172 protein-coding genes, 5 tRNA genes and 2 pseudogenes (1 of these 179 cut by a window edge) are annotated in these 230686 nt (G+C 38.0%); 93 read left to right on the forward strand and 86 right to left on the reverse strand.

What is annotated here, in order from left to right; genetic code table 11:
• The 5 genes and pseudogenes from ABID23_RS00005 to rplU all read right to left on the reverse strand — a co-directional run.
• A pseudogene (locus ABID23_RS00005) lies at nucleotides 1-474 on the reverse strand (hemagglutinin repeat-containing protein); the annotation flags it as partial.
• A 300-nt stretch (nucleotides 475-774) separates the two neighbouring features.
• A tRNA-Ser gene (locus ABID23_RS00010) sits at nucleotides 775-864 on the reverse strand.
• 429 nt (nucleotides 865-1293) lie between these two features.
• Nucleotides 1294-3807: a phosphoenolpyruvate--protein phosphotransferase gene (gene ptsP / locus ABID23_RS00015; protein ID WP_354188073.1), complete on the reverse strand. Its 2514-nt coding sequence runs from the start codon at nucleotides 3805-3807 to the stop codon at nucleotides 1294-1296.
• Between the two features lie 960 nt (nucleotides 3808-4767).
• A complete protein-coding gene (rpmA, locus tag ABID23_RS00020; protein WP_354188075.1) occupies nucleotides 4768-5037 on the reverse strand; it encodes a 50S ribosomal protein L27 in 270 nt (89 codons plus the stop codon).
• Nucleotides 5038-5049: 12 nt separating this feature from the next.
• A complete protein-coding gene (gene rplU, locus ABID23_RS00025; RefSeq protein ID WP_354188077.1) occupies nucleotides 5050-5544 on the reverse strand; it encodes a 50S ribosomal protein L21 in 495 nt (164 codons plus the stop codon).
• A gap of 300 nt (nucleotides 5545-5844) precedes the next feature.
• Between rplU and ABID23_RS00030 the strand changes: the two genes are divergently transcribed.
• Nucleotides 5845-5934, forward strand: a tRNA-Ser gene (locus tag ABID23_RS00030).
• A gap of 493 nt (nucleotides 5935-6427) precedes the next feature.
• Here ABID23_RS00030 and pgi read toward each other — a convergent pair.
• The 3 genes from pgi to ABID23_RS00045 all read right to left on the reverse strand — a co-directional run bounded on the left by pgi (nucleotide 6428) and on the right by ABID23_RS00045 (nucleotide 12558).
• A complete protein-coding gene (gene pgi, locus ABID23_RS00035) occupies nucleotides 6428-8110 on the reverse strand; it encodes a glucose-6-phosphate isomerase (RefSeq protein ID WP_354188665.1) in 1683 nt (560 codons plus the stop codon).
• A gap of 180 nt (nucleotides 8111-8290) precedes the next feature.
• Nucleotides 8291-11419, reverse strand: a complete 3129-nt coding sequence (locus tag ABID23_RS00040; RefSeq protein WP_354188079.1) for an efflux RND transporter permease subunit — start codon at nucleotides 11417-11419, stop codon at nucleotides 8291-8293.
• Nucleotides 11420-11427: 8 nt separating this feature from the next.
• Nucleotides 11428-12558, reverse strand: a complete 1131-nt coding sequence (locus ABID23_RS00045; RefSeq protein ID WP_354188081.1) for an efflux RND transporter periplasmic adaptor subunit — start codon at nucleotides 12556-12558, stop codon at nucleotides 11428-11430.
• Nucleotides 12559-12936: 378 nt separating this feature from the next.
• On the opposite strand from ABID23_RS00045, the gene ABID23_RS00050 reads away from it, so the two are divergent.
• From ABID23_RS00050 to ABID23_RS00065, 4 genes are all read left to right on the forward strand, one after another.
• Nucleotides 12937-13013 (forward strand) — tRNA-Arg (locus tag ABID23_RS00050).
• 592 nt (nucleotides 13014-13605) lie between these two features.
• Nucleotides 13606-15279 carry a formate--tetrahydrofolate ligase gene (locus tag ABID23_RS00055; RefSeq protein WP_354188083.1) on the forward strand — a complete coding sequence of 558 codons (1674 nt, stop codon included), beginning with the start codon at nucleotides 13606-13608 and terminating at the stop codon, nucleotides 15277-15279.
• A gap of 201 nt (nucleotides 15280-15480) precedes the next feature.
• Nucleotides 15481-15714 carry a 30S ribosomal protein S21 gene (gene rpsU / locus ABID23_RS00060; RefSeq protein ID WP_354188085.1) on the forward strand — a complete coding sequence of 78 codons (234 nt, stop codon included), beginning with the start codon at nucleotides 15481-15483 and terminating at the stop codon, nucleotides 15712-15714.
• 1441 nt (nucleotides 15715-17155) lie between these two features.
• Nucleotides 17156-17713 carry an SH3 domain-containing protein gene (locus tag ABID23_RS00065; RefSeq protein ID WP_354188087.1) on the forward strand — a complete coding sequence of 186 codons (558 nt, stop codon included), beginning with the start codon at nucleotides 17156-17158 and terminating at the stop codon, nucleotides 17711-17713.
• A gap of 67 nt (nucleotides 17714-17780) precedes the next feature.
• Here ABID23_RS00065 and irrA read toward each other — a convergent pair whose 3' ends face one another.
• Nucleotides 17781-18287: an iron response transcriptional regulator IrrA gene (irrA, locus tag ABID23_RS00070; protein ID WP_354188089.1), complete on the reverse strand. Its 507-nt coding sequence runs from the start codon at nucleotides 18285-18287 to the stop codon at nucleotides 17781-17783.
• 225 nt (nucleotides 18288-18512) lie between these two features.
• Between irrA and fabA the strand changes: the two genes are divergently transcribed.
• Genes fabA through fabI form a run of 3 tightly spaced genes read left to right on the forward strand, consistent with a single transcriptional unit; the run spans nucleotide 18513 to nucleotide 21164 of the window.
• Nucleotides 18513-19022, forward strand: coding sequence for a 3-hydroxyacyl-[acyl-carrier-protein] dehydratase FabA (gene fabA, locus ABID23_RS00075; RefSeq protein ID WP_354188091.1), 510 nt, complete (start codon nucleotides 18513-18515; stop codon nucleotides 19020-19022).
• A 55-nt stretch (nucleotides 19023-19077) separates the two neighbouring features.
• Nucleotides 19078-20298, forward strand: a complete 1221-nt coding sequence (fabB, locus tag ABID23_RS00080; RefSeq protein WP_354188093.1) for a beta-ketoacyl-ACP synthase I — start codon at nucleotides 19078-19080, stop codon at nucleotides 20296-20298.
• 47 nt (nucleotides 20299-20345) lie between these two features.
• Nucleotides 20346-21164 (forward strand): enoyl-ACP reductase FabI, encoded by an 819-nt coding sequence (gene fabI, locus ABID23_RS00085; RefSeq protein ID WP_354188095.1) that lies wholly within the window; start codon nucleotides 20346-20348, stop codon nucleotides 21162-21164.
• A 226-nt stretch (nucleotides 21165-21390) separates the two neighbouring features.
• On the opposite strand, the gene gpsA is transcribed toward fabI, so the two are convergent.
• The 11 genes from gpsA to acnA all read right to left on the reverse strand — a co-directional run bounded on the left by gpsA (nucleotide 21391) and on the right by acnA (nucleotide 35749).
• A complete protein-coding gene (gpsA, locus tag ABID23_RS00090) occupies nucleotides 21391-22413 on the reverse strand; it encodes an NAD(P)H-dependent glycerol-3-phosphate dehydrogenase (protein ID WP_354188097.1) in 1023 nt (340 codons plus the stop codon).
• A 479-nt stretch (nucleotides 22414-22892) separates the two neighbouring features.
• A complete protein-coding gene (gene cyoD, locus ABID23_RS00095) occupies nucleotides 22893-23432 on the reverse strand; it encodes a cytochrome o ubiquinol oxidase subunit IV (RefSeq protein WP_354188099.1) in 540 nt (179 codons plus the stop codon).
• Entirely contained in the window at nucleotides 23432-24097 is a 666-nt protein-coding gene (locus ABID23_RS00100; protein ID WP_354188101.1) for a cytochrome (ubi)quinol oxidase subunit III, read from the reverse strand. Before ABID23_RS00100 ends, cyoD begins: the two co-directional genes overlap by 1 nt.
• The gene (cyoB, locus tag ABID23_RS00105; protein WP_354188103.1) at nucleotides 24094-26112 is read right to left on the reverse strand and encodes a cytochrome o ubiquinol oxidase subunit I; all 2019 of its coding nucleotides are present in this window, start codon (nucleotides 26110-26112) and stop codon (nucleotides 24094-24096) included. The genes ABID23_RS00100 and cyoB overlap by 4 nt, the downstream gene beginning before the upstream one ends.
• 95 nt (nucleotides 26113-26207) lie before the next feature.
• Nucleotides 26208-27179, reverse strand: coding sequence for a ubiquinol oxidase subunit II (cyoA, locus tag ABID23_RS00110; RefSeq protein WP_354188667.1), 972 nt, complete (start codon nucleotides 27177-27179; stop codon nucleotides 26208-26210).
• 137 nt (nucleotides 27180-27316) lie between these two features.
• The gene (gene aroQ / locus ABID23_RS00115) at nucleotides 27317-27769 is read right to left on the reverse strand and encodes a type II 3-dehydroquinate dehydratase (protein WP_354188105.1); all 453 of its coding nucleotides are present in this window, start codon (nucleotides 27767-27769) and stop codon (nucleotides 27317-27319) included.
• A 56-nt stretch (nucleotides 27770-27825) separates the two neighbouring features.
• Nucleotides 27826-28956, reverse strand: coding sequence for a DNA replication/repair protein RecF (gene recF / locus ABID23_RS00120; RefSeq protein WP_354188669.1), 1131 nt, complete (start codon nucleotides 28954-28956; stop codon nucleotides 27826-27828).
• 20 nt (nucleotides 28957-28976) lie between these two features.
• Complete coding sequence (dnaN, locus tag ABID23_RS00125) at nucleotides 28977-30098, reverse strand: DNA polymerase III subunit beta (RefSeq protein ID WP_354188107.1); 1122 nt, start codon at nucleotides 30096-30098, stop codon at nucleotides 28977-28979.
• Nucleotides 30099-30291: 193 nt separating this feature from the next.
• A complete protein-coding gene (dnaA, locus tag ABID23_RS00130; RefSeq protein WP_354188109.1) occupies nucleotides 30292-31857 on the reverse strand; it encodes a chromosomal replication initiator protein DnaA in 1566 nt (521 codons plus the stop codon).
• Nucleotides 31858-32568: 711 nt separating this feature from the next.
• Nucleotides 32569-32835: a 30S ribosomal protein S20 gene (gene rpsT, locus ABID23_RS00135; RefSeq protein ID WP_354188111.1), complete on the reverse strand. Its 267-nt coding sequence runs from the start codon at nucleotides 32833-32835 to the stop codon at nucleotides 32569-32571.
• Nucleotides 32836-33058: 223 nt separating this feature from the next.
• Complete coding sequence (gene acnA / locus ABID23_RS00140; RefSeq protein ID WP_354188113.1) at nucleotides 33059-35749, reverse strand: aconitate hydratase AcnA; 2691 nt, start codon at nucleotides 35747-35749, stop codon at nucleotides 33059-33061.
• Between the two features lie 297 nt (nucleotides 35750-36046).
• On the opposite strand from acnA, the gene ccmA reads away from it, so the two are divergent.
• The 5 genes from ccmA to ABID23_RS00165 are packed head-to-tail and all read left to right on the forward strand — an operon-like array spanning nucleotide 36047 to nucleotide 39015.
• Nucleotides 36047-36661: a heme ABC exporter ATP-binding protein CcmA gene (gene ccmA, locus ABID23_RS00145; protein ID WP_354188115.1), complete on the forward strand. Its 615-nt coding sequence runs from the start codon at nucleotides 36047-36049 to the stop codon at nucleotides 36659-36661.
• Between the two features lies 1 nt (nucleotide 36662).
• Nucleotides 36663-37328: a heme exporter protein CcmB gene (ccmB, locus tag ABID23_RS00150; RefSeq protein ID WP_354188117.1), complete on the forward strand. Its 666-nt coding sequence runs from the start codon at nucleotides 36663-36665 to the stop codon at nucleotides 37326-37328.
• Nucleotides 37329-37374: 46 nt separating this feature from the next.
• On the forward strand, nucleotides 37375-38142 hold the full coding sequence (locus ABID23_RS00155; RefSeq protein WP_354188119.1) for a heme ABC transporter permease: 768 nt from the start codon (nucleotides 37375-37377) through the stop codon (nucleotides 38140-38142).
• Nucleotides 38142-38393 carry a hypothetical protein gene (locus ABID23_RS00160; protein ID WP_354188121.1) on the forward strand — a complete coding sequence of 84 codons (252 nt, stop codon included), beginning with the start codon at nucleotides 38142-38144 and terminating at the stop codon, nucleotides 38391-38393. Before ABID23_RS00155 ends, ABID23_RS00160 begins: the two co-directional genes overlap by 1 nt.
• Nucleotides 38368-39015, forward strand: coding sequence for a DsbE family thiol:disulfide interchange protein (locus ABID23_RS00165; protein WP_354188123.1), 648 nt, complete (start codon nucleotides 38368-38370; stop codon nucleotides 39013-39015). Before ABID23_RS00160 ends, ABID23_RS00165 begins: the two co-directional genes overlap by 26 nt.
• Before the next feature lie 540 nt (nucleotides 39016-39555).
• Here the strand turns inward: ABID23_RS00165 and ABID23_RS00170 are convergent.
• Nucleotides 39556-40083, reverse strand: a complete 528-nt coding sequence (locus ABID23_RS00170) for a GcrA family cell cycle regulator (protein ID WP_354188671.1) — start codon at nucleotides 40081-40083, stop codon at nucleotides 39556-39558.
• 460 nt (nucleotides 40084-40543) lie between these two features.
• On the opposite strand from ABID23_RS00170, the gene ABID23_RS00175 reads away from it, so the two are divergent.
• Genes ABID23_RS00175 through ABID23_RS00185 form a run of 3 tightly spaced genes read left to right on the forward strand, consistent with a single transcriptional unit; the run spans nucleotide 40544 to nucleotide 43715 of the window.
• Nucleotides 40544-41773: an aspartate aminotransferase family protein gene (locus tag ABID23_RS00175; RefSeq protein WP_354188125.1), complete on the forward strand. Its 1230-nt coding sequence runs from the start codon at nucleotides 40544-40546 to the stop codon at nucleotides 41771-41773.
• On the forward strand, nucleotides 41745-42680 hold the full coding sequence (gene argF, locus ABID23_RS00180; RefSeq protein WP_354188127.1) for an ornithine carbamoyltransferase: 936 nt from the start codon (nucleotides 41745-41747) through the stop codon (nucleotides 42678-42680). Before ABID23_RS00175 ends, argF begins: the two co-directional genes overlap by 29 nt.
• A 33-nt stretch (nucleotides 42681-42713) precedes the next feature.
• Complete coding sequence (locus tag ABID23_RS00185; RefSeq protein WP_354188129.1) at nucleotides 42714-43715, forward strand: Hsp33 family molecular chaperone; 1002 nt, start codon at nucleotides 42714-42716, stop codon at nucleotides 43713-43715.
• Between the two features lie 1135 nt (nucleotides 43716-44850).
• On the opposite strand, the gene ABID23_RS00190 is transcribed toward ABID23_RS00185, so the two are convergent.
• Together ABID23_RS00190 and ABID23_RS00195 are read right to left on the reverse strand one after the other, a co-directional pair.
• Nucleotides 44851-45432: a Smr/MutS family protein gene (locus ABID23_RS00190; RefSeq protein ID WP_354188131.1), complete on the reverse strand. Its 582-nt coding sequence runs from the start codon at nucleotides 45430-45432 to the stop codon at nucleotides 44851-44853.
• Nucleotides 45433-45490: 58 nt separating this feature from the next.
• On the reverse strand, nucleotides 45491-46183 hold the full coding sequence (locus ABID23_RS00195; RefSeq protein WP_354188133.1) for a Tim44/TimA family putative adaptor protein: 693 nt from the start codon (nucleotides 46181-46183) through the stop codon (nucleotides 45491-45493).
• Nucleotides 46184-46362: 179 nt separating this feature from the next.
• Between ABID23_RS00195 and ABID23_RS00200 the strand changes: the two genes are divergently transcribed.
• Together ABID23_RS00200 and secB are read left to right on the forward strand one after the other, a co-directional pair.
• On the forward strand, nucleotides 46363-46869 hold the full coding sequence (locus ABID23_RS00200) for an FxsA family protein (protein ID WP_354188135.1): 507 nt from the start codon (nucleotides 46363-46365) through the stop codon (nucleotides 46867-46869).
• Nucleotides 46870-47264: 395 nt separating this feature from the next.
• Entirely contained in the window at nucleotides 47265-47747 is a 483-nt protein-coding gene (gene secB / locus ABID23_RS00205; protein WP_354188137.1) for a protein-export chaperone SecB, read from the forward strand.
• 53 nt (nucleotides 47748-47800) lie between these two features.
• Here secB and ABID23_RS00210 read toward each other — a convergent pair whose 3' ends face one another.
• On the reverse strand, nucleotides 47801-50098 hold the full coding sequence (locus ABID23_RS00210) for an NADP-dependent malic enzyme (protein ID WP_354188139.1): 2298 nt from the start codon (nucleotides 50096-50098) through the stop codon (nucleotides 47801-47803).
• Between the two features lie 208 nt (nucleotides 50099-50306).
• Between ABID23_RS00210 and mutS the strand changes: the two genes are divergently transcribed.
• On the forward strand, nucleotides 50307-53042 hold the full coding sequence (gene mutS / locus ABID23_RS00215) for a DNA mismatch repair protein MutS (protein WP_354188141.1): 2736 nt from the start codon (nucleotides 50307-50309) through the stop codon (nucleotides 53040-53042).
• Between the two features lie 630 nt (nucleotides 53043-53672).
• Here mutS and ilvD read toward each other — a convergent pair.
• The 3 genes from ilvD to ABID23_RS00230 all read right to left on the reverse strand — a co-directional run bounded on the left by ilvD (nucleotide 53673) and on the right by ABID23_RS00230 (nucleotide 56996).
• On the reverse strand, nucleotides 53673-55511 hold the full coding sequence (gene ilvD, locus ABID23_RS00220; RefSeq protein WP_354188143.1) for a dihydroxy-acid dehydratase: 1839 nt from the start codon (nucleotides 55509-55511) through the stop codon (nucleotides 53673-53675).
• Nucleotides 55512-56415: 904 nt separating this feature from the next.
• A tRNA-Ala gene (locus ABID23_RS00225) sits at nucleotides 56416-56491 on the reverse strand.
• 124 nt (nucleotides 56492-56615) lie between these two features.
• The gene (locus ABID23_RS00230) at nucleotides 56616-56996 is read right to left on the reverse strand and encodes a TIGR02300 family protein (protein WP_354188145.1); all 381 of its coding nucleotides are present in this window, start codon (nucleotides 56994-56996) and stop codon (nucleotides 56616-56618) included.
• A gap of 184 nt (nucleotides 56997-57180) precedes the next feature.
• Here ABID23_RS00230 and aroA point away from each other — a divergent pair, with 184 nt between their 5' ends.
• The 5 genes from aroA (at nucleotide 57181) to pncB (ending at nucleotide 71216) form a co-directional block, all read left to right on the forward strand.
• On the forward strand, nucleotides 57181-58509 hold the full coding sequence (gene aroA, locus ABID23_RS00235) for a 3-phosphoshikimate 1-carboxyvinyltransferase (protein WP_354188147.1): 1329 nt from the start codon (nucleotides 57181-57183) through the stop codon (nucleotides 58507-58509).
• Nucleotides 58506-59150: a (d)CMP kinase gene (cmk, locus tag ABID23_RS00240; protein ID WP_354188149.1), complete on the forward strand. Its 645-nt coding sequence runs from the start codon at nucleotides 58506-58508 to the stop codon at nucleotides 59148-59150. Before aroA ends, cmk begins: the two co-directional genes overlap by 4 nt.
• 135 nt (nucleotides 59151-59285) lie before the next feature.
• Entirely contained in the window at nucleotides 59286-60986 is a 1701-nt protein-coding gene (rpsA, locus tag ABID23_RS00245; RefSeq protein ID WP_354188151.1) for a 30S ribosomal protein S1, read from the forward strand.
• A gap of 250 nt (nucleotides 60987-61236) precedes the next feature.
• Nucleotides 61237-69795, forward strand: a complete 8559-nt coding sequence (locus ABID23_RS00250) for a glycoside hydrolase family 94 protein (RefSeq protein ID WP_435521228.1) — start codon at nucleotides 61237-61239, stop codon at nucleotides 69793-69795.
• A 116-nt stretch (nucleotides 69796-69911) separates the two neighbouring features.
• Nucleotides 69912-71216, forward strand: coding sequence for a nicotinate phosphoribosyltransferase (gene pncB, locus ABID23_RS00255; protein WP_354188155.1), 1305 nt, complete (start codon nucleotides 69912-69914; stop codon nucleotides 71214-71216).
• Between the two features lie 354 nt (nucleotides 71217-71570).
• Here pncB and ABID23_RS00260 read toward each other — a convergent pair whose 3' ends face one another.
• The 10 genes from ABID23_RS00260 to nth form a co-directional block, all read right to left on the reverse strand.
• The gene (locus ABID23_RS00260; protein ID WP_354188157.1) at nucleotides 71571-71957 is read right to left on the reverse strand and encodes a YbaN family protein; all 387 of its coding nucleotides are present in this window, start codon (nucleotides 71955-71957) and stop codon (nucleotides 71571-71573) included.
• 400 nt (nucleotides 71958-72357) lie between these two features.
• Complete coding sequence (locus ABID23_RS00265) at nucleotides 72358-73263, reverse strand: metal ABC transporter permease (protein ID WP_354188159.1); 906 nt, start codon at nucleotides 73261-73263, stop codon at nucleotides 72358-72360.
• Entirely contained in the window at nucleotides 73260-74126 is an 867-nt protein-coding gene (locus tag ABID23_RS00270; protein ID WP_354188161.1) for a metal ABC transporter permease, read from the reverse strand. The genes ABID23_RS00265 and ABID23_RS00270 overlap by 4 nt, the downstream gene beginning before the upstream one ends.
• Nucleotides 74123-74953 (reverse strand): manganese/iron ABC transporter ATP-binding protein, encoded by an 831-nt coding sequence (locus ABID23_RS00275; RefSeq protein ID WP_354188165.1) that lies wholly within the window; start codon nucleotides 74951-74953, stop codon nucleotides 74123-74125. Before ABID23_RS00275 ends, ABID23_RS00270 begins: the two co-directional genes overlap by 4 nt.
• Entirely contained in the window at nucleotides 74950-75858 is a 909-nt protein-coding gene (locus ABID23_RS00280; RefSeq protein ID WP_354188167.1) for a metal ABC transporter substrate-binding protein, read from the reverse strand. Before ABID23_RS00280 ends, ABID23_RS00275 begins: the two co-directional genes overlap by 4 nt.
• A 266-nt stretch (nucleotides 75859-76124) precedes the next feature.
• A complete protein-coding gene (gene pheT, locus ABID23_RS00285) occupies nucleotides 76125-78539 on the reverse strand; it encodes a phenylalanine--tRNA ligase subunit beta (protein WP_354188169.1) in 2415 nt (804 codons plus the stop codon).
• 42 nt (nucleotides 78540-78581) lie between these two features.
• On the reverse strand, nucleotides 78582-79655 hold the full coding sequence (pheS, locus tag ABID23_RS00290) for a phenylalanine--tRNA ligase subunit alpha (RefSeq protein WP_354188171.1): 1074 nt from the start codon (nucleotides 79653-79655) through the stop codon (nucleotides 78582-78584).
• A 96-nt stretch (nucleotides 79656-79751) separates the two neighbouring features.
• Nucleotides 79752-80153, reverse strand: coding sequence for a 50S ribosomal protein L20 (gene rplT / locus ABID23_RS00295; protein ID WP_354188173.1), 402 nt, complete (start codon nucleotides 80151-80153; stop codon nucleotides 79752-79754).
• A gap of 33 nt (nucleotides 80154-80186) precedes the next feature.
• A complete protein-coding gene (rpmI, locus tag ABID23_RS00300; RefSeq protein ID WP_345096520.1) occupies nucleotides 80187-80390 on the reverse strand; it encodes a 50S ribosomal protein L35 in 204 nt (67 codons plus the stop codon).
• A gap of 156 nt (nucleotides 80391-80546) precedes the next feature.
• Nucleotides 80547-81287 carry an endonuclease III gene (nth, locus tag ABID23_RS00305; protein WP_354188176.1) on the reverse strand — a complete coding sequence of 247 codons (741 nt, stop codon included), beginning with the start codon at nucleotides 81285-81287 and terminating at the stop codon, nucleotides 80547-80549.
• A gap of 119 nt (nucleotides 81288-81406) precedes the next feature.
• Here nth and ABID23_RS00310 point away from each other — a divergent pair, with 119 nt between their 5' ends.
• Both ABID23_RS00310 and ABID23_RS00315 read left to right on the forward strand, forming a co-directional pair.
• Nucleotides 81407-81838, forward strand: a complete 432-nt coding sequence (locus ABID23_RS00310) for an Hsp20 family protein (protein WP_354188178.1) — start codon at nucleotides 81407-81409, stop codon at nucleotides 81836-81838.
• A gap of 26 nt (nucleotides 81839-81864) precedes the next feature.
• Entirely contained in the window at nucleotides 81865-82116 is a 252-nt protein-coding gene (locus ABID23_RS00315; protein WP_354188180.1) for a BQ00720 family protein, read from the forward strand.
• Between the two features lie 492 nt (nucleotides 82117-82608).
• Here the strand turns inward: ABID23_RS00315 and ABID23_RS00320 are convergent, their stop codons facing one another.
• Nucleotides 82609-83196 (reverse strand): transglycosylase SLT domain-containing protein, encoded by a 588-nt coding sequence (locus ABID23_RS00320; RefSeq protein ID WP_354188182.1) that lies wholly within the window; start codon nucleotides 83194-83196, stop codon nucleotides 82609-82611.
• Nucleotides 83197-83295: 99 nt separating this feature from the next.
• A complete protein-coding gene (locus ABID23_RS00325; RefSeq protein ID WP_354188184.1) occupies nucleotides 83296-84489 on the reverse strand; it encodes a DNA recombination protein RmuC in 1194 nt (397 codons plus the stop codon).
• A 90-nt stretch (nucleotides 84490-84579) separates the two neighbouring features.
• Here ABID23_RS00325 and def point away from each other — a divergent pair, with 90 nt between their 5' ends.
• The 3 genes from def to truA are packed head-to-tail and all read left to right on the forward strand — an operon-like array spanning nucleotide 84580 to nucleotide 86784.
• A complete protein-coding gene (gene def, locus ABID23_RS00330) occupies nucleotides 84580-85110 on the forward strand; it encodes a peptide deformylase (protein WP_354188673.1) in 531 nt (176 codons plus the stop codon).
• A complete protein-coding gene (gene fmt, locus ABID23_RS00335; protein WP_354188186.1) occupies nucleotides 85110-86039 on the forward strand; it encodes a methionyl-tRNA formyltransferase in 930 nt (309 codons plus the stop codon). Before def ends, fmt begins: the two co-directional genes overlap by 1 nt.
• A 1-nt stretch (nucleotide 86040) precedes the next feature.
• Entirely contained in the window at nucleotides 86041-86784 is a 744-nt protein-coding gene (gene truA, locus ABID23_RS00340) for a tRNA pseudouridine(38-40) synthase TruA (RefSeq protein ID WP_354188188.1), read from the forward strand.
• Nucleotides 86785-86815: 31 nt separating this feature from the next.
• On the opposite strand, the gene ABID23_RS00345 is transcribed toward truA, so the two are convergent.
• Entirely contained in the window at nucleotides 86816-87682 is an 867-nt protein-coding gene (locus ABID23_RS00345) for an LOG family protein (RefSeq protein WP_354188190.1), read from the reverse strand.
• A 106-nt stretch (nucleotides 87683-87788) separates the two neighbouring features.
• Between ABID23_RS00345 and dapD the strand changes: the two genes are divergently transcribed.
• A complete protein-coding gene (gene dapD, locus ABID23_RS00350; protein ID WP_354188192.1) occupies nucleotides 87789-88637 on the forward strand; it encodes a 2,3,4,5-tetrahydropyridine-2,6-dicarboxylate N-succinyltransferase in 849 nt (282 codons plus the stop codon).
• 60 nt (nucleotides 88638-88697) lie between these two features.
• On the opposite strand, the gene lepA is transcribed toward dapD, so the two are convergent.
• The 5 genes from lepA to dnaK form a co-directional block, all read right to left on the reverse strand.
• Nucleotides 88698-90503 (reverse strand): translation elongation factor 4, encoded by a 1806-nt coding sequence (lepA, locus tag ABID23_RS00355; protein ID WP_354188194.1) that lies wholly within the window; start codon nucleotides 90501-90503, stop codon nucleotides 88698-88700.
• Between the two features lie 546 nt (nucleotides 90504-91049).
• Nucleotides 91050-91964 carry a DMT family transporter gene (locus ABID23_RS00360; RefSeq protein ID WP_354188196.1) on the reverse strand — a complete coding sequence of 305 codons (915 nt, stop codon included), beginning with the start codon at nucleotides 91962-91964 and terminating at the stop codon, nucleotides 91050-91052.
• A 32-nt stretch (nucleotides 91965-91996) separates the two neighbouring features.
• Nucleotides 91997-92902 carry an acetylglutamate kinase gene (argB, locus tag ABID23_RS00365; protein WP_354188198.1) on the reverse strand — a complete coding sequence of 302 codons (906 nt, stop codon included), beginning with the start codon at nucleotides 92900-92902 and terminating at the stop codon, nucleotides 91997-91999.
• Between the two features lie 2018 nt (nucleotides 92903-94920).
• The gene (dnaJ, locus tag ABID23_RS00370) at nucleotides 94921-96066 is read right to left on the reverse strand and encodes a molecular chaperone DnaJ (RefSeq protein ID WP_354188200.1); all 1146 of its coding nucleotides are present in this window, start codon (nucleotides 96064-96066) and stop codon (nucleotides 94921-94923) included.
• Nucleotides 96067-96227: 161 nt separating this feature from the next.
• Nucleotides 96228-98120 (reverse strand): molecular chaperone DnaK, encoded by a 1893-nt coding sequence (gene dnaK, locus ABID23_RS00375; protein ID WP_354188202.1) that lies wholly within the window; start codon nucleotides 98118-98120, stop codon nucleotides 96228-96230.
• Nucleotides 98121-98985: 865 nt separating this feature from the next.
• On the opposite strand from dnaK, the gene ABID23_RS00380 reads away from it, so the two are divergent.
• The gene (locus ABID23_RS00380) at nucleotides 98986-99528 is read left to right on the forward strand and encodes a copper chaperone PCu(A)C (RefSeq protein WP_354188204.1); all 543 of its coding nucleotides are present in this window, start codon (nucleotides 98986-98988) and stop codon (nucleotides 99526-99528) included.
• 111 nt (nucleotides 99529-99639) lie between these two features.
• Here ABID23_RS00380 and lysM read toward each other — a convergent pair whose 3' ends face one another.
• Nucleotides 99640-100095: a peptidoglycan-binding protein LysM gene (gene lysM / locus ABID23_RS00385; RefSeq protein ID WP_354188206.1), complete on the reverse strand. Its 456-nt coding sequence runs from the start codon at nucleotides 100093-100095 to the stop codon at nucleotides 99640-99642.
• Between the two features lie 377 nt (nucleotides 100096-100472).
• On the opposite strand from lysM, the gene ABID23_RS00390 reads away from it, so the two are divergent.
• From ABID23_RS00390 to thpR, 6 genes are all read left to right on the forward strand, one after another.
• Complete coding sequence (locus tag ABID23_RS00390; protein ID WP_354188208.1) at nucleotides 100473-101195, forward strand: response regulator transcription factor; 723 nt, start codon at nucleotides 100473-100475, stop codon at nucleotides 101193-101195.
• A 39-nt stretch (nucleotides 101196-101234) separates the two neighbouring features.
• Nucleotides 101235-103022: a sensor histidine kinase gene (locus ABID23_RS00395; protein WP_354188210.1), complete on the forward strand. Its 1788-nt coding sequence runs from the start codon at nucleotides 101235-101237 to the stop codon at nucleotides 103020-103022.
• 20 nt (nucleotides 103023-103042) lie between these two features.
• Entirely contained in the window at nucleotides 103043-103507 is a 465-nt protein-coding gene (locus ABID23_RS00400) for an HPr kinase/phosphatase C-terminal domain-containing protein (protein WP_354188212.1), read from the forward strand.
• A 131-nt stretch (nucleotides 103508-103638) separates the two neighbouring features.
• The gene (locus ABID23_RS00405) at nucleotides 103639-104028 is read left to right on the forward strand and encodes a PTS sugar transporter subunit IIA (RefSeq protein WP_354188214.1); all 390 of its coding nucleotides are present in this window, start codon (nucleotides 103639-103641) and stop codon (nucleotides 104026-104028) included.
• Between the two features lie 28 nt (nucleotides 104029-104056).
• On the forward strand, nucleotides 104057-104353 hold the full coding sequence (locus ABID23_RS00410; RefSeq protein ID WP_354188216.1) for an HPr family phosphocarrier protein: 297 nt from the start codon (nucleotides 104057-104059) through the stop codon (nucleotides 104351-104353).
• Nucleotides 104354-105780: 1427 nt separating this feature from the next.
• Nucleotides 105781-106320, forward strand: a complete 540-nt coding sequence (gene thpR / locus ABID23_RS00415) for an RNA 2',3'-cyclic phosphodiesterase (RefSeq protein ID WP_354188218.1) — start codon at nucleotides 105781-105783, stop codon at nucleotides 106318-106320.
• A gap of 91 nt (nucleotides 106321-106411) precedes the next feature.
• Here thpR and grpE read toward each other — a convergent pair whose 3' ends face one another.
• Both grpE and hrcA read right to left on the reverse strand, forming a co-directional pair.
• Nucleotides 106412-107074 (reverse strand): nucleotide exchange factor GrpE, encoded by a 663-nt coding sequence (grpE, locus tag ABID23_RS00420; RefSeq protein WP_354188220.1) that lies wholly within the window; start codon nucleotides 107072-107074, stop codon nucleotides 106412-106414.
• A gap of 124 nt (nucleotides 107075-107198) precedes the next feature.
• Complete coding sequence (gene hrcA / locus ABID23_RS00425; RefSeq protein ID WP_354188222.1) at nucleotides 107199-108269, reverse strand: heat-inducible transcriptional repressor HrcA; 1071 nt, start codon at nucleotides 108267-108269, stop codon at nucleotides 107199-107201.
• A gap of 311 nt (nucleotides 108270-108580) precedes the next feature.
• Between hrcA and rdgB the strand changes: the two genes are divergently transcribed.
• Nucleotides 108581-109228 (forward strand): RdgB/HAM1 family non-canonical purine NTP pyrophosphatase, encoded by a 648-nt coding sequence (gene rdgB, locus ABID23_RS00430; RefSeq protein WP_354188224.1) that lies wholly within the window; start codon nucleotides 108581-108583, stop codon nucleotides 109226-109228.
• Nucleotides 109225-110424, forward strand: a complete 1200-nt coding sequence (gene hemW / locus ABID23_RS00435; RefSeq protein WP_354188226.1) for a radical SAM family heme chaperone HemW — start codon at nucleotides 109225-109227, stop codon at nucleotides 110422-110424. The genes rdgB and hemW overlap by 4 nt, the downstream gene beginning before the upstream one ends.
• Nucleotides 110425-110519: 95 nt before the next feature.
• Here hemW and dapE read toward each other — a convergent pair whose 3' ends face one another.
• The 3 genes from dapE to ABID23_RS00450 form a co-directional block, all read right to left on the reverse strand.
• Nucleotides 110520-111692, reverse strand: coding sequence for a succinyl-diaminopimelate desuccinylase (dapE, locus tag ABID23_RS00440; protein WP_354188228.1), 1173 nt, complete (start codon nucleotides 111690-111692; stop codon nucleotides 110520-110522).
• A 200-nt stretch (nucleotides 111693-111892) separates the two neighbouring features.
• On the reverse strand, nucleotides 111893-112639 hold the full coding sequence (locus tag ABID23_RS00445; protein WP_354188230.1) for a M48 family metallopeptidase: 747 nt from the start codon (nucleotides 112637-112639) through the stop codon (nucleotides 111893-111895).
• 26 nt (nucleotides 112640-112665) lie between these two features.
• Nucleotides 112666-113451, reverse strand: a complete 786-nt coding sequence (locus ABID23_RS00450; protein ID WP_354188232.1) for an alpha/beta hydrolase — start codon at nucleotides 113449-113451, stop codon at nucleotides 112666-112668.
• Nucleotides 113452-113656: 205 nt separating this feature from the next.
• Between ABID23_RS00450 and infC the strand changes: the two genes are divergently transcribed.
• A complete protein-coding gene (infC, locus tag ABID23_RS00455) occupies nucleotides 113657-114175 on the forward strand; it encodes a translation initiation factor IF-3 (RefSeq protein WP_354188675.1) in 519 nt (172 codons plus the stop codon).
• A gap of 212 nt (nucleotides 114176-114387) precedes the next feature.
• Nucleotides 114388-116169, forward strand: coding sequence for an ABC transporter ATP-binding protein (locus ABID23_RS00460; protein WP_354188234.1), 1782 nt, complete (start codon nucleotides 114388-114390; stop codon nucleotides 116167-116169).
• A 708-nt stretch (nucleotides 116170-116877) separates the two neighbouring features.
• Here ABID23_RS00460 and ABID23_RS00465 read toward each other — a convergent pair.
• Together ABID23_RS00465 and ABID23_RS00470 are read right to left on the reverse strand one after the other, a co-directional pair.
• Nucleotides 116878-121509, reverse strand: coding sequence for a translocation/assembly module TamB domain-containing protein (locus tag ABID23_RS00465; RefSeq protein WP_354188236.1), 4632 nt, complete (start codon nucleotides 121507-121509; stop codon nucleotides 116878-116880).
• Between the two features lie 10 nt (nucleotides 121510-121519).
• Nucleotides 121520-123481, reverse strand: coding sequence for an autotransporter assembly complex protein TamA (locus tag ABID23_RS00470; RefSeq protein WP_354188238.1), 1962 nt, complete (start codon nucleotides 123479-123481; stop codon nucleotides 121520-121522).
• 411 nt (nucleotides 123482-123892) lie between these two features.
• On the opposite strand from ABID23_RS00470, the gene ABID23_RS00475 reads away from it, so the two are divergent.
• Nucleotides 123893-125425: a YifB family Mg chelatase-like AAA ATPase gene (locus tag ABID23_RS00475; RefSeq protein ID WP_354188240.1), complete on the forward strand. Its 1533-nt coding sequence runs from the start codon at nucleotides 123893-123895 to the stop codon at nucleotides 125423-125425.
• Between the two features lie 11 nt (nucleotides 125426-125436).
• Here ABID23_RS00475 and ABID23_RS00480 read toward each other — a convergent pair whose 3' ends face one another.
• Nucleotides 125437-126321, reverse strand: a complete 885-nt coding sequence (locus ABID23_RS00480) for an ABC transporter substrate-binding protein (protein ID WP_354188242.1) — start codon at nucleotides 126319-126321, stop codon at nucleotides 125437-125439.
• A 1076-nt stretch (nucleotides 126322-127397) separates the two neighbouring features.
• Here ABID23_RS00480 and gyrB point away from each other — a divergent pair.
• The 14 genes from gyrB (at nucleotide 127398) to trxA (ending at nucleotide 153708) form a co-directional block, all read left to right on the forward strand.
• Nucleotides 127398-129830, forward strand: a complete 2433-nt coding sequence (gene gyrB, locus ABID23_RS00485) for a DNA topoisomerase (ATP-hydrolyzing) subunit B (RefSeq protein WP_354188244.1) — start codon at nucleotides 127398-127400, stop codon at nucleotides 129828-129830.
• A 113-nt stretch (nucleotides 129831-129943) separates the two neighbouring features.
• Nucleotides 129944-130726 (forward strand): bifunctional demethylmenaquinone methyltransferase/2-methoxy-6-polyprenyl-1,4-benzoquinol methylase UbiE, encoded by a 783-nt coding sequence (gene ubiE, locus ABID23_RS00490; RefSeq protein ID WP_354188246.1) that lies wholly within the window; start codon nucleotides 129944-129946, stop codon nucleotides 130724-130726.
• Between the two features lie 2 nt (nucleotides 130727-130728).
• Nucleotides 130729-132315, forward strand: coding sequence for a 2-polyprenylphenol 6-hydroxylase (gene ubiB, locus ABID23_RS00495; protein WP_354188248.1), 1587 nt, complete (start codon nucleotides 130729-130731; stop codon nucleotides 132313-132315).
• Between the two features lie 64 nt (nucleotides 132316-132379).
• Complete coding sequence (coaBC, locus tag ABID23_RS00500; protein ID WP_354188250.1) at nucleotides 132380-133810, forward strand: bifunctional phosphopantothenoylcysteine decarboxylase/phosphopantothenate--cysteine ligase CoaBC; 1431 nt, start codon at nucleotides 132380-132382, stop codon at nucleotides 133808-133810.
• 665 nt (nucleotides 133811-134475) lie between these two features.
• A complete protein-coding gene (locus tag ABID23_RS00505) occupies nucleotides 134476-135195 on the forward strand; it encodes a sulfate transporter family protein (RefSeq protein ID WP_354188252.1) in 720 nt (239 codons plus the stop codon).
• Nucleotides 135196-135737: 542 nt separating this feature from the next.
• The gene (gene accD / locus ABID23_RS00510) at nucleotides 135738-136658 is read left to right on the forward strand and encodes an acetyl-CoA carboxylase, carboxyltransferase subunit beta (RefSeq protein WP_354188254.1); all 921 of its coding nucleotides are present in this window, start codon (nucleotides 135738-135740) and stop codon (nucleotides 136656-136658) included.
• 4 nt (nucleotides 136659-136662) lie between these two features.
• Entirely contained in the window at nucleotides 136663-137982 is a 1320-nt protein-coding gene (locus ABID23_RS00515) for a bifunctional folylpolyglutamate synthase/dihydrofolate synthase (RefSeq protein ID WP_354188256.1), read from the forward strand.
• Between the two features lie 44 nt (nucleotides 137983-138026).
• Nucleotides 138027-139025 (forward strand): complex I NDUFA9 subunit family protein, encoded by a 999-nt coding sequence (locus ABID23_RS00520; RefSeq protein WP_354188258.1) that lies wholly within the window; start codon nucleotides 138027-138029, stop codon nucleotides 139023-139025.
• 1124 nt (nucleotides 139026-140149) lie between these two features.
• Nucleotides 140150-141547, forward strand: coding sequence for an adenosylhomocysteinase (gene ahcY, locus ABID23_RS00525; protein ID WP_354188260.1), 1398 nt, complete (start codon nucleotides 140150-140152; stop codon nucleotides 141545-141547).
• Nucleotides 141548-141628: 81 nt separating this feature from the next.
• Nucleotides 141629-144049, forward strand: coding sequence for a PAS domain-containing sensor histidine kinase (locus tag ABID23_RS00530; RefSeq protein ID WP_354188262.1), 2421 nt, complete (start codon nucleotides 141629-141631; stop codon nucleotides 144047-144049).
• A gap of 50 nt (nucleotides 144050-144099) precedes the next feature.
• Nucleotides 144100-145617 carry a tRNA (adenosine(37)-N6)-threonylcarbamoyltransferase complex ATPase subunit type 1 TsaE gene (gene tsaE / locus ABID23_RS00535; RefSeq protein WP_354188264.1) on the forward strand — a complete coding sequence of 506 codons (1518 nt, stop codon included), beginning with the start codon at nucleotides 144100-144102 and terminating at the stop codon, nucleotides 145615-145617.
• Nucleotides 145618-146684: 1067 nt separating this feature from the next.
• Nucleotides 146685-149804, forward strand: coding sequence for a double-strand break repair protein AddB (gene addB / locus ABID23_RS00540; protein ID WP_354188266.1), 3120 nt, complete (start codon nucleotides 146685-146687; stop codon nucleotides 149802-149804).
• A complete protein-coding gene (addA, locus tag ABID23_RS00545; RefSeq protein WP_354188268.1) occupies nucleotides 149801-153277 on the forward strand; it encodes a double-strand break repair helicase AddA in 3477 nt (1158 codons plus the stop codon). Before addB ends, addA begins: the two co-directional genes overlap by 4 nt.
• Before the next feature lie 107 nt (nucleotides 153278-153384).
• Entirely contained in the window at nucleotides 153385-153708 is a 324-nt protein-coding gene (gene trxA, locus ABID23_RS00550) for a thioredoxin (protein ID WP_354188270.1), read from the forward strand.
• A gap of 330 nt (nucleotides 153709-154038) precedes the next feature.
• On the opposite strand, the gene ABID23_RS00555 is transcribed toward trxA, so the two are convergent.
• The 3 genes from ABID23_RS00555 to ABID23_RS00565 form a co-directional block, all read right to left on the reverse strand.
• Complete coding sequence (locus ABID23_RS00555) at nucleotides 154039-155616, reverse strand: peptide chain release factor 3 (protein WP_354188272.1); 1578 nt, start codon at nucleotides 155614-155616, stop codon at nucleotides 154039-154041.
• Entirely contained in the window at nucleotides 155616-157277 is a 1662-nt protein-coding gene (locus tag ABID23_RS00560; protein WP_354188677.1) for a lysine--tRNA ligase, read from the reverse strand. Before ABID23_RS00560 ends, ABID23_RS00555 begins: the two co-directional genes overlap by 1 nt.
• Nucleotides 157278-157687: 410 nt before the next feature.
• Nucleotides 157688-158902, reverse strand: coding sequence for an argininosuccinate synthase (locus ABID23_RS00565; RefSeq protein WP_354188274.1), 1215 nt, complete (start codon nucleotides 158900-158902; stop codon nucleotides 157688-157690).
• Nucleotides 158903-159084: 182 nt separating this feature from the next.
• Between ABID23_RS00565 and ABID23_RS00570 the strand changes: the two genes are divergently transcribed.
• The gene (locus ABID23_RS00570) at nucleotides 159085-159723 is read left to right on the forward strand and encodes a LysE family translocator (RefSeq protein ID WP_354188276.1); all 639 of its coding nucleotides are present in this window, start codon (nucleotides 159085-159087) and stop codon (nucleotides 159721-159723) included.
• Between the two features lie 5 nt (nucleotides 159724-159728).
• On the opposite strand, the gene rlmN is transcribed toward ABID23_RS00570, so the two are convergent.
• The 6 genes from rlmN to lptC all read right to left on the reverse strand — a co-directional run bounded on the left by rlmN (nucleotide 159729) and on the right by lptC (nucleotide 166702).
• Nucleotides 159729-160955 carry a dual-specificity RNA methyltransferase RlmN gene (rlmN, locus tag ABID23_RS00575; RefSeq protein ID WP_354188278.1) on the reverse strand — a complete coding sequence of 409 codons (1227 nt, stop codon included), beginning with the start codon at nucleotides 160953-160955 and terminating at the stop codon, nucleotides 159729-159731.
• Between the two features lie 51 nt (nucleotides 160956-161006).
• Nucleotides 161007-161510, reverse strand: a complete 504-nt coding sequence (locus tag ABID23_RS00580; RefSeq protein ID WP_354188679.1) for an invasion associated locus B family protein — start codon at nucleotides 161508-161510, stop codon at nucleotides 161007-161009.
• A 1246-nt stretch (nucleotides 161511-162756) separates the two neighbouring features.
• Nucleotides 162757-163221: a PTS IIA-like nitrogen regulatory protein PtsN gene (ptsN, locus tag ABID23_RS00585; protein WP_354188280.1), complete on the reverse strand. Its 465-nt coding sequence runs from the start codon at nucleotides 163219-163221 to the stop codon at nucleotides 162757-162759.
• A gap of 1352 nt (nucleotides 163222-164573) precedes the next feature.
• A complete protein-coding gene (lptB, locus tag ABID23_RS00590) occupies nucleotides 164574-165368 on the reverse strand; it encodes an LPS export ABC transporter ATP-binding protein (protein WP_354188282.1) in 795 nt (264 codons plus the stop codon).
• Nucleotides 165369-165374: 6 nt separating this feature from the next.
• On the reverse strand, nucleotides 165375-165983 hold the full coding sequence (locus tag ABID23_RS00595; RefSeq protein ID WP_354188284.1) for an LptA/OstA family protein: 609 nt from the start codon (nucleotides 165981-165983) through the stop codon (nucleotides 165375-165377).
• A gap of 83 nt (nucleotides 165984-166066) precedes the next feature.
• Entirely contained in the window at nucleotides 166067-166702 is a 636-nt protein-coding gene (lptC, locus tag ABID23_RS00600) for an LPS export ABC transporter periplasmic protein LptC (RefSeq protein WP_354188286.1), read from the reverse strand.
• Nucleotides 166703-166883: 181 nt separating this feature from the next.
• Between lptC and ihfB the strand changes: the two genes are divergently transcribed.
• From ihfB to ABID23_RS00635, 7 genes are all read left to right on the forward strand, one after another.
• Nucleotides 166884-167168, forward strand: coding sequence for an integration host factor subunit beta (ihfB, locus tag ABID23_RS00605; protein WP_354188681.1), 285 nt, complete (start codon nucleotides 166884-166886; stop codon nucleotides 167166-167168).
• Between the two features lie 4 nt (nucleotides 167169-167172).
• Nucleotides 167173-167469, forward strand: coding sequence for a LapA family protein (locus ABID23_RS00610; protein ID WP_354188683.1), 297 nt, complete (start codon nucleotides 167173-167175; stop codon nucleotides 167467-167469).
• Nucleotides 167470-167633: 164 nt separating this feature from the next.
• Nucleotides 167634-168566, forward strand: a complete 933-nt coding sequence (locus tag ABID23_RS00615; protein WP_354188685.1) for a class I SAM-dependent methyltransferase — start codon at nucleotides 167634-167636, stop codon at nucleotides 168564-168566.
• 2 nt (nucleotides 168567-168568) lie between these two features.
• Nucleotides 168569-169402, forward strand: a complete 834-nt coding sequence (locus ABID23_RS00620) for a TrmH family RNA methyltransferase (protein WP_354188288.1) — start codon at nucleotides 168569-168571, stop codon at nucleotides 169400-169402.
• 10 nt (nucleotides 169403-169412) lie between these two features.
• Nucleotides 169413-169916, forward strand: a complete 504-nt coding sequence (gene lspA, locus ABID23_RS00625) for a signal peptidase II (RefSeq protein WP_354188290.1) — start codon at nucleotides 169413-169415, stop codon at nucleotides 169914-169916.
• Between the two features lie 902 nt (nucleotides 169917-170818).
• On the forward strand, nucleotides 170819-171592 hold the full coding sequence (locus ABID23_RS00630) for a Bax inhibitor-1/YccA family protein (protein ID WP_354188292.1): 774 nt from the start codon (nucleotides 170819-170821) through the stop codon (nucleotides 171590-171592).
• Between the two features lie 105 nt (nucleotides 171593-171697).
• On the forward strand, nucleotides 171698-172573 hold the full coding sequence (locus tag ABID23_RS00635; RefSeq protein WP_354188294.1) for an endonuclease/exonuclease/phosphatase family protein: 876 nt from the start codon (nucleotides 171698-171700) through the stop codon (nucleotides 172571-172573).
• Here the strand turns inward: ABID23_RS00635 and polA are convergent.
• The 6 genes from polA to ABID23_RS00665 all read right to left on the reverse strand — a co-directional run bounded on the left by polA (nucleotide 172570) and on the right by ABID23_RS00665 (nucleotide 179402).
• Entirely contained in the window at nucleotides 172570-175467 is a 2898-nt protein-coding gene (gene polA, locus ABID23_RS00640; protein ID WP_354188296.1) for a DNA polymerase I, read from the reverse strand. The two genes, ABID23_RS00635 and polA, sit on opposite strands and share 4 nt — an antisense overlap.
• A gap of 335 nt (nucleotides 175468-175802) precedes the next feature.
• Nucleotides 175803-176510, reverse strand: coding sequence for a DNA polymerase III subunit epsilon (dnaQ, locus tag ABID23_RS00645; protein WP_354188298.1), 708 nt, complete (start codon nucleotides 176508-176510; stop codon nucleotides 175803-175805).
• On the reverse strand, nucleotides 176503-177102 hold the full coding sequence (coaE, locus tag ABID23_RS00650) for a dephospho-CoA kinase (protein ID WP_354188300.1): 600 nt from the start codon (nucleotides 177100-177102) through the stop codon (nucleotides 176503-176505). Before coaE ends, dnaQ begins: the two co-directional genes overlap by 8 nt.
• Nucleotides 177099-177980: a shikimate dehydrogenase gene (locus ABID23_RS00655; RefSeq protein ID WP_354188302.1), complete on the reverse strand. Its 882-nt coding sequence runs from the start codon at nucleotides 177978-177980 to the stop codon at nucleotides 177099-177101. Before ABID23_RS00655 ends, coaE begins: the two co-directional genes overlap by 4 nt.
• Nucleotides 177973-178569 carry a Maf family nucleotide pyrophosphatase gene (locus ABID23_RS00660; RefSeq protein WP_354188687.1) on the reverse strand — a complete coding sequence of 199 codons (597 nt, stop codon included), beginning with the start codon at nucleotides 178567-178569 and terminating at the stop codon, nucleotides 177973-177975. The genes ABID23_RS00655 and ABID23_RS00660 overlap by 8 nt, the downstream gene beginning before the upstream one ends.
• An 8-nt stretch (nucleotides 178570-178577) precedes the next feature.
• Nucleotides 178578-179402: a pyruvate, water dikinase regulatory protein gene (locus ABID23_RS00665; RefSeq protein ID WP_354188304.1), complete on the reverse strand. Its 825-nt coding sequence runs from the start codon at nucleotides 179400-179402 to the stop codon at nucleotides 178578-178580.
• Nucleotides 179403-180046: 644 nt separating this feature from the next.
• On the opposite strand from ABID23_RS00665, the gene rho reads away from it, so the two are divergent.
• The 6 genes from rho (at nucleotide 180047) to ABID23_RS00695 (ending at nucleotide 187031) form a co-directional block, all read left to right on the forward strand.
• Nucleotides 180047-181312, forward strand: coding sequence for a transcription termination factor Rho (gene rho, locus ABID23_RS00670; RefSeq protein WP_354188306.1), 1266 nt, complete (start codon nucleotides 180047-180049; stop codon nucleotides 181310-181312).
• A gap of 29 nt (nucleotides 181313-181341) precedes the next feature.
• Complete coding sequence (mnmE, locus tag ABID23_RS00675) at nucleotides 181342-182649, forward strand: tRNA uridine-5-carboxymethylaminomethyl(34) synthesis GTPase MnmE (protein WP_354188308.1); 1308 nt, start codon at nucleotides 181342-181344, stop codon at nucleotides 182647-182649.
• Nucleotides 182650-182761: 112 nt separating this feature from the next.
• Nucleotides 182762-184630 (forward strand): tRNA uridine-5-carboxymethylaminomethyl(34) synthesis enzyme MnmG, encoded by a 1869-nt coding sequence (gene mnmG, locus ABID23_RS00680; protein WP_354188310.1) that lies wholly within the window; start codon nucleotides 182762-182764, stop codon nucleotides 184628-184630.
• Nucleotides 184630-185277, forward strand: a complete 648-nt coding sequence (rsmG, locus tag ABID23_RS00685) for a 16S rRNA (guanine(527)-N(7))-methyltransferase RsmG (RefSeq protein ID WP_354188312.1) — start codon at nucleotides 184630-184632, stop codon at nucleotides 185275-185277. Before mnmG ends, rsmG begins: the two co-directional genes overlap by 1 nt.
• A gap of 6 nt (nucleotides 185278-185283) precedes the next feature.
• Nucleotides 185284-186081, forward strand: a complete 798-nt coding sequence (locus ABID23_RS00690; protein WP_354188314.1) for a ParA family protein — start codon at nucleotides 185284-185286, stop codon at nucleotides 186079-186081.
• Nucleotides 186082-186125: 44 nt separating this feature from the next.
• Nucleotides 186126-187031, forward strand: coding sequence for a ParB/RepB/Spo0J family partition protein (locus ABID23_RS00695; RefSeq protein ID WP_354188316.1), 906 nt, complete (start codon nucleotides 186126-186128; stop codon nucleotides 187029-187031).
• Between the two features lie 24 nt (nucleotides 187032-187055).
• Here ABID23_RS00695 and ABID23_RS00700 read toward each other — a convergent pair whose 3' ends face one another.
• The 7 genes from ABID23_RS00700 to dapF all read right to left on the reverse strand — a co-directional run bounded on the left by ABID23_RS00700 (nucleotide 187056) and on the right by dapF (nucleotide 193465).
• Nucleotides 187056-187532 (reverse strand): hypothetical protein, encoded by a 477-nt coding sequence (locus ABID23_RS00700; RefSeq protein ID WP_354188318.1) that lies wholly within the window; start codon nucleotides 187530-187532, stop codon nucleotides 187056-187058.
• A 569-nt stretch (nucleotides 187533-188101) separates the two neighbouring features.
• The gene (locus ABID23_RS00705; RefSeq protein ID WP_354188320.1) at nucleotides 188102-188593 is read right to left on the reverse strand and encodes a hypothetical protein; all 492 of its coding nucleotides are present in this window, start codon (nucleotides 188591-188593) and stop codon (nucleotides 188102-188104) included.
• A gap of 2 nt (nucleotides 188594-188595) precedes the next feature.
• A complete protein-coding gene (gloB, locus tag ABID23_RS00710) occupies nucleotides 188596-189357 on the reverse strand; it encodes a hydroxyacylglutathione hydrolase (protein ID WP_354188322.1) in 762 nt (253 codons plus the stop codon).
• 76 nt (nucleotides 189358-189433) lie between these two features.
• Entirely contained in the window at nucleotides 189434-190123 is a 690-nt protein-coding gene (locus ABID23_RS00715) for a septation protein A (protein ID WP_354188324.1), read from the reverse strand.
• Nucleotides 190120-191316: a signal recognition particle-docking protein FtsY gene (gene ftsY, locus ABID23_RS00720; RefSeq protein ID WP_354188326.1), complete on the reverse strand. Its 1197-nt coding sequence runs from the start codon at nucleotides 191314-191316 to the stop codon at nucleotides 190120-190122. The genes ABID23_RS00715 and ftsY overlap by 4 nt, the downstream gene beginning before the upstream one ends.
• Before the next feature lie 14 nt (nucleotides 191317-191330).
• Nucleotides 191331-192614 carry a tRNA (N(6)-L-threonylcarbamoyladenosine(37)-C(2))-methylthiotransferase MtaB gene (mtaB, locus tag ABID23_RS00725; protein WP_354188328.1) on the reverse strand — a complete coding sequence of 428 codons (1284 nt, stop codon included), beginning with the start codon at nucleotides 192612-192614 and terminating at the stop codon, nucleotides 191331-191333.
• On the reverse strand, nucleotides 192614-193465 hold the full coding sequence (gene dapF, locus ABID23_RS00730) for a diaminopimelate epimerase (RefSeq protein ID WP_354188330.1): 852 nt from the start codon (nucleotides 193463-193465) through the stop codon (nucleotides 192614-192616). Before dapF ends, mtaB begins: the two co-directional genes overlap by 1 nt.
• Nucleotides 193466-193699: 234 nt before the next feature.
• Between dapF and ABID23_RS00735 the strand changes: the two genes are divergently transcribed.
• From ABID23_RS00735 to lpdA, 8 genes are all read left to right on the forward strand, one after another.
• Nucleotides 193700-194248, forward strand: a complete 549-nt coding sequence (locus ABID23_RS00735) for an AprI/Inh family metalloprotease inhibitor (RefSeq protein ID WP_354188332.1) — start codon at nucleotides 193700-193702, stop codon at nucleotides 194246-194248.
• A gap of 88 nt (nucleotides 194249-194336) precedes the next feature.
• On the forward strand, nucleotides 194337-195515 hold the full coding sequence (zapE, locus tag ABID23_RS00740) for a cell division protein ZapE (protein WP_354188333.1): 1179 nt from the start codon (nucleotides 194337-194339) through the stop codon (nucleotides 195513-195515).
• A 283-nt stretch (nucleotides 195516-195798) separates the two neighbouring features.
• The gene (gene mdh / locus ABID23_RS00745) at nucleotides 195799-196761 is read left to right on the forward strand and encodes a malate dehydrogenase (protein ID WP_354188334.1); all 963 of its coding nucleotides are present in this window, start codon (nucleotides 195799-195801) and stop codon (nucleotides 196759-196761) included.
• Between the two features lie 92 nt (nucleotides 196762-196853).
• Complete coding sequence (gene sucC / locus ABID23_RS00750; RefSeq protein WP_354188335.1) at nucleotides 196854-198050, forward strand: ADP-forming succinate--CoA ligase subunit beta; 1197 nt, start codon at nucleotides 196854-196856, stop codon at nucleotides 198048-198050.
• Nucleotides 198051-198053: 3 nt separating this feature from the next.
• Nucleotides 198054-198956 (forward strand): succinate--CoA ligase subunit alpha, encoded by a 903-nt coding sequence (gene sucD, locus ABID23_RS00755; RefSeq protein WP_354188337.1) that lies wholly within the window; start codon nucleotides 198054-198056, stop codon nucleotides 198954-198956.
• 169 nt (nucleotides 198957-199125) lie between these two features.
• Nucleotides 199126-202113, forward strand: coding sequence for a 2-oxoglutarate dehydrogenase E1 component (locus ABID23_RS00760; RefSeq protein WP_354188339.1), 2988 nt, complete (start codon nucleotides 199126-199128; stop codon nucleotides 202111-202113).
• Between the two features lie 32 nt (nucleotides 202114-202145).
• Entirely contained in the window at nucleotides 202146-203375 is a 1230-nt protein-coding gene (gene odhB / locus ABID23_RS00765; RefSeq protein WP_354188341.1) for a 2-oxoglutarate dehydrogenase complex dihydrolipoyllysine-residue succinyltransferase, read from the forward strand.
• 32 nt (nucleotides 203376-203407) lie between these two features.
• Nucleotides 203408-204814, forward strand: a complete 1407-nt coding sequence (gene lpdA / locus ABID23_RS00770; RefSeq protein ID WP_354188343.1) for a dihydrolipoyl dehydrogenase — start codon at nucleotides 203408-203410, stop codon at nucleotides 204812-204814.
• A 122-nt stretch (nucleotides 204815-204936) separates the two neighbouring features.
• On the opposite strand, the gene ABID23_RS00775 is transcribed toward lpdA, so the two are convergent.
• Both ABID23_RS00775 and ABID23_RS00780 read right to left on the reverse strand, forming a co-directional pair.
• A complete protein-coding gene (locus ABID23_RS00775; RefSeq protein ID WP_354188345.1) occupies nucleotides 204937-206175 on the reverse strand; it encodes a saccharopine dehydrogenase family protein in 1239 nt (412 codons plus the stop codon).
• A 55-nt stretch (nucleotides 206176-206230) separates the two neighbouring features.
• Nucleotides 206231-207328 carry a carboxynorspermidine decarboxylase gene (locus ABID23_RS00780; protein ID WP_354188347.1) on the reverse strand — a complete coding sequence of 366 codons (1098 nt, stop codon included), beginning with the start codon at nucleotides 207326-207328 and terminating at the stop codon, nucleotides 206231-206233.
• A 170-nt stretch (nucleotides 207329-207498) separates the two neighbouring features.
• Here ABID23_RS00780 and ABID23_RS00785 point away from each other — a divergent pair, with 170 nt between their 5' ends.
• From ABID23_RS00785 to mnhG, 7 genes are all read left to right on the forward strand, one after another.
• Nucleotides 207499-207990, forward strand: a complete 492-nt coding sequence (locus ABID23_RS00785) for a BA14K family protein (RefSeq protein ID WP_354188349.1) — start codon at nucleotides 207499-207501, stop codon at nucleotides 207988-207990.
• Nucleotides 207991-208219: 229 nt separating this feature from the next.
• Nucleotides 208220-211141: a monovalent cation/H+ antiporter subunit A gene (locus ABID23_RS00790; RefSeq protein WP_354188351.1), complete on the forward strand. Its 2922-nt coding sequence runs from the start codon at nucleotides 208220-208222 to the stop codon at nucleotides 211139-211141.
• Nucleotides 211141-211482, forward strand: coding sequence for a Na+/H+ antiporter subunit C (locus ABID23_RS00795; RefSeq protein WP_354188353.1), 342 nt, complete (start codon nucleotides 211141-211143; stop codon nucleotides 211480-211482). Before ABID23_RS00790 ends, ABID23_RS00795 begins: the two co-directional genes overlap by 1 nt.
• Nucleotides 211482-213101 (forward strand): monovalent cation/H+ antiporter subunit D, encoded by a 1620-nt coding sequence (locus tag ABID23_RS00800; RefSeq protein ID WP_354188355.1) that lies wholly within the window; start codon nucleotides 211482-211484, stop codon nucleotides 213099-213101. Before ABID23_RS00795 ends, ABID23_RS00800 begins: the two co-directional genes overlap by 1 nt.
• Nucleotides 213101-213586, forward strand: a complete 486-nt coding sequence (locus ABID23_RS00805) for a Na+/H+ antiporter subunit E (protein ID WP_354188357.1) — start codon at nucleotides 213101-213103, stop codon at nucleotides 213584-213586. Before ABID23_RS00800 ends, ABID23_RS00805 begins: the two co-directional genes overlap by 1 nt.
• On the forward strand, nucleotides 213583-213864 hold the full coding sequence (locus tag ABID23_RS00810) for a K+/H+ antiporter subunit F (protein WP_354188359.1): 282 nt from the start codon (nucleotides 213583-213585) through the stop codon (nucleotides 213862-213864). Before ABID23_RS00805 ends, ABID23_RS00810 begins: the two co-directional genes overlap by 4 nt.
• On the forward strand, nucleotides 213861-214220 hold the full coding sequence (gene mnhG / locus ABID23_RS00815) for a monovalent cation/H(+) antiporter subunit G (RefSeq protein ID WP_354188361.1): 360 nt from the start codon (nucleotides 213861-213863) through the stop codon (nucleotides 214218-214220). The genes ABID23_RS00810 and mnhG overlap by 4 nt, the downstream gene beginning before the upstream one ends.
• 67 nt (nucleotides 214221-214287) lie before the next feature.
• On the opposite strand, the gene ABID23_RS00820 is transcribed toward mnhG, so the two are convergent.
• The 4 genes from ABID23_RS00820 to ABID23_RS00835 all read right to left on the reverse strand — a co-directional run bounded on the left by ABID23_RS00820 (nucleotide 214288) and on the right by ABID23_RS00835 (nucleotide 217241).
• Nucleotides 214288-214680, reverse strand: a complete 393-nt coding sequence (locus ABID23_RS00820) for an MliC family protein (protein ID WP_354188363.1) — start codon at nucleotides 214678-214680, stop codon at nucleotides 214288-214290.
• A 17-nt stretch (nucleotides 214681-214697) separates the two neighbouring features.
• Nucleotides 214698-215093, reverse strand: a complete 396-nt coding sequence (locus ABID23_RS00825) for an MliC family protein (protein WP_354188365.1) — start codon at nucleotides 215091-215093, stop codon at nucleotides 214698-214700.
• Between the two features lie 407 nt (nucleotides 215094-215500).
• Nucleotides 215501-216634, reverse strand: coding sequence for a 3-dehydroquinate synthase (gene aroB / locus ABID23_RS00830; protein WP_354188367.1), 1134 nt, complete (start codon nucleotides 216632-216634; stop codon nucleotides 215501-215503).
• Nucleotides 216609-217241, reverse strand: coding sequence for a shikimate kinase (locus ABID23_RS00835; RefSeq protein ID WP_354188689.1), 633 nt, complete (start codon nucleotides 217239-217241; stop codon nucleotides 216609-216611). Before ABID23_RS00835 ends, aroB begins: the two co-directional genes overlap by 26 nt.
• A 270-nt stretch (nucleotides 217242-217511) precedes the next feature.
• Between ABID23_RS00835 and ABID23_RS00840 the strand changes: the two genes are divergently transcribed.
• The 3 genes from ABID23_RS00840 (at nucleotide 217512) to ABID23_RS00850 (ending at nucleotide 220271) form a co-directional block, all read left to right on the forward strand.
• Nucleotides 217512-218450, forward strand: coding sequence for a site-specific tyrosine recombinase XerD (locus ABID23_RS00840; RefSeq protein WP_354188369.1), 939 nt, complete (start codon nucleotides 217512-217514; stop codon nucleotides 218448-218450).
• A 78-nt stretch (nucleotides 218451-218528) separates the two neighbouring features.
• Nucleotides 218529-219485 (forward strand): acetyl-CoA carboxylase carboxyltransferase subunit alpha, encoded by a 957-nt coding sequence (locus ABID23_RS00845; RefSeq protein WP_354188371.1) that lies wholly within the window; start codon nucleotides 218529-218531, stop codon nucleotides 219483-219485.
• 36 nt (nucleotides 219486-219521) lie between these two features.
• A complete protein-coding gene (locus ABID23_RS00850) occupies nucleotides 219522-220271 on the forward strand; it encodes a L,D-transpeptidase family protein (RefSeq protein ID WP_354188373.1) in 750 nt (249 codons plus the stop codon).
• A 160-nt stretch (nucleotides 220272-220431) separates the two neighbouring features.
• Here ABID23_RS00850 and ABID23_RS00855 read toward each other — a convergent pair whose 3' ends face one another.
• The 3 genes from ABID23_RS00855 to ABID23_RS00865 all read right to left on the reverse strand — a co-directional run bounded on the left by ABID23_RS00855 (nucleotide 220432) and on the right by ABID23_RS00865 (nucleotide 224340).
• The gene (locus tag ABID23_RS00855; protein ID WP_354188375.1) at nucleotides 220432-221490 is read right to left on the reverse strand and encodes a CobW family GTP-binding protein; all 1059 of its coding nucleotides are present in this window, start codon (nucleotides 221488-221490) and stop codon (nucleotides 220432-220434) included.
• Nucleotides 221491-221495: 5 nt separating this feature from the next.
• Nucleotides 221496-222575 (reverse strand): D-alanyl-D-alanine carboxypeptidase family protein, encoded by a 1080-nt coding sequence (locus ABID23_RS00860; RefSeq protein WP_354188377.1) that lies wholly within the window; start codon nucleotides 222573-222575, stop codon nucleotides 221496-221498.
• Between the two features lie 964 nt (nucleotides 222576-223539).
• On the reverse strand, nucleotides 223540-224340 hold the full coding sequence (locus ABID23_RS00865) for a lysophospholipid acyltransferase family protein (protein WP_354188379.1): 801 nt from the start codon (nucleotides 224338-224340) through the stop codon (nucleotides 223540-223542).
• Nucleotides 224341-224455: 115 nt separating this feature from the next.
• On the opposite strand from ABID23_RS00865, the gene thiD reads away from it, so the two are divergent.
• The 4 genes and pseudogenes from thiD to ABID23_RS00890 all read left to right on the forward strand — a co-directional run bounded on the left by thiD (nucleotide 224456) and on the right by ABID23_RS00890 (nucleotide 228554).
• A complete protein-coding gene (gene thiD, locus ABID23_RS00870; RefSeq protein WP_354188381.1) occupies nucleotides 224456-225319 on the forward strand; it encodes a bifunctional hydroxymethylpyrimidine kinase/phosphomethylpyrimidine kinase in 864 nt (287 codons plus the stop codon).
• A gap of 1220 nt (nucleotides 225320-226539) precedes the next feature.
• The gene (locus ABID23_RS00880; RefSeq protein ID WP_354188383.1) at nucleotides 226540-226740 is read left to right on the forward strand and encodes a tail protein X; all 201 of its coding nucleotides are present in this window, start codon (nucleotides 226540-226542) and stop codon (nucleotides 226738-226740) included.
• Nucleotides 226741-226784: 44 nt separating this feature from the next.
• Nucleotides 226785-227781: pseudogene (locus ABID23_RS00885) on the forward strand (phage late control D family protein).
• Nucleotides 227782-228167: 386 nt separating this feature from the next.
• Nucleotides 228168-228554 carry a VOC family protein gene (locus tag ABID23_RS00890; RefSeq protein ID WP_354188385.1) on the forward strand — a complete coding sequence of 129 codons (387 nt, stop codon included), beginning with the start codon at nucleotides 228168-228170 and terminating at the stop codon, nucleotides 228552-228554.
• A gap of 1397 nt (nucleotides 228555-229951) precedes the next feature.
• Here the strand turns inward: ABID23_RS00890 and ABID23_RS00895 are convergent.
• Nucleotides 229952-230026, reverse strand: a tRNA-Gly gene (locus tag ABID23_RS00895).
• 182 nt (nucleotides 230027-230208) lie between these two features.
• On the opposite strand from ABID23_RS00895, the gene ABID23_RS00900 reads away from it, so the two are divergent.
• On the forward strand, nucleotides 230209-230686 hold the beginning of the coding sequence (locus ABID23_RS00900; RefSeq protein ID WP_354188387.1) for an ABC transporter substrate-binding protein. 491 nt of this gene lie beyond the right edge of the window; only the first 478 of its 969 coding nucleotides appear in the window; the start codon lies at nucleotides 230209-230211; its stop codon lies off the right edge, out of view.

Genomic DNA, 230686 nt, shown 5'->3' on the forward strand with positions numbered 1-230686 from the left:
GCCCTTGGCATCTATTGCAGAAGCAGAGACATGGATATCTTTTCCAGAGAGAACAGTAGTATCTTTTCCAGAACTTAAATGAGAGCCATTGTGCAAGGCGACATGAAAGGTTTGATCCCCGCGATGGCTATTGGCACTGTTGCGTGTGGCATCAATCGAAACATTGCCTTCTGCTTTTAAGTGAAGATCATCATGCGCTTGAACATCAGAGCCTAGAATATTCAAATCTTTTCCAGAGGAAAGCGTTGTTGAGCCCCCAGAATTAACTTCTGATTTATGATGCATGATGGCATCACCCTGCTCATCATGGTAATGGGTTTCTGCTGAACCGATCGTCAAGTTGCCTTGTTCTGTAGCCATGGCAAGATCACCTCCGATGGTGATCCCCACCCCTGAGGCGGTGATATCTTGCTTAGCAAGAACTGTCGCATTACCACCAGCAGAAAGCGCCTCGGTATTTAAAACGAAACGCACTCTTGACTATTGCAGGCCTAAAAGGTGCAGCAGATATTAAAAGTTAACCTATGAATTGGGAAAATTAGCAGCAACACATACTACTAATGTTGATGCTAAAATTAAATATGAAAGCACTTTTTAGCTGAACTGAAGATAATATAGTACTGCTTTACATAAAAAGCAGATACTGTAAATTTCTAAAAATAGAAGCAATTAAAAAGCTACAAAAAAGTTCAGGTAAGACAGAAAAACAAGTGATAAGAATCAAAGAGCTTACAACCCCCGCACTTTTATAGAATATATTCATTTTATGACAAATGGCGGAGAGAGAGGGATTCGAACCCTCGATATGGTTTCCCATATACACGCGTTCCAGGCGTGCGCCTTCAACCACTCGGCCACCTCTCCAGATTCTGGCACTATACCCAGAAAGAAATAACGTGCAAGCTTAAACTATGCAAAATATAAAAAACAACTTCATTTATCAAAATAATATATAATACTTGCTGAATAGCAAACATACTCCCTTTTTAGAAACAGACTTTTTTCGCGGATATATACCTAAAGTGCAAGCACTTCATGACCATAAATCAGTCTTTTATTTCACATATCCCCTATGAACAACGCACCCTTCAAAAAATTATGCTAACTATGTTTTTGAGTATAAAATAATTAACCAACTATCACTCATTATATTCGAGAAAAAGTAGCTGCTTAGCTTATTTATCCCTAAAGCAAGAATGTACTTTAATCAGATAATAAAACTTATTCTCCTCAAAATAACGTATCGTGACCTTTCTCAAAAAATTGCAAAATTGTGACAAAACGCTCACCACTTTATATTATCGCCTTTATATCATTGCTAAGAGCGCGAACAGCTTGAGTACTTTCACACTGCAATGCTTTTCTTGCCAAAATTTGCATATCTTTAAAACTATGCGCCTGCAAATAGGTTTTTACAGCAGAAATATCACAGGATATCATAGAAAGTTCATTAATCCCCAATCCAGCCAAAATCATTGCTGCGAAAGGATCTCCTGCCATACCACCACACACACTCACCCAACACTTATGTTTTTCTGCCCCCCGAACAGTTTGATGAATCAGACGTAAAACCGCCGGATCAAGACTATCAGCTTCAGATACAAGATGCGGATTTTGCCGATCAACAGCCATAGTATACTGCGTTAAATCATTGGTTCCAATTGAGAAAAAATCAACATAGGCACTCAAAACATCTGCCATAATAGCAGCTGCCGGAACTTCAATCATCACACCAAGCTTTAATTTCGGTGCTCCAATATCATTGCGAATTTCTTCTGTTATCTTTTTTATAGAAAAAATCTCTGCAACAGACATAACCATTGGAAACAAAATCCATATGTCTCCTCCCTCTTTTACAGCTCGATACAGAGCACGCAGCTGAGGAACTAAAAGATCACGCCTACGTAACAAAAGTCGTGTTCCTCGAACACCTAAAAAGGGATTATCCTCTTTAGATAAATGTAAATGTGTCACCTGTTTATCGCCACCAATATCAAGCATGCGAATAATTAATGGTTTTTCTCCTATTGCTGTGATCATCATACGGTACACATCGAACTGCGCTTTTTCATCTGGAATCTGTGAACCATCTAAAAACAAAGATTCTGTCCGCATGAGTCCGATACCTTCAGCCCCCAAGTCCAGCGCAAAAGGAACTTGATTTGCATAGTTGACATTGGCCATGATGCGAATCCTGTGACCATCTGTCGTTTGTAGTGGTAATCTACATACATAGGTCTCACTATCGCGCTTTTTGGCAACAACACGCATCTGTTTTTGAACATCTTCAACATCTTCAGAGGTAGGATTAAGATAAATAAACCCATCATTGCCATCAACAATAGCCTGAGCACCGCGCTCAACTGATAAAACATCAGCACCCATAGCGACAACCATTGGAATACCAAGGGTGCGCGCCAAAATAGCTGTGTGAGACAATGGTCCTCCCCATGCTGTTGCTAACCCTCGTACTTTTTTGCAATCAAGCTGAGCAACATCAGAAGGAGATAAATCATCTGTAACAAGAATAATATCATGTGGGATATCATCTAAAAAAAATGATTTATAGGATGGATTAATTTCACCTAAAACACGGCGACCAACATCAATTAAATTAATAGCACGTGCCGCTAATAAAGGATTATCTACCTGCGAAAACACATCTGTAAATTGCCGAACCGCCCGATCCCAAGACCAAGCAACACCGTGACCTTCTGCCATAAAGCGACAAGCTTGAGTGATCAGATTTTCATCTTCAAGCAAAGCCATTTGTGCAGAAAAAATTGCAGCAGAATCTGCTCCCATACGAGTCGTTATATCAACAATAACGGATTCCATTTTGTATTTTGTTTTTGTAAGCGCATTTTCAAGATGCGCCATACCAACCGCAATATCTATTGGCTCATCTATTATGGAAATATCATTTTGTCTTAAAATAAAAATCTTGCCAAGAGCAAGACCTGAGCTTGCTCCAACACCAGAGATCCCTTTTTTCCTGAAACGTGGATACCAACTATGAGAAGTCTTTGTTTGAGATTCCATTTCTCTCACCAGACGCTTCTCACTTACGCTTACTTTCTTTACAACAGAAATCACTTCCTTCAAAAGTTTCATACCTTCCACAGCATCCGTCGAAAAAATGAGAACATCACCGTTTTTGGCTCCTAATTGCAATAAACCAACCAAATTTTTCATTTCAACGACATACTGACCATGGCGCACCCTAATAGAGCTTGGAGCTTTTTTTGCAAAGTCAACCCAAAGAGATGCTGGGCGCGCATGAAGACCACTTGGATAATCTAAAGTCCACTCCTGACGTATTGAAAGGTCACTTATAGAAGCCTCTTCCATTTTCATTCCCTGCCCCAAAAGAGTCGTAACAACCTGCTGTTTATCAGCTGTTGTCAAAAGCACCTCAAGCCGCTCCTTATCAAATAAAAGATATGTCAATTGTTTAAAAATCTGGATATAGCGATCTGGACAAGCTGCAACGGCGATAACCAAACGCGCTTTATGACCATCTTGCCACTCAACACCATCAGGAATCTGTAAAACAGCAATAGTATCCCTGATAATTAAATCATAACTATCAAGAACTCCATGAGGAACTGCTATACCATTTCCAAGCCAACTATTTGTTATTGCTTCACATTTGAGCATACTTGCCAAATAACATTTGTCAACTGCTCCAGCCTGCACAAGCAATTCAGCTGCGGCATGAATTGCATCATTTTTATGATCAAAGGCAGCGGCAAGTTGTACAGAGCTTATAGATAAGATTTTACTCTCATTAAAATCTGTACTCATTGCTTCTACTTCCTCGCATCGTATAGTAAATTTTAAACTGCCTTATATTTGATATAACTTCATCTCAAATCCGTATTTCCAAAAATACAAAGCCTAAATAACATCATGACTTCTCTTTTCATACGAAATATCACTTCAATAAAATGCTATAAAATCCCAAAACAACCCATAAAATAATTAAGAAGCGTTGATTATAAAATTGCCCCTCTCTCTTAAGTTACCCGATACAACTTATCGCTATTTCTCACATAAGAAAACAGCTCCCTATCACCCAAAACTTCAACGCATGCTCCCAATTGGGCACAACCCCATCCATCTATGCTTATTTCCAATCCCCTAAAAGATCAAAAAAACGCACATATCACTTCTCCTCATAGAATGCTGTGCAGTTTCTGAAGATATAATTCTAAAGATTTGTGTAGTTTCTTTTTTCAAATAGATACTGCAACAAAAAATATTCTTTTCCTCTACAGCAACCCACAACTACCCTCAACGGCTAAAATCGATAAAGATATAAAACGAAAAATGCTCTTATGTGTTTTCATATACTCTCCCTTTTAAACACAATAATTTAACCGGCTTCCATAACCATTTCGATAATATTATGGGGATTACCAACGCCAAAAAAATAACTTATTCTTACCCAAAGATCGTGCAAATATCCTCACAACCCTTCTCTAAAAGTGCAATTATTAGCGCTTTTCATATAGAAAGAAAAAATTCCTCACCGTATTTATACATCAATTTATCAAAAAATGCCATCATCACATCGACGTCTTTTGATTATCCAGAATAGATAACCGCCCAGATTTTTCCTATTTCGTTTTCTCTATAACTCTGTATCTTACTATATCATAAATACAAAAGAGGAAAGACAGCACCCCATCTTTCCTCTCCTAATCTCATTACCTCATAACCGAAGCCCAAACAAACACCGGTTGATGCAGAAAATACTACAATCTACTTCGCAACCTCGGTTATAGGAACAACTGAAACATACGAACGGTTATTGGCTTTCTTTTGAAATGAAACCGTACCATTTGACAACGCAAAAAGAGTATGATCTTTTCCAATACCGACATTGTCACCTGGATGCCAGCGCGTACCACGTTGGCGAACAATAATATTCCCAGCGATAACGGCTTCACCGCCAAATTTTTTAACGCCAAGACGCTTCGACTCTGAATCGCGACCATTACGCGAGGAACCACCAGCTTTTTTATGTGCCATAGATGTTCTCCTTTAATCTTCTTTATTCTTTGATGCTGCGGCTACTTTTTTCTGTGATGCAGCCTTTTTTTCAGTGGTTTTTTGCACCTTTTCCTTAACAGAAGGAGTTGCTTTGGTTTTCTTTGATGTTTCTTTTAATACAGCAGCTTCCTCTTTTTTAATTGGTTTTGCAGCTTCTTTTTTAGGCTTTGAACCACCCATTAAAATTTCTAAAATACGAAGCACTGTTACTTCTTGACGATGTCCCCGTGTGCGTTTTGAATTTTGACGACGACGCTTCTTAAATGCAATAACCTTACGCCCACGCGTTTGCTCTAAAATCTCAGCTGTAACCAAAGCATCAGCAACAAAAGGGGCACCAATCATTGCATTTCCCTCTTGGCCAACCATTAATATGTCATTTAATTCAACAATATCGCCAACATTACCAATAATTTTCTCAACTTTTATTGTCTGGTTAGTCGTAACGCGGTATTGCTTACCGCCAGTTTTAATGACTGCGAACATTTTTTACCCTTTCGTTCAATCCAGCTCTTATTCGCTTCTTTACTTCTAACCTCATCAATTGAGGGCAAATAGGCTGCTTTTTATCAGTCTTAATAGATTCAAAAGAAGGATGAAAATACCTTCCCAAACACAAACAAGCGCAGATCTCCCCACGCTTACATTTTCACATATGACCGAATTTCTATTCTCTGTCAATAAACTCCTACAAAAAAGCAAAAAAAGGTTGTACTAAAAACAATTGAAGGTTATCTACCCGATATATACTAAAATACTGTAAGGTTTCGTGTTACCTTATATCAAGGAGAGATGGCTGAGTGGTTGAAAGCACCGCACTCGAAATGCGGCATAGGGGCAACTCTATCGGGGGTTCAAATCCCTCTCTCTCCGCCAAAATAGTCATTGGCCCAATATTTCCTAAATGTAACTTGCCAGAAAGTTTGCTGTAGTTTGTCAGCGGAATTTTGTATGATTGACAACAGACTTTGTACCAACTCATTTTTTCAAAGGATCCTTACAGGCGCTTTTCTGCGCTTTTAAAGCCTTTTTTACTTACTGTAGCGTTTTAATTTCTACAGTTTTTCACTCTTTTGAGCAATTTTAGGTGCCAAAACTCATTTTAGCAAAACACGTCTTTAATGCTAAATTTTGCACATAAAAACAATATCACGTATTCCTACCTACCGCTTTCTACCTAGTACAAAACTCTGCAATGATTCTCAAAGGTTTTGCGAAATTTTCTCCTGTTTTCGCCTATCAAATTTCAATTTTGACACACTTCATTCTTTTCATGCTATTTTCTATTAAAGCCTAGTTTAATAAATCGTACTCTAATAATAAAAATATACATTTCTATTGCACAATTCCTTTCTTCTCTAGTCAAAAACTAATTGTCAAATGAAGCTTTTTCTGCACGTCTTGCTTGAATATGTGCTAATAACCCTAACGTTGAACTATCGCGTTTATCAGCTTTACTTTCCCCACGGAGTATTGGTAACAATTCGTTTGCTAGTTCTTTACCCAACTCAACCCCCCATTGATCAAACGAATTGATATTCATTAAAATACCTTCAACAAAAATACGATGCTCGTAAAGTGCAATAAGGCGACCAAGCGCAAAGGGTGTCAACAAATCCTGAACCAACATAATACTTGGACGGTTTCCTTCAAAACTCCTATGGAGTGCTAAATTATCTGCTTCGCGCTCACTAACTCCATTTTTGATAAGAATACGCCGCGTATCTTCAACGCTCCGCCCTTTCATGAGAGCCTTTGACTGCGCCAAACAGTTTGCTACTAACATATCATGCATAGAGTGCAAATTTTTCTCATGTCCTTTTGTAAATAAAATAAACTCTACAGGAATAACATCTGTTCCTTGATGCAAAAGCTGAAAAAAAGCATGTTGACTGTTTGTCCCTGAATCCCCCCACACGACTGGACCAGTTACAAAAGTTAATGGTTTTCCATCTAAAGAAATATGCTTACCATTGGATTCCATATCAAGCTGTTGTAAATAAGCTGGAAAATGCGCTAAGCGTTGCGCATAAGGAATAATAGCACGTGATGAATAACCACAAATAACACGATGCCAAAACCCTAAAAGACCAAACCGAATAGGAATATTTCTATGCAAAGGCGCCGTTTTAAAATGTTGATCCATATGCAGAGCACCTTTAAGAAACTGACGAAAATTCCGCCCTCCTATTGCTAACATAACAACAAGACCAATAGCTGACCAAATAGAATAACGCCCCCCAACCCAATCCCAAAACCCAAAAACCCTTGAAAACTCTATGCCGAATTTTGTTACTTTATCAAGTGCACTCGAAACAGCTAAAAAATGCCTACCAACAGCTTTTTCTCCTAGATGAGAATGTATCCATTGACGCGCAACTTGAGCATTTGCAATCGTTTCAACTGTCGTAAAAGTTTTGGAAGCAACGATAAACAAGGTTGTGGCTGGATTTAAACCACAAAGGATATCAAAAATATGTGCACTATCAACATTAGAAACGAAATGACAACACGGACCATCGTGATAAGGCTTTAAAGCACTTGTAACCATTGCTGGTCCAAGGTCTGAACCACCAATACCAATATTGACAATATCCGTTATTTTCTCGCCGCTGGCTCCTTTATAACTGCCATCACGAACCATCTCAGAAAATTTTTCCATATGTATGAGAACATCTTGAACATCCTGAACAAGGTTATGACCATTGAACATAAAAACTTCATCAATAGGCAAACGCAATACGGTATGAAGAACTGAGCGCTTTTCAGTTATATTAATAGCCTTACCGGAAAACATCGCTTGACGCCCACCTAAAACATCCGCGGCAACAGCTAAACTATCCAAAAGCTGCAATGTTTTAAATGTCACGCCACATTTCGAAAAATCAAAAAGGAGATCATCAAACTTTAAAGAAAAATGAAAAAAACGTTGCCTATCTTCTAAAAAATGCCTGCGAATATCGCTTACCCCATCCTTTACAGCATGCTCTCTCAAAGCTTTCAAAGTTTTCTCAAAGGCTTTTTCGTTTCGGATCAATAAGCTGCCTCCCATGGCTATTGATAACACAATTTATACACAAATGATAAAAAAACAGAGATTGCCCCCTTAATGCAACCAGTTTTTACTGCTTTCATATCAAATAAAGTGGTACAAAAGCAGAAAAATAAAGCCTGAAAGTGACATTTTTACAATGAAAGTAAAAAAAACTTTAAAGCCCCGCGATAAGATAATTCACTCAGCTTGGCTAAGCTCTTTTGTTAAACGCCGATCTTCTTCTGCTTTTGGTTTTATAAAACGTCCGAGAAAGAGATAAACAACCGGTGTCACATAAAGAGTAAAAATCGTTGCTATACCCAAACCACCAACAATCACCCAACCTAATGCAACACGTGCTTCTGCACCTGCACCTGTGGCTAAAACCAAAGGAATTCCCCCTAAAATAGCACAAATCATCGTCATAAAAACTGGACGAAGACGAATATTTGCTGCTTCTTCTATAGCTTCATACACGCTTTTGCCTTGATCACGCAACTGATCTGCAAACTCTACAATCAGAATCCCATTTTTAGCCATAATCCCTACCAACAAAATTAAACCAATTTGACTATAAATGTTAAGGCTGACTCCACTTAAAAACATAGCAATTACAGCAGAACCAATCCCTAACGGGACAGTGGCTATGATAATAAACCCTGAAATAAAACTCTCAAACTGTGCAGCTAAAACCAATAACGTAATTACAAAAGCGACTCCAAAAACAATCATAAAACCGGAAGATGTCTCATCAAGCGTAGCGGCTTCCCCTAAAGGAACAATATAATTTCCACCTGATAACAAAGGAGCAGCAATTTTCTGTACAGTTTGATAAGCACTCCCTAAAGCAACACCCGGAGCAAGATTTGAACTTAAAACAACGGCATTCATGCGTTCCTCTCGCTGTAATTGAGGTGCAATGGCTTTTTCATGCAAGCTCGCAACAACCGATAAAGGAACATATTTATGGTCTTTAGTTTTCAAAAAAACATTTTCTAAATCATTCGGGCTATTCATTGGATTCTTACGCGATGTCAGTTTAACATCGTAAGAATGATCATCCACATAAATGGAACCTATTTTTTTTCCATCCAACATTGCTTGCAATGTATCGCCCAAATTGGTGATATCAACGCCTAAATCGGAAGCTTTATCTCGATTAATTTTAACAAAAAACTGCGGTTGCGTTGCATCAACGGTAAGCCGTGGACGAATAAAGTTCGGATCAGCCTGCAATGCAGTAACGAGCTTATCAGCAATTTGCTGTAATTTTGTATAATCATTTCCAAGAATTGCAAACTGTAACCCCTGACCAGTTCCTCTAACACCTAAAGAGTTTCCTTGTGCAGCAAACACAAGAACTGAAGGAAACTGTCTCACCCTTGCATTCACATCTTCTACGATCTCTTGTTGACTACGCACACGCTTGTCCCAAGATGAAAGTAATAAAATCAAAAAAGCAGTATTAGATGAACCGTTCATACCAGCGATAGAATAACTATTAACAATCTCTCCAGCATCGCGTAATGGTTGTAGACTATCTTCAATTTTTTCTACCTGCTCATTCATATATTGTGTTGAAATGCCCTGCGGTCCATTAACGACCAAAAAGATAAGGGCTCTGTCTTCTGCTGGCGTCAATTCCTGTTGTAACTTTGTATAACCTAACATACAAAGACACGCAAAAATAAGCGAAGCACAGATAACCATCCAAGGTTTTCTTAAACATTGATGCAAACTATAAGCGTATGCTTTGCTAAAAAAAGAACCCCATTTATCCAAAAAAGTTAAATGATGTGTTCTTTCTGTCTCATCCTCTGTATGGTCCTTGAGAAGACGCGAGGCTAACATAGGGCAAAGTGTTAAAGCAACAATAGCAGAAAGCAATATAGAGATTGCTAAAACAAAACCGAATTCTCTAAAAAGTCCTCCCACTTGCCCAGGAAGAAAAGAAATAGGAACAAAAACAGCGACTAAAGTCAATGTTGTGGCTAGAACAGCAAAAAACACCTCCCGTGTTCCAAGCACTGCAGCTGCCCGAGGACCTATCCCCATATTGCGCCTTCGAACAATATTCTCAAGCACAACAATCGCGTCATCCACCACAAGCCCTGTTGCTAAAACTAGCCCTAAAAATGTGAGAATATTTAACGAAAACCCTACAAGGTAAATTCCAGCAATGGTACCAATTAAAGCAACAGGAATAGATAAAGCAGGTATAAGCGTTACACGCGCATCTCTAAGAAAAAGGAAGATGACTAAGATAACACTGAGAATAGCAATAACCAACGCAACCTCAACCTCATGAAGTGCACTTTTAATAAAAAGAGAATCATCACTAATAACATCTACATGCACAGAAGGAGGAATAACAGCTTTGAGACGATCAAGAGCGGCTCGAACCCCCTGAGAAATATTAAGAGTATTAGATTGTGCTTTACGCACAATCCCCAATCCAATTCCCGATTTTCCATTAACACGTAAAATAACCGTTTCTAAATCAGGTGCCAAAGTGACATGGGCAACATCACCAAGGTGGACATGAGGTTTTAAAACAACTTGTTCAAAAGCTTCTGTTGTTGTTAAACGCGCGGTCGCACGAACAATTAAAGTTTGCGTATCATTGCGTAATGACCCCACCGGTGCATCGGTTGTCATATCAGAAAGAACACGCGCAATATCCGCCACGGTTAATCCATGACTTGCAAGCTTTGCTTGGTCAACATCGATCTGAAAAATCTTCGTACGCGCACTCGCAACCTGTACATCACCAACACCGTCAACACCGGAGAGTACGTCAACAATTTGATCGTCTACAATTGTTGTTAAATCATCAATAGCCATCGTTGGTGAGGTCACAACCAAATACATCATTGCAGCAGCATTCGAATCTGCTTTAATGATGAGAGGGGTATCGGCATCTTTTGGTAAAGTATAGGTAACGGGAGAAAGCGCATCACGAATATCAGATGCCGCAACATTCAAATCAACGCCAACATTAAAATTAATCTCCACACGTGAAAGACCAAAAGAAGACGTCGAAGAAATTCTTTTAACACCAGAAACACGAGCAACCGCATCTTCTATAACTTTCGTAACTTCACGATCAATTGTTTCTGCTGATGCCCCAGAAAAAATTGTTACAATCGTTGTTACTGGAGTATCAACATCTGGCAGTTCACGAATATCTACATTCAGCCAAGCAGAAAACCCAGCAATAATGATCATAGCATTCAAGACAAAAGTAAAAACTGGCCTGCGAATAAATAACGCAATCATGCCACCTTGCTCTGCCTGTGGTGTAGGCTGTTTCGATTCTTGACTCATTGTACATCCTATCCACGAAGTTCTGATAATTGCTGTTGATCGACTTTTGATTTATCAATAATCACCCTACTTCCTGGATGGAGTGTCTGTACTCCCTGTATGACAACTTGATCACCATTTTCCAGAGGCGCTTTCACAAGTACTTGATCTGCTTTATGCTGAATAATCGATACTGGAATAGACTCTACTTTCCCCTCTCTCACACGCCAAACAAATGACCCCTTATTATTCCATTGAACCGCCAGAGGATGAACAACAGGAAAAGAACCACCATAAAATTGCAATGAAACAGAGAAAGACATACCAGACATAAGGGCATCTTTTTCATTCTTGACTTCAACCTGAATATGAAGTGTACGGCTTTCTGGATCAACAACATTATCGATTGCATAGATATGTCCAATAAACGTCTTATCCGGCTGTGTCGTTAATGCTGTGATCACTTTATCTCCTTTATGAATATGCGATGCATAACGTTCAGGAACCCATATATCGATTAAAATACGTTTTCTATTCTCAATACGACCTATTATAGTACTAGGCGCTACAAAATTGCCTTCATCAATGGGCAAAATCCCAACAACCCCGCTGATTGGTGCACGAATTGTCCGCCGGTCAAGATCTAACTCAGCATTACGCAAAACCAAGTTTGCATTGTCTAACTCTAAGCGCGCAGTAATTTCCTGAACTTCTGTTGCTGTCCTGCTGACGCGAAGCTTAAGAATACGTGAAAGCGTTAATGCACTATTATCACGTTGTACTTTTGCTTTTGCAACAGCTAGCTTTTCTTTTTCGGAATCAAGCCTTGCAATCACATCGCCAGTTTCTACTTTTGCACCAGCTGACACAAAAAGCTTATCAATAATACCTGACGACCAAGGCGTTAAATCTACTGTAGCAAATGCTTGTCCACTTCCAATCGCATTCAACTGGTTGTAAAAATCTTGATTTTTTACAACATCAACGACAACATTCGTTGGCGGCATTTTCATGTGCGCCTTTGAGGCTTTATGCGAATCATTTATTGTATTATCCACTGTAGAAATACGTCGCCCTGAATTGTGTTTCCCTGCCCAATAAGCAATCATCAAAATGACAATGAGAAATACCAATAAAAAGATCTTTTTTAAACGCTCCATACGTCTACCCTTGCTGTGTCATGGATATGTAAATTTGTCTGAAACAGTCCCCAACAGTAGCATACGCGTTTCATACAAAAACCAAATGCAGGCAGCGTATCTTATTTCCCACCGCAAAAAACATATCTAATTTATTCTGCTTGACTATCTTTCGTTTATTAAAACGTCAAGTTAACTATCGTTCATCTTAAATTGTATAATTCATAACGATAAAAAAACCACTCCGTCAAAGATAATCTGAAACCAATAATACAAGCCAATTTCTTTGAAAGATACCATAAAAGAATATGATAATTTTTTCTTTCCACCAAGTTTTACTTGCAATTCTTCAATGAAACGATTAGGAACCTCTTGTCTTGATAAAATAGAAAATTAAAAGCACCCGTAGCTCAGCTGGATAGAGCACCAGACTACGAATCTGGGGGTCAGGAGTTCGAATCTCTTCGGGTGCGCCACTCTATGGCTTTTTATTTCTCTTCGATCCTTATCGATTCTAAGTAATTGCTCCTTATTGGCTTATCTCTTTATTGTCTGCATGTCACACTGTCCAACAAGAGGTAACTTATTACTGCTCATTTTCCTAATAATCAAAGCTTTTCTCCGGATCTTTTTAGATACATCTACATGTATGATGTATTTTTAAACTTCAAAGTACAACATTCTCTCTTCTGGTTTAAAAATCTTCGCTGCTTTAATAAAAAGTCTCTTTCAAAAAGTTTTCAGAAAAATAATTCGTAAAAAACAACAATTAAATAAAATACACCATTGGAAGAATCAAAAACTGCAATAAAGCACTCTAATGAAAAGTGGAATATTTTAATGTTTTTCTCACTCTTGTATTCTTTAATTTAAGTCTCATGAAAACAAAAACATAATGATTCCTTCTTTCACAAGCCTATAAAATCCTTCTTTTGCAACTTTTTCCTCCAGATGACACGATACACCATCAATCTTTAGGATGTTTTATTTTCTCTTTACATGCTATATATTTTCCCATCTGACCATAAGCCATCAATATTAACAAAGTTAAGTTTAAAGAATTTTTACATGCCTCAAACAGATATTGAAATTGCTCGCGCTGCTCATAAGCAACCCATCATCGATATTGCACAAAAAATTGGTATCTCAAATGAGAATCTCATTCCTTATGGACATGATAAAGCTAAAATTTCTTCTGCGTACATACAATCGCTCAATAACAAACCGGATGGTAAACTTATCCTTGTCACCGCTATTAATCCCACACCTGCGGGAGAAGGAAAAACCACAACAACAGTTGGACTCAATGACGCGCTTAATCTCATTGGAAAAAAAACGATAGCAGCCTTAAGAGAACCGTCTCTCGGTCCCTGTTTTGGTATAAAAGGCGGCGCGGCCGGAGGTGGTTACGCCCAAGTTGTGCCAATGGATGATCTTAACTTGCATTTTACTGGTGACTTTCATGCTATTACAGCTGCTCATAATCTTCTTGCAGCAATGATCGATAATCACATTTACTGGGGAAATACTCTGAATATTGATCCACGCCGTATTGTTTGGAAACGTGTTCTTGATATGAATGATCGGGCATTGCGTGATATTGTTATTTCATTAGGTGGCGTAACCAATGGGTTTCCTCGCCAAACAGGCTTTGATATTACTGTTGCCTCAGAGATTATGGCTATTTTTTGTCTTGCCGAGAATCTAGAAAACCTTACGCAAAGACTTAAAAAAATTGTTGTTGCTTATCGTTATGATAAAACACCCGTAACAGTTGCTGATCTCAATGCAGAAGGTGCAATGACAGTTTTACTTAAAGATGCCATACAACCCAATCTCGTACAAACAATTGAAAATAATCCTGTTCTTGTTCACGGAGGGCCTTTTGCCAATATTGCGCATGGCTGTAATTCTGTTATAGCCACAAAAACCGCCCTAAAACTTGCCGATTATGTCGTTACAGAAGCTGGATTTGGAGCTGATCTTGGAGCCGAAAAATTTTTTAATATTAAATGTCGACAAGCAGGTCTTGTACCAAATGCTACAGTCATTGTTGCTACGATTCGTGCATTAAAAATGAATGGTGGTGTAGACAAAAATAATCTGACAGAAGAAAATATTGCTGCTTTACAAAAAGGAGCAGCCAATCTTTTAAGACACATAAAAAATATGGAACACTACGGTGTTCCTTGTGTTGTTGCCATCAATCATTTTGATTCTGATAGTGACGCTGAAATAACGATGTTACAAAAAATAGTTGCAACTACGGGGTGTAAAGCTATCCTTTGCAAACATTGGAAACAAGGTGGAAGAGGCGCTATAGGACTTGCACAAGAACTTGTTACCTTAATTGAAAAACAAGATTTCCATTTTAAAGTTTTGTATCAAAATGATCTCCCACTCGTTCAGAAAATTAATTCTATTATAAAAAATCTCTATGGTGGTCGTGGCGCTATCATTGCTACTCCTATTCTAAAACAGCTCGAATCTTGGGAAAAGGAAGGTTTTGGCACATACCCTATTTGTATGGCAAAAACACCTTATTCCTTTTCTTCTGACCCCACGCAATATGGTGCCCCTACTGATTTTGAAATTCCTGTACGAGATGTCCGCCTTTCAGCAGGTGCGGGTTTTATTGTCGTCATTTGCGGAGATATCATGACCATGCCTGGCTTACCCCATTACCCTGCCGCCGAAAAAATTTATCTTGATAAAAACAATCAAATACAAGGGCTTTCATAAACTGATACCCGTAAAATCAATTATTTACCAAGAAAAGCACCAATAGCAAAAAGTTATAGAATTTTTAAAAGCGATGTAGACAAACATCTTCTTTATGTGATATACCTACACGGGTATATATTCTTTTAAATTATTACTTATTAAAAGAACAATTGGATTTTCTTTTATTTTTGATGACACTGAAACAAAGCAGGATAGATAGTGCAAGTACTCGTTCGTGATAATAATGTTGATCAAGCGCTACGTGCGTTGAAGAAAAAGATGCAGCGTGAAGGTATCTTCCGCGAAATGAAAATGCGTGGTTATTATGAAAAGCCATCGGAAAAGCGTGCTCGTGAAAAAGCTGAGGCTGTTCGCCGTACGCGTAAGCTAGCCCGTAAGCGCGCGCAAAGAGAGGGCATCGTTAGTAACGGTCGATCTTCTGCGGTAAGATAGCGTATTTTTGCTGATATCTTATAAAGTTGAGTTAGTGATAAAGTGAGCGTGGCTTTAACCTAGTTTTTGTGATACGATGAAGAGAGAAGTATTCTCTCTTTTTTTATTTGTTGTTGTTTTCTGTATGATACTTAAACGTGTTTGCGATTATTGATTTCTGTTTGTGGAAGTAAAAGTCAGCACCATTATTATATTTGCCAACTCATAAAGTTTTCTATAACTCTCACATTGAGATGATTCATAAACAATTGTATTTGGAATATAAAAAAATCTGATAAAATTAAAGAGATTTGGAAGCAAGGCTAACCAATTAGGAATCGCATAGAAGAGATCTACTTATGCAAGAAAGGTATCTCTTATGACTTATTTCCAATTTACGTTTTCATAGCACATACTCTTATCCCTTATGAATTCACTGCCTGCGTTAGTAGCTCTTGTAAGAACGTCTGCTTTTTTGCAATTCATAGAACCTTTTTACAAAATAATGGATACAAACAGAGCAGAGACCAGCCAAAACCATGTTGGATTCTATAGCTAATAGTGCTGAGCATTTAAATAAAGAAAATCAACAACACCTTGTTGTTTGTGAAGGCATAGACCGGTTTGTTATTGCGCCCTATCTCTTTATAATACCTCTTTCGACCATTGGAATGATGTGTCTTAACTTTCCCCACTCCCCATCTCACAATTGCAATGGATGGTGATGAAGCAAATCATAAATCAGATTTTAATCTATAAAAGCATATATATAGCAAAAACTTTGAGACCTTTATGAGGTAGCTTCGCATATTTAGATTCCAATGATTTTTACCTTTTTAAAAAGGAAAAATATGCAAGATAATCATTAAAGTACAATAAAAATATCCCTTTAAATGATAATGATAACAGTTCTTCAAACAAGAGTACTTGTTAGCTATTCCTCTATAAATAAACATTGCAACAAAATGGTTGAATTGAAATAAAATCCATCAGTATTCCTTTGTTACTAATCAAATCTATATTCTGCTTAAATTCCTTATAACTTAGGAAACTATATTTATAAGGTTGTTGTGTCCCAACAATCTCCTGTTGCTTTTATTTCGATCTCTGCTCTCTGTGGGTTAGATGATACGTATAGTCATGTTTCAAAAAATACGCCCTGCTCTTTATAGATCATAAAAAATTTGATATACTTAAAAAATACTTAATCGTTTTTCTCAATATTTATTCCAAACATACAGTACCATGATAACTAAAAAGTGATTTACCTCTCATTGGCAAAACAAGAGTCAAAAATTTCCATTTTTATTTCACTTATTCCATTACTCTTATAACAATTTTTTTATTGTTTAGATCTCTTTAACTAGCATTGTGCCATAGCTTTTATTTATTCTCGATTCTGTCTTTAACTTTAAGATATTACAGTGCCAATATATAAAAACAAAGAGATAAAAGGTTTAAGGTGCAACATTCTAGTTGGTTTCGATTCTTCGTTCTTACATTGTATACCCTAACAACAGGGGTATTGGTATTCGGTTTGCCTCGTTTTTTGCACGCACAAACGCTCGATCAAAACTCAGGGCCGAGTGGTTTGCCACTGCCGCGATTTGCTTCTATTAAACCTACCCGCGTTAATGTACGCGTCGGACCAGGAAGCAATTACTCTATCATCTTTATTTATAAAAAGCGGGGTATCCCTATTGAAATCATCCAAGAATACGATCAATGGCGCAAAATTCGTGATGCCGAAGGAGATGAAGGGTGGGTATATCAATCGCTTCTATCCGGAAAACGAACTGCTGTCACGATTCCGTGGCAAAAAGATAAAACAAAAAGGCTCATGTTACGTAAAAATCCCACAGATGACGCAAACGTTGTAGCAGAAGTAGAGCCCCGTGTTATCGGCAATATCCACCAATGCGATGGACACTGGTGTGAACTAAGCATTCATAACATTCGAGGATGGCTTCCTCAATCCCAATTATGGGGAATTTATCCTGATGAAAAAATTAAAGATTGATGAAACTTATAAATCAATAAAATGTGCGTTTTGTTTCTTATTAAACTTCCTATACGCTATACTCAAATTAGCTTTTCGGTTTTAATCGAATGATTAAATCAACATGAGAAATTTCCATACCTTCTGGTGGTTGAGGCAAGTTTCCAATAATAGGGAATTCTTCTGAATTACAAGGAATATCAAGAATACGATTTTCCCCTTCTATATAGAAGTGATAATGATCGGATGTATTGGTATCAAACCAAGTCTTTGAGCCTTCTACAGCAATAATCCGCAATAACCCCGATTCCGTAAATTGATGAAGAGTATTGTAAACTGTTGCTAAAGATACTGGAACACCTGACTTAACTGCCTCTTCATAGAGCTCTTCAGCCGCAATATGACGATTACCCTGAGAGAAAATCATACTCGCAAGCTCCAATCGCTGCCGTGTTGGACGCAGACCATTTTGACGTAAACGTTCTTCTAACAGAGGGGTAGAATAATAATGCACAACCTTTTTACAATCCTTCACGGGCTGTTGCTCCTCATTAGAACCAGAGTTTTTGCGCTCAATGACATACCAAAACCACACATATTTCTATTTAAATTAAGAATAATATGATACAAAAATTAAGAATAATATGATACAGTTTTTATTCCATTATTAAAAAAATGATCCACCAGACAGGATACACTAAAAAGGGCTTTTGTCATTAGAAATGGTATAAAATCATTTCCCTCTCCTTAAAATTTGCTCTAAAAGGTAGGTTGGAGAAAAGCGCAGAAATCAAAATATACGTCAATAAATGGAGTAACAATGACTGAACAAAAGTCTCGATATACTTATGAAGAGCTTCTAAGCTGCGCTCGTGGTGAAATGTTTGGAAAGGGTAATGCACAGTTACCTGCACCACCAATGTTGATGATTCATAGAATCACTCAAATTAATGAATTTGGCGGTGAATATAATAAAGGAATGGTTCGTGCCGAATTTGATATTACTCCGGATCTATGGTTCTTCAATTGTCACTTTCTGGGTGATCCTGTTATGCCAGGATGTCTTGGTCTAGATGGTATGTGGCAATTAACAGGTTTTTTTCTCGGTTGGTTAGGTGAACCAGGAAAAGGAAGAGCTATATCAACAGGTGAAGTAAAATTATCTGGTATGGTCACTCCGAAAACCAAACTTCTTGAATATGGCATTGATTTTAAACGTATCCGACGTGGAAATTTGGTCTTAGGAATAGCTGATGGGTGGGTCAAAGCAGACGGGGAAGCCATTTATAAAGCGAGTGATTTACGTGTTGCTTTATTTAAAGAAGATTAAAATTATTTCTAAAGAAGAGGCACTTTGTTATTCTTTATAAAACAAGGAGGTATGAATGCGTCGAGTTGTTGTGACTGGAATGGGAATTGTCTCGGCGATTGGGAATAGTCCGGAAACTGTTTTAGCCAGTTTGTATGAAGCAAAATCTGGGATTTCTTATGCTCCCCAATATGCTGAATTAGGCTTTCGCAGTAGAGTTTACGGTAAACCTGATATTGATATAGAAAAGTTTGTTGATCGGCGTGCTTTGCGTTTTCATGGACGTGGAACTGCTTGGAATCATATTGCCATGGATCAAGCAATTGCTGATGCGGATTTAGAGCTCCACGAGGTATCAAATGAACGCACTGGTATCATTATGGGCTCTGGAGGCCCCTCAACTCAATCGATCGTTGAAGCTGCCGATACGACACGTCAAAAAGGTCCAAAGCGTGTTGGTCCTTTTGTTGTTCCTAAAGCAATGAGTTCTACAGCATCTGCAACACTGGCGACGTTTTTTAAAATTAAAGGTGTGAACTATTCAATCTCTTCGGCCTGTGCAACTTCTAATCACTGTATTGGAAATGCTTATGAATTAATACAATATGGCAAACAAGATCGTATCTTTGCTGGTGGGTGTGAAGATCTTGACTGGACATTATCTGTTTTATTCGATGCGATGGGTGCCATGTCTAGTAAGTATAATGATATACCATCAAAAGCCTCACGTGCTTATGATATCAATCGTGACGGGTTTGTTATTGCTGGAGGCGCCGGTGTGCTCGTTCTTGAAGAATTAGAACTTGCTAAAGCACGTGGTGCAAAAATTTACGGAGAAATTGTTGGATATGGTGCGACATCCGATGGTCATGATATGGTTTCTCCATCAGGAGAAGGAGCAGAACGGTGCATGCGCATGGCGCTTGCAACGGTAAAGGATAAAATTGACTATATAAATCCCCATGCAACAGCTACGCCTGTTGGGGATCCCCCTGAAATAGAAGCAATCCGTCGTATCTTTGGAACAGGTGAGCAATGCCCACCAATTTCTGCCACAAAATCTTTGACTGGTCATTCCTTAGGTGCGGCAGGTGTTCAAGAGGCAATTTATACATTGTTAATGATGAATCATAATTTTATTTGTGAAAGCGCTCATATTGAAGAGCTTGATCCAGCTTTTACTGATATGCCTATTGTTCGCGAACGTCGTGATCATCAACAACTTAATACTGTATTGTCAAATACATTTGGTTTTGGCGGTACCAATGCAACGCTCATTTTCCAACGCTATACATAAACAGGAGTTCTTAGCTGGTTGAAGAGTACGATCTTACGGAGAATAATATGAAAAGTTTGATGGAGGGCAAACGTGGCCTTATTATGGGAGTTGCAAATGACCATTCAATTGCATGGGGCATTGCATGCCAATTAGAAAAAGCAGGTGCGGAGTTAGCATTCACCTATCAAGGAGAAGCCTTTGGAAAACGGGTTCAACCTTTAGCAGAACAACTCGGATGTAAATTATTGCTTGAATGTGATGTTGAAAAAATTGAAGATGTTGATCGTGTCTTTGAACATCTTGAAAAAGAATGGAAGACCATTGACTTCGTTGTTCATGCCATTGGTTTTTCAGATAAAAATCAACTAAAAGGACGCTACGTTGATGTAACGACACGTGAAAATTTTAAGCGTACAATGGTTATTTCAGCTTATTCTTTTACTGAAATTGCTCAACGCGCTGGTAAACTCATGCCCAATGGAGGAACTCTTTTAACACTTACTTATGGCGCTTCACAGCAGGTTGTGCCGAATTATAATGTTATGGGAGTAGCTAAAGCCGCTTTAGAAGCCATGGTGCGTTATTTGGCAGCAGATTTTGGTCCTCAAAACATTCGCGTTAATGCAATTTCAGCGGGTCCTATTAGAACTTTAGCAGGTAATGGTATTGCAGCTGCACGTGCAATTTTTTCGTATCAACGCCGTAACGCACCATTGCGCCGTACCGTAAACATTAATGAAATCGGAAAATCTGCTCTTTATCTCCTCTCTGATTTGTCATCAGGCGTGACTGGTGAAATTCATTATGTTGATTCAGGTTATAATGTTATGTCTATGCCAACACTAGAAGAATTAAAACAAAGTGAAGAAACCCGGGGGGAATAACTATTTGCAATACTTTGTTAAATGTAAAAATGATTGCTTGCGCGTTATTTTACACTATGCCAAATGATGTCTCTGATTTATTGTATTTAGGTTCATTTCATAAAAAATGAACCTGCGCATCTCATAACTTTCTAAAGTGTTCATTGTGTAACGGATTAAAAAATCAGAAGAATGATTTCAAAACTTCTCTTATATTATGGTTATATTTCCCCTATATTTGAATAGCTTAAAAGCGTAGCGTATTATGTACTTCATCTTTAAGCGTCCGATTCAATAACGCATTAGCTGCTTCAACTACATGTTTATCACAAAATAGGACTTGATAAATTTGCTCTATAATTGGCATTTCTATCCCCATACGCTGAGCTAATGTACGTACTTCTTTAGTATTTAAATAGCCCTCAACAACTTGACCAACTTGTTTTTCTGCTTCTTTTATATCCATCCCTTGACCAAGAAGTACTCCAAAACGACGATTGCGTGACTGGTTATCAGTACACGTTAAAACTAAATCACCTAAACCTGCCATACCCATAAATGTGGAAAGCTCAGCGCCCATAGCAATACCTAAACGACTCATTTCCGCTAACCCCCGTGTGATAAGAGCTATTCGAGCATTCGCGCCAAATCCCATGCCATCAGATATTCCTGCCCCAATAGCAATAACATTTTTGACGGCCCCACCTAATTGAACACCGATCATATCTGAACTTGTATAAACTCTAAAACTTTTATCGCAATGGAAAAGCTTCTGTAATTCTTCACTAAATTCCACATCAGAAGCCGCTAGAGTAACTGCTGTAGGCAAACCGAGAGCAAGTTCTTTAGCAAAAGTTGGCCCAGATAAGACAGCCAAGGGGATTTTATTACCCAAAACCTCACAAGCAACTTCTTGTAAGAGACGTCCTGAGCCACGTTCCAAGCCTTTCGTAACCCAAATAATACGTGAATGTTGATCTAAATAAGGCTGGATATTACACAATACCTGATGAAATGCATGACTGGGAACAGCAACTAATATATTGCGGCTTGCTGTTATTGCAGTCTCTAGAGAAGTTTCCAGCAATAGATTATCAGGAAACTGAACATCAGGTAAAAACTTCTGATTGCAGCGATATTTTTGCAACTCTCTAACATGTTGAGGATTATATCCCCACAGCGAAACACGGTAATCATTACGGGCAAGAACAATGGCTAATGCTGTGCCAAAAGAACCGGCACCAAGAACTGTCATTAAAACGGCATTCATTAATTTTTTCGATTATTTCCCAACTTCTTTGCTTTAATTTTATATCACTGCCATAAATGTTTTAAAATAAGGCATTTTTACACATATTTACTAAACCTGCAAATACTACTTCCTCTTATAGCCTTGTGCCAATACAAAATAAAATTGTCTCAAGATTATTACACTTTGTATTGAATGAGCACAAATACCCTTTCTTATCGATCCTATAAATAGCTTCTTATCTCAAGCCATCATTAAAATTTTATAAAACTTCCTCACTTAAAATAAAATACATTGAAAATTATAATGATGACTCTAGCATCCCCTTTATCTAATACCTACAATACATCCTATAAATCTTTTTGTGACTAATAATCCATATCAAAAAAGCCAATGCAACCAGCATTGGCTTTTTGGGTAGTATCGTCATTCTAAATCACCACTTTACATATATTTAAACAGTTAGCGCTTGGTTCCATAGATATTTTAATAGTTTGTATCTACTCGGTCGAATTTTCTGTATCTGGCACGGTCTCAATAGGCATTTCTGCAGCTGGTGCTTCCTCTGCAGGAGCTTGCGTATTAAAAATTCGCTCAGAAGGAATCTGAGGATCATCGGACAAACGCTCTTCTTCCTTTTGTGTATCTGATAATGTCTTTGCTGATGCAGAACTATCTCTTTCTAACATTTCCGGCTCAACAACACGTCCTGAACCACCCATCATATTATAGTTCAAATGGGAAATAGCCCACCAAGTCCCTCCAACAATAATAAAAACACAAACAACTGCAAACCATAGAGCACTCAAGTTCCATTTAGCATCGGGACCAGTATTCAAGTGCAAAAAGAAAACAATTTGCACTGCCATCTGGATAAGCGCCATCCCGATAAGATATATAACTTTCGTGCTAATTGCCCAACTGGCCATCATCCCATACATCACAGGAATAAAAGAAGCCAAAGTAAAAAATACAGCCAAAATAAAGCCAACTAAATAAGAACCAGTACTGGGACCATGTGTTTCGTGTTGCATGCTCATTACAGCGCTCCTAATAGATAAACCATGGTGAAAACACCAACCCATACAATATCAAGCAAATGCCAAAAAATGGAAAGACATGATAAACGTGTTTTATTATCCTCATCCAAGCCACTCCGATGCAGATGAAAAAACATCACAATCATCCAGAGAAGACCAACACTCACGTGAAGACCATGGGTTCCAACCAAAGAAAAAAATGCTGACCAATAAGCAGACAGAACTTCTCTTCCAAAAATCTGTAAACCCGTTTCGGGATCAATACCGGCATAAGCACTAGGATCGTAATAAAATACCTTATTCAAAAGCTCATGAAATTCATAAAGCTCCATACCAATAAAGCAACATCCAAGTATAAAAGTAACAGCCATCCACAAACGTACGCCACTGAGATTACCTTTATGTGCCTGCACCATTACAAATCCATAAGTAATGGATGAAAACAACAAAATGGCAGTTTCGACCAAGACAAAATTTAAGTCAATAAACTCATTACCCGCTTTTCCTCCACCATAGGAAGCAGAAAAAACAGCAAAAGTTGAGAACAACGTTGAGAATAGAATCAAATCTGAAAGAATATAGACCCAAAAACCAAATATCATGGTCGAACTACTGTCATGATGATGCTCATCAAGATGTGCATTATTCGCTGTGACCGTACTCATACTGTGACTCCTTGCTCTTTAAGAACAGCTGTAAATGCATCTTCCGTTTTTTGCACCTCTTCCGCTGGAATATAATAACCATGGTGATCACCTATTAACGAATGATATATAATTGTTGCAATAAAACCCACGCCCCCAATCAAAGCAAGCCACCAAATATGCCAAACAAGTGCAAAACCAACAACTAATGAAAAGAAACCTGCAATAACTCCAGCTGATGTGTTTGACGGCATATGAATTTTGGTAAACCCGCTCGTTGGACGTTGATAACCACTCTTCTTCATATTCCAATAAGCATCATCAGACTTCACCTCTGGAAGTATCGCAAAATTATAAGAAGGAGGTGGTGAAGAGGTAGACCATTCAAGCGTACGGGCATCACCCCACGAATCATTTAATGTGACTGGTAAATGCCCCTTATGTTTAACGCCGTACCAAATTGCTAAAACAATTTGCAGAACAAAACAAAGGATACCAAGCAATATAATAAAAGCACCTATTGCAGCAATGACAAACATTGGTTGCCAGCTAGGTTCTGTATAATGTTGAAGACGACGCGTTGCTCCCATCAAACCAAGCGCATAAACTGGGAAAAAAGCAAGATAAAAACCAATGAACCAACACCAGAAAGACACAATGCCCAGCATCCGGTTCGGTTTATAACCAAAAACTTTTGGAAACCAGAAAGCAAGCCCAGCTAAATAACCAAAAATAACACCTCCAATAATTGTATGATGGAAATGTGCTACCAAAAAGAGCGAATTGTGAAACTGCCAATCAGCAGGCACAATAGACAACAAAACACCTGTTAATCCACCACCAACAAAAGTAAAGATCATCCCCATGCACCAAAGCATCGGAGGCTCAAAGCGTATCCGACCTTTATACATTGTCAACAACCAATTAAAGACCTTAACACCCGTAGGAATCGCAATAATCATTGTGGCAATACTAAAGAAAGTATTTACGGCTTCACCTCCACCCATTGTAAAGAAATGATGCCCCCAAACAAGCATAGAAAGAATCAAAATGACCAACATTGCCCATACCATTGAAGTATAACCAAAGAGGCGTTTTGAAGAAAAAGTGGCAACAACCTCAGAAACAATTCCAAAAGCAGGAACCACCAAAACATAAACTTCAGGATGTCCAAAAACCCAAACATAATTAATCCATACCATTGGATTGCCGCCACCAATATTGGTAAAGAAATTCATGTTTAAGTAACGATCAAATGCTAAGAGCGCAAGCGTAACACCCAAGACTGGATAAATAACTAAAATAAGAATATTGCTAACAAAAGCACTCCAACAGAAAACAGGCATTTTCATCATGGTCATTCCAGGAGCACGCATTTTGATAATAGTCGCAATAAAATTGATTGATCCCATCGTTGTCGCGATACCAGAAAGCTGAAGTGACCATAAATAATAATCTACCCCTGTATCCGGACTCCCCTGTAACTCTGTGAAAGGCGGATACATTAACCAACCACCACGACCAAAATTCCCAATACCTAATGATATGTTAAGAAGTATTGCCGCAGCAGCTGTAATCCAAAACCCTAAATTGTTTGCAAAAGGAAAGGCAACATCACGAGCACCAATCTGAAGTGGTATAAGATAATTAAAAAGACCAAATAAAATCGGGGTCGCCATAAAGAAAATCATAATGGTGCCATGAGCCGAAAAAATCTGATCAAAATGCTCTGGGGGCAAATAACCTGCTGTTTCACTCCCAAGAGCTAAAGCTTGATGCGAACGCATCATAATTGCATCTGCAAAACCACGAACAAGCATAATAATACCAAGCACGATATACATAATGCCAATACGTTTATGATCAACTGTTGTAATCCAATTCCGCCATAAGACTCCCCACCATCCCAAAACTGTCAAAGCAACGATAGTAACTAAACCACCCATAACAATCGCAATGCACGTATACAAAACGATCGGTTCATGTGCAAGTGCGTGAAAAGTACCAGCGGCAGGATCTGTAAGTCTTCCAAACATTTCTTCACCCATATCAAATGAATTCTAAGTTTAAAAGAAACCTTCTTTAAAAGGGCTCTTTATTTAATCAATATTCTAAACAACACTAGCGATATTTAAAGAACGCTAGGATCAAAAACCGAACAAAGTGCACCCCAAAGCGTCTGAGCAGCAGCACGCTTCATTAAATCTTCATTGCACACTGTATTTTGATCAACACACCGATTAACAATCCGGTAGTATAGCCTCTTTTCAACAGACGAAAAATAACGCACTTCAGCATCTTTTTCTTTCGCAGCAATATCACCCATACGAGGCGCAACAGAAAGCTGGCGATAAGATACACGATCAAGCGCTTGACCACTCTCTCGAGCTTTAGCAATCCAATCATCAAAATTTTGTGGCGATACAGAGTGCCAGTTAAATCGCATCCCTGCAAAACCATCCCCACTGTAATTTGCCGAAGCTCCTTTGAACACTCCTTCTTCATCAGCAATCAAATGCAATTTAGAATTCATTTGCGGCATAGCATAAAGAACCGTACCCAATTTTGGTACCCAAAAAGCGTTCACAGAACTCTCTGATGTCAACTGCAATGAAACCTGACGACCTTTAGGTGCATAAATCTCATTGATCGATGCGACACCATATTCAGGGTAAATAAAGAGCCATTTCCAATCAAGAGCCACAACATCAACACGTAATGGCTCTTCTGTACCAACAACTTCTATAGGAAGTGGATTCTCTGGTTCAAGCTGATAGGTGTAATAGGCTGTAAACACACCTAAAACCATTACAATCATAATGGGGATACCCCACATAAAGGCTTCAATTTTATTTGAATGTCCCCACTCAGGCAAATATTCTGCAGTTGTATTTGACGCACGATATTTAATAGCCAAAAGCACTACACTTACCATAACTGGAATCACAACACAGAGCATAACCGCAACACAAGCGACGATCAAAATAAGCTGTTGTCGCGCAACATAACCCGCTGGGTAAAGAACATCAAATTTACAACCCGATAAAAGTAACGCTATCCCTAAACTCACGAGCATCTTTATTTGTTTAACAAAGTTTCTCATTTTACCTGCACCATTATACACATCAGAGGTTGTTAAAAAAATTGTCATAAAAAACAATAAAGCCCTAAAAGTATACTTACCTAACTCAAAAGAATTATCAAGTAAATTAACATATCGTCATCAATGTATATAGTTTTTTACGTCTCTACATTCAATTTAAGTCTCTTAGTAATATATTCAAGCGCAAATAAATACCCATCACTTCCACATCCAGAGATAATCGCATCTACACCTGTAGACGTATAAGAACCGTGACGAAAAGATTCACGCTGATAAATATGGGACAGATGAACCTCTATTTTGGGTCCTGAAAACATTTTTAAAGCATCAAGAAGCGCGATAGAAGTATGACTGTAAGCTGCTGGATTAATGACCAGTCCATCACTCACACCAATTGCCGCTTGAATCCATTCTATCAATTGCCCCTCATAGTTACTTTGATAAAAATCAACAACCACGCCAGCGTTTGTTGCCCATTCCCTACACTGTCTTTCAATGTCTTTTAGAGTTTCAGTTCCATAAATTTCTGGTTCACGATTCCCAAGAAAATTTAAATTAGGACCATTTAAAACCATTATAACTTTAGACATTGTTGTCCTCTTCTGCTCAACAATAACGCTATAAAAAAATCTTAACTATTTTTTGACTATAATAAGGCTCCATCCTTAATCTCAAAAAATTCTGCTCGTCCTTTTAAGGCATCGAACAAAGCACGATCAGTTCCTGTCATAAATGCCTGCCCACCCAAATCATCAAGAATATCAAATAAAGCAGCACGCCGATGAGAATCAAGATGTGCGACCATTTCATCAAGAAGAAGAATCGGAGCCTTATCCGACATCATTCCTGTTAGGCGTGCATGACACAAAACGAGACCTATCAGCAAAGCTTTTTGTTCACCTGTTGAACAAGATGTAGCAGCCACGTTTTTATCAGCATAAAAAACTTGCAAATCTGTACGATGCGGTCCTTCTAATGTCCGCCCAGCAGCACGGTCTATCGCGCGATTATCATGCAACAGATTATAAAATTTCTCCTCAACTTCAACAGCCGATATCTGACTAAGAGCCGCCTCTAAAAAACCATCAATTTGTAAAAATGCCCGTGGAAAAGGTATTTGAGACGGAGTTTTTAAAAACATGTCGTTTAAAAGCCGAATAACATCAATACGTGCCGCAGCAATCGCTGTTGCCAACTCTGCCATTTGCTTTTCTAAAGCATCAAACCAAGCAGAATCTTCACTCCCATCTAAAAACAAACGGTTACGCGCACGCATAGCCCTATCATAGTCTGCTATACGACGACTATGCAAAGGATCAATACCCAAAACCATACGATCTAAAAAACGACGACGCTCAAGCGAAGAACCTGTAAAAATTCCATCCATCGAAGGCGTTAAAACACTTATATGACAGTAATCTGTTAGGCAGTCACTGGTTTCATTGATACCATTAATATGGACTTTCCTATTATTATAATCAACATTCAGAGCCGTACCAATTTTCACTTCACCATAAAGAGCACATTGAAGACGTGCAAATACGACAAACCCCTCACCTCTACCATCAGCAGAACAAATATCAGAATAAACTGCTCGCCTTAAACCGCGACCAGGAGAGAGAAAAGATAATGCTTCTAAAAGATTCGTTTTACCAGCACCATTGTGGCCAGTAAAAACGACATTTTGGCCTGATAAATGAAGATTCAAAGCAGAATAATTGCGATAATGCACGAGCTTCAGCTGCCTCACCGCTACTTTATGCACGTGACCAGCTATATAGTGCAAACCAATCGCCTCTAAACGCGAATGGGCATGAGCACATAAAGCGCATCTGCATCATCACTATCACGAATCAAAGCCGGAGCGCCCGCCTCAGCTAACATAAAAATCATTTCATGACTCGAAAGCTGCCCAGCAATATCCAAAAGATAACGCGAATTAAACCCTATCTCAAGCGGATCAGAAGTATATGCCACCATCAATTGATCTTCCGCACTCCCCGAGTCAGGATTATTCACGACAAGCCTTAATTGTCCATGCTCAATCATTAACTTCACTGCACGCCCACGATCATTCGAAATGGTCGAAACACGATCAACTGCAGAAGAAAAGTCCTGTCTATTAACAACCAACCTCTTATCATTTCCAAGAGGGATAACACGTTGATAATCCGGAAATGTTCCATCAATTAACTTTGATGTAAAAACGACAGAGCTTGCAGAAAAACGAATCTTTGTCTCTGAGAGTTCTACACTTACATCACCATCAATTTCTTCCGAAAGAAGTTTTTGTAACTCCCCCACAGCCTTACGTGGAATAATGACACCCGGCATACCATCAACACCTGAAGGAGCCTCCATCTCGACTTGTGCTAAACGATGGCCATCGGTGGAAACTAAACGTAGCTTTAAAGCGCCATCATCAACAACATGGAAATAAATACCATTAAGATAATAACGTGTTTCTTCAGTAGAAATAGCGAATTGTGTACAATCAAGTAAATGTTTTAATCCCGACGCAGACAAAGAAAAACGGTGACCAAATTGCCCCGGAAGCGACTCTGGAAAATCTGTCTTCGGAAGGCATTGAAGCTGAAAATGCGCACACCCCGAAACCACAGACATCGTACTAGCTTGATTCTCATCAGCAGATAAGACAACCTCACTGCCATCAGGAAGCTTTCGAACTATGTCATACAACAAATGCGCTGGAACGGTTATAGCACCAGCTTGCTCAATATTGCCTACAAAAGATTCTGTAACCTCTAAATCAAGATCTGTTGCCTTTAGTTGTATGTAATCATTATCCGCATCAATCAAAACATTTGATAAAATAGGAACAGCATTACGGCGCTCCACCACACGATGAACACGACCAAGAGACTTTAAAAACTGACTGCGATCAACCTTAATGCGCATAAAATATCCATTACAATTGACTTAATACCACAGAAACTCTCTAGATTAAAATACAACCTATCCCCATAAGAATCACTTACTGGATTTTATTCAACCTCTTTCAAAATGGCAAGCAATTCCTCCACAAAAAACCGTGCCCCCTTATTAAACCTTCAGTAATGCTCCTTTCAAAGATAAAAGAATACTGTAAGCGCTACGCAGCTTGGTCTCCAATCAATCGCTTCAGTAACTCGAGCTCTTTGGCCAAAGTCTGGTCACCACAAACTAAATCTTCAATTTTACGGACAGCATGTAAAACTGTTGTATGATCACGTCCACCAAAACGACGCCCGATTTCTGGCAGTGAGCGAGGTGTTAACATTTTCGCCAAGTACATTGCCACTTGTCGTGGCTTCACAACTGTACGTGTACGACGATTAGACAACAGATCCTGTTTGGAAACATTATAATGGCGCGCAACCGTGCGCTGAATCTCCTCAATCCGAATACGCTTAGGTTCACCAGAACGCGTCAAATGGCCTAATAATTCATCAATCCGCTCTAAAGATAAATCAGATTCAAACGACTGACGGAATAATAATTGATTAAATGCTCCTTCAAGATCACGTCCAGACCCTAAAACTGTTCTCGCAACATACTCTAGAATATCATCAGAAATCGCAATCATACTATCATCTTGTTGTGCGACTTCCAAACGTTGGCGCAACATCTTCAAACGCATTTCATAATCGGGTACTTCAATTTCAAGAGCAACCCCCCCCTGCAAACGAGATCGAACCCGAAGATCAAGCGATTCTAATTCTGCCGGCGGACGATCTGCAGCTACGACAACTTGTTTTGCACTATCAAGCAACATATTAAGCAAATGACAAAACTCATGCTGAATCGACTTTCCTTGTAAAAACTGCATATCATCAATAATGAGAAGATCAATATCACGAAGCTGCTCTTTAAAAGAGAGGGCATCATTATCACGAATAGCCGTCGCAAAACGCCACATAAAGTATTCAGCAGTCAAATAAATAACTCGAGCAGGATTTAAACGCTTCAGTGCAGCAGCAGCAATCGCCTGAAGCAAATGTGTTTTTCCTAATCCCACCGATGCATGAACAAAAAGAGGATTAAACCTTAAGGCACTTTTATGCCCTTCTGCAATCGAACGCGCAGCAGCTAAAGCAACACGATTAGAAGCCCCCTCCACAAAATTTTCAAAACTATAGCGAGAATCAAGTGGTGAGCCAAAAACACCCGTTTGGATACTCTTTACCGCACTCTCCGCACCACTCTCAACAAAAGACGGAGAAGACCTCTCCTCCAAAACACTAGGCACAGCACTTGTTTTACAGACAACATCCTTGGAAACACGTTTCATACCACGAACAATGATTTCAACGCGAAGAATTGCTGAACTCTCTTGTTTCCATAAAGTCGTTAAAAGGGAACCATAGTGATTATTAATCCATGAACGCAAAAACGCTGTCGGAACCGAAAGCTTTACAAAATTACGGCTATATTCAACAAGTTTTACACGTCCAAACCAGCTCGTATAAGCCTCGATACCAACTTGCGCTTTTAATTGCGCCATCACACGCGCAAAAGCTGATGCCCCCTCTTCCTCCGAAATAATAGAATGCTCTGCAGAAGTACTCCCACCGACTGCCTCGTCATTATCCGTCATCTTAATTATTTTTTCTGCCGATAGGATATTCAACGAAACCTTTTTAAAGGAACTAGCTTTAGAGTTCAATTTATCCACCATCTTTCATCCTAATAAAAATAAAAACTTCGCCTTGCCAACCAGCTAAAAATCAATTCAGCAAAAGCAAAACACCCTACCCCAAATAAGATTACTCATCCCCCCCTAGGATAACTCCATTACAATTCCACAAACAAAGATGACTAATAAGATTTACTTGCACTCATGATATGACCCACTCTATCTCATAAATAAGACAAACATACCAAAACAGAAAACTAAAAAATGCCTTAGAAAATCTACCTAATATGAAAATCCATAACAACCCACGCCGAAGCATCTTATACTCAGTAACAAACAACATTACGCTGATGTAGATCCTACATATTTTTAATCTCTGGAAGAACAATACAAAACAGAAAAGGTAAAATGCAAGAGGTTAAAATAGAACACCCCCGCCTTATAAACCCGCATATAAAAACAAAAGATTGAGAAAAATAATTGATTCAATTAATTTTTTTTCTCTACATTTACCAATAATTAAGGAATCCATTTTTATTAAAAATAAAAAAATAAAATGCTTGACAAAAAAGACTCTGAAAAAATCCACAAAGGCTGTGGATAACCGTGCAAATTTTATAAATCCCTCTCGCTATCTCTCCGTAGAAAGAATCGCCGTACGCTCTTCCCCTTTAGAAGGAGAAGTATGTTTAAAAACAAAAAAACCAGCACCTATTCGTAGATGCTGGTCTGATTCTTCGTAAAACAAAAAAACTAAATACTGAGAGCCTTTAAACGCTTCGCTAAACGCGACACTTTTCGCGCAGCAGCATTTTTATGAAAAACGCCCTTAGAAACCGCACGCATAATTTCAGGCTCAAAGTTTCTAAACGCTATCTCTGCAGATGCCTTATCACCACTAGCCAAAGCATCATCAAACTTACGCATGAAAGTACGAACGCGTGAACGGCGGGCTCTATTAACCTGCGTGCGTGCTGCAACTTTGCGCACCGCTTTCCGAGCGGAAGGTGTATTCGCCATAAATATATCTCTCTTTCAACGCAACTGGGTAGAGTGCACTTAAAATCATCCCTACCAATTTAGATAAACTTCATCCAAGCAACACTATAAAGCTGCCTACAATTGGGCAGCTTATAGCGCAATCCTTAAGTCGACGTCAATCGAATTTTCAAAGATTAAATATAAAAGTTAGCTCTTTACTATCATCTTAATCATAAAACGCTCTTAAGTGCACAAATACGGCTTAAGTTGCCAGATTACGCAAAACATATTGCAAAATACCACCATGATGCAGATAAACCAGTTCGTCTTCAGTATCAACACGGCATAATAATGGGACAGTTTTTGTCATTCCATTAGAAAAAGTAATTGTAGCGGCAGTTTTCTGACGAGGTTTCAAGTTATGAATCCCTTCAATCGTCACTTCTTCATCTCCCTTTAAACCTAAAGACCGCCAACTTTCCCCTTCTTCAAAGATAAAAGGAACAATCCCCATACCAACAAGATTAGAACGATGTATCCGCTCAAAAGACTGAGCTATCACCGCTTTGACCCCGAGAAGATTGGTGCCTTTTGCTGCCCAATCACGAGACGACCCATTACCATATTCAATACCAGCAAAAACAACAAGCGGAACCCCCTCTTGTTTATATGCCATTGCTGCGTCATAAATTGCCTGCTCTTCTCCTGAAGGATAATGAACTGTATAACCACCTTCACGACCATTCTCTCCTAGCATGAAATTACGAATGCGAATGTTAGCAAAGGTCCCACGCATCATCACTTCATGATTCCCACGGCGTGTTCCATATTGATTAAAATCAGCGACTTTAACGCCATGATTCATCAAATATTTACCGGCAGGAGAATCAGCTTTAATGGAACCAGCAGGAGAAATATGATCCGTCGTAATTTTATCGCCAAACAGGCCCAGGATTCTTGCATTTCTAATATCTGGTAAAATATCAGGAGTCTTCCCCATTCCATCAAAATATGGTGGATTGCGTACATATGTTGATTTCTCATCCCAAGCGTAGGTAGACTCTGCTGGAACATGAACCTTTCGCCAATTTTCATCTCCTTTAAACACGTCTGCATATTTTTCGACAAAAAGCCCACGTGTAACATTCTTTTCAATAAACTCCTGAATTTCTTGAGACGTTGGCCAAATATCTTTCAAATATACTGGTTGACCACCTGAACCTTTTCCCAGAGGTTCTCTGGTTAAATCTTTATGCACCGTTCCTACCAAAGCGTACGCAACAACTAATGGCGGTGACGCTAAATAGTTCGCCTGTACATCAGGCGATACACGTCCTTCAAAATTACGATTACCTGAAAGAACTGCAGCTGCAATTAAATTATTGTTATTAATGACTTGTGAAATAGCAGGATGCAAGGGACCAGAATTCCCAATACATGTCGTACATCCAAACCCTACCAAGTTAAATCCTAAGGCATCCAAATCTTTTTGCAAACCCGAATTTTTAAGATAAGCTTCAACGACTTGTGAACCGGGCGCAAGAGAAGTCTTAACCCACGGTTTGCTCTTAAGACCTGCAGCCACAGCATTACGCGCTAAAAGACCTGCAGCAATCAGAACGTTTGGATTTGATGTATTGGTACAGGAGGTGATTGCAGCAATTACGACATCTCCATTGCCAAGCGTATATTCTTCACCTTCAACCTGGTAACGTTCATCTTTCTCCTCAGATGTTTTTTTATAGTCATCGACCAATGCCTGCCTAAAACCTTGCCCAACATTTTCTAACGCCATACGCCCTTCAGGACGTTTAGGGCCCGCCATAGAAGGCACAACACTTTCCATATCTAATTCAATTATATCACTAAAAACTGGATCAGATACAGATTCGTCATGCCACATTCCCTGTGCTTTAGAATAGGCTTCCACTAAAGCAATCCGATCTTCATCACGTCCTGTCATATTAAGGTAACGCACTGTTTCTTTATCAATTGGAAAAAAGCCACAGGTTGCCCCATATTCAGGGGACATATTGCCAATCGTTGCTCGATCAGCAAGTGTCATATGCTCCAAACCAGGACCAAAAAACTCAACAAATTTACCGACGACACCCTTTTTGCGCAACATTTGTGTCACCATTAACACTAAATCGGTAGCCGTTACGCCTTCTTTCAGCTTACCTGTTAAACGAAAACCAATAACTTCCGGTAACAACATAGAAACGGGTTGGCCTAACATTGCAGCTTCTGCCTCAATACCACCAACGCCCCAGCCTAAGACACCCAAGCCATTTACCATCGTCGTATGCGAATCAGTTCCAACACAAGTATCAGGATAAACGACCTGCCCACTCTCTTCATTCTTCATCCACACACATTGTGCTAAATACTCTAGATTAACCTGATGGCAAATCCCTGTTCCTGGAGGAACAACACGAAAATTTTTAAAAGCTTGCTGCCCCCACTTCAAGAAACGATAACGCTCACCATTGCGTTCATATTCATGCTTAACATTTTCCTTAAAAGCCATAGGATTACCAAAATCATCAACGATAATGGAGTGATCAACGATGAGGTCAACAGGAATAAGAGGGTTGATTTTTTCGGCTTTACCTCCAAGTTTAACCATAGCGTCGCGCATAGCAGAAAGATCAACAACAGCGGGAACACCAGTAAAGTCCTGCATGAGAACGCGTGTGGGGCGATAAGCGATTTCCGCACCGGCCCTACCTTTGTCATTCAACCATTTAGAAACATTTAAGATGTCTTCTTTCTTAACCGTACGACCATCTTCAAACCGTAATAAATTTTCGAGAATAACTTTCATCGAAAACGGTAAGCGGGAAATACCTTTAAGACCGTTCTTTTCTGCTTCAACTAAACTATAATAAGTATATTCTTTGCCACCAATATTTAAAGTTCTGCGACAATTAAAGCTATCTATTTGAGTCATGACTGTCCACCCTCATACTAAAAACTACCCAATTTCCTGGAATGAACAACACAAACTACGAGTCAAGGTCGCAGCTTGAATGCAGATGCAATCACCTCCGCCATCCATTTCCCCCTTTACCTTTTCGTTGGTAAATTCGGAAATCGGCGCAAAAAACCATTATACACCAGATTTTGATATAATACGTGCTTTATAGAACTATTTCTAGAACTATTCTAGGTACAATTGCATAAAAACGTGTTTTTTTATCCTATAATGTAATAAAGTTATAAAAATAAAAGCAAAACAGGTCAGCATATGGTTTTATTGGGCAAAAATCTAGCAGCTCACAGAAATGAAAAAATTTTATTTCAAGGTCTTTCTTTTTGTTTATTTTCTCAGCAACTTATGACAGTCACAGGACCAAATGGAGTTGGTAAATCAACATTACTACGAATCATCGTCGGTCTTCTTGAAGCAAGTGAAGGTGATGTAATACTTAAAGACCAAGAACAAATTTATCCGGTTGCAACAGCATGCCACTACCTTGGCCCTGAAAATGCTATGAAACCTTTTCTATCCGTCATCGATAATCTGCAATTTTGGTCAGCATTTCATGGAGAACATTTATACTGTCCTCACGAAGCTCTTACCGAAGTTGGTCTCTCCAATCTTGAATATTTGCCCTTTCATGTTCTATCAACAGGGCAAAAAAGACGTGTTGCCATTGCCCGCCTTTTGCTATCCTATCGTCCTATTTGGATTTTAGATGAACCAATGTCGGGAGTTGATAACCATACTCAAGCTCTTCTTACAAATATTTTTCAGCGTCATCTAAACCAAAATGGCATGATTATTGCTGCAACCCATCACCCCCTCGGCATTCCAGAAAACCATAAAATTCATTTAAAAAAAATTCAGAAAGCAGAATGACATGAAAGCATTGTTCTGGCGTGATCTTAAATTAATCTTAGCACCACCAACCTCATCCCTAACAGGGCTGTTGTTTTTCATCGCTATTATTGTCATACTTCCTTTTACCATTGGCCCAGATCCCAAAACTTTGGCACAAATAGGTCCGGGCATATTATGGCTTGGTGCTCTTTTGGCAGGACTTCTCAATCTGCATAAACTTTTTCAAACTGATCACGATGATGGAAGCCTTGACCAGTTCATCCTCTCTGAACCAAGACAAATCTTTGCACTTATTATATTGATTAAATGCCTTTCCCATTGGGTGGGAACAATGCTTCCCCTTATTCTTGCTACCCCTATCTTGGCATTCATGCTCCATTTAAATGCCACAATAACTTTTACAACAACACTTACCCTTTTATGCGGAACACCTGCCATTATTTTCATTGGTGCTATAGGAGCCGCTCTTGCAACATCACTGTTACATAGCACTCTTCTCATTTTTATTATCATCTTACCGTGGACCATTCCAATTATGATTTTTGGCGTTTCAGCGGCTACAGCTCCAACAAATCCAAATATTTCTTTTCTTACCGCCTTAACTCTTCTTATCGCTTTTTCACTTCTTTTAAGTCTTTTTAGCTCTTTTGTTGCAGCTATAACGCTTAAGCTTTTATCAAAATAACAAAAGATGATTGCTGCACAACCAAACTCTGCTTATTATAAGTCTTATGAATAAAATATCTCATACGTATAAAATGAGGTCACTGCCAGCGAGTCTCGTCCATTTTATGAAAATAAGCAGAATCGTTTTGCCGTGGTTAGCTTGTATAGTTCTATGCCTTCTTATCTTAGGACTTATTTTAGTTGTGTATTCTCCTGATGACTATCAGCAAGGTATCACTGTCAAAATCATGTATATTCATGTACCATTCGCGTGGTTGTCAACGTTTTGTTACATAATAATAAGCGCCGCTGCTTTAGGAAGTTTGATTTGGAAATATCATCTTGCTGATATAGTGCTCAAATGTGGTCCACCTATTGGAACAATTTTTACAGCCCTTGCTCTCGTCACGGGTTCTCTCTGGGGACGTCCAACATGGGGAACATGCTGGGTATGGGATGCACGTCTTACATCAGTTTTTATCTTATTTTTTATCTACCTTGCTATTTCCATACTTGCTCGCGCTTTTGATGATCAGGAAAAAGCCACACATGCAACAGCAATTCTTACCCTTGTTGGATTTGTGAATATTCCTATTATCAAATTTTCCGTTAATTGGTGGAATACACTCCATCAACCAGCATCACTTTTACGCTCAGGAGGTCCAACAATTGAGTATATTATGTTATGGCCTCTCATCACAATGATCTTTTGTTTTGGCTTTATGTTTATTTTGCTCTATTTGATGGCTATGCGAAACGAAATCAATCGTCTCCATATCCAAATACTTCAAATAAAAAAATCTCGCCGTGTACAACATCAGGAATCTTCATAATGCTTGACCCAAATAGTGCACATGGCAAACTCTTAGGAAATCTTTCCCAGCGCATTGACTTGTTTCTTGGAACCTTAAACCATGAGCAAATTGTTATTTTGAGTTATGCACTTTCCATAATCTCCCTCCTATGTTTTTTGGGGCATATCCTTTGCAAAGCCATATATCAGGAAAAGACCCTACAACAGCTCAACAAAGAAGAACTGTCCGAAAAAGAAGAACATAATGAACGCCCGCCCTCAAAAGCTTAAAAAAAACATACCTTTAACCACCCTACTGGTTCTTTTTGGACCATTTATATTTTTTCTTCTTCTCTTTCTACTTTTTTTCCATTTTATAGAGAGCCAAAACCCTCATAATGTTTCCTTTCTTCCCAATACACTTGCTGGAAAGCCTGCTCCCAAAGTGAGTCTTCCTCTCCTTGAGAGTGAAAATCATTTTCTCCATTCAGAGCAATTTAAAGGGCGTATAACATTGGTCAATTTTTGGGGATCTTGGTGCTTATCTTGCCGTAAAGAACACCGCCTTCTTATGAAAATTGCACAAGATAAACGTTTTGACCTTATTGGTATTAATTATAAAGATAGTAAAGAAAATGCTCAACGCTTTCTGAATAACTTCGGTAACCCTTTTAAAATGATTGGCTTTGATATATCAGGTCATACAGCTATTAACTGGGGAGTATATGGACCACCAGAAACCTTTCTTTTGAATCAAGAGAACATTATTATTGCTAAACATGTTGGCCCCTTAACATGGCAAGTTTATCAGAAAAAAATCCTGCCAAAAATTGAGAAAGCTATCATGTCAGAAAAAATATCAAATAACAGCATATTACTTCCCAAAGATAATGTATCTTTTTTCTTCTACTGAATAGAGTAATACAGTTATATTTTTTTATCCTTAAACTTATATTGAATCCTCAAAAGAAACTGACGAAGCTATGAAAAACTTGATACTCAGTAAAACTGTTTAAGAAAGGATTTATGCACTTTTCCGAAGCAGTTAGTTTAAAAACAAACCCAGAATTGAAAGATGACAAACATAAAAACATCTTGTTTTCACCTTTATAAAGGCAAACATGAAAGAAAAAATAACCTTCTATTATTGGTAAGAAATATAACCATTAAAGAATATAAAAACATCAAGCCTCCATTATCTTCATTATAAAGAAGATATCATTGTAAGAATTTGCAAACCAACGAAATTAAATTATAATAAACACCATCAAAATAGATAAAAGTTTGCGCTCTAATGGGCAACAATCACGCAATGATAGAATAAATATTTCAGTCGCCTTCTGATAAAAAGAATTTCTCTACTGAGTGAAAAACTACATATTTGCAAAATTTGCTCTTATAGATAATCATACATTTATGATAAAAAAGCTCGTATAAGATTAGGTTGCGAATTTTACACTCTTATCCGACGTCTTTCAGATATTGGCTGAAACGCTATTTTAGCGTGAAAGGCGCAATAAGGGCTGTTTTCATCAGAATCGGCACCACAAAAATGAAAATCTGATGACAAAGGATCTCCAACAGGCCACCTACATGTATTTTCACTCAACTGTAAAAGATTAAGTTGGCGTGATATAGGAACAACAACATTAGACTTTTCAGATATATTCTTTTCTGTCATAGACTCCGCAGCAATATCCGCCTTTAAAGCTGTTTCTTCAATACTGCAAGAATCAGAGTTCGTTGGTAATACAGTCGATGTTGTGCGACGCGTACGCGAAGACGATGGGCTTGTAGGATTTTTTTGTACACGCGATACCCCTTGCGCTGTCTTGCCACGCCCAGGTAACTTTAGCCGATGCACTTTACCAATAACCGCATTTCTGCTGACTCCACCTAGCTGAGCTGCAATCTGACTTGCGCTCAATCCCTCACTCCAGAACTTCTTAAGAAGCTCAACACGTTCACATGTCCAACCCATATCAGCACTCCGTTCTAACCATATCATTGAGAGTCCCCACCTTATACTCTCAAATGTTTGAATAAAATTTTCAATCCCTTGAATGAAAATATTTTATTACTTTACTCAAGTTAAAAAATTCACTCAATCTATGGAACTTACAACCTAAAATACAACCTTATTTGCTCACTTAAATTACAATACACACTGACTCCGTGACAAGAGTCTTTCCCTCTTGAAGAGTCTATTTAGAATGTTTTCCCCAACTTGCAAATCAAGTATAAACCAGACTGTCCCGTTTGTTTAATTTTTTTCTATGAATGCTTCATTGTAGAACCTTTATTGACTTTTTACAAATCGGTGTAATGATCTATCACCTATACGATACTTGATCCACATAAAATATCATTATGCTATACTTAACGTTACGACACTGTTTTGTTTATTGTATACAAAAATTTAAAATATAAAGGAAATAAAGATGAGCACCACTGCTACACAATCACTTTACCAGTGCTTTTCTCGACGTGATTTGCACTTTAAAAAAGGCAATGGTGTATGGCTTATTTCCGATAAAGGAGAACGCTATCTTGATTTGACAGCTGGTGTTGCTGTTAATACATTGGGGTATGCACATTCAAAATTGGTCGACAGCCTCCAAAAACAAGCTGAAAAGCTTTGGCATATTTCCAATCTTTTTCAATCACCTGAACAAGAAGCTCTCGCTACACGGCTTTGTGAAAATAGCTTTGCTGATAAAGTTTTTTTCTGTAACTCTGGTGCTGAAGCACTAGAATGTGCATTTAAAACTGCTCGTCATTATCATTATGCATCTGGTCATCCAAAACGCGTTGAAATTATTACTTTTGAAGGTGCGTTTCATGGACGCACGCTTGCAACACTTGCCGCTACCGGACACGAAAAATATCTCGAAGGTTTTGGACCGAAAGCTAGCGGATTTATTCAAATTCCTTTTTGTGGCGAAAATGCTTTACGGAGTGCTATTTGTGAAAATACCGCCGCTATTCTTATTGAACCCATTCAAGGTGAAGGAGGAATCCGAACAGTCCCTCACGAATATTTAAAGTTTTTACGCAAAATATGCGATGATAATGACTTATTACTTATTCTGGATGAAGTTCAAACGGGCATTGGACGAACAGGAAAGCTTTTTGCCTATGAATGGAGTGATATCACGCCTGATATTCTTACCCTTGCAAAAGGACTTGGTGGAGGCTTTCCACTAGGTGCTTGTCTTGCCACAAACCAAGCTGCAAAAAGTATGACAGTCGGAACCCACGGATCAACTTTTGGAGGAAATTTGCTTGGGATGACCGTCAGCAACACTATCCTTGATATTGTATTAGAGCCAGGTTTTTTGCATCATGTTCAGCACATGGGTCATAAACTCAAAAATGGACTTTCGAACATTCTCAACACCTATCCTGACATTATCTGCGAAATTCGAGGCGTGGGACTTATGCTGGGTATCCAGTGCGTCATTCCCTCCAACGTTGTCGTCAATGCCTTGGAAAAGGAATATATTCTAAGTGTTGGTACCAATAACAACGTAGTGCGCTTATTGCCTCCGCTTATTATCAATGAAGAAGAAGTAGATGAAAGCTTGTATCGCATTGAAAATGCAATTGCATCTCTTTCACAAAAAAACAAGTATTATAAACATGACACATGTTCTTCACCATTTCACTGATCTATCCGTTTTAACCCCACAAATAGCGCGCGCTATTATTGATTATGCAAAAATTCTCAAAGCATCTTTCAAGACAGGAATAGTTTTTAAGCCTTTTGTTGGTAAAACACTGGCCATGATTTTTGAAAAACCATCCACACGAACCCGTATTTCATTCGACATAAGCATGCGTCAACTTGGTGGCGATACGATCATGCTAACGAGCTCAGAGATGCAGCTTGGTCACCATGAAACTATCGCTGATACAGCGCGCGTTTTATCGCGTTTTGTGGATATTGTTACATTACGTACAACAACACATCATCGTATGCTTGAGTTAGCACAATATGCACAAATTCCTGTCATTAATGCTCTCACAGATGATACACACCCTTGCCAAATTCTAGCAGATATCCTGACTTATGAAGAACACCGTGGAGCAGTCGCAAACAAAATATTTTCTTGGATGGGAGATGGCAATAATGTGCTTCATTCCTTGATTGAAGCAGCGGCCCTTTTTGGTTTTCATCTACGTATTGCCACTCCAAAAGGCAGTGAACCACAAAAAAAATTTGTACACTGGGCGCGTGAACATGGAGCTCACATTACACTGACCCATAATCCCCAACAAGCGGCTAAAGATGCTGACTGTATTATGACAGACACGTGGGTTTCTATGGGACAAGAATTTCGTGCTCGTAGCCGTTCTATTTTTCAGCCTTATCAAGTCAATGATGCGTTAATGAAATTAGCCAAACCCGATGCTCTTTTCATGCATTGTCTTCCTGCTCATCGCGGTGAAGAAGTTGTTGACAGTGTTATAGATGGGGTACGTTCCGTTGTTTTTGACCAAGCCGAAAATCGTCTTCATGCTCAAAAAGCAATTCTTTCTTGGTGTTTACAAGATACGTTTTTCTCTCCACAATAACTTGTCAAAAGAAATGATATAAAAGGCAAAGATATGAACCAAAAAGCCACAAATGAAGCCTCTTTCAATGAAACCTACTCGAGTGAAGATGATACTGTCATTCCTTTTCAAGTTGAAGAACTTGATATCCGTGGACGCGCTACACAACTTGGAGAAACGTTAGATTCTATTCTCACAAGACACCAATATCCTGAACCGATTTCTTATCTTTTAGCAGAAGCTTTAGTTTTGACTGTTCTACTTGGAACTTCCTTAAAACTTAAGGGAAAATTTATTTTACAAACCCATTCCAATGGACCGGTTAATATGTTGGTATGTGATTTTTCCCCTCCTTCCAGCCTGCGTGGTTATGTTCGTTTTGATAAAGAACAATTAGAAAAAGCAATAACCAATGATCAAATATCTTCGGGTGCACTCTTGGGAAAAGGTACTTTAGCTTTTACCATCTCTCAAGGCCCCCATACACAACCCTATCAAGGAATAGTTGAATTAGATGGGGCAAATTTACGAGAAGCTGCTCGTATCTATTTTGATCAATCAGAGCAAATTCCTACCGATATCCGTTTGGCAGTCGCTATATTGATCAACCGAGACAAACAAGGAAAAGCACAAAAAAAATGGCGAGCAGGCGGTATCTTGACTCAACTCTTACCTAACATATCATCCCATCACACCATAGATAAGATAAACCAAAAACAAGAAACAGTAAAAACCCGTACACAACTTGAAAATCAATGGCAAGAAACAAAAGCACTCATGGCGACCATTGAAAGTGCCGAATTAACCGATCCTCAAGTTGGTAATAAGCGGTTATTATACCGTCTTTTTCATGAACATGGCGTTAGGGTTTTTAATCCTTTTTCTCTTATGGATCAATGTTCTTGTTCGCGTGAAAAAATTAAAGGAATATTGGAAGGCTTCCCTGCTGAGGAACGGAATCAAATGGTAAAAAATGAATATATCTCAGTTACGTGTGAATTTTGCTCCACAACTTATCATTTTCAACCACAAGAGTTTTCTGAAAATAAAACATAGAAAACACTTCTCAAAACCAAGTGTGTTTTTATGGCTCCATTAAAAATTGAGCATCAATTTTTAAACTATTTTATGTATCTTATTCTTTTAGATTTAGCTGCTTTTTCTTGTCTTAGCACTACATTGATTTGTAATGATAATTCATGGTTTTCATATTGAGTTAGAACCTCAGCTATCATACAATTCTCTCATTCTAAACCCGTTTATATGAACTTGAATAGAGCACTTCATTTTCACGTCAAAAGTGGGATTAGCGTGTAAATAAAATCATTTTAAAAAAGAACAGCGGTACCTCTTATGAATCACCTCAATACACGCTCTCTTGAAACTTTCTATGTGCTAACAAACATAATGATGATGACTTGCTTGTGCCTTCATAAATGTAAAAAGAGCGTATTCAATGACTTTTATGTTATAGGATTCACAGGCAATACTATGAAATAAGCTCAGGAAGATGCCTCTTTAAAACAAGCGCATGAATATGCAATCATTCGTGTACTATTTATAAAACAACTTAAATTTTAAAAACGTATTTTGCCTTTTCTGAAGATTTTTCTCTTTTACTTTCATATATCTCGAAGGTTATTTTTACAGTTAACGCATTATTAGAAAACCTTTTTTATCTTGTTGATATATTGGCTTTTAATGGTAATTGTATTTTTTATATTGAATCCAAACGAAGGGTTTAATCTATCGTTTTATAGACTTAAGAATAATAAATTTTCATTATCGTATATACTCTTGAGAAAGAATGAAGGTAAAAATTTAAACTTTTATCAACGATGCAATTGTTTATAGTATATACTAATCAAGACATGTGGCTATATTCCCACCAATTATCGAAGATAAAACTAAGAAAAAACATTTATTGTTGAGAAAAATTAAAACTTGTCAAACTCTCAAGATGCCTTGGATACTCTTTCTCAAGGTTATTTATTCCATAAATATTTTTTAGCGATAATACTGATCCTTTTATAAAACACCAGAAGTAAAATCATTCCCTTTAAACATTAGAAATAACCGTGCTAACATCATAATAAAATTTTGTATCCTTACATCACTTCCAAGAAAAAACAGCTCACAAAATATGATAAATGACCAAATGAACCTTAATCTAAAAGTATCTTAAAAAAAGTTAAAGCTCTTCCTCTGGGATAAAACGACGTAACCCAATATAAAGTGCACCGCTACCACCATGCTGGCGAGCCGCTTGTTCAAAGGTGTGAACATAATATCGAAAATCGGGTGTTGATAACCAAAGAGGAACAAATTTACACAAAGCACCATCACTCCCCGGTGAGCGCCCCTTTCCTGTAATGACAAGTACATAACGAAACCCACTTTTCTGAGATGATTGTAAAAATTTTTTTAAGAAAAAATAAGCTTCTTCCTGAATAAAACCGTGAAGATCAAGACGAGCTTCAATAGGATAATGTCCTTTAGCAATTTTACGATGGGCAACACGATCAAAGAAATAGATCTTTTGGGTTTGTGCAACCGTCTTCTTTTCTTTTTTTACCACGGTCTGCCGCTGTTGCTTTCCTTGAGATGATGAAAAAATGGGGGTTACGCACTGTTTTCTATTATAAGCATCTTCTGCAACAGAAGAATGGGGTTTATTATGAAGCGGTATTGCTGTGCGGCATACCATCTCCCATAAAAGACGATCTTCTGAAGTTAATACTCCCCTTTTTTGTCTCCATTCACCCCTAGACATTTCAATTTTCAATCTCTTGTACAGTTTATTTATATGACCTTATCAGTGATAAAAGATCTTAATTCTCATCTTCTGTTGCGAAAAGCTTCCAATTGGGATCCGATGACAGGCTATTGCGAACAAAAGTCCAAACATCTCTAATTTCTACAATAGCATCAGGATCACCATCTATACGCTCTCCTTGCTCATTATAAGTTGCAGAAATCATTTCGCTGATAACCCGTATAGTTACAAATTCATCTTTATCTTGGATTTTCGCAGATACAAACTCAATCTTATTGATACCAACAAAGGTAAAATGCACCTTTTCATTGTTTCTTTCGCGTTCCTCAATGGCAGAACAAAAGCTTTTAAAAACATCCTGAGAAAGTAAGTTTTTAAGTTGATCTCGATCACCTTTAGCAAAAGCAGTTACAATCATTTCATAAGCAACTTGAGCACCTTTTATAAAAAGTTGAGGAGAAAAATGAGAATCAATTTTGTAAATCGCCCGCAAACCTTCATTTAATGCAGTTCCTTCTGGTGAAATTGCATTGATTTCACTAAAATCGCTCTTTTGCGAATTCCCTTGATGAGAGCGCGAAACAACATTATCAGTCGTTTCTGATTCAGCCTGTTTTTTAGAACAACGCGAATAAGGGTCAAAAGGAGGCTTTTCAAAACCAATCCGTTTTCCTAATATATTACGGAGTTGCACAAAAACGATAACCATAATAACAAGAGCTATGATCAATATAACGTCAAATTCCATGGGTGGTGTCAATCTCCACATTTAAGATGATTTATAATAAACATTGCGGTCAATATCATTTATCAATAAATATGTAAAATGGGGAGTCCCGCATTTAAGTTTTTGTAACCTTCATTCATTTATTAAAAAAGAGAGCTTATATCATTTTCTATTCTAAATTTTAAGAAGGGAGTTTCCATGTGATAAAGTCTTATTTTATAAAACCCCGTTTGTTTATCGTGCTTTTCCTTAGCGCTCTCTTGATCGAAATTGCTGGTTTTATTTTTGTTGGAGAAGAAATTGGCATTCTAGCAACCTTAAGTTTAACTGTTCTTACAACAATAGCTGGGAGCATTTTGTTACGAATTCAAGGGGTAAGTCTTTTAAAAAATATACAACAGGAATTTATCCAAGGACGCGTATTAGAAAATGATATTACCAATAATGCCTTTATCATTTTTAGTGCAGTTTTACTTATTCTTCCTGGATTTGTAAGCGATACTTTAGGAATATTGCTCCTTATAAAACCAATCCGCTCTATTGTATGGTCCTTATTCTCATCATTGAGAAATAAAATAAATATCCGTAATAAAAATCAAACCAATACTCAAAATAATTCTGAAAAAATTATTGACCTTAAAGCAGAAGATTACGAAGTTCATAATAGTGCAGAATCTCCATGGCGTAAAAATGATGATAGTCATTAAAATGCCAATGTAGCTTATCATTAGGCTTTGTATCAGTTTATTTTTTTCAAAGGGTCTTAGACCTCTCAAAATCTTCCCTCATCTTTACCATGAAATTTTCATTTTTTACTCTCTTTTACAATTTTAAGTATCAAAATCAAATAGAACAAAATGCGCATTAATGATAGAAATTTATAAAAAAACAATGGGTTACCACATATTCATCACGAGTCCTACCTCTTCCCACTTCGTATAAAAACTATTGGAAAACGACAGCCAAAAATCTGTCACGGACTTAAAAAACAATTAAGACGAAGGGAGCATTTCTTGCAACCTTTTGCAAGGCGTGATAACCAGCTTGATTTTTAGATCTAAAATAAAAATATACATATTGTTATAATGAAAAGGTTTGTATTATGGCCGAAGGTGAAATAAACAACAGTGGGGGAGAACCCGTTTTTGCTGTATTGACTCAATATTTAAAAGATTTCTCATTTGAGAATCCCAATGCCCCTCATTCGCTACGTCCACGTGAAAAGGCACCGCAGATTGATATCAACATTAATGTTAATGCTAATCCCGCTGGTGATGATAATTATGATGTTGTTTTATCTCTTTCTGTAAAAGCGAATGATGACACTGAAACGTTGTTTCATGTAGAACTAATTTACGGTGGTGTTTTTCATATTCAAAATATTCCACAAGAGCATGTTATGCCTCTTGTTTTTATCGAATGTCCTCGTCTTTTGTTTCCATTTGCTCGGCAAATCATATCTGACGCCACCCAAAATGGTGGTTTTCCACCTTTGTGGATTGATCCAATTGACTTCGCAGCATTGTTTCAAAAGCGCCTTGCTGAAGAACAGAAAGACAATCAAAGTCAGACGCAACCATCTTAAAAATTGGTTCCTTATAATCAAAAAGGCCTTGAAACATCCAAGGCCTTTATTTTTCATAATTTTGTCACATGGTAAGCAGCCAGCATCGCGATATTGACAACATCTGTATCACTTCCACTAAACGGCACAATTTGGACAGATTGTTCCAATCCAATCAGAATAGGCCCAATAATGGTTGCTTCACCAAGTTCTTGTAACATTTTGCTAGCAATGGAAGAAGCATGATATCCAGGCATTACCAAAATATTTGCTGGTTCTGTTAACCCCATAAAGGGATATTGTTGCATCAACTTCCAATTGAGCGCTACATCAGCACTCATTTCTCCATCAAACTCAAAGTTAACCCCACGTTCATGCAAAATATTCACAGCATCCTGAATATTCTGTGTTACCTGTCCTTTCATGTAGCCAAAGGTAGAAAATGCTACAAACGCTACTCTTGGTTGATATCCTAGCCCACGAACAAAAGAAGCTGTTTGTTCTGCTATGTCAGCCAGTTCTTTAGCATTTGGCTTCTCGTAAATTGCTGTATCTGCAATAAATACAGTTCGCCCGCGGCAAATAGCCATTGAGATACCAATCAAACGTTCTTTTGGTTTTTCATCAATGACTCGACGTATATCAACCAAGGCTGTTTCATAATTGCGTGTTACCCCTGTAACCATTGCATCAGCATCCCCTAATGCGACCATACAAGCAGCAAAATAATTGCGATCATTATTGATACGACGATGACAATCGCGTAATAGCCAACCTTGACGCTGCATCTTTTTGTAAAGATAATTGGCATAAGCATCTGTGCGACAGGAAAGCTTAGCATTCGCAATAGAAATACCTTCACGCTCAAGATCAATGCCAGAAGCAGCAGCAGTCTCTCTCACTTGCTCTTCACGACCAATCAAAATCGCTTGTCCTAACTTTTGATGAACATAGGACACAGCTGCCCGCATAACCGGCTCTTCTTCACCTTCTGCAAAGACAATCTGTTTTGGCAATTGACGAACATGATTATAAATACCACGCATCATAGAAGCAATAGGATCACGTCGTGCATTCAAATCACACTCGTAAGCATCTAAATCCTCAATGTTTTTCTGGGCAACACCGCTATCCATTGCTGCTTTTGCCACCGCTCTGGAAACAACAGTAAACAAACGCGGGTCAAAAGGAACGGGAATGATATAATTCGGCCCGAATTTCAATCGCTTTCCACGATAGGCCTCCGCAACACTGTCAGGTACGTCCTCATGCGCTAATTTAGCAAGAGCCCTCGCAGCAGCAATTTTCATATCTTCATTAATAACTGTCGCACGAACATCAAGCGCACCACGAAAAATATAAGGAAAGCAAAGAACATTATTAATCTGATTTGGATAGTCTGAACGACCTGTTGCCACAATGGCATCATCACGCACTTGCATAATCTCTTCCGGCGTAATTTCTGGATCAGGATTGGCCATAGCAAAAATAATGGGTTTGGATGCCATTGACTTGACCATTTTAGGAGTAATAGCACCTTTAGCAGAAACCCCGAAAAACATGTCAGCACCTTCCATTGCTTCAGCAAGAGTGCGTTTATCGGTTTGAACAGCATGAGCAGATTTCCACTGATTCATCCCTTCTTCACGGCCTTCATAGACAACACCCTTCGTATCACATAATATGATATTCTCAGGTCGAAAGCCCATCGCCTTAATCAATTCAATACAAGCAATTCCGGCAGAGCCAGCACCATTACAAACTAGCCGCGTATTTTGCATATCGCGCCCCGTTAAATATAAGGCATTAAGCACACCAGCAGCAACAATGATTGCTGTACCATGTTGGTCATCATGAAAAATGGGAATGTTCATAATCTCGCGTAAGCGACTCTCAATAATAAAACATTCTGGTGCTTTAATATCTTCAAGATTAATCCCGCCAAAAGAAGGCTCCAAATGACGCACAACATTGATAAAATTTTCTGTATCATTTGTATCAATTTCAATATCAATTGAATCAATATCCGCAAAGCGTTTAAAAAGCACAGCTTTGCCTTCCATCACTGGTTTAGATGCAAGTGCACCTAAATTACCTAAACCTAATATTGCTGTTCCATTTGATATAACAGCAACAAGATTACCCTTTGCTGTATAGTCATAGGCAAACGCGGGATTTTGAGCAATTGCTTTAACAGGAACAGCGACACCTGGTGAATAAGCAAGTGCTAAATCATGCTGCGTTGCCATCGACTTTGTTGCAATAATCTCAAGCTTTCCTGGCCGACCACGACTATGAAAATCAAGGGCTTCTCGCTCGTTAGCGCTATAAATGCTTTGGAGCGTTTTCTGATCCTGCTCACTTTTTTTCATTTCTCTTAATCTTTCCAAAAAGAGTATAAATTTTGCTCAATCATAGGTGTAATATCTGATTGTAAAATTTGATTCACATGCTAGAAATCGCTATGATTGCTTTAACAGACATGATCATGCGTTTCAATTCAGACGATAGTGAAAATAGCATACTGAAGTAAATAAATAAGGGTGTAAAAAACTCACTTGGAGGAAAGTGGCGCGTAATATGGATAAAAAAAGAAACGATAAAAATAATTTAATCTCACAGCCTACTCCCTCATCTGCTCCCCATCAACAACGCCTCACACCTATGATGGAGCAATATATAGAAATCAAAGCCGTGAATAGCGATTCCCTTCTCTTTTACCGAATGGGTGATTTTTATGAGTTATTTTTTAATGATGCAGTTGAAGCCGCTCAAGCTTTAGGAATTACACTCACCACACGCGGCAAACATTTGGGTGAAGATATTCCCATGTGTGGGGTCCCCATCCATGCTGCTGATGATTATTTACAAAAACTCATTGCCTGCGGTTATCGCGTTGCCGTTTGTGAACAAATGGAAGATCCCGCAGAAGCGAAAAAACGCGGATCAAAATCGGTCGTTCAGCGCGATGTCGTCCGCCTTGTAACACCTGGGACAATAACAGAGGAAAAACTTCTTGATCCAACACGTGCCAATTATCTGATGACACTTGCTCGTATCAAAACCAATGATGGAGAAGATTTTGCTCTTTCTTGGATTGATATCTCAACAGGCATATTTCGTGTTACAGAAAGCCGCCATGAAAAACTTTTAGCAGACATTATGCGTGTAGACCCACAAGAAATTATTGTTGCTGACTCTTTTTTTCATGATAAAGCACACAAATCGCTTTTTAATGTTCTCGATCGCATTGTTTCTCCTCAACTTGCAAGCCTTTTTGATGTAATTACCGCCGAACGCGATATTTGTAATTATTTTAAACTCTCAACCCTTGAAGGTGTTGCTGATTATTCACGCTCTGAACTCTCCGCAATCGCCGCTGCCATTCGTTATATCGAAAAAACACAAATCACGCATCGTCCACCTCTCATGCACCCTGAACGCCAAAATGAAAGCGCTACTCTTTTTATTGATGCTGCCACTAGACTGAGTCTTGAACTTGTTCGGACCACATCAGGACAACGTGATGGAAGCTTACTAAAAGCTATTGATCGGACTGTAACGGGAGGAGGATCACGTCTTCTCGTTGATCGTCTCATTGCTCCTCTCACGACACCTTCTGCTATTGAGCAGCGTCTGGATTCAGTTGCCTTTTTTCTACAAAATACGTCCCTTGCAGAAGCGATAAAACTCTCTTTAAAAGGTGGCCCCGATATGCCCCGTGCAGCTTCACGCTTAGCTCTTGGACGGGGCGGTCCCCGTGATATGGCCGCAATCCAGCGTGGCTTTGAAATTATTCGTGAAGTTAACCAACTTCTAAGCAATGAATTGCTCCCTCAAGAAATAAGTGATGTACAACAGATTTTTTCACATTTGCCTACTGCTTTACATTGTCATTTAGAGCAAGCATTGGCAGATGATCTCCCTCTTCTTAAGCGTGATGGTGGTTTTATTCGCCCTCAATATCATAAAGAACTCGATGAAATGCGTGCTTTACGTGATGAATCTCGCCGTGTCATTGCTGAGCTTCAAGCACAATATGCTCAAGAAACCGATATTAAGACTCTTAAAATCAAGCATAACAATATTCTAGGTTACTTCATTGAAGTCACCAACGTACAAGCATCTGCACTCACGGATAGCCCGCAAGCCAAAGCACGTTTTATTCACCGCCAAACAATGGCAAATGCCATGCGTTTTACCACAACAGAACTTGCTGATCTTGAAAGCCGTATTGCCCATGCTGCCAACCATGCATTAACACTTGAATTGGAAATTTTTGATACTCTTGTTCATGAAATTACCAAACAAGCTGACTTCATCCGTCAAGCTGCTGAAGCACTTGCTATTTTAGATGTATCCGTTGCATTAGCACATCTTGCTGAAGAACAAGGATATTGTCGTCCTAAAATTGATCAATCACTCACCTTTCATATCACCGCAGGACGCCATCCCGTTGTAGAACAAGCGCTACGCAAACAAACAGCAGAACCCTTTGTTGCCAATAACTGCAATCTCTCCGCACAAGACAATGATCAATATGCAGCAATTTGGCTTTTGACGGGTCCCAATATGGGAGGGAAATCAACTTTTTTACGGCAAAATGCTCTTATTGCAATTATGGCACAAATGGGTTCCTTCGTTCCAGCAACTGCAGCCCATATTGGTGTTGTTGACCGCTTATTTAGCCGTGTGGGGGCTTCTGATGATCTTGCGCGCGGGCGCTCAACCTTTATGATGGAAATGGTCGAAACAGCAACGATTCTAAATCACGCCAGTAGCCACTCCCTTGTTATTCTTGACGAAATTGGACGAGGAACATCAACTTTTGATGGACTTTCAATTGCTTGGGCAGCCGTTGAGTATCTTCATGAAGTTAACCACTGTCGTGCTATTCTTGCCACCCATTTTCATGAAATGACAGCACTGACAGAAAAACTTGACCGCCTTCATAATGTAACCATGAAGGTTAAAAACTGGAATGGTGATGTTGTTTTTCTGCACGAGGTTACCCCAGGAACTGCTGACCAATCCTACGGAGTACAAGTTGCAAAACTTGCTGGACTTCCCGAGGCGGTTATCACACGCGCTACAAATGTTTTAAAGCAATTAGAACAGAGTGAAATGGCTGGAAAAGGACATAAGCTGATCGATGATTTACCGCTTTTTTCCCTTAAAGAAAAGTCTCCTATAGAAGAAGAAACACAAAAACATTACGCCCTTTATGAAGCATTAGAAAATATCAATCCTGATGAACTCTCCCCTAAGCAAGCATTGGAAGCACTTTATCATCTTAAACAACTGGAAAAAAAATAAAGCCCTTATCAAGAAGCAAATTAAAATAAAAATGATATTCTTGGTATGAAGATCAGTTCTTAATACATTTGATGTTCATACCAATTAAAAGTGTGTAGTCGCACAAATCACGAAACCTTGATACAAGTCAGAAGACCGATATATCGACCATTTACGTCATTGATAAAATCACTAAAAATTACATAATAATATTTTCTTCTAAGCTTCAAACAATCTTCAATTTATCTCACACAAGACATTAGACTCTTGTCTTCACTTAACAAACATATCGCTCCCATCAAACTAATCGTTATCAAAGCATTATTCTTATTTTGTACGATGGAGGAATAACAGACAAAAGCTCAAGATGACCGATAAAGTATTTTATAGTGGTTTAAAAAAATTCATAAACTAGGAATTATGTAACCAAAATTGTTCTATCAATATCAAGAAAAGCCTATCTTATTCTTCAAAAGAAAAAATTGGCAATATCCAACAATCATTCTATACCGCTCTTGCATTTTTCCAAAATTTACTCACTTCAGTTTAAAACATTCCTTAGCCGTAAAATATTCCACTTGGAGTATGATAAAAAATGCTCACAAAATTTCTAGATATTTCATCTTCTGCAAACTGGGCTTTTTACTGAAATTAAATACTACGGATCGCACCTTTTGCAGCAGACGTTGTCATCGCTGCATACGCTCTAAGAGCCTTAGAAACTTTTCTCTTACGCTCCTCAACGGGTTGCCAAGCTGTTTTTCCTTTTGCTTCCATTTTGGTGCGACGTTGTATCATCTCAGCATCATTAACTAATATCTGAATGGTACGGTTAGGAATATCTATTTCTATGGTATCCCCCTCTTCCACTAGAGCAATTTCTCCTCCTTCAGCCGCTTCTGGAGAAATATGTCCTATCGAGAGTCCTGAAGTTCCCCCTGAAAAACGACCATCCGTTATAAGTGCACAAGCCTTCCCCAATCCTTTAGATTTAAGATAGCTTGTTGGATAGAGCATTTCTTGCATTCCAGGTCCACCACGAGGCCCTTCATAACGGATCAAAACAATATCACCTGACTTAATTTTATCGGTTAAAATCGCTGAAACCGCTGAATCTTGGCTTTCAAAAATTCTTGCTGGACCTTTAAAAGTTAAAATTGATTGATCAACACCTGCTGTTTTTACAATACAGCCATCTTTTGCAAGATTTCCATAAAGAACAGCGAGCCCTCCATCTTGCGAATAAGCATGTCCGCTATCACGGATCACACCTTTTTGACGGTCAAGATCAAGGGTTTCATAGCGACAAGATTGACTAAAAGCTGTCTGTGTTGGAACTCCTCCTGGAGCAGCACGATAAAATTCATGAACTGTTGTCTCATGTGTTCGTTTTACATCCCAGTGGCCAAGAGCTTCTTTCATCGTTTTTGCATGAACGGTATAAGTCGATGTATCGATGAGTCCGGCTGCATCCAATTCTCCTAAAAGCCCCATAATCCCACCAGCACGATGGACATCTTCCATGTGGACATTAGCCACAGAAGGTGCCACCTTACACAAAACAGGAATACGGCGTGAAAGATGGTCAATATCCGTCATGGTAAAATCCACCTCACCTTCTTGTGCTGCCGCTAAAAGGTGCAAAACAGTATTGGTTGATCCTCCCATAGCAATATCCACAGTCATTGCATTTTCAAAAGCCTTGCGCGAAGCAATAGAACGCGGCAAAACTGTCTCATCATCTTTTTCATAATAACGCTTGACCAAGGTCACAATCTGTCGTCCTGCTTCTTCAAAAAGCATTCGGCGATCTGCATGCGTTGCTAATACTGACCCATTTCCAGGCAGAGAAAGCCCCAATGCCTCGGTTAAACAATTCATAGAATTAGCAGTAAACATGCCTGAACAAGAACCACATGTCGGACAAGCAGCGCGCTCCATTTTAGCAACTTCTTCTTCCGAATTATCTTCTGAAGCTGCCGCAACCATTGCATCAACTAAATCAACTGTAAGACTTTGATTTTTCCATTTAATTTTACCAGCTTCCATAGGACCGCCTGAAACAAAAATTGTTGGAATATTCAAGCGTAAAGCAGCCATTAACATACCAGGCGTGATTTTGTCACAATTGGAAATGCAGACAAGGGCATCAGCACAATGGGCATTGACCATATATTCAACAGAATCAGCAATAATTTCACGTGAGGGTAAAGAATAAAGCATTCCATCATGCCCCATCGCGATTCCATCATCTACAGCAATTGTGTTAAATTCTTTCGCAACACCACCAGCAGCAGCTATTTCTTGAGCCACGAGTTGGCCAAGATCTTTTAAATGGACATGCCCTGGCACAAATTGTGTAAAAGAATTTGCAATAGCAATAATGGGTTTGCCAAAATCAGTATCTTTCATCCCTGTTGCACGCCAAAGACCACGGGCTCCTGCCATATTGCGCCCATGAGTCGATGTTCTCGAACGGTAAGAAGGCATTATTGTTTCCCCTCAAATAATTCCACTTTTCTCGTTGTGCTGCAATCCAGACCTAAAAACAAGAGCTGATGCGTTAAAACAAAAAAAATACCTCTCTTAAGATATTTAAATCACGTAAATTCAAAACCACTTTATAAGCCTCGCTATCTACTCTTTATAGACTTATAAAGTTTTTCTCATGAAATATTCTTTGAATCACACGCACAACCCCAATAACAGCACTCTTTTAACTTTGATATTTAGAAAATATGAGAACAAATGTTCACCTGATAATAGAAATAATGCACTTATAAAGGAAGCTTTTATCCATGATATCTCTCTACGCAGATATTCTTCCTATTCCTTTGCTATATCGTAAGTTGTCTTTACTGGTAAAAAGCAAATAACACCACGACTAAAATAAAAAAAATTAGGTTTACCAGCTTACTTAAAAAACGATATCACTTCATTCATAATCCACTCTTTTTCTTGAAATGTATATTTTTCAAGATCGCACAATCAAATCGATAGCATCGGCAATGTAAACAATATCACCTACTTTGAATGGCTTTATTAAAAAATATTTGTTTTTCTTTTAATAATCTCAAAATATTCTTCTGGTTTTAACAGAGTCACTCTCATTAACAGTCTCCCCTACAAATGACATCATAAATGATAAACTCTTCATAGCTGTTACGAGTATTATAAGAACGCAACAAAATACTTTTTTACTTAAATTACAGTAAAATAAAGGGTTATAAACCAATAAAAATTCACAGCAAATAATCGCAAACAAATGCACTATGAAACGAAAAAGACAAAGAAGCACTCCCTTTTATGGTAATAGCCCCCAAAATCATCCCTCCAAAGAACATAAACTTTTATGAAGCAAATATCTTAATTTAAAAAAATGCTTTCACCTTTTTGGTGGAGCTAAGCGGGATCGAACCGCTGACCTCTTGCATGCCATGCAAGCGCTCTCCCAGCTGAGCTATAGCCCCATATAAAGAAAAAACGCCTCGCCAAAAATGGTAAACGATTTCAGAGATCTTTCCTAGAACGATAAAAATCGAAGATCAAGAAGAATTTGTATTCTGCAAAGAAGAATATCCTTTCAATTCTTTTTTAAGAATCATCATCGTTAGAAACACCACCTCCGAGAATATCGGAAACATCACCGTCATCGTCATCATCATCGTGAGACAAAAACGCATCATCGTCATCACCAAGATCAACATCGCTATCTTCTAAATCAGGAATATCATCATCTTTAGAATCGTCACCATCCTCTTCAAGAATCATGAAGGTAGACTTTTCAAGCGCTGTATCAAGCTCTTCAGCATCAACGTCTTCTTCATTATTTGCTTCAGCGGCAGCAACCTCAAAATAAGAACGCGGATAAGAAATTCCTGTATAAGGCGATACAATAGGATCGCGATTCAAATCATAAAATTTCTTTCCTGTTTCCGGATCAATACGTTTGGTTCCAAGTTCCTGTTTTGCCATGAACTGTGCCTCTTTTAGTTAACTACACTTCCATTAAAAACTAAATTTCATGGTGCTTAATCAAAAAATAAGGTCTTTGTCAAAGATAAATGCATCATTCCACATGGATTTCCTCATGACGCCTTTCAAAGCATGTGCTAAAGAGATCTTAATTTAAATACAAGTGAAACTAAATAGAAACTCTATGCAAAAAGCAATACCAATAACCGCCTATAAATCGACTCGCCTTTCTGGAACAATTAAAATCCCCGGAGATAAATCAATTTCTCATCGCTCTCTTATATTGGGAGGATTGGCAAGTGGTGAAACATATATTCACGGACTACTTGAAAGTGACGACGTTCTAAAGACAGCTGCCGCTATGCAAGCTATGGGCGCCTGTATTCAAAAGAAAAATGACCTTTGGATCATACGAGGTACTGGGAATGGTTGTCTTTTAGCGGCACAGAATCCTTTAGATTTTGGTAATTCTGGAACAGGTGCTCGCTTGGTTATGGGACTGGTTGGTGCTTATCATATGAAAACAACTTTTATCGGTGATACCTCTCTCTCCAAACGCCCCATGGGGCGCATTCTCGACCCTCTACGGTCAATGGGTGTTGAAATTGAAGCAACCAACGGTAATTTTCTTCCTTTAACGCTTTGTGGTCCCAAAATGGCTATCCCAATTTGCTACCGCACTCCAATAGCTTCTGCCCAAGTAAAATCAGCACTTCTGCTTGCTGGGCTAAATACTGCTGGCACCACAACTGTTATTGAACAAATCCCCACAAGAGATCATACCGAAAAAATGTTAAAAGCGTTTGGAGCTGAACTTGAGATAGAAACAGACGAAGAAGGCGCGCGTTTTATTCATCTGAGTGGGCAGCCACACCTGACCGGACAGTCTATTGATATCCCTGGAGATCCATCTTCTGCAGCCTTTCCGCTCGTTGCGGCCCTTCTCGTAGAAGACTCTGATGTCACAATAGAAAATGTTCTTTTTAACCGTTCTCGAATGGGACTTATCGAAACATTATGGGAAATGGGCGCTCAAATTGAACTTGTAAACCAACGTAAAACAGGTGGAGAAGAAATTGCTGATCTGCGCGTTCGATCATCAACACTCAAAGCTGTCACCGTACCCAAAGAAAGGACCCCATCAATGATTGATGAATATCCTGCTTTAGCAGTAGCGGCAGCCTTTGCTGAAGGAAAAACAATTATGCTAGGTCTTGAAGAATTGCGCGTTAAAGAATCAGATCGCTTATCTGCAATTTCTGAAGGTCTAAAAATAAATCACGTAGAGTGTGAAGAAGGCAAAGATTTCCTTATTGTTCATGGAAATGGCTCTGGGAAAGGATTAGGGGGTGGAAACGTCACCACACATCTTGATCATCGAATTGCTATGTGCTTTCTTATTTTTGGGCTAGCGTCAGAAAAACCTGTTACAATTGATGATAAACAAATGATTGCTACCAGTTTTCCAGAATTTATCCCTTTCATAAAACAACTTGGAGGCACAATCAATTGAAACCCTTTGTTATTGCTATTGATGGACCAGCAGCCTCTGGGAAAGGGACATTAGCACGTAAAATTGCTGCTCATTATCATTTTCATCATCTCGATACTGGTCTTACTTATCGTGGTGTTGCATATGCACTTTTACAACAAAAATTCGCTCTCGATGATGAGAAAAGTGCACTCGCCTGTGCTGAAGAGATTGATTTTAATGCTTTAAACCCTGCTTTACTTTCTTCTCATGAACTTGGCGAAGCCGCTTCAAAAATAGCACTCAGCCCCAATGTGCGTGAAATTCTTGTGACCAAACAACGTGACTTTGCTAAAACCCCACCTGGAAGTGTTCTTGATGGACGTGATATTGGTACTGTTGTTTGTCCCGATGCAGATATTAAGTTTTATATTATTGCTGATGTTAAAATCCGCGCAAAACGCCGCTATCAAGAAATTTTAAAAAGAGGCTTACAAGCCGATTATCATGAAATCCTTTCTGAACTTGAACAACGTGACAGTCGCGATATGACACGCAAACAAAGCCCACTAAAACCAGCAACAAACGCCCTCTTGCTTGATACGTCAGAATTGAGTATAGAAGCAACATTCGCAATTGCATGCACTTTTATTGATCCAGTTATAAATAGAGTGTATAATTGAATGAAGTCGTCAAGGTGATTTCCGGCCTAGCGCTAATTTTTCTTCCTGTATTAAGGAAAAAGGCAGGAAGTTACTCGGTGTTAACACTAACCTAGCGCTTATACCTTTGGATTAAGGTATGTATCAGGAGTTCTTATGTCACAATACAATCCCACAACAGCGGATTTCGAAGCCCTTCTCATGGAATCCTTTCAAACAAATGATCTTAATGAAGGATCCGTTGTTAAAGGTCGTGTCATCGCAATCGAAAAAGATATGGCCATTATTGATGCTGGACTAAAAGTCGAAGGACGTATTCCACTCAAAGAATTTGGAGCTAAAGGAAAAGATGGTTCCTTGCAAGTTGGCGATGAAGTTGAAGTTTACATTGAACGCATTGAAAATGCGATGGGTGAAGCTATTCTATCGCGTGAAAAAGCACGGCGTGAAGAAAGCTGGATTCACTTAGAAGAAAAATTCAATGCTGGCGTGCACGTCGATGGGGTTATCTTTAGTCAAGTCAAGGGAGGTTTTACGGTCGATTTAGACGGTGCTGTTGCTTTCTTACCTCGTAGCCAAGTTGATATTCGCCCTATTCGTGATGTGTCACCTCTTATGCACAACCCACAGTCTTTTGAAATTTTAAAAATGGATCGCCGTCGTGGAAATATTGTTGTTTCACGTCGTACTGTCTTAGAAGAAAGTCGTACAGAGCAACGTTCGAAAATTGTACAAAATCTTGAAGAAAATCAAATCGTTGAAGGTGTGGTTAAGAATATTACTGATTACGGTGCCTTTGTCGACCTTGGTGGAATTGATGGCCTCTTACACGTCACAGATATGGCTTGGCGAAGTGTTAATCACCCTTCTGAGGTTCTTACAATTGGGCAAACAATTAAAGTCCAAATTATTCGCATCAATCAAGATACACACCGTATTTCTCTTGGCATGAAACAGCTTGAAAGTGACCCTTGGGAAAGCATCAGTGCCAGATATCCAGTTGGTAAAAAAATTACCGGATCTGTGACCAATATTACTGATTATGGTGGTTTTGTTGAAATTGAGCCAGGAATCGAAGGGCTCATTCACATTTCTGAAATGAGTTGGACAAAGAAAAATGTTCACCCAGGGAAAATTTTGTCTACATCACAAGAAGTAGAAGTCGTTGTTCTTGAGATTGATCCTTCTAAACGCCGTATTTCTCTTGGCTTAAAGCAAACATTTGAAAACCCATGGGTCGCTTTTGCCAATAAATTTCCTGTTAATTCGCAAATCGAAGGAGAGGTTAAAAACAAAACAGAATTTGGCCTCTTTATTGGTCTTGAAGGTGACGTTGATGGCATGGTTCACCTCTCTGACCTTGATTGGAATCGTCCTGGTGAACAGGTCATTGACACCTATAATAAAGGTGATATCGTTAAAGCTATTGTTCTTGATGTTGACGTTGAAAAAGAACGTATCTCTCTTGGCATTAAGCAGCTTTCTAGCGATAAAGTTGGAGAAGCCGCTGCTGCTGGCGAACTTCGCAAAGGTGCTGTCGTAACATGTGAAGTGATCGCCGTTAATGACAATGACATTGAGGTAAAACTGATTGACCACAACCTTGAAACAACCATTCGCCGTGCTGAATTGGCACGTGATCGTGATGAACAACGCCCTGAGCGTTTTGCTATTGGTCAAAGAGTTGATGTTCGTATCACTGCGTTTGATAAGAAAACACGTAAAATTTCCGTGTCTATTAAAGCTTTAGAAATTGCAGAAGAAAAAGAAGCTGTTGCGCAATATGGATCTACAGATTCAGGTGCTTCTCTTGGCGATATTCTTGGTGCGGCTTTGAAAAAGCAAGAACAAGATTAATTCTTAAAAATTAAAATAATTCGAAATGAAAGTCGCTGATTTACTTGGCGACTTTTTTATTTTTAAAAACAACTTTCTCTTTGTTTTTTCAATTATATACCCCAAAAAGTTGCGAATAAACTTAAAAAAGGTTTATTTTTTCTCATGAAACGCTCATTATATACATACAGTACTTACAAATTATGAGACATAAATTAATCACTCATCTGAGTGATCAGAAAATGTTATGAGAAATTTTATTACTACTTTTATGAAGCATTTTTTTTATAAAAAAATCAAAAAACACTCTTTCAATGAGATCAATTTTCCTCTTCGATCAACTTATAAATCACAGGATGAATTTTATAAATTAGGCCGTGATATAGCCTCTCAAAAAGAAATCTTACTTCCTGAATATAAAGGAGAAAATGATTTTCACAAAAGACTGAAACAAAATGCAAAAATTATTCTCTATGCATTCCACAGCAGCGATACTGCCGCGCGCAATGACGAAACCATTACACCGTCTGCTCAATGGCTTATTGATAATCATTATACTATCGACAAGACTATACAACAGCTACGCCGTAGCTTATCAAAATCTTCTATAAAAAAACTTCCTCTTTATAATCAAACAACAAATATACCACGTATTTTTGTTTTAGCTTGGCTTTATATTGCTCATACAGATAGTCGGTTTTCACAAAAAACACTCACAGCTATGATCAATGGATTTCAAGAGGTTTGCCCTCTCAAAATTGGTGAACTATGGGCACTCCCTTCTGTTATAAAAATGCTGCTTATTGAAAATGTCTCCCGTCTTTCACTGCGTATTGAAAAAACACGTTATATGCGCCGTCTTGCACATAAAGTTGCTTATCAAGTTTCTCTTACAGATAATGAAACAAAATTACACACTCTTCTCACACAATATAAACCATTCACTGTTTATCCAACCTTTTCCGCCCATTTATTCTATCGTCTACGTAGCGCATCTGTTGATTCAACAACCGCGTTAACTTGGCTTGAACAGCAATTACACAATCAAAGCAGTAACTTAGAAATTACAACAACTGATGAACATACTCGCCAAGCAGAAGATAGCGTGACGATGGGCAATATTATCCGTTCTCTTAAAACTATTGATGATATTGATTGGACGATATGGTTTGAGACCGTTAGTTCTGTAGATTCTATTTTGCGTGAAAATAGTGACTTTTCCAAAATTGATTTTCACTCACGTAGCATCTATAGGCAGGTCATTGAAGAAATTGCACGTTTTTCACCTCTTAATGAGTTGGAAGTTGCGCGCAAAGCTATAGAAATGGCACACTCTTCCTCTGAATCTTCTCCTCACCATTATCATTCTTCTGTGGGATGGCATCTTGTTGATGCTGGTCGCAAAAATTTTGAAAAAGTTTGCGGGTATATCACACCTCTTTCTATAAAATGGGCACGGCTTTTCTTTTGTTCAAAGGTTAGAATCATTGCAATCCCCGTTTCTCTTTTAACGCTTGCTTTGTTATTTGTAATTCATATTCTTTTACAAAAATCCGGTATAGCACCATGGATGTCCACTCTCTTTACTGCATTAGCTCTTTTTCCTGCTATGGAGGCTGCTTTTGCCTTTTTCAATACTTTTGTTTCATGGTGTACTCCACCAAGACAGCTCATTGGTTATGAATATAAAGAAGGTATTCCTAAGAATGCACGTACAATGGTTGTCATTCCGACTTTAATCAAATCACGTGATAATATTGATGAGCAGGTGCGCAATCTTGAAGTCCATTATCTTTCCAACCCAAAAGGCGCCATTCATTTCGCTCTTATTACGGATTGGGTGGATTCTCCCTTGAAAGAAACGCAAGATGATCTCGATTTATTGTACTATGCACAAAAAACTATTGATAAGCTCAATCAGCGTTATCACCGCGATGATACTCCTTTATTTTTTCTTTTACACCGTCGGCGTCTTTATAATGCAAGCGAAAAATGCTGGATGGGGTGGGAAAGAAAACGTGGTAAACTTCATGAACTGAATCTCTTATTAAGAGGAAATAAAAATACAAGCTTTTATCCACCAAGCCCACATCTCCCTATGGATTGCCGTTTTGTGATGACTTTGGATTCGGATACCAATCTTACCCCAGAAAGTGTTACAAAACTCGTTGGGAAGCTTAACCATCCACTCAACCATGCTATTTTTGACCCTCATAATGGAAAAATTGTGAGAGGCTATAGTATTTTACAACCGCGTATTACACCTTCTCTCACAACAGGAAAAGAAACTTCAATTCTGCAACGTATTTTTTCTGCTAACCGTGGTATTGATCCTTACGTCTTTGCTGTTTCTGATACCTACCAAGATCTTTTGGGAGAGGGAACTTTTGTCGGAAAAGGTCTTTATAATATTGATGCATTTCACCAAGCCCTTGATGGTAAAGTTGAAGAAAATACCGTTCTTAGCCACGATCTTCTAGAAGGTGGTTATGCACGTACCGCATTGATAAGCGATGTAGAAGTTATTGAGGATTATCCAACAGCCTATAACATGGATGTTGCACGTTATCATCGTTGGGTACGTGGTGACTGGCAGCTTTTGCCTTATCTTTTGTCTTCCCATAAAATTAATTCTACAACACGTTGGAAAATGCAAGATAACTTGCGTCGTTCTCTTACGCCACTTATGTGGTTGGTTGCAGCCATCACAGGATGGTCTCTTTTACCTTTAAAAACGGTAATTATTTGGCAAATATTCCTATTATTTAGCCTCTTTGTCGCGCCAATTTTAAGCATATTACAAACACTGATTCCAGTTAATATTGACTATTCTTTACGTGGTCATCTTCAATTAACTTTGAACAAAATTACCCTCATGGGTGCAAATATATTTCTCAAAATTACATTTCTTGCTCATTCAGCTTATTTTATGACGGATGCGATTATTCGTGTCCTTTATCGCATGACAATTTCAAAAAAATACCTGCTTGAATGGAGAGCCTCTGCCGACACAAAATCGTTTCCCAATAGTCTTCGCTTTTATATCCTTACAATGTGGACAGCATCCCTTATAGGTATTCTTGCCGTGATACTTCCTCTTTTTTCTAATCCTTTTGTAGGTTTTATTGCGTTGCCCTTTGGGCTTGCATGGTTTTTTTCACCCTTGATTGCATGGTTTGTCAGCCGAGTTTCAACATTTCAAGATACCCTTGATATATCGTCTGAAGACAAAAAAGTATTACGATCTATTGCGCGACGGACGTGGTTTTATTATGCGACCTTTGTCAATGCACAAAGCAATTATTTGCCACCTGATAATTTTCAAGAAGATCCCAAACCTCAAATTGCTTACCGAACATCCCCTACGAATATTGGAGTTTACCTTCTTTCTATTGTTGCGGCCCGTGATTTCGGTTGGATTAGTTTTGAGGAGTCTATCACACGCATTGAATGTACATTAAATTCTCTTGCAAAAATGGAAAAATTTCGTGGTCATCTCTATAATTGGTATGCAACAGATACGCTCGAACCTCTTTTGCCTCCTTATGTATCAACCGTTGACTCAGGAAATCTCGCCGGACATTTAGTGACTCTCTCTTCAACATTGAGCGAATGGGCTGAAAATCCTTATGCTTTTTTTCAAAGTGATCGTGCCGGCTTATATGATGTTCATGCTATTCTCGCAGAAGCTATCAACGAAATTCCAGATAATGAATACAGTTTACGTTCTTTATGCCAACAAATTGACCATTTTTACTCCTCCCTCAATCCATTCATAGAAATATCAGATGCCACAACTACCCATATTGCTCATCTTTCACTTGTAGCTCGTGATATTGTACATTTAGCTGATGAGTTTAATCAAAAAACTCAAACAGCACAATCCGCTCATTTACTCTCTTGGGCTCAATGTCTTTTAGAAACCTGCCGTGCCCATCATCATGATATTACGAGCGGTTATAATAGTGAAAAGTTACGCAAATCATTAGATAGGTTGGCGATAAAAGCACGAAAACTAGCCTTTGATATGAAATTTGATTTTTTAGAACAGCCTGAACGAAATCTCTTATCTATTGGGTATCGTGTTCAAGAAAATAAACTCGATGAAAATTGTTACGACCTACTCGCTTCAGAAGCACGGCTTGCAAGCTTTTTTGCAATGGCAAAAAGAGATGTGCAAATTAAACATTGGTTTCGTCTTGGTCGCCTCCTCGTTCCTATTGGTTGGAAAGGTGCACTTTTATCATGGTCTGGATCTATGTTTGAATACCTCATGCCTTCTCTCGTTATGTGCGAACCCTTAGGATCTCTTCTAGACCAAACTCATCGACTGATTGTTCGTCATCAAATAGAATATGCTCACAAACGAGGATTACCATGGGGCATCTCAGAAGCGGCCTTTAACGCGCGCGATCACCTTATGAATTATCAATATGCTAATTTTGGTGCTCCAAGACTTGGACTACAACGAGGTCTCTCACGCAATACTGTTATCGCTCCCTATGCGAGTCTTTTAGCTGCTCAATATGCACCTTCTAAAGCTGTCGCAAATTTAAAGAAATTACGTGATCTTGGAGCTTTAGGGCCATATGGTTATTATGATTCTATCGACTTTACCCCTTCACGCGTGAAGAAAGGAGAAAAATACGCTGTTGTACGCAATTATTATGCCCACCATCATGGCATGTCTATCCTTGCTGTTAATAATGTTATTTTTCAAGGGCGAATGCGTGATCGTTTTCATCGTGATCCGACTATTGAAGCAATTCAATTCGTATTACAAGAAAGAGCACCGCAGACCATTCCAATTATTCACACCAAAGTTCTTAATCACTTACGCAACAGCTCTCGAGAATATGATGATGCTCCTTTGCGTATAATAACGAATCCGTTGCTTAAACCACACGAAACTTTACTCTTATCCAACGGTCCTTATTCTATCATGTTGACAGCCAATGGTTCTGGTTACAGCCGTTGGCATGATTATATGATTACACGCTTTATTCCTGACGCAACAGAAGATCAGCAAGGCACGTTATTCTTTTTACGGAATATGCATAGCGGACGTTGGTGGTCTGTTACAGGTGAGCCAACACGCGTTGTTGAAGAAGAAGCCGTCAGCATTTTTATGGATGAAAAAGCTGAATATACAAAAATGGTTGATGGTATTCAATCGACCCTTGAGTGTCTTATTGCATCAGAAGGATGCGGTGAAGGAAGACGTATTCAACTTATGAATACAACACATAAGGACCGTATTATTGAAATTACATCCTATGGTGAACTTGCTCTTGCAACTATGGATACCGACTGTGCTCACCCTGTTTTTTCACGTATGTTTATAGAAACAGAAATTACTGATACAGGAAAAACAATTTTTGCTAAAAGACGCAAACGCTCTCCTAGTGATTCTGATATCCATATTGCTCATTTTGTAACGGATATAGCTGGTATACTTCAAGAAACAGAAGCTGAAACTGATCGCTCCTTATTCATTGGTCGAGGACGGTCTATACATCGGCCTGCTGCCTTCGACCAAAATGCTCGTTTTAGCAACAGTCAAGGTTGTGTTCTTGATCCAATCATATCAATAAGATGCCGCATAAAAATTCCTGCCCATGAAAAAGCTGAACTGGTTTTCTGGACTTTCGCCGCCCATGAAAAAGAAACTCTGCACAATCATATTCAATATTATCGACAACCTCATATATTCCAGCAAGAATTTTCAATGGCATGGACACGCTCACAGGTCTCGCTGTATCAAAGTGGCATCGACCTTAAAGAAGCAATGACATATCAAAAATATGCGACACCACTTATTTACCCTGATCAAGCATGGCGTCTAGCTCCCAAAATATTAGCAAAAAATCTTGGTAAACAATCTGACCTCTGGCCCATGTCAATTTCAGGAGACTATCCAATCTGTCTTTTCAGGCTCGATAACGAGGGAGATATAACAGTCCTACGTGAACTTCTTAAAGCACATGAATATTGGCGTATGCGTGGACTCATTGTTGATCTCGTCATTCTCAATGAACAAGCATTTTCCTATATACAAAATACTCAACGCATTATCGAATGGGTATGTGAATCTTATCGCCACCACGCCAACAAAACCGATGAACGTCAACATATTTTCACGCTTCGGCGTGATCAGATGAATGAGCAGAGTTTTAATACGCTTCTTGCTTCAGCACGGATTGTCCTTCATGCGCAAAATGGATCTTTATCCGAACAGCTCAAACAACATGAAGGAAGTAATTTTGATTTCGTAACGCATAAAAATTACAAAGAATCTCATTATAACTTAGACGACTTAAAATATAATGAAGAAAAACAGGAAACCATATCAACTGGACAAAACCTCTTTGCCTCCATTGGTCTTATTAGTCAACAAAAGTCTCCTCCTCTCTCCGTTGATGGGCAAGATCTACAATATTGGAATGGTTATGGTGGATTTAACCATCATAACTATTATGTGGTCCGTCTTCATGGACATACCACAACACCACATCCGTGGATTAACGTTGTTGCAAACAAAAGCTTTGGCTTTCACGTTTCTGCTGAAGGTGCTTCCTTTACTTGGGCTGACAATAGCCGCGATTATCAATTAACACCTTGGAGTAATGATCCCATTTCCAATCGTCCAGGCGAAGCACTTTATCTCGTGGATCGTCTATCTTTGAAGCGCTTTTCACCCGTTTCTGCCGTTGAATGCGATGAAAATGTTGTTTATGAAACTTGCCATGGTTTTGGATTCTCAACATTTAAGTCCAAACATTCAGAGATTTCTTTAGAGCTTACTCATACGCTCGATCAAGAGAACCCCGTACGTCTCTCGCGTCTTACCCTCAAAAATGAAGGAAAAAAATCACGCAGTTTACGCCTTTATAATTATGTTGAATGGGTTTTAGGAAGTGTCCGCACAAAATATGCACCTTTTATCATTCCTTCTTATGATCCCGAATATGGTGTGCATTTTATTGAAAATCCCTACCACATCGAAAAGTCTCAACAAGTTACATTTTTAGCAGCATCACAAATGCCAACAAGCATGACAACTGATCGTACTGAATTTATTGGTGCAACGGGAACTGTTCAACATCCTTATGCAATTCGTAAAGCAGGTGCCCTTTCAAATAAAGTTGAAGCAGGATGTGATCCTTGTTCAGCATTCGCCTATGATATTGATCTTTTGCCAGGACAAACAAAAGAAATCACCTTCTATCTTGGTAGTACTAAAAATATCCATGAAGCGAAACAATTACTCAATCAAGTGCGCAGACGTGACTTTACAACTCTGCTTACACAACAAAAACAACAATGGACTGATTTTGTTTCACCACTCCAAGTAAAAACACCAGATCCTTCCTTTGATATTATGGTCAATCATTGGCTCCCTTATCAAATCTATACTTGCCGCATTATGGCACGTGCGGCTTTTTATCAAGCTAGTGGTGCCTTTGGCTTCCGCGACCAGTTACAGGATAGTTTGTCCCTCTTATTATTGGAGCCACAACTGGCACGTAAACAATTGTTAAATGCAGCAGCACATCAATTTCTTGAAGGAGATGTGCAGCATTGGTGGTTGTCTGATACCAATGCAGGTGTGCGCACACACATCTCTGATGACATTGTTTGGCTTGCCTATGGAACAGCTCTTTATGTCAAAACGACTGGTGATGATACATTTCTTGATACTCCTATTGCTTTTATTGAAGGCGCTCCTCTTACTGAGCAGCAACAGGATGCTTATTTTCAACCTATGCAGTCCTCAAAAATGGGCACGGTTTATGAACATTGTGCTTTAGCTTTAAATCTTGCCATAAAACGCTGTGGACCACATGGACTTCCACTTATCCTCGGAGGTGATTGGAATGATGGTATGAACTTGGTTGGTGTGCAAGGAAAAGGTGAAAGCACTTGGTTAGGCTGGTTTCTTGGCGCTACACTACAGGAATTTATTCCCCTTGCAAAAAAACGTAATGACAATACCCAAGCGCAAGCATGGAGTGCATATTTTGAACGTTTGAAAAAATCCCTAGAAAAAAATAGTTGGGATGGTAATTGGTATCGACGTGGTTATTTTGATGATGGAACACCTCTTGGTTCTAAAGTCAATGATGAATGCCAAATTGATACCATTGCTCAATCTTGGTCTGTTATTTCCAAAATGGCATCACCTGAACGCCAAAAACAAGCAATGGTATCAATGCTGGAACGCCTGTGTGATGAAAAAAGTGGTCTTATACGCCTTTTCTGGCCACCTTTTAATAAAAGTACTCTCGAACCCGGTTACATAAAAGGTTATCCCCCAGGAATTCGAGAAAATGGTGGTCAATACACCCATGGTGCCATTTGGAGTATTCTAGCACTTGCCGAAATGGGCGAAAATGATAAAGCTTATGATTTATTTTCTATGATAAATCCGATTACCCATGGAGAAAATCCTGAAATTTATCGTGTTGAACCTTATGTTATGGCTGCAGATATTTATGCCACTGAACCACGTCGTGGACAAGGTGGCTGGACATGGTATACAGGTGCAGCAGGTTGGTTTTATCGCGCTGCAACCCAAGCTATCCTTGGCATTCACAAAAAAGCTGATCAGTTATTTCTACGTCCAAGCTTGCCTTCCTCATGGCCAAAATATGAAGTGAAAATGAAGTTTCATGATGCTGCATATACCATTAAAGTGAAATGGGGGACTGAAAATAGCCTCCATGTGAATGGGAAAAAATGTGCCAAGATTCATGCAGGAATAAAATTACAAAAGACAGGAAAACATGAAATCACACGAACCGTTAAATCTTCACAAGAGAAAAATTAAAAGAGTTTTTTATTCTTGCTCAAAACCTTAGAGTTGTTATAGTTCTCGCGGTCTCTATATTGATCATGTTGGTACACAGTAATTTTATATTTTAGAAAACTGAAAGAAAAAGGGTTATGAATCACCCAGATATTGCGAGACGTGTTTATAATCATACTTGGAAACTTGATCCTATTATTCGTTCGCTTCTTGATACGGACTTTTATAAACTTCTTATGGTGCAGATGATTTGGGGGCTTTATCCCGATGTAAATGTTACTTTTTCTCTCATAAACCGCACTAAAACAATACGTATAGCCGATAATATTGATGAGAGAGAATTACGTGACCAACTTGATCATGCCCTTAGCTTACGTTTCACGAAAAAAGAAATGATCTGGCTCGCTGGTAATACATTTTATGGACGTAAACAAATTTTTGAACCAGATTTTCTTCACTGGCTTGAGACTTTTCAATTACCAGAATATGAACTCACCCGTAAAGACGGACAATATATTCTTCATTTTCATGGCCCGTGGACCCATAGCTCTATGTGGGAAATCCCTGCTCTTGCGATTATTAGTGAATTGCGTTCACGTACTGCTATGAAAAAATTAGGGCGTTTCACTCTTGATGTGCTTTACGCAAAGGCTAAGGCAAAGATGTGGAGCAAAGTTGAACGTCTCAAAAAATTACCTGATATTAAAATATCTGACTTTGGTACAAGACGCCGTCATTCTTTTTTATGGCAACGCTGGTGTGTTGAAGCATTAAAAGAAGGTATTGGAGATTCCTTTGCCGGAACTTCCAATGTTCTTCTTGCCATGGATACGGATTTAGAAGCTCTTGGCACCAATGCACATGAATTGCCTATGGTCATAGCTGCTCTTGCCAATAATGACAAAGAATTGCACAATGCCCCTTATAAAGTTCTACAAGACTGGAGCCGTTATTACGGTGGAAACCTTCTTATTGTTTTGCCTGATACCTTTGGTACAGAAACATTTTTACGCAATGCTCCAGATTGGGTAGCTGATTGGACAGGTTTTAGACCTGACAGTGCTCCACCTATTGAGGGTGGTGAACGCATTATCCAATGGTGGAAAGACAAAGGAAAAGATCCACGTGAAAAGCTTTTGGTTTTTTCTGATGCCCTTGATGTCGATACAATTGAAAAAACCTATCATCATTTCCATGGTAGAGTGCGTATGAGTTTTGGATGGGGAACAGATCTTACAAACGACTTTAAAGGCTGTTCTCCACAAGAAGTTGCAACCTTTGATGCTCTTTCCCTCGTTTGTAAAGCGACTCATGCCAATGGTAAACCAGCCGTAAAACTTTCAGATAATCCTGAAAAAATAGTTGGTACTCCACAAGAAGTACAACGCTATCTCAATTTTTTTGGAAATGGAAAACCTATTGCTAACCCCATAAAAACCTAAACGGTAAACGCATTTTTATAAAATTAAAGACAAACTGGCTGTAAAATTGATTATAAGCAAGATGGATTTTTTCGATCTCAATAAAAATAGTGGTACTTTTATAAACATTATTTCATATCACAATAACAATACAAATATCTGCTGACAGTATTAAGCTCAATCCTCTCTATTCAAAAAATTATTTTGTGAATATATCACCCTGTCCTATCTATTATTTTAAAATAACTTATTATTTTACATACTCTTAAGAGATAGACATTATCCCTCAATTTGGAAACAAAAAAACTCTATCAATCGCTATCACAAATAGGCCAAGATAAAAAAGCCCAGCCCATAAATTTTGTAGTTCTGTTGTTATAAAGATGGACGTGTCACAACATAAATGACAATAAAGAGCAAAATAGCTGCGACGAATAAAACAAGCCATAAAGCAGGGTGTACTATCACTAAAAAGGATAAAAAACCACCCATCATACTCACCACTGCCAGAACTTTAACAAATTTGGAAATAGCCCCTTTTTCTTCCCATTGTTTAATAGGTGGACCGAAAACACGGTGATTATTTAGCCAGTAATGAAAACGTGGTGATGAACGAGCAAAACACCATGAAGCAATTAACAAAAACGGTATGGTTGGCATAATAGGCAGCATAAGACCAACGATACCTAATATAACCATTATCCACCCTACTATAGAAGTAAAAATACGCAAAGGGTGAGATATTTTAAATTGTTTTTCCATCCTTTAGCACTATTTTCCTTTAGATAAAATCATTGTTTACTCTACTGCTTTTTAAACGCTTTAGTGTATAATGACTTTCCAATACCATATGTTCATACGTATATTTCTGTTATCATTTTCTCTAAAATACAAAGCAGCGTAAGAAATATGATAATCATTTCACCATTTTCAAGAAATCAGCATAAAATTTTAAAAAAGAAAATGAAAAGGCTGCAGAATAAATCAATGCAGCCTCTTAATTAAAATGCAGCGCTCGGGGGGGGGGGGGGGGGAGAATGTGCGCTGCATCCATCTGTTAGGTATTGGAGGAAAATAACCTAACTGGCTATATTGTAGTTAAAACAAATGGGAGAGGCAATACATAAAAATGCATGGCTGATATGCATGATCTTTAATATACTCAAATTTTTTGCCCCCTCACTTGACGAAAAAAAATTGATATAAAAATAGTGATAAAAATCATCGTTAAAATCAATACAATTGTGGAAGCTGAATCAGAGCCAATAAAGAGGCTTAGATAAATTCCAAAAAAACCAGAAAAAGCTGCAACAAGAACAGCAATCATTAGCATCACAGAAAATCGCTTCGTAATAAGGTAAGCAATTGCTCCTGGTGCTATCAATAAAGAAATAACGAGAACAATACCAATAGCCTTTAAAGCAGCAACAATGGTGAGAGAGATCATTGTTAAAAGGATATAGTGAAGCACAGATATCCGTAATCCCATTGCACGACCTTGAACAGAATCAAAAATATACAGCATAAAATCACGCCATTTTGCCGCTAAGATAAAAGTGACAAAAGCTGAAATAATCGCTGTCTGCGTGATATCAAGCCAATTAACCCCTAAGAGATTACCAAAAAGAATATGATTCAAATCTAAGCTACTATAAATAGATGTCGCCAAAACAAGCCCTAAACCAAACATCGATGAAAACACAACCCCCATCACCGTGTCCTGTTTAATACGGCTATTGCTCCCTAAAAAACCCGTCAGGATAGAACAAACCATCCCTGCAACAAAAGCACCACAAGCAATTAAAGTCATCGTAATATTCGCTGGGCGCATATTCTGAAATACAGCAAATGGTAAAGAGGTTAAAAACGCGACCACCACCGGTGTTGCCATATACCCAAGAACAACACCAGGAAAAACTGCGTGAGAAATCGCATCCCCTAAAAGCGCCCATCCTTTCAAAATAAGGAAACAAGAAAGCATTGCCATGGGAATCGATAAGATAAGAACAATCAACATGCCCTTAAGCATAAAAGAAAACTGAAAAGGAAGTAGTAATTGATCAATCATGATAAGATTGCACCCCTTTTTGCCGCATTTATACGTAAGCGCGCTGCAATAAAACCATGTTTAGGCGCAAAGACAAAAGCTAAGATAAACAGAAATGCTTGAAAAAGCACAACAACACCACCTGTTTGTGCATTTAAAAAATAACTCACATAAACACCTAATACACTTGTGAATGTTCCAATTATTACTGCAATAATCAAAATATTTACAAAACGATCACTTAAAAGGTAAGCTGTTGCACCAGGCGTTACAACAAGACAAATAACCAAAAATGCTCCAACTGTTTGCATTGCTGCAACCGTACAAGCGGCGAGCAATGCGAAAAAGATAATCTTTAAAAACTTTACATTTAATCCAATAGCACGTGCATGTGTTTCATCGAATAAAGTGACAAGAAGATCTTTCCACTGCACAAGCAATATAAGTAAAGAGAAAAAACCAATACAAGCCAATTGTACGATATCTGATGAACTAACGGCCAAAATATTTCCCAAAACAATCGTATCGATATTAACAGCCATCGGTTTTAATGATTTGAGAAACAACCCAAAAGCAAAAAAAGAAGAAAAAATGAGACCTATGATGGTATCTTCTTTCAACTTTGTCCGATGGTTAAAAAACAACATTGCAGCTGCTGCAAGCCCACCAGAAAAAAAAGCTCCGAGCGAAAAAGGTAACCCTACAAGATAAGCCCCTGCAACACCAGGAACAATCGAATGAGAAAGCGCGTCGCCAATCAATGACCAACCTTTTAACATCAGAAAAGCGGAAAGAAAGGCACAGACACACCCTACTAATCCCGAAACCCACATCGCATTAACCATATATTGATAGCTCAACGGTTCAAGCAACCAAGAAATCATGCAACATGCTCCATTTTTTTAATATTTTCATGAACTGCAGATTGTTTTCCGCCCGTTTCAAAATCACCTTTTTTTATCCCTTGAAAATCAAACATGTGATGGTGCAGAGAACCACCAAAAGTTTTTTCAAGGTTTTCCTTTGTAAAGACAGTTTCAGTTAATCCAGAATCTAAAACTGTCCCCTTTATTAAAACCGTGTGATCACAAAATTCACGTACAGAACCTAAATTATGCGTAGAAACCAATATCACGGCTCCTTCTTTACGAAGATCTTTTAACAAAGCAATAATTTTATCTTCTGTTGTGACATCAACCCCTGTAAATGGCTCATCTAATAAAATCGCTTTTGCTTGCTGTGCAAGAGCACGCGCCAGAAAAACACGCTTCTTCTGACCACCAGAAAGTTCACCAATCTGACGTTTAGCAAATTTCAACATATCAACACGTTCTAACGCAACACGGACAGCTTCATAATCGCGTGCCCGTGCATAACGAAAGAAATTCATGTGACCATACCGCCCCATTAAAACAACATCTTCAACGAGAACAGGAAAATTCCAATCAACCTCTTCACTCTGAGGAACGTAAGCAATAAGATTTTTTTTCAAAGCTGTATCAACAGGCAAATCAAAAATGCGAACTTTTCCTTTTGAGGGGCGCACGAATCCCATAATGGTCTTAAATAAAGTTGACTTCCCCGACCCATTCACACCAACCAGCGCTGTAATGGAACTTGTTGGACTCTCAAAATTCACTTCACGCAAAGCTGTATATCCATTACGATAGGTGACCGTTACCCCTTGAGCAAATATTCCAGATCCTGTCATTGACCTCTTACTCCCTCTAATAAAGCGTTGCTAATACGCCCACTTGTAACACGCAATAAATCAATATAGGTTGGTACTTCGCCGTTTTTCTCACTCAGAGAATCAACATAAAGGACACCGCCGTATTTAGCTCCTGTTTCTCGTGCAACCTGTTTAGCAGGCGCAGGAGAAATCGTGCTTTCAGAAAAAACAACATGGATATTGTGTTTACGAACCATATCAATAACATGCTTAACCTGCTGTGGTGTGCCTTGTTGATCGGCATTAATAGGCCATAAATAAAGCTCTTTTAGACCAAAATCATGTGCCAAGTAGCTGAAGGCTCCCTCACTGGTTACAAGCCAACGCTTGTCTTGAGGAACTGCCTCCAATTCAGCTCTAATTGGATCAATCGTTGCACGAATCTTCTGCTTATAAATTTCAGCATTTTCTTTATAAATATCTGCATGTTCGGGATCGTACTTTACAAAAGCATCGCGAATATTATCAACGTAAATTAAAGCAGCAGTTGGGGACATCCACGCATGAGGATTTGGCTTTCCATTGAAGGGTCCTTCACCAATTTTAATGGGAACAACACCTTTTGAAACAACAACACTTGGAACATCCTTAATATTTTGAAAGAACTTTTCAAACCAAAGCTCCAACTCCAACCCATTCCACAATACAAGATTTGCTCCCTGCGCACGCATAAGATCACGAGGAGTTGGTTGATATTCATGAATTTCAGCACCCGGTTTCGTGATTGACTCAACATCAGCAGCTTCACCTGCTACATTCCGCGCCATATCAGCAATGATCGTGAATGTCGTCACAGCTTTAAATTTGCTAGCACATAGAGCAAAATTGGGTATTAAAAAAAGGACACCCCCTAACACTATAGTAAAAAACGTTTTTACACTCATTGACCTTCTCTTTCCTTCCGAGTCCCTCTATTTATTGCTAATGATTTGCATTAACATTTAGAAATAACAGTTATCCTTTACATTTGCAATTAAGAATGACGAGAAAAATAACTTTTTAAGAAATTCTTTTTTCTCTCGCAAAAAATACAGCTTAAAAGACTCTCTTCTTTCATATAAAAAGCTCTGCAAATCTTGCATACAAAAAATACGGGAGTATTTAAAAGTGCTCCCGTTTTATAAAATAAGCCAATAAAAAAGAAATATACTCAATGACGTAGATATGCACCCGTCGCCTTTGTGACACTTTCCACCACTTTCAGAGCCAACTTTTCTAAGTCTTCATCGGTTAAGGTTCGTTCCATGGGCTGAATAGTTATTTCAATTGCAACAGATTTTTTATCTTTACCAAGACTTGAATCTTCAAAAATATCAAAAACTTGTACAGAATTAATAAGTTTTTTATCAGCTCCACGTGCAGCACGCACAATCAGAGAAGATGCAACCGTTTTATCAACTAAAAATGCAAAATCACGCTTCACCATTTGAAAAGCTGATAATTTCAATGGAAAATGATTTTTTGTTGTTTTTCTCTTTGAGGCAGGAATATGATCAAGAAAAATTTCAAAACCACATATAGGCCCACTGACATCTAATTTTTCTAATGTAGCAGGATGAAAAACGCCAAAAAAACCAAGAATAATCTTTGATCCAAGCTTTATCACACCTGAACGACCAGGATGATACCAATCAGGTGCCCCTGCTTCAATTTGAACCTTACCAATATCCACACCACATGCTTCTAAAACAGCCAATGCATCTGCTTTTGCATCAAAAACATCAACTGCTACCGCATTGCCGTTCCAAAAACGCCCTGCTCCTTCAAATCGTTCTGTTCCACGACGAATACCACCAGCAACATATTGTTGTTTGTCAGGGGTATCATCCTCATAAATGTTAGAAACCTCAAAGAATGCAAGGTCCGAAAAACCACGATCAGCATTTCGCTGCGCTGCCACCAGCAAACTCGGTAAAAGAGAAGGACGCATGACCGACATATCAGCAGAAATTGGGTTCATTAATTTAAGCTGTTCTTGACCGCCTCCAAAAGCCTGAGCTTGTTTTTCCGAAATGAAAGACCACGTCACCGCCTCCTTCATACCACGATGTACCAAAGCCAAACGTGTAACACGTGAACGAAGCTGTGAATCCGTAAAAAACTGATCTTTTGCCTCCGCTAAATTTTCTAATGGAATAGGTTCAATTTTATCCAATCCATAAATTCTCATCACCTCTTCCACTAAGTCAGCTTTTCCACCAACATCAGGGCGCCATGTTGGCACTTTTACCGTGACGACATCTCCTTTTCCTTCAACGCAAAACCCAAGTTTTGTTAAAATCGTCATAACCTGTTCACGCTCTATTTCCAAATGTGTTAAACGTTTAATTTCAGAAAAAGGAAAAACAATTTTTTTAATTTCTGGCTTCTGGTAACCAACGATCTTTGCCTTTGACGCTTCACCACCGCAAAGACGCAAAGTTAATTCTGTTGCAATATCAAGCCCCGTTTCCATAAAAGCCGGATCCACACCCCGTTCAAATCGATAACGCGCATCACTAATAAGACCTAATGCACGCCCCGTGCGCGCAATGCTCTGCATATCCCAAAGCGCAAACTCAATAATAACCCGACGTGTTGTTTCATCGCAGCCTGTTCTTTCACCTCCCATAATACCGGCAATTGAAACAACACTCTCTTCATCTGCAATGACACAGTCTTTAATACCCAAATGATAGACTTTTCCATTAATTGCCTGCAGCTGTTCACCTTCACGTGCACAACGTACTTGTAAATTGCCTTTGATCTTATCAGCATCAAAAACATGAAGCGGACGACCAAGGTCAAAACTTATGTAATTGGTCATATCAACGAGTGTATTAATCGGTCTCAAGCCTATTGCACTCAAACGCTGTTGCATCCATTGCGGTGATGCACCATTTTGAACATTGCGAACCTCACGCCAAGCAAACCCCAAACATAACGATGCACTTTGCGAAAAATCTAAAGAAACATTAAGTGGTGTTTCAAAAGAAGTATCCAATTGTGGCAAAGATAATTCTTTTAATTGCCCCATCCCAGCAGCAGCAAGATCACGTGCAATACCGCGAACACCTGTGCAATCAGAACGATTAGGGGTCAAACCAATATCAATAATCGGATCATCTAAACCTGCATAAGCTGCAAATGAATCTCCAATAGGTGCGTCTTCTGGAAGTTCAATAATCCCATCATGTTCACTTGATAATTCAAGCTCGTCCCATGAACACATCATCCCAAAACTTTCAACACCGCGAATTTTTCCTACAGAGAGGGTCACATCAAGCCCCGGCACATAAGTTCCAGGTAAAGCAAGGACACCAACAAGCCCAGCGCATGCATTGGGAGCACCACAAACAATTTGCTTAGGTTCAGCACCCCCTGTATCTACCGACAAAATCTGTAACCTATATGCATCAGGATGCTTTATGGCTGTTAAAACTTTTGCAATCACAAAACCCTTCAAAGCAGAACGGTCATCAACATGATCAACTTCAAGACCTATAGCCGTTAATTTATCACAAATTTCATCCAAAGATGCATCGGTCTCTAAATGATCTTTCAACCAAGACAATGTAAATTTCATTTTAAAACCTCATATGAAAACTGTGACAAGATCACTCTTTGCTTAAGCTGAAAAAAACGCAGACATATCAAAATAGCGAAAACCATAATGATCCAACCAACGTACATCTGCATCAAAAAAGGCGCGTAAATCAGGCATCCCATACTTCAACATAGCAATACGGTCGATACCCATGCCCCAAGCAAAACCTTGATATTCATCGGGATCAAAACCAACATTCTTGAGGACATGAGGATGCACCATCCCGCATCCTAAAATTTCCAACCAATCCTGTCCTTCGCCAAACTTTACTTCTGAACCAGAGCGATCACATTGAATATCCACTTCCATAGATGGCTCGGTAAAAGGAAAAAACGAAGGGCGAAAACGCATTTTCACTGAAGGAACTTCAAAAAAAGCTTTACAAAAAGTTTCATGAAGCCACATCATATGTGCAATGGTAGAAGTTTTATCAATGACAAGACCTTCTATTTGATGAAACATCGGTGAATGCGTTGCATCGGAATCCATACGATACGTTTTTCCAGGAATAATGATACGTATCGGTGGCTTTTGTTTTTCCATTGTACGAATTTGTACAGGAGATGTATGGGTGCGCAATAATTTCCGCTCCCCTTTGTCATCACAACTAAAAAAGAAGGTGTCATGCATTTCACGTGCTGGATGACCTTCAGGAAAGTTTAACGCTGTAAAATTATAATAATCTGTTTCAATATCCGGTCCCTCAGCAAGAGAAAAACCCATTTTTTTATAAATAGCTACAATTTCCTCGGTCACCTGTGAGATCGGATGAATACGCCCCCGTTCCACGGGCGAGGAACGTACAGGCAGTGTTACATCAACCGTTTCACTTGAAAGGCGTGCATCCATTGCTTGACGTCTAAGAAGATCACGCTTTTGCGCCCATAACTCTAAAATGCGATTTTTTAACCCATTAAGAACTGGTCCAACTTTATGGCGCTCTTCAGCATCCATCTTCCCTAAAGCTTTTAACTTTTCAGAGATGCTGCCTTTTTTGCCTAATGCTGAAATACGCACTGCTTCAAGTGCTGACTCATCACTCGCTGCTTCTAAAGCCAAACAAATTTCTTGTTCCAGACGCTTAATATCGCTCATACTTTTTGCCTATTTTTTGAATAGAAAAAAACCCGTACTAGCAATAACCAGTACGGGATCCCGAATAAATGAATGCTTTAAGAGAACACGACTGGCTTATTTGACAGCGCCTTCAAAAGCATTAGGCGTTGTATCCTTTAAATACTCCAAAGCCTTCTTTGCAGAAGCAACTAAAGCAGAAAATGCCGCTTCCTCATGAATTGCTATATCTGAAAGAACTTTACGATCAACTTCAATACCGGCTTTCGATAAACCATCAATAAAGCGCCCATAGGTCAACCCTTCTGCACGCACAGCCGCATTAATTCTCTGTATCCATAAAGCACGGAAAGTACGCTTTCTATTTTTACGATCACGATAAGCATATTGTTTTGAACGATCAACGGCCGCCTTCGCTGCACGAATGGTATTCTTACGCCGCCCGTAAAAACCCTCAGCCTGTTTCAGAACCTTTTTGTGTTTAGCGTGCGCCGTCACACCTCTTTTTACACGTGCCATGTAATATTCTCCTCAAAATCAAAAGCGTAAGGTTTAAAGACCATTTGGCAAATAATGCTGAACAACTTTTTTGGCATCTTGTTCACACAAAACCATTGTTCCACGTGCATCACGAATAAATTTATTCGAACGCTTAATCATACCATGGCGCTTACCTGCAGCTGCTACTTTAACTTTACCTGACGCAGTGATTTTAAACCGCTTTTTAGCGGATGATTTGGTCTTCATTTTGGGCATTTTGCTACTCCATACAACTTTATTCATTCAAGTGGATTGATCATTCATCCAAGCGGACCAACGCTTGAATTGGCATTTAAACAGCCACGGCATGCCCTGCCGGGCGGTTCCAGCAATGTTCTCATAAGCCAGTATACAAAAAATAGCAAGAGCATATTAAAAAAAAATGGGAGCTCCATTTCCTTGAACCTCAACCAAAGGTGCTGGAATTGCATTTGTTTTAATTGCCGCTTTACATAAATCAGCAATAATGCATTGCGTACATTGTGCTTTACGTGCTTGGCAAACATAACGCCCGTGTAAAATAAGCCAATGATGCGCATGATGAAGATAACGAGCAGGTATAATCTTTAGCAATTTTTCTTCAACGCTATCTGGTGTTTTACCAGACGCTAAACCGAGACGATTTGCAAGACGAAAAATATGCGTATCTACAGCTAGTGTAGGCTGCCCGAAAGCAACATTTAAAACGACATTAGCCGTTTTACGCCCCACTCCTGGAAGCGCCATAAGTGCTTCACGATTATCAGGTACTTGACCACCATATTGGTCAATTAAAGAATTACAAAGGGCAAAAATATTGCGTGCTTTCGCGCGCCAAAGACCAATTGTACGAATATGACGCGCAATCTCTTCTTCTCCTAATGCAACCATTTTTTCTGGCCGATCAGCGAGACGAAATAATTCTTTTGTCGCTTTATTCACACTCACATCTGTCGCTTGAGCAGAAAGAACCACAGCAATTAAAAGAGTAAAAACATTTGTATAGATAAGATCACTCTTAGGGGTCGGGCGTTGAACAGAAAAACGGTGAAATATTTCTTCAATTTCATCTTTGCTATACAATGTTCCAGAAGATTTTTGTGTCTTTGACAATTTTATTATTCTTTGAACCATAAAACTCTCTCAATCTTCTCTCTTGAAGTTATCATTCATACTCGCCATATGAGAAAAATGCAGAAAACACTTTTTATAATGCTTGGTCAAGAAAAGCTATTTTGAAGAGGATATTCACAATGACACATGTGACGCCTTTCTCCAACCCCTTTCTTTTAGGATTTGAAACAGTAGAAAAAACGTTGCGACGTATTGGCAAAACCGATGAATCTTACCCAGCATACAATATTGAGCGTTTACATAAAAATGATGATGAAAATCATATACGCATAACGTTGGCTGTTGCTGGATTTAAAGTGGATGATCTTAATATTTTGCTCGATGACAATCAATTGATCGTTCATGGAAAACAAACAGACAACCAAAATCATCAATATTTGTATCACGGTATAGCCGCACGCCAGTTCCAAAGAACTTTTATTCTCGCCGAAGGCGTGCATGTTACAAATGCAGAGTTGAAAAATGGTCTTTTATCAATTAGTCTATATCAACCAAAAGCAAAAAAACAAGTAAAGCAGATTCCAATTAAAGTTAGCGATACTGAATCATAAAGGTCAAGGCGTAAAGGAACAATGAAATGGGAGAACAAAAACAAAATTTTTCATTGCAGAACATGTCTTACTCTGAAGTAGGGCAAGTCGCTTATTTAAAAAAAGTTTGTACAGATGATCTCGCTAAAAACTTTCCAGATCTTCCACCGATGACTCCAGGGATTACAGTATGGGCACTCTTTGCTGAAACAGGTTATCCGATTATTTTATCTGATGAGCGCTCCACTGCTCTTGCAGGAGCCAATGAACATGAACTACAAATTGTAACATTGCATTAAGTGAATTCATAAAAAGCGGTTGTAACGTCTTTGATAACCTCTTCAGTCCTGTCTGAAGAGGTATGGTTATAAGGTTTATTATAGATATATTGGACAAAAATATTTTTTAATTAAAGAGATATGATAACTGCTTTAAACGAAAGGTATAGTTGCACTTCATTGGATATTGTTTGGTGCTTCATCTATTACTGTCAAATGCTTGAAACGTTATCTCTTTCACAGATGTTTGAGCTTTTTGTCTTTTTCTGTTGATCCTGCTGTATGATTTTTTTAAACTTTTGCTTTTTTATACATTATCGCCTTAAATAAAATTTTTATGTAAAAAATCTTTAAGTTATTAAAAACATTTGCAGAAGCTTTTTGTTATCTTGGCTTATTCAATCCTTCTCATTCTTAAAAAAACATATACAAGCCATTTCAGTTATAGAAAATTCCGAATTTAAACCAATTTAAAAGTCAACTCGATCTGTGATCAGATTATTATCGTTCTTTTTAACGACGTCCACATGCTTTTAATTGCTGTTCATAAACTCTGGACATTTTTTCCATACGCCGTGCCGCTTGGGCAAGTGCATGATTTGCATACCCCCCACTGCGGGCATAACCACCATGCCCCATATGATAATTTAAATAAAGGTTATACGCATCATTAGACCGAACACCATTGCGTTGAACACTTTGGCGGTGATACCAAGCAACAAAGTCAGCAGCATCTGCAAAATTTGTACGCCATGCAGAATGCCTTCCCGTAGAGCGGAGATACCTTGCCCAAGTACTGTCAAGCGCTTGAGAATAACCATACGCTGTTGACCGGCGTTTCCATGGAATAAAACCAAGCAATTTCGTACGTGGAGGGCGCGCATTATAACGAAAGTTCGATTCCATATTAATGGTTGCAAGAATAATAGGCATAGGGATTCCGTGGCGTATTTCTGCTCTTTTGGCAGCTTTTTGCCAATTATCAAAAAGACCATCTTTTTGAGCAAAAACAGCACAAGCATTGTTGGTATAATGAGGCGTAGTTGTTGCGCATCCCCCCAATAGAAACACCAGTGCCCCTAAAAACAAAAGGTGTTGCATATTCTTTTTTCCTCTCATTAGGAAATAATGAAATATGAATGCTAAAAAATTATTACCAATCAAGAAAAGAGTATGATTATATTTATGGAAATAAAAACCTTACTTTCCTTCCTCCTCTTCGACTAAACGTAATGTTTTTGACTGAACCGGTTTTGTTCCTTGTATTGGTTTTGAGTCATTGTCCTTTAATTCAAAATTTTCAATACGATTAGCCCGCTTCATAACCTTGGAAGATGATATTAAAATTCCATCTATATATTCACCGGCTTTATGAAAATGCTTCTGTAACGCGCGAACACGCTCGTCCATTCGTCCAAAATCTTCCATTAATTTTGCGACTTCTGACTGAATCAAATGTGCTTGTTCACGCATCCGCGCATCTTTCATAATGGTTTGGACAACCTGAACGGATAACATCAATAAAGACGGCGATACAATAATGACGTGCAATCGATTGGCTTTTTGTACCAACGACTCAAAATCCTCATAGATTGTTGCAAAAATTGATTCTGAAGGTACAAAGAGAAAAGCGGTATCATGTGTTTCTCGAGGAATTAAATATTTTTGTGAAATATCACGAATATGAACCTCCATGTTATTGCGGAATTGACGTTCTGCATCTTGACGCTCTTGCGCTGATGTTGCACTGCGCATAGCATTCCAAGCTTCCAGAGGAAATTTAGCGTCAATAACAAGAGAAGGCGCCTTATTCGGCATATGAATGAGACAATCTGGTCGTTTTCCGTTTGAGAGTACCGCCTGAAAAACATAAGCATTCGCCGGAAGGGCATCGGCAATAATTGCTTCCATCCGTCCTTGACCAAAAGTTCCACGCGTCTGTTTATCGCTTAAAATGGCTTGTAGCTGCACAACTTGCCCCGTAAGCGACTGGATATTATTTTGCGCCGCATCAATCACTGCCAAACGCTCTTGCAAGCGATTCAAATTTTCATAAGTGGATTTTGTCTGTGCCTGAAGCGTTTGACCCAAATTCGCTGTCATCCCATTGAGTTTTTCACTGAGTGATTTGTTCAACTCTGCCTGTCTTTGACCAAAGATTTCTGTCATCATCTGCATCCGCCCTTGCATTTCAGCTTGTGTTTTTAGCAATGCATCCATTTGCATTTGCGCTGCACGAGTGCGCTCAGAAGTTTCACTTTCCCAAAGAGCCTTTTTTCGATGAGAACGTATAAACATAAAAAATACGAAAAAAACGAGTATCAGTAAAAGCAAAGTCTCCATTTTAATAAAAGACTTATCCGAAAACAAAAAAGAAAAAAACGAATCAGACATAAGAAATAATATAACGCTCTTACGCTAAAAAAGTGTAAGAATTCGTTATTCAATATTGACCCATAACAAACCATTGATTAATCTATGCTTATGCCAATTAAACCTTTAGTGACTTTACCTGATCCGATTTTACGGGAAGTATCTAAACCCGTCGAGCAAATTGATTTAGCTATCAAAGAGCTTGCTGATAATATGTTAGAAACCATGTATGATGCGCGAGGCGTTGGTCTTGCAGCTATTCAGATTGGCATACCACTACGTATGCTGGTTATGGATGTTTCCCAAAATGATGAGCAAAAAAATCCGCTTGTTATTATCAACCCAGAAATCTTATGGCTTTCAGAAGAGCGCAATATTTACAAAGAAGGCTGCCTCTCTATTCCTGAATATTATGCAGAGGTTGAACGCCCAAAACGCCTCCATGTTCGTTATATGGATCGTGAAGGAAAACAAACAGAAATTGAAGCAGATCAGCTCCTAGCCACTTGCTTGCAACATGAAATTGATCATTTAGACGGACGCCTTTTTATTGATCACATCTCGAAAATGAAACGCGACATAGTAATACGAAAATTTAAAAAACGCGCCAAAGACAAAAACACACAGGAAGCAGTTTTATAATGGCATTAAAGTTAAGCTTTATGGGAACACCTCATTTTGCTGTTCCTATTTTACATGCTTTATTAGATGCCGGTCATGACGTTGTTGCTGTGTACAGCCAACCTCCTCGACCTGCGGGACGTCGCGGTCTTGAACTTACCCCTTCACCCGTTCAAAATGCAGCGCAAGCAAAGTCTATTCCTGTTTTTACCCCTCAAACACTCAAAACAGCTGAACAACAAGCCCAATTTAAAGCACTTTCTGTTGATGCTGCTGTTATTGTCGCCTATGGATTGCTCTTACCAAAAGTTATCCTTGAAACACCGCGTTTTGGTTGCTTCAATGCCCACGCTTCACTCTTACCACGCTGGCGGGGCGCAGCGCCTATCCAGCGTGCCATTATGGCTGGTGACAAAGAGACAGGCATTATGATCATGAAAATGGATGAAGGGCTTGATACGGGACCTATCGTTCTTTCTCATTCTATTCCTATCACCGATAACGTGACAACCGCTGAACTTTCAGATCAACTTTCACATATAGGTGCAAAACTTATGGTGGAAGCTTTATCAACTCTTGAAAAAGGACAGCTTAAACTGATACCACAATCAGGAGAAGACATAACCTATGCTTCTAAAATCAAAAAAGAAGAGACACGCATTGATTGGACAAAGCCTGCAGAAGTTATTCATAGGCATATCCGTGCATTTTTTCCTTCACCTGGTTGCTGGTGTAACATGATAATCGGTCATAAACAAGAACGTGTAAAAATTCTTGGAAGTCGTTTAGCGACAGGTCCTTCTCTTGAAATTGGTCGAATCGAACCAGATTCTTTGATTATCCATTGCGGACAAGGGCGTCTTGAAATAACCCATCTCCAAAGATCTGGTGGCAAAACTCTTGAGAGCGCAACCTTTTTGCGAGGTGCTCATATCTCTGCTGTTTTTTGATATGCCACGTTTTAAACTCACTCTTGAATATGATGGCTCAAATTATGCTGGCTGGCAACGTCAAGAAAAACTTCACACCATACAGGGAGCTGTTGAACAAGCACTTTTTCTCTTTAGTGGTCAACAATTAACCGTCACGACAGCTGGAAGAACCGATGCTGGTGTACATGCTACAGGACAAGTTGCACATGTCGATTTGGAAAAAGATTGGAAGACTCATACGGTACGAGATGCTCTTAATGCTCATTTACGAAAAAAGGGAGAAGCTATTTCAATTTTGAATGTACAAAATGTTCCTGACAGTTTTGATGCACGATTTTCTGCAATTAAACGTCACTATCTTTTCAAAATTCTCAATCGTCGCTCACCACCAGCCTTAAATGCAAAACGCGTGTGGTGGTTACCAAAATCGCTTGATGCTGAAGCCATGCATGAAGCTGCACAAAAACTTGTAGGACGACATGACTTTACAACATTCCGCTCAGTACACTGCCAAGCAAAAAGTCCTGTTCGGACCCTTGAGCGTCTTGATATTCAAAGAGAAGGGGAGGAAATATTTCTTTATGCACAAGCCCGCTCTTTTCTGCATCATCAAATCCGTTCATTTACAGGAAGCCTTATGGAAGTTGGTATCGGACGTTGGACAGCAAAAGACCTTGAGGATGCTCTTCACGCTAAAGATCGCAAACGTTGTGGTGTCGTTGCACCACCTTCAGGGCTTTATTTGACCAAAGTGGAATATTGATGACTCTCATAAATTATCTCCTCAAGCGCCATTAAGAAAGCTTATAAAAAGAACAAATTTCTTCAAAAGCTTCTGCTGCGGTATCAACAAATTTTATGAGATTAACATCAGAAGGAGAAATTGTACCTTGCGTTGACAAATAATCAAAATTGATGACATTTTCCCAAAACTCTTTGCCAAATAATAAAATCGGAACCTGTTGCATACGGCTCGTTTGCATGAGGGTGAGTGTTTCAAACAACTCATCTAAAGTCCCAAATCCTCCAGGAAAAACGGCTACTGCCTTCGCCCGCATGAGAAAATGCATTTTGCGTACTGCCAAATAATGAAAATTAAAGCATAAATGTGGTGTTATATATGGATTAGGCTTTTGCTCATGCGGTAGAATAACATTTAAACCAATCGTTGGTGCACCAACATCAACGGCACCACGATTTCCCGCCTCCATTATTCCAGGTCCTCCTCCTGTAACAACAACAAATTCACGATACTCAGTTGTCGCTGAATAACGTGAACACAAACGTGCAAGCTCCCTTGCTTCATCATAATAATGGGACATAGCGTGTAAGTTTTTCTTTTGCGTTTCATTTTTTGCTGCCCACGCTTTTTTCCCGGATTCAGGGATACGTGCACCACCAAATAAAACAACTGTTGATTGAATATCATATTCTTGAAAGGTGATATCTGGCTTTAAAAACTCAAGACCAATACGTTGTGAGCGTAATTCAGGGCGCATCATAAAATCTTGGTCAGTATAAGCCAAACGATAAGCTGGAGAATGCATTTGTGCTGTATCAGAAAACTCATGTCCCTCTCGTTTAGGATCATCCTTGGCATGAACAAATAATGTTAAATTCTCTTTCTCTTGGTTTACTTTTTCTTTATAGCCTTTTTTCATCCAAATATCCTAGTTTGTTATCATTTTATTGACTGCTTACATTTCTTAGCATAGATCATAAAGAGTAAATTTTGAAGCTTTCAACTTGCTTAATGGAGTTTTGATCATGACTCACCGCACACAGCTTGAAATGATTGTTGAAAAAGCATTTGACGACCGTAATTCTATCAATACAACGACAAAAGGGGAAATTCGTGAAAGTGTCGAATATGTATTAAACCTTCTTGATAAAGGGGAAATCCGTGTTGCAGAGCGTCAGAGAAATGGACAATGGCATGTTCATCAATGGTTAAAAAAAGCTGTCCTTCTCTCTTTTCGCCTCAATCCCATGCGCACTATCTCTGGTGGAGCGCATGAATCATATTGGTGGGATAAGGTTTCTTCAAAATTTTTGGGTTGGCAAGAGGATGATTTTAAAAAAGCGAATTTTCGCTCAGTTCCTGGAGCGATTGTACGTCATTCTGCCTATATTGCACCTAACGTTATTTTAATGCCATCCTTTATAAACCTTGGTGCTTTTGTTGATGAAGGAACAATGGTTGATACATGGGCCACCGTTGGCTCTTGCGCACAAATTGGTAAACATGTCCACCTTTCTGGTGGTGTTGGCATTGGAGGCGTTTTAGAGCCCCTGCAAGCCAACCCAACTATTATTGAAGATCATTGTTTTATCGGTGCACGGTCCGAAGTCGTTGAAGGTTGCATTATTCGTGAGGGTGCTGTGTTAGGAATGGGAGTCTTTATTGGAAAATCCACAAAGATTATCGATCGCACAACAGGCGAAATCTTTATGGGTGAAGTACCAGCTTATTCTGTTGTTGTTCCAGGTTCTCTCCCTAGCAAACCACTCTCAAATGGTGAAGTAGGCCCAAACCTTTATTGCGCTGTTATAGTGAAACGCGTTGATAAAAAAACACGAGAAAAAACATCTATTAATGATCTTTTACGCAGTTAAAAAGAAGTTTAAAAAAGCTCATCAATAAAGAACGTATTTAAAGAAGGATTTCCCTTTTTATTATTTACTCATTTTAAGAGCTTGAATAAAAGCTGATTGTGGGATTTCTACTTTTCCAAATTGGCGCATACGCTTTTTCCCTTCTTTTTGCTTTTCCAACAGTTTGCGCTTACGTGTGACATCGCCGCCATAACACTTAGCCGTTACATCTTTACGTAAAGCACGTATCGTTTCGCGTGCAATGATTTTGCCACCAATTGCTGCTTGAACTGGGATCTGAAACATATGCTGGGGAATAAGATCTTTCAGTTTTTCGCAAAGTGAACGACCACGTTTTTCTGCAATCGTGCGGTGCACAAGCATCGACAATGCATCAATAGCTTCTCCATTGACCAAAATAGACATCTTAACCAAATCGCCTACAACATAATCCATCATCTGATAATCAAAAGAGGCATATCCTTTTGAAATTGACTTTAAACGATCATAAAAATCAAAAACGACCTCATTCAGTGGCAAATCATATGTCACCATAGCGCGCGTTCCAACATAGGACAAGCTAATCTGCACTCCCCGCCGTTCTTGGCAAAGTTCTAAAATTGACCCAAGATAATTATCAGGGGTCATTATCGTTGCCCTAATCCATGGTTCTTCAATGGAAGAAATTTTAACAACATCGGGCATATCCGCTGGATTGTGTAATTCCTTCACAGATCCATCATTCATATTCATACGATAAACAACCGAGGGTGCTGTTGCGATTAAATCCAAATTAAATTCGCGTTCTAACCGCTCTTGAATAATTTCAAGATGAAGAAGTCCTAAAAAACCACAACGAAAACCAAAACCCAAAGCAGCTGATGTTTCCATTTCAAAAGAAAAACTCGCATCATTTAAACGCAATTTACCCATGGCTGCCCGTAAGTCATCAAAATCAGCTGCATCAATGGGAAAAAGTCCACAAAAGACAACTGGTTGAGCCGGTTTAAAACCAGGAAGCACTTCTTCACAAGGGCGACGCTCTTCTGTAATGGTATCACCAACCCGTGTGTCTGCAACTTCTTTTATAGAAGCCGTTATAAAGCCAATTTCTCCTGGACCTAACTCATCAACCTGAATCATTTTTGGAGTAAATACTCCAACCCGTTCAACTGGATATTTTGCTCCGGTCCCCATCATGCGAATGGTTTGACCTTTTTTCAATACACCATCGATCACCCGCACCAAAACAATCACACCAAGATATACATCATACCAACTATCAACCAACATTGCTTTTAAAGGTTGGTTAATATCCCCAGTGCGAGGAGGAGGTAGTTGTGTAACAATCGCTTCTAAAACATCAGGAACACCTAAACCTGTCTTGGCTGATATTTCCACTGCCTCAGATGTATCGATTCCGATTACATCTTCAATCTGTTCTTTAACACGCTCAGGCTCTGCTGCTGGAAGGTCAACCTTATTAAGGACAACCACCAATTCATGAGAATTATCAATCGCTTGATAAACATTTGCCAACGTTTGTGCTTCCACCCCTTGGCTCGCATCTACCACCAACAATGAACCTTCACAAGCTGCTAATGACCGTGAAACCTCATAAGCAAAATCCACATGACCAGGAGTATCCATAAGATTTAAAATATAGCTTTCACCATTCTTTGCCTTATAATGCAAACGTACCGTTTGTGCCTTAATTGTAATTCCACGTTCGCGCTCAATATCCATAGAATCGAGCACTTGCTCTTTCATCTCACGTGTCTCAAGCCCTCCGGTCATTTGTATCAAACGATCAGCCAGAGTCGACTTCCCGTGGTCGATATGCGCCACAATTGAAAAATTACGGATACGATTACGATCTATTGTCATATGGGCGATTTAGCAAAGAATAGCACAAAACGCAAAGACCAATTATGCCCTTTTGAAAACCTTTTAAAAGAATATACATGAAAAGAGCTTCACAAAACACAGCTCTTTGTAGCTTAAAAATGAGGCTTTTATTTGGCTTGGGTCTATATAAATGGTTGAAATTACAAAGATGCTCTTCATTTTTTACATTTGTTGATCTTATTATTCATATACCCTTTCACGGTTAGAAATATTTACGCTTAGATTTGTGATAAATTCGAACAAAAATACTCTTTCTACACAATAATTCGCTTTCCTGATCAATTTTACAAAAAATAAAAAAGCTTCATGTTCAGAATAGTCTATATTCCTAACTGTCAAAACTCTATAAATATGCTCTCTTATGCAATATCTTTTAAAAAACGTCGTTTTTAAAGGATTCCTTCTTTTTCCCTTACAGAGAAAAAATACCAAGAACCTACTTTATTTCATTGAAGAAAAAGAAAACATGAAATACTTTTTGTTAGAAATATTATAAAATAAAATTATGATAGAAAAGACACAAACTTAATCAATCCTTTTCGTTATTTTAGCTTTTTTTCTCCATTGTGAGGGTTGTAATTCAGCCACTACAATTCCAATCAGAATAAGCAAACCACCCAATAAAGCTAAAGGGGACAAACGTTCACCAGCTAAACGCCCAACGATACCAGCCCATACAGGTTCACCCGCGTAAATAAGTGTTGCACGCGTAGGTGAAATAGATTTTTGTGCCCAATTCATTGCCAGTTGGATGATAGCACTCATCAATGCCAATCCTATACCAATACTGAACCATACCCATGAGAATTCAGGAATGCTCTCACCCATCAAAGGCATGCAACAAAATGAAAAAAAACCACTAAAAAATAACTGTATGATTGTGACGCGCCGGCTATCAACCTTGCTGGCAAAAATTCCGATGAGTATCACTTCTCCAGCAATTGCCAAAGCACCTAACAAAGTTAGAATTTCACCTTTTGAAAAATCAAATTGGCCAGGCTTTTGCCCAGAAATAAGGACAAGACCAATAAAAGCAAAAATAATACCAATCCAGCAAGCTAAACGAGGAGGCTTTTTAAAAACGATCCACTGTAATATAGGAACAATCGGAACATAAAGCGCTGTAATAAAAGCTGCCTGACTACTAATAACGGTTTGCAGCCCCATTGCTTGCAGAGAGTAACCAAAAAACATTCCTAAGCCTATAGCCATCCCAGCAAAAACTTCATAAACAGTTATACTTTTCATAGAGCGCCAAAAAATCGCTCCACATATAAGCGATGCACCAATAAAACGAAATCCAACGAAGAAAAGAGGACCGCTATAACCTACCGCAATGTGAATGACTAAAAATGTAACTCCCCACAATATTGTAGCAAAAAATAAAGCTAACTCCTGCTTACTCAATAAAGGATATTTAAATTGTTTTATATTCATCATGACAGGTTTTTCCTCCAGTTTTTCCGTACACCTTATGCAACAATAAGTGTTCCAGCTCCCTGTTCGGTAAACAATTCTAGTAAAACAGAATGGGGGGTTTTACCGTTTAAAATGACAACACCCTCCACACCATTTTGAAGAGCTTTCATACAGGTTTCTACTTTTGGAATCATCCCTCCAGAAACTGTTCCATTTTTTATGAGGTTTTTAGCTTCAGCAATTGTCAACTCTTTTAAAAGCTCACCCTGTCTATTCAAAACACCGGGAACATCTGTAAGAAATAAAAGACGCTTGGCTTTTAATGCACCGGCGATAGCTCCAGCAAAAATATCAGCATTAATATTATAGGTTTTGCCATCGCGTCCTGGAGCGACAGGCGCAAGAACTGGAATCATTTCAGAGCATGCTAAAAGATCCAACAATGTGCGATCAACTTCAACCGGCTCACCAACAAACCCCAAATCTAAAACACGTTCAATATGCGAATCAGGATCAATAACCGTTTTATAAGCTTTTTCAGCAAAAACCATATTGCCATCTTTGCCACACAAGCCTATAGCCCATTCCCCCTCAGCATTGATAAGAGCAACAATTTCCTTGTTTATGGAACCTGCCAAGACCATCTCAACCACTTCAACGATTCTCTCGTCGGTTACACGTAGACCGTTTTCAAATCGTGTTTCAATCCCCATTTTCATTAAAATATTAGCAATTTGAGGCCCCCCTCCATGGACAACAACGGGATTAATTCCTGATTGCTTCAATAGAGCAATATCACGGGCAAATGCCCGCCCCAAGGCTGGGTCACCCATAGCATGACCACCATATTTTACAACGACCGTCTCATTTTCATATTTTTGCATATAAGGTAAAGAAGACGATAAAAATGCTGCTTGTTTTTCAAAAACATTTGCAACATCGTTTTCAACATCATCCATAAAAAGAGCCTCCTCATTCCTTTTACTCACTATTGGTAGAATTTAGGAAAATTGAAAACAAACTTGACTTTATCCCCCCTGAAAAAATGCTAAGTTCTCTTCATATTACGGTCAAAATATAAAGGCAACGGCAGCCCCCTTAGCAAAATTGGTACCCTCAAATTAAACAAATCAATTGTACGAAATACCATTGTTTTAGAACCTTATGTCTAAAATGGAAGCAACATTTAGAAAAAATCTTAAGCCATGTACCGCATACTTAATTCACTGATTTCACCCCAAGACCATTTAACAATGAATATACACAATCGCCGATTCTATAAGGATAATTTATCCTTTGCAACTCAAATGAGGATTCATAACATGAGATATTCTCTATATTTCTCAGTCTCTTCATGATAAATCAATAAAAATTGTTCATGCACATATTACAAATTATATTGACTTGTCATAAAAATGATTCAGAAAGAACGAACAATATCCCTTATGAAAATCGTAGAATCCCCTTATGTTTTACTGTTTTTGGTCCTCGTAATGATGGAATCATCCAAAAATAAGTTTAGAAAAGAAACTAAAACACCCTTTCATAAAATTTATCTCTAAGCTGCTGATTACTATCTCTTCCGTAAAACCTTGAAGATCGTTTTGTTAGATTAATCAGGAATGACATCGAACTTCCCTCTCCTTTTTATAGGGAGGTTATTGCTTTTGATAACTGGTTTTATATAAAAAATACCTAGAGTTTTTTACCGAATAGCATACAAACAAATAAAACAATAAAGATTTGTGATTTTTTAGCTTTTCATACAAAAGAGACATCATTTTCTAATCATCTACACAATAAGTAAAACCAGTGTATCCCGCTAAAATATGATCTATATGGCCCATTTCAATGTCTTGCTTTTTTCATAAACTATCTGCTTATTATAAAAATTGTAATATGGTTTCATAAGGGACAACTTAAAACTCTGTACATAATAGATTCACCACTTATTTTCATTCAATGAAAAACTAAAAGTGGAATATAAAAACAGCTTTTGCAGATAAGAATATAGAAGAGTTACTGTTTTTATTAACTGACAGATGCACACATAATTTCATTGACTGATAAAAACTCACAATCTCAAAAGCTCTTCATCTAATAGAAATGTTTGCAACAAATCGCTCCCACCATTGGTGTCTATCTCCTAACGTTAAGATAATCCTTTGAGATGGTTCATAAGAAGCATTTTAGCCCCCTTCTCAAAGTGTTTTTATCCGCATGCCACTCCTATTTATTACGTGAAAATAAACGATTTTACTTGGTTTAATAGAGACCGATTTGGAATAAGAAAAGCTTACGATACTTGAAACTCTCATTCAGTTGTAAAGTGATTAATGATCGTTATAAATCTATATATTGATAAGTCTGCATAAGCATCCAAATATAAAATATTGAGATGCGTTTATACGCTTTCATAGAACAGAATGAAAAGCAATGAAAAAAACAAGAAAAACCTTCAATCACTTTCTCTTTATGATTCAAATACCTTTGAATATAAACTATACGACCAAATTGAAATCTGCTTTTCGTAACTCACTTCTATAGATAATCCTTAAAGCATCTTTTTAAGATTCTACGGTATATGCTGACTTTGTATTTCTCATTCTATAACATTTTGTTTTAACAAAATAGTTCATGAGTCTTTTAATGATGGAGTGATTGCAAATTTAGAAAGAACTTTTCTGTATTAAAATGGCACGACACCGAAACTGGAAACATTATCCATGTATTTAATGGATTTTTACATCAATAAGTGGTTATTCAGACTTCATAGAGATATAAACAAAAATCACCCATGAAGTTATAAAATGAAACATTAAAATAAGCTCTGCAATAAAACGCATCCTAAAACAATCAACCCCATCTTTTAGCCAGAGAAAGACCCATCTTTCCAAAAATATGATGCTATAGACAATTTAATGAAAAGAATCTTTTAAGCATATTCTTCCCATAATTCATTTTGATATAGACTTAATCACTTTTGCCTTGAGATATTTTCAAAAAATTCTTTCATACGCGAAAAAAAACCGTGTGACTGTGGTGAATTTTCATGATTTGAAAGTTTCTCAAATTTTTGCAACAATTCGCGCTGTTCTTGCGTTAGTTTCTGGGGCGTTTCAATCGTGATATGAATATAGAGATCACCTTTTAACTGCTGACGGCGCAATACAGGCATTCCTTTTCCTTTAAGACGAAATTGACACCCATTTTGTGTGCCTTCTGCAACCTTAACACGTGCCTTAACACCATCAAGGCCAGAGACTTCAAATTCACCTCCTAAAGCAGCTGTTACCATTGAAATAGGCACGCGACAGTGAAGGTCAGCTCCTTCTCTCTGAAAAAACTCATGTGGTTTAACAGAAAGAAAAATATAAAGATCACCATTAGGCCCGCCACGAATACCCGCATCTCCCTCACCAGAAAGACGAATACGCGTACCATCTTCAATGCCAGCCGGAATATTGACACTCAACGAACGTTTTTTTTCCATCCGTCTTGTTCCCTGACATTTTGGGCATGGATCTTTAATCATTTCACCACGTCCATGACATGTAGGACATGTTCGTTCAATAGAAAAGAAACCTTGCGCTGCACGCACACGACCAGCTCCATGACAAGTTCCACAAACTTGTGGCTTAGAACCCTTTTTCGCGCCCGATCCTTCACAAACATCACAAGTAACAGAACTCGGAATATTAATTTGTGCCGTTTTTCCCGAAAATGCCTCTTCTAAAGTCACTTCCATATTATAACTTAGATCGGAACCACGTTCGCGCCCATCATTGCGCTTACGGTTCATTCCTCCCATAATATCGCCAAAGAAATCTTCAAAAATGTCGGAAAATCCACCACCTGTCGCAAAACCACCAAAAGGGTTTGCCCCATCACGTCCATTATTTTCAAATGCGGCATGACCAAAGCGATCATAAGCGGCGCGTTTTTGGGGATCTTTGAGAACTTCATAAGCTTCGCCAATTTCCTTAAATTTCCGCTCAGCTTCTTTGTCTCCAGCGTTGCGATCAGGATGATACTGCATTGCCAACTTACGAAAAGCAGATTTCAACTTTTTATCATCACACTCACGAGTCACGCCAAGAACTTCATAGTAATCTACTTTCATTATGTATTCCTGATAATTTTATTGCTCTCCATTTTCATGGAAAATATTTGCTTACAATTTATATTTTTAGCACAAAAGTTTCAACTCATCCAAAATAACAAAGCCCAGCCTTATATTTCAAAGGCCGGGTTTATTAAAAATGGTCAACTCATTCGCTTACACTACTTCTTCTTATCATTAATTTCTTCAAAGTCAGCATCAACAACATCGTCATCTTTTTTATCTGTTTCAGTGTTGGCTGCATCTGCTTGTGAAGCTTCATACATAGCCTGTCCAAGCTTCATACTCACTTCCGCTAATTTCTGCATTTTTTTCGTCACTTCTTCCATATCAGAACCATCAAGTGTCGATTTTAAATCAGATATTGCGGTTTCAATCTGTTCCTTCTCTTCAGCAGATACTTTATCGCCATATTCTTTCAGCGATTTTTCAGTTGAATGAATAAGGGCTTCTGCTTGATTTCTTGCTTCAACACCTTCACGGCGCTTTTTATCCTCAGCCGCATGCTCTTCCGCATCTTTTACCATTTTTTCAATGTCATCATCACTTAATCCACCTGATGCCTGAATACGAATTTGATGTTCCTTACCAGTTCCTTTATCCTTTGCCGAAACATTAACAATACCATTCGCATCAATATCAAAGGTAACCTCAATCTGAGGCATGCCACGTGGTGCTGGTGGAATACCAACAAGATCAAACTGAGCCAGTAACTTATTATCGCTCGCCATTTCCCGCTCACCTTGGAAAACACGAATAGTTACAGCGCTTTGATTGTCATCAGCTGTTGAAAACACCTGTGATTTTTTAGTTGGAATCGTAGTATTGCGTTCAATAAGACGTGTGAAAACCCCTCCCAATGTTTCAATACCCAAAGATAAAGGTGTTACATCTAAGAGCAATACATCTTTTACATCACCTTGCAACACACCGCCTTGAATAGCTGCCCCCATGGCGACAACTTCATCAGGATTAACACCTTTGTGTGGATCTTTCCCAAAGAAGCTTTGCACAACTTCTTGAATCTTGGGCATGCGTGTCATACCGCCCACTAACACAACTTCGTCGATTTCACCAGCTTTCAATCCTGCATCTTTCAATGCAGCCTTACAAGGCTCAATAGTACGTTGAACCAAATCATCCACGAGAGACTCAAACTTTGCCCGCGTCAGTTTCATTGTTAAATGTTTGGGACCAGATTGATCTGCTGTAATAAACGGTAAGTTAATCTCTGTTTGTTGTGAAGAAGAAAGTTCAATCTTTGCTTTTTCTGCTGCTTCTTTTAAACGCTGCAATGCTAACTTATCACTTTTTAAGTCAATTCCTTGTTCTTTCTTGAACTCATCAGCAAAATACCCAACTAAGCGCATATCAAAATCTTCACCGCCTAGAAAAGTATCTCCATTAGTCGATTTAACTTCAAAAACACCATCTCCGATTTCAAGCACAGAGATATCAAATGTACCACCACCAAGGTCGTAAACAGCTATGGTTTTTCCATCTTTTTTATCCAAACCATAGGCTAAAGCAGCTGCTGTCGGCTCATTAATAATCCGCAAAACCTCAAGCCCAGCGATCTTACCTGCATCTTTGGTAGCCTGACGCTGTGCATCATTGAAATATGCAGGAACAGTAATAACCGCTTGCTCAACTTTTTCACCAAGATAAGACTCAGCCGTTTCTTTCATCTTTTGTAAAATCATCGCTGAAATTTGTGATGGAGAATATTTCTTACCAGCTTCTTCAACCCATGCATCACCGTTATCGCCTTTAACAATTTTATAAGGTACAAGCGCTTTATCTTTTTCAACCATAGGGTCATCAAAACGCCGCCCAATCAAGCGCTTAACTGCAAAAACCGTTCCTTCAGGATTCGTAACAGCTTGCCGTTTAGCAGGTTGTCCAACAAGACGCTCTCCACCGTCAGTAAAAGCAACAACGGAAGGTGTTGTCCGCGCTCCTTCTGAGTTTTCAATAACTTTTGCATTTTTGCCATCCATAACAGCAATACAAGAGTTCGTTGTCCCCAAATCAATACCTATTACTTTTGCCATATTATAATCTCCATTCCAGCAAGCTACCTCAACCTTCATCAAGCGTTTGTCTAAGACAGCTCCTCACAATATCTAAAGTTTTTGTCTCACTTCAATTTACACAAATAATAAACTGCAAATGACTACAAGCATTTCTGAACCGTATATAAGAATAGGCTCTTATCGCTACAAGAGAGTCATTAAGAGAAACATTCTCAAAATAAAATTTTTCTGTAAAAGTAGGCAATCTGCTCACGCATAAACGCCTTCTTTGATCATAGTGCGAACATCATAACACTCTTCCCTTATGATGCTCACGAATACATCAACCTATAAAAATTAAAAAATAAAATAAAGATAGTAAGGACAGATTTTTCCAAGATTTCTCATCAAACCATAAAATTTTTATAGATTTTTTTAAATATCGCTCATAAATTCTGCGATTTATACAAAAATATTACATAATCCTTACGCATCGAGCCTTTAGGATAACTATCTTGCCTTTCTTTATGCGATTAATAGAAGCAACACTATCTACCGACAGCGCTAAAATTCACCTTTTCAATAAACTATTCTTAAGGACATGACCTGAAAAGCTATGAAACTTTACTGATGATGCGTGCTTTACTTTCTTTCAGCTATTTGATTTGAGTACGTCCAGCATAATCTTCCCCATATTTACATATTCAATTTGCAAATATCATAAAATACCCTTCGCTTCTAAGCGCATCTTCACTTTAAGTCTTATTGCCTCCTTTGAAAAAAAGAGCCACTTCTCTATTCTTTTCACATTACTCTCATAATTCTTTCTTTTATTTTAAACAAAAACTCTGCTAAAAACAGACACTAGAGTTCAAAAATGAATCTAATGAAGGAGGGTAAATCAATGGTGATGTTTATCGTTGAAAAGACAAGGGAACTCATATTTACACATACAGCCCATAAATCATATTCCGTAAAAAAGATTATCACAAATGTTGTGTGCACTCTTCTCTTTGCTTGTATGGCTTTACCAGCAATCGCTCAGCAATATAAAGTTGGAAACATAGAAATCCTGCATCCTTGGACGCGTGCAACGCCTAAAGGTACAAAAGTGGGAAGCGGTTATCTTTATATCATTAATCATGGTAACACGCCGGACCGTTTAGTTTCTATTTCAACAAAGGGGGTACAGACAACAGAAATCCACTCTATGGCTGTCGTTAATGATATTATGAAAATGGAAACAATGCATCACGGCATCGAAGTTCCAGGAAATGGTGAAGTCACTCTTAAACCTGGAGGTGATCATATTATGTTTATGGGGATTACACAACCATTTAAACCAGGTGAGAAAATTACTGCAACGTTAACATTTGAAAAAGCAGGAACCGTTGATGTTGACTTCTCTGTCAATGCTATAATTGGAAAATCAGCGCCAGCTCACTGAGTTCTCTCATGAGAGTAAGTTAAATTTTTAATATAAAAATTTAAAAGCGTGGAAAAACTTCCACGCTTTTAATAATTTGAAAAGAACACAAGGCTCATCCTCTGCCCCATATTAAACATGGTTCATTTCAGGAATACGTAAAACTTGCCCAGGATAAATCTTATCAGGAGATTTTAGCATTGGCTTATTGGCTTCAAAAATAAATGTGTTCTTATCTCCTTGCCCTTTTCCATAGACCTCCTCGGCAATCTTCCAAAGATTATCACCAGACTTAACCTCATAAAAGCGAGAGGCTTTTACAGGTGCAGTCTCCGCAATCTTTAATTGATCAATATCAACAGAAGAGATCCCTTGTGAATTGCCAACCACCAAAAGTGCTTTTTCAAGTGTTTCCCTATCTGGAACCTCTCCACTCAAAATAGCCTTACCATTTTCAACCTGAATATTTACTTTTTCTGCGTCAAGTTTGAAATTATCAAATGCAGCCTTAAAATCCTTTTCTTTTGGCTCATGATTTCCGGGACTAAGCTTTTCACCAACCGTTTTAATAAAATTAAAAAATCCCATTATGACCTCCTTTTACGTCGTAGATGTATTTTTTTTTGCGCATAAGTCACTACACTCTTTTCTTTGCTCTTAAAAAGAGATAGGCGGATTTTCTAAACGTCAACAATGAAAAACGGACATGTTCAATTCTGAAACAAAAATAGCAATAAACTTTGATAAAAAAACGTTTCTATAAAATTTTATTTCAAGAAAAGGGATCTTAATGCGCTTAAAAACATTATAAAATTGCAAAGATAAAACAAGATTTTATCGTAAAAATGAAAATGATTTTACTATGCTAAAATTTGTATCATGTTTGTTTTGCAAAAAAAATGCAAACTCCCATATAAATAACGTGGATAGTTTGCTACTACGGCAATAGAAAGGTCTAAGAAGCCATGAAAGATACACCAACAATCACGCAAACCATTGTACTTGTTGATGATGATCGTAATATTTTGACGTCTTTATCTTTTGCGCTTGAAACAGAAGGCTATCGGGTTGAAAGCTACACAGATGGGGCATCTGCACTCAAAGGTCTAACACTTCATCCCCCGCATTTAGCTATTTTTGATATTAAAATGCCTCGAATGGATGGGATGGAGCTTTTGCGTCGATTACGTCAAAAATCTGATATTCCCGTTATTTTTCTCACCTCTAAAGATGATGAAATTGATGAACTGTTTGGTCTTAAAATGGGAGCCGACGATTTTATTACCAAGCCCTTTTCTCAACGCCTCCTTATTGAGCGTGTGAAGGCCATTCTGCGCCGTTCCAATGCGCGCAACCAACCACTTACAACAGGAGCTTCTCCCATCTCTTCTATCAAACGTGGGGATCTCGTGATGGATCAAGAACGTCACACCTGTACATGGAAAGACAAACCTGTTATTCTCACCGTTACAGAATTTTTAATTCTACAGACTTTAGCACAAAGACCAGGAGTTGTAAAAAGCCGTGACGCCTTGATGGATGCTGCTTATAGTGATCAAGTTTATGTAGATGACCGCACCATCGACAGTCACATTAAACGACTGCGTAAAAAGTTTAAACAAGTGGATGATGATTTTGCAATGATTGAAACGCTTTATGGTGTAGGGTATCGTTTCCACGAGGTGTAAGACTGTTTTATCGCAGGAATTCGAACGGCGATCAAATCAATGACAAAAGATGTCCAACCGGAAACATTAAAAAAGACGACACAGAATAATAGCATTTCATCAATATTATTCCCTATGTTGGATCATTTGTATCTCCGAATACAACGCCTTTTAAGGCAATTGCTTTTTTCTAGTCTTACGCGCCGCATTGTCATACTCAATATTGCTGCTCTTGCCGTTCTTGTTACAGGTATTTTATACCTTAATCAATTTCGCGATGGTTTAATTGAAGCAAAAATCAAAAGCTTATGCATCCAAGGAACAATTATCGCAGGTGCCATCGCTGCTTCTGCAACAGTTGATACAAATTCTATTCTCATCGACCCCCAAAAACTTTTAGAATTACAAACTGGAGAAAGTGTTACACCGGCACCTCAATCAACTGACTCCTGGGACTTTCCCATTAACCCTGAACAGGTTGCTCCTCTTTTACGACGTCTTATTACGCCAAAAACCACGAGAGCACGTATTTATGACCGTGATGCGACTTTACTTCTTGATTCGCGCGTTCTTTATTCTAGTGGTGAAGTTTTTAGCTACGATTTACCTCCCCTTAAAACTGAACAAAGTATGTGGGAACGTTTTACTTTGTGGTTTTCAAAAAAACTATATGGTCGTGGTCTTATCCTCGATAGAGAACAAGATAAAAACAGAGGTATCGCTTTTCCAGAAGTATATCGAGCGTTAAATGGATCTATGGCCACAGCCAAACGACGCAATAGACAAGGTCAATTAATCGTTTCTGTTGCCGTACCTGTTCAACGCTATCGTGCTGTAGTAGGGGCGCTTCTCCTTTCCACGACGGGTTCAGATATTGATAATATTGTAAAGGGTGAAAGACTGATCATTTTTAAAGTCTTTGCCGTCGTAGGAAGTGTGCTTTTAGTTCTTTCTTTATTTTTAGCCCATACAATTGCCAATCCATTAAGCAAACTATCTGCCTCTGCTAATCGTGTACGCAATGGCAATAATAAGCGCGTAGAAATTCCTGACTTTTCAATGCGTGAAGATGAAATTGGTCATCTTTCAACCTCTATTCGTGATATGACCAATGCTCTTTATACGCGCATTGAAGCCATTGAACGATTTGCTGCTGATGTAAGTCATGAGTTAAAAAATCCTCTAACGTCACTACGTAGCGCTGTTGAAACACTTCCACTGACTAAAAATGAGGAAGCACAAGAGCAATTGTTTGAAATCATTCAACATGATGTCCGTCGTCTTGATCGTTTGATTACTGATATTTCCGATGCCTCAAGGCTCGATGCAGAACTGGCCCGTGAAACCGCACAGATTGTGGATATGACAATGCTTTTAGAAAGTTTGGTTCATGCTGTTCGGGAAGTATACCGTAATACGCAAACCATTGATATAAGCCTTCATATTGTTCCACGCCCTCATAGAAAAGCCTATCTTGTATTGGGACATGAAATCCGTTTGGGACAAGTGATCTCCAATCTTATTGAAAATGCACGCTCCTTTATTCCCCATGATAGCGGTAAAATTTGTATTACGATGGACAATCATGCTTCAACCCTCATTTTAACCATTGAAGACAATGGTCCAGGCATTCGTTCTGAGAATATTGAACGCATTTTTGAACGTTTCTATACAGATCGACCAAACGAAGATGCTTTTGGTCAAAACTCAGGACTTGGTCTTTCTATTAGTCGACAAATTATCGAGGCTCATAATGGGACAATTAAAGCCGAAAATATTGTTGACCCTAAGCGCAGAAACAGTAAAATTGGTGCACGTTTTATTATTACACTTCCCTTCGCTAAATAAATCTTTTTACCCATAAAGGCATGACAACAAAAAGTGAAATATTGCACGCAAATTGCCTTCAACTGGGAGGAAAAGGATTATTGATTATAGGACCATCGGGCTCAGGAAAATCAACCCTTACCCTTTCTTTGCTTGACCGTGCTGAATGGTCAAAACGTGAAGCAAAACTTATCAGCGATGATTATACAATGCTTCGTGTGGAAAATGGAAAACTTCATGGATATACTCCAGAGAATTTGCAAGGAGGCATTGAGATTCGCGGTGCTGGTCTTTACACGGTAGACTTTGAAAAACAAACCCCTATCGATTGTATTATTACTCTGGGTCCCGAATATGAGCGTTTTTACACAAATCAAACTTTTCAGTTTGCGGGTCTACGCATTCCTCTTTTAAAACTTCCTAGCCTCCATGAAGCCGACTGTACAGCCATTTGTCAGGCTATTGAAGCATTCTTTTTTAGAAAAATATGGTGCAAATCAGTCTAATTTTTTTTAAAAATAAAAAAAACATTATTTTTGCCTTTTTTTTGTAAATTTTTCTTGGCAGCAAGATAAAGCTTTGTAAAATACATTTCCCACTCGTGTGGTCAGATATTAGTTAACAGGAGTTTGTGTAAATGATTGGACTCGTGCTTGTAACGCACGGTGAGCTGGCTATCGAATTTTTACATGCTGTGGAACATGTTGTTGGAACACAAGAAAAATTCGCAACAATATGTGTCTACCCCGATGATGATATGGATCAGCGCCGAAGTGACATCATAGCCGCAGTTTCCTCTATAGATACAGATCATGGAGTCATCATATTGACAGATATATTCGGTGGGACACCATCGAATATGGCTATTTCTGCTGTCAAAAAGGGGCGAGTTGAAATGATTTCAGGCGTTAATTTACCTATGCTCATTAAACTGATTTCTGTTCGCCAATCTCCTGATATTTCGTTATCAGAAGCGCTAAGTATAGCACAAGAAGCAGGACGCAAATATATTAATGTACCAATATAACTTTATAATAGCGGATAACTAACCACTGATGATTTCCAAAGACCCTCTCCCCTCTAAACTAAGTCGTCATTTTAATATTTGTAATAAACGTGGACTACATGCACGTGCTTCTGCAAAGTTTGTCCAAACCGTTGATAACTTTAACGCCAGTGTTGAAGTTGAAAAAGATGGAACAGTCGTTGGTGGTTCATCAATTATGGGACTTATGATGTTAGCAGCCTCCTCCGGTTGTAATCTCACTATTCGTGTTTGGGGACCAGAAGCAACAGATGCTCTCTATGCTCTTGAACAACTGATCAATAATAAATTTGGAGAAGAAATATAAAATTTTTTTCACCCAAGGATAAATAAACGCAAATCAGTGTTGTTTCACTTAATATTTCATAAAAAGCTGGTATATCTCTCAAAATTTATAGCCAATCCGCTCATAATTTTATGAAGCTGTTTACTTAAAAGAGCGTGTACTTTAACTGTTGCTTGCAAATCAATATCTAAACCCAGGGCAATAGCGTGCTTTAAGCAAGGATTAAAATCAATGAGAACTTTCTTTGGTATTCTAACTTTTATATGCCAAATAAGGGAAAGTGTATTACGTATCTCTAAAACAAAAAAATAGCATCATGTAAGAAAAATATAAAGATGCACAGGTAGAACATTAATTCTCATCTTGATCATCATTTTTTAATTCAACTTTGCGAATTTTAAAAATATCTAAAACAATGTTCTTTAAATAAATAATGAAAATTATGCGTTGCTTCACGCTTTTGTTCGCGTTTTTTAATAGAGTCATGCCTTTTATGAAAATAGAACACTATTTTATTTCATATTCACGTACTTTTTTAAAGACGCCCTGTCATTCTCCCAAGCTCATTTCACGATGCAGTCCATGAATGGTATAGTGATAAAGCCATTGCGCCCCATACTGTTTTTACACTCATGAAAAAGTAAGCAAGCATCATCACTCTATTTGCCAATTCATGAGGTTACTATAACCATTGCATTGAGACAGTTTATAAGTAACATTTTCCCTCTTTTCTTCTAGTGTTTTGATCATACAGCAATCCCATTTGAAACATGCAAGCAAGTGGTTTTGATTGATCCAATATAAACAGGTTTAAAATGAGAGAATCATACAGCGTTAATGTCTTTCACTCAATATGCAAAATAATAAAATATCTATATAAATCAGTTTATTAAATAATAAAAAAGACGTATAACTATCCTTAAAGTCAAAAAAAGCTTCCTACTATTATTATTTTGAATGACTGTTTCTTTTTAATCAGCAACCATATCGGTTATAACTTACTGTTATTATAAGCGAAAATGCTTGTAATAATTACGTGTTGTTCCCTGCTATATTCAACCAATTTAAATCTTTGTGGCATATTATAGTTATTATTACAGTTTAACATATAGATTCGATATCACCTTTAATGAATAGACTCGCCTTTGAGAAACTTAAGGACGCAAAAATAATATTATCATGAAAAATCCTGTCCTTATCTTAAAACTGTATTGGTGGTATGTATCGATGACAGTGACCTTTCACAGTACATCTTTAGCATGAAATGCATACACAACTTCTGTTATCATCATAACAATTCTCTTAAGCTTCATAATCAATTTATCATTCCCATGAACATTTTTGGACATTATTTATCTACATTGTAGACTTATTCTTAGTGCTTAACTTTATTTTAACTCATTCACCATCGCGTTTGCGGCGGCATCTTTTTACTGTAAGGAGATATCATGTCCCGTCTATTTAGTGCCCTTCAAATTCCTCAAAAAACGACAGTGTCCCTCATATCATTGCAAAATGGCTTACCAAACGCGCAATGGATTAACCCAAAAAACTTTCACGTTACTTTGTCTTTTTTTGGTGAAATTGAAGACGCTACAGAAGATGAACTTATGCGTGCCTTTGACACAATAAAGCTTCCCACTTTTACTATACAACCAAGGGGTTTTGAAGTTTTCGGTTCAGAAAATGCTCCACATTCTCTTGTTGTCCGTATTGAACCTTGTGAAACTCTCAGTTTTTTACACGAAAAAATGCAATCTATTCGAAACAGTTTCAAATTAATGCCTGATGAGAAGCAATTTATTCCACACATTACTCTTGCACGACTACTCGATGTTAAAGCCGAAGATCTCTCTGCTTATATATCTTCTCGAAGCGATTTTTCGTTCCCTTCCTTTGAGGTTGATCATTTTGTTTTATTATTATCACCCTCTCCCTCAAGCGATACCCCGTATATTGTAAAAGGAAATTGGTCACTGAAAAAATGAAAGGGTGTACAAACACCCTTCTCTCTTTGAAAAAATGTTTCGCAAATATGAAATAGTATATATTGGCGCTGAAGTATCTTACTGAGATATTTCAAGCAGAATCTGATTCAACAGAAGGTTCTTTTGTTCCTGCTTTGGCAACACCAACTATGGCTGGGCGTAAAACACGTTCACCGATGATGTAACCTGCTTGGACAACTTGCTGAACAGTATTATCTGGCATATCAGAATTGGGGATTTCAAACATCGCTTGATGAAAATGAGGATCAAATTTTTGTCCTTCTGGATAAATCCTTTGTACTCCGTGTCTCTCCAAGGCTGCCATCATTGCACGCTCAGTCATTTCCACGCCTTCAGCCAACATCTTTAAACCAGAATCATTTTCCTTTTCCCCTTCTGGAATAGCCTCCAAAGCACGATTGAGATTATCAGAAACAGATAACATGTCACGTGCAAAATTAGCAATTGAATACGCTTTTGCGTCTGCCACATCACGTGCTGTACGACGCCGAAGATTTTCCATATCTGCAGCAAGACGTAAAAGCTGATCTTTTAACTCTTTATTTTCTTCCTGCAAACTCGCTAAAGGATCTGTAAATTCATGTTTTTCCTCTCCAGTCCCTGCATGACTCTCTGTTTCAGGCGTTTTTAACAGCTCATCCGCAGCTTTTTTAAGTGCTTCGCGATCAGCTGGATTTTTCAAATCGCGATTTTCAAACGAAGCACCAGCCAATTTGTTTTTTTCATCAGACATAAAAATTCCATTCCTTCATAAGATTTGTTATCCTCGATATCGAAATTTTGCAGACAAAAATCAAGGGGTATTTACGTATCTTCCTCTAAACAATGTTTATAGCATGAATATTCAATTGGTCACTTTAACGCAATAATTGTGATATAAGCTGGGCGGTATAATCAACCATAGGGACGATCCTTGCATAATTAAGTCGTGTCGGCCCAATAACACCTAAAGCACCAATAACCCTTTGTTCTGAATCACGATAAGGTGCAACCACTAAAGAAGAACCAGAAAGTGAAAATAACTTATTTTCTGAACCAATAAAAATACGAACTCCTGAACCCTCATCTGTTAAATCAAGAAGCTGTGCCATACTTTCTCGCGTTTCAAGATCATCAAACAAATGTCTCAACCGCTCTAAATCTTCTTCTGCTTTCACATCTTCAAGCAAATTGCCCCTCCCGCGAACAATAAGATGTATTTTACGATCAGCGTCTTCTCCCCCCCAAAGCGCTAACCCCGTTTCCACAAGATGATGTGACAAATGATCAAGTGCGGCTCGTGTTTCTAAACATAAACGTGCAATTTCCTCTTTAGCTTCACTCAATGTACGCCCCTGAATATGAGCATTGAGAAAATTCGTTGCCTCCGTTAACTGCGCATGAGTGACCCCTTCTGGCAAATGAACAATACGATTTTCAACCCGACCTTGTTGTGTTACCAAAACAGCAAGAGCATGGCCCCCGTCAAGACGCACAAACTCAATATGCTTTAACGTTCCTTCATGTTTTGTTGCGACAACAAGCCCTGCCCCACGTGAAAGATCTGAAAGAACTCGGCTTGCTTGAACAAGAAACTGTTCAACTGATTGTGCATGACCAGCTTCTTTGACCTGCATTTCAATATTTTCGCGCTCTTCGTTTGGTAAATCACCCGCTTCCATAAATGCATCGACAAAAAATCGTAAACCCGACTGTGTCGGCATGCGCCCCGCAGATATATGAGGAGCATAAATCAAACCAAGATGTTCAAGATCACTCATCACATTGCGAATCGTCGCGGGCGATAGCGTCTGTCGTAAAAGTCGCGAAAGATTCCGCGATCCTACAGGCTCACCATCATTAAGGTAAGCCTCCACAATATGACGAAAAATATCACGCGAACGCTCATCAAGATATTTTAATTCCTCATCAATAGGTGTACGCTTCATAAAAACTCATTCACTACTGTAAAAATACGCTCTTATTATATAAGTTTTGCAAAGAATTGGTCAAATAGTCTAAAGTAGTGCAAAAGCATGTTATATATTACCATAAAAATTTTTATCATTCAAAAAGGATTTTAATATATGCCTTTTCAATCATTATCTCTACAAAATATAAAAAGTGTTATGTAAATGGAATATCAGTAAATATGCAAAAAAGATTTGTATTGCATAAAATCTGATAGAACTTGTATATGTAAGCAATTAAGCTGGTTTTAGTATAAACAGTCCTCCCCTTTTCATTTCTGGAGAAATATATGAGAAGCATAGCAACCAAGAAGCTCGTCATTGCAACCCATAATACCGGGAAATTACATGAAATTACCACTTTAGTTGCTCCCTTTGATTTAAAAATACAATCAGCAAAAGAGCTTGGATTGCCAGAACCCGAAGAAACTGGCACAACATTTGAAGAAAATGCCTATATTAAAGCTTTCGCAGCAGCAAAAAATACCGGACTTCCTGCCCTTTCTGATGATTCAGGCTTGGAAGTAGATGCATTGGATGGTGCACCAGGCGTTTATACAGCTGATCTTGCTCTCCAACCCGATGGCACACGTGACTTTTTAAGCGCTATGAAAAAAATAGAAGACAAACTCCAAAAAATCGGAGCGCATGACAAAAAACAACGAAAATGTAGGTTTATATCAGTCATCTGTATTGCATGGCCTGATGCTCATGCTGATTATTTCCGTGGCAGCGTGGAAGGGACGTTTGTTTGGCCTCCACGTGGAGATAAAGGCTTTGGTTTTGATCCCATTTTTTTACCAGATGGATACGAAAATACTTTTGGCGAAATGTCAACCAAACAAAAACATGGCTGGAAGCTCAATGATAAGATACCTCTTTCACATAGAGCGCGTGCTTTTAAGCTTTTAGCAGAAAATCTCTTAGCACTCTCATGAATACATCTTTTGGCATTTATATTCATTGGCCCTTTTGCGCTGCCAAATGTCCTTATTGTGATTTTAATTCACATGTTCGTATCCACGGCGTTGATCAGCCACGTTTTGTCACTGCTTTTAAACGCGAAATAGAAACACAATATCATAAAATAGGTCCACGCCACGTTACCAGCATTTTTATTGGAGGAGGAACTCCTTCTCTTATGGAGCCTCAGACTGTTGATGCCTTATTACAAGCGCTTGCAAAAAAATGGACGCTTGATGATAAAGTTGAAATCACAATGGAAGCCAACCCATCTAGTGTAGAAGCAGAGCGTTTTCGCGGATATCGTGCAGCAGGCGTTAACCGTTTATCCCTCGGTGTACAAGCCCTCAACGATAAAGATTTGCGACAACTTGGTCGTCTTCATGATGTGAACCAAGCTATTCATGCGATTGCTTTAGCACGGGAAATCTTTCCACGTTTATCTTTTGATCTCATTTATGCTCGCCCTGCACAAACACTCGAACAATGGAAAGGGGAGCTCTTACAAGCTATTGATTTAGCAGCAGATCATCTTTCTCTTTACCAACTCACCATTGAAGAAGGAACTGCTTTTAAACGGCTTCATGCCGCAGGAAGACTTATCCTTCCCGCCTCAGAACTCGCAGCAGACTTGTATCATCTTACCCAAGAAATCACCACACTGCGTGGATTGCCAGCCTATGAAATCTCAAATCATGCAATCCCTGGTGCCGAATCAGCACACAATCTTCTCTATTGGCGTTATCATGAATATGCAGGATTTGGTCCAGGAGCTCATGGTCGTTTTATTGAGCACTCATCAAACCAAGCCTCTCTCTCTTCAAAAGAATTTTACTCTCAAACCGAACATAGTGAACGTTATGTCACAATAAATGAAAAATATCCTGAACATTGGCTTGAGTTGGTAGAAACAACAGGACACGGTTGTATCGAAACTGAACAATTAACAGAGGAACAACAAGCAAATGAAATGCTCCTCATGAGCTTACGTCTTTGCGAAGGTTTAGATCTTGTACGTTATGAAGCTTTAAACCACAAGAGTTTACCAATGGAAAAGCTTATTGATTTACAACAACAGGGTTTGGTAGAAACGGTAGGAAACCAGCGCTTAAAAGCAACAAACAAAGGACGAATCCTTCTGGATCACATTATCAACCAATTGGCAAACTAAAATCCCTATAACTCTCGTTTGCTATTACATTAACTGACATAGAATATTTGTTATTTTTAGTGTAAAAATGCTTTCAAAGAAATAATGGCTTCTTTTTACGCAAAAAAATCAATAATAAAGCGCTCATAAATAGCAGTAAGAGTTTCTAGAGCTTCAAGGGTCACACACTCATCAATCATATGCATTGTTTGCCCTGGTAAACCAAACTCAACCACTGGACAATAGTCCTTAATAAAACGTGCATCTGAAGTTCCCCCCGAAGTTGAACATTCTGGTCTATTTCCTGTCACACTTTCAATAGCACTGGATAAAGTTTTAACGAGTTTACCACTTTTCGTCAAAAAAACATCGCCCAAACTTGGAATCCATTCAAGCTGATAGTAGGGTAATTGATCGCGCGTATTTTCGGGTTGTATAAAAGCAAGGCGTTTTTCAATTTCTGTTATAAGCGTTTCTTTTACCCAAAGATCATTGTAGCGTATATTAAAGCGAATCATTGTTTGTGCCGGAATAACATTCACTGCAGAATTCCCTGTATCAATGGTTGTTAATTCCAAATTACTTGGTTGAAAATTTTCTGTCCCTTGATCTAAAGCCGTTTGCGTCAATGCTTGAATAAGTTTACTTGCTAAAGGCAATGGATTGGCGGCCCGCTCAGGAAAAGCAACGTGCCCTTGGCAACCTGTAACCGTTATAATACCAGAAAGTGATCCTCGACGACCAACTTTGATCACATCACCAACAGTTTTTACGCTCGTTGGCTCTCCCACAAGAGCCGCAGTCCATTTTTCGCCTTTTTGCTCGGCCCATTGAAGAAGCTTGACTGTGCCATTCAGTGCAGGACCTTCCTCATCACCAGTAATCAGCAGACTTATTATTCCTTTAATAGATTGTTTTTCAAGAACCCGCGCAAGTGCCGCAACAAAACAAGCGATGCCGCCCTTCATATCAACAGCGCCCCGCCCATATAGTTTTTCCTGATCTACGACTCCTTCAAAAGGGGGGTGTGTCCAATTTTCCAATGCCCCTGGTGGCACAACATCCGTATGCCCCGCAAACATCAGATGCGGCCCTTCCTCTCCCACCTTGGCATAAAGATTTTCAACATCTTCTGTGTTTTTATCTGAAAAAATAGGACGCTCGATACAAAACCCCATCCGTGTTAGAAATTGCTCTAAAGTTGATAAGGCTCCCGCCTCATGTGGCGTCACAGAAGGGCAACGGATAAGTGCCTGTGATAATTGAAGTGGATCTGTAAGGACAGGCATAAGTGCTCTTTCGATCTAAACGTTAAGAATAAGATTATTTAAACTGAATCACAAAAAAGATAAAGAAAAAACATTGAAGACACTCAGCAAACGATGCAGGGGAAGATAATCGTGCTGAGGCTTCAATGACTTCCTCATCATAGAAGAAGCAAATACATAATGAAAAGTTCAACAGAAAGTTCCATCAAATATTGCTTTTTTCATATTTCCAACGGGTATGAATGAAAATGGATCTTTTGCAACATATGACCATTTTCTTTCAACCAAGCACGGTGTGTTTTACTGCCTGGATAAAGCCTTTCACAAAGATCCCAAAACTTGGGTCCATGATTCATTTCAATAAGATGAGCAACTTCATGTGCAACAACATATTCAACAATTTCTTTTGGCGCCATAATAAGACGCCATGAGAAAGAGAGATTTCCTCTTATTGAACAAGACCCCCAACGACTTCTGGTATCTTTATAGCAAATTGATTTTACTTTACGTTCTACTTTATGTGCATAATACCCCACCAATGGTGTTATAATGAGCTCAGCTTGTTTTTTTAAAATATCCGCAACACGCCTTGGCAAATGTTCTAAGTGGCCATAAACAATAATTTGCGCCCCTTGCTCCATATCCCCTGTAACAATTTCTGTTATTCCACGTCCTGCTTTATGCCTTATCGTATGCGCAATACCTAATATAGGAATCGTTGATCCCTCTTTGAGATAAAAATCTTGATGAGAATTTTGTGCGTGCGTAAAACGCGATTCAATCCAAGATCGGTGCTTTTCAACAAAAGCTTGAACCACGCAGAGACTTACCGCAGGTGGTGTTGTCACACAAATTCTCTGCCCTCTCATATCAACACGTAATGTGAGACGACGCGCACATTTATGTTCACGCACCTGAAGAGGTATAACACAATCAGACAAAATAAAAGAATCTTCGTAAATAGTCATATTCTATGTCTTTATCGTCAATAAATTTAATCCTTCTTCTCGTTAATTTGATCAATCAATGACTTCAGTGTCGTTTCAAGACACTTTAAATCTTGTGGACGCGAAAACCGATGATCTGCATCACGAACAAGTGTCAATGTTACATCATGGAACGGCAAATGATTCAGTAAAGTCAATGTGTGCTGATAAGGTATCTCCATATCTTCCATCCCTTGTAGAATATGGATCGGGCATCCAACATCAATACACCCCTTCATAACGCAGTTGTCTCTGCCATCTTCAATCAACACTTTTGTAAAGGGCATTGGCTCCGTATCACCAACTGCTGGTCGTTCAACATAGCCTTTTTCTTCCAAAATTTTCCATTCCTCCGGACCTAATTCTGGCTCTATCAAGGTTTGTGTAAAATCAGGAGCTGGCGCAATCAAGACCATACCAGCAAGCCTCTTATTTTTCTGCGCTAACAACATGGCAAGTCTTAAAGCAATCCACCCCCCCATTGAAGAACCAATCAAAATTTGTGGTCCTTCACAATAGGTTTTAAAAACCGCTAAACTTTCCTTAACCCAACGTGAAATCGTTCCTTGAAAAAAATCACCCCCTGATTCCCCATGACCAGAGTAATCAAAACGTAAACAAGACAAATCATTCTTCTGTGCAAAATTATCAATCAACATTGCCTTGTTTCCTAACATATCAGATTGATAACCAGGAAGCCAAACCAAACCAAGCGGCGAACTGCCTTTGCGATAACGTACTGCAAGAGCAGTATCTTCAAATGAAAAAAACTGACAAGGAATATCTTGATCCATTATTCTCTTCCTTTCCTCCATAAAATCTTTCAAAAAATATTTCTACAAAAGAAAAATTTATATCCTAAAAATCAAGCTCCAAAATCGTAAATCAAATATGAAAAAAGCACGAATCCTAGTTGTTTTTATGTGTATAATTGTATATTAAATGACGTTACAGATAAATCAAAATTAAGGAGCATAAACCATTCGCAGACCGTTTAAAATAACACCGACCCAGAAAGATGGGCCACGTTCCAATCAGGATATTCGCGTTCCTCGTGTACAACTTATCGATGGTGAAGGACAGCATCAGGGAGTTGTTTCAATACAAGAAGCGCTTGCTATGGCTGCAGATGCAGGGCTTGACTTGGTTGAGATTGTACCAAATGCAGAACCACCGGTATGTAAAATTATCGATTTGGGAAAATTGAAATACCAGACCCAAAAAAAAGCTGCTGAGACACGTAAAAAACAAAAGGTCATCGAGATCAAAGAAATTAAGATGCGCCCAAATGTTGATGTTCATGATTATGGTGTAAAGCTTAAAGCTATTCATCGCTTTATTAATCATGGTGATAAAGTAAAGATTACGTTGCGTTTTCGTGGTCGTGAAATGGCACACCAAGATCTTGGATTAAAGCTTCTTCAACGTGTTAAAGAAGATACGAGTGAAATTGCAAAAGTCGAATCTGAGCCAAAGCTTGAAGGGCGTCAAATGATGATGGTAATAGCAGCTAAGTAGATTTGCGTAATCTCATATATTAGATGCAAATCATCTGAAACTGCCTGTATTGAGTGTAATTTAAAGGCATCACATCATATAGCTGTGGTGCTTTTCTATATATGATATAGATACTAACTTCTCTATGAGAAAATACTTTTTATAAAAAATAAAATATAAGTTAAGAGTACTGCAATTTTGCATAAAACAACGATAGAATATAGAAGCGCTACATGAAAAAAGATCAAATTTCTGCTTCTGATAAACATCTTATCATTCGTCTTCTGCGAGAAAATTTTCACAAGCATGCATATTGGTACAGTGCAGCTATTTTTTCAATGATCATTATTTCCTGCACAACTGCTACCAGCGCATGGATTATGCGTGATGTTGTTAACTCTATCATTGATGCACAAAACTTTGATATGATTGTTTTGATTTCCAGTATCATTGCTTTCATTTTTATTCTCAAAGGAATTGCCACTTTTGCCCAAACTTACTTTTTAAGCAAAGCTGGAAACAGTATCGTTGCTGAACAACAGCGAAAAATTTACGAACGTCTTATGGAACAGGGGATTTCTTTTTATCATAATAACACTTCCTCAGATCTGCTTGTCCGCGTAACTCACAATGCTACGGCAGTGCGTAATATCATTGACACAATTATCACAACCTTTGTGCGCGATCTGCTTTCTGTGAGTGGCTTATTACTTGTTATGTTTATTCAAAACTTTACGTTAATCGCTATTACTTTAATAGTAGGACCACTGGCTTTTTTAGGGGTTCGAATGGCTTTAAAACGTGTTCGCAAACTTGCGGAAAAAGAACTGCTTTCTTTGGGTGAAATCATCAAAATTATACAAGAAAGTTCTGTTGGTATTCGCATTATCAAAGCTTTTTCATTAGAAGAGCTTATGAAAAAACGTATGGATAAAGCTATTCGCAATGTTGAAAAACAAGCAAATACTATTGCAACACTTCAAGCTATCACAAATCCTATTATGGAAACACTTGCTGGTGTTTCCATTGCTGGGATAATTTGTTTTTCTGGTTATCTTGCAACACAACGTTCCGGTGTTCAAGGTGAATTCATGTCTTTCATTGTTGCTTTGCTTCTCGCTTATGAACCTGCAAAAAGATTAGCCAATGTGCGTGTTAAAATTGAAGCTGGCTTGGTTAATATTCGTACAATGTTTGAAATTCTCGACCGTCCTCTTACGATTATAGAACATGAAGAAGCTAAAGATTTAGAGGAAAAACAAGGATCTATCCGTTTTGAGAATGTCTCTTTTGCATATAAAGATGATAACATGGTATTGCAAAGTATCAATCTCGAAATAGAGCCTAAAAGAATGACAGCATTAGTGGGGCCGTCTGGTTCAGGAAAATCTACCCTTATTAATCTTATTATGCGCCTTTATGACCCCACAAAGGGACGTATATTCATTAATGATCAAGATATCCGCTATGCTACATTTCGCTCTCTTAGAAAGCTCATATCTTATGTGGGACAGGATACTTTTCTTTTTCAAGGAACTGTTAAATATAATATTGGGCTTGGAAAATCAGGAGCTAACGACGATGACATTATCAAAGCAGCAAAAACAGCGAATGCCCACGATTTTATTATGGATCTCCCCAATGGCTATGACACACAGATAGGAGATAATGGCTGTAATCTTTCAGGTGGACAAAAACAACGACTCGCTATCGCTAGGGCAATGCTTCACGATAGCGAAATCTTAATTCTTGATGAAGCAACAAGTGCATTAGATTCACATACTGAGGTACAAATTAATGAAGCACTTCATCAACTTACAAAAGGGCGTACGACTATCGTTATTGCTCATCGTCTTTCAACCATTGCTCGTGCTCATAAAATTGTTGTCATACAAAATGGTCAACTGATTGAACAAGGAACTCAAGAAGAATTACTCACCCAAAAAAATGGTTTTTTTAAAAAACTTCATAATCTCCAATTCAAAAAACATACATCCTCGTTTTTAGATACTTGAGTAAAATTTAAGCTAACAAAATAAACGAGTAGCTATATTCGCTTACAAGGAATTTGCAAATAACTATGGAAAACTATTCCATGATACAGCAAAAAAAGGAAAGATTATAATTCATTACTGTTTATATTGAATGAGATCCTCGATAAGATTTTCTCATTATTTGTGTATAGTGAATTTAATAGAATCTTTCGTTTTTACTTCACAAATGAGAGTCACATGTGGGTAAAATTGACAGGGTACTGACAATCCCCTTATGAATAATCTCAATACAACAGCTGCAACGCCACCTTAAACTGGCAAACAGAATAATGGTGGTTGGCTAGGTACTTTCGTGAGTATAAAGATGGCGCTGCCCGATGGCTTTACCATTATACTATTCACGAGCTCTATTGTGAAATAGACTTGAGGGCATGAAGAAGTATCTTTAAAGTAGGAAGGATAGCGGCGTTTAATAGATTTTTCTTTCTCCACTTATAGAAGCACTTTGAAATGCATTCAATCCAATCCATAAAACGTGATAATACACTACCCTTCGTGGAAAGAGCACCCTATGAGAGAATGCGACGATTTAAAACAAATACGTTAAACTTATCTTCTCAAAACTTGATAAAAAATTTTCCTTTTATGAAATTTTCAATTTATATGGTAATACTCTGTAACTTAGAAAATTAAAAGAGCATAAAATCTAAAACCCCGAAACTCTACTCTTTAATAGTCTCTTTCATAAAATAAACCAATACTAGAGTTCTTTTCATTCCCTACGGCACCCTTGGCTTTGAGATGGCGCGAAACATCTAAATTAATCGTTCCCTTTGTTGCACCATCTGACCCCGCTTCAAAACCTAAATAAATATTGTTGTGTATATAGCGTCCAATACGTAAACCCGTATTCCCTTTTTCATCAATAATAACATCAAGATCATCAAGACCAATTTTATCTCTTAGAGTATTCAATAAAGATGTATTAGCACCTGCAAGATCTGCAGCCGCGGCTGCAAGCTGAGCAACCTGAAATGGTGATAACTCACTCAGAGAGCGATTAAAAATCAAACGTGCAAAAATCTCATCCTGTGGCAAATTTGGTTGTGAAGAAAAATTCACATCAATATTATCAATTGTTCCACTTACAGTGACGGTGACGCGAATATCACCGCTGTTATGGTTTGTCACAAAATAAACCGTAGGATTAAGATTACCACTAAAACTCGCTTTTCCCTGATCAAAATTAAGACGCTGTGAAAGAATATCAAAACGTCCACGAATCATCTGAAACTCACCAACTGGGTGAACATCATTCAAAGGACCTGCTATGTTAATACGTCCTCCCAGTTCAGCATCTAATCCTCGGCCACGTACAAAAAACTGATTGCGCGCCGTAATACGCATATTGGATAACACAACGGACGAAGATTTTTTATAAACACCACGATGTATATCAATATTCTGAACATCGGCGCGCTTTAGCGTTTTCTGAATTGGTGTGGTTAAATTCTTATTTTTAATATCGAGAAACTTTGCATTTTGAAAATGATCTGGAACCAAAATTTCAGCTTTTTCAACAGTCATATCACCACCAATAACAAGATTATCTAAAAAATTACCTGTCATTGTCATATTTCCTGACAATGTAGCAATAATCATAGAACCATCATTATAATTGGCGTGGTCAAAATTAAAGACTAAATCTGGCTGTAGATCACTCGTGATACGACCTGAAGCAGAAATCAACCCTCCTTCAGATGAAGAAGCTGAGGCTTGTTCTATAAGAATATGATCGCCATTGAGTTTGCCTTTAATTGCCACATTGTTCAACCCTATGTTTGTTTTTGAATCAAAAAAGCTACCATTGATGATAGAAAGATGCCCTATTAATTGTGGCTGAGATAATACACCTTTTAGCGTCGTATCAATGGTTGCTGTGCCCGTTATATGCGCACCCCGCTTCGCTAAGAATGGATCAATAAAAGCAACAGGGACTGTTCCTTTAACACTTAAGTTGACCTCCGAACCATTCAAGGAAACAGGTCCATTTATGGAAAGATCTAAACCTTTATCTCCTGTCGCCACCATATGCTTAATATGAAAAATTGATTTTCTGTAAGAACCACGAGCATCCATATTTATCGACATAGGCCCTTTATGAGTCATCGCGGTTAAGTTCCGACTAGAAAGCTCAAAATGAGCAGATGGATCCTTTATTGTCCCGCCAATACCGGCCTTACCTACAATCGATCCACTAAGAGCTTTTCCTTCAATAAAGCCATTCACCAAACGTATAGGTACATCTTGCAAATTAACATGGAAATCAAGCTTATTTTGATCTAAGGACATATGCCCTTGTGCTTGTGCTTGGACCTCTTCTCCCGTTAAATTTGCATTCAAAGTAAGGTTTTGGTTTACTGTTTTACCCGCAATCGTTAACGTAAAGGGCATTATTTTTTTATTTTGAAAAGCACCGGTTGTCAGTTCCTCACCTTTTATATCATAGGTTATATCAGGCTTTTGAAAACTCCCCCGAACCATAACTTGCCCATTCAAGGTACCAGTTGCCTCAAGATCAGATTTCCATAAATTGACTAAAGCAGCGGGTAATGCATTCACTGTAAGGTGCAAATTAAGGGTCTCTTGAACATTTCCTGCAAGTGTAATTGTACCTCCATTAATTGCAATCCCCAATCCATTAACTGTTATTCCATCTTTATCAAAAGTGATCGTAGCTGATTTGGGTAATGTCGCGTGAAAATTTTGCCGTTTAATATCTATGGTTTCAATCTGCACTTCGCGTTTTATACCTTCTGGAACTCCTACTGCGATCATATGGCCAGAAAGGTGTGCATTTGTATTGTTAGGTAACATTGCTTGAACAGTAAAAATTGTTGTTCCATTTTTTTCATTCGCATGGGCATCTAGATGATTAACCATCATAAAAGGCGTTTGTATATGCTCTGCGTTGATAAAGCCATCAAACTGAGTTATACCAAAAAGATCCAATATATTCGCTTCTACTGCTAACTTTTTTATTTTATTTTTTGCAAAGTTTAAACGGTCAACATGCGCTTTTAGATTAACTTTCTGTCTGCCATTTTGTTCGTCAAAAATAAAATCTCCTTTTACTTTTCCACTACCTTCCTGCAAAAATAATGCAGAAAGCATGGAGATATCGTCAGCATCAATATGCAAAGCCCCTTTAAAAAAACCTTTTATTTGAGAAAGATTACCGGTTAGTTTTGTACTTCCCGCTTTCATATTGATATTTTCAAATTTTCTAATCTGATGAGAATCTTTAAAAGAAGCCGATAAATATAATGGCTTTTTAGCAAAACTCCCTTCACCCTTTATAGAACCTGTTAAAGAAGGTACTGGCAATGTATTATTCACCAGTGTTTTCATTGTAAGCGTTGTATTTTCAAGTTTCTTTCCGGCTAAAAATGCTTCCGCAATATTGGCGCGTGTATTAAGATTTATAAAGCTATTGTGCCCTCTCGCCGTACTTTTGATTGTAAGCGCACCACTTATTCTCGGATCTAATCTAGCAAGATCAAATATTTGCGTATAAAAATCCATTTTAGCTCTATCGCCTGAAAAATACCCATCAGCCTTTATATTTGCGTATTGACTTTTCAAATTTAAACGACGGAAAATCCAGCTAGTTCTATCATAAGCTGCTCCACCTGAAAGGGTAAAGTTTCCTTTGAAAAAACGATCGAATGGCTCTATACCTATCGCCATATTGTTAGCGTCCCCTGATAATTCAAGATCAAAAACTCTATTCATTAAGCCAATCGTTCCTTTGGCTTTAATATCTGCACGACCAAGGAGTTTTTGTCTACTCAACAGATTAAAAGGAGCAAGTGTTTGAGTTTTTAAACCAAGATCACCTTTAAAAACAAAATGGTCCATTTTTCCTTTTAACCAAGCAGAAAAGCCCTGACCAGTGACACTAAAATCATGAATTAAAGTTGGTTTTTTCGAAAAAATATCCGTATCCAGATGCACATGAACCGTTTTGCCTAAATATTCTCCTAATGCTCCAGCCCCCTTTTCAATCCCTCGAAGCGTTCCTTTAACCTGAAAACCAACATGACGAGAGGCTACATTATCAAGATTTTCACTTACTCCCCCCATATCAAAAACTGCATCACGAATATAAATACTTTTATTTTTCACATGATGTAAAACAAGTTGTCCATTCCACGACTGTTTGCCTTCGCGACCATAATCAATATTTAAAGTAAGATTCTTAGCCAATAGGGGCATTTCTGACGTTGGTAAACGTTCACTTCCACTTTTCTCATCAAGGACTATTTTTCCATCAACAAAAAGCCGCCGCAGAAATCCATCAGCGGTTACTTCTGCATTCGTTATAATATTCATTTCTTGACTCTGAAGCGCCATACGATCAAGGTGTGTTACACCTTCTTTTGTTCTTCTTGCTTCTACTTTTAGCGTTACATCAGATTCAAAAAGATTACGATATTGAGAAGGTATTATAGGACCCAGCGTACCCACAAGTTTTGTAGATAAACTATGTCCTTCTGTAACAGCTGCAAGAATAACATTACCATCTAAAATAGGGTGGTGATCAGCTTCCAAATAAAGCTTGATAACCAAATCATCAAAAGTACCATTACCCTTAATGGCAAGATTTAATGCAGGATGTTTTTCAATGTTAAAAATATTTGCCAAAATGCCATTTTTCGGCTCATTAGAAGAAATATCAACTTTAACCGTACGGTTGCTAGTGGATAGCTTTGTTAAAACAGAAAAAGATCCCTGTGCATCTAAACGATGAGCGGCTACATCAACATCAATGTCATTATTGTCTAAGGTTAGGCAGCCTTTTAAAGACACATCAGCAGAAAAACCAAGAAGACCCTCTTCAAACATTGCATGCTTAACTGTAAGCGTATCAATAGAAATGGCAAGAGGCAATTTTGGCAAAGAAAACTTACGCGTCTCAAGAGAAGACATAAGGGAAGAACTCCCTTGTGGTTTGCGCAAAAACGTAACCTGTTCTACAGAAAGCTGGTTAACACTCACGCGCCCTCTCAACAAAGATAAGCGGTTCCAATCCATTTTGGCATCGGTCATCTTCAGCCAAACACCCTTTTTGTCACTCACAGTAATAGCATCAATAGACATTTGAGAAGACAACGCCCCTTGTACATTATGTAAACGAACTTGGCGACCAGGCTTTGAAAGTTTGCGTTCAATCAAAGAAACAATCCATGAATGGTTATAAACATTCATTTGGTTAGAAGATGAACTGCTTCGCTGCACACAAACAAAAGTGCTTACCAAAAGAAATAAAAACCCGAATAAGAAAGCTGATAAACGCACTTTTTTTTCCTTAAAATGCTTGCCCTATACCCACATAAAACCCCATACGAGGATCACCTTTCTCCCGTTTAAGAGGAAAAGCTAAATCAACGCGTAAAGGTCCAAGACCTGTCATATAACGACCTCCAATACCTGCCCCCCATTTAACTTTTTGAGAAAAATCAAAATTTTCTTTTCCCCCTACCAAACCACCATCCAGAAAACTGACGAGCCCTATTTTATTGTTTAAAGAAAAGCGTAACTCTGCTGTTCCCTCAACAAGTGTCCGTCCCCCAACAATAGCATCATTGTCTGTTTTGATACCAATATTTCGGTACGCATAACCACGAACAGACCCGCCACCACCAGCAAAAAAGAGCGTATCTGAAGGAACTTGTGCTGAATGACTCCCAAGAATTGTGCCAAGCTTTGTTCGCGCCGCAAAAACAAAGCGATCCTTTTCGTCAAACGCCCAATAAGAACGACCTTCCATAGTCAATTTTGCGACAAAGTTATTAGAGCGCACTTCATAAAAAGGTTCAACATTTACTTCAGCATACAAACCTTTTGTCGCATTAAACCTATTATTACGACTATCGTAAATTAAACTACTCGGAAACCCAATTGTCGTAAAATGACGTCTCCCAAAATAGATATCACGTGAATAACCGTTAGAAGCTTCCACAGCAACCTGCCCCGATAGATTATCACTAAAAACATGCGTTATACCAAAGTTTCCTTTGATAGCCTTTGTCGTATAATTATCTAAAACATCTTGCTGTATCTTCAGCTCTGTCCTGAAATTGGTATCGGGGGTGAATACACCAGGCTTTATAAATGTGCCACCGAAAAGATAATCAAAATTTTTCAGATGATACGATTCCTTCTTATTGCTTCCAATACCGCTTACTTTTGCCTCAATTTTAAGATGTTCGGCGTGACCAAAAAGATTATTATGCATCCAATAAGCTTCAAAACCAGCACCATCTAAGGTCGAATAGCGGCCACCTGCACCAAAACGACGGGGTTTACGTTCCTGTAAAACAAGTGTAAGCGGTAAACTCCCATCGGGGTTAATTTGATCAGCCTCACGGATACTCACTGCATGAAAAACATCAAGTCGTGCAAGCCGTTCACTCGCTTTTGCTAACGCATCAGAATCGTACTTTTGACCTGGCTTTAATCCTGTCATCCACGCAATATAAGCTGAATCTACACGTGGTTTCTTACTAACATTACGCACAGTTAAAGGACCGTAATAAGCGACTTGTCCAGGATCAACAGAAACTTTTGCATCAATAAAACGTGTAGCATGATCAGCAACAACTTCGCTCTTTTTAACTTTAGCTTTCGCATAACCTTGTTGACGCCATCCTTCAATTGCCCATTTTTCCGCTTTTAGAATGTTTTCAGATTTAGCAACAGTACCAACCTTATATCCTAATGATTCAATCGTGGGTATTTTATTGGTTTTATGTTTTACAAATGGAGCAACTTTATCAATACTTGCGACACTAAAAACATATTTTGGACCAGCATCAACTGTAATCACAATACTGGATTGTGCTGGAAGTTGAGTCACCGGACTTAAGTCAGCAACTTCTAAACCGTTAATCTTTATACTAATAATACCACCATAACGTCCATCAGCATAAAGAGCAGAAAGAATTGCTCGATAATCTGAACGTGCTTTTGCTAACAAACCGGAAGAACTAAATGCTTTATCTTTATCTGCCAGAAGAGAAGATACCGACTTGACTATTTTCATACCCTCCGGTGGTGCACCTAATGGTACCACGACATCAACTTTATAAAATTTTTCTGTGCCATGCACACCATGTAAAGAAGAATTTGTTTTCTTTTTACCAAAAATAGGAATGCCAAACAATTCAAATGCTGAAAGTGGTTGAGAAGAAATACAGACGAAACATAAGCCTATCAATATACTGCGCACAGTTCCTGATTTTAAAAAAACGCCCGTTTGGTATACCATAAAACCAGATACCCTCAATACAGCTTACATCTATTTATACTATAAATAACATTGAACAAGAAAGATAAATATGCCTATTATCAATACTTAACATATTTGATTACATCAAATAATAATCTCTTCTTATAATACATAACCCCTCGCCCTCTTATACTCATAAAACTCTGCCCCCCATGCAACACAAACGGCCTTTCTCTTTCTTTTCTAACATACTCATTTAGCTCATTATAAATACTTTATTGAACCACATATAATCATGGTTAAATTTGTGCAAATAACTCTCCATGAGAGAACTATAAACATCGCGTATGTATATAGATCTCTCTCTCCAAAAAACCATAGAAACACTTCTTGTTGATTTTTATGTGCAGATATGATTTTCTCTTTAAAATAAAAGGGGGGAATAAACAAATGATCGCGCGTATTACAACTGTTGCTTTTCGCGGTCTAGAAGCGGTTCCTGTCGATGTACAGGTTATGATTTCCCCTGGTAAAATAGGAATAGCGATTGTTGGATTAGCCGATAAAGCAATTGCAGAAAGTCGTGAACGTGTTCAGGCCGCTCTTCATGCTTGTGGGCTTTCTATGCCTAGTAAGCGCGTTACTATTAACCTTGCACCAGCTGATTTACCTAAAGAAGGATCACATTATGATTTGCCAATTGCCGTAGGCTTAATGCTTACCATGGGCATTCTTCCTCCCGAAGTCGCACAAGAATATGTCATTTTAGGTGAATTATCATTGGATGGTTCTATTACAGCTGTCAATGGTGTCCTACCAGCTGCAATGACAGCTTTATCACTCGATAAAGGTCTTATTTGTCCTCACCCATGCGGACCTGAAGCAGCATGGGCAAACACGGAAATGAATATTCTTGCCCCTGAAACGCTCCTCACTATGGTCAATCATTTTAAAGGAACCCAGATTCAAAGGCGTCCAGAACCACGCCAATATACTATTCAAACTGAACTTCCAGATCTTTGCGAAATTAAAGGGCAAAAAACGGCTAAACGTGCATTAGAAGTTTGTGCCGCTGGACGGCATAACCTTTTGTTTGTTGGTCCCCCTGGAGCAGGTAAATCTATGCTCGCTCAGCGCTTGCCCTCCATTCTACCACCTCTTGATAGCCGTGAACTTTTAGATGTTTCTTTGATTGCTTCTATCACTGGCGAAACAGTCCATAATACCATTTCACTCCATTGTCCTTTTCGCGCCCCGCACCATTCCGCTTCCATGGCCGCAATGATCGGTGGTGGGCTTAAGGCGCGACCAGGTGAAGTCTCTCTTGCCCATAATGGTGTTTTATTTCTCGATGAATTGCCTGAATTTTCTCCACAGGTCCTTGACTCTCTGCGTCAACCTTTAGAAAGTGGAGAATGTGTTATCGCCCGTGCAAATCATCATATCAGCTATCCTGCCCGCATCCAGCTCATTGCCGCTATGAATCCTTGTCGATGTGGTATGGCAGGAGAAAAAGGTTATGTTTGTGCGAAAGGAATACGCTGTCAAATTGATTATCAATCCCGCATTTCTGGCCCACTGCTTGATCGAATTGACTTACGAATTGATGTCCCTGCTTTAACAGCTATGGATCTTATGCAATCAGAACAATCAGAAAAAAGTTGCGATGTTGCAAAACGCGTCGCACGGTGTCGTGATATTCAAACAAAACGCTTTAAAGAATTGGGCTTTGACCATATTCGCACCAATGGTGATTGTCCCGCTAAAATCATTGAAGAAATTGCCATTCCTGACACAAACGCTGCTAAACTCTTACGCGATGTGAGTGAAAAGATGCATCTTTCTGCTCGCGCCTATCATCGTATTCTCAAAGTTGCACGCACTATTGCTGATCTCGACGAAGCAGACAACCTTGCTCGCCATCACATCGCAGAAGCTATTTCCTATAGACTGGGTACGGAAAGGTTAAAAGCTCCTGCCTAAGAAGTTACTTATCAATAAAACCCTATGGGAAAATAACGCAGATAAAGCTCTTCAAGCTTACCATCCTCTTCTAAAGATTTCAGAGCATAATTGAGTATACCGATTAATTTTTCGTTCTTTTTTGCAACAGCAAGCCGCATTCCTTGCCCCAATAACTGTGGAGCCATATATGCTCCTCCAATAAAATGGCAGCAATCAGCAGATTTTGGATCATTTAACCACAGAGATAAAGCAAACCCATCATCAAAAATGAGATCCACTTTATGATCCTCTAGGGCTTTATAGAGCTCTGCTCTATCTTTAAACCCTTGCCATTTGGCTTCAGGAAAGTAACTATGAAATAGCTTTTCGTGAACACTTTTAAGCAACACCCCACTGCTTAAATAGGTAAGTTTATCGCTTATTGATTCATCGAGATTCACAAGTTGCGATACAACAAATTGAGAAGCAACAAATCGAGCAGGAAAACGCAAATAAGACTTCGTAAAAACAAGATCTTGGTGTGTTTTAATGGTTTCTTTTAAACCCGCAATAATAACCTCTGCATTACCATCCTTAACATGATTTACAAGCTCTTCCCAAGGAACAACCTCTACCTCACAGAGATTGTTAAGGTTTAGTTTTGAGCAAATAGCACGTAATAAATCAATATGATAGCCTGCAAGATGCCCTGTTTGGTCAAGAAAATTAAAAGGAGGAAAATCAAACGTTGTTACAAAACGCAAACGCGTTATACCAGTTACATCCGGTTGTACCAAATATTTATGCGAATGAAAAAAAGAAGGCAATTTTTCAACGGCTCTAGCTTCTGAGAAAGCAGAAAATAGAACCCCATATACTAAAGGCAAGATGCTCATAAGAAAATTAAATCTATTTATAAGTTTCCTTATCTTCAAACTCTCCCCCCATTTTTCAAAGTTAAAATACGCTTATTGGTTAGAATATCTAACGCACTTAACTGAAATATCTGCTGCTTTAATCAATAAAATTTCTCAAAACCGTCAAAAAATTTAACAGCTTTTCTACAATCTTCGATTATATACATTAGAAATTTAAGAAAGTGTGTTCCCCCTCATATAAACGCGTAAAGGAAGCTGTTTGTAAAAACAAGCAACTTCTTTAGCAAGATATGTATCTAATTCTCTGTCACTGTTAAGTTCATTTCTTCTTCTTGATACCCATGTCTTATGTTTTTCTTTCAGGAAAATATAAAATTCTATTCTTTTGAAAAATGTGTGCGGATTTTTCTTCTATGCGCGATAAAAGTTATAGGTTTTTGACCTTGTCTAACAATTTCATTAAACTTTAAAGAATTGAACCCGGGTAAGTTTTAGCGAATTTGCATATATAAAAACACAAGAAAACACTGATATCTTAACTCTAAGGAAAAATTCAAACAATGCTGCTCATGTTATAAAACATGAATCATGGATAGACATGCGCATCGTATAGATATTTTTCTGTCATTCATATTAAATGAAAGTCCCGCATATTATGGGATTCCCCAATTCCAGATCTGTTTATCTTGAATCAAAAATTCTTGCACATCATCAAATGAAATTGTCGTATAGATAAAAACTGTACAAAAAAGAAATAAAAATACTTCTCATGAAGTATCTCAATTCAGGAACAGTTGTAAAATCCAAAAGCTTGTAAATACAATGAGTAAGTGCTTATACCTTCGCAAGTGTAAAGATGGTAGTGCTCAATGAATTTACCATCGCACACCCTATAAGGATAAATTTCCTCAAACGCATTTTTCCTTTTCTGTATATCTAAAATGCCGCTTAACAGCACCATAAGAGTTTTATATGTAAAAATCATTCTATTTGTTATGTACTGACAAATGTTGAATATAGATCTAAGATACGATAAATGTTAATGTGGTTGTTTCATAAATAACTGATTAATATGTTAAGCTTCGAAAAATTTGATGAAATATCGCAAATTGAATACAGAAATGGATTAACTTATGAGTGATGAGACAACTTCACTAAAGCAGAATGATGACTATGGTGCTGCTTCCATCAAAGTTCTCAAAGGTCTTGATGCTGTGCGCAAACGTCCTGGCATGTATATCGGCGATACCGATGATGGTTCAGGTTTACACCACATGGTCTACGAGGTTGTAGATAATGCTATTGACGAAGCTTTAGCCGGTCATGCTACCCTTGTAAATGTCACACTTCATGCTGATGGTTCTTGTTCTGTTCGTGATAATGGACGTGGAATTCCAACAGATATTCATCCGACAGAGGGCATTTCAGCTGCTGAAGTTATCATGACACAACTGCATGCAGGGGGAAAATTTGATCAAAACTCTTACAAAGTTTCTGGTGGATTACACGGTGTTGGTGTCTCTGTTGTTAATGCGCTATCAGTCTGGCTCAAATTGCAAATCAAACGCAACGGCAAAACGCATGAAATGTCGTTTACTCATGGAGTTGCTGACTTTCCGCTAAAAATTGTTGACGATTGTGGCACAGAAAGTGGAACAGAAATCAGATTTTTACCAAGCCCTGAAACGTTTACGATGGTTGAGTTTGATTTTGAAACCTTGGAACGCCGTTTACGAGAACTCGCTTTTTTAAATTCTGGTGTGCATATTCTTCTTGTTGATGAACGTCATGCTGATATTAAATCCGTTACATTACATTATGAAGGTGGATTAATTGAGTTTGTAAAATACATTGACCAAACGAAAAAAACACTGCTTAATCAACCTATTTACATTACAAGTGAAAAGGATGGCATGAGCGTTGATGTTGCTCTATGGTGGAATGATTCTTATCATGAGAAAGTCTTGTGTTTTACCAATAATATTCCTCAACGTGATGGTGGGACCCATTTAGTCGGTTTTCGTAGCGCTTTAACCCGCCAGATTAATGGCTATGCCGAATCTTCAGGTATTGCAAAAAAAGAAAAAGTTAACCTAACCGGTGATGATTGCCGTGAAGGTCTTACCGCTATTCTTTCTGTCAAAGTTCCTGATCCAAAGTTTTCTTCACAAACAAAGGATAAATTAGTCTCTTCTGAAGTACGCCCCATTGTTGAAAATTTGGTCAATGAAGGTCTTTCAGCATGGTTGGAAGAACACCCCAATGAAGCAAAGCTTCTCATTAGTAAAGTCGTAGAAGCTGCAACAGCACGTGAAGCAGCGCGCAAAGCACGTGAACTCACAAGACGAAAAGGGGCTCTTGATATCACTTCTCTTCCAGGAAAGCTTGCCGATTGCCAAGAACGTGATCCGGCAAGATCAGAGATTTTTATTGTCGAAGGAGATTCAGCTGGTGGATCAGCAAAAAGTGGACGCTCACGTCAAAATCAAGCAATTTTGCCCCTACGTGGTAAAATCCTTAATGTTGAGCGAGCACGTTTCGACCGAATGCTCTCATCTGACATGATTGGAACACTTATTACTGCTCTTGGAACATCCATTGGTAAAGATGAGTTTTCACCAGATAAATTGCGTTATCATAAAATCATTATTATGACGGATGCCGATGTTGATGGTGCACATATCCGGACCCTCCTTCTCACCTTCTTCTTTAGACAGATGCCTGAATTGATTGAGCGTGGACATCTTTATATCGCCCAACCACCCCTTTATAAAGTATCGCGCGGAAAGTCCTCTCAATATATTAAGAATGAAACAGCATTTGAAAAATTTCTCATTGATAGTGGACTAGAAGAGGCAACATTAGAATTGTCAACAGGTGAGGTACGTGCAGGTGCTGACTTGCATCAACTTGCTGAAGATGCCTGCATGTTACGTCAACTTTTAAATGGTCTTCATACACGTTATAATCGAACAGTTGTTGAGCAAGCCGCTATTGCGGGTGTTTTTAATTCTGAAGCTCTTTCAACACCAGAAAAAGCGCAAAAAACTGCAGATGCAGTCGCTGATCGTCTTGATTTAATTGCCGATGATGTAGAACGGGGTTGGACTGGTCAATACACATCAGATGGAAGTTTACACTTTGAACGTATTTTACGCGGCGTTAAAGATGTTATTACTCTAGATGCGGGGCTTATAAACTCGGCTGATGCGCGGCAAATTGATCGTGTTTCTAAAAGTTTCACAGACGTTTATAGTCCTCCTCCACTCCTGCACCGCAAAGATAAATCAGAGCGTATTTTTGGACCTATGAGCCTTTTAGAAAGCATTTTTACAAATGGAAAAAAAGGCATTACTCTCCAACGTTATAAAGGTCTTGGAGAAATGAATGCTGAACAGCTCTGGGAGACAACTCTTGATCCGAATGCGCGATCTCTTTTACAAGTTAAAATCAATGATGCAACTGATGCAGATTCACTCTTTTCCCGCCTAATGGGTGATGAAGTTGAGCCTCGGCGGATTTTTATTCAAGACAATGCCTTAAACGTTGCCAATCTTGATATCTAAAGGTGCTCTTTGTGTTTCTGACTCTAAAAGTCATGGTTTTATACGTTGTTTTTTCGTATTTGGATATTCTTTCTGTTCTTCATTTACGATAAAAAATAAGGAAGGTCATGCACATGACATCAGAAACAGAACGCGTAGGAGCCAAAGGTGGTATGGAACATTCCTTTGGCTTTAAAAGAGTTGATGAAGCACAAAAGCAATCCATGGTTGATGATGTGTTTCACTCTGTTGCTGAAAACTATGATAAAATGAATGATATCTTATCATTGGGGCTACATCGTGTGTGGAAAAACTCCATGGTCGCATGGCTCTCTCCGCCAGCGCTTCCTCATTGGAAGGTTCTTGATGTGGCGGGTGGTACGGGTGATATCGCTTTCCGTATTCTGAATGCTTCACGCAAGACAGCTCATGCTACAGTCCTTGATATCAATGGCTCAATGCTCGATGTTGGTAAAAAACGTGCACAAAAAAATGGGCTTGCTCCTTTGATCGATTTTGTAGAAGCAAATGCAGAATATCTACCTTTTGAAGATCAAAGTTTTGACGCCTACACTATTGCTTTTGGCATTCGCAATGTGCCTCATATTGACAAAGCCCTTAAAGAGGCTTTTCGTGTTTTAAAACCGGGAGGGCGTTTTCTATGTTTAGAGTTTTCAAATGTTGAAATGCCTCTACTTGACAAGCTTTATGACCTTTGGTCTTTCCGTGTCATTCCGAAGCTTGGACAAATCATTGCAAATGATGGCGATGCCTATCGTTATTTGGTTGAATCTATTCGCAAATTTCCTAAGCAAAATGACTTTGCCCATATGATTGCTCATGCAGGTTTTTCACGGGTATCATATCGCAATCTCACAGGTGCTATTGCAACACTGCATTCAGGTTGGAAAATTTAAAAATGGTGCAAATTTACACTTACTTTCAATTGATGCGTGCAGGGTGGGTTTTAGCACGTGAAGGAGTTTTGAGTGCTTTGCCGAGTGATAATCTTAAAGGATTTCCAGCATTGTGTCATCGTACTGCGAGTCTGCTCGCCCGACGTAAAACAAAAAAGAAACGACGATCTGAAAATATTTCTTATGCTATCAATAGGCTTGGTCCCTCTTACATAAAACTGGGTCAATTTCTTGCTACCAGACCTGATATTGTTGGACGCGATATTGCACAAGATTTGGCGCAACTACAAGATCGTGTGCAAACATTTTCTTGTGATGCAGCGATCATGCAAATTGAAAGTTCACTTGGCCGTTCTATCAATGATTTATTCGTAAATTTTCACCCCCCCATTGCTGCTGCTTCTATCGCTCAAGTTCATCCTGCTGAATATGATGATGGAACCGGTCATAAAAAAAAATGTGCCGTTAAAGTTATCCGCCCCAATATCAGAACACGTTTTGCGAAAGATCTAAGAGGCTTTTATCTTGTTGCCCATTTACAAGAACAATATATCCCAGCTTCTCGACGGCTGCGCCCTGTTTGTGTGGTTGATACTTTAGCACAAAGTACACGTATTGAAATGGATTTGCGGTTGGAAGCAGCTGCCATATCAGAAATGGCTGAAAATATTCAGTATGATGCAGGCTTTCGAGTTCCCAAAATTGATTGGGAACGAACAGGGCGTAATGTTTTAACAATGGAATGGATCGATGGCATAAGAATATCTGAAACTTCTGCTCTCAAGGAGGCTGGCTTCAATTTGCAAGCGCTCGCAGTTACGCTTATTCAATCTTTTCTTCGTCATACATTGCGTGATGGCTTTTTTCATGCCGATATGCATCCTGGTAATTTATTTGTAGATCCAAAAGGATGTATTGTTGCTGTCGATTTGGGAATTACAGGGCGGCTTGGCAAAAAAGAAAAATACTTCCTTGCTGAAATCCTTTACGGCTTTATTACCCGCGATTACCATCGGGTAGCACGTGCTCATTTTGAAGCAGGGTATGTGCCTCCAAACCATAATATTGAAAGCTTTGCTCAAGCCAATCGTGCTATTGGTGAACCCATTCATGGGCAATCAGCACAAAGTATTTCTATGGCTAAATTACTCACACTGTTGTTTGAAGTCACTGAATTATTTGATATGCAAACACGACCTGAACTTTTATTGCTACAAAAAACGATGGTTGTCGTTGAAGGTGTAGCCCGTACATTGGACCCTCATTTCAATATGTGGAAAGCTTCTGAACCCATCGTCAGAGAATGGATTAGTAAAAACTTAGGACCTGCAGGACTGGCAAAAGACTTTGGTGAAGGAGCACAAGCTCTTCTTTCGTTGGCACGCAAAACACCTCAATTGATACAAAATTTTCAACATATGGAAGAAGGCCTCAATCAAATGAGAGAAACAGGACTTAATCTTTCTCCTGTAACCATTAAAAGACTTGCTCTCGAACAAAGTCATACCAATCGTTATGGTCGTTATAGCCTGTTTATTATAGCGCTTTGCTGCGTTTGTCTCATTTTTTACCTTTTTTATTCTTTATAATCTCCTTAATATGCTATAAAAATAGCAATGATGAGATCATTGCAATCATATTTGGGTATCTTTTATGGCTAGTATTACCATTCGTAACCTCTCTCCTGAAATCAAAGAAGCTTTACGTATACGTGCTGCAAAAAATGGAATTTCTATGGAAGAGGAAGCCCGTCGCCTTTTAAGTAACCCCATCACGACAACCATATCTCCTTCTCAAGTCAGTCCCATTGAAATGCAATCACTGCAATCAAAGTCAATTTTGCTTATTATTGGTGGTAGTATTGCAGCCTATAAATCACTTGACTTAATTCGCCGTTTGCAAGAACGGGGAGCGCATTTGAATATTGTTATGACAAAAGCAGCACAAAAATTTATTACACCTTTAGCAGCTGCATCTCTCAGTGGTCGTACAGTATATAGTGATTTATTTTCTCATGAAGAGGAATATGATATTGGACATATTCGATTAGCACGTCATGCTGATCTCATTATTGTCGCTCCTGCTACCGCCAATCGTATTGCCAAAATAGCCAATGGTATGGGAGATGATCTGGCTGATTGTGTGCTTTTAGCAGCACGTTGTCCACTCTTGATTGCACCTGCTATGAATCCAGCAATGTGGACGCATCCAACGACTGTGCGTAATGTTGCAAAACTACATAAAGACGGCGTCCATATAATAGGACCAGAAATTGGTGAAATGGCAGAACGCGATGAAGCTGGTTATGGGCGCATGAGTGAACCCTTGACCATTGTAGCAGCAATAGAAAACCTTTTAGGCGTGCACCAAAAACCACTTTCTGGGCGCCATTTCATTGTTACTTCTGGCCCAACTCATGAGCCAATAGATCCAGTGCGTTATCTTGCTAACCGCTCTTCAGGCAAGCAAGGACACGCCATTGCAACGGCTCTTGCACATTTGGGTGCTAAGGTGACACTTATTTGTGGACCGGTTCATCTTCATGATCCACAAGAGGTGAAAACAATTCATGTTGAAACAGCACATCAAATGTTACAAGCCGTTCAAACGGCATTGCCTGCTGATGGTGCTGTTTTTGTCGCCGCCGTTTGCGATTGGCGCAGTCAAACGCAATCTTTACACAAGATTAAAAAGAGCAACCATAAAACACCACCATCCTTTCATATGGTCGAAAATGCTGACATTTTAGCAACCATTGGACATGCTTCAAACCGTCCATCGCTAGTGATAGGGTTTGCTGCTGAAACTTCTAACCTTATTGCAAATGCACAAAAAAAGTGTGTCGAAAAAGGTGCAGATTTCATTCTTGCTAATGATATTTCTTTGCATAATGATGGTACAAGTGTTATGGGTGCTGATACAAATCAAGTTTGTCTTGTCAGTAAAGATAATATTGAACAATGGCCACACATGAGTAAACAGCAAGTCGCACAAAGATTGGCAGAGGTTATTGTGTCATTTTTCGATTCTCATCCCCCCTACGCATCGATGAGAAAAAGCTTTATTTCAAGTGAAAAATCTTAACACTCTGTCGAACGGGTCAGACATCAGAAAATATTTAAAACAATAAAAATTAAACTTACATAAAATTATTTATATGATACTTTTGATTGATTAAGCGCCTATCTTTGCACCAAAAGCAATTTTCTGCTCTTAATAAAGGGATATAAATTCCTGTACACTTCAGTTTTTTTATCAAATAACTCAATTGGTGATGTTTCTTGATAGACAAGCATGCTCTTTATTTCATGAGTTATGCAGAAAAATCCTATCATGATTTCTAGAATTCTTAACCTTATTCTAGAAGGTGACAATTTTAATCTAAACTAACTTGCAACCATATTCATTGCTCTCACGTAGAATGCATATGCTGGCCACTGATTTGATGTATTTTATAAATTCTATGAGCACGCCTTGAACTGAAAACTGTTCAAATTCGCACCTCCATATTGTTCTGAGGTAAAAATTAAGATCAGCCCGAAAAAACACTCTACTCATCAATATCTGTGTGTGTATTTTTATCACCTTACTGAAATAAAAGAATTTACGATACTGTGAATAAAAATACCATTTCTTGCCCCTTTACCCCTTATAAACAAAGTTATAAGATCTGTGACAAGAAACATATTTAAAATACTCTCCAAACGGTCTCTTGTTTTCACTGTTTTTTTATTATTTACTTGATTATTATGATTTTTACTGCTGCCTATCGCGCTTTACAACGTCTTATAACACCGCAATATCGTACGATGATCCTAAAATCACTGGGAATTACCTTTGTTTTACTCGTCATGCTATGGTTGGGTGTACGCCAGCTTTTTATGTCCTACTTTTGGCCTTGGATTACGCATTTTCTTCCCGGATTCCCTAGTTGGGCAGGCTGGTTAGGATTTGGTATGCTTATTATTTTTAACCTTGGTTTAGCATTGCTTATGGCTTTTTTGATTGCCCCAATCACCGCTATGGTTGGTGGTTTTTTCATTGATTCTGCTGCTGAAGTTATTGAAAAAGAAGACTACCCAAACGAACCTATTGGACAAGCCCTGCCGTTTGGACGTTCTCTCACTCTCTCTGTGAAATTTGTTCTTTTAAGTCTTCTGGGCAATGGAATCGCTTTTATTCTGTTTTTCGTACCAGCTGTCAATTTAGTTGCCTTTTACGTTGTTAATGGCTATCTGCTCGGTCGTGAATATTTTGTATTTGCTACTTACCGCTTTCGACCTGAACAAGAAGCAAACGATTTTTTACGGACTCATTCCACAACCGTTTTTGGTGCAGGACTGTTGATTGCATTTTTTGTTTCGATTCCTATACTGAATTTAGCAACGCCGCTGTTTGCAGCAGCTTTTATGACACATTTACATAAAATGCTTTCCCAAAAGACTATCGCATACATCACGCAAAAATAACAATGCTTACTTAAAATCCCAAAATCATGAGCAGAAAAATTTATAAAGAAAATTTTGCGTTTTAAATGAACCGTTTCTTTCTTCTTATAAAAATTCTCAAAAACTTGCTCTGTTGATAATACTTCATGAGTATGGTGTGTTGTGTTTATATTTTTTAGGAGATTATATCCTGACTTATTTATAAAGTTTTTTTCTAAGCTATTTGTCTCAAAAACTCATTGAATATTTGTTTTCCATCAAAAGTAAATGGGAATTTACGAACTAGAATAAAGAGTGACTTTTGACCTCAAAATAAAAAAACAAATGATGCTGATTGTTAAAACTTCTGAGAGATTTTCTGTAAGAAACATATTTGATATAAAGAATTAACGTAACATTGAAAAGATAAAAATTAACAAACAATGGAGTTAGAACTATACGTATGAAAGTGAAAATGTTAAATAGGTTTGTTTATTCAACTGGCAAGGCAAGTCTGATCACTTAAGTTCTATATTCTTTCAAAATGTACAAAAGTGTATAATGTTTAAAGAGAGGCTATAAAGATGAACTGGATTACAAATTATGTTCGTCCTAAAATTAACTCTATATTGAGACGTCGTGAAATTCCGGATAATTTGTGGATAAAAGATCCCACAAATGGTGAAATGATTTTCCATAAAGATTTAGAAATAAACCAATATGTGAGCCCCAATTCTGGTTATCATATGCGTATCAGTGCAAAAAATCGTCTTATGCATTTTTTTGATGATGGTGTTTATACACCTCTTGAAAATCCAAAAGTTGTGGTAGATCCTCTAAAGTTTCGTGATGAAAAACGCTATATTGATCGGTTAAAGGATTATCGTTCTAAACTGGGGGTTGATGACAATATTTTAAGTGCACATGGTACTATTGAAGGCTTACCAATTATAGCTACTGTTCAAGATTTCGCCTTTATGGGTGGGTCACTTGGTATGGCTTCAGGGGAAGCTATTATCAAAGCTTTTAACACTGCTATTTCCGAAAAATGTCCTTTGGTTCTTTTTGCTGCTTCTGGAGGGGCACGCATGCAAGAAGGAACACTTTCATTGATGCAAATGCCCCGTACAACCGTAGCCATTGAAATGCTAAAAGAAGCAAAACTTCCCTATATTGTTGTTCTGACGAACCCAACCACGGGTGGTGTTACTGCTTCTTATGCCATGCTCGGCGACATTCATATTGCTGAACCTGGTGCAATGATTGGTTTCGCCGGACCACGTGTTATTCAACAAACCATACGTGAGACTTTACCAGAAGGTTTTCAAAGTAGTGAATATCTGCTCGAACATGGCATGATTGATATGGTTGTATCGCGTTTAGAAATGAAAAAAACCATTGCACGTCTTCTCCGCTTGATGATGAAATACCCTGCAGATATTAATCCCTCTCATCCATCTCCAACAGATTCTCATAAATCGCTTTCCACAACAAAAGCAGCTTAAGTTTATGGTACAAAACCCCGTACAAAGGATCGTTGATGAGTTACTGCAAAACTATCCCAAAAAGTTTGATCTCTCTTTAGAGCGTATTCTTCAGCTTTTAGAGCATCTTGGTAATCCACATTTAAAGCTTGCCCCTGTTATTCATATTGCTGGAACAAATGGTAAAGGATCTGCCTCAGCGATTTGTCGCGCTCTTTTGGAAAGCGCAGGCTACCACGTTCATGTCTATAGCTCACCCCACCTCGTTAACTGGAACGAACGTTGTCGTCTGGCACAAAAAGGAGGCGGTCAACTTGTTACAGAAAACCAATTAGCTGAGACAATCCGTGAAATTATAAAGGTGAATCGTCAAAAACCAATTACTGTTTTTGAAATTTTTACAGCGGCTGCTTTTATGCTGTTTAGTACCCATCCAGCCGATGTCGTCATTTTAGAAGTTGGATTAGGAGGGCGTTTTGATTCTACAAATGTCATTAAAAAACCAGCAGTATCCCTCATTATGCCTATTGATTATGATCATGAAGCTTTTCTTGGAAAAACAATTACAGAAATTGCCTTTCAAAAAGGGGGAATTATAAAATCAAATGTTCCGGTGGTTATTGGGAAACAAGATCATGATGAAACTCTTTCCATTTTAACAACTATTGCAGATAAAAATAAAGCACCTTATTCCTTGTTTGATCAAGACTATCAAAGCTATACAGAGTATGGGCGTATGGTTTTTCAAAACGATCAAGGTCTTATGGACCTTCCACTTCCTAACCTTATTGGAATCCACCAAACTGCAAATGCTGGAGCTTCTATTGAAGCAGTATATCAAGCAGGCTTTCAAATTTCAGAACAAGCCATAAGCCATGCCTTACAAAATATTTATTGGCCAGCACGAATGCAGCATCTTACCCATGGTTACTTGATCGATCAACTCTCTCCCAACATTGATTTATGGTTAGACGGTGGTCATAATCGTGCTGCAGGAAAAGCCGTTGCGGCTGAACTTACTCAATGGAGAAAAAAAACAAATCGCCCTTTTATTATGATTGCCGGAATGCTTAATACAAAAGATGCTGTTGGCTATTTTCGTCCTTTAAAAAACCTCATAGATAAAGTTTATACGATCCCATTAACAAACAGTGCTGCTGGTATGGATTCCAAAATTTTAGCTGAACTTGCTCAAAAAGCAGAACTTTCTGCCACTCCACAGGCGCATTTAAAAGATGCTTTAGATAAAATTAATGCAGAGTATAAAGAGGCTATGGTACTTATTGGCGGTTCTCTTTATCTTGCCGGTGATATTTTACGTGACAATAAAACACCACCATGTTAAAAAATAAGCAGTTTATAAAACTTTGAAAGATAGATTTTGTAATCATGAAACTTGATTATGCGCTGTATCAGCATCCTAAACTTATTACTGTTTTTGGTGGCTCTGGTTTTGTCGGTCGACATGTTGTGGAAACTTTAACCAAACGAGGTTACCGTGTGCGTATTGCTGTTCGCCGTCCACAACAAGCCTATTATATGCTCCAGGTGGGAGAGGTGGGGCAAACTCAGATGTTGGAAACAGATATCAAAAACAGAGCTTCTGTTGCACGTGCATTGCTTGGAGCAGATGCTGCTGTATTTCTTCCCGGCAGTATAGCGCAAGCTCATCAGTCAAATTTTAAAAAGACACAAATTGATGGTGCGAAGAATGTCTCTGAATTAACAGCTAAGGCTGGTATTCCACTTATCTACATGTCTGCTCTTGTCGCTCATGAAAATGCTCCGTTTCTTTATGCGCGCGTTAAAGCTATGAGTGAAAAAATCGTTCAAAACGCACACCCTCAAGCAATTATTATGCGTCCATCTGTTATATTTGGACCGGAAGATTGTTTTTTTAATAGTTTGGCAAACTTATCATGTTTTTTACCGATCGTGCCTCTTTTTGGGGGTGGAAAAGGCAAATTGCAACCTGTATATGTGGGTGATGTTGCTGAGTTTGTTTTACGCGCCTTAGAAGGACAAGCCACCCTTGGAAAAAGTTATGATCTTGGTGGTCCCCAAATTATCACATTGCAGCATGCTCTTGAAAATGTTTTGAAAATTATTCACCGTAAAAAAACAATTTTACCTATGCCTCTTTCTATTGGACTCTTGATTGGTGGTTTTTTAGGTGTTGTTAATAAATTACCTTTTGTGTCAGCATGCGTAACAACCAATCAAATACGCTTTCTGCAAGTGGATAACATTGTTTCTCAAGAAGCTATAAGAAGTGGATATACTTTAGAAGGCGTCGGTATTACTCCAAGAGCAATGTCTGCAATTTTGCCAAGTTATCTCTGGCGATTTCGTCCACAAGGTCAATTTTCTAAAAATTTATTCGTCTAGTTTGCACTTTTTTAAATATGAGATAACAGATTCTATCTTTTATTCTTTTTATAAATGTTAGAGTGTAGAACTAAAGTGATATTTTCTTATTTCAATTCCTCACATTCACAATAAAAGAGGCTTTTTACTTAATATCACACGAAGTATTCATCTGTAGAATACAATCCTTTGAAAATGAGCTCCATATTTTTGTGAGTTTTTTAATGAAAAATTAGAAAAAACCTTTACTGCAAGAACAAATAACATATTGAAAATTAATGGAAATAAGAATGGTTTTTTATTGTTCCTTTATAAATATAAAGATTCTCATGTCTCGTGGATTTTATCTTATACCATTCATAGACGATATTAAAAATATGATTAGAAGCTACGTAAAATGTTTTTTTAACAAATCTATGAATGAGCAATACAATAAGGCGCTATTATGCATAAGCTTTTGTTTTTTTTATCATTCAATCCATTTCGACTCTATAAAAAATCAACATATCGACTTGCAGTAATAAACTCTCATTTTGATCTTAAATAAGAACCTCTGGTAACATCAGATTCTCTTATTCCAAACCTGTTGATCTTCAATCAAATAGAACTATTTGTTTTCCCCTATAAACAGATCTGGGATCTAGTAAAAATACTTGAGAGCGGACTAAAAATGCCTTTTATGAATCATCTCAATGCAAAATCTGTCATAATTCCCCGTAAGCTAGCAAATATAATGAGGGTACTTCTTGTGCCTTCATAAGTGTAAAGATGCTGGTGCTCAACGGTTTTTATCTTATACCACTCACGGATATTATCATGAAATGTACTCAAAAATATTAAGAGAGTTTTTTAGTAATGTCCTCGTAAAATTTATATGTCTTGCTTTTTTTAAACACGTAGTCTTAATAATAAACTGCGACTTTCTTTTTCTCACAGTTTTAAAATCAAAAATATCGATCAACTTTATTCCCACAGAAAATTGCTCTTAAGATTCTTTATCCCACCTTTTATCACTCAATAATATGTAAACACATATTTATAGAGATTTAAAAGAAAATTTCATATAAGGAAGTTTTTCTATTTGCTTGCATTTTTTTAAAATTTCTCCTACCGTCTGGGGAAAATAATGTTAGAGGAATTAAAGAATGGCAACTCCCAATTACGTTGTCAAAGATATCTCTCTTGCGGCTTATGGACGTAAAGAGCTTGATATTGCCGAAACGGAAATGCCTGGCTTAATGGCTTGTCGTAAAGAGTTCTCCTCCAGTCAGCCTTTACGGGGAGCGCGTATTTCTGGCTCGTTGCATATGACAATTCAAACAGCTGTTTTAATTGAAACATTAAAAGCGATTGGTGCTGATGTACGTTGGAGTTCTAGCAATATTTTTTCTACACAAGATCACGCCGCAGCCGCTATTGCAGCCACAGGGACGCCTGTCTTTGCAGTCAAAGGCGAAACGCTTGAAGAATATTGGTCTTATATAGATGCCATTTTCCAATGGCCTGATGGCAATCCCTCAAATCTTATCTTAGATGATGGAGCCGATGCTACAAATTATATTTTGATGGGGTGGCGTGCAGAAACAAACAAAGATATTCTATCTCATCCCAAAACAGAAGAAGAAGAATTGTTTTTTAAACAAATCCAAAAGCGTATGGATGCTACACCGGGTTTTTTTACACGCCAGCGCACAACAATAAAAGGTGTAAGTGAAGAAACCACAACAGGTGTACACCGCCTTTATCAATTACAAAAGGAAGGTCTTTTGCCTTTTCCAGCCATTAATGTCAATGATAGTGTGACGAAATCAAAATTTGATAATAAATATGGATGTAGAGAATCATTGGTTGATGGTATCCGACGCGCCACGGATGTTATGATAGCTGGAAAAACAGCTATCGTCTGTGGCTATGGTGATGTGGGCAAGGGTTCAGCAGCCTCTCTTTCAGGTGCTGGAGCGCGTGTCAAAGTCACAGAAATTGATCCCATCTGTGCCCTTCAAGCCGCTATGGATGGCTATGAGGTTGTTGATTTAGATGATGATGCCTCCAGCGCTGATATTATCATCACGACAACGGGAAATAGAGATATTGTGCGCCTAGATCATATGCGGCAAGTCAAAGACATGTGCATTCTTGGAAATATTGGCCATTTTGATAATGAAATCCAAGTGTCAGCTCTTCGAAACCTACCCTGGACGAATATTAAACCACAAGTTGATATGATTACCTTTCCCGATGGAAAACGCATCATTTTGCTCTCCGAAGGGCGTTTGCTTAATCTTGGTAATGCTACAGGCCATCCTTCTTTTGTTATGTCAGCTTCTTTTACAAATCAGGTTTTAGCGCAAATTGAGCTCTTTACCCGTTCTGAGCGCTATAAAAATGAAGTAACTGTTTTGCCCAAACGTCTTGATGAAAAAGTTGCACGCCTTCATCTTGAACGACTAGGAATAAAATTAAGCGTTTTATCAGAAGAACAAGCTGCCTATATTGGCGTTACACCACAAGGACCTTATAAACCAAATCATTATCGTTACTAAAATATTTCCTTGACTTTTAAAAAAGGGAAAGATGCCTTGCTCAGCTTTGGTGACTATAACCCCAAAGAAAAAGCTTAAAAAATGATCCGAATTTTTACTTATATTTTTTGCTTTCTTTTCTTTTTTTTTCTGACAGATCTTGTGGTGCAGTCATTAGACATGTATTCACTGTTTACTTTCACTTTACCGAATGGTCCATGGTTACTCTTAGCGCTATTTGGAGGGATTTCTTGTGCATCACTCCTCGTATGTATAGCGATTATAATGCGCGTCAAAAAGACCTCATGGCAGCCTCAAAAAGTTACTCAAGAAAACGATTCTGAAAAACTTAAATATTATGAATGGCTTTTGGAGGAAACAGGACAATTTCTTCTTGTTTGGGAAAGTCCCAGCGACTCACCCCATAGTGTGGGTCATATTCCTAGTTTACAAAAAGCTGGAATGTCTCAGCACGATCTTCAGAATTTTGAACTTTGGATTGCAGAATCCTCCCTACATGAACTCGACTACGCATTAACGCAGTTACGTTACAAGTCTCACCCTTTTGAACTTTCCGTTACCACGACAAATAATATGTTGTTACAAGTTACGGGGGTGATTGCCGGAACAGTTGTGATTGCGCGTTTTCAAGACATATCAGTACAGCAGAGTGAAAATGCGCATTTAAAAAAAGATATTGAAAAAATTCTCCTCGAATTAAGAATGCAGCGTAATCTTCTTGATTGTATTAAAGAGCCTGTATGGATACGAGATGGTGAAGGGAATATTTGTTTTATTAATCGTGCCTTCAGAGAAATGACAAACTTTCAAGAAGGCAGCAATGAAGTCCATGACCTTTTCAATGAAACAACACAAAACAAAAAGGATGAACAAGAAACAATCTTTCAGGAACATGTTCATACAGTCGTTGATGGAGAACGGTACTGTTTTCACCTCACACGGATTACAACACCCGAAGGAATGGCAGCTTTTGCCCATGACGATAGCGCATATGAAAACCTTGCCAATAAACTAAAATACGTTCTTCAAAGCCATTGCGAAACACTTGATCAAATATCAACCGCTGTAACCGTTTTTGATGCCAATCAAAAATTAAAATTTTGCAATAAAGCTTTTAAAATTTTATGGCCGTTGGAGAGTTCTTTTTTAGAAAGTGAACCAAGCCACACATTGCTTCTTGAACGTTTGCGTGAAAAAGGACTCCTGGCAGAACACCCTGATTGGCGTGCATGGAAAGAAGAGCTTTTTAAAGCTTACCAACAGATGGAATCCAATCAACAAATCTGGAATCTTCCGGATGGACGCACAATACGCGTTATCTCCAGCCCTCACCCACAAGGAGGTGTTACTTGGCTTTATGAAAATCTTACCGAAACAATTGATCTTGAACGACGCTATAATACACTCATTAAAATACAAGGTGAAACACTCGATAAACTTTCAGAAGGCGTGGTTGTTTTTGGTACTGATGGGCGTCTTCGTTTATCCAATCCAGCATTATCGAAATTATGGTCTCTCCCTTATAATTTATTGGTTGAAGGGACTCATATTACACAATTACAAAGCCACTGTTCAGCCTTAACTTTGAGAAAAGAGTGGGATAAGTTTACCAAATTTATTACAGGTTTTACAGAAAAACGTGACACATATTCTGGTCGTATAGATCTCAAAAATGGAATGATTATTGACTATACATTGGTTCCACTTCCCAATGGACAAACAATGCTCACCTTCGTTAATGTTACGGATACAGTCCATGTTGCGCGTGCTCTTAAAGAAAAAAATGAAGCCTTAGAAAGTGCTGATCGTTTGCGCAATGAATTTGTCCAGCATGTTTCCTATGAATTGCGTACTCCCCTCACCAATATTATTGGATTTTCTGATATTTTGCGTGATCAAATTTTTGGCTCTATCAATGAACGCCAAAAAGAATATCTTGGGCATATTCACTCAGAATCAGGAACTCTTTTAAATATTGTTAATGATATTCTCGACCTTGCAACCCTTGATGCTGGCATTATGGAGCTGGATATAAAGCCGGTTAATATTGCCGATGCGATGGTACAGGCAGTAGCACGTTTAGAAGAGCGCCTTAATGGACGCTATATTACGCTTTTACAGCAAATTTCTCCTTCCTTAAATGTTATTTACGCTGATGCAACACGTCTGCATCAAATCTTTGTTAATGTTCTGAGTAATGCCATTAATTTTGCAACAGAAGCAAGCACAATTGAATTTTGTGTTGATGAACAAGACAATAATATTGTTTTCAGTGTCCACAATGAAGGATCTGATATTCCAGAAGATGTTCTTGATCGCATTTTCAAGCGTTTCTCTTCTCATCCACATCATGGTGGGCGTGCTGGAGCAGGTCTTGGTCTATCCCTCGTTAAGAGTTTTGTTGAGCTTCACGGTGGACATGTTGAAATTCTTACCGGCAAAGGTCAAGGAACAACGGTTAAATGTTTTTTTCCGATTTCCAAAGGAGATGAAATTCTTTAATCTTACTCTTCTTTTTAAAAGTTTTTTTCATTAATTTCATGGAAACGTTGATGTGTTTTAGTTTTTTTCTTGAAGATGAAGAAGCAACCAAGCTTTTTGCGCAGGACCTAGCCCTCGCTTTAAAGCTAGGCGACATTGTCACGCTACAAGGTGATCTTGGAGCAGGAAAATCAACCATTGCACGAACAATCATTCAAACCCTTGCCAACGATAATAGTTTGGATGTTCCAAGCCCTACCTTTACGCTTGCTCAAAGTTATCAACTTTCACAAGTAGAGATTATTCATGCTGACCTTTATCGCCTTTCTACAGAAGAAGAAATTAATGAATTAGGGCTTCACGAAGCATGTGAGCAAAGTATTTTACTTATTGAATGGCCAGAAAAAGCTGTAGACCTTTTAGGACCCATTACCTTCGCACTCACTTTACAATATGAAGGCTGTGGTCGTCGTTTAACTCTTACATCAGCAGAACATTCTGTTGAACGCCTACAACGGTCTTTTGCAATTCGCACTTTTTTAAAAAACCATGGACGTGGCCACATTCATCGACGTTTTTTAGCGAGTGATGCTTCCGCACGCACCTATGAACTTTTAGATGATGGAAAACATCAAGAAGTTCTCATGGATGCATCCAATATGCAAATAGCACAAGACACAGATCTCTCTTATGTCACAAAGGCACATCTTGCAAAAGATATTCGTCAATTTGTCGGAATTAATCAGCTCATTTTAGACAACGGATTTTCTGCTCCTCATATCTTTGTCACAGATTTTGAAAAAAATCTTTTGATTTTAGAAGATTTCGGATGTGAGGGACTTGTAGATCACATAGGCAACCCTATTGAGGAACGTTATATTGCCTGTAGTCAATTGCTGGCTGCCTTTCATCAAAAATCGTGGCCTTCCGAAAAACAGTTTGCAACATTTTTGCTTCAGATCCCTCCCTATGATTGCCAAACCTTTCAATCAGAGCTTTCCTTATTGCTCGATTGGTATATTCCCTTTAAAACAAAAAAGACCTTAGACCAGAAGCAACGTAAAGCTTTTTTTACCTGTTGGCAGCCTTATATCGATAACCTTGTCCAAGGAGAAAATACTTTCGTCATACGTGATTATCATTCCCCTAATATTCTTTGGCGCGCCCATAAAGAAGGAACCGCCCGTATCGGTCTTCTTGATTTTCAAGATGGATTAAAAGGTCCAACAGCTTATGACCTTGTCTCTTTAGCGCAAGATGCACGCTTATTTATCTCCCCAACGCTCGAAGAGAAAATTCTCAACGCCTATTGCGATGCACGCCATAAAGCACCACAACCTTTCAATGAAGGTGAATTGCGTAAGCTCTATGCATTTGCAGGTGCTCAACGGGCTTCAAAAATTTTAGGAATTTTTGTGCGTCTCCATAAACGCGATGGAAAATCGTCTTATCTTCGATATCTACCCCATATACAAGATTATCTTACCCGCAATCTTTCACACCCAACTCTTGCCCCTTTACAAAATTTTTATCAAGAAATAGATCTTCTTAAAAAAGAAGAATTAATTCAATACTTTAATATAAAGTGATTATTCATCATTGTGCCATTTGAATAAAATTTTTTTTCGTCATTAGACGACAAGTGAGATTAGCATATTTATAAAAGCCCCTAAAAAATATAACCTCTTGATTTACATGTGTAAATATCGTTTTCCACTTAAGTCATAAACTTAAATATTGTAAGATTCTCTCCTCATAATTCCTTAAAATTGAATCAATCAAAAAACATATACTGATACTTCACAAACCAAGCTGGCGCGAAGATGAAAACTGCACAGAAAAAGGCTAAAAATGCTCGTTATAGAACTGTCTCAATGCAAAGGCTGATACAACATCCACGAGCGAGTAAATAAAATGGTGGTGCTATCCTATACCTTCACAAGCATAAAAGATGGCAGTATTCAATGGCTTTATCGCCATACAATTCATTCACGGACTCCGTCGTAAAATAGCCCTTGGAGCGTTGAGACATATCTCTTAGGGGACATATACCTCTCATGAAGAACCTCAACAAAAGAGAAATTGCAAAAAATCAGATAAAGACAGAGGTAGTATTGCTTATATCTCACAGACATAAGCGGTGAGCGTATAATAAACTTCTTTTTCTTGTTCAAGACACATTTCTCAAAAAGTGTCCATTTTCACTCTAAAATGTGTGAATAAAAATCAATCTGGTTTTATATTTTCCCAAAATTTTTATGTGAAATAACAGATATTACTTACGATAATGGGCTTGCTAAACACCATACATGTCATAGAGGATTCTTTTACGAGAATAACACAGTATAACAATCTATTTTAATGTCACAAACCCCTTATTAATAGTTTCTTGTCTATAAGACAAAAACTTTTTAACCTTTGTTTCTTATATGACTTATTTTAAGCCTATATAATCAATCCGTTAGTGAAAAACAGCAAAAAATACTTCATATTTTTGCGCGATAACTCACATGAAGTTATTCACTTCAATATTTGCTTACATCAAAAAATCTACCGCATAAATATAGCTTTTACCCGTATAAAATTGTATATAATAACAACACTATGTATAGTGTTCATACAATGGAGTATTTTCATCCGCCCTAAATGAGACCTCATGCCCCATCAACCACGTGTTTTTTCTATTTCCCCAGGAACTGCTTTTCTCCCTTATTTTGTTGATGCTTTGCTCTCAGGTGTCCTTGTCAATAATTTTGCAGCCAATGGGGATATTCAGACAGCTCTTGCGGATACCATCATTTATGTGCCAACACGACGTGCTGCTCGTGCTTTGCGCACAGCTTTTGCTGAAAGAAGCGACACAAAATCAACCTTTTTACCAACCATTCTCCCTTTGGGGGATATTGATGAAAACAATTTTCTTTTTTTTGAAGATCATATCAGAACTCTGAATCCTCCCATTGGAGACATTGAGCGTCTTTTGCTTTTAGCGCGTCTTATTCGTCCTTGGCGCGAAAATTTACCGACCCATTTGCGTGCCATATTTGGTACAGAAGAAGTGCTGATTCCTGCGCATACTGCCGATGCAATTTGGCTTGCTCAGGATTTAGCACATTTGATGGATGAAATTGAAACGGAAGGTGCAGATTGGTCAAAACTTAAAGAAATTGCCCCAGATATGGTCGCTGAATGGTGGCAAATAACGCTCGATTTTCTCACTATTGTCACACAAAACTGGCCACAAATCTTAAAAGAAAGGCAAAGAAGTAATCCAGCTGAATGGCGTAATCAAGCAATCAAAATGCACGCCGAAACTTTAAATCATACGCACCCCAATAAACCCATCATTGCAGCTGGTATATCGGGATCTATTCCAGCAGTTTCTCATCTTTTAAAGGTTATTTCCTCTCTCCCCAAAGGAGCCGTTGTTCTTCCTGGACTTGATCTTGATATGGGTGAAGATCAATGGGAAACTTTAGGTGTCATTCATGAAGACAAGCCAACATACGACTTTTTTGATCATGCCGAGAATGCTTTTAGTCATCCTCAATATCATTTAAAAAAGCTTCTTTTTCTCATGAAATGTCATCGCACTCATGTTCGCGAAATTGGCCCCCAAAATGCAATAAAGAAAAAGCGTGCTGCTCTTTTATCAGAAGCACTCCGGCCAGCTTCTACAACAGACAAGTGGGCACAAATTACTCGTGATGATTATGAAAAGCTTTGTGAAGATTGGTCATTCATTGAAGCTATAAACGAGCGTGAAGAAGCTCTCACCATTGCTGTTGCTTTACGCAATGCCATTGAAACTCCTCAAAAAACCGCAGCTCTTATTACAAATGATCGTAATTTAGCACGTCGTGTCTGTGCTGAATTGCAGCGTTTTGGAATTGAAGCAAATGATTCAGGAGGAATGCCTCTCGCAGAAACACTCCCTTCAACCTTATTACGGCTTATTTTAGAAAATATATTTCAACCTTATGACCCTATTGCTTTTCTTTCCCTTCTTAAGCATCCACTCACAACGCTCAGACAAAACCGCCATCGTTTACGCGAAATGGCAGAAAATTTTGAAATCTTTGTTCTTCGAGGAAATACAGGTTGTATTCATATTTGCGAATGCAATCAATTTCTTGAAAAATGGATAAAAACACGCTTTCAAGATGCTGCTCTTGATACTTTTGAGCAACAAAAAAGTGAAGAAGCACGTCTTCTTTGTGATCTTTTGGTAAAGGCTGTTGAACCTTTAGCGTCTCTTATGAAACAAGAAGAAGAATGTACCATTAATGAAGCTGCGGTAGCAACTGTTGAAGTTTTTGAAAATTTTGGACGTGATGAAAACAATTCTCTTGCTCATCTTTATCAAGATGAAGCAGGACAAGCTCTTTTAACTTTTTTGCGTGAATTGGTCAGTGACCACTCAAGACTAAAATTTCCACTTTGCGAGTGGCCTGCTATCTTTTCAGCTTTGATTACAACACGCTCTGTCACCCCCTCTCCTGGGGGACACCCGCGTTTGTTCATCTGGGGAACTTTGGAATCACGCTTGCAAACAGTTGATACCGTAATTATTGGCGGTCTTAATGAAGGGTCATGGCCTATTTCAGCCAACAATGATGCTTTTTTATCAAGACCAATGAAGATAATGTTAACACTTGAACCTCCTGAACAGCGTATTGGTCTTTCTGCACATGATTTTCAGTGGGCCATGCGAATGGATAAAGTGGTGATGAGTCGAGCGTTACGGGTTAACCACGTTCCTTCACTTCCTTCACGCTGGTTGCTACGCCTAGAAACGGTTATAGGTAAACAGGTTTGGAAACAAATTCGCGCACGAGGTGATGTATTCCTTCATTGGGCGAAAACACTTGATAATATGGATATGGTTTCCTCTGCACCCCGTCCTTGTCCTGTACCACCCCTTAAGATGCGTCCACGTCACTTTTCGGTCACTGAAATAGCAACATTACGGTATGACCCTTATGCTATTTACGCTAAAAAAATCTTGCGTCTTAAACCGCTTAAAACGCTCATTCACGACTCGCGAGCTGCTGAGCGCGGAATACTTTACCATGCTATTTTTGCCGCTTTTTGCACACAAATAAAAAATCCAAATACTCAAAATGCACTTGATGCACTCTTGGCTCTTGGACGTCGGGAATTTGATAAATACGACTTACCTTCCGATACTAAAACTATCTGGTGGAGTCATTTTGAAAATCTAGCGCCATTTTTTATTCAATGGGAACAAAGTTTAGGACCTCGAAAACGATATGCTGAAGTCATATCGCAAAAAATACCGATAGAAAATACAGGCGTAACCCTCTCAGGACGCGCTGATCGTATTGATGTATTACAAGACAAAACGGTTGAAATTATTGATTTTAAAACCAGTATCCCCCCCTCGTCAAAACAAGTTCGCGAATTATTATTTCCACAATTAGCATTGGAAACAGCTTTACTGATGCGAGGTGCCTTTACAGATTTTCAAGATCTTATCCCCTTAAATTTATTTTATATTGCCCTTAATGGAAAAGGTAAAATAATCCCACAATCAATTCTTTCAAATAAAGGGGAAAAAGAACATCAAAGTGCAATTCATCTTGGTGAAAAAGCATGGAAACATCTTATTGCATTAATAGATCACTATCAAAATCCACAGCAGGGCTACCTTTCACACGCCGTCCCGATGAAAAAAGAATATGAAGGTGACTATGACCACTTAGCACGTGTGTGGGAATGGTTTAATGACCTTAAAAAAGCAGAGCAATCATGACTATCTTTTCTATTCCTGAAGCTGCCCTTGAGGCACAAGCAACGGCAACACATCCAAAAACAAATGTATGGGTTTCTGCAAATGCTGGCTCTGGAAAAACCCACGTTTTAACTGAACGTGTTATTCGGTTGCTTTTAAATGGTACCCCTCCAGCACGTATTTTATGCCTTACTTATACCAGAGCTGCTGCTGCCGTTATGCAATCACGAATTTTTCACACCCTTTCCAGCTGGAATGGACTCGATGATACACAACTTCAAAAAACCTTATCACAGCTTGAAAAAAAGCCTGTTAACGCACAAAAATTAACCTATGCACGTCAACTTTTCGCAAAAGCTCTCGAAACACCAGGAGGATTAAAAATCCAAACGATTCATGCATTCTGTGAATCTCTTTTGCATCAATTTATGCTAGAAGCAAATATTGCAGGACATTTTGAATTGATTGATGACGTCACTCAAAAAAAATTACTACAAGAATCCCGTCGTCAACTTTTGGAACATAAAGATGCACAATCCGCTCTCAAACAACTGCTTAAAGTTATCAGTGAGCATAGTCTTAACCAATTGCTGTATGAAGCAACAGCAAAGCAGCATAAATTATCCTGTTTTTTATCCGCTCTTCAATCGAAAAATGGAGAAGAACAGCTGCGCGCACTCTTTAATTTAGCACCTTATGACACAAAACAACAATTGCTAGAAGAAATTCAACAAACTGCTCTCTTTCCTCTCTATGCTTTTACACATTGCCAAACACATGGTAACAAAAACCTTCAAAATATGATTGCAAAATTTGCTTTATTAGAAAATATTTCTGATGAAACAAAAATTATCGATATCATTTCAGATATTTATTTTACAAAACAAAATACCCCTCGCAGTTTATCACGTTTCTCTACTAAAAAGTCAGATGAAGTTTGGCCCTTCATTCAACAAATGATTGAAGATAAGCAAAGTAAGCTTTCTGTTCTTTTAGAGAAATATCGGTGCTTTAAAATTGCCACGCTCAATATAGCTGCTTTCCAGCTTTGTGCCATGTATCTTAAAATTTATGCAAATTTAAAAAAAGCAAATGGCCTATTAGATTTTGATGACCTCATTGAACGCACACTCCATTTATTACAGCGTAAAGGAGCAAGCCAGTGGGTGCATTATAAACTTGATCGTGGTCTTGATCATATTTTGCTTGATGAAGCACAAGATACCAATCCTGAGCAATGGCAAATTATTCAACTTTTGTCGCAAGAATTTTTCACAGGTCACAGTCAACGGACAAACATACGTACTCTTTTTGCTGTTGGGGATGAAAAACAGTCCATTTATTCTTTTCAAGGTGCCGCCCCAGAAAATTTTGCTGCCAATGGACAGTTAATTCAAAAAAAAGCAAAACAAGCGAAACAAAAATTTGAAAAAATACAACTGAATTATTCTTTTCGCTCCACAGCTGAAATCCTCAAAAGCGTTGATCTTGTTTTTGAAACACCAGAAAATTATAAAGGGCTTTCAGCAGAAAATACAAAAACAGTCCATGAAGCTATTCGTGTTCATAGTCCAGGCGATGTGATTTTATGGGATGCTATTTCTGAAAAAACAAATGCACTTCCTGATGATTGGCATTTAAGCGTTGATCATTTAGACACAGCTGAGACTCGTTTGGCAGAACAGGTTGCTGAAACCATTGCCAACTGGTTAGATAAGGGAGAAAAGCTCCCCGCAAAAGGACGCTTAATGCGCGCCAGCGATATTATGGTTCTGGTTCGTAAACGTGATCAATTTGTTCTCTCCCTTTCCCGTGCCCTTAAACTGCGCAATATTCCTGTCGCTGGAGCTGACCGTTTACAGCTCACAAATTATATTGGCATCCGTGATTTAATAGCGCTTGCACGTTTTATCTTGCAACCACAAGACGATCTTTCTCTTGCTTGTGTTTTAAAAAGTCCACTTTTTTCACTTACCGAAGAAGAACTTTATCAACTTGCAGCGCATCGTACAGGATCTCTTTGGCAAAGTCTTTCTATGCATGCATCATCACACGCATCTTTTAAAGATACTTTTGAACGTTTGAATCATTACCGTGCTTTGGTCGATAAAATACCAGTCTTTGAATTCTATAGCTATATTCTGAATAACGACAAGGGACGACAAAAAATTATAGCGCGCTTAGGATCTGAAGCAAATGATGTACTTGATGCTTTTATGGATTACACCATCGCTATTCAAAAAACTGGTTTACCAGGATTACAAGCTTTTTTGGAAACCTTAAGTGCCAGTGAACCAGAGATTAAACGAGAATTCGATCAAAATCATGATGAAATCCGTATTATGACAGTTCACGCTGCAAAAGGACTGGAAGCTGCAATTGTATTTCTGGTTGACCCGGGAAGTGCGGTTTGGCATCCTCAACATGCACCGCACCTTCTTCAAGTCCCCTTCAACAATACACAATTGAGTGATCAGCAGGGGTTTGTCTGGCTCCCCAATGCAGAGTTCAAAACAAAAATTTCTGAAAAAGCACTTTCACATCTCAAAGAACGCGCTGAAGAAGAATACAAACGCCTTCTCTATGTTGGAATGACACGTGCTGAAGATCGATTATTTATTTGTGGCTATAAAAGTGAAAAAACGTCTTCCAACACATGGCTCACATTGGTAAAGGACGCCCTCAAACCGCATGTTGTCTCTATAAAAGGACCGGCCGAAGATATTGCAGCTTGGCGCTATTGCATTACCCCTTCATCTTCTCTTCCTATAAAAGAAGAAGCCCTTTGTACCGAGTGCAAAACGCTTCCAGCCTTACCAGACTTTTTCTCTCATAAAGTACCAGCAGAACCAGTATTACCTAAACCACTGCGCCCCTCTATTGCTAGCATTTCCATTGAAGCTGATACTGAGATTTCTTCCAATTCAAAACAGCTTACTATTTCACCTGTTTTAGGAGACACCAATACCAACAGAGCTTTTTTCATTGAATATGGTAATATTATTCACCGATTGCTGCAATATTTACCCAGTTTCCCTTCAACAAAACGCCGAGATTATGCTCGCAACTATCTCGATATAAAAGCTGCTCATTGGTATGAAGATCAAAAAGAAAATGCACTCAAACATGTTTGGAAAATCTTAGACCACCCCTACCTTCAACCCCTCTTTTCTGATCATTCCCGTGCTGAAGTTTCCTTGATGGGCATTGTAAAAATTCATGGAAAAGAACGAACAGTTTCGGGACAAATTGATCGTCTCTGTACTACAAAAGATAGCGTTATTTTTGCCGATTTTAAAACTGGTATATCACCAGAAAAAGAGACCGATATTGCACAACGCTATTTATTGCAAATGGCTCTTTATCGAAAATTATTGCAAACTATCTACCCCCAAAAAAACATCCAAGCTCTCCTTGTTTACAGTAAAGACGCAAAAGTCTTTAAACTGTCCCCAGAAAAAATCGATGCACACCTTGATGAAATTTCTTTATAAATCTCGAAACTTTTTTCATAAAAGCTTCTTTATAATTTATCTTTGCAATAACTTAGTATGAAGCGTTATCATAGCAATCGACAACAATAAATATAAAGGATAAACCAATGACATGTATAAAAGTTGATAAGGGCAATTTTGAAAATGAAGTGCTAACCTCTTCCACTCCTGTTGTGGTTGATTTTTGGGCAGAGTGGTGTGGACCTTGCAAAATGATTGCTCCAATTTTGGATGAAATTTCAAAAGAAATGCAAGGTCAAGTTAAAATTGCCAAAATAAATATCGATGAAAATCCAGACCTCGCCACCCAATATGGAGTGCGTTCAATTCCTACCTTATTGATGTTTAAAAATGGTCAGGTTGCCTCTAATATGGTCGGCGCATCTTCTAAAGGACGTATTTCTGAATGGATCAAAGATGGTCTTCATTAGATGATCTTCGTCATATTTTTTCACAAATCGGCACCATTATCATTTGATCCGCTTTCAATATTACAAATACTCTTGCATTCAAATGATTTATAAGGAGTATATTGCATTTTCATTGTTTTTAAACGATTTTTTCTGCATAATAATCCACTTTCAGAGTGCCAAAACAGTCTTTTGATTTTAAATGCGCAGACTTGAAAGAAAAAACGTTCTATTTTTGTAAATTTCATTGAAATTCAAAAGAATGAATTCCCTTTGTAAATCAATATACTATAAAAAGGAGAAATACCGTTCTCCTTTTTATTTTATTTTTCTGCCAGAAGAAATATCTGTTTATTCAGAACGTGTTTGATAATCTTTAAAAGTTGCAAATTTTATTTTCGGTGCTCGTTCTGCTTCATAATTTAATGAAAAATGATTTTCTGCTAAAAAAACTGGATCACCCTCTAGATCATAGGCAATGGCAGAACGGTTACTGATAAGAAATTTTTGAAGATCATCTTTGCTTGATGCTGAAATCCAACGGCATATATTAAAACGTGCTGGTTCAAAACTTACCGGCAAGCCATACTCTATTTTAAGTCGTTCCTTTAGAACATCAATCTGCAAAGCACCAATAACACCAATGAGAGAAGGTGAGCCATCATCAGGAATAAATAATTGCACCACTCCTTCTTCAGCCATTTGTTGCAAAGCCTCTTTCAGTTTTTTTGCTTTCATTGGGTCTCCCAAAGAAACACGACGCAAAATTTCTGGTGCAAAATTAGGAACCCCCTTAAAGAGGATATCTTCTCCTTCCGTCAAGGTATCACCAATACGCAACGTGCCATGATTAGGAATGCCTACAATATCACCAGCATAAGCTTGATCAGCAATTTGACGTGAACGTGCAAAGAAAAATTGTGGTGCTGAAAGTGTCATCGATTTTCCTGTTCGTACCAACTTTGTCTTCATTCCACGTTCAAGTGTTCCCGAACACACCCGAAAGAATGCAATGCGATCACGGTGATTGGGATCCATATTCGCCTGAATTTTAAAAACAAACCCCGTCATTTTAGATTCAGTTGCGATGATGTTGCGTTGATCTGCACTTTGATCACGAGGACTTTGACCAAAATCAATAAGTGCATTAATCAAATCACGGACACCGAAATTGCGTAAAGCCGAACCAAAATAAACTGGTGTCATATGCCCTTCACGGAAAGCTTGAAGATCAAAATTTTTGCAAGCATTTCTTGCAAGTTCTACCCCTTCTATAAAAGATAAACGTTGATTTTCAGGAAGTAAATTTGCAACTTCATCAGCCCCAGAAACCGCTTTTTGTGTTACCTCATCATCCTTTCGACGAAAACGATTATGATGAAAATCAAAGGTTCCAACAAACTCTTTCCCTGTCCCGATTGGCCAAGTTATTGGTGCAGTATCAAGAGCGAGTTTTTCTTCAATTTCATCTAAAAGTTCTATAGGATCACGTGTTTCACGATCCATTTTATTGACAAAGGTAACAATAGGAATATCCCGCATCCGACACACTTCAAACAATTTCAATGTTCTAGGCTCAATTCCACGTGCACCATCTAATACCATAATTGCGCTATCAACCGCTGTGAGAGTACGGTATGTATCGTCGGCAAAATCTTCATGCCCCGGAGTATCTAACAAATTAAAGATATGGTCTTCATATTCAAATGTCATCACCGATGTTACAACCGAAATACCACGATCTCTTTCGATATTCATCCAATCAGAGCGGGTTTGAATACGATCTTTTTTAGCTTTTACTTCACCGGCAAGTTGTATCGCCCCTCCAAATAATAACAGCTTTTCTGTCAGCGTGGTCTTTCCCGCATCTGGGTGGGCAATAATTGCAAATGTACGACGCCGTTTTACTTCTTGCGCTCTCTTTTCCATTATTTCTCCGTAGTTCTTATGAGAGCTTCAGCAATCAATGCACACATTTCATCAATCCCATACAGTGCAATAAATGATCCCAATCGCGGTCCTCGTTCCTGCCCTAAAAGAACTTCATACAACATTTGAAAAAAGACATTTGAAACACCTGGTCCCCCTGTAGGACTTTTTTTGCTGTGATCTTGATAACGTTCTACTAAACGCGCCACATCAAGAAGCGCATTTTGAATCATATTTCCATCAGCATTTTTGGGAAGACTAGCTAATTTTTCATCAATCTGCACTAATGTTGTGCGTTCACTTTCATCAGGTGTTCTAAATTTTTTGTTTGGTTTGACAAAAATATCAAAATATTTAATAGCAAACTGTACCAACTGATCAAGCTCTGGATAAGTTTGTGCATTAACGCCTTTAGCATAACGAGAAATAAACCCCCAAAGAACCTCTTTATTCTCTGCATTTGAAGCACTTACCAAGTTTAATAGAAGAGCAAAAGATACAGGCAAATCAACCTGTGGAGGACAACCATTATGGATATGCCATACAGGATTATTAAGCCGCTCTGTCCATTTTTGACGACCATAAGCCGAAAGATGCGCATAATATTCATCAACGGCTTTTGGAATCACATCAAAATAAAGCCGTTTTGCTGTTTTGGGCTTTGAAAACATATAAAGCCCAAGACTCTCCGTTGGAGCATATGTTAACCATTCATCAATGGTTAAGCCATTTCCTTTGGATTTTGAAATTTTCTGTCCCTTTTCATCTAAAAAAAGCTCATAGTTAAATCCTTCTGGTGGATTTCCATTAAGCACTTTACAAATTTTAGAAGAAAGGGTGGTCGAATCAATAAGATCTTTTCCTGCCATCTCATAGTCAATACCAAGCGCCTTCCAACGCATCGCCCAATCTACTTTCCACTGGCATTTAACTTTTCCCCCCGTTACTTCTGTTTCAATGGTTTCTCCAGTTTCAGGCTCAATATAAGTAACTGTGCCTTTTTCAACATTGCGCGCAATCATTGGAACTTGTAAGACTTTTCCAGAAAATGGAGAAATCGGTAAAAAAAGCGAATAGGTAGCGCGTCGTTCTTCCCCCAGTGTTGGCAGAATAATGGCCATAACCTTATCATAACAGGCTAATATTTTTAAAAGTGTTTCATCAAAATGACCAGAACTATAATAATCAGTGGCGCTTGCAAACTCATAATCAAAACCAAAGCGATCAAGAAAAGCACGCAAACGTGCATTATTTGCCGCTCCAAAAGAAGGATAATCATCTCCAAAGGGATCTGGTACACGACTGAGGGGTTGACCAAGGTAGTTTTCCATCTTCTCCCGATCAGGGACATTATCGGGAACCTTGCGTAAACCATCCATATCATCAGAAAAACAAAGAAGTTTTGTTTTAACCTTATTCTCAGTGAGAATATGAAAAGCATGACGTACCATGGTTGTACGTGCGACCTCCCCAAAGGTTCCAATATGCGGCAAACCAGAAGGTCCATAGCCTGTTTCAAATATTACACTCTCTGGATAACCTGTTTTTTCATACCGTTTAATAATCTTGCGTGCTTCTTCAAATGGCCAAACTTTCGATTGAACAGCCGCATCTTTTAATTCAGGCGTAAGGCTAAGTGCATCACACAGATCACGCATCATCATTTTTATCCTAAAAATTAAACTCTTTAATAATATGGTGTATTGTTCTTGAATTTATTCGTTAATAATAGCAAGCGAAAAGCTACCAAAATCTTTCTCATCACATTTTTGTTATGACCAACCTTTATCCTATTTTTTCACTGCCTTTTCTTTATTTCTATATCTGTAAAATGTAAGTACCATGAAACGTCATTTTCTCATTTTGATTATTGGTGCTTTAATTGCTACTAATTTAAGCCTTCCTACCACACTTACGCGTAAAGAAAACAGATCTTAACATCAAACTACAGGGTAGAAAAATCTGTTTTCTAATATTAATAAGTGAGAAAAAATTAACAGTTCTATATAAAAATATTTTTTTAATTATTACACTATCAGGATAATTTTTATAGCGTTGTTTGTTTATATTCTCAAAAACGCGCTGCTAATGTGCGCAAACGCAGAGCATTCAACTTAATAAACCCATCAGCGTCTTTTTGATTGTAAAGACCTCCGTCATCCTCAAAGGTTACTAATTTATCTGAGTAAAGAGACTTTTTGCTTTGACGTCCTTCAACGATTACATTCCCCTTATAAAGCTTTAATGTAACCTCACCTTCAACATTTTCTTGTGATAAATCAATAGCAGCCTGCAACATTTTGCGCTCTGGTGAAAACCAAAAGCCATCATAAATGAGTTCGGCATAACGTGGCATTAATTCATCTTTTAAATGAGCAGCTCCCCTATCTAATGTTAAAGATTCCATCGCGCGGTGCGCAATCAAAAGAATAGTTCCTCCTGGTGTCTCATAAATGCCACGTGATTTCATACCGACAAAACGATTTTCTACCAAATCTAACCGGCCAATACCGTTGTCTCGTCCATAACCATTTAATTCAGAAAGTAAATTCCAAGGAGATAAACTTTTTCCATTGATCGAAATGGCATCACCTTTTTTGAAGCCAATTGTAATTCTGGTTGCTTGATCTGGAGCAGCTTCTGGAGAAAGTGTCCGTCTATACACATATTCAGGAGCAGGAGTAGACGGATCTTCTAAAATCTTTCCTTCTGATGACGCGTGTAATAAATTAGCGTCAACCGAAAAAGGCGCCTCACCTTGCTTATCCTTCTCTACAGGGATTTGGTGTTTACGCGCAAAATTCATTAAATCAGTCCGACTTTTAAAAGACCAATCACGCCATGGAGCAATAATTTTAATATCAGGATCAAGGGCATAAGCTGAAAGCTCAAAGCGTACTTGGTCATTGCCTTTTCCTGTTGCTCCATGCGCAATTGCATCTGCTCCTGTTTCCCTAGCAATTTCAATAAGGCGCTTTGAAATAAGCGGACGAGCAATTGATGTCCCTAAAAGATAACTCCCCTCATAAACTGTATTGGCTCGAAACATTGGAAAAACAAAATCACGTACAAATTCTTCGCGTAAATCTTCAATATAGATCTCTTTAACACCAAACATTTCAGCTTTGCGGTAAGCAAGTGTCAATTCCTCCCCCTGCCCTAAATCGGCTGTAAAAGTGACAACTTCTACACCGAGTTCACTTTGCAACCATTTAAGAATAATTGATGTATCAAGCCCTCCAGAATAGGATAAAACAACTTTTTTAACATTCTGCCATTTTTTCATTTTAAAATTCCACTATATCGGTGACTTTTGAAAAAAAATTAAAATATCCAAAAAAAATGAAAATAAATACCCTTTAATGAAAATTTAAAAGATGAAAAAAATTAAAAAGTGTAAAAAAGCACTTTTTATGTAAGAGGTATACACCAACTGATGCCTCTTTACATGGTAAGAGAGAGGCTTCTATGTCATTTATTCCTGAATGGTCTATTTTGATTCAATTTTCTATGGCGGCATTAATTTTAACACTTATTCCAGGACCTGATATGATGCTTTCTATAGAACGGACCATCACACAAAACAAAAAAGCTGGAATTATGTGTACGTTAGGAAGTGCAACGGGTTTTGCCATTCAAGTTATTGCCGTAGCGCTTGGCTTATCAGCTCTTATTTTTGCTTCACCACACGCTTTTTCCATTCTCAAAATTGCTGGAGCCTTCTACCTTTTATGGTTTGCCATTCAATCATTACGTAAACATTCAAAATTTTCTTTGAAATTACAAACATCTCAATATCAAAGCGCTAAGCGTAACTATCTTGCTGGTATTGGAATTAACCTTTTAAATCCTAAGGTTGTTCTTTTTAACATAACTTTTTTGCCACAATTTATTAATGCGAACGATCCCATGGCAATGCAAAAACTACTTGTTTTAGGGCTTTCTTATATTCCTATTTCTCTTCCCATTACAATTTCCATCGTTTTTATGGCACATAAACTCTTCAAAAGCCTTCAGAAAAATTCTCTTTATATGCGCGTTCTGAATTGGCTTATCGCCGGTATATTTGTCAGTTTTGCCTTCCAACTCCTTATCACTGAAAACTGAGATTATTACCTGTTAACCGCATCTTCAAGCCGTAAACGTTCAGATTTGCGTAGACGCTCTGAAGCTGATTTAAGTTGTCCACATGCTGCCAAAATATCACGACCACGCGGTACTCGAATAGGGGAAGCATATCCCGCTTGATTAATCACATCGGCAAAACGCTCGATTTGTTCCCAATCAGAACATTGGTAATTTGTCCCTGGCCATGGATTGAAAGGAATCAGATTTATCTTTGCAGGAATACCTTTCAGTAATTGTATCAATCGCTTAGCATCATCTAGACTATCATTTATATCTTTTAGCATAACATATTCAAATGTAATGCGCTTGGCATTAGAAAGACCTGGATAATTACGGCAAGCATCCATTAATAGCGAAAGCGGATATTTTTTATTGATAGGAACAAGCATATCCCGAAGTGTATCATGTACCGCATGAAGTGAAATTGCTAACATAACGCCAATTTCTTCTCCAGTCCGGACGATTCCGGGAACAACCCCACTGGTTGAAAGCGTGATTCGACGCTTTGATAAAGAAAGTCCATCCCCATCAGAAGCAATCAATAAAGCCTTTTTGACTGCTTCAAAATTATAAAGTGGTTCTCCCATTCCCATCATAACAATATTTGTGATTTTGCGTCCTTCAACTGGAACAACCGCCCCATCAGGGGTATTCTTATCAGGAAAATCTCCCAAACAATCACGCGCAACCAATACTTGTGCTAAAATTTCCTCCGCTGTTAAATTACGAACAAGGACCTGTGTTCCCGTATGACAAAAAGAACAGGTTAACGTACATCCTACTTGTGAAGAAAGACATAAGGTACCACGCCCTTCCTCAGGGATATAAACTGTTTCAATTTCGACAGGCCATCCAGCCCCACGTGCTGGAAAACGCAAAAGCCATTTACGTGTCCCATCCTTTGATATTTGCTCTCCGACAATTTCTGGACGCGCAATAGAAAAACGACTTTTAAGCATTTCTTGCATTGGTTTAGAAATATTCAGCATTTCATCAAAGTTTGAAACACCCCGCACATAAAGCCAATGCCAAAGTTGACGCATACGCATACGTGTTTGACGCTCTGGCACACCAGCTGTCCTTAAAGCTTGTATTATTTCATTTTGCGATAAGCCAATTAAAGAGAGCTTCGAGCTTTTTTTCACAACAAAATTATCTGCTTCTCGTACCGGGCGTGAACCAACCGGTCTAAGGTCATATGAAACGGCCATTGTTTTCCAATTTATATCGCTTTATATTGTTTATTTTAAAATACAGAAGCCTTAATGGCACTTCTGAGCCGCATTTAATGCAGCAGTAATCCCTTTTAAGGAATAAGTATAAGTCGTATGGGTTCCTCGTTTTGATATAGCTTTCACGGTCATCTTTATTCCAGCACGCATAGCAGAAACAAGCTGCTTTTCTAGAGCTGATGAAGCTAACCAAGCTGACGAATCCTTTGTAAAAAAATCAAAACCTCTATTCCCAATTGTCACAGTAACTCTTGACCCTTCTTTAAACGGATAACCAGCCATGAACTGTGGCTCAAACGAAACGGGTGAATGAGAGCGCTTGGTCACTAAAAAGAAATTATCACCATGTTTCACTGTCGTGGGAAGCGATTCTAAAGGGACGGACAACACATAGCAAATTGTATTTCCTGGCGATTTATAAGAATAAGCTCCCCACGCTTCAAATTGATTTAAACGTCTTGGTGCTTGTGCACATGTCGCCCCAGTCGTAACAAGAGTCATTACAGCTGCAACAATAATAGTTTTTTCAAACATCTTCATTTAGCTCACTTCTTTAATCTCTAACAAAATCTCTTTTTGAAAAAGCTCAACAAAAGCCTATCGATGCCTTAGCGTTATTTTTCTAACCCTTCTAAAAGCAAAATGCCTTCATGTAAACCAAAGCAATCTTTTACCTTTCATTGTGACTTTTTCGTTGCTACTAAAATACGATTTTTTATTCATAATCAGATTTTAAAATAATACTTTGATTCTATGTGACCCATCTTTCGTATAAAAATCACCCCTTCAAGAACTGGAGTTCCAAAACGAAGTATGAATATACCATTAACCCGTTAATAAATAAACTAACCCCTTTTATAGAAAGCAATTTGTTGAAAAACTTTAGAAAATAACACCATAAATAAATACCCCCAACTTTACAACCTTCCAGATATTATCCACAGACTTAAGACATAGCCTAATGCATTTATCTTAATAAAAATCAAAAAAAATTATGATCTCACCTACTGTAACGTTGTCCATACTTTAACTCAGTATAGTCTGGACAACACTTTTGAATGACCTGCATATTTTGAGCGTATAAACCCTGTACAAACAGACATATGCAACTTTACCTTCATACGCATATTAAAAGCCGAGTTCTGAAACGACTTCAGTATCCTCTCCCATTAATCATATTATCTTAACGCGTTTGGCAATATTGGAGGAATCCGCTTATAAAATATTATTATCTTCCTTCAATGTATTTTATAAAAATATCCAAACTTTTTATTTCTCGTTGTCCTCTCATCCGTTTACTTTATCTTTTTCAAAACAGCTTCATTAATGGAACTGAAAAGTTCTATAACCAGCCTTAGACTTATAACTTTCTCTCAATATTCAAAATGGCCTTTTCGTATTATCCTTGTACAATTGATATTTAAAATAACTGCTGCTCTCCCTCCTTCTAACAAGGTTGCAACATGAGATGCTCTATTTCCCCTTTTTAATTTTAAATATCTATACAATTAAAATTGTTTTGACTTTAAAAAAGGCAAACTTACAGCCGAATATGAGAAATAAATAGATCAAAAAACATGATAGCGAATGTTTTACATACGAAAAATAACAAAAACTATAAGCTACTTTTTCCCATAAACACCTTGAAAAAATCTTTTGAGAGAGTTTTTTCAAGGTCACTTAATATAATGAATGAATCTAAGATTTTAAATGCAAGCTTTTTTATTTTTTCAACGATATCCTATAATGCTCTGTTCGTAAAAGCACATTATACTGTATTTTAAGCTGCATTTGACTCTGCACTTTGAACCAATAAAGCGTAAAGTGCGTGAGCATCATAGGTGTTACGCAACTTCTGAACAACATCTGCATGGCGTAAAACACGCGCAATCTGCGACAAAGCTTTTAAATGATCAGCACCAGCATTTTCAGGTGCTAAAAGGAGAAAAACAAGATCTATTGGCTCATCATCAAGTGCTTCAAAATCAACAGGACTTTCAAGCCGTGCAAATATACCAATGATTCGATTAATATCAGGCAGTTTTCCATGAGGAATCGCGATACCACCACCAAGACCCGTTGAACCTAATTTTTCACGTTGCAAAATAATATCAAAAATGACACGTTCACTAAGACCTGTCAGCTTGGCAGCTTTTTCAGCTAAAGCTTGCAAAACTTGTTTTTTCGAATTTGCCTTAAGAGCCGGAATAATTGCCTCCGGTGCAATTAATTCAATCAAATTCATAGTTTCATTTTCCTTTATACACGCTCAAATGTGCACCAATAAACCTGTAAACGATGGAGATAACGAAAGTTCTTTCTTATTTTCTGACCCCAACATCTGTGTTTTTATTTTTCAATTTATCTCGTATCATTTTGATGCAGTATAAACAGTATTCAATTTCCAATTAATAATATGAAAAAATAAAAAATGACATTTTCCATAAAATTAATTTCTTACCTTACTGGAAAAGAATACTATTTATAAAGCGATTCATCCCTTAACCACAACGCTTAGCGCACAACCCTCCACCAAGCTTTTTCTTCTTAAGAATAAGCTCCTATAAAATACAAAACATATTAAGTGCATTATTTTGACGATGACTATGTTGCTTTTTCTCTACTTGATCACAATGATCCAAAGATTCTCAATTGCTTCATCTTTATCCTAGGCTTAGTATAATGCCGATAGCTATACATCCACCTTAAATGCGCAATAAAAAACAACAAAACACAAAAACTCCTATCTGATAACCATCATATCAATACCCCATGACTTCATCATTAAAATACCCAAAACAGTATCATTTACATGTTGTTTGATTCAAAAAGGGAAAAGTATCACTCGTATATACATTCCATGACACACATACCTATTTATATCCTTATTTATCATCCACAATAAAGTTAGCCTAATGGTGCCTTTTCACGGTTTAATCAAAAACAACACAACTACCTCATTCTCATAAAGTCTTTACTGTCTTTTTCCACTTTTTAGGAAATTATAATTATAAAAGAAATTTTGGCATAAATTAAGGTGTTTCTCAGAGATAATATGATGAAACAATCATTTAAAAAAGTCTTGACGCTTAACAAAACCAAAAATTGTTTTCTACAAGCATTTGTATTTCCTTATTTATTTTAAGTTCTTAATAAGATCATTATAATTTTGTAAATGTAACAAAAATTGCTTTTAATTATGTTGTGGAAATATATACCAACAATGATTCTCAAGTAAAAATCAGCACCATCATTATATTTACTCCGCTATGATATCTCGATAATCCTCGCATTTCAATAATTCATAAAAGAAAAGAGTTTTAACTCTCTCTCAATTGCTTTTTAACCTCACACAGTTTTATCTATGATAAAAAATAAAATAATTTTACTTGCTATCAGTATAAACCAATTAAAAATAGAGGTATTTTGCGATATTAGAAGCTCACATCCCAAACGATAGATTCTCGTTATAATTCAAAATATTCTGTGTTAGGAATCCTATAAAGTTTTTTTACCCTTTTAGAATATATTTACTTTGTGCATGTGTGAAAACGGTCATTGATAGTAATCTATTTAATTAATTGAAACTTATAAAAGCTAAAGAGAAAATTTATTTCCTAAATAGATTCTTCGTACATCAACATTGTTGATAATATCGTTGGGATGTCCGTGAACCAATACTTGTCCTGCATGAATGATATATGCACGGTCGACAAGCCCCAATGTCTCACGTACATTATGATCCGTTATCAAAACACCAATTCCACGCTTCGTTAAGTGACGAATAAGTTGCTGAATATCAAAAATGGCAATAGGATCAATTCCCGCAAAAGGTTCATCAAGCAAAAGAAAATTGGGGCGAGACGCTAAAGCACGCGCAATTTCCAACCTTCGGCGCTCCCCCCCTGACAAAGAAAGTGCAGACATTTTACGTAAATGGTCAATTTTAAATTCATGTAAAAGACTATCTAACTCCTCACGCCGCTTAAAACGATCTTTTTCAACAATCTCTAAAACAGCTTTAATGTTATTTTCTACTGAAAGACCACGAAAAATAGAAGCCTCTTGCGGAAGATATCCTATACCTAAACGAGCACGTCGATACATCGGAAGATGGGTAATATCAAACCCATCGATCTTAATGGATCCCCCATCAGATTTAACAAGACCAGTCACCATGTAAAAACATGTTGTTTTTCCCGCACCGTTGGGGCCTAAAATGCCAACGGCCTCTCCTGTGCGAATACCAAAAGAAACACCCTTAACAGCCTGTCTTCCACGGTAAACTTTAATCAACTTACTAGCAATTAATGTTCCCTTTAAGCGCTCTCTTAAAACTTCTTTTGCAGGATCATACTGATATATTCGTTTTTTTATTTTGATTCCAAACATGAAACCTTAATGGCCGTTTTCTTGACTTTGTTTTAAAATAATAGAGACACGGCCCCTTTTTTTAGACGTCTTACAACCTTCTAAAAAAGCCTTCCCGCTTTTCATATCTGCCGTCAGTTTGCACCCTGTCGCAACATTGTTACCATCGGTTAAGACAACATTACTTCCTGTCAAACTCATTGTTTTTGACTTTCCATCAAAGACGCCCTTATCCCCTGTAGCGGTTTGCGCAGCAACTTTTATATAAACTTTTCCTAAAGCTTCAATTTTCTTAATGCCTGACGAATTTAACCAAGAAGGTGATGACATTTTTGTATCTATTTTATCCAAATCTGCCATCTTTTGCGTTTTATCGTAGTAGATAATTAATTTCGCTGCTCGCAGAAGACGTTCACCTTGGTTGACCGAAACATCACCCTTAAAGAGTGCTATTCCCTCTTTATCACGAACTTCTAAAGAGTTTGCATGAAGCTCTACTGGTTCATTATTATCTGATAAACGCATACCAAAATGGGTCACTTCAGCATATGAACAAACTGTTTCAAATCCTAATATTCCTATGATAAAAGCCAAAGCAATGCTCATCAGTTTTTTATATGACTTCTTCAGCTTCATTTTATTACTTTCAATTCTTTTCTTTACCTATAAAAATATTTTTCTTTCATAAAGTCAGTTAAAATGTCTTATTGAATATTCTCTCATTTCTTGCCAAGCAATAAATACACCCCACCATGAAAATAAATTTTTTGCCCTTTTTCTCGAATTTGCAAAGAATTGGCTGTAAGATGAAAACCCGCACGCCGAATATTGATACGTTTATCTGTATTTAATTGCCCATCAGATAAATTAATATTTGCCGCCATAAATTGTGCAGTTACTCCATCATTTGTAGTAATCGTGAATGGCTTATCTAATTGTAAAAAACCATTTATGTTATCATAATTTCCACCTTGCGCATCGAGAAAAATTCGCCTTTGTTTTCCTAAAAAGAGTTCAGCTGTAATATTTTCCAGCTCAATTATTCCAGAACGTTTACGATCTTGAAATGCTTTTTCTGCCTTAAGCCAATAAGGTTCGTGAGCGCGCGTATAGCCTTCTAATTTTGGGTTAAGCATCGTCAACTTTACCCCTTCTTCCTCTTCATGACTGAAAGTTACAGGATCAGAAACAACGGGAACAAAGAAAAATGTAAACCAACTAAAAATAAGCGCTATAACCAATGCAAAGAGAGGCAGAAAAAATTTTAATATACTAATCCGACGCGAATGACGAGATGCCTTTCTAAAAACATCACTAACAGATGGATTCGCTTCATAATGATTGTGTACGGACATATGACCCTAATCTCTTATAATATTCCGCATTTTTTGACCTGTATAACCTTAATACGACATATTTTCAAATTTTGTTTCTTGCAATTTATTTTTTCTTTGTTTTATTCTACTTGCATCTGCTTATCTGTTGTAATGTATATCGTAGTTGTAAAGAACGTTTTTGTGCGAAAGTGAGGTTATTTTGGTAAAATCAGAACTTGTGCAAATTATTGCACGTCAGAACCCGCATCTTTTTCAACGTGATGTGGAAAATATTGTCAATGCTATTTTTGAGGAAATTTCAACAGCACTTGCGAATGGTAATCGTGTTGAACTTCGTGGCTTTGGAGCTTTTTCCGTCAAAAGCCGTTCAGCCCGTAATGGTCGCAATCCAAGAACCGGAGAAGCCGTTGCCGTAGAAGAAAAATGGATTCCTTTTTTTAAAACTGGAAAGGATTTGCGTGATCGACTTAACCAAAATGAGTAAAATGATGATAATTAAACGTGTCTTTTTAACAATTGTTTTGATGTTTTTTACAGTTTTTTTGATTGCTTTTGTCATGGCTAATGATCAAATGGTCACATTAATTCTTGATCCTTTTCGAATAAGCTCTGCGCGTTTTACTTATCGCGCTCCTCTTTTTATATGGCTGTTTATCTTTTTGGGCATTGGTATTTTATTAGGCCGATTAATTAATTGGCTTGCGTATTATGACTGCAAAAAAGAACTCAAAAAAAATAAAGCTGAACTTGAAAAATTAAAAACATCAATTGCAGATATGGTATAATGGTCTTTTAAGAAAATTCTTTTTTGTCCCGTTTTAATACAAAATTTAAAAGTACCCTTCCCCTTTTTTTCTATACATGCTTTAATTAATCTGAAAACTTTACACTCTTACGAGATAAAAGATTTTAAGATAACTTTTAAAATATCTGGATCATTATGCCAAACATGTCTGCACAGTGCTTTCAATCTCATAACAACGATAAGCATCCGCAGGAAATTTTACCTCTTATTTTAGAAACAAGGGAGAGTGAAGATTACGCGCTTATTGATTCTGGAAATGGAAAAAAATTAGAGCGTTACGGAGCTTACCGCATTATTCGACCAGAGGGGCAAGCATTATGGAGACCCGCTTTATCACAAAAAGAATGGGATCATGTTGATGCTGTTTTTACAGGTAATCGAGATGAAGAAGGTGTTGGCCGTTGGCACTTTCCCCAAAAAACACTTAAGGAAACTTGGCCCCTTACTTGGAATGGACTATCTTTTCTAGGCCGTTTTACTTCCTTTCGTCATGTCGGTGTTTTTCCCGAACAAGATGCTCATTGGCGCTTTATAGAAGATCAAATTATAAAATCTACACGCCCAATTAAATTACTCAATCTCTTTGGCTATACTGGTATTGCTTCGCTTGTTGGTGCACGCGCAGGTGCCAATGTTACACATGTTGATGCTTCTAAAAAAGCTATCTCCTGGGCAAAAGCCAATCAAGAAAGAGCAGGATTATCAAATAATTCTATTCGTTGGATTTGTGATGATGCTGTAAAATTTGTCGAACGCGAACTGCGTCGTAAAAAAAGCTATGATATGATTCTTCTTGATCCTCCTGCCTATGGGCGCGGACCCCATGGTGAAATTTGGCAACTCTTCGATCATTTACCGACAATGATTACAAATTGTCGCAAGCTTCTCTCTGATAAACCTCTTTCTATTGTGCTTACAGCTTATTCTATTCGTGCCTCTTTTTACGCATTGCATGCACTCATGCGTGATGAATTAATAAACTTGGGTGGCACGATCGAATCAGGTGAACTGATTTTGCGTGAAGAAGCTGCTGGACGCGCCCTTTCTACTTCTCTTTTTAGCCGTTGGACTGCCTAAATATGTGTATAAACAAAACCGGTAAAGTTAAAGAAATCACCTCTCTTAGCAATCCTATCATCAAAGATCTTCGAGCACTTAATCAAAAGAAAAATCGCAGTCGAGAAAATCTCTTCATGGCAGAAGGATTAAAATTGGTGATCGATGCTCTCAATCTTGGTTGGACAATACAAACGCTTATCTTTTCCAAGAGCCAAATTGGTAATACAATTATCGAAAATACTGCTGCACACACGATAGCCAATGGAGGCTTTGTCATAAAAGCATCACAAAAAGTAATGGAATCCATTACGCGCCGTGATAACCCACAAACAGTTATCGGTATTTTTAAACAACAATGGCAAGAAATTAAAACAATAAAAGAGCGATTCGATGATGTTTATGTTGCTCTTGATCAAGCGCGTGATCCTGGAAATCTTGGCACCATCATTCGCACAGCTGATGCTGTAGGAGCAAAAGGTGTTATTTTGATTGGTGAAACCACAGATCCTTTCTCACCTGAAACTGTACGCGCAACAATGGGATCAATTTTTTCTATACCGCTTTATCGCTGTGATGAAAGTACTTTTTTAAACTGGTCTGAGCATTTTAAAGGTATGGTTATTGGCACACATCTGAAAAGTACTATTGATTACCGCACAATTAATTTCAAAAATGGTCCCATTATCCTTTTAATGGGGAACGAAAAACAGGGACTCCCCGACAATCTTGCAAGTCGTTGTGACCAACTTGCACGTATTCCGCAAAGTGGACGCGCAGATTCGCTTAATTTAGCGATAGCAACAGCTATCATGCTTTATGAGATCCGCCGTCCTTATTTAACACTAGATATATAAGGGCTAAATAATGACACACAAATCTCTGTCTTTCTTTATTTTTAGCTTGATGCTTATTGTAGGACTAGACCAAGCTGTCAAATACTGGGTTGTACATAATATTCCCTTAGAAACAGAAAGCTCTTTTTTTCCTTTCCTTTCCCTCTATCATGTACGTAATTCTGGTGTAGCATTTTCATTTTTATCCTCCTTTTCTCAATGGGGACTCATTGCCATCACGCTTGTTATTATTGTTTTTCTTTTATGGTTTTGGAAAAATACTGAATATAAAAGATATTTAACGCGCTTTGGTCTCACCCTTATTATTGGTGGAGCCATTGGTAACCTTATTGACCGTATTCGTTTTCATCATGTCACTGATTATATACTCTTTCATATCGATGATATTTTTTATTTTGCTGTTTTTAATCTCGCAGATAGTTTCATCACCGTTGGTGTCATTGCTATCCTTATTGAAGAGTTACGCATTTGGATAAAAGAGAAATCTCTTTCTAATCACCCGTTATCTAAATAAGAATTTTTTTCATTTGTTCAAAATAAACATATTTTATACAATATACTAATCACAGTGCACATAACTTACACTTTTTTAGAACTTGTTCCTGATTGCTTTTTTACATAATAATTTTGTTAAAGAGCACTCTGTTTTATTCATTTATATCTGTACCTTACAGCATTAAAAATAGTTTTTGTTTAATAAACAATTTTTCTCTTGTTTGTTATTTTAAACATTGTTTCTTCTGTAACTAAGGTTGTTATGATAAAGTACTGGTGATCATCTTGTCCGTATTTTTTATTGCTCTTTTTTTCATATTTTATCATTGCAAAATGGGGATCTTTATTTCTAATATAAATGCTTACTTTAAAGATTGCGTTCATATTCTTTCAAGGTTATAAAAAAACTGCTTCATTCTTGTTCTCAAACAGAAAAATTTTTCAATAGCAGATCAATAAATTAAATTGATATAGATCTTGAAATACTGTCCCCTGAATATATTTGTAACAAACTGTAGAGCGTAACGGTGAAAGCTAAAAAATAATATAATGACTGGTACTTCCTTACATCACGACAAATGCAAAAATGATGATGCCCGATAAATTTACATAAAACTACTTATGTGTGAAATAAAAGCAGTCTTATAATCTTTTTTTTCATATAAATAATAAAATAACGCGCCAATCAGGTAAAAAATAAAATCTTTTCTTACGAATTTGTAAGGTTTCCTCCCTGTATAACTCTCTTGTAATTTTAAAATAAATCTCCATAATATAAGGAGGTATGCTGGAATTCCGCCAGCGGCGCCTGGGGTTATTTGTATCTGCTAAGAAAAAGCTTATGCAAGCCTACTCTCAAAAAAGCAGAGATTCTTTTTAATCCCAACATCTGGTGGAACATATGCTAAAGGACTTTATATTATGGCTGATTTCAAAAATTTACGTTCGGCGTCTGTTTCCCATGCCGATGCATCAATTGATCAAGGATTGCGCAGCTATATGCTGGGTGTCTATAACACCATGGCCATTGGTTTGCTTATTACAGCCGCTGCTGCTTATGTAATTGCATCATTAGCGACAACAACGGATATGAGCCAAGCAGCAGCTCAAATCAATAGCAGTGTTTATTTAACTTCATTTGGAGTAACATTTTATACATCACCGCTCTCATACCTTGTTATGTTTGCACCGCTTGTAGCAGTCTTATTCCTCAGTTTCAAAATTAGCACATTGAGTACAAGTGCAGCTCGTAGCCTCTTTTTTGCTTATGCTGCCCTCGTTGGACTTTCGTTGTCTTCTATCGTTTTACGTTACACAACAGAAAGTGTTGTGCAAACTTTTGTTATTACTGCTGCTTCTTTTGGTGCTCTTTCGCTTTATGGGTATACAACAAAGCGCGACCTCACAGCAATAAGGTCATTTCTTTTTATTGGTTTGGTTGGCTTAATAATTTCCATGATTGTTAATATCTTTCTTGGATCAAGTGCCTTACAATTTGCCATATCTGTGATTGGTGTTTTCATTTTTGCTGGTTTAACAGCTTATGATACACAGAGCATTAAATTAATGTATTATGAGGGAGATGGTGTTGATACCCAAGGTCGTAAAATTATTATGGGTGCACTTAGTCTTTATCTTGATTTCATTAATATGTTTGTTTTCTTGCTACAGTTTCTTGGTTCAAACCGTGATTGATGGCAACGTCTATAACGTAACTAAAGAACCTTGTTTCTTTTAAGAAACAAGGTTCTTTTACTTTTAAGATAAATCATTTACCTCTTTGAGTGTTCTTCTAACAAAATGATAAAAAAGCCTTACAAAAAAGGATTTCCCCGCTTCACTGCATTTATGCAGGAAAAACTTTCTCACTCTCTTTTAAATGCACTCAGTAATCGTACTTGTTATCGACCAGACACCTCAAATCAGAATAATCATTATGATCTTACTGCTGCTTCTTATAACATTCATAAATGCATAGGTATTGATAAAGTTTTTAACCCTGCACGAATTATACGTGTTATTCATGAACTGAAAGTTGATATTCTTGCTCTTCAAGAAGCAGATAAACGTTTTGGTGAACGCATTGGCCTTATTGATCTTCAACTTTTAAAAGCTGAAACGGGTCTGATTCCTGTACCCTTGAATACTATGTCACCTCAGGGGCATGGCTGGCATGGTAATGCTCTCTTTTTGCGAAAAGGGCATGTACGCAACATCTTACAAATTACTCTTCCTGGTATAGAACCCCGTGGAGCGGTGATTGTAGAGTTAGAAATGGAAGTCGGTTTTATTCGTGTTATTGCAGCTCATTTTGGCTTATTACGCCATTCCCGTAACCAGCAAACAAAAATGCTCCTTTCACTTCTGCAAACACGCCCTCTCATGCCCACACTCCTCATTGGTGATTTTAATGAATGGAGGGTAGGAAAAAGTTCATCTCTAAACCATTTTTCTCCCTATTTTGGGAACACATTTAGAGTTGTACCAAGCTTTCCTTCTCGATTTCCTTTTCTCGCTCTTGATAGAGTTTTTGCCTTTCCCCATCAATTGGTGACAAATATTGAAACGCATCATTCACCACTTGCACGCATTGCCTCAGATCATTTACCTATAAAAGCTTATCTTGATCTTGCTAATGCCATGACTTTTCTAAAAAAGACAAGTGAACAAGGCTAATGTGCTTCATCCCAATTTTGGGCGGACATCACTTTTACTTCAAGCGGTACCGATAAAGAAAGGACTGGCATTGTCGCATTTTCCATAACCTTTTTAACAACAGCCATGGTTTTTTCACTCTCACCTTCTGGTACCTCAAAAATCAATTCATCATGCACTTGTAGCAACATTTTTGCTGACAGTTTTTCTTTTTCCAAAGCATCGCCCATCTGAATCATGGCACGACGAATAATATCTGCTGCTGATCCTTGAATTGGTGCATTAATGGCAGCCCGTTCATTAAAGGCACGAATTTGTATATTTGCTGACTTTATTTCCGGATAATGAATACGGCGTCCAAAAATGGTTTCTACATAACCATTTTGACGTGCAAAGTTTTTTATCTTTTCCATATAATCTTTAATTCCTGGAAATCTTTCAAAATAAAGTTTAATATAACGCCCAGCTTCTTGCCGCGAAATTCCCAATTGATTGGCTAATCCAAAAGCTGAAATGCCATAAATAATACCAAAGTTAATCGCTTTTGCCCGTCGTCGTATATCTGAATGCATTCCCTCTATAGCAACCCCAAACATTTGTGATGCAGTGATTGCATGAATATCCTGTCCTCTAGCAAAAGCTTCTTTTAACGCCGTGATGTCGGCAATATGTGCAAGAATGCGCAATTCAATCTGGCTATAATCAGCCGACAGCAATACATGTTTTTCTGGCGCAATAAAAGCTTTTCGGATTTTACGCCCCTCAGCGGTTCGTACTGGAATATTTTGCAAATTTGGTTCTGACGATGATAATCGTCCTGTTGATGTTGTTGCCAAAGAATAATTTGTATGAACACGCCCTGTTTTCAGTAAAATATAGGAAGGTAAAGCATCTGTATAGGTAGATTTTAGTTTTGCAAGTTGACGCCAATCAATAATTTTACGTGGCAAAACATGACCTTCAGAAGCCAACTCTTCTAATGCCTGCGCAGAAGTTGACCACTGACCACCTTTTGTCTTAGTACCTCCAGGTAACCCCATTTTTCCAAAGAGAATTTCACCTAATTGCTTTGGAGAAGCAAGATTAAATTTTTCACCCGCTAACTGATAAATTTCTTCTTCTAGAATAAAAGCGGCTTGTGCTAATTCTCCTGAAAGTTGCAATAAAATCTGTCTATCAACAAGGATTCCACGTTCTTCCATTCTTGCAAGAACTTCTATGAGCGGTCGATCAAGACGCTCATAAACTTTTGTCATCCCTTGAGATACAAGCTGTGGTTTTAAAACTTTCCATAAGCGAAGCGTTATATCAGCATCCTCAGCAGCATAATGCGTTGCTTGCTTTAGATCCACCTCTGCAAAAGAAGCTATCTTTTTCCCATTATAGGTTAAATCTTTATAAGCAATTGTTTTATGCCCAAGCCAACGCTGAGATAAGTCATCCATATTATGTGTTAAAGTGCCAGCATCTAAAGCATATGACAAAAGCATTGTATCATCAAAAGAACGCATCACAATGCCATATTGCTTCATCACCAACCAATCATATTTTATATTCTGACCAATTTTTAATATCGCTTCATTTTCTAATATTGGTTTTAAAAGTGCTAAAGCTTTTTGTGTCTCAATCTGTCCAGAAATGCGTTTATTCCCGAGAAGATCATCTTCTCCTTCAATATGTTCAAGAGGGATATAAGCTGCTTTTTCCGGCTGTAAAGCCAATGAAAAACCCACAAGTTTTGCTTGCAGCGGATCAAGTGAGGATGTTTCAGTATCAAAAGCGAAAAAGCCTTTTTCTTGTGCTTCTAATAACCATTCTTTCAAAATTTTTTCATCAAGAATCGTTATATACGAATCTCTTGTAATTTTTTGTGTCAGAGCTTGATCTTTACGTCTTTGTGCAAAAACGTGTGGAGAATTTTCACAAAAATCATGAGAAGACATTTTCTTAAAATCACTGTTGGTTCCTTGCTCAGAAGTATTCCATTCAATATCTACATCAAGTGCTTCAATAACTGCTGTATCACATTCTGTCTCTTCTGCAACACGACGCGTTAGTGTAGAAAATTCCATCGCTTTAAGAAAAGAAATTAAACGCGGACCATCTTGAGGTTCCAAAATAAAATCGTCTAAATCATTATCTACCGGCACATCTGTTCTCAACCGAACGAGTTCACGAGAAATTTTTGCCTGTTCACTATAGGTTTGAATATTTTCACGTCGTTTTGTTTGCTTAATTTCCCCAGCTCGTTGCAACAAAGCATCAAGAGAACCGAATTGTTCTAACAATTGAGCTGCAGTTTTGGGACCAATACCTGGAATACCTGGGACATTATCTGTCAAATCGCCAGTCAAAGCTTGCAAATCGACCATTTTTTCGGGCTCTACCCCCCATTTTTCTAAAACATCTAGAGCCCCTATATGTTTATTTTTCATTCCATCATACAAAGACACGTGCGCATTAACCAACTGCATAAGATCTTTATCAGAAGAAATAATAGTGGTTTTTGCTCCAACATTTGTTGCCAATTGGGCATAGGTAGCAATTAAATCATCGGCTTCAAATCCTTCTTTTTCTATACAAGGCAAATTAAAAGCCTTTGTTGCTTGGCGTATTAAAGAAAACTGAGGAATAAGATCTTCAGGAGGCGCCTCTCGGTTCGCTTTATATTGTGGATAAATTTGTTTCCGAAATGTATCGGATGAATAGTCAAAAATGACAGCAAAATGTGTTGGAACAACACCTGTGGCTGTATTACGCGCATCACAGAGTAGTTTCCACAACATATTACAAAAACCAGCGACAGCTCCTACAGGGAGCCCATCTTTTTTGCGCTTTAAAGGCGGTAAAGCATAGTAAGCACGAAAAACATAACCTGATCCGTCAACTAAAAAAAGATGATCCGTCGCTCTCATGACAGTTTTATTTCTCCATTTCAGCTAAAAAGTAATTCAATCTTGTATATTTTTTTATTTTTATTTTTAAATTTATCAAATTGCCTCTAAAAAGCCATTTTTTGTTTTCATAAAGCATAATGTCGTTACGGCTTATGTTAAGTACCTAGAGCTTTTCTTTGCTGTTACAGGATATAATAGCTTTCATTTTGCTCCTCCTATGATAGCTGAGGTACGAAGTAGCGACAGGGTCGTTGTGGTGTTCCCCTCCCCACAACGACCATTTTTTTAGGGTGTTTTTTAGAAATATTATTACTTCCGAATTTTCTAATTTTTTCAGAGAAAAAAATAAGGAACTATTGAAGAAACTTAAACTCATTCCATAAAGCTTTTTCACCCATTTTTTTGATAAAATCAGCATGCATCATTCTTTCTTGTGCATTTAATCTTGAAGGTAAGGGTTGTGGGCGTGATTTAACTGCATAGGGAACATCTTTGTCATTTTTGGTATTTTCGTTAGCACTTTCTTTTTTGTCAAACCCTAGTACACCCTGTTTTCCACCAATAAGTTCAATATAAACATCCGCGAGAATCTCTGCATCAAGCAAAGCACCATGTAAAGTACGATGACTATTATCAATTCCAAAACGCTTACACAAAACGTCAAGAGAATTAGGACCCATAGGAAATTTACGCCGTGCCATAGCCAATGTATCAAGAATATTATCAACACTGATCTGTGGTTTATTCGCTCTTCCTAATTCCGCATTAATAAAACCAATATCAAAACTCGCATTATGTGCAATCATCATTGCACCATTGATAAACTCCAAAAATTCATCGGCAATATCGCTAAAGCTTTTTTCATTTTTTAAACGTTCATTGGTTAAACCATGAATTGCTACAACTTCATCGGGAATAATAACACCTTTTGGGTTTAAATAAACATGGAATTGGCGGCCTGTAAGATAACGATCAACCATTTCCACACAACCAATTTCAATGATACGGTCTTTATCTTTATCTAAACCTGTTGTCTCTGTATCAAAAATAATCTCACGCATTATCTTCATTCTTTAGTAATTTTTTTATTAAACAAAAAACTTGTTGACGTGTGTTTTCTAAATCTTTCCCTGTATCTATAACAAAATCAGCACGTTCTCGTTTTTTTTCATCAGACATTTGTTTAGAAGAGATAAAAGCAAATTTTTCCTCACTCATATTTGGACGAATCATTGCGCGTTCTTTTTGCATTGTCAGTGGAGCGGAAACAACAACCACAAAGTCTACACGTTTTTCACTTTTTGTTTCAAAAAGAAGTGGAATATCAAGAACAACTAATTTTTCTCCCTGCTGGCGCGCTGTCTCAACAAATTCTTCTTCTTTTGTTCTAACCAAAGGATGAATTATTTTTTCTAATTTTTGTAATTTTTTATCATCATTGATCAAAATTTCAGAAAGTTTTACACGATTAATTTTTCCATTTTCAATAACGTCAGGAAAAATATGTTTTATGAGTGAGCATGTTTTCTCGCTATCATAAAGTTTATGGACCATTTCATCAGCGCTAAAAACAGAAACCCCCGCTTGTCTAAAAAAACCAGCAACTGTTGTTTTTCCCATAGCAATTGATCCGGTTAACCCTATGATTTTCATCCTCTCTTTTCACCCATATCCTCTAAAATTGCTGTCCTTAATTCTTCCGTCACTTCTGGTCTTATTCCAAACCATCTTTCAAAACCAAGAACAGCCTGATGTAAAAGCATACCAAGACCATCAACCGTTCTTAGACCATGTGCTTTTGCTTGTTGTAAAAAAGGGGTTATTAATGGTGTATAAACAATATCTGTTACCAGTGCTGTTGTCTTTACTTTACGAAAATCATAAAAGAAAGAAGCGTTTTTTTTCTCATTTGAATTGACCATACCGACAGAGGTTGTATTAACGATTAAGTCAGCCTGATAAAGTGTTTCATTTATATTATGCCAATCTTGAACCACAACAGATTTTCCGAAATGCTCAGCTAAAATATCTGCGCGTTGTTTTGTACGATTGAGTAAATAAATACGTTCAAAACCACGTTCTTTTAATGCGTATAAAATGGCACATGCAGCCCCCCCCGCACCAAATACAACCGCTATTTTTCCTCCCCAATCAGATGCAAAATCATCGAGATTAGCACTAAAACCATAGGCATCAGTATTTGTTGCACAAAGCTTATTTCCTTCATACCATAATGTATTAACCGCACCAATCATTGTTGCTATATCATCTTTATATTTTACTAAACGAAAGGCTTCTTGCTTATATGGTAGAGTAATATTACCTCCACAAAAACCTCTTTCTTTTATAGATGTGATAAAGCCTCTAAATTCTTCAGATCTTACTTCTTGAGCGAAATAATCACCTTGTAAATTATATTGTTTAAGCCAAAAATTATGAATTTTTGGTGATCTTGAATGATGAATAGGATTGCCAATAACAAAAGCACGTGGAAACACCATTTTTCTGTTTTTAAATGACAAATCAACCATAAACGACCCCAAGATGACGCAATTTTATGAGCAGAGGTAATAAAGGTAAACCAATAATGGTAAAAAAATCTCCGTCAATTTTTTCGAAAAGGTGGATCCCTTCACCTTCAATTTGATATACTCCTACACTGTTAAGAACATCTGTTCCTACACGTGCTAAATAACGTTCAATAAATTCTGATGAAAGAGGACGTACTGACATATGTGCACTAAAAGCTTCTGTCCAAACTTCTTGCCCATTTTGAAATAAAGCCACTGCACTATGGAGAGAATGTTTTTTTCCTGATAAATCATGTAAACGTTGATATGCTTCCTTGCTACTTGTAACTTTATGGAGAACTCTCCCCTCCAATTCAAATACCTGATCACAACCTATAACCAAAGAATTTGAAAAACGATCAGAAACATTTTTTGCTTTTGCACTTGCAAGAAAACAGCTAAGTTCTTTAGGATTTTTTGTTTTTCCTGTTTTTTCTACTTCTCTTTCATAAAAAGATGCCCCTTCAATGAAAAAACTTAAACCTGCTTTTTTCAATAATTGTGCACGATAAGGACTAAGAGATGCTAATATTAATTTATCTTCTCCCATGTTTTTTCTCATTTTCCCTCACGAAATCGTGATAAAAGTTCAAATATAGCTGCAGCAGTTTCTTCTATAGAGCGTCTTGTTACATCAATAATGGGCCAACCAAAACGTTCACAAATACGTTTTGCATAAGTCAATTCTTCAGCTATGTTTATACGATTGGTATAGCTTTCAATAGCAAAATCATGCCCCAAATCACGATTTTGACGGATATGTGAAATTCTTTCAGCTGAAGCAATTAAACCAACGATTAAAGAGTTTTTTGCTTCTAAAAGAGCTTCTGGTAAATCAATTCCTGGAATAAGAGGTACATTAGCGGTTTTTATACCACGATTTGCTAAATAGATACTCGTAGGCGTTTTAGATGTTCTTGAAATTCCTACAAGAACTACATCTGCATTTGACAAACCGCTAAGAGACTGTCCATCATCATGTTCTATTGTAAAATCTAATGCTTCAATACGGCGAAAATAATCTGCATTAAGATCATGCTGTGCACTTACTCGTAAATTTGTTGGTATTCCAAGGTAAGATTGAAAAGCGTCTAAAACAGGATGTAATATGTCAATACAAGGGACTTTTATTCTTTCACATTTTTTATTAAGAAGGAGCTTAATTTTTTTATCAATCATTGTGTAAAGAACAATACCTGGTTCTTTTTGTATTTCATCAAGAGCTCTCTGTAACTGCGTTTCATTACGAATCATCGGATAGATGTGCTCTGTTGCCTGATACGTCGTGTATTGTGACGCGACAGCCCTTCCCATGGAAATAAGTGTCTCTCCTGTTGCATCAGAAAGCATATGTAAATGAAAGGATTTTTTTTCTATTGTCACAAAAAAAATTAACTCCTTGTTAACAGTTGTGTATATATCATCACCTAATTTTGTAAAAATAAAATTTAGGAAAAACCTTCTATTATTATGCACAAATTGAATGGTTGTGATAATTGAATCTCTTTCATGAGAAAAGATGGGGAAAATGTCCTTAAGATGATGTTGTCTTTGCTATTTTTTATCTTGTTTTTGTGGATAAAACTGAGGATGACTAAAAGGTTTTTCATAATCCACACTAAACACATACTTAAATAAGAATAATCTCTTTTCTTTAAAAAATTATTAATAGTAAAAATCTTGTAAAAATAAAAATTTGGATAATGATTTTTTATCAGTGATATAAAGCTTACATCATGGTTTTTAGATTTATAATGATTGGTTATATCTTTTATTAGAAGACGATATTCTATAAGGAATTTACTTAAATAAGCTTATTTTTTTAATTTTAAGTATTTTTTGATTTACATATTTATCTTTTTATATCATTTTTAGATATTCTATATGAAGGTAATACATATGAATGGTGCTTGCAGATTCTTAAAATTAAGTGTATGATGCTGCTTTTCTTATAAGAGCTTTCTATCCTTTAAGTTTTTTCATAAACTGTTCAAAGACGATTTCCCATCTATTAAAGAGCGTATTTTATGCGAAAAATGAAGCTACAAGAACTTAAAAGTAAAAATCCAGTTGAACTCGTTTCTTTTGCTGAAACATTAGAAGTTGAAAATGCTTCTTTGATGCGCAAACAAGAGTTAATGTTTGCGATTTTAAAAAAGCTTGCTCTGCAAGATGTTGAAATTATTGGAGAAGGAGTCGTTGAAGTTTTACAAGATGGTTTTGGTTTTTTGCGATCTGCTGATGCCAATTATCTTCCAGGTCCAGATGATATTTACCTTTCACCTGCACAAATCCAGTCTTTTTCTCTAAAAACAGGTGATACTGTTGAAGGTCCTATACGTAGTCCAAAAGATGGAGAGCGCTATTTTGCTCTTCTTAAAATTAATACTATAAATTTTGAAGATCCTGAAAAAATTCGCTATAAAATTCACTTCGATAATCTTACTCCTCTTTATTCAAATGAACGTTTTCAAATGGAGATACAAGATCCTACAGAGAAAGATATGTCATCACGGGTGATTGATCTGATATCTCCTTTAGGAAAAGGGCAAAGAGGGTTGATTGTAGCGCCTCCTCGGACCGGAAAAACAGTTTTACTGCAAAATATTGCCCATTCTATTACAACAAATCATCCTGAATGTTACCTTATCGTTCTTTTGATTGATGAAAGACCAGAAGAGGTTACTGATATGCAGCGTTCTGTGAAAGGAGAGGTTGTTTCTTCTACTTTTGATGAACCGGCAATACGCCATGTACAGGTTGCTGAGATGGTTATTGAAAAAGCGAAACGTCTTGTTGAATATGGGCGTGATGTCGTTATTCTTCTCGATTCTATTACACGTCTTGGACGTGCGTATAATACGGTTGTACCTTCTTCAGGTAAGGTTTTAACGGGTGGTGTAGATGCCAATGCCTTACAGCGTCCTAAACGTTTTTTTGGTGCAGCACGTAACATTGAAGAGGGCGGATCTTTAACCATTATAGCAACGGCTTTGATTGATACTGGTAGCCGTATGGATGAGGTTATCTTCGAAGAATTTAAAGGAACGGGTAATTCCGAAATTGTTCTTGATCGTAAAGTTGCTGATAAGCGTATTTTTCCAGCTATGGATATTTTGAAGTCAGGAACACGTAAGGAAGAACTTCTAGTTGCACGTCAGGATTTACATAAAATTTTTGTTCTTCGTCGTATTTTGGCGCCTATGAATGTAACAGATGCAATTGAATTTTTAATTGATAAATTAAAACAAACAAAAAATAATAGTGAATTCTTTGATTCAATGAATACATAAGAATATTCGTTTTTTGGTTAGGATATTCTGTGGATACAATCTTTGCTGTTTCGAGTGGGTTGTTGCCTTCAGGGGTTGCAGTTATTCGGCTTTCTGGTCCTCATGTTGTAAATGTTGTTAAAACGCTTTGTGGTTGTTTACCTAAAGCGCGGTTTATGCATTATGGAAACCTTACTGCTCGTGATGGGAGTTTTTTAGATTCTGCTTTAACTGTTTTTTTTCCTGCTCCCCATAGTTTTACGGGAGAAGATTGTGCAGAATTTCATTTACATGGTGGAAAAGCAGTTGTTAATCGTTTTCTTGATGAATTATCCACATTTTCTGGATGTCGTATTGCAGAGGCAGGAGAATTTTCTCGTCGTGCATTCAGAGAAGGAAAATTAGATCTTGTACAAGCAGAAGGGCTTGCTGACTTAATAGCGGCCGAAACCGAGAGTCAGCGGCGTTTAGCTGTTATGGGGGCAAGTGGGCATTTAACAACACTTTATCGCGATTGGCGTTATAAACTTATGAAAGCACGGGCTTTTATTGAAGCAGAACTTGATTTTGCTGATGAGGCTGATATTCCAAATTCAATATCTGATAGAGTTTGGAAAGATGTAAAAGATCTTTGTGTTTCTATTCGAAAACATATTGATGAAGGAGAGCGTGCAAGTATCTTACATGATGGATTAAAAGTTGTTATTGTAGGTGCTCCAAACTCTGGAAAATCAAGTATTATGAATCGTTTGGCTGGTAAGGCTGTTTCTATTGTCACAGAAGAGGCTGGTACAACTCGTGATGCTTTAGAAGTAAGACTTACTCTTGGTGGTTTACCTGTATTTTTTACAGATACAGCTGGTTTAAGAGAGACAAAAGATAAAATAGAGAAGTTTGGAATAGAAGTTGCAAAACAGCGCGTTAGAGAAGCTGATCTTGTTATTCTCGTTTATGATATGGGAAATCCTAAGAAAGTTTATTTACCAGAAACATCGGCTGAAATATGGCATGTTGGTAATAAACTTGATCTTTATAAAGAGGATAAAGACAATTGGTTTATAAGGTTTTCCGCATTAACGGGCTTAAATTTTGAGTATTTTATTAAAGAGCTTGAGTCATTTTGTTTACGTCGTACTACTGAAATTGGAAATCTTGTTCCAGCACGTAAAAGACAACTTCAATTATTAAAAGAGGCTGTTGAAGAAATAGAGGCTTCAGTTAATTATCAATCTCTTGATTTAAGTTTACGTGCAGAACATCTACGTCGTGCTAGTGATTTTCTCGGGAAAATTACTGGAGATATAGATGTTGAGGATTTACTTGATATTATTTTTTCAGAATTTTGTGTTGGTAAGTAATGATTCACGTGAAACATTGATATATTTTATAGACAGATTCAAAAGATCATGTATTTTATATATTCTGTTTCACGTGAAACTTTACGATATATTTTCTATGGGATGAATCCTGATGCAATTATATGATGTTGTTGTTGTTGGTGGTGGTCATGCTGGCTGTGAAGCTGCTTCTGCTTCTGCACGAGTTGGAGCACGGACAGCGCTTGTTACACACAAAATATCAGCATTGGGAACAATGTCATGTAATCCTGCTATTGGTGGGCTTGGAAAAGGACATCTTGTTCGTGAAATAGATGCATTAGATGGTATCATGGGACGAGCAGCAGATGCTGCTGGAATTCAATTTAGACTTCTTAATAGACGTAAAGGACCAGCTGTAAGAGGACCACGTACACAAGCTGATCGACAACTATATAAAGAAGCAATTCAAAAATTTTTGAAGGAACAGGAAAATCTTTTTCTCATTGAAGATGAGGCTGTTGATCTGATTATTAAAGACCATTGCATTTCAGGGGTTGTTTTAAAAAATAAAGGCTCCCTTTTTTCTGATGCTGTTGTTTTAACAACAGGAACATTTTTAAATGGTTTTATTCATATTGGTGGTAAAATTTGGTCTGCTGGGCGTATGGGGGATCAGTCAAGTGTACGGCTTGCTGAACGTTTGAAAAGTTATTATATTAATCTTGGGAGATTGAAGACAGGAACGCCTGCCCGTCTTAGTAAAAAAACAATTCATTGGGATATTCTTCAAAAACAACAAGCTGATGAAGATCCTGTTCCTTTTTCTCTTTTAACGGAAAAAATTGAACAGCCACAAATTGAATGCGCTATAACCCGTACAAATACCAAAACACATCAAATTATTCATGAAAATATTCATAGATCTGCTTTATATTCTGGTAATATTGAAGGATTAGGTCCGCGTTATTGTCCTTCTATTGAAGATAAGATTGTTAAATTTGGAGAACGTGATGGACATCAAATTTTTCTGGAGCCAGAAGGATTAAATGATGATACTATTTATCCAAATGGTCTTTCTACCTCTCTTCCTGAAGATGCTCAAATTTCTTTATTAAGAACGATTGAAGGCTTAGAAGATGTTGAAATATTACAGCCTGGTTATGCGATTGAATATGATTTTGTTAATCCACAACAATTGACTAAAACTCTGGAATTACGCTCTTTACCAGGGTTGTTTTTAGCGGGACAAATTAATGGTACAACAGGATATGAGGAAGCAGCAGCACAGGGTCTTTTAGCTGGATTAAATGCCGCACGTAAAGTTGGCAAATTAGACGAAATTATAATCAGTCGTTCCATAGCTTATATTGGTGTTATGGTTGATGATTTAGTCTCACGTGGAGTTTGTGAACCTTATCGGATGTTTACATCAAGGGCTGAATTTCGCTTGTCTTTACGATCTGATAATGCTGATGCACGTCTAACACCATTAGCGCAAGAATGGGGAATTGTAAGTAAAACACGTTGGGATTGTTATAAACAAAAAGAACAACGTCTTGATCAAGCGCGATTAATGTGTCAAAAACTTTTTTTAACGCCTAATGAAGCTTCTGCCCATGGATTACAGGTAAATTATGATGGAATTCGGCGTTCGGCTTATGATTTTCTTGCTTATCCTCATATGACACTAGAACGCCTTTCCCATATTTGGCCACAACTGCAATCAATTGATTCTAAAACTGTTGAATCATTAGAAATTGAAGCACAATATGCAGTTTATTTAGATAAACAAGCTCAAGATATTGCCTCTCTTCAGAGAGATGAACGTTTAGAAATTCCCTCTTCTCTTGATATTCAATCAATTTCAGGTCTTTCTAATGAATTAAAATCAAAAATTCAGAAAATATCTCCGCGTTCAATTGCTGATGCTCAAAAAATTGATGGTATGACACCCGCTGCATTATCACTTATTATTACGTATATTCAAAGACAACGCCGTGAAAAGGCTAAAACAGCTTAATGGATATTTCTACAGAACAAAAATATAAAGAACTTTTAAATATTGTTCCTTCTGTTTCACGTGAAACGATGGATGATTTGTTGCAGTTTGAAAATTTAATAATACAATGGAATAAGCATATTAATTTAATATCTGACGCAACAATACCAATTTTATGGAAGCGTCATATTTTAGATTCAGCACAGATATACCCCTTGCATAATAATCTTCTCCATTGGTGTGATCTTGGATCTGGTGGAGGTTTTCCCGCAATTGTTATTGCCATTTTTTTAAAAGAAAAAAAAACAGGGCATATTGATCTTATCGAAAGTAATGGAAAAAAAGTCGCTTTTTTAAGAACGGTTATTGCTCAACTTAACCTTCCAGCTAGAGTTTATCATTCTAGAATTGAGGATGTTTATCAAAAAATAGAAAAACCAGAAGTGATAACCGCGCGCGGATTAGCCTCTCTTGATGCTCTCTTACAGCTTATTTTCCCACTATTGGAAGAAAAAACAATAGCTCTTTTGCAAAAAGGTCGGGATTACGTCAAAGAAATAAAAAATACTTCTGCCAATTGGCATTTTGATCTGTTAAAACATAAAAGCAAAATTGATGAAAATTCTGTTATTTTAGAAATTTCTCACGTTCGGTCATATAGAGGGTAGAGCAAAATGAGCGAAACACGGATTATCGCTATTGCAAACCAAAAAGGTGGAGTAGGAAAAACAACCACAGCTATTAATCTTGCAACAGCTTTAGCAGCTATTGGAGAGGTTGTTCTTATTATGGATGTGGATCCTCAAGGTAATGCTAGTACAGGATTAGGAATTGATCGCAATAGCCGTCCCTTATCCTCTTACGATGTATTAGTTTCAGGTATTTCAGTTACAAAAGCTGCTTTAAAGACAGCAGTGCCAAATCTCCATATTGTCCCTTCTACACTTGATCTCTTAGGTGTAGAGATGGAAATATCTTCATCAAAAGATCGTATTCAACGGTTACGTAAGGCTCTTTGTGATGATCCAAAGATGGAAAAAAAATTCAGTTATATTTTAATTGATTGTCCTCCTTCATTGAATCTTTTAACACTGAATGCTATGGGAGCTGCGGATTCTGTTTTGGTACCAATGCAATGCGAATTTTTAGCACTTGAAGGTTTAAGCCAATTGCTTGAAACAGTAAAACAAGTACGATCTGTATTGAATCCATCTCTTGAAATTCAAGGTATTGTTCTCACCATGTATGATGGACGTAATAATCTTTCAAATCAAGTAGTTGAAGATGTACGCTCTTTTATGGGCGATAAAGTGTATCGTACTGTTATTCCACGAAATGTAAGGGTATCAGAAGCCCCTTCTTTTGGTAAACCAGTGTTACTGTATGATCTTAAATGTGCAGGTAGTCAGGCTTATTTGCGCTTAGCGTCAGAGATGATCCAACGTGAAAAACAAGCGCGAGCTGCTGCATAGAATAAAAAATAATTTTTGTAAGGTGAATTATAAAGAGCTAAATTATGAATGATGATCAATCAAAAAAAAGACTGGGGCGTGGGTTAGCAGCATTGATTGGAGATATCAATTTAAGTAATAATTTTACACGTTCATCGGATATTGAAAATTTAGCAGAACCTAATAGAACGTCTAATCTTTCTGAAAGATTTATTCCAATTGAATCTATTACCTGTAACCCACATAATCCACGGCGCCATTTTACTGAATCAGAACTTGATAATTTAGTGCAATCAATTCGTCAGCATGGTGTTGTTCAGCCTGTTATTGTAAGACCTTCACGTCATCATCCTCATCGGTTTGAATTGATTGCTGGTGAAAGACGTTGGCGTGCTGCACAACGCGCTAATTTGAGCCAGTTGCCAGTTATTGTTCGTGATGTAGATGATAAAACGGCTTTGGAATTAGCAATAATTGAAAATGTTCAACGTGCTGACCTTAATCCTATCGAAGAAGCAATGGGATATGAAATGTTGTTGAATGAATACGGTTATACGCAAGTAGATTTAGCACAAGTCATTGGAAAAAGTCGTAGTCATGTTGCAAATACGCTTCGTTTGTTAAAATTACCACCAAAGGTACAAGAATTTTTAACCGATGGAAAGCTTTCTGCTGGTCACGCACGTTGTCTCATAACTGTTGATAATCCACAGGATTTAGCAGAAAAAATTATTCGTGAAGGTCTTTCTGTACGTCAAACAGAAATACTTGCCTATGAACAGGCAAATCCTAAGGTCAAAAAAAGAACAACTGTAGAAAAAGATACAGAAACAAAATCGTTAGAAAAATTGCTTGCAGATGTAATAGGAATGAAAGTTGTTATTCGACATGGTAAAAAAGGTGGCGATTTAAAAATACATTATTCTTCATTAGAACAATTGGATGAAATTTGCCGACGTTTACAAAATTAATCAATTTTTCAAAAAAGAATTTTATTAACAACTGCTTTTTAAAATTTTGATTATTCTATACATATGCTCTTTAGCAAATTCTATATTGCTTGAAGGGATAACATTTTTTTCATAAATAGGATGTTCTTTATTTGTAAGCGCAATCAATGTCGTTTGAAGTGCTAGATTAGCAATAACAAATTCTTTTGGTGTGAGATTATTTTCTCTTAAAATTTTTACAAGCTTTGGATTCTTAGAAATATCGGCAGTGTAGTTCTCAATAGTATCATTACTGTCATGATCAGTGGTGGAATCACTTTTTGTATTTGTTTTTTCTAAGTCTAGAGATGAATTTTTACATTCGTTGTTGATTTTTTCCAGCTTTAAAAGAAGATCTTCTGTTAAGGGATAATTTATAATGAGCGGTGATATAAGATAAGAGTTATCTGTTTCTTGTTTTTTTTCTTGAGCATATGATATAAAAGAGAAAAAGTAGAAAAGGCACAATGCAAGTTTAAACATAAAAATTATCCTTTCTTTTTCGGATTTAAATTAAATATTTTTTCCCCTGCTGTTTTCTATTTTTAACAAAATCAGTTTTAAATATTAATCAGAATATAAGGTAATTATTCGGAATGGTGAAAATATGATGATTGTTTGATAGAGTCATGCTTTTAATAAAAAATAAAATGCCATTGAATTGCTAATTTACGAAATTGCTTTTAAAAGATATATTTCAACGCTCCTAAGTTCATTTTTAGACGGTTCTATAAAGTGGTATAACGATAAAGCTCAACAATATAAATTACAGAGCTCTTCTATTTTTACGCTTATGAAGAAGTAAGCCGTACAACCACAAACTTTACCAGCTCTCAATATGTTATAAAGTCCTTAGTATTGAAGATGATTCATAAAAGGTATTTTTATTGTAAAGTTTCACACTCCACATGGCTCTCTCCGCTTGTAATGTGTAAGCAGGCGTTTTTTATTGTTTCAACATATAAAATAATAAACTAGCATTATAAATTAATATTTTGACTTGCTATAGCAATGGGATGATTGTTCCCAACATCTCATAATTGATTGTTTTTTCAAAATGAACTCCTTATGAGCTCTTCGCAGTTTTCTGAAAGAGATGTTATTTTGAAAAAATGTTTTTTAACAAATTCAAGATTGTTTAGAAAAGTAATATCTTTCTCATTAGAATATTCCTCTTCTGGTACAAATACAAGAAACGCTGATATTTCTCTAAGTGTTAAGGTGCCAGCAGCAAAATCTTTTAGTGTAATATTATTTTCTTTTAAAATCTTCATGAGTTTTGGGTTACTAGAAATATAAGCAGCGTAGTTTTCAACACTAGAATGAACACTAGAGTCATAAGTGACAAGATCATTTTTTGTTTTTGGAAGTAAGTTTTTACATTCGTTTTCAATTTTTTCTAACTTTAAAAGAAAATCTTCTGTTAAAGGATAATTGCTGGTGATGTATGATGTAAGAGAATGATTATCGGTTTCTTGTTTTTTTTCTTGAGCGTATGATACAAAAGGGAAAAGGAAGAAAAAGCACAATGCAAATTTAAACATGATTAAAAATTATCCTTTCTTTTTCTAATTTCAGCGAAAACTTCTTCATTTGTGGCATCATTCATCAAAAGTTTTTTTCTGATTGCGTGATTATCCCAGCGAAGAAAGGGATTTGTTGTTTTTTCTTGTCCTAAAGTGACGGGTAGGGTCATGGCATTTTTTGCACGCAACAAAAAAACATCTTCTACCCTTTGATGAAGTTTTTTATTGTGTGGATCAATTGTTAATGCAAAAAGAGCATTCTGTTTGGTATATTCATGTCCACAATAAAGAAGTGTTTCATCAGGGAGCTGGCGAAGCTTTTTTAAAGAACCCAGCATGTGTGCAGGTGTTCCTTCAAAAAGGCGTCCACAGCCAAGTGAAAAAAGTGTATCTCCAGCAAAAAGTAATTTTTTTTCAGGAATATAGTAAGATAAAGCGCCTAGTGTATGACCAGGCGTTGAAAGAGCTAAGATTTTGTAGGAGCCAAAGAAAAAACTTTCATCAGGTTGAAGTGTTTTATCGAGATCATTTATTTTTTCTTTTTCCGCTTCTGGTCCTATCACTATAGCTTTATAAGTTTTTTTTAATTCTGCTACTGCTTTCACATGATCATGATGATGATGCGTTATAAAAATAGTTTGAAGTGTCCAGTTATGGCGTTTTAAGGTATCATGAATTGCTTTACTTTCAGGTGCATCAATGGCAGCTGTGTAGCCGCTTTTTTCATCATGAATGAGTACCCCAAAATTATCTTTTCGACAGATGAACTGTTCAATCAACATATATTTCCTCCATGAACAGTGTTCCGTAATAAACCTATGAAACAATCTATAATTTACAATTATAGATGTGTTTTCTTTAAGGATTAGAATTATCTTTTTCTGGAAAAAGTCCCTGTGAGTGTTTTATAATAAGTGGCATTTGGGTAAGCATGAAAAGAACTGTTATGGGCATAACACCAAATACTTTAAAATTTGCCCAGAATGTATCACTAAAGTTGCGCCAGATTATTTCATTCAAAAGAGCAAGAAAAATGAAAAAAAACGCCCATCGATAGGTAAGTTTGTGCCACCCTAAATCATCAAGTTTTAAAGTAGAATCGAGAGCATAACGCAAAAGCGGTTTTTTTAAAAATATGCCAGTAAAAAGAATGATAGCAAATAAGGCATTAATAATTGTTGGTTTCATTTTGATGAAGGTATCATTGTGAAGCCAAAGAGTTAAAAATCCAAATATTAGAACAAAGAAACCTGAGATAAGAGGCATTATAGGAATTTTTCGTGCAAGTATCCATGATAAGCTTAACGCAATGATGATTGCTATCATGAAAATAGCTGTGGCAGGAAAAATAGGTTTATTAAAGCTTTTAAAAAGGCTAATATTATTTATTAACCATTCTCCTTTGTAGTTAGCAAAAAAGAATGCAATCAGGGGCCCCATTTCTAATAGGAATTTAAGCGTTGGTGAAAGGGGTATCTTTTGATTGTTATCAATATTTTTAACATTGGGATTATTACGTGAATTGGTTTTAAATAAAGATTTTTTCATGTGTATTTTCCTGTGATACTCTCGGCAAAATCAGAAGCAGAAAAAGGTTGTAGATCCTCTATATTTTCTCCTACACCGATAAAGTAGACGGGTAATTTATACTTTGCTGCGATGGAAACAAGAATTCCTCCTCGTGCGGTACCGTCAAGTTTTGTCATTATTAAGCCGTTAACACCAGCAACATTATGAAAAATATCCACTTGGTTTAGTGCATTTTGCCCAGTTGTTGCATCAAGTGTTTGAAGAACTGTATGGGGTGCTTGGGGAGTATTTTTATTTAAAACACGAATAATTTTCGCCAATTCATCCATCAGTTCAGTTTTATTTTGTAGGCGTCCAGCTGTATCAATAATTAATACATCGCTGTTTGCTTTTTTTGCTTTTTCATAAGCATCAAATGCTAAACTTGCAGCATCGGCCCCTATTTTTGTTGAAACAACAGGAGAGCCTGTGCGTTCTCCCCAAATATGCAATTGTTCGATAGCTGCGGCTCGGAATGTATCACCGGCAGCTAACATAACTTTTAAACCTCCTGAGGTGAGTTTTCCTGCAAGTTTTCCAATAGTTGTTGTTTTTCCAGTGCCATTAACACCGACCAGTAAAATAACGTGAGGTTTATGACTAAGGTCAAGCTCTAGTGGAATGGCAACAGGTTCTAAAACTTTTTTTATTTCTTCTGCCATGATGCTTTGAATGTTATCTGGAGTTAAATTCTTTTCATAGCGGCTAGAAGCTAAAGTATCTATGACGTGTTTGGTTGTTTCTATACCGAGATCAGCTTGAATAAGAATATCTTCCAGATCTTGTAATATATCTTCATTAAGTTTTCCCTTAACAAAAAGATCCCCAATTGATTCGCTTAAACGTTGTGAGGAAAGAGATAATCCTTTTTTTAAGCGACCAAACCATTCTGTCTTTTTCTGTTCGCCAGAGGATACAGATGAAAACTCTTCATTTTTTTTTTCACGAATTGTATCGCTGACAATTATTTTTTCTGAATTCCATTTAGAGACTATATTTTGACTTTTTATTTGTTCTTCTTTTTCTTTATTTACAGGGTACTGTTCGTTTTTTACATTTTTATATTCTTTCTCTTCTGTTATATCCACTTCATGAAGCGTTAAAGCCAATTCTGTTTCTTGTTCTTTAGATTTATTAAAAGAGAATATTTTTTTAATAAAAGATTTTGTCATGAAAAATTTCCCGCTCAAGCTGCATTTAATTTTGGAAGGATAGCAATCAACTTATCATCATCATGGTCAACAATAAGAGCTTGAACAATTGTCCCAGCTTTTGCACCTTTGATTTGTACGAGAGTGTAATCTTCTGTTCTTCCTATCCCATCTTTTTCAACAAGAATTATCTGTTGGCTATTTTGTAGGTGGGCAAGGTGTTTTTGGTAAGCCACCTCCCCCGCTTTGCGCAACCTTTCTGCACGTTCTTTAATCACTCTACGATTGATTTGTGGCATACGTGCGGCAGGTGTCCCTTCTCTTGGACTAAAAGGAAAAACATGGAGATGTGTTAAATGACAATCATTAATCAAAGAAAGACTATTTTGAAACATCTCTTCTGTTTCAGTGGGAAAGCCAGCAATTAGATCAGCACCATAAACCATTTGGGGGCGTTTGGCTCGTAAATCTTGGCAAAATTGAATTGCATGTTCACGCAAATGTCGCCGTTTCATTCTTTTTAAAATCATATTATCACCTGCTTGTAAGGATAAATGCAAGTGTGGCATAATTCTATTTTCATAGGCTAAAATGTTGATGAGTTCTTCATCTGCTTCAATAGAATCGATGGATGAAAGGCGCAATCGAGGTAGATCAGGAACATGATGTAAAATGGTGGAAGTTAACTTTCCTAAATTTGCTTTTCCGGGAAGATCATGACCATAGCTTGTAAGATCTACTCCTGTTAGAACCACTTCCTGAATGCCATTATCTATAAGTTTTTTAATTTGTTCAATGACAGCACCCATGGGGACTGAGCGTGATGGTCCACGTCCATAGGGAATAATGCAAAATGTACAGCGATGGTCGCATCCATTTTGTACCTGTACAAAGGCACGCGTACGTTCTTCCATTGCATTTACCATATGTGGAGCAATTGTTTGCACTTCCATGACGTTATTAATACGCAACTTTTCAGAATGGTTTTCGCCAAAGTCTGGAAGTTGACGATAAGAGTGAGCATGAAGTTTCTCTTCATTGCCCAAAACAAGATCCACCTCTGTCATAGAAGCAAAATTTTGTCCTTCTGTTTGTGCTGCACACCCCGTTACAATAATACGAGCATGAGGATTTTCACGCCTTGCTTTGCGGATTGCTTGTTTTGCTTGTCTTACAGCTTCTGCAGTGACAGCACAAGTGTTAAAAATGATAGCACCATCTTTGAGTTGATCAAGCCCTGAAGAGGTACTTTCTTTGCGTATTATTTCCGATTCGTAGCTATTTAATCGGCAACCAAATGTTACAACTTTTACTGACATTAAAAGCAATCCTTTTTATAGCTGCCTGTTAATGGATTGAGAAAACCACTAAATTCATACTCGATTGGACCTGTCATAATAATATGATTGTCTTCTCTGTAAAAAATATTAAGTGTTCCCCCTGGTAAATTTACATCAATATGGCGTTTTGTGAGTCCGCGTCGATAGGCTGCCACTGCACTTGCACAAGCAGCACTTCCACATGCTTGTGTTAATCCGGAACCTCGTTCCCATGTGCGTAAACTTAGACTTTTTTTTGACATAACGTAAGCAATAGAAATATTGCATCGTTCTGGAAAAAGAGGATCATGTTCAAGTTTTGGTCCATATTTTTCTAATGGAAAATCTTGAATATTAGGTCCAACAAAAAAGATAGCGTGGAGATTACCAATGGATACAAGGCTAGCATCTTGTAAGGGGCCAGTAGCAATTTCTACATGATTGGTATCAACTATTTCACGTGAAACAGGCATATCTTTTGCATTGAAACTTGGGCATCCCATATCAACAGATATAAGACCGTTGGTTTGGCGGTTACCTTCAATTATTCCAGATGGCATTTCTAATCGAAAAAAATCACCAAGATTTTTATCTGTAAGCCATGCAATGACACAACGGGTACCATTACCACAAGCATTCGCCATTGAACCATCCGCATTCCATATTTCAATGTGAAAATCGGCTTCATTTTGGAAGGAGGGACGAATAACCATAATTTGATCAAAATGTGTTTGAGGATCTGCTGCTAATGTAAGGATTGCTTGCTGTGTCAGTACATGTGTACTTTCACGCATATCAGCAATGATAATTTTATTTCCAAGACCGTTCATTTTGCTGAATGGTGTTTTCATGAAGTTTCTCTATTTTTAATGATGACCCACAAAAGATATATTACTAGGAATCTTATCAATTTCTAGTGTTTTTTGAATATAAAACTGATGGCAAAAAATATTTATTTTTCAAAAGAGATAAATTTTACGCTGTTTTTTTTAATTTGTTAATTTATCTTTGTAAAATACCGTATAACGAATATTTCCTTATTTCTTTAAGTGAGCCGACTTGTTATTATGGGAGAGAGTATAAAAATGTCATTTTCAAAAATTTTGTTGCTTGTTGTATTGTTAGCTGTAACTTTGTTAGAAGGATGTTCAACATTACGCTTTGACAGTGATGATCGCGACAATGCAGTAGAAGCTTCTTATTCTCTTCACGAAATACCAACATTTGAAATAATATCTGATTCACCCTCTTCTCGTTCATTAAGATCTGAGACAGAAGATGTTTCTATGTATGAGAGAGGAAGTTCTCAAAGTGATGGGCAAATGGCTAGTCTTGAACTACCAGGCAATGCCATTGAGTTATTCCCTGCAAGTATTGCTGGAGTGTGGAAACTTTCTGTGAGTGGTAAAACTTGCCGAATTGCGACACCACAAACAAAATTTGGTCAAGGGTATCGTGCTGGTCCTTTAAATTGTCCAGGGATTATTTCTCAGGTAAATTCGTGGGGTATTAAGGGAAAAAGATTATATTTCTATAATAACTCAGGACGTGTTATCGTTGCTCTTTACTCTTCTGATATTGATCGTTTCGAGGGGCGCACACTTGATAACCATCTCGTTATTTTAAGCCGTTAGACCATTTTAGCATATTATAAAAAGGTGAAAAAGTATGTATATTTTTTTGTGAAAAAACATATGCTTTTCATTTAAAAAGGTTGTTTTGATGGCTTTGGTTTCGAAATGCTATGAAGAGTTGGTTTTAGAAAGAAAAATTAGTTTTGATCCAGCTCAACTGGCTTTAACAGAGCATTTTGACCGTTTATTAGAAGAAATTACGCAGAAAAATATTCCTCGTCCTTTGGCTTTTTGGAATCGTTTTTTTAAGCCCCCCCTCCCTGCTCGTTCTTCAAAACAAGCTGATGGGGGAAATTCCTTCAAAGGGCTGTATATTTATGGTGATGTAGGACGGGGAAAAACGATGATGATGGATTTGTTCTTTTCTTGTTTACCGCAGAAACGTAAAAAACGTGCTCATTTTAATGACTTTATGGCTGATGTGCATGAACGTATTAATATCTATCGTCAAGCATCTATAAACGCAAAATCTGGACAAATTAATCCTATTTTAGCTGTTGCTGAAGATCTTGCACGAGAAGCTCGGGTGCTGTGTTTTGATGAATTTAGTGTCACAGATATTGCTGATGCTATGGTCCTTGGCCGTCTGATTTCTGCTTTATTTGATAAAGGCGTTTTTTTTGTTGCAACTTCAAATGTTGCTCCTGATGACCTTTATTATAATGGTTTAAATAGAGAGCTGTTTTTGCCTTTTATTAAGGTATTAAAAGCACATGTTCATATTTTTAACCTTGATGCAAAAACAGATTATCGTCTTGAAAAATCTAATCTACAACATGTGTATATAACGCCTTTAGGATTTGGAGCAGATAAATATATGAATCAAGCGTGGGAATCGGTTCTGCAAGGACAGAAAGAAATATCTCATGAACTTTCGATAAAGGGGCGTCTTATTTATATTCCAAGGACTGGAGAGGGGGGGGCGCGCTTTGATTTTAAAGATTTATGCGCGAAACCGTTGGCTGCTGCAGAATATTTGGCTTTAGGGGAACTTTATCATACAATTTTTATCGATAATGTACCAGTGATGGATGATACATGTCGCAATGAAACAAAACGATTTATTTTACTTATTGATGTTCTTTATGAGCGTCACATAAGATTGTTTATATCAGCAGCAGCAAAGCTTGAGGATTTATATAAGGGGCGTGCGCAGACGCCTGAAACTTTTGAATTTCAGAGAACCCAATCGCGTCTTTTTGAGATGCAGAGTCAAGAGTATTTAGAAATTTGGACAGAGCGTTTTCTTTTGAAAGGGAAAAGTTGACTATGGCGTTACCTTTGCGTAAACTGAAAAAGTAATGACTTTTTGAATTTAAAAGAAGTGTAATAATTCTCTTGTATTTAAAAAAAATCACTTTATCGATATATTGTAGTAATTTTTGAAGAGTACCTTTCTGTGGAGAGTTATTACTTCTGTGGAATTAAGAAGTTTAATGAAATTTTTCTTGTTGGGATATCATTAAAAGTGTGACTAAAACGAAAGAAAATATTTAATATACCAGCGCTGATAAGTATACGTTGAGTTCTATAACATTAGGGAAAATAAAATGGCACGAAAAAAAATAGCTCTCATTGGTTCGGGTATGATCGGTGGGACTTTAGCACATATTATCGGAATGAAAGAACTCGGTGATGTTGTCTTATTTGATATTGCCGAGGGTATATCACAGGGTAAAGCTCTTGATATTGCTGAATCTTCACCCGTTGATGGTTTTGATATCAGTTTAAAGGGTGCTAATGCCTATGAGGCAATTGAGGGCGCTGATGTTGTTATTGTAACTGCAGGTGTCCCAAGAAAACCTGGCATGAGTCGCGATGATCTTTTGGACATTAACTTAAAGGTAATGGAACAAGTTGGTACGGGGATAAAAAAATACGCACCTTCGGCGTTTGTTATTTGCATTACCAACCCTCTTGATGCAATGGTATGGGCATTACAAAAGTTTTCAGGTCTCCCCACGCATAAAGTTGTCGGTATGGCTGGTGTTCTTGATTCTGCACGTTTTCGCCATTTCTTATCTAAAGAGTTTAAGGTCTCTGTTAAGGATGTGACAGCGTTTGTTTTAGGGGGGCATGGTGATTCAATGGTGCCTTTGGTACGTTATTCAACGGTTGGTGGTATTTCTTTGCCTGATCTTGTGAAAATGGGGTGGACAACACAAGAGAGAATTGATCAAATTATCCAGCGTACCCGCGATGGTGGAGCAGAAATTGTTGGTTTGTTAAAAACAGGATCTGCTTTTTACGCACCAGCAGCTTCTGCCGTTTCTATGGCTGAAGCTTATTTAAAAGACACTAAGCGTGTTGCTCCTGTTGCAGCCTATCTTTCGGGAGAGTATGGGGTTAATGATACCTATGTTGGTGTTCCTGTTGTACTTGGTGCGGGCGGTGTTGAGCGGGTTATTGAAATTGATCTTGATAAAGAAGAAAGAAGTGCTTTTGAGCGTTCAGTCAGTGCAGTGCAAAAACTCTGTGAAGCCTGCATTTCTATTGTGCCTGCTCTTAAATAAAACAAGCAAGATTCTGTTTATTAAAACAGAGTATTTTAAATATTATGATTTGAGGATTAATAAAATAAACCCTAAAAGAAAAGGACAAATGCATGAATATCCATGAATATCAGGCCAAACGTCTGCTTCATGAGTATGGAGCGCCCATTGCAAATGGTGTTGCTGTTTATTCTGTAGAGCAAGCTGAAAAATGGGCTGAAAAACTGCCTGGTCCACTTTATGTCGTAAAAAGTCAAATACACGCTGGTGGTCGTGGTAAAGGGAAGTTTAAAGAGCTTGGTCCTGATGCAAAGGGTGGGGTTCGACTTGCACAATCTGTTGAAGAAGTTGTTGCCAATGTAAAGGAAATGCTTGGTAGCACTTTGGTAACCAAACAAACTGGTCCAGAAGGTAAGCAAGTTAATCGACTTTACATTGAAGATGGTGCGGATATTGAGCGAGAGCTCTATCTTTCGCTTTTGGTTGATCGTAGTGTTGGCCGGGTTGCTTTCGTTGTTTCAACGGAAGGGGGAATGGATATTGAAACAGTTGCTGAAGAAACACCGGAGAAAATACTCACTCTCCCTATTGATGCAGAACAGGGTGTTACTTCTGCCGACTGTACAAGACTTTGTGATGCATTAGAGTTGCGTGATAGTGCAAGGGAAGATGGTCAGAAGCTTTTTCCAATTCTCTACAAGGCGTTTTGTGAAAAAGATATGAGTCTTCTTGAAATTAATCCACTTATTGTTATGACAAATGGCCATTTGCGTGTTCTTGATGCAAAGGTTTCTTTTGATAACAATGCTTTATTTCGCCATCCAGATATTTTGGAATTGCGTGATGTTTCGGAAGAAGACCCCAAAGAAATAGAAGCATCAAAGCATGATCTTGCTTATGTTGCTCTTGAAGGCACTATTGGTTGTATGGTTAATGGTGCAGGACTTGCCATGGCAACAATGGATATTATTAAGCTTTATGGAGCAGAGCCAGCGAATTTTCTTGATGTCGGTGGTGGAGCTTCAAAAGAAAAAGTGACGGCTGCTTTTAAAATTATTACGGCTGATCCAAATGTTAAAGGTATTTTGGTTAATATCTTTGGTGGTATTATGCGTTGCGATGTTATTGCTGAGGGCGTTGTTGCAGCTGTTCGGGAAGTTGGTTTAAAGGTTCCTTTGGTTGTTCGTCTTGAAGGTACAAATGTTGAACAGGGTAAAACCATTATCAGTGATAGTGGTTTGAATGTTATTCCAGCTGATGATTTGGATGATGCTGCTCACAAAATTGTTGAAGCCGTGAAGGGAGCTTAAGTTATGTCGATTCTTGTGAATAAAGATACAAAAGTTCTGGTTCAGGGGCTTACAGGAAAAACAGGAACATTTCATACAGAACAAGCTCTTGCTTATCATGGCACACAAATGGTTGGTGGTGTTAATCCTAAAAAGGGTGGTGAAACATGGCAGGGCTCAAAAGGTGAGGCTTTGCCTATTTTTTCCAGTGTGGCAGAAGGAAAAGAAAAAACAGGTGCTGATGCTTCTGTTATTTATGTTCCTCCCGCAGGGGCTGCGGCAGCAATTATAGAAGCTATTGATGCTGAAATTCGTTTGATTATTTGTATTACCGAAGGCATTCCTGTTATGGATATGGTGAAAGTAAAGGCAAAATTAGAGAAATCAAAATCACGTCTCATTGGTCCTAATTGCCCTGGTGTTCTTACGCCAAATGAATGTAAAATTGGTATTATGCCTGGGTCTATTTTTAGAAAGGGGTCCGTTGGGGTTGTCTCGCGGTCAGGAACTTTAACATATGAAGCTGTTTTCCAGACAAGCAATGAAGGTCTTGGACAAACAACAGCTATTGGTATTGGTGGTGATCCTGTTAAGGGTACTGAATTTATTGATGTCTTAGAAATGTTTTTAGCAGATGATGAGACGCAGTCTATTGTTATGATTGGTGAGATTGGTGGTTCTGCTGAAGAAGAAGCTGCACAGTTTCTCAAAGATGAAGCAAAAAAAGGTCGTAAAAAACCGGTGGTTGGTTTTATTGCTGGTCGTACGGCTCCTCCAGGGCGTACAATGGGGCATGCTGGTGCTGTTATCTCTGGTGGAAAAGGTGGGGCAGAGGATAAAATTGCTGCCATGGAATCCGCTGGGATTCGGGTTTCCCCTTCACCATCACAGATAGGGAAAACCTTGGTGTCGGTTTTAAAAGGATAAAAGAGAGCTTCATGTGAATGAGGGGATATCTTTGTTCACATGAAGTGTTGAATGTAAAAGGGTAAAGCTTTTTTGAGTTTTTTAATTTTTATTTATTTTGTAAATGTTTAAAGATTAGAAAAAATATGAAGAAATATAAGGAGACGGAATAGGTGTTCCGGAGAAGTCTATGGCAAGGCAAGACGAAATAAACAGTCTTTTTGCACAAACGTCATTTTTATACGGTGGAAATGCAGATTATATAGATCAGCTTTATGCCGAATATGAAAAAGATCCCACCAGTGTAGATTCACAGTGGCGTACTTTTTTTGAAAACCTTCATGATAAAAAAGAGGATGTGCTTAGAAACGCTGAAGGAGCAACGTGGCAGCGTGATCATTGGCCTTTAAAAGCAAATGGTGAATTGGTTTCTGCTCTCGATAGTGATTGGTCTGGTCTTGAAAAACGTGTTTCTGATAAGTTGAAGGAAAAGGCTGCACAAAAAGGAATAACTTCTAACGAACAGGATATTATTCGAGCAACGCGTGATTCTGTACATGCTCTTATGATGATTCATGCTTTTCGTGCACGTGGGCATCTTCGTGCGCAGCTTGATCCTCTTCAATTGGCGGAGAAACTTGAAGATTACAAGGAGCTTTCTCCAGAGACTTATGGTTTTACTTCTGCTGATTATGAACGCCCCATTTTTATTGATAATGTTTTGGGGGTGGAATATGCGACTATTTCACAAATGCTTGAGATCCTCAATCGTACCTATTGCTCAACGATTGGTATGGAGTATATGCATATTTCTGATCCTGTTCAAAAGGCATGGCTTCAAGAGCGTATTGAGGGACCAAGTCAAAATGTTACCTTCACACAAGAAGGTAAGAAATTTATTCTTAAAAAACTTATTGAGGCGGAGGGGTTTGAGCAGTTTTTAGATACAAAGTATAAAGGAACAAAGCGTTTTGGTCTTGATGGTGGTGAAGCATTAATTCCAGCTCTTGGACAGATTATTAAATATGCAAGTGCTTTGGGTGTTCAAGAAGTTGTTTTAGGAATGGCACATCGTGGTCGTTTAAATGTTCTTTCACAAGTTCTTGCAAAACCGCATCGGGCTATTTTTCATGAATTCAAAGGTGGGTCTTATAAGCCTGATGATGTAGAAGGATCGGGAGATGTCAAGTATCATTTGGGGACTTCAGCTGATCTTGAATTTGATGGTAAGAAAGTTCATTTGTCACTTTTGGCCAATCCATCTCACCTTGAAATTGTTGATCCCGTTGTTGTTGGAAAGGCACGTGCTAAACAAGATCAACTTGTGGGGGTTACACACAGTGATGCACTCCCATTAAGTGAGCGTTCTAAGGTTTTGCCATTGCTTCTTCATGGTGATGCTGCTTTTGCAGGGCAGGGGGTTATTCAGGAAACATTTGGTCTTTCCGGTCTTAAAGGTTATAGCGTTGCTGGATCACTTCATGTGATTATCAATAATCAAATCGGTTTTACAACAGATCCACGTTTTTTACGCTCTTCACCTTATCCATCAGATGTAGCAAAAATGATCGACGCTCCGATTTTTCACGTAAATGGTGATGATCCTGAAGCTGTTGTTTTTGTTACAAAAATAGCTACAGAGTTTCGTCAGATTTTTCATAAACCTGTAGTCATCGATATGTTCTGTTATCGTCGTTATGGACATAATGAAGGTGACGAACCTTCTTTTACACAGCCGCTTATGTATAAGGCGATCCGTAATCATAAAACAACTCTTCAGCTTTATGGAGAAAAACTCGTTGCAGAAGGTGTTGTTAGTGTAGAAGAAATTGAAAGTCAAAAAAAGCTATGGCGTGATAAACTTGAAGCTGAGTTTGAAGCAAGTACTTCTTATAAACCTGATAAAGCTGATTGGCTTGATGGAAATTGGACGGGACTTAAAGCTTCCAATAATACTGATGATCAACTTAGTAAGACGACAGGTGTTGAGTTAAAAACTTTAAAAGAAATTGGTGAAAAACTTGTCAAAGTTCCGGAAGATTTTCATGTTCATAAAACGATTCAGCGTTTTTTAAACAACCGTGCTAAAATTTTTGAGACTGGTGAAGGTGTGGATTGGGCAACGGCTGAAGCTCTTGCTTTTGGTTCACTCTGTTTAGAAGGAGCGCCGGTTCGTCTTTCTGGTGAGGATGTTGAACGTGGAACTTTTTCACAACGTCATTCAGTTCTTTATGATCAAGAAAATGAAACACGTTATATCCCTTTAAATAATTTGCGAAAAGGGCAAGCATTTTACGAAGTTGTTAATTCTATGCTTTCTGAAGAAGCTGTTCTTGGTTTCGAATATGGCTATTCTCTTGCAGAGCCGCGCGGGTTAACGCTTTGGGAAGCACAATTTGGTGATTTTTCCAACGGTGCGCAGGTCATTTTTGATCAATTTATTTCATCTGCAGAGCGCAAGTGGCTTCGTATGTCTGGTCTTGTGTGTTTGTTACCGCATGGTTTTGAAGGGCAGGGGCCTGAGCATTCTTCAGCGCGTTTGGAACGTTTTCTGCAACTTTGTGCAGAGGATAATATGCAGGTTGCTAATTGTACAACTCCCGCAAATTATTTTCATATTTTGCGTCGGCAGATTAAGCGTGACTTTCGTAAACCATTGATTTTGATGACGCCTAAATCACTTTTGCGTCATAAGAGAGCAGTTTCTTCTCTCAGTGAAATGGGACCAGAAACAAGTTTTTACCGTTTGTTACTTGATGATGCAGAAACTCTTAAAGATTCTGTCGTTAAATTGCAGAAAGATAATAAAATTCGTCGTATTGTTCTTTGCACGGGCAAGGTTTATTACGATCTTTATGAAGAACGTGAAAAGAGGGGGATTGATGATGTTTATTTGCTTCGCGTTGAGCAACTTTATCCTTTTCCTGCCAAAGCTTTGGTGGATGTGTTGTCCCGATTTTTGCAAGCAGAAGTTGTTTGGTGCCAAGAGGAACCAAAGAATATGGGGGCTTGGTCGTTTATTGAGCCTTATTTAGAATGGGTTTTGACACATGTTAAAGCGCAATATTCACGTGCACGTTATGCAGGACGTCCTGCAAGTGCGTCACCAGCTTCTGGGTTGATGGCGAAACATCTTGAACAGCTTGCTGCATTTCTTGAAGATGCATTAGGCTCTTAATTTATGACTAATCTGATATATGGAAAAATATTATGACTACTGAAATCCGCGTTCCTACTTTGGGCGAATCGGTTACTGAGGCAACTGTCGGTAAATGGTTCAAAAAGCTTGGCGAAGCCGTTGCTATGGATGAGCCCTTGGTTGAATTAGAAACTGATAAAGTAACAGTTGAAGTTCCTTCACCGGTTGCGGGAAAATTATCTGAAATCACTGCAAAGGAAGGCGACACAGTTGAGGTAAATGCGCTCTTAGGAGTGGTTGAGGCTGGAGCTGCTGGTGTGTCTCAATCATCGCCTTCGTCTTCTGATACCGCTGCACCTGTTGCACCACCTGTGAAACAACCTTCTTCAGGAGATACAATGCCTCCTTCGCCTTCAGCAGCAAAATTAATGGCGGAAAATGACATTGAAAAAAGAGATCTTTCAGGTTCGGGGAAACGTGGACAAATTCTTAAAGAAGATGCTCTTAGTGCGTTGGCACAAAGAACAAAAGAGCCTGCCTCTACAGTTTCTAACGCCAAAACTGCTTTAGCATCTAGCTCTTCTGCAGTTCCAGTTCAGGAAATACATGAAGAGCGCGTTCGTATGACAAAATTGCGTCAAACAATAGCTCGTCGTCTTAAGGATGCACAGAATACTGCGGCAATGTTAACGACATTTAATGAAGTTGATATGTCTGCGGTGATGGATTTACGCAAGCGTTACAAAGATATGTTTGAGAAAAAACATGGTGTTAAACTTGGTTTTATGGGCTTTTTCACTAAGGCTGTTTGTCATGCATTAAAAGAGATTCCTGCTGTAAATGCAGAAATTGATGGAACAGATATCATTTACAAAAACTATGTAAATGCTGGAATTGCTGTTGGAACGGATAAGGGACTTGTTGTTCCAGTTGTACGTAATGCAGATCAGATGTCATTTGCAGAAATTGAAAAAGAGATTGGTCGTTTAAGTCGTCTTGCTCGTGATGGAAAATTAGCTGTTTCTGATATGCAAAGCGGAACTTTTACCATTACAAATGGAGGGGTTTATGGGTCATTAATGTCAACACCAATTTTGAACGCACCGCAATCTGGTATATTGGGGATGCATGCGATTAAAGAGCGGGCAATGGTTGTGGAGGGACAAATTGTGATCCGTCCTATGATGTATTTGGCGCTTTCTTACGATCATCGTATCGTAGATGGCCAAGAAGCTGTGACTTTTCTTGTACGTGTTAAGGAAAGTTTAGAAGATCCCGAACGCCTTGTTCTTGATTTGTAAAAGTACAATTTTCAGGATGAAAGGAAGAACGGATGTCTTATGATGTGGTGGTGATTGGCGCAGGGCCAGGTGGTTATGTTGCAGCAATAAAGGCGGCTCAATTAGGGCTTAAAACAGCAATTATTGAAAAACGTATGACATTAGGGGGGACATGTCTTAATGTTGGTTGTATTCCTTCTAAAGCATTATTACATGCTTCAGAAGTATTTGCTGAAACACAACATGGTTTTGAAACCCTTGGTATTTCTATTACAAAATCTAAGCTTAATCTTGAACAGATGATGGCACATAAAAAAGCTGTTGTAACAGCCAATACAAGTGGTGTTTCTTTTTTGATGAAAAAGAATAAAATTGACACTTTTTTTGGTGCAGCCAAAATTTTAGGTGCTGGTCAAATTGAAGTAGTTGCCCGAGATAGCAGTACACAAACGATTGAAACAAAAAATATTATTATTGCTACCGGTTCAGAAAGTTCAGGCATTCCAGGTGTGAATGTTGAAATTGATGAAAAAATTATTGTATCCTCTACGGGGGCACTTGCTCTTGAAAAAGTACCAGCGCGCATGATTGTTGTTGGTGCTGGAGTTATTGGTTCAGAGCTTGGTTCGGTTTGGAGCCGCTTAGGTGCTAAAGTGATCATGATTGAATATCTTAATAAAATTTTAGGATCTATGGATGGTGAAGTTTCGCGACAGTTCCAAAAAATAATGGAAAAACAAGGAATTGAATGTAAAACTGGTGCAAAAGTAACAGCTATTGCACAATCTGGCTCAGCGGCTCAGGTCACTTTTGAAGCTGTTACAGGTGGGGAATCTGAAACTTTAGAGGCTGATGTTGTTCTTATTGCTACTGGGCGTTCTCCATATACGGAAGGTCTTGGTTTGAGTGAAGCAGGTATTCAGTTAGATGAGCGTGGCTTTATTGCTATTGATGCAAATTGGCAGACGAATATTCCCGGAATTTATGCAATTGGCGATGTTGTTAAAGGACCAATGTTGGCACATAAGGCAGAAGATGAAGGCGTTGCTGTGGCAGAAATTTTGGCAGGTCAAAAAGGACATGTTAATTTTAATGTCATTCCTAGTGTTGTTTATACACAACCAGAAATTGCTAGTGTTGGTAAAACGGAAGAAGAGCTTAAAGCTGCCGGTATTGATTATAATGTTGGTAAGTTTCCCTTTATGGCGAATGGTCGTGCTCGCGCAATGCAAAAAAGTGATGGATTTGTTAAAATCCTTGCTGATAAAAGAACAGATCGCGTTTTGGGAGGGCATATTCTCGGATTTGGTGCTGGTGAAATGATTCATGAAATTGCAGTTTTAATGGAGTTTGGTGGGGCATCAGAAGATTTGGGGCGTTGTTGCCATGCACATCCCACTTTATCAGAAGCTGTAAGGGAAGCAGCTCTTGCAATATTTGCTAAGCCGATACATATCTAATATTTAAATGTGTCGCATTTTATGATGCTTTTTAAATAAGATAGTTCATTAAGCTTTATGTTTTAAAAAAACCGCCTTTGACAGGCGGTTTTTCTGTATCGCTCATTTTATAATAAACAAGTTTAAAATTGTAATTTTCTCTCTTTTTGCTCTTCCCTTATATAGGTAGGAAGTCCCATTTGATCGAGATATTTCAGGAAGGGATGTGATGGTAATTCTTCTACATTGACCATGGTTTTAACATCCCATTCTCCAGTGGCAATAAGGAGTGCTGCTGCTGCTGCTGGTACACCAGCTGTGTAGGAAATGCCTTGTGCTCCGGTTTCATTAAAAGCTTGTTTGTGATCGGCTATATTATAAATAAAAATTTCTCTTGGTTTTCCATCTTTTTCACCTTTAATCAGATCTCCAATACAGGTTTTTCCTACGTAGTCTGGTGCTAAAGAAGATGGATCGGGTAAGACAGCTTTTACAACTTTTAGGGGAACAACCTCTTGTCCCTCTGCTGTTTTAATAGGTTGTTCGGATAAGAGTCCAAGATTTTTCAAAACGGTAAAAACATTGATATAATGTTCACTAAATCCCATCCAAAAGCGAACGTTTTGAACATCAAGATTTTTAGATAATGAGTGGATTTCATCATGTCCGGTCATATAGGCTTTTTGTTTTCCAACAACGGGAAGATCCCATTCATGGCTGACTTCAAACATCTTATTGGAAACCCATTTCTTATTTTGCCAAGACCACACTTGCCCTGTAAATTCACGAAAGTTAATTTCAGGATCAAAATTTGTAGCAAACCAACGTCCATGGCTTCCAGCATTAATATCAATGATATCAATGTCGGTAATTTTATCAAAATAACTTTCACGCGCTAAGGCGGCATAAGCATTTACAGCGCCTGGATCAAAGCCTGCACCTAAAATAGCCGTTATACCAGCATTTTCGCACTCTTGACGTCGTGGCCATTCATAATTTCCATACCAAGGAGGCGTTTCACAAATTTTCAAAGGATCTTCGTGAATTGCAGTATCGAGATAAGCGCATTTTGTTTCGATACAAGCTGAAAGAACAGACATATTAAGGAAAGCAGATCCAACATTGATGACAATTTCGCATTTTGTTTTTTGGATGAGTTTTACAGTTTCTTCTACATTCATTGCATTGAGCGTGTGACCCTCAATAACTCCTTGTTGTTTCATTGTGTTTTTTTCTTTAACAGAAGTAATGATAGCTTCACATTTTTTGAGTGTTCGTGAAGCAATATGAATGTCACCGATAATATTATTGTTTTGAGCACATTTGTGCGCAACAACTTGTGCAACACCTCCAGCACCAATAATGAGAATATTTTTCTTCATTGTAGGTTTGTCTCCTTTTTAATACTGTTTTATGATGGTTTCTTATGATTATTGTTTATGAAAGACTGCTTTGATAGTCATTGTAGCCGAATTGGCGTTGAAGTGTTAGAGTGCCATTAAGCTCTTTAATAACAATGGAAGGCATTGCAACGCCATTAAACCAATTTTTCTTCACCATTGTATAACCGGCGGCATCTTGAAAAGATAGTCTGTCACCTATTTTAAGAGGCTTTGGAAACTGAAATGTTCCAAAAATATCACCAGCAAGGCAAGATTTTCCGCAGACCATAATTTCATGTGGTCCCTGATTTGGTTCTAGCTTTGCACTTTCACGATAAATTAAAAGATCAAGCATGTGTGCTTCAATAGAACTATCAACGATAGCGAGTTTTTTTTCATTATATAATGTATCAAGAACACTGACTTCCAGTGTTGTACTGTTTGTTATAGCTGCTTCTCCTGGTTCTAGAAAAACAGTAACACCATAGGTTTCTGAAAAGTTTTTTAAGCGTTCTGCAAAAGCTTCGAGAGGATAATTTTCAGCTGTAAAATGAATTCCCCCACCAAGACTTATCCAGTCAACGGCGAGAAAAATGTCTGAAAACTTTTCTTCCATTTTGTTTAGCATTTGGTTGAAACGATTGAAATCAGCATTTTCGCAATTATTGTGAATCATTAAGCCATTGATGAGCGGTAAAACCTCTTTAATAGCGTTTTTATCTGTTTCTCCCAAGCGGCTAAATGGACGAGAGGGATTAGCAAGATCAAAATTGGATGCACTCATACCTGGATTTAATCTGAGACCTCGTTGAATGGTTTTTGTTGCGTCAGTAAATCGTTGAAGCTGTTGGATAGAATTGAAAATAATTTTGTCTGCATAGCTACGGGCTTCATCAATTTCATGGTCTGCCCATGCAACCGAATAAGCGTGGGGTTCTTTGCCAAATTTTTCTTTTCCCAAACGTAGTTCATAGAGAGATGATGATGTCGTTCCATCCATAAATTCAGATATGAAGTCAAAAACGCTCCATGTCGCAAAACATTTCAAAGCAAGTAAAATTTTTGCTCCTGACATTTCACGCAAACGAGCAATAACATCCATATTTTTTATGAGCTTCGATTTATCTATAAGATAATAGGGTGTTTTTATCATTGTTTATTCATTCTCTTTTGAAGGATCTTATTCTTGAGACTAACGTTTAGTACAAAGAGTGACAGAATGTTTCAAATAAAAAGAGTTTTAAAAAAATAATCTGTTTCTGTCTAGCAATAGAAAGACTTTCTCTAACTGCGTTTTGTTTTCGTTATTTTGAGATTTGCATTATGTGTATGAAAAAAAAATTATATTATATTTTAGCTTTTGTATTTGGTGGTGTTTTTTTCATGATATCAAACAATATTATCGGTTCGGCACAAAAGAATATCAGCGATATTGAAGCTAAAGTAGCTCTCCAGGATTTTTCTCAAGAGAGTTCGGTGCCTTTGATTTTTACAGGGCGTAGAGAACTTAATGGTTTTAAGGGTTATCATAATTATCGGCGTGGTTATGTTAAGTATAAAGATAATTGGTGGTATCCTAAAGCGGCTTTCGTTGTATCGTCATATTCAAACACAAAACCTGCATCATTAAAAGCTGTTTCAGATGTAAAAAAGGCAAATTTAACGCATTCTGTAGAAAAAAGTAAGCCATGGATGATTAAAGAACATGTGGAATCTTGTCGTGCGCGTTATCGCTCCTATAATGTAAACGATAATAGTTATCAGCCTTTTCACGGTCATCGTAAGCAATGTCTTTCGCATTTTTTTAAAAGGTAGAGACTATTTAAGGGTAAAAAACTTTATTAAATCTCGTCATTCTTGTTTTTAAAATAAAGAAGGAATTTATATACTGTGTCATTTTTTCACACATCTATTATTTTTTTGAAATTTTAAATGCTTTTAAGTTTTATTAAATCTTATTATCGTTAAGTATAAAATGGGGGGGGTGATGTAGGTTTTATTTTGTCATAGACAAAATATTGAGTAGCAGTATGGAGCTTAGAGAATGGCAACACGGGAAGCAATATTGATATTGCTCGTTTTGCTTCCCTTTGGTGGAAGTGCTGTTATTGGCTTTTTTCGTTCGACAGCAAAAAATAATGAAGCATGGTTTGCGGGAGCGGTTGCGCTTTTCGCTCTTCTTTTTACAATAATGCTTTATCCTGCAGTTTGTGGGAACTGTGTGGTGCGTTTAGATATTTCTTGGCTTTCAGAGTGGGGAGTTAATTTTATCCTTCGTATGGATGGTCTATCGTGGCTTTTTTGCTTGCTCATCACAGGAATTGGACTGCTTGTTGTTGTTTATGCGCGTTATTATATGGATCCATCGGATTCTGTGCCGCGTTTTTTTTCCTTTTTTCTGGCCTTTATGGGATCAATGATGGGAATAGTCTTATCAGGAAATCTCATCTTTTTGGTTATTTTTTGGGAACTTACCAGTATTTTTTCTTTTTTGTTGATTGGTTATTGGTACCATAATGCAAGTGCGCGTGAGGGAGCGCGTATGGCTTTAACGATCACTGGCTTTGGTGGTTTTTCTCTCTTTATCGGGGTTTTATTAATTGGGTACATCGTTGGTAGTTTTGATTTGGATAAAGTGTTGCTGTCTGGGGATATGATCCGGTCAAGCTCTCTTTATATCCCTGTCCTTGTTTGTATCTTATTGGGAGGATTAACAAAAAGCGCACAATTTCCTTTTCATTTTTGGCTGCCAAATGCGATGGCTGCTCCAACACCTGTATCAGCTTATTTGCATTCAGCAACAATGGTAAAAGCAGGATTGTTTTTGTTTGTCCGTTTATGGCCTGTACTTTCTGGGACAGAATCTTGGTTTTGGCTGGTTGGATTATCAGGACTCTCAACATTACTGCTTGGTGCCTATTTTTCTATGTTTCAGCAAGACTTGAAAGGATTGCTTGCTTACTCAACGATTAGTCACCTTGGATTGATTACAACGCTTTTAAGTCTTGGGAGCCCACTTGCCTGTGTTGCAGCGATTTTTCATATGGCTAATCATGCGACTTTTAAAGCTTCTTTATTCATGGCAGCTGGTATTATTGATCATGAAACTGGAACACGTGATATGCGTAAATTGACAGGTCTTTACCGTTTTATGCCTATTACAGCAACTCTCGCTTTAGTTGCAAGTGCAGCAATGGCAGGCGTTCCTTTGTTGAATGGTTTTTTATCCAAAGAAATGTTTTTTGCAGAAGCGGTTGAAACGCATATGGAATCATGGCTTGATTGGATTGCACCTTATGTGGCAACGTTGGCTAGCTTATTTAGCGTGACCTATTCTATACGCTTTATTCATGGTGTTTTTTTAGGGGCAGAACCTATGAATTTGCCAAAAACACCTCACGAGCCACCGCATTTTATGCGTTTACCCATAGAGCTTTTGGTGTTTATTTGTTTGGCAGTGGGTATCTTTCCAAATTTAACAATAGGACCGATCTTAGACAATGCCGTTGTTTCTGTTTTGGGGGGTATGAAAATCCATTATAGTTTAGCTGTGTGGCACGGTTTTACGACTCCATTGATGATGAGCTTGGTTGCTTTATTAGGAGGTGGATTGCTTTATACTGTCGGGCATCGCTACTTTTTATCTTGTGATGATGGGCCTCCTTTTTTTCGTCACTTGAAGGGACCACGTATTTTTGAACGTGTTCTTGTGATTATTTCTTGGAAATGGGCACGTGCTGTGGAATCTATTTTTTCAACGCGTCGTTTGCAAATACAGTTACACTGGATTTTTTTGTTGTGTTTTACATTTGTTGGTCTTTTGCTTTGGCGTGATGGTTTCATTTCAGCGGGGTCTTTACAGCTTTTTCCACTTGATATTCCTTTTCTGGCTGTTTGGTTGGTCGGTGGGGCGTGTGCACTTTTAGTTGCTTGGCAAGCAAAATTTCATCGTCTTGCATCACTTATGTTGTTGGGAGGTGCTGGTTTGATGACTTGTACAACTTTTTTATGGCTTTCTGCACCCGATTTGGCAATAACTCAGCTGGTGGTTGAGGTGGTAACTGTTGTTTTATTATTGCTTGGTTTACGCTGGCTGCCCAAGCGTTTATATTATCCTGCTCCAACACCTGTTCGTTTGTTTGTGCGTTTGCGCCGTATTCGTGATTTTATGATAGCTCTTGCGGGAGGTATTGGGGTTGCGTGGCTTTCTTTTGCAATGATGACACGTCCTCAAGGGGTGACCGTTTCCGATTTTTTTCTCACCAATGCTTATAGTGGTGCTGGTGGTCGAAATGTTGTGAATGTGCTGTTAGTTGATTTTCGTGGTTTTGATACCATGGGAGAAATTGTGGTTTTGGGTGTTGTATCACTGACTGTCTTTGCCCTTTTACGGCGGTTTCGCCCTGCGCCTGAAAGTATTGGCGCGCCTTTTCAACAACGTATTCAGAAAGCTTTTGATATAGAACAGCCTGATCGCAATGTAGGGGATACAGTTTTGAATTATCTAATGATTCCTGCTGTTATTATGGGATGGCTCTTTTCAGTTATTGTTGCTTTTTCGATTTATTTATTTATGCGCGGGCATGATCTTCCAGGAGGAGGATTTGTTGGTGGGGTGACATTAGCTATAGGCTTTATTTTGCAATACCTTGCACGTGATATTCGTTGGGTGGAAACCCATTTGAAGGTTTTACCTTTACGGTGGATGGGATTTGGCTTGTTATTGTCCGCTGTAACGGGAATGGGAGCTTTATTTTTTGGCTATCCTTTTTTAACTTCTTTTTTTCAATATATTCATATTCCATGGATTGGAAAAATTCCCTTAGCATCTGCTTTTTTATTTGATTTTGGTGTGTTTTCCCTTGTCTTGGGAGCAACGGTGCTCATTCTAATTGCGCTTGCACATCAATCAATTCGTAGTTATCGGATCGGCAAAAAGCCTATTTTAAAAGAAAAGGAAAATTAATGGAAATTGTTCTTTCTTTGGGCATTGGTGTTCTTGTTGGATCAGGAATTTGGCTTGTATTACGTCCACGAACGTTTCAAGTCATTCTTGGGTTATCTTTGATTTCCTATGGTGTTAATCTGTTTATATTTTCAATGAGTCGGCCGCGTAGCAATGCTGCACCGATTGTTGATCTTTCTACGGTGATTAATCCAGAGAATTACGTTGATCCTCTTCCACAAGCTTTGGTGTTGACAGCAATTGTGATTGGTTTTGCAACGACAGCGTTGTTTTTGGTTATTCTTTTAGTTTCACGTGGATTAACAGGTTCAGATCACGTTGATGGACGTGAGGTGAAGTGATGGAAGTCTGCGTGCAGCATCTTCTTATTTTACCTATTCTTGTACCACTCATCACTGGAGCACTCCTTCTTTTTTATGATGAACGTCGTGCAAAACTTAAATCATTCATAAGTCTTTTCTCTGCAGGGCTGTTGGTTGTTATTGCTGTTTTATTAATGCTGCGTGCTATTGAAGTTGCGCCAGATTGTGAGACTTATCACCTTGGTAATTGGCCTTCTCCCTTTGGAATTGTCTTAGTTCTTGATCGTTTAAGTGCTATGATGCTTTTACTTTCAAGTTTGTTGGTTACGGCTGCGCTGGTTTTTGCTCAGGCGTATTGGTACAAAGCTGGTCCTCATTTTCAATCACTGATGCAATTTTTTATGGTTGGAATCAATGGCGCTTTCTTGACGGGAGATTTGTTCAATTTATTTGTATTTTTTGAAGTGATGTTAACGGCTTCTTATGGACTTGCCTTGCACGGCTCTGGCCCCTTACGTGTACGTGCAGGGATGCATTATATTGTGGTTAATCTTGTTGCGTCGTTGCTTTTTTTAGTTGGAGCGGCTCTCATTTATGGCGTTGTCGGTACCCTTAATATGGCTGATTTAGCTGTAAAAATGAGACATATAGCTTCAATGGATATTGTTTTATTTGAAGTGGGGGCTGCCTTTTTAGGGATTGCTTTTTTGCTTAAAGCAGGTATGTGGCCACTTAATTTTTGGTTGATGCCAACTTATAGTGCTGCCGCAGCCCCTGTTGGGGCTTCTTTTGCAATTTTGAGCAAGGTTGGTATTTATATTATTTTACGCTTGACGTTGTTATGGTTTGGTCCTGAAAGTGGGCATTTTAGTCATTTTGGCCATAACGTGTTGTTTTATGGTGGACTTGCGACCATGGCTTTTGGTTTTGTTGGAATCTTGGCAAGCCAAGTTTTGGTTCGTTTGGTCTCTTATAGTGTTCTTGTCTCCTCTGGTACATTGTTGGCAGCAATAGGGATCGGGAATAGTTCATTGATAGCGGGTGCACTCTTTTATATTGTTTCTTCAACATTAGCTTTTGGCGCTTTTTTTCTGCTGGTAGAACTTGTTGAACGTTGTCAAAATGTGGCGGCGAATGTTTTGACCGTCACAATGGAAGTCTATGGTGATGATGAAGAGGAGGAAGAAGATGAGGTGGGGACTTATTTGCCAGTAACCTTGGCAATTCTTGGGGCTTGTTTTGGTATATGCGCACTTTTGATTATTGGTTTACCCCCTTTTTCTGGTTTTGTTGCTAAATTTATAATGTTTATGGCTGTTTTAAAGCATACTCAAGAAGGTGTTTCTGCCTCTTTGCCAGTTTATCAGGGGTGGCTTTTTATTATTTTTGTCACCCTATCTGGTTTTTCAGCACTTATTGCTCTTACAAGGATGGGGATTCGAACTTTTTGGACTCCTCTTGAAGGGAGTATTCCACGTGTACAGGTGATTGAATTTGCGCCTATTGCTGTTCTTTTGATTTTGTGTTTTCTTGTAACAATTATCGCTGATCCTGTGAACCATTATATGTCTGAAACGGCAAAGGTTTTGTATCATCCAAAAAACTACATTGGGAGTGTTTTAAATGATTCTTTCCTTAAAAATAGGGAGGATCGTTGATGCGCTTTTTTTGCCCTTTTCCTTTTTTTAGTGGGGCTATTGTTTTTATGTGGTTGGTCTTAAACGGTTTTAGTTTAGGTCAGTTGCTTTTAGGAGGAATGGTTGCTTTATTAAGTGGTTGGTTGATGCGGTTTCTTGAACCAGAAAAGGTCACGATTAAAAGTTGGCGTGCAGTCTTTTGTCTGATTTATCGTGTTTTTATTGATTCTATAGTTTCAAATATTTCAGTAGCTGGTTTTGTTTTAATGAAAAAATCTCAAAAACAACAATCCCGTTTTATTGTGGTACCTCTTGAACTTAAGAATCGTACTGCTTTAGCTGTTTTAGCATGTATTCTTGCGGTAACCCCTGGATCTTCTTGGATTGCTTATAACCGAAAAAATAGTGAACTTTTGCTTCATGTTTTAGATTTTAAGAATGGATGTCATTATCAACAATTGATCAAACAACGCTATGAACAATTGCTTTTGGAGATTTTTTCATGAGTATGATAATCCTTTATTGGGGAATTTTTCTGTCACAGTTTTTTTTAAGTTTAGCGATGATTCTTGCATTGTTTCGGCTGATTCGTGGTCCACGAGCGCAGGATCGGATTGTAGGGTTGGATGCTCTTTATATAACGGCTATTCTTTTATTTCTTACCTTTGATATACGGTCAGGAACCACTATTTATTTTGTCGCAGCGTTTATCATTGCTCTGTTAGGTCCTGTATCAAGTATTGCTTTGGCAAAATTTCTTATGCGAGGAGAGATTATTGAATGAAAGATGATGTATCGCTTGTGGCCGCTATCGTTATCACGGCTTTTTTAATATTAGGATCTGGTCTTACATTAATTGGAACAATAGGATTGGTTCGCTTAAACAGCTTTTATAAGCGTTTGCATATGCTTTCACTCAGTACAAGTTGGGGCGCTGGAAGTATTCTTGTTGCTTCTTTTCTCTATTCCATATTTGTAGACCACCACTTCGTGTTTCACGAAATATTATTGATGATTTTTTTAATGGTGACAATTCCTGTGGCTTCTATGTTGGTTTCTCAAGCGGCAGCCTATCGGCACCATTCAGAAAATATATTAGAAAAACCATTGACTCTTTTATCTCACAAGGCGGAGGAATAATCCCCCGCCTTAGAAGAAAGCACGCGCAATAAAAGCGAGCATAACTCTTGATATGTAATGATCTTTTTTATTCTGTTTCTTGTTTTTCTACACAAAGGATAGGGTGTTCTTCCTTTGGATCATTCAAAAGGTCATAAAACATAGCTTCGTTTCTTTTTGTCCACCAGACATATGGCCCTCCTACGTATTTTGCTCCTGAAGCAGAAATAACATTGGCACCAATAATACGCTTCCCTTCCCACTTTAAATCAACGAGTGCAATATTTCCAGCATTGTGATAGGTTGCTTCAAAATTCTCTTTACGTGTTCCCATATCACATTGATAAGTAACTGTTTCTGTCGTTGGTTCTGACTCATCGGGGACATCAATGACTAACGTACCGGCGAAAGCATTGACTGAACCGAATAACAATAAAATTAAAGCAGCAAAAAGCTGTATAATAAAAGAAGTTTTTTTCATGGCATTTCCTCCGTTATTTAGAATAATAACGTTGCTTCGTCTTTACAGAGAATAGGATTTTTCTCTTCTGGATCATGAGCAAGATTGTAAAGTTTTACTTCATTGTTTGTTTTCCACCAGATATACTGGGCCCCTGCATATTTTTTTCCTGTGGTTGCGATGACATGAGCTGCAATAACGCGATCACCTTCCCATTTGAAATCAACCAATGAAATATTATCAGCTTTGAGATAGGTTGCCTCAATACGCTCTTTACTTGTTCCCGTATCACACTGATAGGCGATAGTCTGTGCTTTTGGCTCTGGATTGTCTGGTACTTCAAAGGTTAAAGCACCAGCCAAGGCATTGCCTGAGCTAAAGAGTGATAGACTTGAAGCGGCCAAAAATCCTAAAATATGTAGAGTTTTTTTCATAATGCTTCCCTAATGTTGCACAGAATAATAATTTAATTAATGCGATGGTGTCTACGGCAGGATTCGAACCTGCGACCCCAGGATTCATACCACTTCGATTTTCATCGCCAGCTTTGTAGGCTGTTTGTGGTCTGGACTGTCTCTTCACCTTGAAGCTTATGCTTTTTAGGTGCTGCCCGTTCAGTCTCTACACCTTCCTTCCATTGGAGGAGAGGCTTGGCTCGGGATTGGCATATAGTTACCTATGAAGCTTTCCCCGAATTTGAGCAGATCCACTTTGAAGATTTCTCCTTAAAGCGCCCAATTCCTTAGGAATCCTGTGCTCTATCCTACTGAGCTACGTAGACATCATCATACCTATTCCTTTAATAGAAGTATAAAAACGAATCAATTATATTCAATATGAATTAACGGATTTCTGCTAATTTTTGTTCCAAAAAGGTTAAAACAGAGTCTGGTGAAACATTTTTTGCAATAAATGATTGTCCAAGTCCACGGGTTAAAATGAATGTCAAATTGTTCTGTGAGATTTTTTTATCTTGAGCGAGGAGTGTCATGAGTGTTTTAGCATTAGGAAGTTCACTTGGGATATCTTTTAATTTTGTCGGTAAGCCTACAGATTTAAAGTGCGCTTCAATACGGTGTATGAGTGCGGGATCTATTAAATTGAGTTGAGCTGAAAATTGGTGGGCTAGAATCATTCCAATCGCTACAGCTTCACCGTGAATTAGGCGGCTGGAGTCATACGAGGTTGCTGTTTCAAGCATATGTCCAAACGTATGACCAAGATTTAATAGGGCACGTTCTCCTGTTTCATATTCATCACGTGCTACAATGTCAGCTTTAAATTGGCATGAACAGACAATGGCTTCTGTTCGTATTGAACCGTTATGAAAAACCTCTTGTCCGTTTTTTTCAAGCCATTCAAAAAAGTCGGGTTGGTTAATGAGACCATATTTGACCATTTCTGCATAGCCAGCACGAAACTCACGCTGTGGCAGCGTATCAAGGATACAAGTATCAGCAATAACGCATCGTGGTTGATAAAAACTACCAATAAGGTTTTTGCCATATCGGCTGTTGATTCCAGTTTTTCCACCAACCGAGGAGTCAATTTGTGCGAGTAGTGTTGTGGGCATCTGAATGAAGTTCATACCACGGCGTATAATGCTTGCGGCAAATCCTCCAAGATCACCAACGACACCACCACCAAAAGAAATAATGTAATCACCTCTCTCTAAACGTGCAGAAAGAATTTGATCAATGATAGTTTGTAGTGTTGAAAATGATTTTGATTGTTCTCCTGCTTCTACAACAACTGGAACAATATGTATTTTACTTTTTGTTAACTCTGTTCGAAACCGATCTAAATAAAGAGATGCAACATTTGTATCTGTAATAACTGCTAAACGCTTTTGGTGAAAACCTTGTTTTTGAAAAAAACGTTCAATCTGCAAAGCAGCTTGCGTCATGAGATTTGGACCAATGATGATATCATAATGATGTTTGTCCAGTTTAACGGTGACCGTTTTGGCTTGCATGCTTGTGATTCCTATTACTGTTTTCTCTATCCAAGTAGCTCTGTACAGAGCGTATAACATTTTGTACTACAGTGCGACGGCTCTCTTTATGGCTGTTAATGGTTAAGTTTGCCTTTGCGTAGATAGGGTAACGTTGTTCCATAAGTTTTTGCATCGTTTCTTTAGGATTTTTCGTTTGAAGGAGTGGTCGGGTTGGTCGTCTTGAGACACGTTCCATGAGGATATCAAGATCCGCTTTAAGCCAGATGGATATACCATTTTGATGAATGGCTTTTCGAATATCTTGGTTTATATAGGCGCCTCCACCCGTTGCTAAAACAAGAGGACTTTGTTTTATGATCTTGAGAATAATACGCTGTTCAAGATTACGAAACTCTGGTTCACCATAAACTTTAAAGAGTTCACTAATCGTCATTTGTGCAGCTTTTTCAATTTCCTTATCGGAATCATAGAAAGGCAAATGAAGAGCGGTGGCGACTCGTTTGCCAATGACTGATTTTCCTGCTCCCATTAGACCAACAAATACAAGTGCCTGCTTATCAAGAGATGATAAGAGCTGTGTTTTTATTTGTGTTATTGGAAGATGTTTAGGTTGATCACTTTTCATCATTTTATTTCGGCATTTATCTGTCTTAAAGTCAATTCCTGTTAATCTTTATAAGGCATGATAAGGTAGAAAGTATTTTTGGATAGTTTATTGCCTTATGCCAACATTGACCAGATTTTTGATGATTCTTTTCATTTTGATTGTTGTTTTTTTCGGTATATTGATCGCTCTTGTGGTTTTTGTTGAACCAGTAACTGTGGATATGTATGTCGATGTCCCTCTAGATTCGTTGAGTTCATCCTCAAAAGCGAATCAAAGTGAAGTAGTGAAATGAGAAGTGAGGCTGTTATAGATCGTTTTCTTGAAATGATGAGTGCAGAGCGAGGGGCTTCTGATCATACGCTTGCAGCTTATCAAAGTGATTTGCAGTGGGCACAAGATATTTTGTCTTCACACTCTGTTTCCTTCTTTTCAGCAAAAAGAGAGGATTTAATTACTCTTTTATCGCTTATGCATACTCTTGGTTGTGCTGCGTCTTCACAAGCACGTCGTTTATCGACGTTACGTCAATTTTATCAATTTCTTTATGTGGAAGGGATAAGGAAAGATGATCCCTCCCATGATATTGATACACCGCATAAGGGGCGTTCTTTACCAAAAGTCATCAGTGAAGGGGCGGTGGTAAAACTGCTTGATTTGGCACAGCTGGAAGTGCAACAAACAGATTATGGGTCAAAAGATCATTTTCGTGCGTTGCGTCTTCAGTTATTGGTTGAAATGCTTTATGCAACAGGGCTACGCATTAGCGAACTGGTAAGCCTTCCAGTGCAAGCCGTTCGGGGAAAGGAATATAGCTTTTTGGTTCGCGGCAAGGGGAAAAAGGAGCGAATGGTACTTTTATCAAAAAAAGCATACCAAGTTCTTTTTCAGTGGTTAAATTTGCGTGATCAAGGTAAAAATGCCACAAGTCCTTATCTTTTTCCGGCTTCTTCTCAGACAGGGTATATTGCACGACAAGTTGTTGCTCGGGAGTTGAAAAATCTTGCTACAAGAGCAGGAGTAAAAGGGAGTCACTTTTCTCCCCATGTTTTGCGTCATGCTTTTGCAAGTCATCTTTTGCAAAATGGGGCTGATTTGCGTGCTGTACAACATTTGTTAGGTCATTCTGATATTGCTACCACACAGATTTATACACATGTGCTAGAAGAACATCTTTATCGCTTAGTTCATGAGCATCATCCCCTTGCTGAGGAAAAAAAGCATGGGTAAAGAAAAGGGAATATTTTTGAAAAATACTTTGAAAAATACTTTGTCAGTGTATAAGTAGCATCAAATAAGTTAGGTACAATGTATAATTATCTTGATTTTGAAAAACCAATTGCTGATCTTGATGGAAAAATTCTTGAGTTAAAACAAATTGCTCAGGAAGAGGGAAGTCTTGATATGAGCGATGAAATTACGCGCCTTGAAACACGTTCTCAAGCAGCATTGCGTGATATTTATAAAAAGCTATCTCCATGGCAAAAAACACAAGTGGCTCGACATCCTGATCGTCCTCATTTTATGGATTATGCGGCACGTTTGCTCAGTGATGTTACCCCTTTAGCTGGAGATCGGAAATTTGCTGAAGATGAAGCTATTCAGGCAGGATTTGCTCGGTTTAAGGGTGAAGCTATTGCATATATAGGACAAGAGAAAGGTCATGATACGCAAACACGTTTGCGTTATAATTTTGGGTCTGCACGTCCAGAAGGCTATCGCAAAGCCGCGCGTATTATGGAAATGGCTGATCGCTTCGGTTTGCCAGTGCTTACTTTTGTTGATACAGCAGGGGCTTATCCTGGTGTGAGTGCTGAAGAACGTGGTCAAGCGGAAGCAATTGCTCAATCAACAGCAGCCACTTTGCGCTTGAAAGTTCCTGTTGTTTCGGTTGTTATTGGGGAAGGTGGTTCAGGAGGAGCGATTGCAATTGCAGCAGCTAACAAAGTTTATATGTTAGAGCATGCCATTTATTCTGTTATTTCTCCAGAGGGAGCTGCATCTATTTTATGGCGTGATGCAACCCGTGCGAAAGATGCCGCCATGAATATGCGTATTACTGCTCAAGATCTGCATCGGTTAAAAATTATTGATGGTATTATTCCAGAGCCTGTAGGAGGAGCGCATCGCGATAAAGAGACGGTCATTGATGAAACAGGAAATGTTATTGCAGAAGCTTTAAAGGCTATGGCTGAAAAAGATGGTATGGCTCTTAAACATGACCGTTGGGAAAAATATCTTCAGATTGGTCGCTCTTTAACCTAAGTCATTTTTATGAGGGGAAAGATTGGAGTTTTGCTTATGATATTCAATAGGTTTCTCACAATGTGTGCTTTGTTTGCTGTTGGAATATTAAGCGCATGTGGTGGGAGATTACCGGCTTCTATCCGCGCTAAAGCAGAGCAACCGCTTCCACGAGAAATTCAAGATAGAATGGCTTTGAATAATATTGATCCCTATGCGCCCATCATGATGCGCTTTTTTAAGCAAGAAAATGTTGCAGAAATTTGGAAACAGTCCCGTTCAGGCGATTTTGTATTGATGGCACGCTATGGTATTTGCAAATGGTCAGGGCAGCTTGGACCAAAATATAAGGAAGGCGATTTTCAAACACCAGAAGGTTTTTACACTGTGAGTGCCAATCAAATGAATCCTTATTCGAAATACTATCTTTCCTTTAATATAGGCTTTCCAAACCTTTATGACCAAGCAAATGGACGAACAGGAAGCAATTTAATGGTGCATGGTTCTTGCTTTTCTGCTGGTTGTTATTCTATGAGTGATAAAAATATGGCACAAATTTATGCTTTTGCGCGTGATGCTTTTAGAGGAGGGCAGAGAGAGTTTCAGTTACAGGCTTTTCCTTTCCGTATGACTGATGCGAATATGGCGCGTCACAGCTCTGATCCCCATTATAAATTCTGGGTTATGCTTAAAGAAGGTTATGATCTTTTTGAAAAAAAACGTAAACCGCCAATCGTTGATGTTTATGAAAAACGCTATGTTTTCAATCGTGATGTAAACCAAACCTCTGTTGCTTTAACACAGTGAAGGCCATTTTATTGTAAAATCAAGTTCGCTTTGTCTTTTCCAAGATGCTTTATTCTTTACGGAGTATTTTCGCTTCTTTTTTGTGGTGCAATGAACTCTATCAAAAGTTATCGGTAATCTTCATAAAAGCTTTTTCTTTACCTAGAGGCTCGAGAAAAAATTAAAACTTTACTCCTGGGATGGCCAAGGGGTTTTCTAGTATGGCGGCTTTATCTGCGGTATCTATTGCTGGCTTGTTTAAAAAAGCATTGAAAAGTTTTTGTATCTCTTCTTTTTCAACATCATCGGCAATGATAATAAAACGTGTTTGTGTAATTCCTTTTGGCCATGCTGAAAGTCTTATTGGTGGATGAAAAAAAGTTTGTACACCGTGTAATACCAGTGGACGTTGTGGATCATCATTTAACGCGATAATTGCTTTAATACGTAATAACTTTGTGCCATACACGTTGGTTAAAAGATCTAAAAAAGCTTCGATAGTGGCATAATCTATAGGTTCTTCACAGTCTAATGAAAAAGCACGAATGCTCCAGTGGTGTATGTGATCATGGGGAGGAAGGGTGCGTCGTGGTTTAGGGTGTGTATCGTTTTCTTTTTCATCCCATAATGTTTTATTTATTAATACACCAGAATCGCAATGATCAGAATGGGAATCAATCATTTGTGCTGCAGGATTAATTGTTTGGAGTGCGTTGAGCACATTGGCAAATGTTTTTGAGGTGGTAAGGTCTGTTTTTGTGAGAATAATTTTATCAGCAAGGACTAATTGTTTATATATTTCAGGATAGTGTTCAAGTATGGACAGTGTGTTTAATGTATCAAATGTTGCAAGAACAGAATTGATAGACAATGTTTGAATGAAGAGTGGGTGGCTTAAAAGAACTTGTAAAATAGGAGCTGGATCAGCCATTCCTGTTGTTTCAATGACAATATGGTTGAGTTGTTTAAGAGCTCCTTTTTGAACGCGATGAATTAAATCAGTCAGTGTGTCTATAAGATCACTGCGTAAATTACAGCATAAACAACCATTTGAAAGTTCGATGATTCCTTCCGTTGTGTTTTCAACCAGAAGATGGTCAATGCTTATTTCACCAAACTCATTGATGATAACAGCACAATCAGTCAAAAGAGGATCACGTAGCATACGGTTAAGTAAAGTCGTTTTTCCAGAGCCTAAAAATCCAGTAATCAGTGTGAGAGGAATGCGCTTTATTTTCATATCCATTACCGGTTGTGATGCGTTGCCTTTTTAGAACTATTTGTCTGTTTTTTTAGTGTCTTTATTTTTGCTTTATGGTGTGGTGTGTGGAGAAGGCGTACCCTTAAAGGATGCACAGAAGAAGGCGGATCTTTAATAAAAGGTGAAGTAAAAATAATATTGCCTTGGTCATCGTAAGAGTTTTCATACATTTTTATGGCTTCAGGTGTACATGTTTGTTGTCTCATATTGCTTGCTTGCATTATCTTAAGTCCATAAGGTTTTAGTGTCGCCAGTGATAGTTGGGGGGTTCCTTTATGTAAAAAACCCGTTTCGAGTAATTGAGCGGCTTTTTCCTCTCTTTCACTTATATTATGAGCTCCTAAAATGACGGCAATAATTGTACGATTATTTCGGGTTGCTGAGGCAACAAGATTAAAACCAGAAGCACAAATGAAGCCGGTTTTCATGCCGTCTATGCCGTTAAAACGACCAATGAGTTTGTTTGAATTCGGTTGAATTTTTCGTTTGTTACCAAAATCAATGGCAGGAATAGAAAAATAATGTGCATATTGAGGAAATTCACGACGAATTTGGAATGCTAAAAGAGCAATATCGCGTGCGGTGGAGTAATTTTCCGGATTTGGTAAACCGCTTGCATTGGCAAAATGGGTTCCAAACATACCTAGACGTTGAGCTTCAGCATTCATTTTTTTTACAAAAGCCTTTTGTGAACCAGCAATGGCTTCACTCAAGGCGATTGCTAAATCATTGGTCGATTTTACCAGCATAATACTTAGGGCAGTGTCAAGCGTGAGAACAGAACCAGCTTTATAGCCTGAATGATATGCTGGAGCTTTTGCTGCAGATGGGCTAATGGTAATGTGTTTTTTAGGTGAAACTTCTCCTCGGTTCATTGCGCGGAAAATAACATAAGCAGTCATTAATTTAGTTAAGGAGGCCGGATACCAACGATCAAAGGCTTGATTGTGCTTTAAGATGCGTCCATTTGTGACATCAATCGATATAAAAGGTTGAGACAGAGCGAAAGTATTTGTCAAACTCAAAATAAAAGATAAAAGCAATTTATAGAAAAGTCTTTGCATTAAGTTTAAATCCAATGATTCATAATTTAAATTGTTTGAATATGGGATACAAAGCTTTTAAGTCTATGATATAAAGGGGAAGTTGGTTAATATTATATTCATTTTTCTTTTAGGATAAAAACAAATATCCATTTTTATTTCCCCTTGAATTTCAATTTTTGGCTTGCAACAGTCTTTGGAGTATCAGCTTTTATAAGAGTTACTCAGGAATAGTTCCTTTTGTTTATTATGTTCTTTAAAGAAATTATACTATCCTTAAAGGATAATGCGGTCGCGTTTAATTATCCACTTATTTTCTTCAGGATATGCGTCATTTTTATTTCTTCATACTTTAGATAGGCTGTAAGTGGTATAATGTAAAGTAAATGGGTATTCGTTGTATATTCTGTTTATCAGCTTATGCTATTGCATAGGCGCTTACATTCAAACAAGTTTATCAGAAATCTACTGTAATTTTTTTTGAATGTTTCTTGTTTGCGCAAAACTTTCTTTTATAAGTTTCAAGAGTTTTTTTGATAGATTCATAATAAAAAACATCTTTTATTTTGTATTTTCAATCATTTCATGAAATGGGCTTATTTGTATAAATCAATGTTTTGTAGAGAAAATTATCTTAAACCACTCTAGTATCATTTCATGACAGCCCTCATGAAGGGTATAGTGGCCAATCTATTGAGCGCTACTACCTTTATGCTTATGAAAATACAGAGGCGGGAGTCATCTTTATATTTATCAACTTTTGGGTGATATTTGCTCGCTCATAAGTGTTGCAACTGCCTTTGCATCATGATGATTTATAAGAGGTATTTTGAGTTCTTTCTTCTAGTATTTTACCTATATGATGATTCCGCTTGTTATGTGCAGGGGAGTCATTTTGTTTGATTCAGCATAAATAGATTTGAAATGAGAGAAGCTTACGATATCTGAAACTCTCATTCAATATGAAAACAGAAAAATATATAAATCAAAGTGTTGTATTACTCAACTCTTGAAGCTTTTTCACGGCACTGGGTGGCATGGGCGGAGGGTTAGGATCTTGAGCTGCTAATAAAAGCAGTTCATCACAGGCTTTTTCCGTTTTTTGGATGAGTTGGTCTAGAAAATCATTTTTGCTTAAACCGGCCTCTATGGGGGGAAGAATGCGAACTCGAATTGTGCCAGGATAGCGGCGAAAATTGCCTCGTGGCCAATATAAACCGGCATTGTGTGCAATGGGAACAACTTGAATTTTTAATTCATTGTAGAGTGCAACAATTCCTGATTTATAATCTGGCTCTTGCCCTGGCTGTCGGCGTGTTCCTTCGGGAAAAATTAGAATTTGGCGTCCTTGTTTTACTTTTTCTTTTGCTTTTTGGATGATGATTTTTAAAGCTTTGATGGGGGTTGTTCGATTGATCGGGATAATTTGTGTTTTCGCCATATACCAGCCAAAAAATGGAATCCACATGAGTTCACGTTTTAGGATGAGGGTGGGATCATCAAAATAGGGGACAAGGCTGAAAGTTTCCCATGCGGATTGGTGTTTGGGAGCAATAATATAAGCTCCTTTGGGAAGATTTTCTAATCCTTCAATTTCATAGTTTGTGCCCGCAATATATTTTTGCAAAAAAAGGGTGACACGCGCCCATGTCTTTGGAACAATCCATGCTTTTTTACGTGGCATTAAAAAATAGATAGGCGCATAAAGAATCATTTGTATGAAAGTTACTATATAAAAAGTAAATGTAAAAAGAAGGGAACGAAGAATAAGCACTGTATTTTCCATTTTATATCTGCAAATATGCCATGTATATAACGTACTTTGATAGGAGAAAACATCTCTCTTTATGTTTTTTCACGTATCTGTTTTCTGATATTTAAAAGCACAAGGGAAGAGGCTAGTGAAATTAAAGGTTGGTCAAGATAAACATTTTATTCCACGAATTTTATCTATCGCTGGGACTGATCCTTCTGGTGGTGCAGGGATGCAAGCGGATTTGAAGGTGTTTTCAGCAATGAAAGCTTATGGCATGAGTGTGGTTACAGCTGTTGTTGCACAAAATACACAAGGAGTTCGTGCTTTTCAGTCTTTAGATGCTTCTTTTGTGGCTGATCAAATTGATTCTGTTTTTGAGGATATTGATGTTGATGCTGTGAAAATTGGTATGGTTGCCAATGCGCAGATTGCAAAGGCTATTGCAGATCGTCTTGCTTATCATAAAGCACGCTTTATCGTTTTTGATCCGGTTATGGTGGCAAAAAGTGGTGATGTCCTTTTAAAACCTGATACGATTGAAGTTATGCGGGATGAGCTTGTGCCGATGGCAACTATCATAACACCAAATTTGCCTGAGGCAGGATTGTTGTTGGAATGTGATGTGCAATGGTCATTGGATGCTATGTATCAATATGCTCCACAACTTCTGGAATTGGGTTGTCATGCTGTTCTGTTAAAAGGAGGCCATTTAAGCGCTCTTGCAAGTGATGATTCTGCAAATTACAATGATTCTAGCCCAGATCTTTATTGTGACCGTGAAGATCTTATCATGCTTGAAGCGCCTCGTTTGACAACGATTCATGATCACGGTACAGGCTGTACTATTTCAGCCGCTATTGCCGCTTTGTTGCCTACGCAAAATTTGGTTTGTGCGGTTAAGCAAGCAAAGGACTATTTGAATGGTGCTTTATCTGCCTCAAATGCTTTAAACGTAGGGAGAGGTCGGGGACCACTTCACCATTTTTATGCATTATGGAAAGATGCATGAAACAGTTGATGCGAAAAAAAACGTCACTCTGTTATTTTTTTAAATCTCTACTTTTTTGCAGTTATACAGATACTGTGTTGGTTCTCATAATAGGTTTGTATTGCGTGGAAGGAGGGAGAAATGATGGGTGATTGTTCTTTGTCTATGTTTCTATTACGGTAACTTTGTTCCTATTATCAGAAATAAACTCATCATTTTCATTGGTCATAAGATATTGAATGGATTCACGGATTTATTTTACATTGAGAGCTCATATGATAATTTTGCAAAGTGACAACAGTTTATCTTTTAACGTTTTCGAAAAACTATAAGTGTAAAAGTTTTTTTACATAAACTGTTTCATCATTAATAGAAGCGAGTACAGCATTGATCTTATTGGTTTGCTTTTTTGCGTTATCCATAAAGATCTTTGGAGTTGCGGTCATATAGAGGCGTTTTTTATGCTATAGTGTTATCGTGAACTTTGATAAGTTCAGATTTACGCTTCTCTGTTCCTAAAACCACCTCAGTTGTTGAACTTCATCACAAATGATCAAATCAAATTTTGGTAGACCATACTCTTTTTACGTATCCGAAATTATATGGATGAAGCGGTGGATTGAAAATACTACAGTCATTAGATGCGTAGAAACTTTATTGGGTTTGCTCGCACGCTTTTTTTCATCGGTTGTCGTAGGCAGAGTAAGATGAGATGTATCGTATTTAGGTGCATCATTTTTGTTATGACGATATTTGCTCATTTGTATATCAGAATACACCGCAAAGGAACATAAGGGTGTTTCTGTATCTTCTGTCTATTCGCATATGATTTGGGGGATGAGAACAAGAGAAGGCACTAAAAACAACACACGATTGCTTTTGCCTGCGAGGATTTCTACTATATTCAGATTGGTGAAAGCTTTACCCGTTCTACACACTATAATTAGCTTGCTAGGATTCACTTCTTTAAACCCTAGACCGTTTTCATTGCTGTTTTTTGATGAGCTAAAAGCTTTTTAAGTTCTTTTTTCTTAAGAGTAGCTTTTTCTTTATAAGCACAGCAATTAATTTGGCACTTTTTCAAATCAAAAAGATTTATTCGCTTACAAACTCCTTGCCCATTACAAGTAAGGTCAGTCGCTGTGGATCCGCTATTCCATGCGTCTGTTGCCGTTTTTTGAAGGGGGCAAACAACAAGGTCAATACCAACTGGGATATGATCAAAGGGGGGAACAAAGTCGATGAAGATCCCAGAAAAGCAAGTGATTGTCACCTTAGAAGATATGAGTTTAGGTTTGATCTGCTTTCATCATGCTATGGCTGTGTTAGGGAATCGTTCCCAAGTTGGTGTTTTACGTGGCTATTGTGAAGCCACTTTGGAAGCCAATCCAGGTATTGCAGGTTATGGTGCTCTTTTGTCGCGGGGGGTAAAGGTTCTCTGACCTGAGTTTGTTGTTCACAATCCCCAAAATACGGTGAAGCGGTTATGGGATTAAGACGCACCCATCCCTTTATTGCGGTCACAGTGGGAGAAACCCGTTCATGAGGTTTTTTACCAGTCTCTTATAACGGCAACCATCACGGATCATGCTGGCAATGAAGCCGATACATTTGAAGCAGAGTTTGATGATATTGGCAATGATTTAGAGGTTCCCCAAAACAACAGCACTCTACAGGTGGTTTTTGGTTATGAGGGAAGCATCAGTGCTTTTATGGGGCGTTTTGTTGTTGAGTCAGTGGTCAGTATCGGGGGGCGTGATGGAGAGATTTTACGCCTTTGTGGCAAAAGTGCTTCGATGTGTGGGGAGATCAAAGAACAGGGCAGTGAATATTTTGACCATCACACCATTGGTGAGATTGTTGAGACCCTTGCCAAACATCATGGTTATCAAGCAAAGGTCAGTCCCCAATTCTATAGAGAATACTTATCCTATGTGGTGCGTACAGAACAATCCACACTTGATTTTTTAACCCGCCTTGCGGATCGCATGCGGGCACGTTTTTTCATTAAGGACAACAAATTTTTGTTTCTAGGGCAGGGTGTTTTATTCTCACTCACCATCCACAAGCATGAGTGTTCGAGTTGGGAGTTTACCCTCGAACCGCGTACACAATACGGCACCATAGAATCTTCTTATTTTGATCGCTCAACAGGGCGACAGTTGTCAGTCCAGCATCAGACGGGTTTTTGTGGTCCTGTGCGGCGTTTGCGCCATTGTTACCCATGTCAAGAAGAAGCCCGAGCGGTTGCAGCCTCAGAATCAGATCGCTTATTCCGTGCTATGGGCAGTGGTTCCTTAATTCTCCAAGGATCCCCTGAAGTCATGGCAGATCAACCTCTACTCCTTCAAGGGTTCCGTGGGCAAATCAATGGAATATGGACAGCCGCTAGTGTGACCCATTGCTATGAAAAACAAAGCGGGTACACCACTCAAATTACCTTCGAGGTACCGATCAAGGGAAAGGAAAGCAATACAGAATAGAGGCTGGGCTTGTTGCCCAGCCAACGGGACTAGTTTAGCGACCAACCCGTCCGATGTAACACAACTTAACATCGCAGCCACTTCTTATCACTTAAAGCAATAAGAAGATGGCTTTTGTATATGGAAGAGTATTCGGAAATTATGGATACACTTTGTAAAAAAAACATTAAAATTTGTTGATGCTGTAGAACCAGCTGCTGCTTATGTTAGTGGCAAAATCAAGTTGCTGAAGATTGTGCAGTCGTGGTTCTGATCTTTTAGTATACAGAAATAAGCGCGTAAAAACATATCAATAGAGCACACCGCGAACAGAGGTATCACAAACTCTTCTTGATATATCTTGCTCTATCCTGTTAGGGAGTTGCTACTAAATCATAGGAGCATTTATGAATAATATCCCCTATCATGTTAGTCCAAACCTACAATTGGTATATCTATCAAATGTAGAGTATTCTACCACTTTTTATAAATTCATCTTTAAGAAAGAGCCTGTATTCATTTCACCACGTTATGTTGCTTTTGCTTCTTCGGGTGATGCGCTCTTTGCGATTTGGTCTGGGGGCGATGTGCCGGGGGAAAATGTGCCTCGTTTTTCAGAAATTGGCATTATGTTGCCTCATGGAGAGGACGTAGATAAATTATATGTGGAATGGCAAGAGCAAACTACCGTTAAGATAAATGTCTTGAAGGAACCGTATACCGACGTATTTGGACGTACCTTTCTTATCAAAGATCCCGACGGTCATATTATTCGCGTTTGTCCACTGGATTAAAAAGCTTTAGACCCGATCTTTCATCGCGTGGGTTATAGACATTGTTTGTTTCTAAAACCTATAAGCTATCTATGCTAGAGATTTACTTACCACGTGTGGCTTTATCTGTTCGATACTGTTCCATTGCTTTTAGTCTTATAACTTGCTTGTTCTCACAGGTAGTTTAATTGGTTTGAGGGCAGTAGGCGTTATTGCATGGCTAGTGATGAGTATTTGTATCACAATCATAGAAGCCATCCCCATTGCACTTACGTGGAGCTTTTTATTATAATGGGAGAAATATTCTTTAGGAGAATAGTCAATCCCCTTATATAAATTTATCAATGATCATTCAGGTGATGTGGTACAGTTTTTTCGAGTGTTGCAACGCCATTATCACCCTTTTATGGATCTGTTTTAGTTTTAGATATGTAGCCGCGAGGCGTTTCAACGTTTCTCTCTACAAGATTTAAAGACTCTCATGGATTAGAACGCGCTTTGTGGTTTTTATATCTGCAGCATTTGGGTTTGGTGGGAAAGTAGCAAAGCAAACATTTGGAGTTGTTTCTTACCGTGTTGCGCGGTTTAATTATTCTAAACTTGAGTGATTAAAGTTTATTTACCGCCGCTTAGCGGGTGTGACTATTGAATGTTTAGATTGGTCTAATTTTATTGTGCATTATGAGTGATCAAACACTTTGTTGTATCGAACCCCACCTTATTTGAGTGTTGAAGATTACTACGGAAAAGATTTATTGAAGCGGGAAGATTATCAGAGGATGGCGGTGTTTCTTGCTAAAATAAAGAGGAAGTTTCTGCTATCTCTCAATGATGCATCTTATATCCGAGAAATCTTTAGCCAGTTTACCCTAAAAGAGGTCAGGATATCTTAATCATATAATTTAAAGAATTCGACTCCGGTTTAAAACAAAGCATTTCAAATTGCGATTTTAAGCTAAGAAAAGAAGATAGCTTAAAAGAGCCTTTAAATGATCTTTGAAAACCCTTTGAGAACCCCTTTAAAACCCTTTGAAAAAAAATGAATTGATACAAAACCCGCTGGCAAGCTACATCAAGTGCAGTTTGATGGTAGGTTTTGTGCTAAGTGGGAAGAGGGGGAACGAGGTAGGAATATGTGGTAATTTATTGTTTTTATGTATAAAATTAGCATATTAAATGCGTGTTCTGTTAAAATGGATTTTGACACCTAAAATTACCAAAAAGAGTAAAAAATGATCAAAATCGAAACTTGGCAGTAAAAATGAGAAAAGTCTTTAAAAGCCTAGAAAATCGCCTCTAAAGATCCTTTGAAAAAATCAATTCAGAAGCTCAATTGCTTCCTAAATCAATTAAAGATGACCAAGAAAATAAAGAGACACGCACCACGCTGACTGGCCGTCGCTAAAATAACAAACCCATGGAGCGGGCGATGGGATTCGAACCCACGACCCCAACCTTGGCAAGGTTGTGCTCTACCCCTGAGCTACACCCGCTCACTGATTTGAAATATACTTTGCTTGTATGGCGCAGCCTTATATGAATTGCAACAAAAAAATTACATTTCAGTTTAATTTATTTTTCTTATATTTCAAAAATGAAAATAAAGATTGATTTTAGAAATACTGTTCAATAATCTCTTTCCTCTTTAATTATTGCAAAAGAGGGGGAGAGTAGGATGTTGAGAAGAGTAAACGTATTATGGATTGCTATCGCATCTGTTTTTATGATGAGCAGTTTTGCGAATGCAAGTGATCACGTTAAAGTTGCGATTACACAAATTATGGCGCATCCTGCTGCTGATGCTGTCCGTAAAGGGGTGGAAGATGCGCTTGCAGAAAATGGCTATAAACAAGGTGAAAATTTCGAACTCACTTTTTTATCAGCACAGGGCAATATTTCTACAGCAACTCAGGTGGCACGTAAGTTTGTTGGTGATAAACCTGATGTCATTGTTGCTATTAGTACACCTTCAGCACAGACAGTGTTTGCAGCAACAAAGACGATACCTATTGTTTTTGCTGCAATTTCTGACCCTATCGGAGCAAAAATCGTGTCTTCTCTTACCAAGCCGGGAGGGAATGTAACAGGGACTTCCGATAATATAGACGTTGCAAGAAGTCTTCAACTTTTGCAAGAAGTGAAACCAGATCTCA

Origin of the sequence: Bartonella silvatica (genome assembly GCF_040545155.1) — a bacterium.
Taxonomy (GTDB): Bacteria; Pseudomonadota; Alphaproteobacteria; order Rhizobiales; family Rhizobiaceae; genus Bartonella; species Bartonella silvatica.

Excerpts from the sequence above, each read along its gene's own strand:
- acnA (WP_354188113.1), bottom strand. The coding sequence starts at position 35,749 with ATGACTCAAATAGATAGCTTTAATTGTCGCAGAACTTTAAATATTGGT.
- ABID23_RS00405 (WP_354188214.1), top strand. The coding sequence starts at position 103,639 with ATGATTGGACTCGTGCTTGTAACGCACGGTGAGCTGGCTATCGAATTT.
- ABID23_RS00155 (WP_354188119.1), top strand. The coding sequence starts at position 37,375 with ATGAATAAAATATCTCATACGTATAAAATGAGGTCACTGCCAGCGAGT.
- ABID23_RS00515 (WP_354188256.1), top strand. The coding sequence starts at position 136,663 with ATGGTACAAAACCCCGTACAAAGGATCGTTGATGAGTTACTGCAAAAC.
- ABID23_RS00880 (WP_354188383.1), top strand. The coding sequence starts at position 226,540 with ATGAAGATCCCAGAAAAGCAAGTGATTGTCACCTTAGAAGATATGAGT.
- ABID23_RS00320 (WP_354188182.1), bottom strand. The coding sequence starts at position 83,196 with ATGCAACACCTTTTGTTTTTAGGGGCACTGGTGTTTCTATTGGGGGGA.
- ABID23_RS00400 (WP_354188212.1), top strand. The coding sequence starts at position 103,043 with ATGACAACAAAAAGTGAAATATTGCACGCAAATTGCCTTCAACTGGGA.
- ABID23_RS00170 (WP_354188671.1), bottom strand. The coding sequence starts at position 40,083 with ATGGGTTGGACATGTGAACGTGTTGAGCTTCTTAAGAAGTTCTGGAGT.
- ABID23_RS00230 (WP_354188145.1), bottom strand. The coding sequence starts at position 56,996 with ATGGCAAAACAGGAACTTGGAACCAAACGTATTGATCCGGAAACAGGA.
- rplU (WP_354188077.1), bottom strand. The coding sequence starts at position 5,544 with ATGTTCGCAGTCATTAAAACTGGCGGTAAGCAATACCGCGTTACGACT.
- ABID23_RS00270 (WP_354188161.1), bottom strand. The coding sequence starts at position 74,126 with ATGATTTCTTGGTTGCTTGAACCGTTGAGCTATCAATATATGGTTAAT.
- sucC (WP_354188335.1), top strand. The coding sequence starts at position 196,854 with ATGAATATCCATGAATATCAGGCCAAACGTCTGCTTCATGAGTATGGA.
- trxA (WP_354188270.1), top strand. The coding sequence starts at position 153,385 with ATGACATGTATAAAAGTTGATAAGGGCAATTTTGAAAATGAAGTGCTA.
- ABID23_RS00265 (WP_354188159.1), bottom strand. The coding sequence starts at position 73,263 with ATGATTGATCAATTACTACTTCCTTTTCAGTTTTCTTTTATGCTTAAG.
- pncB (WP_354188155.1), top strand. The coding sequence starts at position 69,912 with ATGAATCACCCAGATATTGCGAGACGTGTTTATAATCATACTTGGAAA.
- mnmG (WP_354188310.1), top strand. The coding sequence starts at position 182,762 with ATGCAATTATATGATGTTGTTGTTGTTGGTGGTGGTCATGCTGGCTGT.
- argB (WP_354188198.1), bottom strand. The coding sequence starts at position 92,902 with ATGGATGATGTTGAAAACGATGTTGCAAATGTTTTTGAAAAACAAGCA.
- ABID23_RS00795 (WP_354188353.1), top strand. The coding sequence starts at position 211,141 with ATGGAAATTGTTCTTTCTTTGGGCATTGGTGTTCTTGTTGGATCAGGA.
- ABID23_RS00825 (WP_354188365.1), bottom strand. The coding sequence starts at position 215,093 with ATGAAAAAAACTCTACATATTTTAGGATTTTTGGCCGCTTCAAGTCTA.
- ABID23_RS00360 (WP_354188196.1), bottom strand. The coding sequence starts at position 91,964 with ATGATGAATATAAAACAATTTAAATATCCTTTATTGAGTAAGCAGGAG.
- rho (WP_354188306.1), top strand. The coding sequence starts at position 180,047 with ATGCGAAAAATGAAGCTACAAGAACTTAAAAGTAAAAATCCAGTTGAA.
- fabA (WP_354188091.1), top strand. The coding sequence starts at position 18,513 with ATGACTGAACAAAAGTCTCGATATACTTATGAAGAGCTTCTAAGCTGC.
- ABID23_RS00715 (WP_354188324.1), bottom strand. The coding sequence starts at position 190,123 with ATGAAAAAATCTTTATTTAAAACCAATTCACGTAATAATCCCAATGTT.
- ABID23_RS00620 (WP_354188288.1), top strand. The coding sequence starts at position 168,569 with ATGTGTATAAACAAAACCGGTAAAGTTAAAGAAATCACCTCTCTTAGC.
- ABID23_RS00690 (WP_354188314.1), top strand. The coding sequence starts at position 185,284 with ATGAGCGAAACACGGATTATCGCTATTGCAAACCAAAAAGGTGGAGTA.
- dapF (WP_354188330.1), bottom strand. The coding sequence starts at position 193,465 with ATGAAAACACCATTCAGCAAAATGAACGGTCTTGGAAATAAAATTATC.
- ABID23_RS00045 (WP_354188081.1), bottom strand. The coding sequence starts at position 12,558 with ATGGAGCGTTTAAAAAAGATCTTTTTATTGGTATTTCTCATTGTCATT.
- ABID23_RS00250 (WP_435521228.1), top strand. The coding sequence starts at position 61,237 with ATGAAGCATTTTTTTTATAAAAAAATCAAAAAACACTCTTTCAATGAG.
- def (WP_354188673.1), top strand. The coding sequence starts at position 84,580 with ATGCCAATTAAACCTTTAGTGACTTTACCTGATCCGATTTTACGGGAA.
- coaBC (WP_354188250.1), top strand. The coding sequence starts at position 132,380 with ATGGCTAGTATTACCATTCGTAACCTCTCTCCTGAAATCAAAGAAGCT.
- ABID23_RS00345 (WP_354188190.1), bottom strand. The coding sequence starts at position 87,682 with ATGAAAAAAGGCTATAAAGAAAAAGTAAACCAAGAGAAAGAGAATTTA.
- rsmG (WP_354188312.1), top strand. The coding sequence starts at position 184,630 with ATGGATATTTCTACAGAACAAAAATATAAAGAACTTTTAAATATTGTT.
- ABID23_RS00630 (WP_354188292.1), top strand. The coding sequence starts at position 170,819 with ATGGCTGATTTCAAAAATTTACGTTCGGCGTCTGTTTCCCATGCCGAT.
- ilvD (WP_354188143.1), bottom strand. The coding sequence starts at position 55,511 with ATGCCTTCTTACCGTTCGAGAACATCGACTCATGGGCGCAATATGGCA.
- ABID23_RS00210 (WP_354188139.1), bottom strand. The coding sequence starts at position 50,098 with ATGAAAAAAAGTGAGCAGGATCAGAAAACGCTCCAAAGCATTTATAGC.
- mutS (WP_354188141.1), top strand. The coding sequence starts at position 50,307 with ATGGATAAAAAAAGAAACGATAAAAATAATTTAATCTCACAGCCTACT.
- ABID23_RS00705 (WP_354188320.1), bottom strand. The coding sequence starts at position 188,593 with ATGTTTAAATTTGCATTGTGCTTTTTCTTCCTTTTCCCTTTTGTATCA.
- pgi (WP_354188665.1), bottom strand. The coding sequence starts at position 8,110 with ATGGGAGGCAGCTTATTGATCCGAAACGAAAAAGCCTTTGAGAAAACT.
- ABID23_RS00775 (WP_354188345.1), bottom strand. The coding sequence starts at position 206,175 with ATGAAGAAAAATATTCTCATTATTGGTGCTGGAGGTGTTGCACAAGTT.
- ABID23_RS00865 (WP_354188379.1), bottom strand. The coding sequence starts at position 224,340 with ATGGAAAATACAGTGCTTATTCTTCGTTCCCTTCTTTTTACATTTACT.
- ABID23_RS00635 (WP_354188294.1), top strand. The coding sequence starts at position 171,698 with ATGATAAAAAAGCCTTACAAAAAAGGATTTCCCCGCTTCACTGCATTT.
- ABID23_RS00175 (WP_354188125.1), top strand. The coding sequence starts at position 40,544 with ATGAGCACCACTGCTACACAATCACTTTACCAGTGCTTTTCTCGACGT.
- ABID23_RS00530 (WP_354188262.1), top strand. The coding sequence starts at position 141,629 with ATGATCCGAATTTTTACTTATATTTTTTGCTTTCTTTTCTTTTTTTTT.
- dnaN (WP_354188107.1), bottom strand. The coding sequence starts at position 30,098 with ATGCGCATTAAGGTTGATCGCAGTCAGTTTTTAAAGTCTCTTGGTCGT.
- ABID23_RS00845 (WP_354188371.1), top strand. The coding sequence starts at position 218,529 with ATGTATAATTATCTTGATTTTGAAAAACCAATTGCTGATCTTGATGGA.
- addB (WP_354188266.1), top strand. The coding sequence starts at position 146,685 with ATGCCCCATCAACCACGTGTTTTTTCTATTTCCCCAGGAACTGCTTTT.
- polA (WP_354188296.1), bottom strand. The coding sequence starts at position 175,467 with ATGAGAGCGACGGATCATCTTTTTTTAGTTGACGGATCAGGTTATGTT.
- tsaE (WP_354188264.1), top strand. The coding sequence starts at position 144,100 with ATGTGTTTTAGTTTTTTTCTTGAAGATGAAGAAGCAACCAAGCTTTTT.
- ABID23_RS00570 (WP_354188276.1), top strand. The coding sequence starts at position 159,085 with ATGTCATTTATTCCTGAATGGTCTATTTTGATTCAATTTTCTATGGCG.
- ABID23_RS00735 (WP_354188332.1), top strand. The coding sequence starts at position 193,700 with ATGTCATTTTCAAAAATTTTGTTGCTTGTTGTATTGTTAGCTGTAACT.
- fmt (WP_354188186.1), top strand. The coding sequence starts at position 85,110 with ATGGCATTAAAGTTAAGCTTTATGGGAACACCTCATTTTGCTGTTCCT.
- ABID23_RS00460 (WP_354188234.1), top strand. The coding sequence starts at position 114,388 with ATGAAAAAAGATCAAATTTCTGCTTCTGATAAACATCTTATCATTCGT.
- ABID23_RS00275 (WP_354188165.1), bottom strand. The coding sequence starts at position 74,953 with ATGACAGGATCTGGAATATTTGCTCAAGGGGTAACGGTCACCTATCGT.
- ABID23_RS00660 (WP_354188687.1), bottom strand. The coding sequence starts at position 178,569 with ATGGGAGAAGATAAATTAATATTAGCATCTCTTAGTCCTTATCGTGCA.
- ABID23_RS00470 (WP_354188238.1), bottom strand. The coding sequence starts at position 123,481 with ATGGTATACCAAACGGGCGTTTTTTTAAAATCAGGAACTGTGCGCAGT.
- rpmA (WP_354188075.1), bottom strand. The coding sequence starts at position 5,037 with ATGGCACATAAAAAAGCTGGTGGTTCCTCGCGTAATGGTCGCGATTCA.
- thpR (WP_354188218.1), top strand. The coding sequence starts at position 105,781 with ATGTCCCGTCTATTTAGTGCCCTTCAAATTCCTCAAAAAACGACAGTG.
- addA (WP_354188268.1), top strand. The coding sequence starts at position 149,801 with ATGACTATCTTTTCTATTCCTGAAGCTGCCCTTGAGGCACAAGCAACG.
- dnaJ (WP_354188200.1), bottom strand. The coding sequence starts at position 96,066 with ATGAAAGTAGATTACTATGAAGTTCTTGGCGTGACTCGTGAGTGTGAT.
- ptsN (WP_354188280.1), bottom strand. The coding sequence starts at position 163,221 with ATGAATTTGATTGAATTAATTGCACCGGAGGCAATTATTCCGGCTCTT.
- fabB (WP_354188093.1), top strand. The coding sequence starts at position 19,078 with ATGCGTCGAGTTGTTGTGACTGGAATGGGAATTGTCTCGGCGATTGGG.
- rplT (WP_354188173.1), bottom strand. The coding sequence starts at position 80,153 with ATGGCACGTGTAAAAAGAGGTGTGACGGCGCACGCTAAACACAAAAAG.
- rpsT (WP_354188111.1), bottom strand. The coding sequence starts at position 32,835 with ATGGCGAATACACCTTCCGCTCGGAAAGCGGTGCGCAAAGTTGCAGCA.
- ABID23_RS00390 (WP_354188208.1), top strand. The coding sequence starts at position 100,473 with ATGAAAGATACACCAACAATCACGCAAACCATTGTACTTGTTGATGAT.
- coaE (WP_354188300.1), bottom strand. The coding sequence starts at position 177,102 with ATGAAAATCATAGGGTTAACCGGATCAATTGCTATGGGAAAAACAACA.
- ubiB (WP_354188248.1), top strand. The coding sequence starts at position 130,729 with ATGGTGCAAATTTACACTTACTTTCAATTGATGCGTGCAGGGTGGGTT.
- sucD (WP_354188337.1), top strand. The coding sequence starts at position 198,054 with ATGTCGATTCTTGTGAATAAAGATACAAAAGTTCTGGTTCAGGGGCTT.
- argF (WP_354188127.1), top strand. The coding sequence starts at position 41,745 with ATGACACATGTTCTTCACCATTTCACTGATCTATCCGTTTTAACCCCA.
- lepA (WP_354188194.1), bottom strand. The coding sequence starts at position 90,503 with ATGACAATAGATCGTAATCGTATCCGTAATTTTTCAATTGTGGCGCAT.
- ABID23_RS00785 (WP_354188349.1), top strand. The coding sequence starts at position 207,499 with ATGTGTATGAAAAAAAAATTATATTATATTTTAGCTTTTGTATTTGGT.
- cyoB (WP_354188103.1), bottom strand. The coding sequence starts at position 26,112 with ATGTTTGGAAGACTTACAGATCCTGCCGCTGGTACTTTTCACGCACTT.
- ahcY (WP_354188260.1), top strand. The coding sequence starts at position 140,150 with ATGGCAACTCCCAATTACGTTGTCAAAGATATCTCTCTTGCGGCTTAT.
- dnaQ (WP_354188298.1), bottom strand. The coding sequence starts at position 176,510 with ATGCGTGAGATTATTTTTGATACAGAGACAACAGGTTTAGATAAAGAT.
- nth (WP_354188176.1), bottom strand. The coding sequence starts at position 81,287 with ATGGTTCAAAGAATAATAAAATTGTCAAAGACACAAAAATCTTCTGGA.
- cyoD (WP_354188099.1), bottom strand. The coding sequence starts at position 23,432 with ATGAGCATGCAACACGAAACACATGGTCCCAGTACTGGTTCTTATTTA.
- ABID23_RS00325 (WP_354188184.1), bottom strand. The coding sequence starts at position 84,489 with ATGTCTGATTCGTTTTTTTCTTTTTTGTTTTCGGATAAGTCTTTTATT.
- rpmI (WP_345096520.1), bottom strand. The coding sequence starts at position 80,390 with ATGCCCAAAATGAAGACCAAATCATCCGCTAAAAAGCGGTTTAAAATC.
- ABID23_RS00310 (WP_354188178.1), top strand. The coding sequence starts at position 81,407 with ATGACACATGTGACGCCTTTCTCCAACCCCTTTCTTTTAGGATTTGAA.
- dapD (WP_354188192.1), top strand. The coding sequence starts at position 87,789 with ATGACTCACCGCACACAGCTTGAAATGATTGTTGAAAAAGCATTTGAC.
- rlmN (WP_354188278.1), bottom strand. The coding sequence starts at position 160,955 with ATGGCCGTTTCATATGACCTTAGACCGGTTGGTTCACGCCCGGTACGA.
- gyrB (WP_354188244.1), top strand. The coding sequence starts at position 127,398 with ATGAGTGATGAGACAACTTCACTAAAGCAGAATGATGACTATGGTGCT.
- lspA (WP_354188290.1), top strand. The coding sequence starts at position 169,413 with ATGACACACAAATCTCTGTCTTTCTTTATTTTTAGCTTGATGCTTATT.
- ptsP (WP_354188073.1), bottom strand. The coding sequence starts at position 3,807 with ATGAGTACAGATTTTAATGAGAGTAAAATCTTATCTATAAGCTCTGTA.
- pheT (WP_354188169.1), bottom strand. The coding sequence starts at position 78,539 with ATGAAATTTACATTGTCTTGGTTGAAAGATCATTTAGAGACCGATGCA.
- ABID23_RS00580 (WP_354188679.1), bottom strand. The coding sequence starts at position 161,510 with ATGTTTGAAAAAACTATTATTGTTGCAGCTGTAATGACTCTTGTTACG.
- mdh (WP_354188334.1), top strand. The coding sequence starts at position 195,799 with ATGGCACGAAAAAAAATAGCTCTCATTGGTTCGGGTATGATCGGTGGG.
- ABID23_RS00805 (WP_354188357.1), top strand. The coding sequence starts at position 213,101 with ATGCGCTTTTTTTGCCCTTTTCCTTTTTTTAGTGGGGCTATTGTTTTT.
- ABID23_RS00520 (WP_354188258.1), top strand. The coding sequence starts at position 138,027 with ATGAAACTTGATTATGCGCTGTATCAGCATCCTAAACTTATTACTGTT.
- ABID23_RS00055 (WP_354188083.1), top strand. The coding sequence starts at position 13,606 with ATGCCTCAAACAGATATTGAAATTGCTCGCGCTGCTCATAAGCAACCC.
- ABID23_RS00695 (WP_354188316.1), top strand. The coding sequence starts at position 186,126 with ATGAATGATGATCAATCAAAAAAAAGACTGGGGCGTGGGTTAGCAGCA.
- ABID23_RS00165 (WP_354188123.1), top strand. The coding sequence starts at position 38,368 with ATGAACGCCCGCCCTCAAAAGCTTAAAAAAAACATACCTTTAACCACC.
- fabI (WP_354188095.1), top strand. The coding sequence starts at position 20,346 with ATGAAAAGTTTGATGGAGGGCAAACGTGGCCTTATTATGGGAGTTGCA.
- aroA (WP_354188147.1), top strand. The coding sequence starts at position 57,181 with ATGCAAAAAGCAATACCAATAACCGCCTATAAATCGACTCGCCTTTCT.
- aroQ (WP_354188105.1), bottom strand. The coding sequence starts at position 27,769 with ATGTCTAAAGTTATAATGGTTTTAAATGGTCCTAATTTAAATTTTCTT.
- ABID23_RS00395 (WP_354188210.1), top strand. The coding sequence starts at position 101,235 with ATGACAAAAGATGTCCAACCGGAAACATTAAAAAAGACGACACAGAAT.
- ABID23_RS00595 (WP_354188284.1), bottom strand. The coding sequence starts at position 165,983 with ATGAAGCTGAAGAAGTCATATAAAAAACTGATGAGCATTGCTTTGGCT.
- ABID23_RS00190 (WP_354188131.1), bottom strand. The coding sequence starts at position 45,432 with ATGTCTAGGGGTGAATGGAGACAAAAAAGGGGAGTATTAACTTCAGAA.
- hrcA (WP_354188222.1), bottom strand. The coding sequence starts at position 108,269 with ATGAAGCGTACACCTATTGATGAGGAATTAAAATATCTTGATGAGCGT.
- ftsY (WP_354188326.1), bottom strand. The coding sequence starts at position 191,316 with ATGACAAAATCTTTTATTAAAAAAATATTCTCTTTTAATAAATCTAAA.
- gpsA (WP_354188097.1), bottom strand. The coding sequence starts at position 22,413 with ATGAATGCCGTTTTAATGACAGTTCTTGGTGCCGGTTCTTTTGGCACA.
- ABID23_RS00840 (WP_354188369.1), top strand. The coding sequence starts at position 217,512 with ATGAGAAGTGAGGCTGTTATAGATCGTTTTCTTGAAATGATGAGTGCA.
- ABID23_RS00860 (WP_354188377.1), bottom strand. The coding sequence starts at position 222,575 with ATGCAAAGACTTTTCTATAAATTGCTTTTATCTTTTATTTTGAGTTTG.
- aroB (WP_354188367.1), bottom strand. The coding sequence starts at position 216,634 with ATGCAAGCCAAAACGGTCACCGTTAAACTGGACAAACATCATTATGAT.
- ABID23_RS00445 (WP_354188230.1), bottom strand. The coding sequence starts at position 112,639 with ATGACTATTTACGAAGATTCTTTTATTTTGTCTGATTGTGTTATACCT.
- ABID23_RS00260 (WP_354188157.1), bottom strand. The coding sequence starts at position 71,957 with ATGGAAAAACAATTTAAAATATCTCACCCTTTGCGTATTTTTACTTCT.
- accD (WP_354188254.1), top strand. The coding sequence starts at position 135,738 with ATGAACTGGATTACAAATTATGTTCGTCCTAAAATTAACTCTATATTG.
- lptB (WP_354188282.1), bottom strand. The coding sequence starts at position 165,368 with ATGTTTGGAATCAAAATAAAAAAACGAATATATCAGTATGATCCTGCA.
- ubiE (WP_354188246.1), top strand. The coding sequence starts at position 129,944 with ATGACATCAGAAACAGAACGCGTAGGAGCCAAAGGTGGTATGGAACAT.
- gloB (WP_354188322.1), bottom strand. The coding sequence starts at position 189,357 with ATGTTGATTGAACAGTTCATCTGTCGAAAAGATAATTTTGGGGTACTC.
- ABID23_RS00565 (WP_354188274.1), bottom strand. The coding sequence starts at position 158,902 with ATGAAAAAATGGCAGAATGTTAAAAAAGTTGTTTTATCCTATTCTGGA.
- truA (WP_354188188.1), top strand. The coding sequence starts at position 86,041 with ATGCCACGTTTTAAACTCACTCTTGAATATGATGGCTCAAATTATGCT.
- ABID23_RS00380 (WP_354188204.1), top strand. The coding sequence starts at position 98,986 with ATGGTGATGTTTATCGTTGAAAAGACAAGGGAACTCATATTTACACAT.
- cyoA (WP_354188667.1), bottom strand. The coding sequence starts at position 27,179 with ATGAGAAACTTTGTTAAACAAATAAAGATGCTCGTGAGTTTAGGGATA.
- ABID23_RS00410 (WP_354188216.1), top strand. The coding sequence starts at position 104,057 with ATGATTTCCAAAGACCCTCTCCCCTCTAAACTAAGTCGTCATTTTAAT.
- ccmB (WP_354188117.1), top strand. The coding sequence starts at position 36,663 with ATGAAAGCATTGTTCTGGCGTGATCTTAAATTAATCTTAGCACCACCA.
- lysM (WP_354188206.1), bottom strand. The coding sequence starts at position 100,095 with ATGGGATTTTTTAATTTTATTAAAACGGTTGGTGAAAAGCTTAGTCCC.
- rdgB (WP_354188224.1), top strand. The coding sequence starts at position 108,581 with ATGAGAAGCATAGCAACCAAGAAGCTCGTCATTGCAACCCATAATACC.
- ABID23_RS00280 (WP_354188167.1), bottom strand. The coding sequence starts at position 75,858 with ATGAGTGTAAAAACGTTTTTTACTATAGTGTTAGGGGGTGTCCTTTTT.
- ABID23_RS00505 (WP_354188252.1), top strand. The coding sequence starts at position 134,476 with ATGATTTTTACTGCTGCCTATCGCGCTTTACAACGTCTTATAACACCG.
- ABID23_RS00100 (WP_354188101.1), bottom strand. The coding sequence starts at position 24,097 with ATGAGTACGGTCACAGCGAATAATGCACATCTTGATGAGCATCATCAT.
- ABID23_RS00195 (WP_354188133.1), bottom strand. The coding sequence starts at position 46,183 with ATGGAATTTGACGTTATATTGATCATAGCTCTTGTTATTATGGTTATC.
- mtaB (WP_354188328.1), bottom strand. The coding sequence starts at position 192,614 with ATGTCAGTAAAAGTTGTAACATTTGGTTGCCGATTAAATAGCTACGAA.
- odhB (WP_354188341.1), top strand. The coding sequence starts at position 202,146 with ATGACTACTGAAATCCGCGTTCCTACTTTGGGCGAATCGGTTACTGAG.
- ABID23_RS00890 (WP_354188385.1), top strand. The coding sequence starts at position 228,168 with ATGAATAATATCCCCTATCATGTTAGTCCAAACCTACAATTGGTATAT.
- secB (WP_354188137.1), top strand. The coding sequence starts at position 47,265 with ATGGCCGAAGGTGAAATAAACAACAGTGGGGGAGAACCCGTTTTTGCT.
- ABID23_RS00315 (WP_354188180.1), top strand. The coding sequence starts at position 81,865 with ATGGGAGAACAAAAACAAAATTTTTCATTGCAGAACATGTCTTACTCT.
- grpE (WP_354188220.1), bottom strand. The coding sequence starts at position 107,074 with ATGTCTGATGAAAAAAACAAATTGGCTGGTGCTTCGTTTGAAAATCGC.
- ABID23_RS00555 (WP_354188272.1), bottom strand. The coding sequence starts at position 155,616 with ATGGAAAAGAGAGCGCAAGAAGTAAAACGGCGTCGTACATTTGCAATT.
- ABID23_RS00760 (WP_354188339.1), top strand. The coding sequence starts at position 199,126 with ATGGCAAGGCAAGACGAAATAAACAGTCTTTTTGCACAAACGTCATTT.
- ABID23_RS00700 (WP_354188318.1), bottom strand. The coding sequence starts at position 187,532 with ATGTTTAAACTTGCATTGTGCCTTTTCTACTTTTTCTCTTTTATATCA.
- dapE (WP_354188228.1), bottom strand. The coding sequence starts at position 111,692 with ATGCCTGTCCTTACAGATCCACTTCAATTATCACAGGCACTTATCCGT.
- ABID23_RS00160 (WP_354188121.1), top strand. The coding sequence starts at position 38,142 with ATGCTTGACCCAAATAGTGCACATGGCAAACTCTTAGGAAATCTTTCC.
- ABID23_RS00475 (WP_354188240.1), top strand. The coding sequence starts at position 123,893 with ATGATCGCGCGTATTACAACTGTTGCTTTTCGCGGTCTAGAAGCGGTT.
- ABID23_RS00560 (WP_354188677.1), bottom strand. The coding sequence starts at position 157,277 with ATGATGCGTGATCTGTGTGATGCACTTAGCCTTACGCCTGAATTAAAA.
- ABID23_RS00790 (WP_354188351.1), top strand. The coding sequence starts at position 208,220 with ATGGCAACACGGGAAGCAATATTGATATTGCTCGTTTTGCTTCCCTTT.
- dnaK (WP_354188202.1), bottom strand. The coding sequence starts at position 98,120 with ATGGCAAAAGTAATAGGTATTGATTTGGGGACAACGAACTCTTGTATT.
- ABID23_RS00615 (WP_354188685.1), top strand. The coding sequence starts at position 167,634 with ATGTCTGCACAGTGCTTTCAATCTCATAACAACGATAAGCATCCGCAG.
- ABID23_RS00610 (WP_354188683.1), top strand. The coding sequence starts at position 167,173 with ATGATAATTAAACGTGTCTTTTTAACAATTGTTTTGATGTTTTTTACA.
- hemW (WP_354188226.1), top strand. The coding sequence starts at position 109,225 with ATGAATACATCTTTTGGCATTTATATTCATTGGCCCTTTTGCGCTGCC.
- pheS (WP_354188171.1), bottom strand. The coding sequence starts at position 79,655 with ATGAGCGATATTAAGCGTCTGGAACAAGAAATTTGTTTGGCTTTAGAA.
- ABID23_RS00040 (WP_354188079.1), bottom strand. The coding sequence starts at position 11,419 with ATGAGTCAAGAATCGAAACAGCCTACACCACAGGCAGAGCAAGGTGGC.
- ABID23_RS00185 (WP_354188129.1), top strand. The coding sequence starts at position 42,714 with ATGAACCAAAAAGCCACAAATGAAGCCTCTTTCAATGAAACCTACTCG.
- rpsA (WP_354188151.1), top strand. The coding sequence starts at position 59,286 with ATGTCACAATACAATCCCACAACAGCGGATTTCGAAGCCCTTCTCATG.
- lpdA (WP_354188343.1), top strand. The coding sequence starts at position 203,408 with ATGTCTTATGATGTGGTGGTGATTGGCGCAGGGCCAGGTGGTTATGTT.
- zapE (WP_354188333.1), top strand. The coding sequence starts at position 194,337 with ATGGCTTTGGTTTCGAAATGCTATGAAGAGTTGGTTTTAGAAAGAAAA.
- ABID23_RS00835 (WP_354188689.1), bottom strand. The coding sequence starts at position 217,241 with ATGAAAAGTGATCAACCTAAACATCTTCCAATAACACAAATAAAAACA.
- ABID23_RS00850 (WP_354188373.1), top strand. The coding sequence starts at position 219,522 with ATGATATTCAATAGGTTTCTCACAATGTGTGCTTTGTTTGCTGTTGGA.
- ABID23_RS00800 (WP_354188355.1), top strand. The coding sequence starts at position 211,482 with ATGGAAGTCTGCGTGCAGCATCTTCTTATTTTACCTATTCTTGTACCA.
- ABID23_RS00810 (WP_354188359.1), top strand. The coding sequence starts at position 213,583 with ATGAGTATGATAATCCTTTATTGGGGAATTTTTCTGTCACAGTTTTTT.
- dnaA (WP_354188109.1), bottom strand. The coding sequence starts at position 31,857 with ATGGTGGATAAATTGAACTCTAAAGCTAGTTCCTTTAAAAAGGTTTCG.
- lptC (WP_354188286.1), bottom strand. The coding sequence starts at position 166,702 with ATGTCCGTACACAATCATTATGAAGCGAATCCATCTGTTAGTGATGTT.
- mnhG (WP_354188361.1), top strand. The coding sequence starts at position 213,861 with ATGAAAGATGATGTATCGCTTGTGGCCGCTATCGTTATCACGGCTTTT.
- ABID23_RS00820 (WP_354188363.1), bottom strand. The coding sequence starts at position 214,680 with ATGAAAAAAACTTCTTTTATTATACAGCTTTTTGCTGCTTTAATTTTA.
- ABID23_RS00780 (WP_354188347.1), bottom strand. The coding sequence starts at position 207,328 with ATGATAAAAACACCCTATTATCTTATAGATAAATCGAAGCTCATAAAA.
- ABID23_RS00655 (WP_354188302.1), bottom strand. The coding sequence starts at position 177,980 with ATGGTTGATTTGTCATTTAAAAACAGAAAAATGGTGTTTCCACGTGCT.
- ccmA (WP_354188115.1), top strand. The coding sequence starts at position 36,047 with ATGGTTTTATTGGGCAAAAATCTAGCAGCTCACAGAAATGAAAAAATT.
- ABID23_RS00855 (WP_354188375.1), bottom strand. The coding sequence starts at position 221,490 with ATGAAAATAAAGCGCATTCCTCTCACACTGATTACTGGATTTTTAGGC.
- ABID23_RS00450 (WP_354188232.1), bottom strand. The coding sequence starts at position 113,451 with ATGGATCAAGATATTCCTTGTCAGTTTTTTTCATTTGAAGATACTGCT.